This is a genomic window from Larkinella punicea, from assembly GCF_003334855.1.
Classification (GTDB): Bacteria; Bacteroidota; Bacteroidia; order Cytophagales; family Spirosomataceae; genus Larkinella; species Larkinella punicea.
In genome coordinates, this window is the sequence record NZ_QOWE01000013.1 from 1 (window position 1) to 230,686 (window position 230,686).

General features: G+C 50.6%; 182 protein-coding genes and 2 tRNA genes (1 of these 184 cut by a window edge). 119 read left to right on the top strand and 65 right to left on the bottom strand.

The window, feature by feature from the left end; all coding sequences use genetic code 11:
• The first annotated feature begins 76 nt into the window (after window positions 1-76).
• A complete protein-coding gene (locus DUE52_RS16335; RefSeq protein WP_114407106.1) occupies window positions 77-313 on the top strand; it encodes a hypothetical protein in 237 nt (78 codons plus the stop codon).
• Window positions 310-1,707: an argonaute/piwi family protein gene (locus tag DUE52_RS16340; RefSeq protein ID WP_114407107.1), complete on the top strand. Its 1,398-nt coding sequence runs from the start codon at window positions 310-312 to the stop codon at window positions 1,705-1,707. The genes DUE52_RS16335 and DUE52_RS16340 overlap by 4 nt, the downstream gene beginning before the upstream one ends.
• Here the strand turns inward: DUE52_RS16340 and DUE52_RS16345 are convergent.
• A complete protein-coding gene (locus DUE52_RS16345; protein ID WP_114407108.1) occupies window positions 1,700-3,325 on the bottom strand; it encodes a recombinase family protein in 1,626 nt (541 codons plus the stop codon). The genes DUE52_RS16340 and DUE52_RS16345 overlap by 8 nt on opposite strands.
• A gap of 523 nt (window positions 3,326-3,848) precedes the next feature.
• Complete coding sequence (locus DUE52_RS16350) at window positions 3,849-4,217, bottom strand: hypothetical protein (RefSeq protein ID WP_114407109.1); 369 nt, start codon at window positions 4,215-4,217, stop codon at window positions 3,849-3,851.
• 340 nt (window positions 4,218-4,557) lie between these two features.
• Here DUE52_RS16350 and DUE52_RS16355 point away from each other — a divergent pair, with 340 nt between their 5' ends.
• The 7 genes from DUE52_RS16355 (at window position 4,558) to DUE52_RS16385 (ending at window position 9,956) form a co-directional block, all read left to right on the top strand.
• Window positions 4,558-4,746, top strand: coding sequence for a helix-turn-helix domain-containing protein (locus DUE52_RS16355; protein WP_114407262.1), 189 nt, complete (start codon window positions 4,558-4,560; stop codon window positions 4,744-4,746).
• 109 nt (window positions 4,747-4,855) lie between these two features.
• Window positions 4,856-5,740, top strand: a complete 885-nt coding sequence (locus tag DUE52_RS16360) for a DUF8464 domain-containing protein (protein WP_229312192.1) — start codon at window positions 4,856-4,858, stop codon at window positions 5,738-5,740.
• 13 nt (window positions 5,741-5,753) lie between these two features.
• Window positions 5,754-6,227 carry a JAB domain-containing protein gene (locus DUE52_RS16365; RefSeq protein ID WP_114407111.1) on the top strand — a complete coding sequence of 158 codons (474 nt, stop codon included), beginning with the start codon at window positions 5,754-5,756 and terminating at the stop codon, window positions 6,225-6,227.
• Between the two features lie 275 nt (window positions 6,228-6,502).
• Entirely contained in the window at window positions 6,503-7,396 is an 894-nt protein-coding gene (locus tag DUE52_RS16370; protein ID WP_229312193.1) for an ArdC family protein, read from the top strand.
• 213 nt (window positions 7,397-7,609) lie between these two features.
• Window positions 7,610-7,819, top strand: coding sequence for a hypothetical protein (locus DUE52_RS16375; RefSeq protein WP_114407112.1), 210 nt, complete (start codon window positions 7,610-7,612; stop codon window positions 7,817-7,819).
• A 212-nt stretch (window positions 7,820-8,031) separates the two neighbouring features.
• Complete coding sequence (locus tag DUE52_RS16380; RefSeq protein WP_114407113.1) at window positions 8,032-8,859, top strand: gamma-glutamylcyclotransferase family protein; 828 nt, start codon at window positions 8,032-8,034, stop codon at window positions 8,857-8,859.
• Window positions 8,859-9,956 carry a hypothetical protein gene (locus DUE52_RS16385; RefSeq protein ID WP_114407114.1) on the top strand — a complete coding sequence of 366 codons (1,098 nt, stop codon included), beginning with the start codon at window positions 8,859-8,861 and terminating at the stop codon, window positions 9,954-9,956. The genes DUE52_RS16380 and DUE52_RS16385 overlap by 1 nt, the downstream gene beginning before the upstream one ends.
• An 83-nt stretch (window positions 9,957-10,039) precedes the next feature.
• On the opposite strand, the gene DUE52_RS16390 is transcribed toward DUE52_RS16385, so the two are convergent.
• Window positions 10,040-10,438, bottom strand: coding sequence for a hypothetical protein (locus DUE52_RS16390; RefSeq protein WP_114407115.1), 399 nt, complete (start codon window positions 10,436-10,438; stop codon window positions 10,040-10,042).
• Window positions 10,416-13,172, bottom strand: coding sequence for a MobF family relaxase (mobF, locus tag DUE52_RS16395; protein WP_114407116.1), 2,757 nt, complete (start codon window positions 13,170-13,172; stop codon window positions 10,416-10,418). The genes DUE52_RS16390 and mobF overlap by 23 nt, the downstream gene beginning before the upstream one ends.
• A 362-nt stretch (window positions 13,173-13,534) precedes the next feature.
• Between mobF and DUE52_RS16400 the strand changes: the two genes are divergently transcribed.
• A complete protein-coding gene (locus DUE52_RS16400; RefSeq protein ID WP_114407117.1) occupies window positions 13,535-14,980 on the top strand; it encodes a UDP-N-acetylmuramoyl-L-alanyl-D-glutamate--2,6-diaminopimelate ligase in 1,446 nt (481 codons plus the stop codon).
• Between the two features lies 1 nt (window position 14,981).
• The gene (locus DUE52_RS16405) at window positions 14,982-15,731 is read left to right on the top strand and encodes a laccase domain-containing protein (RefSeq protein WP_114407118.1); all 750 of its coding nucleotides are present in this window, start codon (window positions 14,982-14,984) and stop codon (window positions 15,729-15,731) included.
• A 13-nt stretch (window positions 15,732-15,744) separates the two neighbouring features.
• On the opposite strand, the gene alr is transcribed toward DUE52_RS16405, so the two are convergent.
• Genes alr through DUE52_RS16425 form a run of 4 tightly spaced genes read right to left on the bottom strand, consistent with a single transcriptional unit; the run spans window position 15,745 to window position 22,432 of the window.
• Window positions 15,745-16,845, bottom strand: a complete 1,101-nt coding sequence (alr, locus tag DUE52_RS16410; RefSeq protein ID WP_114407119.1) for an alanine racemase — start codon at window positions 16,843-16,845, stop codon at window positions 15,745-15,747.
• Window positions 16,832-18,166 carry a UDP-N-acetylmuramoyl-L-alanine--D-glutamate ligase gene (murD, locus tag DUE52_RS16415; RefSeq protein ID WP_114407120.1) on the bottom strand — a complete coding sequence of 445 codons (1,335 nt, stop codon included), beginning with the start codon at window positions 18,164-18,166 and terminating at the stop codon, window positions 16,832-16,834. The genes alr and murD overlap by 14 nt, the downstream gene beginning before the upstream one ends.
• 5 nt (window positions 18,167-18,171) lie before the next feature.
• On the bottom strand, window positions 18,172-20,601 hold the full coding sequence (locus DUE52_RS16420; RefSeq protein ID WP_114407121.1) for a PEP-utilizing enzyme: 2,430 nt from the start codon (window positions 20,599-20,601) through the stop codon (window positions 18,172-18,174).
• A 25-nt stretch (window positions 20,602-20,626) separates the two neighbouring features.
• Window positions 20,627-22,432 carry a type IV secretory system conjugative DNA transfer family protein gene (locus tag DUE52_RS16425; protein WP_114407122.1) on the bottom strand — a complete coding sequence of 602 codons (1,806 nt, stop codon included), beginning with the start codon at window positions 22,430-22,432 and terminating at the stop codon, window positions 20,627-20,629.
• Window positions 22,433-22,695: 263 nt separating this feature from the next.
• Between DUE52_RS16425 and DUE52_RS16430 the strand changes: the two genes are divergently transcribed.
• Window positions 22,696-23,070, top strand: coding sequence for a plasmid mobilization protein (locus DUE52_RS16430; RefSeq protein ID WP_114407123.1), 375 nt, complete (start codon window positions 22,696-22,698; stop codon window positions 23,068-23,070).
• Entirely contained in the window at window positions 23,060-24,496 is a 1,437-nt protein-coding gene (locus tag DUE52_RS16435) for a relaxase/mobilization nuclease domain-containing protein (protein WP_114407124.1), read from the top strand. The genes DUE52_RS16430 and DUE52_RS16435 overlap by 11 nt, the downstream gene beginning before the upstream one ends.
• Before the next feature lie 160 nt (window positions 24,497-24,656).
• On the opposite strand, the gene DUE52_RS16440 is transcribed toward DUE52_RS16435, so the two are convergent.
• The 4 genes from DUE52_RS16440 to DUE52_RS16455 all read right to left on the bottom strand — a co-directional run bounded on the left by DUE52_RS16440 (window position 24,657) and on the right by DUE52_RS16455 (window position 27,068).
• Window positions 24,657-24,730: transfer RNA gene (locus DUE52_RS16440), tRNA-Asn, on the bottom strand.
• 79 nt (window positions 24,731-24,809) lie between these two features.
• Entirely contained in the window at window positions 24,810-25,109 is a 300-nt protein-coding gene (locus DUE52_RS16445) for a PH domain-containing protein (protein WP_114407125.1), read from the bottom strand.
• Between the two features lie 36 nt (window positions 25,110-25,145).
• Complete coding sequence (gene rsmG, locus DUE52_RS16450) at window positions 25,146-25,766, bottom strand: 16S rRNA (guanine(527)-N(7))-methyltransferase RsmG (protein WP_114407126.1); 621 nt, start codon at window positions 25,764-25,766, stop codon at window positions 25,146-25,148.
• 96 nt (window positions 25,767-25,862) lie between these two features.
• Window positions 25,863-27,068 carry a glycosyltransferase gene (locus DUE52_RS16455; protein WP_310587808.1) on the bottom strand — a complete coding sequence of 402 codons (1,206 nt, stop codon included), beginning with the start codon at window positions 27,066-27,068 and terminating at the stop codon, window positions 25,863-25,865.
• A 141-nt stretch (window positions 27,069-27,209) separates the two neighbouring features.
• Between DUE52_RS16455 and tgt the strand changes: the two genes are divergently transcribed.
• The 15 genes from tgt to DUE52_RS16535 all read left to right on the top strand — a co-directional run bounded on the left by tgt (window position 27,210) and on the right by DUE52_RS16535 (window position 44,523).
• Window positions 27,210-28,340 carry a tRNA guanosine(34) transglycosylase Tgt gene (gene tgt, locus DUE52_RS16460; protein WP_114407127.1) on the top strand — a complete coding sequence of 377 codons (1,131 nt, stop codon included), beginning with the start codon at window positions 27,210-27,212 and terminating at the stop codon, window positions 28,338-28,340.
• A 233-nt stretch (window positions 28,341-28,573) separates the two neighbouring features.
• Window positions 28,574-30,034, top strand: a complete 1,461-nt coding sequence (locus DUE52_RS16465; protein ID WP_165840956.1) for an OmpA family protein — start codon at window positions 28,574-28,576, stop codon at window positions 30,032-30,034.
• A 236-nt stretch (window positions 30,035-30,270) separates the two neighbouring features.
• Window positions 30,271-32,622 carry an SLBB domain-containing protein gene (locus DUE52_RS16475; RefSeq protein ID WP_229312194.1) on the top strand — a complete coding sequence of 784 codons (2,352 nt, stop codon included), beginning with the start codon at window positions 30,271-30,273 and terminating at the stop codon, window positions 32,620-32,622.
• Window positions 32,622-33,701 carry a GNVR domain-containing protein gene (locus DUE52_RS16480; RefSeq protein WP_114407131.1) on the top strand — a complete coding sequence of 360 codons (1,080 nt, stop codon included), beginning with the start codon at window positions 32,622-32,624 and terminating at the stop codon, window positions 33,699-33,701. The genes DUE52_RS16475 and DUE52_RS16480 overlap by 1 nt, the downstream gene beginning before the upstream one ends.
• A 13-nt stretch (window positions 33,702-33,714) precedes the next feature.
• Window positions 33,715-34,974 (top strand): nucleotide sugar dehydrogenase, encoded by a 1,260-nt coding sequence (locus tag DUE52_RS16485; protein WP_114407132.1) that lies wholly within the window; start codon window positions 33,715-33,717, stop codon window positions 34,972-34,974.
• Window positions 34,975-34,985: 11 nt separating this feature from the next.
• Entirely contained in the window at window positions 34,986-36,341 is a 1,356-nt protein-coding gene (locus tag DUE52_RS16490; RefSeq protein ID WP_114407133.1) for an oligosaccharide flippase family protein, read from the top strand.
• The gene (locus DUE52_RS16495) at window positions 36,338-37,249 is read left to right on the top strand and encodes a glycosyltransferase (RefSeq protein WP_114407134.1); all 912 of its coding nucleotides are present in this window, start codon (window positions 36,338-36,340) and stop codon (window positions 37,247-37,249) included. Before DUE52_RS16490 ends, DUE52_RS16495 begins: the two co-directional genes overlap by 4 nt.
• 71 nt (window positions 37,250-37,320) lie before the next feature.
• Complete coding sequence (locus DUE52_RS16500) at window positions 37,321-38,445, top strand: O-antigen polymerase (protein ID WP_165840957.1); 1,125 nt, start codon at window positions 37,321-37,323, stop codon at window positions 38,443-38,445.
• Between the two features lie 24 nt (window positions 38,446-38,469).
• Entirely contained in the window at window positions 38,470-39,366 is an 897-nt protein-coding gene (locus tag DUE52_RS16505; protein WP_114407136.1) for an alpha-1,2-fucosyltransferase, read from the top strand.
• An 18-nt stretch (window positions 39,367-39,384) separates the two neighbouring features.
• Window positions 39,385-40,260, top strand: a complete 876-nt coding sequence (locus tag DUE52_RS16510; RefSeq protein WP_114407137.1) for a glycosyltransferase family 2 protein — start codon at window positions 39,385-39,387, stop codon at window positions 40,258-40,260.
• Complete coding sequence (locus DUE52_RS16515) at window positions 40,257-41,450, top strand: glycosyltransferase family 4 protein (protein ID WP_114407138.1); 1,194 nt, start codon at window positions 40,257-40,259, stop codon at window positions 41,448-41,450. The genes DUE52_RS16510 and DUE52_RS16515 overlap by 4 nt, the downstream gene beginning before the upstream one ends.
• A gap of 64 nt (window positions 41,451-41,514) precedes the next feature.
• Window positions 41,515-42,120, top strand: a complete 606-nt coding sequence (locus tag DUE52_RS16520) for a sugar transferase (RefSeq protein WP_114407265.1) — start codon at window positions 41,515-41,517, stop codon at window positions 42,118-42,120.
• Between the two features lies 1 nt (window position 42,121).
• Entirely contained in the window at window positions 42,122-42,727 is a 606-nt protein-coding gene (locus DUE52_RS16525; RefSeq protein ID WP_114407139.1) for an acetyltransferase, read from the top strand.
• A complete protein-coding gene (locus DUE52_RS16530) occupies window positions 42,724-43,881 on the top strand; it encodes a DegT/DnrJ/EryC1/StrS family aminotransferase (protein ID WP_114407140.1) in 1,158 nt (385 codons plus the stop codon). Before DUE52_RS16525 ends, DUE52_RS16530 begins: the two co-directional genes overlap by 4 nt.
• A gap of 12 nt (window positions 43,882-43,893) precedes the next feature.
• The gene (locus DUE52_RS16535) at window positions 43,894-44,523 is read left to right on the top strand and encodes a response regulator (protein WP_114407141.1); all 630 of its coding nucleotides are present in this window, start codon (window positions 43,894-43,896) and stop codon (window positions 44,521-44,523) included.
• 86 nt (window positions 44,524-44,609) lie between these two features.
• Here the strand turns inward: DUE52_RS16535 and DUE52_RS16540 are convergent, their stop codons facing one another.
• Complete coding sequence (locus DUE52_RS16540) at window positions 44,610-45,140, bottom strand: thioredoxin family protein (RefSeq protein WP_114407142.1); 531 nt, start codon at window positions 45,138-45,140, stop codon at window positions 44,610-44,612.
• Between the two features lie 223 nt (window positions 45,141-45,363).
• Between DUE52_RS16540 and yihA the strand changes: the two genes are divergently transcribed.
• Both yihA and DUE52_RS16550 read left to right on the top strand, forming a co-directional pair.
• Window positions 45,364-45,987: a ribosome biogenesis GTP-binding protein YihA/YsxC gene (gene yihA / locus DUE52_RS16545; protein WP_114407143.1), complete on the top strand. Its 624-nt coding sequence runs from the start codon at window positions 45,364-45,366 to the stop codon at window positions 45,985-45,987.
• Window positions 45,988-46,065: 78 nt separating this feature from the next.
• Window positions 46,066-46,563 carry a DUF5606 family protein gene (locus tag DUE52_RS16550; RefSeq protein WP_114407144.1) on the top strand — a complete coding sequence of 166 codons (498 nt, stop codon included), beginning with the start codon at window positions 46,066-46,068 and terminating at the stop codon, window positions 46,561-46,563.
• A 147-nt stretch (window positions 46,564-46,710) separates the two neighbouring features.
• Here DUE52_RS16550 and DUE52_RS16555 read toward each other — a convergent pair whose 3' ends face one another.
• Together DUE52_RS16555 and DUE52_RS16560 are read right to left on the bottom strand one after the other, a co-directional pair.
• Entirely contained in the window at window positions 46,711-47,856 is a 1,146-nt protein-coding gene (locus DUE52_RS16555) for a TIGR03364 family FAD-dependent oxidoreductase (protein WP_114407145.1), read from the bottom strand.
• A gap of 19 nt (window positions 47,857-47,875) precedes the next feature.
• Window positions 47,876-48,631 carry an HAD family hydrolase gene (locus DUE52_RS16560; RefSeq protein WP_114407266.1) on the bottom strand — a complete coding sequence of 252 codons (756 nt, stop codon included), beginning with the start codon at window positions 48,629-48,631 and terminating at the stop codon, window positions 47,876-47,878.
• A gap of 183 nt (window positions 48,632-48,814) precedes the next feature.
• On the opposite strand from DUE52_RS16560, the gene DUE52_RS16565 reads away from it, so the two are divergent.
• Together DUE52_RS16565 and eutC are read left to right on the top strand one after the other, a co-directional pair.
• Window positions 48,815-50,194 carry an ethanolamine ammonia-lyase subunit EutB gene (locus DUE52_RS16565; protein WP_114407146.1) on the top strand — a complete coding sequence of 460 codons (1,380 nt, stop codon included), beginning with the start codon at window positions 48,815-48,817 and terminating at the stop codon, window positions 50,192-50,194.
• Window positions 50,191-51,009 carry an ethanolamine ammonia-lyase subunit EutC gene (gene eutC / locus DUE52_RS16570; RefSeq protein ID WP_114407147.1) on the top strand — a complete coding sequence of 273 codons (819 nt, stop codon included), beginning with the start codon at window positions 50,191-50,193 and terminating at the stop codon, window positions 51,007-51,009. The genes DUE52_RS16565 and eutC overlap by 4 nt, the downstream gene beginning before the upstream one ends.
• On the opposite strand, the gene DUE52_RS16575 is transcribed toward eutC, so the two are convergent.
• From DUE52_RS16575 to DUE52_RS32120, 3 genes are all read right to left on the bottom strand, one after another.
• Window positions 51,006-51,623: a DUF4230 domain-containing protein gene (locus DUE52_RS16575; RefSeq protein WP_114407148.1), complete on the bottom strand. Its 618-nt coding sequence runs from the start codon at window positions 51,621-51,623 to the stop codon at window positions 51,006-51,008. The two genes, eutC and DUE52_RS16575, sit on opposite strands and share 4 nt — an antisense overlap.
• A gap of 192 nt (window positions 51,624-51,815) precedes the next feature.
• A complete protein-coding gene (gene hemA / locus DUE52_RS16580; RefSeq protein WP_114407149.1) occupies window positions 51,816-53,123 on the bottom strand; it encodes a glutamyl-tRNA reductase in 1,308 nt (435 codons plus the stop codon).
• Window positions 53,124-53,207: 84 nt separating this feature from the next.
• Entirely contained in the window at window positions 53,208-53,402 is a 195-nt protein-coding gene (locus DUE52_RS32120; protein WP_133299859.1) for a hypothetical protein, read from the bottom strand.
• 45 nt (window positions 53,403-53,447) lie between these two features.
• On the opposite strand from DUE52_RS32120, the gene DUE52_RS16585 reads away from it, so the two are divergent.
• Window positions 53,448-54,686: a sensor histidine kinase gene (locus DUE52_RS16585; RefSeq protein ID WP_114407150.1), complete on the top strand. Its 1,239-nt coding sequence runs from the start codon at window positions 53,448-53,450 to the stop codon at window positions 54,684-54,686.
• 33 nt (window positions 54,687-54,719) lie between these two features.
• Here the strand turns inward: DUE52_RS16585 and DUE52_RS16590 are convergent, their stop codons facing one another.
• Window positions 54,720-55,244: a hypothetical protein gene (locus DUE52_RS16590; protein ID WP_114407151.1), complete on the bottom strand. Its 525-nt coding sequence runs from the start codon at window positions 55,242-55,244 to the stop codon at window positions 54,720-54,722.
• A 51-nt stretch (window positions 55,245-55,295) separates the two neighbouring features.
• Between DUE52_RS16590 and DUE52_RS16595 the strand changes: the two genes are divergently transcribed.
• Window positions 55,296-56,408, top strand: coding sequence for a LuxE/PaaK family acyltransferase (locus DUE52_RS16595; RefSeq protein ID WP_114407152.1), 1,113 nt, complete (start codon window positions 55,296-55,298; stop codon window positions 56,406-56,408).
• A 6-nt stretch (window positions 56,409-56,414) separates the two neighbouring features.
• Here DUE52_RS16595 and DUE52_RS16600 read toward each other — a convergent pair whose 3' ends face one another.
• Window positions 56,415-57,566, bottom strand: a complete 1,152-nt coding sequence (locus DUE52_RS16600) for a sigma-54-dependent transcriptional regulator (RefSeq protein WP_114407153.1) — start codon at window positions 57,564-57,566, stop codon at window positions 56,415-56,417.
• A gap of 401 nt (window positions 57,567-57,967) precedes the next feature.
• Between DUE52_RS16600 and DUE52_RS16605 the strand changes: the two genes are divergently transcribed.
• Together DUE52_RS16605 and DUE52_RS16610 are read left to right on the top strand one after the other, a co-directional pair.
• Window positions 57,968-61,144, top strand: a complete 3,177-nt coding sequence (locus tag DUE52_RS16605; protein ID WP_114407154.1) for a SusC/RagA family TonB-linked outer membrane protein — start codon at window positions 57,968-57,970, stop codon at window positions 61,142-61,144.
• A gap of 112 nt (window positions 61,145-61,256) precedes the next feature.
• Window positions 61,257-62,789, top strand: a complete 1,533-nt coding sequence (locus DUE52_RS16610; RefSeq protein ID WP_114407155.1) for a SusD/RagB family nutrient-binding outer membrane lipoprotein — start codon at window positions 61,257-61,259, stop codon at window positions 62,787-62,789.
• 100 nt (window positions 62,790-62,889) lie between these two features.
• On the opposite strand, the gene DUE52_RS16615 is transcribed toward DUE52_RS16610, so the two are convergent.
• On the bottom strand, window positions 62,890-63,870 hold the full coding sequence (locus tag DUE52_RS16615) for a pyruvate dehydrogenase complex E1 component subunit beta (RefSeq protein WP_114407156.1): 981 nt from the start codon (window positions 63,868-63,870) through the stop codon (window positions 62,890-62,892).
• A 77-nt stretch (window positions 63,871-63,947) separates the two neighbouring features.
• A complete protein-coding gene (locus DUE52_RS16620; protein WP_114407157.1) occupies window positions 63,948-65,345 on the bottom strand; it encodes a cytochrome P450 in 1,398 nt (465 codons plus the stop codon).
• A gap of 202 nt (window positions 65,346-65,547) precedes the next feature.
• Between DUE52_RS16620 and purH the strand changes: the two genes are divergently transcribed.
• Genes purH through gatC form a run of 3 tightly spaced genes read left to right on the top strand, consistent with a single transcriptional unit; the run spans window position 65,548 to window position 68,099 of the window.
• The gene (gene purH, locus DUE52_RS16625; protein WP_114407158.1) at window positions 65,548-67,062 is read left to right on the top strand and encodes a bifunctional phosphoribosylaminoimidazolecarboxamide formyltransferase/IMP cyclohydrolase; all 1,515 of its coding nucleotides are present in this window, start codon (window positions 65,548-65,550) and stop codon (window positions 67,060-67,062) included.
• A 3-nt stretch (window positions 67,063-67,065) separates the two neighbouring features.
• Window positions 67,066-67,800 (top strand): lysophospholipid acyltransferase family protein, encoded by a 735-nt coding sequence (locus DUE52_RS16630; protein ID WP_114407159.1) that lies wholly within the window; start codon window positions 67,066-67,068, stop codon window positions 67,798-67,800.
• Window positions 67,801-67,811: 11 nt separating this feature from the next.
• On the top strand, window positions 67,812-68,099 hold the full coding sequence (gene gatC, locus DUE52_RS16635; RefSeq protein ID WP_114407160.1) for an Asp-tRNA(Asn)/Glu-tRNA(Gln) amidotransferase subunit GatC: 288 nt from the start codon (window positions 67,812-67,814) through the stop codon (window positions 68,097-68,099).
• Between the two features lie 35 nt (window positions 68,100-68,134).
• Here the strand turns inward: gatC and folK are convergent, their stop codons facing one another.
• The 4 genes from folK to DUE52_RS16655 all read right to left on the bottom strand — a co-directional run bounded on the left by folK (window position 68,135) and on the right by DUE52_RS16655 (window position 72,642).
• Window positions 68,135-68,626, bottom strand: coding sequence for a 2-amino-4-hydroxy-6-hydroxymethyldihydropteridine diphosphokinase (gene folK / locus DUE52_RS16640; RefSeq protein ID WP_114407161.1), 492 nt, complete (start codon window positions 68,624-68,626; stop codon window positions 68,135-68,137).
• 3 nt (window positions 68,627-68,629) lie between these two features.
• Entirely contained in the window at window positions 68,630-69,676 is a 1,047-nt protein-coding gene (locus DUE52_RS16645; protein WP_133299860.1) for an AAA family ATPase, read from the bottom strand.
• Between the two features lie 121 nt (window positions 69,677-69,797).
• Window positions 69,798-70,571, bottom strand: a complete 774-nt coding sequence (locus DUE52_RS16650; protein ID WP_114407163.1) for a TspO-related membrane protein — start codon at window positions 70,569-70,571, stop codon at window positions 69,798-69,800.
• A gap of 79 nt (window positions 70,572-70,650) precedes the next feature.
• Window positions 70,651-72,642, bottom strand: a complete 1,992-nt coding sequence (locus DUE52_RS16655; protein ID WP_170315697.1) for a CHU_0125 family OmpA-like outer membrane integrity protein — start codon at window positions 72,640-72,642, stop codon at window positions 70,651-70,653.
• A gap of 538 nt (window positions 72,643-73,180) precedes the next feature.
• On the opposite strand from DUE52_RS16655, the gene DUE52_RS16660 reads away from it, so the two are divergent.
• The gene (locus DUE52_RS16660; RefSeq protein WP_114407164.1) at window positions 73,181-74,734 is read left to right on the top strand and encodes a polysaccharide biosynthesis C-terminal domain-containing protein; all 1,554 of its coding nucleotides are present in this window, start codon (window positions 73,181-73,183) and stop codon (window positions 74,732-74,734) included.
• A 424-nt stretch (window positions 74,735-75,158) separates the two neighbouring features.
• Here DUE52_RS16660 and DUE52_RS16665 read toward each other — a convergent pair whose 3' ends face one another.
• The 3 genes from DUE52_RS16665 to DUE52_RS16675 form a co-directional block, all read right to left on the bottom strand.
• On the bottom strand, window positions 75,159-77,369 hold the full coding sequence (locus DUE52_RS16665) for a sensor histidine kinase (RefSeq protein WP_229312195.1): 2,211 nt from the start codon (window positions 77,367-77,369) through the stop codon (window positions 75,159-75,161).
• 41 nt (window positions 77,370-77,410) lie between these two features.
• Window positions 77,411-78,157 carry an ABC transporter ATP-binding protein gene (locus DUE52_RS16670; RefSeq protein ID WP_114407166.1) on the bottom strand — a complete coding sequence of 249 codons (747 nt, stop codon included), beginning with the start codon at window positions 78,155-78,157 and terminating at the stop codon, window positions 77,411-77,413.
• A gap of 109 nt (window positions 78,158-78,266) precedes the next feature.
• Window positions 78,267-78,995, bottom strand: coding sequence for an MlaE family ABC transporter permease (locus DUE52_RS16675; RefSeq protein WP_114407268.1), 729 nt, complete (start codon window positions 78,993-78,995; stop codon window positions 78,267-78,269).
• A gap of 147 nt (window positions 78,996-79,142) precedes the next feature.
• Between DUE52_RS16675 and DUE52_RS16680 the strand changes: the two genes are divergently transcribed.
• Both DUE52_RS16680 and DUE52_RS16685 read left to right on the top strand, forming a co-directional pair.
• Window positions 79,143-79,883 carry an SDR family oxidoreductase gene (locus tag DUE52_RS16680; protein WP_114407167.1) on the top strand — a complete coding sequence of 247 codons (741 nt, stop codon included), beginning with the start codon at window positions 79,143-79,145 and terminating at the stop codon, window positions 79,881-79,883.
• Window positions 79,884-80,055: 172 nt separating this feature from the next.
• Complete coding sequence (locus DUE52_RS16685) at window positions 80,056-80,970, top strand: ROK family protein (RefSeq protein ID WP_114407168.1); 915 nt, start codon at window positions 80,056-80,058, stop codon at window positions 80,968-80,970.
• A 112-nt stretch (window positions 80,971-81,082) separates the two neighbouring features.
• On the opposite strand, the gene murB is transcribed toward DUE52_RS16685, so the two are convergent.
• Window positions 81,083-82,108: a UDP-N-acetylmuramate dehydrogenase gene (gene murB / locus DUE52_RS16690; RefSeq protein ID WP_114407169.1), complete on the bottom strand. Its 1,026-nt coding sequence runs from the start codon at window positions 82,106-82,108 to the stop codon at window positions 81,083-81,085.
• 132 nt (window positions 82,109-82,240) lie between these two features.
• On the opposite strand from murB, the gene DUE52_RS16695 reads away from it, so the two are divergent.
• On the top strand, window positions 82,241-82,846 hold the full coding sequence (locus DUE52_RS16695) for an SPOR domain-containing protein (RefSeq protein WP_229312196.1): 606 nt from the start codon (window positions 82,241-82,243) through the stop codon (window positions 82,844-82,846).
• A 42-nt stretch (window positions 82,847-82,888) separates the two neighbouring features.
• Window positions 82,889-84,001, top strand: a complete 1,113-nt coding sequence (gmd, locus tag DUE52_RS16700; RefSeq protein WP_114407170.1) for a GDP-mannose 4,6-dehydratase — start codon at window positions 82,889-82,891, stop codon at window positions 83,999-84,001.
• 157 nt (window positions 84,002-84,158) lie between these two features.
• Here the strand turns inward: gmd and DUE52_RS16705 are convergent, their stop codons facing one another.
• The 4 genes from DUE52_RS16705 to DUE52_RS16720 all read right to left on the bottom strand — a co-directional run bounded on the left by DUE52_RS16705 (window position 84,159) and on the right by DUE52_RS16720 (window position 88,426).
• Window positions 84,159-85,691 (bottom strand): Do family serine endopeptidase, encoded by a 1,533-nt coding sequence (locus DUE52_RS16705; protein WP_114407171.1) that lies wholly within the window; start codon window positions 85,689-85,691, stop codon window positions 84,159-84,161.
• A 429-nt stretch (window positions 85,692-86,120) separates the two neighbouring features.
• A complete protein-coding gene (rnc, locus tag DUE52_RS16710) occupies window positions 86,121-86,903 on the bottom strand; it encodes a ribonuclease III (protein ID WP_374755905.1) in 783 nt (260 codons plus the stop codon).
• Window positions 86,904-86,911: 8 nt separating this feature from the next.
• Complete coding sequence (fabF, locus tag DUE52_RS16715; protein WP_114407172.1) at window positions 86,912-88,165, bottom strand: beta-ketoacyl-ACP synthase II; 1,254 nt, start codon at window positions 88,163-88,165, stop codon at window positions 86,912-86,914.
• 24 nt (window positions 88,166-88,189) lie between these two features.
• A complete protein-coding gene (locus DUE52_RS16720; RefSeq protein ID WP_038121612.1) occupies window positions 88,190-88,426 on the bottom strand; it encodes an acyl carrier protein in 237 nt (78 codons plus the stop codon).
• Window positions 88,427-88,819: 393 nt separating this feature from the next.
• Here DUE52_RS16720 and kdsA point away from each other — a divergent pair, with 393 nt between their 5' ends.
• The 3 genes from kdsA (at window position 88,820) to DUE52_RS16735 (ending at window position 91,743) form a co-directional block, all read left to right on the top strand.
• Window positions 88,820-89,629, top strand: a complete 810-nt coding sequence (gene kdsA / locus DUE52_RS16725; RefSeq protein ID WP_114407173.1) for a 3-deoxy-8-phosphooctulonate synthase — start codon at window positions 88,820-88,822, stop codon at window positions 89,627-89,629.
• A gap of 59 nt (window positions 89,630-89,688) precedes the next feature.
• The gene (kduI, locus tag DUE52_RS16730; RefSeq protein WP_114407174.1) at window positions 89,689-90,519 is read left to right on the top strand and encodes a 5-dehydro-4-deoxy-D-glucuronate isomerase; all 831 of its coding nucleotides are present in this window, start codon (window positions 89,689-89,691) and stop codon (window positions 90,517-90,519) included.
• 204 nt (window positions 90,520-90,723) lie between these two features.
• A complete protein-coding gene (locus DUE52_RS16735; protein WP_114407175.1) occupies window positions 90,724-91,743 on the top strand; it encodes a phytanoyl-CoA dioxygenase family protein in 1,020 nt (339 codons plus the stop codon).
• Window positions 91,744-91,940: 197 nt separating this feature from the next.
• On the opposite strand, the gene DUE52_RS16740 is transcribed toward DUE52_RS16735, so the two are convergent.
• From DUE52_RS16740 to DUE52_RS16750, 3 genes are read right to left on the bottom strand one after another with little or no spacing between them, the layout of a single operon-like run.
• The gene (locus DUE52_RS16740) at window positions 91,941-92,699 is read right to left on the bottom strand and encodes a head GIN domain-containing protein (protein WP_114407176.1); all 759 of its coding nucleotides are present in this window, start codon (window positions 92,697-92,699) and stop codon (window positions 91,941-91,943) included.
• A gap of 59 nt (window positions 92,700-92,758) precedes the next feature.
• Complete coding sequence (locus DUE52_RS16745; RefSeq protein WP_114407177.1) at window positions 92,759-95,320, bottom strand: PspC domain-containing protein; 2,562 nt, start codon at window positions 95,318-95,320, stop codon at window positions 92,759-92,761.
• Window positions 95,321-95,358: 38 nt separating this feature from the next.
• Complete coding sequence (locus DUE52_RS16750) at window positions 95,359-95,781, bottom strand: PadR family transcriptional regulator (protein ID WP_114407178.1); 423 nt, start codon at window positions 95,779-95,781, stop codon at window positions 95,359-95,361.
• A gap of 293 nt (window positions 95,782-96,074) precedes the next feature.
• Between DUE52_RS16750 and porU2 the strand changes: the two genes are divergently transcribed.
• The gene (gene porU2, locus DUE52_RS16755) at window positions 96,075-99,458 is read left to right on the top strand and encodes a putative type IX secretion system sortase PorU2 (RefSeq protein WP_114407179.1); all 3,384 of its coding nucleotides are present in this window, start codon (window positions 96,075-96,077) and stop codon (window positions 99,456-99,458) included.
• Window positions 99,459-99,464: 6 nt separating this feature from the next.
• On the opposite strand, the gene DUE52_RS16760 is transcribed toward porU2, so the two are convergent.
• From DUE52_RS16760 to DUE52_RS16775, 4 genes are all read right to left on the bottom strand, one after another.
• A complete protein-coding gene (locus tag DUE52_RS16760; RefSeq protein WP_114407271.1) occupies window positions 99,465-100,127 on the bottom strand; it encodes a thiamine diphosphokinase in 663 nt (220 codons plus the stop codon).
• 132 nt (window positions 100,128-100,259) lie between these two features.
• On the bottom strand, window positions 100,260-100,958 hold the full coding sequence (locus DUE52_RS16765) for an NTP transferase domain-containing protein (RefSeq protein WP_114407180.1): 699 nt from the start codon (window positions 100,956-100,958) through the stop codon (window positions 100,260-100,262).
• Window positions 100,936-101,406, bottom strand: coding sequence for a cyclic pyranopterin monophosphate synthase MoaC (gene moaC / locus DUE52_RS16770; RefSeq protein WP_114407181.1), 471 nt, complete (start codon window positions 101,404-101,406; stop codon window positions 100,936-100,938). The genes DUE52_RS16765 and moaC overlap by 23 nt, the downstream gene beginning before the upstream one ends.
• Window positions 101,407-101,461: 55 nt before the next feature.
• Complete coding sequence (locus DUE52_RS16775; RefSeq protein ID WP_114407182.1) at window positions 101,462-102,046, bottom strand: Maf family protein; 585 nt, start codon at window positions 102,044-102,046, stop codon at window positions 101,462-101,464.
• An 86-nt stretch (window positions 102,047-102,132) separates the two neighbouring features.
• Here DUE52_RS16775 and DUE52_RS16780 point away from each other — a divergent pair, with 86 nt between their 5' ends.
• From DUE52_RS16780 to DUE52_RS16825, 10 genes are all read left to right on the top strand, one after another.
• Window positions 102,133-102,660: a GNAT family N-acetyltransferase gene (locus DUE52_RS16780; RefSeq protein WP_229312197.1), complete on the top strand. Its 528-nt coding sequence runs from the start codon at window positions 102,133-102,135 to the stop codon at window positions 102,658-102,660.
• A 4-nt stretch (window positions 102,661-102,664) separates the two neighbouring features.
• On the top strand, window positions 102,665-104,623 hold the full coding sequence (locus DUE52_RS16785) for a BamA/TamA family outer membrane protein (protein ID WP_229312198.1): 1,959 nt from the start codon (window positions 102,665-102,667) through the stop codon (window positions 104,621-104,623).
• A gap of 140 nt (window positions 104,624-104,763) precedes the next feature.
• On the top strand, window positions 104,764-105,225 hold the full coding sequence (locus DUE52_RS16790; protein WP_114407183.1) for a MarR family winged helix-turn-helix transcriptional regulator: 462 nt from the start codon (window positions 104,764-104,766) through the stop codon (window positions 105,223-105,225).
• A 67-nt stretch (window positions 105,226-105,292) separates the two neighbouring features.
• On the top strand, window positions 105,293-105,967 hold the full coding sequence (locus DUE52_RS16795) for a YceI family protein (RefSeq protein WP_114407184.1): 675 nt from the start codon (window positions 105,293-105,295) through the stop codon (window positions 105,965-105,967).
• A 218-nt stretch (window positions 105,968-106,185) separates the two neighbouring features.
• Window positions 106,186-106,881 carry an RNA polymerase sigma-70 factor gene (locus tag DUE52_RS16800; protein WP_114407185.1) on the top strand — a complete coding sequence of 232 codons (696 nt, stop codon included), beginning with the start codon at window positions 106,186-106,188 and terminating at the stop codon, window positions 106,879-106,881.
• Window positions 106,878-107,879 (top strand): FecR family protein, encoded by a 1,002-nt coding sequence (locus tag DUE52_RS16805; RefSeq protein ID WP_114407186.1) that lies wholly within the window; start codon window positions 106,878-106,880, stop codon window positions 107,877-107,879. The genes DUE52_RS16800 and DUE52_RS16805 overlap by 4 nt, the downstream gene beginning before the upstream one ends.
• A gap of 28 nt (window positions 107,880-107,907) precedes the next feature.
• Entirely contained in the window at window positions 107,908-111,381 is a 3,474-nt protein-coding gene (locus tag DUE52_RS16810; RefSeq protein WP_222930291.1) for a SusC/RagA family TonB-linked outer membrane protein, read from the top strand.
• A 41-nt stretch (window positions 111,382-111,422) separates the two neighbouring features.
• Window positions 111,423-112,886: a RagB/SusD family nutrient uptake outer membrane protein gene (locus DUE52_RS16815; protein WP_114407187.1), complete on the top strand. Its 1,464-nt coding sequence runs from the start codon at window positions 111,423-111,425 to the stop codon at window positions 112,884-112,886.
• Window positions 112,887-113,047: 161 nt separating this feature from the next.
• Window positions 113,048-114,109, top strand: a complete 1,062-nt coding sequence (locus tag DUE52_RS16820) for a glycoside hydrolase family 2 TIM barrel-domain containing protein (RefSeq protein WP_114407188.1) — start codon at window positions 113,048-113,050, stop codon at window positions 114,107-114,109.
• Between the two features lie 71 nt (window positions 114,110-114,180).
• Window positions 114,181-115,899 carry an arylsulfatase gene (locus DUE52_RS16825; protein WP_114407189.1) on the top strand — a complete coding sequence of 573 codons (1,719 nt, stop codon included), beginning with the start codon at window positions 114,181-114,183 and terminating at the stop codon, window positions 115,897-115,899.
• Here the strand turns inward: DUE52_RS16825 and DUE52_RS16830 are convergent, their stop codons facing one another.
• Window positions 115,900-116,343: a type I restriction enzyme HsdR N-terminal domain-containing protein gene (locus DUE52_RS16830; RefSeq protein ID WP_114407190.1), complete on the bottom strand. Its 444-nt coding sequence runs from the start codon at window positions 116,341-116,343 to the stop codon at window positions 115,900-115,902. It lies immediately after the preceding gene.
• 62 nt (window positions 116,344-116,405) lie between these two features.
• On the opposite strand from DUE52_RS16830, the gene DUE52_RS16835 reads away from it, so the two are divergent.
• Window positions 116,406-117,176 carry an AMP nucleosidase gene (locus DUE52_RS16835; protein WP_114407191.1) on the top strand — a complete coding sequence of 257 codons (771 nt, stop codon included), beginning with the start codon at window positions 116,406-116,408 and terminating at the stop codon, window positions 117,174-117,176.
• A 100-nt stretch (window positions 117,177-117,276) separates the two neighbouring features.
• Here DUE52_RS16835 and DUE52_RS16840 read toward each other — a convergent pair whose 3' ends face one another.
• Window positions 117,277-118,617 carry a tetratricopeptide repeat protein gene (locus tag DUE52_RS16840; protein ID WP_114407192.1) on the bottom strand — a complete coding sequence of 447 codons (1,341 nt, stop codon included), beginning with the start codon at window positions 118,615-118,617 and terminating at the stop codon, window positions 117,277-117,279.
• 398 nt (window positions 118,618-119,015) lie between these two features.
• On the opposite strand from DUE52_RS16840, the gene DUE52_RS16845 reads away from it, so the two are divergent.
• Complete coding sequence (locus DUE52_RS16845; RefSeq protein ID WP_114407193.1) at window positions 119,016-119,453, top strand: Hsp20/alpha crystallin family protein; 438 nt, start codon at window positions 119,016-119,018, stop codon at window positions 119,451-119,453.
• 57 nt (window positions 119,454-119,510) lie between these two features.
• Here the strand turns inward: DUE52_RS16845 and DUE52_RS16850 are convergent, their stop codons facing one another.
• Window positions 119,511-120,158 carry a phosphoribosylanthranilate isomerase gene (locus DUE52_RS16850; protein ID WP_114407194.1) on the bottom strand — a complete coding sequence of 216 codons (648 nt, stop codon included), beginning with the start codon at window positions 120,156-120,158 and terminating at the stop codon, window positions 119,511-119,513.
• A gap of 147 nt (window positions 120,159-120,305) precedes the next feature.
• Between DUE52_RS16850 and DUE52_RS16855 the strand changes: the two genes are divergently transcribed.
• The 3 genes from DUE52_RS16855 to DUE52_RS16865 all read left to right on the top strand — a co-directional run bounded on the left by DUE52_RS16855 (window position 120,306) and on the right by DUE52_RS16865 (window position 124,823).
• Window positions 120,306-121,550 (top strand): MFS transporter, encoded by a 1,245-nt coding sequence (locus DUE52_RS16855; protein ID WP_114407195.1) that lies wholly within the window; start codon window positions 120,306-120,308, stop codon window positions 121,548-121,550.
• A 97-nt stretch (window positions 121,551-121,647) separates the two neighbouring features.
• The gene (locus tag DUE52_RS16860; RefSeq protein WP_114407196.1) at window positions 121,648-122,508 is read left to right on the top strand and encodes an SMP-30/gluconolactonase/LRE family protein; all 861 of its coding nucleotides are present in this window, start codon (window positions 121,648-121,650) and stop codon (window positions 122,506-122,508) included.
• Between the two features lie 173 nt (window positions 122,509-122,681).
• Entirely contained in the window at window positions 122,682-124,823 is a 2,142-nt protein-coding gene (locus tag DUE52_RS16865; RefSeq protein WP_229312199.1) for a ligand-binding sensor domain-containing protein, read from the top strand.
• Between the two features lie 168 nt (window positions 124,824-124,991).
• Here the strand turns inward: DUE52_RS16865 and DUE52_RS16870 are convergent, their stop codons facing one another.
• From DUE52_RS16870 to DUE52_RS16915, 10 genes are all read right to left on the bottom strand, one after another.
• Entirely contained in the window at window positions 124,992-125,603 is a 612-nt protein-coding gene (locus DUE52_RS16870) for a Uma2 family endonuclease (RefSeq protein ID WP_114407197.1), read from the bottom strand.
• A gap of 57 nt (window positions 125,604-125,660) precedes the next feature.
• The gene (argH, locus tag DUE52_RS16875; RefSeq protein WP_374755906.1) at window positions 125,661-127,025 is read right to left on the bottom strand and encodes an argininosuccinate lyase; all 1,365 of its coding nucleotides are present in this window, start codon (window positions 127,023-127,025) and stop codon (window positions 125,661-125,663) included.
• A gap of 32 nt (window positions 127,026-127,057) precedes the next feature.
• Entirely contained in the window at window positions 127,058-128,314 is a 1,257-nt protein-coding gene (locus DUE52_RS16880) for an MFS transporter (protein ID WP_114407198.1), read from the bottom strand.
• A gap of 67 nt (window positions 128,315-128,381) precedes the next feature.
• Window positions 128,382-129,020, bottom strand: coding sequence for a 3-keto-disaccharide hydrolase (locus DUE52_RS16885; protein WP_114407199.1), 639 nt, complete (start codon window positions 129,018-129,020; stop codon window positions 128,382-128,384).
• 119 nt (window positions 129,021-129,139) lie between these two features.
• Entirely contained in the window at window positions 129,140-129,718 is a 579-nt protein-coding gene (locus tag DUE52_RS16890) for a PD-(D/E)XK nuclease family protein (protein WP_114407200.1), read from the bottom strand.
• Between the two features lie 42 nt (window positions 129,719-129,760).
• Window positions 129,761-130,204, bottom strand: a complete 444-nt coding sequence (locus tag DUE52_RS16895; RefSeq protein WP_114407201.1) for a DMT family transporter — start codon at window positions 130,202-130,204, stop codon at window positions 129,761-129,763.
• Between the two features lie 237 nt (window positions 130,205-130,441).
• Window positions 130,442-131,419 carry a type I phosphomannose isomerase catalytic subunit gene (locus DUE52_RS16900; RefSeq protein WP_114407202.1) on the bottom strand — a complete coding sequence of 326 codons (978 nt, stop codon included), beginning with the start codon at window positions 131,417-131,419 and terminating at the stop codon, window positions 130,442-130,444.
• 3 nt (window positions 131,420-131,422) lie between these two features.
• A complete protein-coding gene (locus tag DUE52_RS16905; protein WP_114407203.1) occupies window positions 131,423-132,544 on the bottom strand; it encodes a M20 family metallo-hydrolase in 1,122 nt (373 codons plus the stop codon).
• Window positions 132,534-133,418, bottom strand: coding sequence for a trypsin-like peptidase domain-containing protein (locus DUE52_RS16910; RefSeq protein ID WP_114407277.1), 885 nt, complete (start codon window positions 133,416-133,418; stop codon window positions 132,534-132,536). The genes DUE52_RS16905 and DUE52_RS16910 overlap by 11 nt, the downstream gene beginning before the upstream one ends.
• 46 nt (window positions 133,419-133,464) lie before the next feature.
• On the bottom strand, window positions 133,465-134,175 hold the full coding sequence (locus DUE52_RS16915; RefSeq protein ID WP_114407204.1) for a LytR/AlgR family response regulator transcription factor: 711 nt from the start codon (window positions 134,173-134,175) through the stop codon (window positions 133,465-133,467).
• A gap of 478 nt (window positions 134,176-134,653) precedes the next feature.
• On the opposite strand from DUE52_RS16915, the gene DUE52_RS16920 reads away from it, so the two are divergent.
• A complete protein-coding gene (locus DUE52_RS16920) occupies window positions 134,654-135,208 on the top strand; it encodes an RNA polymerase sigma factor (RefSeq protein WP_114407205.1) in 555 nt (184 codons plus the stop codon).
• Window positions 135,209-135,229: 21 nt separating this feature from the next.
• Here the strand turns inward: DUE52_RS16920 and DUE52_RS16925 are convergent, their stop codons facing one another.
• Window positions 135,230-136,708, bottom strand: coding sequence for a gluconokinase (locus tag DUE52_RS16925; protein ID WP_114407278.1), 1,479 nt, complete (start codon window positions 136,706-136,708; stop codon window positions 135,230-135,232).
• 140 nt (window positions 136,709-136,848) lie between these two features.
• On the opposite strand from DUE52_RS16925, the gene DUE52_RS16930 reads away from it, so the two are divergent.
• Window positions 136,849-138,426 (top strand): FG-GAP repeat domain-containing protein, encoded by a 1,578-nt coding sequence (locus tag DUE52_RS16930; protein WP_114407206.1) that lies wholly within the window; start codon window positions 136,849-136,851, stop codon window positions 138,424-138,426.
• Window positions 138,427-138,473: 47 nt separating this feature from the next.
• Here DUE52_RS16930 and DUE52_RS16935 read toward each other — a convergent pair whose 3' ends face one another.
• The gene (locus tag DUE52_RS16935; RefSeq protein ID WP_114407207.1) at window positions 138,474-139,061 is read right to left on the bottom strand and encodes a hypothetical protein; all 588 of its coding nucleotides are present in this window, start codon (window positions 139,059-139,061) and stop codon (window positions 138,474-138,476) included.
• 41 nt (window positions 139,062-139,102) lie between these two features.
• On the opposite strand from DUE52_RS16935, the gene DUE52_RS16940 reads away from it, so the two are divergent.
• The 9 genes from DUE52_RS16940 (at window position 139,103) to DUE52_RS16980 (ending at window position 151,718) form a co-directional block, all read left to right on the top strand.
• Window positions 139,103-139,333: a hypothetical protein gene (locus DUE52_RS16940; protein WP_114407208.1), complete on the top strand. Its 231-nt coding sequence runs from the start codon at window positions 139,103-139,105 to the stop codon at window positions 139,331-139,333.
• A 31-nt stretch (window positions 139,334-139,364) separates the two neighbouring features.
• Window positions 139,365-140,033, top strand: a complete 669-nt coding sequence (locus DUE52_RS16945; protein ID WP_229312200.1) for an RNA polymerase sigma-70 factor — start codon at window positions 139,365-139,367, stop codon at window positions 140,031-140,033.
• A gap of 49 nt (window positions 140,034-140,082) precedes the next feature.
• The gene (locus tag DUE52_RS16950; RefSeq protein WP_114407209.1) at window positions 140,083-141,078 is read left to right on the top strand and encodes a FecR family protein; all 996 of its coding nucleotides are present in this window, start codon (window positions 140,083-140,085) and stop codon (window positions 141,076-141,078) included.
• A gap of 30 nt (window positions 141,079-141,108) precedes the next feature.
• A complete protein-coding gene (locus DUE52_RS16955) occupies window positions 141,109-144,498 on the top strand; it encodes a SusC/RagA family TonB-linked outer membrane protein (protein WP_114407210.1) in 3,390 nt (1,129 codons plus the stop codon).
• A gap of 114 nt (window positions 144,499-144,612) precedes the next feature.
• Window positions 144,613-146,271: a RagB/SusD family nutrient uptake outer membrane protein gene (locus DUE52_RS16960; RefSeq protein ID WP_114407211.1), complete on the top strand. Its 1,659-nt coding sequence runs from the start codon at window positions 144,613-144,615 to the stop codon at window positions 146,269-146,271.
• A 125-nt stretch (window positions 146,272-146,396) separates the two neighbouring features.
• A complete protein-coding gene (locus DUE52_RS16965) occupies window positions 146,397-148,157 on the top strand; it encodes an FAD-dependent oxidoreductase (protein WP_114407212.1) in 1,761 nt (586 codons plus the stop codon).
• Window positions 148,158-148,282: 125 nt separating this feature from the next.
• Entirely contained in the window at window positions 148,283-150,280 is a 1,998-nt protein-coding gene (locus DUE52_RS16970) for an FAD-dependent oxidoreductase (RefSeq protein ID WP_114407213.1), read from the top strand.
• A gap of 100 nt (window positions 150,281-150,380) precedes the next feature.
• Window positions 150,381-151,154, top strand: a complete 774-nt coding sequence (locus tag DUE52_RS16975) for an SDR family oxidoreductase (RefSeq protein WP_114407214.1) — start codon at window positions 150,381-150,383, stop codon at window positions 151,152-151,154.
• 45 nt (window positions 151,155-151,199) lie between these two features.
• Window positions 151,200-151,718: a hypothetical protein gene (locus DUE52_RS16980; RefSeq protein ID WP_114407215.1), complete on the top strand. Its 519-nt coding sequence runs from the start codon at window positions 151,200-151,202 to the stop codon at window positions 151,716-151,718.
• A gap of 57 nt (window positions 151,719-151,775) precedes the next feature.
• Here DUE52_RS16980 and DUE52_RS16985 read toward each other — a convergent pair whose 3' ends face one another.
• Genes DUE52_RS16985 through DUE52_RS16995 form a run of 3 tightly spaced genes read right to left on the bottom strand, consistent with a single transcriptional unit; the run spans window position 151,776 to window position 154,068 of the window.
• A complete protein-coding gene (locus DUE52_RS16985; RefSeq protein ID WP_114407216.1) occupies window positions 151,776-152,588 on the bottom strand; it encodes an AraC family transcriptional regulator in 813 nt (270 codons plus the stop codon).
• Entirely contained in the window at window positions 152,585-153,517 is a 933-nt protein-coding gene (locus DUE52_RS16990; protein ID WP_114407217.1) for a hypothetical protein, read from the bottom strand. The genes DUE52_RS16985 and DUE52_RS16990 overlap by 4 nt, the downstream gene beginning before the upstream one ends.
• Window positions 153,514-154,068, bottom strand: coding sequence for a GNAT family N-acetyltransferase (locus DUE52_RS16995; protein WP_114407218.1), 555 nt, complete (start codon window positions 154,066-154,068; stop codon window positions 153,514-153,516). Before DUE52_RS16995 ends, DUE52_RS16990 begins: the two co-directional genes overlap by 4 nt.
• Window positions 154,069-154,243: 175 nt before the next feature.
• Between DUE52_RS16995 and DUE52_RS17000 the strand changes: the two genes are divergently transcribed.
• From DUE52_RS17000 to DUE52_RS17045, 10 genes are all read left to right on the top strand, one after another.
• Complete coding sequence (locus tag DUE52_RS17000) at window positions 154,244-154,957, top strand: 3-keto-disaccharide hydrolase (RefSeq protein ID WP_114407219.1); 714 nt, start codon at window positions 154,244-154,246, stop codon at window positions 154,955-154,957.
• 72 nt (window positions 154,958-155,029) lie between these two features.
• On the top strand, window positions 155,030-155,911 hold the full coding sequence (locus DUE52_RS17005; protein WP_114407220.1) for a hydroxypyruvate isomerase family protein: 882 nt from the start codon (window positions 155,030-155,032) through the stop codon (window positions 155,909-155,911).
• A gap of 92 nt (window positions 155,912-156,003) precedes the next feature.
• Window positions 156,004-156,855, top strand: coding sequence for a helix-turn-helix domain-containing protein (locus DUE52_RS17010; protein WP_114407221.1), 852 nt, complete (start codon window positions 156,004-156,006; stop codon window positions 156,853-156,855).
• 254 nt (window positions 156,856-157,109) lie between these two features.
• Entirely contained in the window at window positions 157,110-158,312 is a 1,203-nt protein-coding gene (locus DUE52_RS17015; protein WP_165840958.1) for an OmpA family protein, read from the top strand.
• A gap of 121 nt (window positions 158,313-158,433) precedes the next feature.
• The gene (locus tag DUE52_RS17020; protein WP_114407223.1) at window positions 158,434-161,730 is read left to right on the top strand and encodes a DEAD/DEAH box helicase family protein; all 3,297 of its coding nucleotides are present in this window, start codon (window positions 158,434-158,436) and stop codon (window positions 161,728-161,730) included.
• Window positions 161,731-161,776: 46 nt separating this feature from the next.
• The gene (locus DUE52_RS17025) at window positions 161,777-162,121 is read left to right on the top strand and encodes a DUF1016 N-terminal domain-containing protein (RefSeq protein WP_229312201.1); all 345 of its coding nucleotides are present in this window, start codon (window positions 161,777-161,779) and stop codon (window positions 162,119-162,121) included.
• A 30-nt stretch (window positions 162,122-162,151) separates the two neighbouring features.
• Window positions 162,152-165,766, top strand: a complete 3,615-nt coding sequence (locus DUE52_RS17030) for an Eco57I restriction-modification methylase domain-containing protein (protein WP_114407224.1) — start codon at window positions 162,152-162,154, stop codon at window positions 165,764-165,766.
• Between the two features lie 10 nt (window positions 165,767-165,776).
• Window positions 165,777-166,895 carry a DUF262 domain-containing protein gene (locus DUE52_RS17035; RefSeq protein WP_114407225.1) on the top strand — a complete coding sequence of 373 codons (1,119 nt, stop codon included), beginning with the start codon at window positions 165,777-165,779 and terminating at the stop codon, window positions 166,893-166,895.
• Window positions 166,892-167,983, top strand: coding sequence for an AAA family ATPase (locus tag DUE52_RS17040; protein WP_114407226.1), 1,092 nt, complete (start codon window positions 166,892-166,894; stop codon window positions 167,981-167,983). Before DUE52_RS17035 ends, DUE52_RS17040 begins: the two co-directional genes overlap by 4 nt.
• A 3-nt stretch (window positions 167,984-167,986) precedes the next feature.
• The gene (locus DUE52_RS17045) at window positions 167,987-168,952 is read left to right on the top strand and encodes a hypothetical protein (protein WP_114407227.1); all 966 of its coding nucleotides are present in this window, start codon (window positions 167,987-167,989) and stop codon (window positions 168,950-168,952) included.
• Window positions 168,953-169,024: 72 nt separating this feature from the next.
• On the opposite strand, the gene DUE52_RS17050 is transcribed toward DUE52_RS17045, so the two are convergent.
• A complete protein-coding gene (locus tag DUE52_RS17050; RefSeq protein WP_114407228.1) occupies window positions 169,025-169,426 on the bottom strand; it encodes a T9SS type A sorting domain-containing protein in 402 nt (133 codons plus the stop codon).
• A 95-nt stretch (window positions 169,427-169,521) separates the two neighbouring features.
• Between DUE52_RS17050 and DUE52_RS17055 the strand changes: the two genes are divergently transcribed.
• Window positions 169,522-170,430 (top strand): LysR family transcriptional regulator, encoded by a 909-nt coding sequence (locus DUE52_RS17055; RefSeq protein ID WP_114407229.1) that lies wholly within the window; start codon window positions 169,522-169,524, stop codon window positions 170,428-170,430.
• Between the two features lie 135 nt (window positions 170,431-170,565).
• Window positions 170,566-171,885, top strand: coding sequence for an APC family permease (locus tag DUE52_RS17060; RefSeq protein ID WP_114407280.1), 1,320 nt, complete (start codon window positions 170,566-170,568; stop codon window positions 171,883-171,885).
• Here the strand turns inward: DUE52_RS17060 and DUE52_RS17065 are convergent.
• On the bottom strand, window positions 171,854-175,921 hold the full coding sequence (locus tag DUE52_RS17065; protein ID WP_114407230.1) for an AAA domain-containing protein: 4,068 nt from the start codon (window positions 175,919-175,921) through the stop codon (window positions 171,854-171,856). The genes DUE52_RS17060 and DUE52_RS17065 overlap by 32 nt on opposite strands.
• A gap of 421 nt (window positions 175,922-176,342) precedes the next feature.
• Here DUE52_RS17065 and DUE52_RS17070 point away from each other — a divergent pair, with 421 nt between their 5' ends.
• Window positions 176,343-176,687, top strand: coding sequence for a hypothetical protein (locus tag DUE52_RS17070; RefSeq protein WP_133299862.1), 345 nt, complete (start codon window positions 176,343-176,345; stop codon window positions 176,685-176,687).
• A 44-nt stretch (window positions 176,688-176,731) separates the two neighbouring features.
• Here DUE52_RS17070 and DUE52_RS17075 read toward each other — a convergent pair whose 3' ends face one another.
• On the bottom strand, window positions 176,732-177,805 hold the full coding sequence (locus DUE52_RS17075) for a TerC/Alx family metal homeostasis membrane protein (RefSeq protein WP_114407232.1): 1,074 nt from the start codon (window positions 177,803-177,805) through the stop codon (window positions 176,732-176,734).
• Between the two features lie 190 nt (window positions 177,806-177,995).
• Here DUE52_RS17075 and DUE52_RS17080 point away from each other — a divergent pair, with 190 nt between their 5' ends.
• Complete coding sequence (locus tag DUE52_RS17080) at window positions 177,996-178,736, top strand: glycosyltransferase family 2 protein (RefSeq protein ID WP_114407233.1); 741 nt, start codon at window positions 177,996-177,998, stop codon at window positions 178,734-178,736.
• Here DUE52_RS17080 and DUE52_RS17085 read toward each other — a convergent pair.
• Window positions 178,711-179,880 carry a type III polyketide synthase gene (locus DUE52_RS17085; RefSeq protein WP_114407234.1) on the bottom strand — a complete coding sequence of 390 codons (1,170 nt, stop codon included), beginning with the start codon at window positions 179,878-179,880 and terminating at the stop codon, window positions 178,711-178,713. The genes DUE52_RS17080 and DUE52_RS17085 overlap by 26 nt on opposite strands.
• 113 nt (window positions 179,881-179,993) lie before the next feature.
• On the opposite strand from DUE52_RS17085, the gene DUE52_RS17090 reads away from it, so the two are divergent.
• From DUE52_RS17090 to DUE52_RS17120, 7 genes are all read left to right on the top strand, one after another.
• The gene (locus DUE52_RS17090; protein ID WP_114407235.1) at window positions 179,994-180,872 is read left to right on the top strand and encodes a UbiA family prenyltransferase; all 879 of its coding nucleotides are present in this window, start codon (window positions 179,994-179,996) and stop codon (window positions 180,870-180,872) included.
• Window positions 180,873-180,990: 118 nt separating this feature from the next.
• Window positions 180,991-181,063: transfer RNA gene (locus DUE52_RS17095), tRNA-Gly, on the top strand.
• A 574-nt stretch (window positions 181,064-181,637) separates the two neighbouring features.
• Window positions 181,638-182,225 (top strand): RNA polymerase sigma factor, encoded by a 588-nt coding sequence (locus DUE52_RS17100; RefSeq protein ID WP_114407236.1) that lies wholly within the window; start codon window positions 181,638-181,640, stop codon window positions 182,223-182,225.
• A gap of 173 nt (window positions 182,226-182,398) precedes the next feature.
• Window positions 182,399-183,490, top strand: coding sequence for a FecR family protein (locus DUE52_RS17105; protein WP_165840959.1), 1,092 nt, complete (start codon window positions 182,399-182,401; stop codon window positions 183,488-183,490).
• A gap of 137 nt (window positions 183,491-183,627) precedes the next feature.
• Window positions 183,628-186,975 carry a SusC/RagA family TonB-linked outer membrane protein gene (locus tag DUE52_RS17110; protein ID WP_229312202.1) on the top strand — a complete coding sequence of 1,116 codons (3,348 nt, stop codon included), beginning with the start codon at window positions 183,628-183,630 and terminating at the stop codon, window positions 186,973-186,975.
• A gap of 18 nt (window positions 186,976-186,993) precedes the next feature.
• Entirely contained in the window at window positions 186,994-188,703 is a 1,710-nt protein-coding gene (locus DUE52_RS17115) for a RagB/SusD family nutrient uptake outer membrane protein (RefSeq protein WP_114407238.1), read from the top strand.
• An 85-nt stretch (window positions 188,704-188,788) separates the two neighbouring features.
• The gene (locus DUE52_RS17120; RefSeq protein WP_229312203.1) at window positions 188,789-190,333 is read left to right on the top strand and encodes a sulfatase family protein; all 1,545 of its coding nucleotides are present in this window, start codon (window positions 188,789-188,791) and stop codon (window positions 190,331-190,333) included.
• Window positions 190,334-190,604: 271 nt separating this feature from the next.
• Here DUE52_RS17120 and katG read toward each other — a convergent pair whose 3' ends face one another.
• Window positions 190,605-192,878, bottom strand: coding sequence for a catalase/peroxidase HPI (gene katG, locus DUE52_RS17125; protein WP_114407239.1), 2,274 nt, complete (start codon window positions 192,876-192,878; stop codon window positions 190,605-190,607).
• Between the two features lie 578 nt (window positions 192,879-193,456).
• On the opposite strand from katG, the gene DUE52_RS17135 reads away from it, so the two are divergent.
• The 19 genes from DUE52_RS17135 to DUE52_RS17225 all read left to right on the top strand — a co-directional run bounded on the left by DUE52_RS17135 (window position 193,457) and on the right by DUE52_RS17225 (window position 222,554).
• Window positions 193,457-194,020: an RNA polymerase sigma factor gene (locus tag DUE52_RS17135; RefSeq protein ID WP_114407241.1), complete on the top strand. Its 564-nt coding sequence runs from the start codon at window positions 193,457-193,459 to the stop codon at window positions 194,018-194,020.
• Window positions 194,021-194,113: 93 nt separating this feature from the next.
• Window positions 194,114-195,187, top strand: coding sequence for a FecR family protein (locus DUE52_RS17140; protein ID WP_114407242.1), 1,074 nt, complete (start codon window positions 194,114-194,116; stop codon window positions 195,185-195,187).
• 247 nt (window positions 195,188-195,434) lie between these two features.
• Window positions 195,435-198,899, top strand: a complete 3,465-nt coding sequence (locus tag DUE52_RS17145) for a TonB-dependent receptor (protein ID WP_114407243.1) — start codon at window positions 195,435-195,437, stop codon at window positions 198,897-198,899.
• A 14-nt stretch (window positions 198,900-198,913) separates the two neighbouring features.
• Window positions 198,914-200,728 (top strand): RagB/SusD family nutrient uptake outer membrane protein, encoded by a 1,815-nt coding sequence (locus DUE52_RS17150; protein WP_114407244.1) that lies wholly within the window; start codon window positions 198,914-198,916, stop codon window positions 200,726-200,728.
• A 153-nt stretch (window positions 200,729-200,881) separates the two neighbouring features.
• Window positions 200,882-202,561: a glycoside hydrolase family 43 protein gene (locus tag DUE52_RS17155; RefSeq protein WP_374755907.1), complete on the top strand. Its 1,680-nt coding sequence runs from the start codon at window positions 200,882-200,884 to the stop codon at window positions 202,559-202,561.
• 97 nt (window positions 202,562-202,658) lie between these two features.
• A complete protein-coding gene (locus tag DUE52_RS17160; RefSeq protein WP_114407245.1) occupies window positions 202,659-204,242 on the top strand; it encodes a glycoside hydrolase family 43 protein in 1,584 nt (527 codons plus the stop codon).
• A 183-nt stretch (window positions 204,243-204,425) separates the two neighbouring features.
• On the top strand, window positions 204,426-206,507 hold the full coding sequence (locus DUE52_RS17165) for an alpha-L-fucosidase (protein WP_374755908.1): 2,082 nt from the start codon (window positions 204,426-204,428) through the stop codon (window positions 206,505-206,507).
• 84 nt (window positions 206,508-206,591) lie between these two features.
• Window positions 206,592-207,752 (top strand): esterase, encoded by a 1,161-nt coding sequence (locus tag DUE52_RS17170; protein ID WP_114407247.1) that lies wholly within the window; start codon window positions 206,592-206,594, stop codon window positions 207,750-207,752.
• Window positions 207,753-207,767: 15 nt separating this feature from the next.
• Window positions 207,768-208,844 carry an alpha/beta hydrolase gene (locus DUE52_RS17175; RefSeq protein ID WP_114407248.1) on the top strand — a complete coding sequence of 359 codons (1,077 nt, stop codon included), beginning with the start codon at window positions 207,768-207,770 and terminating at the stop codon, window positions 208,842-208,844.
• Between the two features lie 38 nt (window positions 208,845-208,882).
• Window positions 208,883-210,001, top strand: a complete 1,119-nt coding sequence (locus DUE52_RS17180; RefSeq protein ID WP_114407249.1) for an alpha/beta hydrolase-fold protein — start codon at window positions 208,883-208,885, stop codon at window positions 209,999-210,001.
• 195 nt (window positions 210,002-210,196) lie between these two features.
• Window positions 210,197-212,044 carry an alpha/beta hydrolase-fold protein gene (locus DUE52_RS17185; protein WP_229312205.1) on the top strand — a complete coding sequence of 616 codons (1,848 nt, stop codon included), beginning with the start codon at window positions 210,197-210,199 and terminating at the stop codon, window positions 212,042-212,044.
• Between the two features lie 56 nt (window positions 212,045-212,100).
• On the top strand, window positions 212,101-213,153 hold the full coding sequence (locus DUE52_RS17190) for a glycoside hydrolase family 43 protein (protein ID WP_114407284.1): 1,053 nt from the start codon (window positions 212,101-212,103) through the stop codon (window positions 213,151-213,153).
• Between the two features lie 120 nt (window positions 213,154-213,273).
• Entirely contained in the window at window positions 213,274-214,335 is a 1,062-nt protein-coding gene (locus tag DUE52_RS17195; protein WP_114407285.1) for an endo-1,4-beta-xylanase, read from the top strand.
• A gap of 248 nt (window positions 214,336-214,583) precedes the next feature.
• The gene (locus DUE52_RS17200) at window positions 214,584-215,480 is read left to right on the top strand and encodes a sugar phosphate isomerase/epimerase family protein (protein ID WP_114407251.1); all 897 of its coding nucleotides are present in this window, start codon (window positions 214,584-214,586) and stop codon (window positions 215,478-215,480) included.
• A gap of 33 nt (window positions 215,481-215,513) precedes the next feature.
• Window positions 215,514-217,637, top strand: a complete 2,124-nt coding sequence (locus DUE52_RS17205; protein ID WP_114407252.1) for an outer membrane protein assembly factor BamB family protein — start codon at window positions 215,514-215,516, stop codon at window positions 217,635-217,637.
• Window positions 217,622-217,873 carry a hypothetical protein gene (locus tag DUE52_RS17210; RefSeq protein WP_114407253.1) on the top strand — a complete coding sequence of 84 codons (252 nt, stop codon included), beginning with the start codon at window positions 217,622-217,624 and terminating at the stop codon, window positions 217,871-217,873. Before DUE52_RS17205 ends, DUE52_RS17210 begins: the two co-directional genes overlap by 16 nt.
• A gap of 23 nt (window positions 217,874-217,896) precedes the next feature.
• A complete protein-coding gene (locus DUE52_RS17215) occupies window positions 217,897-219,861 on the top strand; it encodes a heparinase II/III domain-containing protein (protein ID WP_114407254.1) in 1,965 nt (654 codons plus the stop codon).
• Window positions 219,862-219,870: 9 nt separating this feature from the next.
• A complete protein-coding gene (locus DUE52_RS17220) occupies window positions 219,871-221,994 on the top strand; it encodes an alpha/beta hydrolase family protein (RefSeq protein ID WP_165840960.1) in 2,124 nt (707 codons plus the stop codon).
• 257 nt (window positions 221,995-222,251) lie between these two features.
• Entirely contained in the window at window positions 222,252-222,554 is a 303-nt protein-coding gene (locus DUE52_RS17225; protein WP_229312204.1) for an FAD-dependent oxidoreductase, read from the top strand.
• Between the two features lie 48 nt (window positions 222,555-222,602).
• On the opposite strand, the gene DUE52_RS17230 is transcribed toward DUE52_RS17225, so the two are convergent.
• A complete protein-coding gene (locus DUE52_RS17230) occupies window positions 222,603-224,105 on the bottom strand; it encodes an SLC13 family permease (protein ID WP_310587810.1) in 1,503 nt (500 codons plus the stop codon).
• Window positions 224,106-224,308: 203 nt separating this feature from the next.
• Between DUE52_RS17230 and DUE52_RS17235 the strand changes: the two genes are divergently transcribed.
• The 5 genes from DUE52_RS17235 to DUE52_RS17255 all read left to right on the top strand — a co-directional run.
• Window positions 224,309-224,497, top strand: a complete 189-nt coding sequence (locus tag DUE52_RS17235) for a hypothetical protein (protein WP_114407257.1) — start codon at window positions 224,309-224,311, stop codon at window positions 224,495-224,497.
• Between the two features lie 189 nt (window positions 224,498-224,686).
• Window positions 224,687-226,141, top strand: coding sequence for a class I SAM-dependent DNA methyltransferase (locus DUE52_RS17240; RefSeq protein ID WP_114407258.1), 1,455 nt, complete (start codon window positions 224,687-224,689; stop codon window positions 226,139-226,141).
• Window positions 226,138-227,352, top strand: coding sequence for a restriction endonuclease subunit S (locus DUE52_RS17245; protein ID WP_114407259.1), 1,215 nt, complete (start codon window positions 226,138-226,140; stop codon window positions 227,350-227,352). Before DUE52_RS17240 ends, DUE52_RS17245 begins: the two co-directional genes overlap by 4 nt.
• Window positions 227,349-229,670 (top strand): EcoAI/FtnUII family type I restriction enzme subunit R, encoded by a 2,322-nt coding sequence (hsdR, locus tag DUE52_RS17250; protein WP_114407260.1) that lies wholly within the window; start codon window positions 227,349-227,351, stop codon window positions 229,668-229,670. The genes DUE52_RS17245 and hsdR overlap by 4 nt, the downstream gene beginning before the upstream one ends.
• Window positions 229,630-230,686, top strand: the 5' portion of a protein-coding gene (locus DUE52_RS17255) for a type IV toxin-antitoxin system AbiEi family antitoxin (protein ID WP_133299863.1). Its footprint extends 200 nt past the window's final position; only the first 1,057 of its 1,257 coding nucleotides appear in the window; it begins with the start codon at window positions 229,630-229,632; its stop codon lies beyond the right edge, outside the window. Before hsdR ends, DUE52_RS17255 begins: the two co-directional genes overlap by 41 nt.

The following is a 230,686-nucleotide window of genomic DNA, read 5'->3' on the forward strand; positions in this document are numbered from 1 at the left end:
GCGAAAACGAACTAAAAAAGAAGAAAAAATAGGGTAATAGTTACCTTTGTCTACTCCTCAATACCACTTATCCACAGTGGCCCAGTTTGCATCGGCGCACACGGCCCAGTATCATCGGTATAGTCACTTTGTCAAGGAAGAAATGGCGAAACGGTTAAATGGCCCTTATAACGTCATTCTTGAAGCCTGGATACAAATTTTGTTTGGTGATGAAGTTAGTCAAGAAAAATCGTTTTATTCGTTTGGCGAACTGTCGGGTATCGACGCATCATTCACCATTAGTAAAGTTACTTCGTTTAGCCACTATTTATGAGAGAATTTCCAGGAAATAGTACGATTACAGAGCCAAAATTGCTGTTTAGCGCTCAAAATCCGGGAGCGGTCAGTATACATCCTCTGGAGGGTTTGCTTAGCTTCGGTCCATTTAGTCAGAATCTAGGAGGCCATGAATTTTTAGAAACGATACGGATCGTGGCTATTTATCCGGAAGGTTATTATTCCATCATCAAAAATTTGGTCACTGAATTAAACAGCAGTCAACAACCGGTTGAGCGAAAAAATTACTTGAAATCCTACCCCGGATTTAAATCCGTCTTCAAAAAGTCGTTAGAACTTCTAGATGAACAAAGTTGTGTCAGCCTTCCCGTTGACTTAATTAAAAGTAGCCACTTACCCCATGTTCAACTAAGTGAGGCTATAGTAAAAGCGATCCGCCAAATTAATAAGATCGTAATAGAGTTTGACGTGCTCTATATCTATTTACCAGAACTGTGGAATTCCGGGTTTCAAAATGCAGAAGAAGGTTTCGACTTGCATGATTATCTCAAAGCAGTCACCGCCAGCTTTCGCATACCCACCCAAATAATTCGGGAAAGTAGCGCTATAAAATACAAGTGTCGGTGTAGTGTTGCCTGGCGTTTGTCCATTGCTACCTATGTAAAGTCAGGTGGAATCCCTTGGCGATTAAGCACCTATGATGAAGAGACTGCCGTAATCGGGTTAAGTTATGCCTTGAAAGTGGATGCGACCACGGATAAACCTCAATACCTGACGTGCTGTAGTCAGGTATTTGATTCGGACGGTACAGGATTGGAATTTATTGCTTATCAGGCCGACGAGTATACCACCCAAGGCGAAAATCCTTTTCTGAGCCGGTATGAAATGCGTCGGGTGATGCAACGCAGTCTACAACTTTACCTAAATAGGCATCCAGGCCGGACACTTAAGCGAATTATTATCCATAAAACTACCCCATTTAAAGCGGATGAAATAGAGGGTTGTTTTGATGCGTTCCCTAATACGCAAGTAGAATTATTACAGGTCAAGCAAAGCACACCTTGGAAAGCGATTAAATTTGATTATCCCAAACGTGTCTCAAATTTCCCCGTCAATCGAGGTACTTTCCTCCAAATAGCATCGAATGAAATCCTTCTTTGGACGCAAGGCCTAATGCAATTAGATAATCGTAGCTACTATAAGGAAGCAAAAGGTATCCCAAGTCCTTTACATATCGTCCAGTTTGCAGGTTCTGATAGCTGGTATGAACACTGTAATATTATTCTGGGCTTAACCAAGATGAACTGGAATCACGACGCAATCTATGATCGATTACCGGTAACATTAGGTTACGCTACTACTTTAGCGAGTACACTAAAAAGCCTACCCAAGTTTGGGAACCGGCCTTATGAGTTCAAATTCTTTATGTAGGGTAGAGGAATTGTTGACTATAGAGAGTATCAACAATTAATAACCGTGTATCTTGATCGGTTCGCAATGTATCCACCAAGGACAGCCATTCTTGTTCATTGGTACAATTGATGAACTGGTCGAACGGTTTTCTCAAGGAAAAACAAAGAGTTCGACCGTTTAGCGACAGGTTCGCAAATACGAAATTTATGAGTTTACGCTTTTGCTCAACACTCGAAAGGATGAATAACTCATGGGCTTGTGAAGACAAGGATACCAGAGAAATCAACGAGTTCTTGAAGCTATCATCTCCCTCACGATTCGCAGCAATGTGATTCTCTACATCCATCTGTTGGCTACGCAAACTGGACTTCTTCGTCTCAAAATCGTGGCGGTCGATGGTGCCATCCAGCAATAAATCCATCAGCACATCCAGTCGATTTTGAAGCATCGCGTGTTCTCGCTGCAATTCACCCACCTGGCGACGCAAAAAAGCCCGTTCAGCTTGATCAGTTTCACGAATGTACGCCAGCACCTTGACCAATGTATCTGCCGGAATCTGTATCCGTTTTAAGACCTGCTCAACCTGCGCTAAAATTTCCTCCTCACGAACCCATAGCAATTTAGCTGGATCGGTTGGATTGCTACAGCGCAAGTATGTCCATTGAGCCGTCTCACCGCTGACATAGGTTTTCTTTTTGGTATCGGCTGTAACCATTCGGCCTGTCGTAGCGCAGGTTAACAAGCCACGGAAAACATATTCTTTGCCCGCCCATTGGAACGGCTTTTTGTGCCAGCCTTGCAAAACAGCTTGGCACTGGTCAAACAGAGTCTTGGAAATAAGGGGTGGATACCGATGGTCATGAAGCTGACCTTTAACCATCATCCGGCCATAGTAAAACGGATTGGTAATAAGCTGGTGAAGTTGGGATTTTGTGAGATAGCCTTTATTCCCAAACCGGGTTTTAAGTCCCCAACTAATCGTTTGGTTACGGATCTCCGATAACGTGCTTGCGCCAGCAGCGTAGGTTTCAAACAATCGGCGAACCAATAATGCTCGATCAGGGTCAACAATAACATCTCCCCGTCCACGACTATCTTTGACGTTCAAATAGCCCAAAGGGGCCAATGAAATGCACTCACCTTGTCTAATTTTGTGATCGATAGAACGTTTGACATTGTCGCGCAGACTATCGACATAGGACTGCGCCATGATCACACCCATCGACCACATCAGCCGTTCCTGACTGACTGAATTTTTGTGGATGATATAATTTTCCGAATTGAAATGGAGTTCGATTTTCCCGTCTTGGATCAGCGCATCCAGCATGGGATATTCTTTAAACGAACGCTGAACGCGATCCACTTTGTCGGCGACAATGGCAATGGGTTCACGATGGCTTTTGACAAATTTGATCATCGCCATAAACTGTTTGCGATCTCCCTGTGTGGATGATTCCACTAGCTCAAAGACTTTCAATACGTTTAGTCCGCGCCGTTCACAATAAAGTTGCAAACGATGTTTCTGGGCTTCGATAGAATAGCCTTCCTCTTGTTCTTTCGAAGATACGCGTGTCAGAATAACAGCTTTGGTGGCTGTCGTTATACGTTGACCAAGATCGACTATTCTTCGGCTCATAGGCTAATCCTATGGATTTTGGCTCTTGATTTCAAGTAATAATTGACAAAAGCCAATCAGATTACGGGCCGTTTCATGAGCTTCCTGTTCGGATAGTACGCCCTGATAAAGTTCATGCATGTGCTTAACAATGCCCTGATAGGCATCGCTTTCAGCACAGGTTTGACTGGTTGACTCGGTAGGTTTTATGGCGGCCACTCAAACAATTTATTAGGAATGTATTCTTAATCAATACATGAGTTTTGGGCGAAAATGCTTCGAATACGTAGATGGTTAAGTTCGGTATCAAATGAATAAAGGCCATTATCCAGACAGGGGCTGGACCTACTATCTGAATTAAAAGAGCTGAATGGCCACCGTGAGCATGTTTTTCCAGGCTTGCCAAGGCCACGCAAACCAATGAGCAAGGGGACAATCTTAGTAGTTTTGAAACGCACGGGATATTGCAATTGAATGACCGGGCAGGGGCTCTGGTCACTAGCCTTGAGCTTATTTAACATTAGACCTCACCGCTAAAGCGTAGTCACGTCTTCCTCTTTAAAGTGGGGTCTATCTCCGGCTCGGGCTCATCCCATTGCAGGGTACAGCGTCGATAATAGTCAACCGTTTGTTCAAAGCGAGGGTCTTCCCCTTGCACAAAGAACGTATACAACCGATCAACAATGGTCTTCATGAGGATCTTCATGTCGGCATCATTGATTTTAGAGGCCTGATCCCAGGACAGCTCCGTGCCGTTTGCGTCGATGATCCTGACGTCAGAATAATCACCCGTGTGGGTAATCGGAACGATGCCAGCGTGCATATCTTCAAGCATCGTGTTTCTGACACACATCGCGGTGAGTATCTTGGCCATGTTGGCCGCAGCTTTTCGTTCGATGTCCGGGTTGGTCATCAGAGAACCTCTTTGTTCGTGATGCACAGATTAACGCTGGCCCATTATAGTCAGAAGAACAGAAAGAAACAGCCTCTTTGCAACGGAGCTTACGCGTGAGGCTGATAGCAATAAACTCAAAACGCTTGTGGTTTGCCTGCATCCATTCACGCCAATTATGTCCTGTCAACTACTTTAAAATCTGATCATTAACTTTAATGGGATCGCCAATTTCTTATCGCTCATTAATAGGATGAACTTCCTATTGACTGGGCATATCCTCCTATTATACCATGAATATATTCCTATGAAGCACACGGTCGTGTGAAAGGGAAACTGATTCTTGACCAAGGAGAAGTTTATGCAGACGAACAACGAACCTCTGCTGGATAGAAAGGCTGCCGCCGAATATCTCCGTGTTGCAGTCGGCACATTGGCAGTATGGGATTGCACCAAACGCTACGACCTCAACCCCATCAAAATAGGACGCGCTGTCCGCTACCGCCGTTCTGATCTGGATAAATTCATCGAACAGCAACTTAGGCGGTAAAAAACAGGAAACGGATCGTTCGGCAAAAACGATCCGTTTCTCTCTGCTTACTATCACATCATTTTCCGAGGGGATCGCAATGAATATAGAACATGCGAATATGATAGCTATGTCCGAAATTCTGGGCAAGTTGAATAGTCAACCCAAACGCACAAACAACAATAAGGCGTGGTATCTGTCACCGTTACGACAGGAGAAAACGGCCAGCTTTCAAGTCGATACAAAAACCAATCGCTGGCATGATTTCGGGGAAGGGATCGGTGGTGATCTGGTTGATTTTGCCTGTGCCTATCTAAGATCAACTAACGAAGCCAATACGGTATCTGACGCTTTGCGCTGGATTAAAAATATGGGCGTTGCGCCTTACGAAATCGCCCCCGTTTATGCCAATACGAATGACGTTACAAAGTCTGATTCTGCTTTGATCCTGAAAACGAAGAAGCCTATTCAGCATATCGGTCTGATCCATTACCTCGAAAAGCGGGGTATTCCACTTCATATTGCGCATCAACATCTGAAAGAAATCCGCCTTCACAATACGCGAACGAAGAAAAATTTCACAGCCCTGGGCTTTCGCAATGAGGAGGGCGGGTTTGAACTGAGAAACTCGTTTTTCAAAGGCTGTCTGGGTTCCAAAGCTATTACGTTTATACGGGGACGTAATCCAAAGCCGGACAGCATCCATTTGTTTGAAGGCTTCATGGATTACCTATCCGCCATCAGTCAGTTAAACAGTAGAAGTTTCAAGGGGGATACGATTGTCTTGAATTCGCTTTCCTGTCTGAAACAGGCCATCCCCTACATGCAAAATTACGGCTACCGCGTCGCTTATAGCTGGATGGATAACGACAGGGCCGGAGAAAAAGCCACTGTCGCTCTATCGGAATTCTTTCAAACGGAAGCCGACTTAAAACATACGCCCATGAATAAAGTCTATGCCCCGCACAAGGATGTCAATGCGTGGCACATGCACCAACACAAGCTGACTTTGTGAAGGGAGCAGGCATATGGCGCAACACCATATTCAGTCCCTGTTCAAGGTCAATGAAGTGGAGATCGTTTACAAGAACCCGATTCCGTATCTGGAGCGGATTCAAGTGACCAGTTCGGTTACCGCTTACGATATTCTGCGCCATGCTTGGGACGAAAACCGGCTGGAACTGGTCGAACAGTTTAAAATCCTGTTGCTCGACCAGCAGAACAATTGCCTGGCCATTTCCGACATCGCGACCGGCGGCATGACGGCCTGCCTCGCCGATCCGAAAGTCATTTTTGCCACCGCGTTAAAATCCAAAGCCTGCGCCATCATTCTGGCTCACAATCATCCCAGCGGCAATCTGCAACCCTCCGAGGCCGATAAGACGCTCACCCGCAAGATCAAAGAGGGCGGCAAACTGCTGGATATTACCGTGCTCGATCACCTGATCATTACCTCTCACGCCTACCGCTCGTTCGCCGATGAGGGGCTGATGCCAGGTTGACCGCACTTTTTTTGACTCACTGAAACCGGCCTTGCCGCTTTGTTATCAGGTTCACCCTCACATGCATCAGGTTTGAGGACGGGACTGTACCCGGCATCGCTCATTCCACCAGCAAGAATTTTCGCCTGCGTTACGCTTTCCCCGCCCGACCAAAATTCTTGCTGGCTCATGTCTCTTGCAAGCCGGGTGTAACCATCCCCGTAACCCTGAACCGTATGGAGCAGACCATGACAACTATCCAATCCCGTACACATCGCAACAGAAAGGAAACAGCCTTGACCCCTGACACCCTCCCACAAAACGACATTTACGCCCGCGTGACGGCCAAGATCATGACCGATCTGGAAAACGGTAATCTCACATGGCGTAAACCCTGGCACTCCGAGCATTTTTCCGGTCAGGTTATGCGTCCCCTTCGCTGGAATGACATTCCCTATAGCGGCATCAATACGCTGATGCTGTGGGGAACGGCAGCCGAACAGGGCTACACCTCTCCGTACTGGATGACGTTCAAACAGGCGATTGAATTGAAAGCCAATGTTCGCAAAGGCGAGAAGGGAACGCAAGTGGTCTATGCCGATAAATTCGTCAAGGAAGAACAGAACACCAAAGGCGAAACCGTGACCAGTCAGGTGCCTTTTCTTAAAACGTATGTGGTGTTCAACGCGTCGCAGATCGACGGTTTAGCCGATGGCTTTTATAAAACGCCCGAACCGGCTGTAACCAACCCGCAACAACGTAATCAGGAACTTGAAACTTTCTTTGCCCAGACCAAAGCTGATATTTACACTGGAAGCTGTGCCACCTATTCCGTTACGACCGACCGCGTACAGATGCCGCCGTTTGAAAGCTTTGCCAGTCCGAATGATTTCTATGCCATTTTGGCCCATGAAATTTGCCATTGGACACGCCATCCTAAGCGTCTGGATCGGGATTTGGGCCGTAAAACGTACGGCGATGAAGGCTATGCCAAAGAAGAATTGGTGGCTGAACTCGGAGCCTGTTTCCTGGCGGCTGATCTGGGCTTTGAGCCGATGCCGGAAACCAAACATGCCGCTTACCTGCAATCCTGGCTGAAAGCGTTGAACGATGACAAACGCTTTATCTTCTCAGCCGCATCCCACGCGCAGAAAGCCGTTGAATACATTCATGCGCTGCAATTGGCCTGAGGGAAGGTTTTTCTGTGCCTAAACTGACGCGTTGGCTGCATCTTCAACTCCTTTGTTTGTCGGTTGATGGGTGATGTCAGCATAATCTCATAGCCCGTGATGGCGCTTATCCCTCGTTTTTACGGTGTAAAAACGATCTACGACTTCGGGGAGCTGGCACGGCCTATTGCGCTTTGTCCGCTTCCATCATCAACAACAACCAAAGGAGATCTGATGATGACGATACAAACTGAAACCACGTCTAAAAAACCAACTCATTCTGTCTATATTCTGAAACCGAAAGCCGACTCCGACCAATCGGACTGGATCAAAGTCGGTAGCGCGTGGGAGCACGGCGATAAAGCTGGACTGAATCTGTCTCTCACTATCCTGGGCCAGAACGTTCCGGTCATTGTCCGTAAGAACAAACCGAAAGCCGATTAAATCAGCAGGCCGGATGGGTATATACCCATCCGGCTTTCTCTTTGCTAAATTCAAATGAAAAAACCTTCATTTCCGAAGTTGAAGAGTTTGGTGAATTGCTAACTGATAGCACTAAAGTGTAAGGTGTAACGAGAAAACTCTAATAAAATACGGGAAATCTCCCGTTTGGGATACCGAATACATAAGCTATTTTTGGGTAAATACACCATCAAATGAGCCAATCCCAAATTTTATACTTTGCCTACGGCCCAAATATGCTGACTACTCGGCTTCAAAAGTTTGTATCTTCAGCAGAACCATTTAAAAAGGCTTATCTGGAAGATTTCCGGGTAGTTTTCAACAAAAAAAGTCGCGATCAATCCGCTCAAGTAAACATACAGGCTGCAAAAGGAGAGAGGGTTGAGGGTATGTTATTCAGCATCAATGATGCTGAGTTGCCATCTTTAGATAAAGCTGAGAAGGGCTATCGACGTAAAAAGGTCTTAGTTATCGACGAAGCGGGCAAGCAGCAAAAAGCTTTGACCTACATCAGCAAGAGCATTTATGCTGATACAAATCAACAGCCATTTAATTGGTATAAATCATTGATGATTGCCGGTAGTCAGGAACATAAGGTGCGGCTAGACCCCACTATCCCCAACGCGCTTTTCGATTTGAATTTGGAACGAACTACCGAAAACCTAAGCGTCCTACCGCAGGCGACTATAGCAGCAATGGCAGCTCAGCCAACTGCAATATCGGTAAGCTTTGATAGCACAATTAGTGTAAATGGTGGGGCGGGACAGACCTTTTTCGGTTCGACAAAAGTGGGCAATAACACTGTAAATACTGCCTTTACAGTGAATCCTGGTGATTTTCTATTTGTGTCATTTGTGATAAAGGCAACGAACGGAACCAAGTTTACAATCACCTATTCATGTAAAAACACAGCTACTGGAGCACAATTCACTGATCAGGACATACCCCCACATCCATCACCTATATCAGATACAGTCAAATCAGGTGGACAAGCAGGTGTACAAATCAAACTCGTTTTTTGATGAAACATAGCGTATTGGTTTTCGCTTTATTATGGTCTGGAACATTAGCCGCCCAATCATGGTACGATGATGGTAATGGAAACGGATTTGCCATCGCTGGCGGTCAGGGCCAAGGTACGTTAGTGAGTGGGAACGCGAACGTGGCAGATAAGAGCATAACGCTATCAGTTTTCAGCCGACTTAATGCCTTGACTGCAAAACCACCAGTTAAAATAAATCCAAATGGCCCACCTCCCGGAATAAATCAACCAAAACCCGATCTTGCCACCTTGTTCAAAGAGCCAATCACTATATATGGTTTGGGTATTTCCATTAAAGGCAAGTCAGAAAATGAATTAGGCTCATTATTCTCAACTGGAGCGTTCACACCCTCAACAACGATAAGCGGATACTTGGTCAGAAACAATTTTGCTATGGTCAGTACCGGAACAGCATTAAGAAGTTCTGTTATTGGTATTCGGTATACCAATAGTGCCTATCGCTTTGCGGATTTTTCCAAGCCTTTTGGCAGCCAGTTAAGCGATCTTACGCCATTCGATGGATGGTCGTTTACCTTCGCTCACAACTTTATAAGGCCGTTTAAACCAGACGGTGACGCTACGAATATCGATGGCAGTTGGTTTGGTGGTGTTTCCCTCTCAGTCGAGCGCAAAAACAATTTCTCATCACTGCCGACAGCCGAAATAAAAACATCCCGAGTTGTGCAAAACAAAGTTGGGGGTGATACAACCCGAGTTGCCACAGTGGAAGACAAAAATGGCTATAGTTACGCAGTTCCAACGGAAATAAAGCCTTATAAAACGTTTTGGGACATACGTCTTCAGGGCAATATTGGATTAATACCTACAGGTGCCCGAACCTCATTGCGACTTTATCCATCAGTGGTTTTGCGTGATTCGAAAACGTTATTCAACGTGGGTTTAGGCGCTTACTTTCTTAAAGAAGGAGAACCAACAATATCAATTGCCGGTCTATTTTTTGAATGGAATGATATAAGAAATAGTACCGAATCGAAGGACCCGTTCCTGCAACGGACATTCACGGTAGGCATAGTTGCCTCTCTTAACATACTTACAGGCGAAGCAAGGCCTAAGTGACTTAGCCATGTGTATGACTATTAGTAAAATTTTTTAGGATTTCTATGGAATTATGTGCACACTTAATCCCCGCAACTTCCCCACTATTCGCTTTTGACCAGAATTTCAGTCACAAAACTATCCTGTGTTTGCCCATCAACAGAATAGCGCGGATGATTGGCTGTAACGGTTTTCGGAATATGATTCAGCAACAGATCGAACAGCAGTCCCAGATGGTAGCCTTTCAGCGTGACGATCTGTCCACTGAAATAAAGCAACATCATATTTAACGGATCGCTCAAAACCAAATCGACTGAGACCAGATAGGCGTAATTGAAAAACGCCTTGCGCCCATCTTCCCAGACAAAGCAGACATTTCTAACCGGACTGTCATCCTCATGCAGGTATAGGCGATCGGCGGTATCCACTCGCGGGCTGTCCATTTCCAAATCGTCTTTCGCCGGTTGGTCGAAGTTTGATTTAAAGTGTTGGACGTGGGGCATAAGGTTTCGGCTTTCGCTGAACAGGTTTTACCACGGGCTCTTGTTCTCGTCTGGTTTTTAGGGTCGTTGTAACCGGCGGTCTGACCCGCACCAGATGTTCCGCCGTTTTCCGGTTTTCTTTTTTACGTTGCACCAGTTCCAACGCCGACAGGCGATCACCCAATTTTGAGGCAGTCGCCAGTAAAGCGGCTGGATCGTCGGTATAGATATGCACCGCATCCCGTGCCCGTGACACCGACACATAGAACTGGTTTAGATTGGTGGCGGCAAACGTGCTGGCCGGTTGCGCTATAAACACCTCATCCACTGTTTTGCCTTGTGCGGCATGGGACGTGATGCAATGGGCGTAGGCCAAATGCCCAAAGCTGTTTGGCAGTGTATAATTGACCTGGCTGATCCGGTTGCGCAGCCGTATCGTACCGTTCTTGTCAACGGCCACCACGTCCAAAATCTGGCCGTTATTCAGCCGCTTTCTGTTGTTATCAAGACCGTTGCGGGTGATCCGGATGGTATCGCCTTTAGCCAGGTTAATTTCTGCTTGCCGGTACACGTCGAATTGCTGCGTCCGGTCAAGCGGAAGTGAGATTGGTCTGTTGGAACCCGCTGCAATTCTGACGTCGGTATCGGTGTGCGATACCACCGACCAGCGCGAACCGCGTTCGATGCCCGGTACGTTCTGGTTGAACTGGATAATCTGACCGGTTCGGTAATTGCGGCAATCACTTTTTTCAGCCTCAGTCATATTGGTATTGACCAATTGCAGGGCCGGGGATTCCGTTTTTTTAATCCGGCCAGTCTGCCGCAGTTGGTCCCGAATGGCCTGGGTCACCAGCTCGCCCTGATGATGCGTCGGAGAAATGACTAAGGCCGTTTTGCCGCGCTGTAGGGTGGTAACGTACTCAACCGCCAGTCTCGCAAACGGGTTGGCCGGATCAACCGTCTTCATAGCGCCCATTTTATGTAGCGTTGCAAATGCCGTTTTCACATCGCCTTGTGAGAGGGCTTGCACGGCCTGACGGTAATCAAGATCACGTTGTCGGAATATCCGACTGGTTTCGGCGGACTTGATACCGGCGACCGTATTGAGAATCCGCAGCGCGTCCCCGCGCACGACGCTGGTATGTTGCCTGGTATCTCCGCTTAAAATCAGCCGCGCGTTCTTACTGGTGACGAGACGCAACAGGGCGGTCATATCGGCGGTGTTCAATAAACCCGCTTCATCCACCCACAAAACGCCATCTTTCAGCCTGTTTTGCAAATCGGTGGAGGCTAAGAGTTTGGCGACGGTTTCGGCCTCCGTAAATCCTTCCTCCCGCAACACACCCCGTGCCGCTTGTGCAGTCGGGGCCACGACTGTTACAGCTCGACCTGTCCGCTCGATCCGATGAATGGCTTCTTTCATCAGGGTTGTTTTACCCGTGCCTGCTTTCCCACGAATAATCGACAGGCGGTTGGCCGTCGTTAGCACATGCCGAACTGCTTCCGCCTGTTCCCCGTCCAATGTTATCGGTGGCGCATCCTTATAGAGTGGCTGCAATGTACCTTGTCCTTGTCGGGCGAGCTGCACCATGCGCCGTTCCTCGGCCAGGACCTCTTTCGTCGTGCAGAGTGTTTTGGCCCCGTCCTTGATTTTGAGTATCCGATGGTCACGGCCAAAAGACTCCGTGATCTGATCGAGTTTTACCGATAGGTTACCGATACTATGCCGGTAAGCGGTTTCAAGAATGCGTCTATCCGGCATGACGGAGGCCCGTTCAAACCGCAATTGCAGCGCATGTTCAACGCAATGCTTAGGTGTCAGGGCAGGCGGCTCTTTGACCGGGGCAAAGCGGATCGGCTGATCGCCTTCACCCTTGTCATTCATCCCCATGGCAAGAATCTGCTTGCGCCATGCCTGTTTGAGTTGGGTCATGGTCAGACCTTTTTGCTTTTTGGCGCGGGTTCGTGCTCCCAAAGCATCCAGTTCAGAGGCATCAGTAATACCCAGTTCGTTGGCTATCTGGCCAATCTCATTCGTGCGCTTGGAAAACAGATCCATGATGCGTTCAGGCATACCCGCGATTTCAAAGGCTGTATCCGTTCGCCGGATGCAATAGCCCAGAGAAATCAATTTATCCGACAGGATTTTGTGAAACCGCGCCTGATAGTAGGGCATGTCTCGCTTAATATCCCGAAACTGTCCGGCTTTGAATTGGTTCTCAACCGCGTCCCAAGTCACGTTAAATACAAAAGAATGGCAGTGCAAATGCGGGTCTGGTACAATTCCATCAACAGGCCGCGCGGTCTGATGAATAAAATCGGCCCAGACCAGTTCACCCGTCAGCCGGTCTTCATCCTGGCCGTTTTTTCTAACCCGCGTTTGAGCATCCCTCTCAATGTCCAACATGGTTTGCTGAACGCTGGCCTGAAACGCATCCAGAATATGACTTTCATCCGTCAGCGCATGGAGGATGGAAACGGATTTTGGGCAGTGGAAATTTATATCGTAACCGACGGTGCGATTATCTTTTTTTCGCGGAGTAAGCGATTTCCCCGTAATCGGATTAATGTGTTCGCAGAGGGCGTGAAAGGTATTTTTAGTAACCGGCCCTTGAATCCCCAGACGAGCCGCAATTCGGCCATGCAAACGACCAGGCTGTTCCTGCCCGTTGAGATAATAGTCCGACTGGCGCAACGAGGAGTTAAAATAACGTCGGGCTTGACCGGCAGCACTGCTTTGAATCATGCGTATCATGCCTGATTTTATACAGGACAAATCGAGCGACGAGGGTCAGAAGATGAAGTTGTTAAAGCCAGTGAATGAGACAAAAACCAGATCGATAAGACAAGTGACTGAAAGACAGACTGTTATGATAGGTGTCAGACATCTTCCCTAAGCTTTGTTAATACATTCATCCCTAAAGAAATGCACAAGACAAATGGCAGAACTTCATTTACATGAAAATGCTACTATAACAAGATCTTAATAAAATTATGGGAAAGAAATCTAACAAATCGATAGTTGATTGAATACGATTATTGAAGTAAATTGCAAATTATTACCTTTGATCAATCAAACGGAATTAAGTACTACTAACTAACAAGCATACATATATCATGATTTTGTCAAAAATATTAGCGGGTTTGGAATATGAATTAATTCAAGGTGATTTAAACACAGAAATACAATCAATAAACTATGACTCAAGAGGGAATTTAAAAGATGGATTGTTTATAGCTATTATTGGCTTTAGAACAGATGGACACTCGTTCATTTTAAATGCTTTAGCAAATGGTGCCAAAGCAGTAATTATTGAGCAAGATATACCTGCCTTACCAACTGGTCTAACGATTGTAAAATTAAAGAGCTCAAGAAAGGCTTTAAGTTTAATTGCGGCAAACTTTTACGAGAACCCAACAAAAAAAGTTAAATTAATTGCAATTACCGGTACTAATGGCAAAACCAGTGTTTCTTATATAATAAGCTCATTACTACAGTCACTTGGCTATAAAATAGGAGTTATTGGTACAAATGGTATTCGAATAAATGATCATCTGTTAGAAGATGTAAATAAAACAACACCAACAACGCCCGAGTCATTAGATATTCAACATATAATAAATAAAATGTCTCTTGAGAATGTTGAAATTGTAATAATGGAAGCATCATCAATGGCACTAAAGCTTGGTCGTTTGGATAACTGTGAAATTAGTACTGGAGTTTTTACAAACTTATCTCATGAACATTTAGATGACCATGGAACTTTCGAAGATTATAAAAACTCGAAGAAAATTTTATTCGACCTGACTTCATATGGAATCATAAACGCTGATGATCCATATTTTGAAGATTTTAATAGGCAATCAGCAAAAATTATTTCCTTTGGGCTCGATACTAAAGCTGATTTAAACGGTAATAATGTAAAATTGTTGGCTGACTCTACAGAGCTTAAAATCTCATACATTGATCAAGTAATACAGTGTTCGATACCTTTACCTGGTAGATTTAATATTTATAACACATTAGCGGCAATAGGAGCTTGTTTAAGCATAGGAATAGATTTCGGTGATATTATTAATAAAATTAAATTTATTAAACCTATTGACGGAAGGACAGAGAATATAAAAAATGATAGGAATTTAAAAATAATTATAGATTATGCGCATACTCCAAATGCTTTGAAAAATGTAATGGAAACTTTAAAAGCAATAACAATAGGAAGATTAATTACTGTCTTTGGATGTGGAGGTAATAGAGATAAAGAAAAAAGACCAAAAATGGGTAATATTGCTACGCAAATTGCAGATTATGTCATTTTAACTAATGATAACCCTCGGTATGAAGACCCTAAAATAATAGTAAATGAAATTATTAATGGAATTACAACTGAAAATTATAAAATAATTTTAGATAGAAAGGAGGCGATTAATACCGCTTTAGAAATGGCTCAAGAAGATGATATAATATTAATTGCAGGCAAAGGAAGTGAAGAATATCAAACAGTTCAAGGTGTAAATATTCCTTTTAGTGATAAGCAAACAGTGTTAGACTATCTAAAATGATATGGATATCATTAAATTTGATTTAGGCTTGCATGTTCATAACGCAGTAGATGTGTCTATACCGCAAAAAAACTATTTTCTAAAGTATGGCGAAGACGGAATTATAAACCAAAAACTTTTTTTTGACTTCCTGAACATAAGTGAAAACTTTAAAGATAGGGTAGTGGTAGCTAACGCGTTTTCAACGGAAATACTACATATAGAAGATAAGGCATATTCTGGCTATACCGGCAATTTTAGTAACTGCAACAAATATGATGGTGTAATTACTCAAATAAGAAGATTAGCATTGTTTACAGTTTTTGGTGACTGCCCACAGCTTATTGTGGTAGGAAAAAAAACAATAGCTCTATTACATGCTTCAAGAAAAACAATTGATGATAATATCATTTTCGTCTTCTTTGAGAAATTTAAGAAATTTGAAAATGCAGAAGATATTAAAGTTGCTATATCACCTTATATCACAGAAAAATATTTCACACATGAATATTTAAATTTAAAACGCGGAGTAAACTGGAAAAAACATATAGCTATAAAAGATAACCTATATTTAATTGATTTAGCAAGTATGATAAAAGAAGACCTTAAGAGTGTAGGTATAAATGAGGAGAACTTTATTAACCTTAAAATAGATACCTGGGAGTTATCAGAAAAATCTGTAGAAAAATTAGGTTGTTCTGTATCTCACCGCTATGCTGTAACGTTCGACAGAAAAGAAGGTAGAGGTGGAATGATGGTAATGCTAAAATAATATTTGAATAACTTTAACTGAATACTCTCGGAATAGATGAGTTGATATTAACCATTAAATCAGAATTAATTGTATTTAAATTATTTGCATGATCATCAAAGGTCAGTTGATTATTATTAGAAGCTCCAACTATTATTACCTTAGCAAAAGTTATGATATTTTTAATATGACTTACATCAACCATAAAATAATTCATGCAAATGCTTCCTATAATACTACACAGCGAATCTTGTATAATTACCTTGCCAATATTAGATAACCCTCTTGGGATACCATCAGCAAACCCAATTGGAACAGTTGCGATTACCTTATCGCTATCCGCGACATATGATTCATTGTAACCTACAATTTCCCCTTTATAAATTTTCTTTAAGCGGAAGATAAAAGAAGAAATACTAAGTATGGGCTTGATATTGATCGAACTACTACTAAATGAAGGAGGAAAATAGCCATATAATAATACTCCAACTCTGTAATAATTGCAAAAGCTAAAAATTGGTAAAGTTAAAAGGCTTTGGCTACTTTCTAAATGAATTTTATTTACAAAAATGCCTGATTTTTTTAAAATTTTCAATACTCCTTTAAATGCATCCACTTGCTTGATAATTAAACTTGAATTTCTTACAGAAGCAAAATGCGAGTAAACCCCTACGATATTAATTATACCCAGATGATGTAGCTCGATGATCCTTTTTATAGATTCAATTTTATATATTCCTGTTCTATTCATGCCAGTCTCAAGTTTCAAATGAATATTAATAGGAGTTAATCTGAATTTATTATCTAACAATTCTACTTGCTCATTTGTACTAATTGAAAATTCTAACGTTTCACAGTAAGTATTACTCCAATCTTCTGGACCGGAATAATTCATAATTAAAATAGGTAGAGTTATTCCATTTTTTCTTAAAGCAAAAGCTTCAGGATAATCATTTACAGCCAACTGATCAACGCTATTTTTTTGAAGTATTTCTGAAAACTTTATAATATCGTGGCCATATGCATTTGATTTAACAATAGCAATCAATTTTCTATTATAACCAAAAGAATGCTGAATATTCCGAATGTTATACTCAATATCAGTGATACTTACAGATATTTCACATCGATTCATAACCTTTTTGTTCTAAATATTCTGCAACTAATTTTTTAAAAAGATTACCTCTAACTTTATGGTCTACAAACATATCTTTACTATTTGCAGCAGGTGAAAAAAGTATATTATCTGTATTTGTAGCTAAATCGCTTGCTTGTTGTACAGCATCAGCTAATGAATTACATATTTTAAAATTTTCATATTTAATATTGTAAAAGTTATCTTGTAATTTGCTTTTTGTTTCGCCAATAATAAATACGAATTTTACTTTGTCTTTTATTTTATTTGAAAGATAAAAATAATCACAATTTTTATCATCTTTGCCACCAGTAATTAATATTATATCTTCTAAACAGTTAAGCGCATGTATCGTTGAATGTTCATTAGTCGATTTTGAGTCGTTATAAAAATTTATTTTCTCTATTCGTCCACAAAGCTCAATCGCATGCTCCAATCCTTTAAAATCTTTTATAGTTTTAGATAAAATAGTTGAATTTATACTATATATATTTCCAACTATCAAAGCAGCTAAACTATTATCTACTAAACCGGCTTGAACATCTTTCTTTTTACAAATTTTCAATTCGTTACCGTCTTTTACAGTAACCAGATAATTTTCTTTATCTATATAAGATCCATCAAATATAGTTTTAGTTGTACTAAAATACATTTTCTTTGCGTTGCTTTCTTGAAATAGAGCATAACTAACTTGATCATCTAAGTTGAGCACGATTGTGTCTTCTATGGTTTGATTTTTCGATATGTTTTTTTTAAATGTAATATATTCCTCAAAAGAATTATAAAAATTAAGGTGCTCTGGCTTTAAATTAGTTACAACACTTATTTTTGGGTGAAACTTATCTATAAGGGATAATTGAGCACAACTTGTCTCAAGAATAACTTTGTAATCCAGAGGTATATCGAGCACAAGCTCAGCAAAAGGTATACCAATATTTCCTAAAACAATACTTTTAAATCCAGCATTCTCTAAAACTTTAGCAATTAATGTGCATGTTGTACCTTTTCCGTTAGTACCTGTAACTGCAATAATCTCGTGTTTTGAAAAGTAAGCACTAAATTCTAATTCACTAATAACAGGTATATTATTTGATTGAAAGTATTTTATTATATGATGATCTAATTTAAAGCCAGGGCTCACAATAATTTTATCGAAACTAATATCCTTATACTCTAAACCTGTTATTTTTATATTAGTTTCTTTATTCTCAATATCTACGTTATCTTCCTCGTAAATATATACTTTTACCCCTACGCGGCTACATAATTTAGCAACAGCTTTACCTGTTCTAGCAAAACCGAGAATTAGAATTTGATCCATATATTTTATATAATACCTTTTATAATCTCTGCTTCACAATTTAACATTATTTTCTTTTTTTGAGATAATTTGTCAAAAATGACTTCTCCACATCCAATGGCCGCTGGTATTTTTAATTCAGCACATCTAAGTGTCATATGTGATCCAGCACCTCCGTATTTTGTAACAAGTCCTTTTATTCTCCTTGTAAATATCCAATCAAACCCTGGATCAGCATTTTCAATAAATACAATACACTCTTCGATATTACTTGGTAAAGTTGTTGTTTTACTCGATAAATGAATAGGTTCTCCTATTACTGTTTCATTAGTAATATAATTTGGCTTTAATTCTTCAAGTCTTATGAATTTTATATCCTCAGCATTTACAATTAAATGCGGTAAAATTATCTTGCTAGTTATCAAGAATTCTTTCTTATTATTGCTGATATTTTTTTTAATCGTATCTCCACTTTTTTCTTCAAAACAAGATACAAAATCTGTAAGATTTTGTATCTTGATAAAAGCCATATCATCTCTATTAATTCCACAGCTATTGCCTAGAATTTCAATTAAGTTTAATGTTGCATCTATTGATTTTGAGAAGGATAATTTTGAAGCTTCACGCATTTGCAAAGAATTTTCAATAAACTCAATTAAATCTTCACTCGAAAACTCTAACTTAGTTTTCTTTAAATGATTATTTATTTTACCATGTATATCTTTGAGGTTGATTTCTGGAGGAAGTTTATCGTAAAGTTCTTTTGGAATTTCAGGTAATATTTCTAAAAAATAAATATTAAAATTCTCTTTGTAATTAAGAGATGTAATGTCGTAAGTCCCAGGTCTTAAATGGCCGTATTTTTCTAAGAATACATCTTTAGTTATCTTTTTAGAATATAAAGCATCAAGATCATCTTTTAAGATTGATGTTACTGTTTTAAAAGATGAAAAAATCAAATTATATTCGTTTTTATTAATCACTTTTATATCCAAAAAAGATTTAAGAATATCCAACCCTATAAAGGCTTTCCGGACAAAATAAGAAAAAGGAATCGCACCATTTTGGATACATACTTCTAAAATATATGCTATAGTTTGGCATTGGTTGTATATCGTTTTTACAGTAGAATTTATAATTAAATCATAATTTACCTTATCTAATAACTCAAATCTATCTTTAAAAATTTGATCCAATTGACTTGATTGTTTAATGCTGAAATTTGTTAAAGTTAATAGTTCTTTTTCGATAAAGTCTATTTCATTTTCATCGAAACCATTTTTTTCTAAGCTCTTTAGAAAATTATCAGTCAATAGTGTGAAGCATGACTCTACTATTTCAAACTCAACTTTATCGTGAAATTCAGGGTTATTAATTAGTTTATTAATATAGTAATTTATCAATTTGTTTGCAGTTGTAGAAGTTATTGATTTGGGAATTAATGAATTAAAGTCAGCTCTTACGTCTATGTATGGTTTTCCGGAAAAATTAGCCATCAGCGAATGAGGAGGATTATAATATCCGATTTCTCCCCTTCCATTCCTCCACGAACTCTTCATGAATATATAATCATAAAGCGAATAGGCTAAAGGTTTCGGTGTTGTTCCAATTATTTCAGCTGGATTCCAATCAGGCATGTTACCAAATATTGCCTGATTACCATACAATCCATGCTGTGGTTTTGAAAAGCTTTTAAATTTTTTCTCTATTGTTTTAATTGCTTCAAACACCTTTTTGTCTAATTTAATATCATATCTTTTGATACTGGAAATCTTCCTTACTTGAAATATATATATATTATTTTCAAATACCGCAAATTCTATATCCAATAGTTGGCAATTAGTTATGGCCTCAAGCTCGAGAGTCATCTGCATTATCTTTTTTATATTTCCAGACAAATTATCTATTTGAATATTTCTGGCTATTTTAATTAAAGTTGGTTTTTTAGTAAAACCCGATGTAATAAGGTCAGTTGAGCCTTTTTCGTAATTTATTACAAAGTATGGAGAGTTAGAACTTATGTCTCTTGATAGGACAACACCGCTTATTTCTACATTGGATATTTCTTTTTGAACAAGTATTTCTTGTTTATCCAGATCTTGTTCTATTTTTTGATAGCTTTCAATTACATCTTCAATTGCGGTTTGAATTTTATACTTGTCTTTTACATCAACGTTTTTTACGGTTGTGAAAAATCCTGCGAGGCTAGTATTGTAATTATCTTCACTCCAAGCACTACTCCTTATTATTATTTTACTATCAAATAAAGTTTCTATTTTGGATATTATTTTCTTTGAATCCTTTTTCCATGATTTAATGCTAAATATAAATGGTTTCGCTATGTAGCCGTATTTTACTTTATCTTGTAAGTTTTTTAATGTCCTTCCTTTATTCGTCAGCTTAACCATTATAATTGGGTCTTTTATGAGGAGTTCTTTTAGAATATATAACTCCAATTGGATTAAACAATCATCAAATGAATTATTTAAAATATGGATTTTTCTCTGTTTTCTCTAAGAGTTCAGATATTTGATAATAAGGGCGTTTGGCAAATATTGTAGGTGGTAATCCACCTAGGAACGCAAAAATATTATCTGCCGATCCACGTCGTATTTCATCAGGTGTTACAAGTGGCCTCTGATTAGCATTAGCATCCTGAACACCGAACCAGCTACGTGTAGTAATGACATGCGAAGTTTGACCTATAGCCGCGCTCACATAATTTGCCGTAAAATTATCATTAATAGTAAAAAACTGCCGGATAGCAGTATTGGCAGTAAATGTCTCCCAATTCTCGCCATATAACCCCTGCAATTGAATAAGCGATTGCAAAATTGGCCAGACTGTGATTTCAAAACCGGCATAGGTACTTAAAGCGGTCTCAATTTCAGGCAAATATCCCAAAGCTGCAAATTCATCCAATAGAAAAGTTACGCGCTTATTTGGCTTTCTCACCACAGCCCGTAAGGTCGTTGTGGTAATCAGCCGTAGCCATCGTGCATGGCTTTGCAGTTTGTCGGCTGGAATGATGATATAAAGTGCTGTGTCACCGTTGGATAACGTCGTTGGGTCGTAACCAGAACGCAGGGACTTTTGTAGGGAAGGTGATTTCAAAAAATCGGTTGCTTGTAATACAGACGATAAAATACTACCAAACGTTTCTTCTCCCGCTTCCATCAGCTTGACTATTTCGTTGCCGGAATTCCGGACAATCTCACCATTAACTGGATCAGAATTCAGCCGCATTCGAGCGATCAATTGATCCCAATCATCTCCGGCTAATCTTGCCCATCGCCATAAAGTCGTCAGTGTCCGGTCGTCGCCTTCCTGCGTTGTGGCGATTTGCATGATAAGGCCCGTGACAACCGAACGTGCCGTATCGGTAAAGAACTTGTTTTTATCTCCGCGCTCGACGGGCACGAGCATTTCCGCGATCATATGCGCGTCATCAACCAGATGGATACTGCTGGTATCGGCCAAAATATCCAATGGATTATACGATTCGGCCTGTCCAACATTTTCAGCCAGCAAATCCCATGGGTTGAGAATAACAACCTGGCGGCCACTCTCGCGCTGATACCGTGCCGTGATCGCGGCATTTTCGCCTTTCGGGTCGATCACGACCCAGGAGCCGCTATAACCGCCCAGACCTAAAAGATTGGGGATAATCAGGTTAGTGCCTTTGCCACCCCGCGTACCGGCGACCGTTAGGATGTGGCCTTTATCTTTGAACACAAACCCACCACCAATATACAACCCTTGTCCATGCCGGTACGGGTCGAGTTCGTCGGGTCGGGCAAAACGGGCGGAGCCAAACCGGTTTCCTTCGACTAGCATATTGTTGATGCCGATCTGCCAGCGCCGAAAGGCGAAAAAGACTATGACCGTAAAAAACAGATTGAAAGCTACATAACCCAGAAAGAAGGGACCCGTCATCCCCATCAGGGCACCAAATTGAAACAGGCTGATGATCAGTAGAAATAAGGCCACCCAGATTAGAATGGCACCTACGAACATCGCAAACCGGACAATAGGTCGAAGAGGATGTAGCAGCGGATATTCCGCCAAGGGCCTCATAAAACGGTTATAGGCATGGGCGAAGCCTATTAATGCTCCGGCCAGGGTAACCGGCGAAAAAATTATGCCGATCAGGATCATGATAAATTTATTGAACGCGCCGGAGTTCGTTTTGAAACGGAACAGGTAGTCGATTTCCTGGGAGGTAACGCCAAACCAGTTCTTGGCCGGGCCGTCCTCTGTTAGCTCTTCGGTTTCTTCGGGGTTCATCGGGGATAGGGTAAATCAAGTACGATTTGCGCCCAACGTAGTAAAAGTGCCGGGCAATCCCAACGGGAATTTTCCCGTATTTACAGAGAAATCGCCCCTAAAAAATAAAAGCAGTGCCGACTGAAAACCAGTAGGTTTCCGTATCTTCGGGTGAGTGTTGCAAGACGTGGTTTGTAGCTACAAAAACTATCGTTTCGTATCAATAAACCCTGCTTGTAAGGGCGGAAAACTCCTCCCTTAACCCTCCTGAAAAATTCGCACACATGGCACGACCACAAAAGGACACGGATGCCAAACGCAACCTGACGATCCGCGTTCGGGTCACCTCCATCGAGAAACGCCAGATCTGGCAACAGGCTGCCGATGCGGGCTATACGCCCAGCGATTTCATGCGTCTCAAAACGATCGCGAGTGCGCCTTTGCGTCGTGTTCCTCCACCCGACCGTGAGACATTGCTTAAGCTGATGGCCGAGCTCGGTAAGATCGGGAGCAATGTCAACCAGATTGCCCATGCGCTTAATTACTATAAAGCAAGTGGTCAACTGGCAGGGGTAAACTCGGAAGACATTACCAAGACCATTGCCGATTTAGATGGATTGACCACCCAGGTCCTGAACTTATTGGAACATGGTCATTAGAGGCAACACACGGGGCAATGGCAAGCAATTAGCGCACTACCTCATCTCCGGTGAGGCCAATGAAAATGTCCAGATTGTGGAGGTTGCCGGACGCTTGAATGCCAAGGCTGATTATCTCAATCAAACCCTGCAAAGCATGTCCCTGACCAGCGAATTGACCAAAAGCAACAAAGGGCTTTATCACGCCCAGATCAATCCCGCTTACAGCGAAGACCGCGGCATGGCGACCAAAGACTGGCTCAAGGCTGCGGATATTTTAGGGAAACAATTAGGGCTCGATGAGCAGCGTCGTGTAATCGTCCTGCATACCAAAAAAGGCCGGACCCACGCGCATGTGGTCTGGGAACGCTACGACCATAAAACGGGGAAGGTAATTTCTGATAGTTTCAGTCGGTTAGCCCAGGACCGCGCCCGTAAGGAAATGGAGCGCGTCTTTGAGCACCAGCCGACCCCACACCGGAATAAGCACCGGCCAGAGTTGAAAGAAGCTTTGACGGACTTCTGGAATCAGACGGAAACTGGCAAAGACTTTGTTCGCGCCGTTCATGCTAATGGTTATCTGTTGGCCGAAGGAGTACCGCGCCATCCGTTTATGGTTGTGGACGAGAATGGTCGGTCATTTGACCTGGTGCGGCAGCTAAAAGGCGTACGGATAAAGGACGTTCGCGGGCGGTTGCGGAATGAAAAACTCATTCCTGAAAAAGAGGCTATTGAACTCATGCGGCAAAAGAGGGAAGGCAGTAGCGATTCCGGCAAAGCCGAACAGCAAAGGGATACCGATCATGATAAAGCCGTTCGCACGGCATCGGCGTTTTGGAACAATAAACAGGATGCAACGATAGAAAGCCCGGAAATCGAAAGCCAGAAGAAAATGAGAAATCTGGCCGATGAATTTATTCAGTCGGGGCAGGGCATGACGGAGGAGACGGAACAAAATGACAGCCTTGAAAAGAAAAAGAGACGGGCAGGGGAGTATTTCCTAAACGCCGACGAATTAACGGGCAAAGCAGACGAGATTGCAGCCCATGAAGATGCTCCACAATTAGTGGATGATAAGAGAGACTTGAAACAGGATATTATCACGGAGTCACAAAGTGCGCAGAGCCGACAGAGGCAACAAAGGGTAGCGGAGCAATTTGCAGTCAACCGAGAGGAAACAAGCAAACCAAGCCCGGAGCCGGATAACAAACAGTATCAGGAAAAACTGAAAGACTTTATGCAATCGGGGAAGGAATTGATTGACCAGAATAAACCTGTCAAAGCAGAAACTGGTCAGCAACAAACAACCGCACGGCATTTTTTTGAAAATGAAGAATTAATCTCCCCAAATATTACTGATGACGAAAAAGAGATTAAGCGGCTGATGCAGGAGCAGAAGGCAATCAGGGAGCATAACCGGCAGAAGATTAAAAAACGCATTCGCTAATAGGGTGTGGCGAAATTCCGGTACTGATGAATTCAAAAAGTCAATCCGCTGTACCTATAAGTTTTTGAATACATCCTGTGTTCGCTGGAATCCTTGTGCAAATCTTGTGCAAATAAAAAAGCACTTACAAGTTTTATCTCGTAAGTGCTTGGTAATCAGGCTCCCGAAGCTGGGCTCGAACCAGCGACCCTCTGATTAACAGTCAGATGCTCTAACCGACTGAGCTATTCGGGAGTGTTTTGTGGGTGCAAAAGTAAGTGTCCGGAAGAACTCTTGCAAACATTTTTTGCAAAAATCCACAAGAACTTTCGCTTTAGACCGCCGAAGAGCCCAATGTCGGCACCCGCGTCAGAATTAACTCCTTGATCTGGCGGGCGTCACCCCGCGTAAAATTCTTGATGATAATTTCGGGCCGGGCTCGTGGAATGATCCGGATCGTGGAAAAAAACAGTCCGTTATCGATCTCTACGCCCGAAATATCGCCGTAAAAAACAAAACTGTCGGTGCCGCCAATCAATTTGTTGACGCGGAATGTTACTCCCTTGTCGTTGAATTCAACAACGTCGCGGTTGATGGGGTCTTTGAAACCGCTGGATTTGAAAACTTCTGCCATAGCCTTTGCGTCGGGAACGCCCCAACTGTTGAACGATTATTTGGGTAGATAAATGACCTTCTTGGTTTCGAAAAACGGTTCGTCAAAATACGTGGATAATTCGTAAATCCGGTGCTTCTCCTTTACTTCCGCCAACTCTTCGCTGACATCCCCGCCTTTTAGGTACAAAACCCCATTCCGAAGTTTATTGTTGCCGGTTTTCAGAATCTTGTAGCGCACCCAGCCAAGAAACGGTTGCAGGCGCGTCACTGCCCGGCTGACCACAAAATCATAGGTGGATTCCAGGTGCTCCACCCGGGCCTGCTCCGCCTTCACGTTGGTGAGGCCCAGCGCCGAACTGATTTCCGTTACCACTTTGATTTTTTTGCCAATGCTGTCGACCAGATGGAAATCGACGAGCGGAAACAGAATCGCCAGCGGAATCCCCGGAAAACCGCCCCCGGTGCCGACGTCCAGAATTTCGGTGCCGGGTACAAACTGGATGACTTTGGCAATGCCGAGCGAATGCAGCACGTGTTTCTCATACAGTGAGTCGATGTCCTGCCGCGAGATGACGTTGATCTGGGCGTTCCAGTGCCGGTACAAGTCATCCAAAGCCGCAAACTGCTCCAGTTGCCGCGCACTTAAGTCGGGAAAGTATTTTTTAATCAGGTCCAAAAGTAGGTATGAATTATGAACGATGAATGATGAACGGTGGACGATGAAGGCCAGTTGTGCCAGTCATTCATCATCCATCGTTCATCATTCATCATTCTATTTCCACTTCATAATGCGGTTTTTACGCCGTGGCCGCAGGGTGACAACGCCCATGATGCCGTAATAAATTCCCATCGTCAAATCCAGAACCGGTATGGCCATCCAGTCGACGGTATGGCCCAGCCGGTAGCTGATCCGCCCGACGATGGCCCAGAAGACCAGAAGCCGGAATCCAAACAATCCGCTGGCGATGAGCAACAGTTGGCCGTCGGGTTGGTTCAGCATACCGGACAAACCGGATTGCAAAACCGTAATCAAGGTGATCAAACCGATGATGGGCCCCGTTAGCCAGGTTAGCACGTGGGAGAGGGACAAAAGCCCCAGCAGGAATTTGTTGCGGGTTTTGTAATGCTTGCCCACCGACAAATGCCGCTGTTTCTGGTGCCACCATTCGGCAAAGGTCTCCTTCGGCTTCGAATACGTAAAGGTAGCCGGATGCACACTAATTGCAACGTTTCGGGCGGTGGCTACTTCGTTGATAAACAAATCGTCGTCGCCCCCCAACACCCGGATGTGCGAATAAAACCCCTTGTTTTCCAGAAATAATTGCCGCCGGTACATCAGATTTCGCCCCACGCCCATATACGGCAGTCCCACCAGCGCCATCGAGAGGTACTGAACCGCCGTAAACAGGGTTTCGTAGCGGATGAGCCGGTTGATCCAGCCGTGCTTTTTCCGGCGTTTGTAGGGGCCAAAGCCCAGCACAATTTCTTTGTTCGGTCGATCCAGTTGCGTCACCATGCCCGCCAGCCAGTAATCGCCCGCGGGTTGGCAGTCGGCGTCGGTCAGCAGAATGAGGTCGTGGGCGGCACTGCGAATACCGGTGGTCAGGGCGTATTTTTTGGGTGTCACATGATCATGTTCCCGGTCGATCCGGATGACCCGGACGTGCTCGAAGCGGTCGGCAGATTTTTCCAGAAACTCTTTCGTGCCATCGCTCGACCGGTCGTCCATCACCAGCACTTCAAAATCCGGATAGATCTGGTCGTCGAGCAGGGGCAGCAACGTCCGCAGGTTTTCCAGTTCATTCCACGCACACACGATGATGCTCACCGGCGGATCGACGGCGGGAGGACTGGCTACCAGCGGGAGCGAAGCCGCACCGTCCGACGACCCGCTTTCGTCCGGGTCGGAATAGAAAGCCAGTCGGGAAAAAATACCAAGAATATAAAGAAGTTGTATGCCTACGGATAATAAACACACAACCAGCACGATAAAGACCACGAAACGACGGAAATAAAGGGCCGCGAGGCCAAATTGGAATACGATGGCAAATATACATATTTTGATTTTGGTCGCCGGACTTTCCACCTTTGCAGGTAAAAGATCGTAAAGCGACCCATCATGCAATTTACCCTACAGGCAACCGACCCCCACTCAAAGGCGCGAACGGGACTCCTCACCACCGACCACGGGTTGATCGAGACGCCCATTTTTATGCCCGTAGGAACGGCTGGAACGGTGAAAGCGGTTCACCAGCGCGAATTGGTAGCGGACGTCAAAGCGGAAATTATTCTGGGAAACACCTACCATTTGTATTTGCGCCCTGGCCTCGATACGCTGGAGAAAGCCGGTGGACTGCACCGGTTTAACGGCTGGGAGCGCCCGATTCTGACCGACAGCGGAGGGTATCAGGTGTATTCATTGTCCAACACCCGGAAAATAAAAGAGGAGGGCGTCACGTTCAAGTCGCACATCGACGGTTCCAAACATGTGTTTACGCCGGAGAGCGTCATGGATATTCAACGAATCATTGGGGCCGACATCATTATGGCGTTCGACGAATGCACACCGTATCCGTGCGAGTATGGCTACGCCCGGGCGTCGATGGAAATGACCCACCGCTGGCTGACCCGCTGCATTGACCGGTTTGACGCCACGGAAGGGAAATATGGCTATCAGCAAACCTTATTTCCTATCGTTCAGGGCAGTACGTACAAGGACCTCCGGCAGCAGTCGGCCGAATTTGTGGCCGAACAACAACGGGACGGAAACGCCATCGGCGGGCTGGCGGTGGGCGAACCGGCGGAAGAAATGTATACAACCATCGAGCAGGTCAACGCCATTCTGCCGTCTGATAAACCCCGGTATCTGATGGGCGTTGGAACGCCCGAAAACATCCTCGAAGCCATCGCCCTGGGCATCGATATGTTCGACTGTGTGATGCCCACGCGGAATGCCCGGCATGGGGTTCTGTATACCACCCAGGGAATCATTAATATCAAGAATGAACGGTGGAAAGATGATTTTAGCCCGATCGACGCGGAACTGGGCGGATATGCCGGAACATGTTACTCTAAGGCGTATTTAAGGCACTTAATCAAGTCTGAAGAAATTTTAGGGGCACAAATTGCGAGTCTTCAAAACCTTACCTTTTATTTATGGTTAGTGAAAGAGGCCCGGCAGGAGATCAATACCGGTAATTTCGTGAAATGGAAAGCAAATATGACAAAAAAACTGATGCAACGCCTTTGATGGTAGCCAAATCCTGTTTTTCTTGTGCCGGTAAAACGAAACCCTATGAATTGAACAAAGCGGACGGTAACTTGTTTGTAAACTACCAGTGTCTTGTTTGTAAACTAAGCGAAAATCTATAGTTTTGCGGCAAAGCGTTGAAAGTTGCATAAAACGACCGGCTAAAGTAACCGACACAAGTTGTTTCACCACACTCAATGGTTTATTAACTGTCAAACAATAACCTGATAAGTATGAAAAAAGTATCCCTGTTCGTAAGGGCAATGGGACTGGCTCTTCTGGCAGCGACAGGTGCCAGTGCCCAGTATAACCCGAAAGCCTCGTATGAAGGTCCTGCAAAACTGAACACCTGGTCAGTTTCTGTCATGGGCGGACCCACTCAATTCTTTGGAGACCTGAGGGAATATGACTTCTATCCGGTTTCGAAAACCGGATTTGACAGCTACAACGAACGTAAGTCGGCGTTCTTTGGCGTGGCCGTCGGGAAGCAATTGTCTCACCTGTTTGGCCTCCAGCTCGATGGGCAATTCGGTAATTTAGTCGGTATGAAGCGCCGGCTGTATTATTCTTATTTTCGATCAAACTTCATCCAAACCGACCTGACGGGAAGTGTGAACCTGAAAAGTCTGCTGTTTGGTATTAATAAAATGAAGCGCTGGAAGGTTGATGCCTACACCGGTTTGGGTGTCATGTTCTTTAAGTCAACCGCCTACGAATTAGGAACCGGCCGTGTGCGTCGCTGGACCAAAACCAACAATGGCGATGGCATCCTGCGTGAGGCCAAATACGAAAAAGACTGGGTGATTCCTGTTGGTCTGGCCGTTAACTACGAAGTAAGCTCCCGTTTCGATGTGGGTCTGGACTTCCGGTTTTCAAACGTCAACACCGACCGGCTTGATGCTACCATTGGCGGAAACAGCTCCAGCTATTTCGATCAGTTCGGTACCCGCGGACAATTTGACAACGCTTTCGAACGGAAAGGAGAATCGAATCTGGACAAGTGGGGTTACGCAGCCGTATCGGTTACCTACAAACTAGGCAAAAACGCGATTAAGGTTCAGAAAGTGAACGGCAAATACGAGTATGATACCACCAAAGGGACATATCACCTCCGTTGGACCGATCCTCGCAACCTGATCAAACCGCCGGTCATCCTGACGCTGGAGCAAATCGACTCGGTAGCAAAAGCCAACCGGCCTAAAGACATCGACCCCCGTTTGCTGATGGATACGGATAATGACGGTGTTTCGGATTACTTCGACCGTCAGCCTAACACGCCGGCTGGTAGCATCGTCTCCGGTGCGGGTGAAGCCATCGACTTCGATAAGTACGTAAGTGCTGCTCTGCCGGGTATTGCCTGTGCCGAAATCCTGACCAACGTCGCTTTCGACACTGATAAAAACATCATTAAGCCGCAGTACTACGACATGCTGAACAAAGTGGTTGAATTGCTGAACAAAACGCAATGCCGCCTGCAACTGTCGGGTCACGCTGACCGCCGTGCTTCTGACCGGTACAACATCGCGCTGTCGCGCCGTCGTGTTGAAGCCGTCAAGAACTACCTGGTGAAACAAGGCCTGAATGATGCCAACCGCATTATCATCGACTACTTCGGATCGTTCAAACCCATCGGTGACAACTCCCGTGCCGGTCTGACGAAAAACCGCCGGGTTGAACTGCGCCTGGTTCCGTAAGGATTCGTTTAAAAAACAATAAAAAAAGCCCCGAAGGTGTAACCTTTCGGGGCTTTTTGCGTCTCAATAGAGTCGGTTATCAAAGGGAGACCTGGGGGAGAACGGATCGGGAGAAAAACCGGCTGTCTTTCCGTCAGTATCCTGTTCATCATGAGGTACTTAGTGTCTACTTGCCGAATTTTAATCTTCGCCTTTTTTCTTTGGCGCAGTATTTCAGTCATTCAATTATTCACAACGTGCATTTAATCGGTACGAAGAAACGTAGCGTATTGGGCCAGACGATGGGCCTGTTCATTTTATTTCATTTATTCACCAGTACAACGCCAGCCTTTGCGCAAAAGGTGAGCGAATTGACGGATGAGCAGGTTCGCCAGTTTGTCGGGCAAGCGAAGAACAGCGGTTTATCCGAAACCCAGATTGAGCAAGTGGCCGCGTCGCGTGGTTACACACCGACCGATGTAAAAAAAATGCGGGAGCGCATCAATGCCCTGGAGCGAACACCGGCTCAGACTCCATCAATGCCTGCTCAGGTTGGTCGTGAGCAGAGCGATAAAGCGGCTCTCAGTACGGTTTCAGCTTCGCGTGAAGACACCGTCAGGCGTCAATCACCGGTTTTCGGAACCAGCCTGTTTTCGTCCGCTAATCTGACTTTTGAACCCAACCTGCGGATTCCTACTCCGAGGAACTACCAGATTGGCCCGGAAGATGAGCTGATCATCGACGTATACGGGAACGCACAGCAGAATTACCGGGTCAAAGTCAGTCCGGAGGGAGCCATCAAATTAGAAAATTTAAGCCCGGTTTACGTCAACGGATTGACCATCGAGCAAGCCGAACAACGGATTGTCGGACGGCTGCGTCAGGTGTATTCCGGTTTGAATGCCAAAGGAAGTGGCGTTTTTGCGACCATTAGCCTGGGGAGTATCCGAAGTATTAAAGTGACGCTGCTCGGGCAGGTTGTGCAACCCGGAACGTATACGTTGTCTTCGCTGGCAACGGTATTCAATGCGCTTTATGTGGCCGGAGGACCTGACCCTGATCGGGGTTCGTTTCGTGACATTCGCGTTTACCGGGGGAACCGGCTGATTCGCACGCTGGATGTATACGACTTTTTACTTCGCGCCGATCAGAAAGACAACATCAGGCTGCAGGATCAGGACATCGTTTTTGTAAACCACTACGATACGCGGATTGAGCTGACGGGTGAAGTGAAACAACCGGCTATTTACGAAGTTCGGAGCGGGGAATTACTGAAGAATGTGCTGGCTTTTGCGGGTGGCTTGACGGACAAAGCGTACGCAGCGTCAATGACCTTGCACCGTAATACGGCCAAAGAACGGCAAATCGTGACGATTCCCTCCGCTGATATACCGTCTTTTGTGCCCCAGCGTGGTGATGTGTATTCCGTGGGGGCTATTCTCAATCGCTACGAAAACCGGGTGACGATCAGCGGGGCGGTATTTCGGCCCGGGGTTTACGCGTTGCAGAACAGCCCCACTTTGCGGCAATTGCTGGCCACTGCTGAGGGATTGCGGGAAGATGCGTTTCTGAACCGGGCAACGATCCGGCGGCTGCGGGATAATCTGGACCCTGAACTCATCGCGGTTGATTTGGGTAAACTGATGCGCGGAGAAATCAATGACATCAGCCTTCAGCGGGAAGACGTTGTTTCGGTGGCCTCTTACGGCGAATTAAGGGAACGCCGAACCGTGCGTATTCATGGCGCTGTCAATAAACCCAACGTGTTTGATTATGCCGACAGCATGAGCGTCGCCAGCCTGATTATTCTGGCGGGTGGTTTTTCCGATGGAGCAACTTCCACCCGAATCGAAATTGCCCGACGGGTCCGGAAAGACACCAGCGACCTGCCTGGTAACCAAAGTATCCGGCTTTTTCAGTTTGAACTGAACGATCAACTCAAACTCACCGAAGCAGACGCCCGGTTTGTGCTTTTTCCGTTCGATGAGGTGTTTGTGCGAACATTGCCCCGGTATGAATTTCAGAAATCCGTCACCATTACCGGCGAAATTCCTTATCCCGGCCAGTATCCGATCCGCGACAAATCGGAGCGCATTACGGAATTGATTGCTCGTGCCGGGGGGCTTCGTCCGGAAGCGTATCTGAAAGCAACCCGGTTTGTTCGCAATGGAGAGCTTATATCAGTTGATATTCAGGAGATTATTAATAGACCCTCTGACACGGGAAATCTGCTTCTGCTGAAGGGAGATTCTATTCACATTCCCAGAAAAACAGAATTGGTACGCATACGGGGCGAAGTACTCAATCCGGCGGTTATTGATTTCAATCAGTCCAGGTCGATTAAATCGTACATCAGCGGCTCAGGAGGCTTCACATCCAAAGCGTTCCGCAAAAAAGTGTATGTGGTATACGCGAATGGAAACGTGAAACGTACCAAAGAGTTTCTGGGACTACGGTTTTACCCGAACCCGGAACCCGGAATGGATATCATGGTGCCGGTTCGACCGCCCCGATCGGAGAGTAAACTGTCGGCTCCCGAGCGGGTGGCCGTGATGACGGGCATTACATCACTGGCAGCGGTGGTGTTGACCATTATTCGGCTATTTTAATGAAAAAGTATATAACTTTACCGCCGATCGAGGCTCGGAATATCCGGCAACCTTCACACCTGGATCCCGAGTGGGCTTTGATGGCGGTGTGGCACCAAAAGGCCTATGTTGTGCTTATCGCTTTTTTATTTGGGGTCGCTGGGGTTATCATGGCCTTACTGAGTCCTTTTGAATATACATCGGAGGTGCGGGTGATGCCGGAATTGCAGGCGCGGTCGGCCTTGAATTTAAAGCGGTTTGGTGCCTTAGCGGAATTGGCGGGGATTAACCTGGAAGGGGTTAGCAACACAGAAGCCATTCGGCCGGATCTCTATCCGGATGTGCTGAAAAGCACGCCTTTCATTTTATATTTGCTGAATCAGCCCATCACAACGGTTAAAAAAAGTAAATATTCTACCCTGGCAGCTTTCCTGACTCAGGAGTCTTTTTCGTGGACGGATCGGTTTTTTGACAAGAAGCCGTTGACGGTTCCTCAATCGATTGACGACCGGCAGGCGCTGCGTCTAACGCGGGATCAGGAGGAGTTGATTAAGGATACGAAGGAGCGCATTTTGTCCGATTTAGATAAGCAATCCGGCGTTATCATTATTCGGGTAAAAATGCCGGATGCCGAAGTGGCGGCTCAGGTCAGTCAACTGGCAATCGATTATTTGACCCGCTACGTCATTCATTACCGGACTGAAAAAGCCCGCTCCGATCTGAAATTTCTTTCGGAACGATTTCGGGAAGCCAAACAACGGTATGACCGGGCCATGGTCAATCTGTCGGCTTACAAGGACCAGCACCGGTATATGGTAACGGAGATCGGAACCATTGAAGAGCGCCGTTTGCAGGCAGAATTTGAATTAGCGCAGGGTTTATACAGTAACATTACCCAGCAATATGAACAAACCCGGATCAAAATACAGGAAGAGACGCCTATTTTGAAAATGCTGGAGCCTGCCCAGGTTCCGACCAAACGGAGCGAACCGCGCCGAACCATCATGGTGTTGGTGGCGGTTTTGATGGGTTGCCTTTTTGGTATAGGGATTGCACTGGTACGACACATAGATTGGCAACCTCTGTCAATAGAAAGATAAGCGAGACTATAAAATGATGGATTCGGTACGGATTGCAATCGTTGGTTTAGGGTATGTGGGCTTACCACTGGCACTGGAATTTGGTAAGCAATACGACGTTGTAGGGTATGACATCGATGAGCGCAGAATCGACGAATTACATGGCGGTTATGACCGAACCCGGGAGACGGATGAGACGACCCTTCGGCAAACGAACCGCCTGCGGTTTTCATCCAATCTGGAAGACATTGCCGGCTGTACGGTTTATATTGTGACGGTTCCAACCCCTGTCGATGCCTATAAAAAACCGGATTTAAGACCTTTGCTGGGGGCAACACGCGACCTTGGAAAGGTACTGAAAAAAGGAGATTTGGTCATTTATGAGTCGACGGTTTATCCGGGCTGTACGGAAGAGGAATGCGTGCCGGTTCTTGAAAAAGGGTCTGGTTTGGTTTACAACGTCGATTTTTATTGCGGTTACTCACCGGAACGGATTAATCCGGGCGACAAGGTTCATACGCTGACCACCATCCGGAAAGTCACCTCTGGCTCGACGCCGGAAACCGCCCTTGTCGTGGATCAGTTATACGCATCGATTATCGGGGCGGGTACCCACAGGGCCACGTCGATCAAAGTGGCTGAAGCCAGCAAAGCCATTGAAAATGCCCAGCGCGATGTCAACATTTCGTTTGTCAATGAACTGGCGCTGATGTTTGATCGAATGGGGATCGACACCCTGGAAGTTTTGGAAGCCGCCGGAACCAAATGGAATTTTCTGAAATTCAAGCCGGGCCTGGTAGGAGGGCACTGCATTGGGGTGGACCCATATTACCTGGCTCACAAGGCCGAAAGTCTGGGCTACTACCCGCAGGTAATTTTGTCCGGACGGCGCATCAATGACAACATGGGCGTGTTTGTTGCCAGCAAACTGGTAAAACTCATGATCCGGAAAGGGCATACGATCAATGGTTCGCGCGTTTTGTTGTTGGGCATAACCTTTAAAGAAAACTGCCCCGACATCCGCAATTCACGGGTCATCGATATTTACCGGGAGTTGGTCGAATATGGCATTCAGGTCGAAGTACACGATCCGTGGGCCAATGCTGATGAGGTTGAAAAGGAGTACGGTTTTCGGCTGATCAGCCAGCCCAACGGTCGTTATGACGGCATCGTTATGGCGGTGGCGCATGAACCGTTCCGGGAACTGAATTACCCGGCTTTACGGACCGATAAAACCGTTATTTATGATCTGAAGGGGTTGTTGGACAAGGATAAAGTGGATAGCCGGTTGTAAAGGAAGAACGCGTGCTAGCTGGGATTGTAAGAAAAATAGCGTTATCGGATCGAGATTCAACACCTGTCAAATTAATCGCCTTGACAGGCTTCAGTATTCTTGTTACGTTATTCATTAATTATCTTTTGGCTGAACAGATTACTCCAGATCAATACGGGTCGTGGCGTTTATTTTTAATGATCGCATCATTTTCTGGTTTTCTCCATTTTGGGTTTGCCGACGGGATTAACATTAACTGGATTTTTAGCGATCAATCAGACTGGCAGATTTCTGCCAAACGCGATTTTGCATACTTTTTTATTCAGCAAACCGTACTCTATGGTATTGTTGTTCTCGTATTGCACAGCCAGCTAGTTCCTCAGATAAAAATTTCTTTAACAAACAGTATTTGCTTGGCGAATCAAATATTACTGCAGAATAGTATCGGTTTGATCCAATCGTACTTTAATCGCGCTCAGAAGTTTTACCACGGTGCCGTGTTGAGCTTGGTTGGGCAGATTACCTTTTGCCTTGGCATTTTATTGTACCGAGCCGGGTATATGGCAACAATCGATCTTATTTTACTCAGTAATATTCAATTGGTTGTGGTGGTAATTCCAATGGTATATCTGCTATCCCGGGAGATAGAGCAACGCCCCGTGATGGACTTTAGAGATTTCCATTTTAAGAAATTTTTCTACGCTTTCAGGAAATCGGTTGGCCTGGGATTTCCAATCTTGCTTACCGGCCTTCTTTTTCTAGGATTTCAAAACATTGACAAATTACTTGTTTCAAGATATTATCCCGCAACAGAGTTTGGCTATTATGCATTTGCTTCAGCGTTACTGAACGTTGTCTTAACTCTGGTCGTGTCAGTAAGTAATTTTTTAATGCAAAAAATGGCGCTTAATTACAAGGTTATTGACGTATACTATGATAAGTCAGTAAAAGTTGTTTCGGTTTTATTTTCTATTCTGTTGATCAGTATAATTCCGTTGCAGTGGATTGCTAACAAACTGATTCCAACTTATTCTACTTCGACACTATATTTGGCGTATCTGGCAGGTTCAATTGGTCCCTATATATTAATACAGCTAATTCAATTTAGTATATTTAAGATTTTGCAGAAGCAGAAGATTTTTTTAATGATATCCATATTGGTGTTTAGCCTGATAACAGCCATAATGTGGCTGCTGGTATCAAACCGGGTATCATTGACTACAATAGCATTTGTGTCAGCATTAATGTCATATAGTTGGTATACAGTCAGTGATATACTATTGTGTTTTATTCGGCCAGAATTAAAATGTAAACAAATCGAAAGGTATTTGTACGTTGTGATGACCGCTTTTTTATACTTATTTATCGTATTTATTGACTCCCTATGATAGTTAGAGTAGTTATGCTGAATTACAACACCGTAGATCTTACTCTAAAATGTGTTGATTATGTACTCCAGCAAAATGAACCTGATTGCCACATTGTAGTAGTCGACAATGGTTCATTAGAAAGCAATTATCAAGAATTAAAGTCAAAATTACCTGCTTCCGTTTTCTTAATAAGGTCTCAAATTAATGCAGGGTTTTCTGCTGGTAATAATCGTGGTTGCGGCCGAATAAAGAATTTGCCTGATCCTGATAATTATTTATTCATTAATAGTGATGCTTTTTTAACACAACCAGGAACAATTAGAGCGTTACGTACAGAATTAGAAAACTATCCTGAAGCGGTTGCAATTTCACCACTTGTCCACACCACTTCAAATTCAGTCCCGGTTCGCCTACAAATTCAGGTAAGACGGCTCCTGTCACCTGGTTGGTTAATAGTTTTCCATAGCCCAATTTTGCGCCGATTACCGTTTGTAAGACAAAGATATCACCGTTTTATATACCGGGATTTGGTTCCATACAGTGAAAAAACATATCCTGTGGAAAGTATAAATGGTGCTGTATTCATGATGAAAAGTGATTTCCTTCACCACATTGGATTATTGGATGAAGGGACATTTTTATATCTGGAGGAGATCGTCTTAGGTGAACAGATCCGCAGGGAAGGCAAAATATGCTTATTACACGGTGGCGTTATTGTTCCCCATATTCAAGGTGCAACAACCGGAAGTCAGCGCGGAAAATTGAGTAAAAAATCTTTTAATTTTTTTATTGATAGTGAAGCCTATCTATTAAATAAATATCACAACTATTCAAGTTTTAATTTAGGGATAATCAGAAAAATGCGTCTTTTTGAATTTTTCATAAAATCAATCAGGGAGCGTTTTTGCCAATTTATAAGGATATGATGATCGTGTTTTTCCTAAACATACTATTCTTACTGTCCATTTTTGGACTTATTTACATTATAAAAAGGAGAGTGAGTAACACGGGGTATGTAGAAATTTATTCTTTACTATGGTTTGTTTTAATTATAGGTTCTCAATTTTCCGGGCCAATTTATAGTATTAAACCTATAACCTTATTTGTATTGTATGGGGCGTGGATTTTGTTTCTTATTCCTTCTTTTTTTGTTCAAAAAAATATAAAATATACTACTGTTGTTTTTGCTCCAAGAAAAAATAAATTGAAGGTAGTCTTATTTATTTTAGTATTTACAAGCTTGCTGGTTAATATTGTTTCTTTGTATACCTTACTTGGAGGAGTGAATTTTTTCAAACTTGGATTGATTGCATTGCGAGTAGAAGGAAGGCAGTTATTAGATGAGCAATCAACTGTTTTTTATCAACTTTTTGCAAAATGCTTTATAATTTATATTCCTCTTGCTATGCTAGGATATAAGGAAAGGATTATAAGTAAACTAACCTTACTAATGGTGTGCTTTATTGGCCTATTTACGTGTGTGGTTACGCTTACAAGAGCTCCAATATTGTCATGGGCGATTACTATACTTACTTCAAGTAGTATTTACTTCAAATTTTCGGGCAAAAATTACTATTTAACAATTATTTACCTCGTATCCCCTATCGTAATTGTTACATTACTGGTAACTGGAATTGATGAAGAATTGTTGAATACGGTTAAGTTGTACTTATTTGGAGGGGTAAAGGCCTATGAAACGATATTAAATGGTGATTATCCGGATAAATCTTTTTATGATATTAATTTGTACAGTATTGATTTTATCAGCTACATATTTAAAAAAATAGGTTTAATTGAGCGTTATCCACCATTGATCCGGGAGTATACCTATATCCCCCACACCAACGTCTATACATATCTGGACGCTGCAACTTTAGATTTAGGTGTGGCAGGCGTATTCTTTTCTGCGATTTCTTTTGGTGCCATAGCTGCTTACATTCATAATAAAGCTAATGCAACGAAGGATATAGTATATGTTTCATATTACTGTTTTATTAACTATGCTATTGCTATTTCATTTATGAACAACGAATTAATCAGGATAAATGGATTCATTCTCATTTTTGAATTACTAATCATAAGAATGTTTATTAGAACCAATCATCTGAAAAATGATGTATAGGCTGCTCTACAAATTGATAACCTTATGATTGCTGTTGAATTAAAAGGTGGTTTGGGAAATCAACTATTTCAATATGCGTTAGGCAGAAGCCTTGCGCACCAGCACCAAACCGACCTGGTTGTTGATCGACAATTCCTGATGAATCGGAAAGTGACAGGACAGAATATAGTTTATAGAAATTTTGACCTTGATATACTTTCTATTCACCCTGTAGAGGCCACTTCATTCATTTCGCGCAGGTATGGCACCAGCGGTTTTTTGCCGGTGCGGATCGTGAAACGGTTTCTGAATCGAAATATTCAGTGCGGTCCACTGCGCTATATGGAGGAGCAAACACCATTTCAGCAAGACATTCGGATCGGGCAGGCAGGAAAAGATGTGTATTTAAACGGTTATTGGCAGTCTGTTCACTATTTCCAGGCGGTAGAAAACGAGTTGGAGGCCGAATTACGATTTTCAAAGCCCATTCCTTCGTTTGCAAACGGATTGGCTGAAGACATCCAGCAAAAACAATCGGTTTGTGTTCACGTACGGCGGAGTGACTTTGTGACAAATTTGCGTCATAATATTATTGAGACAGTATATTACCAACAAGCGGAACGGATGATTCGGGCGCATGTGACCGAGCCAGCTTTCTATGTGTTTTCGGACGATATTGATTGGTGCCGGACCCATCTTCGGTTTAATGGTCCTACTGTATTCGTAGGCGATGAGTATGCAGGTGAACGGGCCGCGACATACCTGCACTTGATGACGCTCTGCCATCATTTTATCATACCCAACAGCACATTTAGCTGGTGGGCTGCGTGGTTGAGCAAGCATATAAATAAAGTGGTCATTGTTCCAAAGAATTGGGTGTATGACCGTGGTACTTTTATCAAGTCGGATGAACTGGTTTATCCGGGCTGGATTCAACTTTAAATAGGATGGGGTGATTCTATGGCTATGGTTACTGTCGGCTTACCGGTTTATAACGCGGCTCCCTATTTGGCCGATGCCATACAGTCGGTCCTGAACCAAACGTTCAGAGATTGGGAATTGCTTATTGTTGATGATGGGTCGACGGATAACTCGGTTGGTATTGCCCGGTCTTTTAGCGATGCCCGGATAAAAGTCGTTGTGGATGGTAAAAACCGTAGTCAGAGCGTCCGACTCAATCAGATTTGTCGGATGGCGAAAAGTCCGTATATCGCCCGCATGGATGCTGACGATATTATGACTATTGACCGGCTGCAAATGCAAATTGCTTTTATGGAGGAGAATAGAACGGTAGATTTAGTGAGTTCGTTTATCTATTCAATTGACCTCAATAACCAATTGCAGGGTATCCGGGGATCAACATCTATGCCTAAAACGCTGGGTGAAGCTGTCAAAGGATTTCCTATTGTCCATCCTGCGGTTCTCACCCGTCGTCGCTGGTCTTTGAAAAATCCCTACAATGAGCAAATTCCGCGAGTTCAGGATTATGAACTCTGGATGCGAACTTTTTTGACCAGTCAATTTGCCGTCATTGACCGTCCCTTGCTGTTTTACCGGGAAATCGGTATACCCTATAAAGAGAAATACCTGCATTCCTCTGCGCAGATACGATCTATTCTTAAAAGACAATACCGCCATAAACTGGGTATACAAAAAATGACACAAGTCTTGATCGCTACCAGATTAAAAGATGCATTGTATACCTTATTCAGTTTCTTTAAACAGGAGGACTGGTTGTTGATGAGGAGAAATCGTCCATTACCCATGCAGGAACTGGACGATGCTCAAAAAATACTCAATCAATCGATTCAACGCAATTTGACACACATGCTATGAACCGGAATCATACCCTTGTTCAGACGTTTAGTGTACCGGTTTCCTTGGTTTTCATTGAAGGGCAGGTTCCTTTATTGAACAAATATTGTTTGACCACACATGTAATTACTTCAGGAGGCCGCACATTAACCGAATTTGCCGAACGATACCAAATTCGATATGACACAGTTCCTTACACAAGGAGTGTGACTCCGTTACACGATCTGTTTTGTTTATGGCGTACTTACCAAATTTTTCGACGGATTAAACCGGTCATCGTACACGGCAATACACCCAAAGCCGGCTTGCTTTCCATGTTGGCAGCACGATTAGCCGGTGTCCCCGTCCGAGTTTACGAAATTCACGGTTTCCCTTTTGAGAGCCGGAAAGGGCCTATTCGGTGGTTGTTGATGAGCCTGGAACGGTTATCGTGCCAGGCCGCTACTCATGTATTGGCCGTGAGCAATTCATTGCGTACAAAGGCCGTGAATCAGCATATTGTGCCAGCTAAAACCGTAACGGTGCCACACAACGGAAGCTGCAATGGTGTAGATGCCCTCCATCGGTTTAATCCTGCCACGCTGGATTCGGAAAAGGTATGGCGACTCAAACAGACACATGATCTGCAAGGGCCTGTCGTCGGGTTTGTAGGGCGTTTGACGCGTGACAAAGGCATCATTGAATTGGCAATGGCCTGGAAAATGATTCGTGAAGATTTTCCGAATGTTACGCTGCTGTTGATCGGTCCACCTGAACTGGAAATTAGCCACGAAAAAGAAATAATTGATGCGTTGGTAGGGGATACCCGCGCGCGACAGATCGGTTTTGTGCCGGACGTGGAATACTATTATGCCTTGCTTGATTTTCTCCTGTTGCCAACGTATCGGGAAGGATTTGGAAATGTGGTGCTGGAAGCGGCTGCTATGGAAGTGCCGTCAATTGTCAGTCGGGTAACGGGAACAGTCGATGCGGTGGTTGAAAATGAAACCGGCCTTTTCTGTGAGCCCTATTCGGCAGCTAGTCTGGCCGCTCAGATCCGTTTCTATCTGAACAATAAGGAAAAAATTCGGGAGCATGGCCGGAATGCCCGGGTGCGCGTACTCCGTGATTTTGATCCGGTAGACGTGTGGAAGGCTAAGTATGCGGTATATGAAAAAGCGTTGCAATCGGCCGGTTTTCTGCCTTTCCCTTCTGAAAAAGCCAGGTGTTGAGCGCTGAACCAGTACGGCGACATTCACTAGCACATTGACGGAAGATCATTACAACTTATTAAAAATGTATCTGAAAGCCGGAAAACGTCTTATTGATATCAGCGTATCAACGATTGCCCTGCTGGCCCTGCTCCCTGCGCTGTGTTTGCTGTTACCTGCGCTGGCACTTGCCAATGGCGGTAATCCATTTTTTATCCAGGCCCGGCCTGGTCGAAATGAAAAGATTTTTTGGTTGGTTAAACTCAAAACGATGAACGACCGGTGTGCTCCGGATGGTCACTTGTTGCCCGATGTCGACCGCCTGACGCCGATTGGCCGATTGGTTCGTAAAACATCCCTGGATGAATTGCCACAGCTCTGGAATGTTCTGAAGGGTGAAATGAGCCTGATTGGCCCCCGCCCGTTGCTGGTCGAATACCTGCCTCTGTATACCGATCGTCAGCGCAGGCGACACAGCGTTCGACCCGGTATAACGGGTTGGGCGCAGGTGAATGGCCGAAACACCTTATCATGGGAAAAAAAATTTGAATACGATATATGGTATGTAACCAATCGATCGCTAGGGCTGGACTGTAAAATCATGGCAATGACTATTCAGAAAGTGCTAAAGTCTGACGGTATTTCGTCGGCATCTTCAGTTACAATGGAAAAATTTAAAGGAACAAGTTAGCATGTTGTTATATGGAGCAAGTGGCCATGCCAAGGTAATTATCAGTTGTTTGCAGGGAAATCAAACAGATGTTGAAGCCATTTTTGACGATGATGTGCGAAAAAAAGAACTGTTGAATGTTCCAGTCATCGGCCCTTACCGGGCGGATTATGAGACAAATAATCAATTGATAATAGCCATTGGTGATAACGCCATTCGGTGTAGGCTTGCCCAACGAATTAGTCATGCGTATGGAGTTTCCGTCCATCCATCGGCACAAATTGATCCGGGGGTAAAACTGGGAGAAGGTTGTGTTGTGTTGCATGGATCTATCCTACAGGTGGATACCCTAATAGGGAATCATGTCATTATCAATACCGGTGCATCCGTCGATCATGATTGTATGGTGGGTAATTTTGTTCATATCGCTCCGGGCGCAGTTTTATGCGGTGGCATACGGGTAGATGTCGGTGCATTGATCGGGGCTGGCGCAGTGATCTGTCCCAATCTGGCCATTGGTAAATGGGCCGTCGTCGGAGCAGGTTCTGTTGTTACCCGCCCGGTTCCTGATTATGCAGTTGTTGTTGGCAATCCTGCCCGTATTATTAAAAATAACAAACTTTTATGATCCCAGAAATCTATCTTTCATCCCCCCACCTCGGTGACCTCGAACTCCAATATGTTCAGGAAGCTTTTGCTGCGAACTGGGTCGCACCAGTTGGCCCACACATCGATGCGTTCGAGCGGGAGCTGTGCATCGAAACCGGAGCGGCCCATGCTGCCGCGTTGTCGTCCGGAACATCAGCTTTGCATTTGTCGCTGGTATTGTTGGGGGTTAGTCCGGGCGATGAAGTGATCTGCCAGTCGTTTACCTTTGCGGCCAGTGCGAATCCGATTGTCTATCAGGGAGCCACCCCCGTGTTCATTGACAGTGAAGCCGATACCTGGAACATGTGCCCGGATGCGCTCGAAATGGCACTGAAAGACCGCCTGGCGCGCGGAAAACGCCCCAAAGCAGTCATCGTGGTTAACCTCTACGGTATGCCGGCCAAACTCGATGCGCTGCTCAAAATATGCCATCAATATGAAGTACCGTTGGTTGAAGATGCGGCTGAGTCATTTGGTTCAACATACAATGATAAGCCCTGCGGGAGCTTTGGAAAGTTAGCTGTTTTGTCATTTAACGGGAATAAAATTATCACGACGTCGGGAGGTGGAGCGCTGCTGTCGGAGGATGAGGCTCTGATTAAAAGGGCACGGTTTCTGGCTACGCAAGCGCGTGATCCGGCTCCTTATTACCAGCATTCGTCCATTGGTTACAACTACCGTATCAGCAACGTCTGTGCCGGAATCGGGCGGGGGCAATTGAGGATTCTAGCTGACCGGGTAGCGCAGCGACGCGCCAACTACGCGTACTATTTCGAGCATTTAATCAAGCTGCCGGGCTTTGCTTTCCAGCCCGAACCCGACCCCTGTTTTTCAAACCGCTGGTTAACCTGCATCACGGTTGATCCGGATTTGTCAGGGGGGATAACCTGTGAGGCTATTCGACTGGCATTGGCCGAAAAGCGGATTGAAGCGCGGCCTTTGTGGAAACCAATGCACCAGCAGCCCGTTTTTGCCGGGTTGCCCTATTACGGATCCGGTGTATCTAATCGACTCTTTAAGACTGGTTTATGTTTGCCGTCCGGTTCTAATTTGACCCGTGAACAAATCACTAAGGTGGTATCATGCGTAGAAGAAACCGTGGAGGTAGCTTATCTGGCAGATGGTAAGAACTAGATCAGAAAAACCATGTACAAGATCCTGCTTGTAGACGATCATTCCATTGTGCGTTCGGGCATTCGTCTCCTTTTGAAGGAGCAATACGGTGCAATGGAGGTTGATGAGGCCAAAAACGGTAGTGTGGCTTTTGGGAAAATTATGGACAATACCTACCACCTGATGGTGACGGACATCAACATGCCCAATACCGATACGTTCAGCCTGCTCCAGAACATCCGAAGTACGGCGCCGGATTTGCCGATCATGATTTTCACCATCATGACCGAATATGCTTTTGCCAAACGCTATCTGCAACTGGGAGTCAAAGGATACGTCAGCAAACAGGCCGAAGACCCGGAAATTCTGACAGCCGTTCACCGCATTTTGTTTGGAAAACTTTATGTCTGTTCCGAACTGATGGATCAGATGGTGGAGGATAGCCACTTTAACCAGGAATTGGACCCGTTTGGGCGGTTATCGAACCGGGAACTGGAAATCGCCTATCATCTGGTGAAGGGGAAATCCGTCAGCTACATCGCCGATACGCTCAACATTCACACGTCGACTGTTGGCACGCACAAAGCCCGGATTTTTGACAAGCTGAAAGTAGATAATGTGGTCGTCATGAAAGATTTGGCCATGCATTATCGACTGATTTAAAGCGGTTTGGGTCAACCTGGCCGGTAAAACAAAAGCCGCAAACGAAATCCGTTGCGGCTTTTTTGGGCTTCAACAAGTTCGTGCGGTTAAAGCGCGTTTCCGCCTTTCACGCCCTTGCCAATCGCCAATAATTCCTCCGGCGAAATATACCCCAGCACTTTCTTGACAACTTTGCCGTCACCGTCGATGAAAAACAGTGTGGGATAACCATCCAGCGGGTATTGCAACGCTAAATCCGGGCCTTCACCTTTTTCCATATCGACTTTTACATTGATAAATTCCTTGTTGAAAAAGTCGCCGACGGTTGGCTGGGTAAAGACATTTTTTTGCAGCATTTTGCAGGGACCACACCAACTGGTGTAGGCATCCAGAAAAACCAGTTTATTTTCGGCTTTTGCCTTGGCCAGGTGGGTTTTCCAGGCGGCATCCGTAAATTGAATGCCCGGTTCTGCACTGGCCGTAGCCTCCGATTGGGGTGCTTGGGCTTCACTCGCTGCCGGAGCCGCGCTTTCACTAACGGCCGTTTTTTCTCCTTCCGATTTTGTGCTGGTGGTGTTGCAGGCATTCAAAACCAGGGCCAGGGCAACGAGTACAGATAGCAAACTTGTATTTTTCATAATTCGGTATGCGGTTCGTTCAGATGAAAGAATAACGACGAATAGATTCTAATTGGTTTCCCGGTTCCCGGAAATGATCCCATTCGTAGTACAATTTTAAGCAAAAATATCGATTTATAAGTCGTTGTGATCGATGCAATATGGGGATAGAATAGTACTCTTCTCAATTCTTTACGAACTTTGCGGCTGGAAGACGGTTTTTTAAATTGTTCTCTGAACCACTATGGAAGTAAAACAAGCTGAGTTTATAATTAGTAACTCCGACCCGACCCGCTGCCCGAAGCCCGATAAACCGGAATACGCGTTCATCGGTCGCTCGAACGTCGGAAAGTCGTCGCTCATCAACATGCTGACCACCCGGCACAAGCTGGCTAAAACCTCGCAGACACCCGGGAAAACGCAATTAATCAACCATTTTCTGATCAATACGGACTGGTATCTGGTCGATTTACCGGGCTACGGTTTTGCGAAAGCACCGCAGCGGGAGCGGGAAAAGTGGGAGAAAATGATCGACGCGTACCTGACCGAACGCCCGAATCTGATCTGTACGTTTGTGCTGGTCGATGGCCGGATCGACCCACAGCGGATCGATCTGGAGTTTATGGCGAAAATGGGCGAGCGCGGACTGCCTTTTGTAATAATTTTTACGAAAAACGAAAAAAGCAGTACGAACGCCATTTCACAGATGGTGAAAAAATACAGTCAGACGCTGAAGCAAACCTGGGACGAATTGCCACCGATGTTTGTGTCATCAGCCGTGAATAGCCGGGGTAAAGAGGAAATCCTGGACTATATCGACCAACTGAATAAGGAATTTTATGAGGAGATGAAAGCGAAGCGCGATTAGCCCTATCTTTGCCCCTCAGTTTTTAGGAAAATTGGCAATAACCAAATCAAATCGACCGTTACCCATTAAACAAGCAGCATGGAAGCGCTGAAAGAAATTGCAAATATTGCCGGCAAAAGCGGCTTATACCGAATCATGAAACCCAGCCGGACTGGCGTGATTGTGGAGTCGCTCGACGAAAAGAAAGAAAAAACCATGATCGGGCCGACGGCGCGCGTATCGGTGCTGAAAGACATCTCGATTTATACCGACGACGAGGAACAATCGAAGCCCCTGGCGGATGTGTTTCTGGCCATCTACGAAAAATACGAAGACACCTTGCCGATTACGCCAAAGTCAGCGTCGAATGCTGAACTGGCCGAATTCATTGGCGAAGTGGTGCCGGAATACGACCGCGACCGGGTGCATATGTCGGACGTCAAGAAAATGATCGGCTGGTATACCATTCTGCGGAAAAACCTGCCGGAAGCCTTTGAGAAAAAAGCAGAAGAAGCGACGGAAGTTGAAGCAACCGCCGAAGCAACTTCGGGCGAAACGCCCTCCGCAACCACCGAAACGGAAGAGCAAAAAGCATAACGAATTTCCATTTTCAGTAATTGAAAAAGCAGGAACGGGCCTTTGGCTTTCCTGCTTTTTTTGTTTTTGAGAATAAAGAGGAAAGACAAGAGAGGAAAGAGATTCGCATGTAAACGGTCTTTCCTCTCTTGTCTAATTTCTTTATTCTCACAGAAACAACCGCCTGATCGTTTCTTCTGAAAAACCGGCGCTGGAGGTCATGCCTTTGCCGCCAATCCCGGTGATGATGTGAACGTTTTCCAGATCGGCTTCGAAAATTTCCTGGGTAGTCTGGGCGTAAAAACCGGCCCAGGTCCGTTGAATCCGATCCACCGGGAAGTTGACAATGCGGCTGGCTTCTTCGATAATTAATTGATTGACATAGTCTTTGGTATCGAACCCCAGGTCGTCGGTCTGGAGCGCCGTTGCATATTCGTGCGAATCACCGATGATGATGGAACCGTCGAGGGCCTGTTTGAACAAGACGTGAATGCCCCATTTTTTTAGCTCGTCCAGGTGTTCCGGCGTCTTGAGACTGGCGTAGGACGGACAATCAGCAAACGACTCGTACCGCCGGATGGTCAGACCCGTCAGAATGTTTCCGGGGAGGGAAATTTCCGGCATCGGAACCGTCTGCATCATCTGAAGTTTGCTTACCACCAGACCACTTTCGGCAAACAGGTCGGGGTATAACAACCGAAATTCGCTGCCATTGCAGATCAAAACCTTCTGAGCCTGAAACCGTTCGCCATTCGCCAGTTGGACCGTTGCCCCGCTGGCCGTCGATTCGCAGCCAACCACGGCGGCATTGTTCCGATATGTTACGTTGGCATATTTCGTCGTGACGTAATCGATGAGCTTATAGATCATCAGATCTGGCTCGACGCTAATTTCTTCCGGGAAAACCACGGAACCTTTTACATACTCGGGTCGCAAAACCGGGTATTTGGCCAGCGTCTGGGCTTGCGACCACAATTCGCAGGGATAACCGTCGGCCCGGCGCTGGTCGTACAATTCGTTGGCCAGTTGCCATTCGTCGGCATCCGACGCCACGTAAACCGAGCCGTTTTTCCGGACCGAGATGTCGTGTTCCTGCTGAATTTCGTGGTAGAGTTCCAGACTGCGACGCCCGTATTGATACCAGCGCCCACTCAAACCCGAAGGGACGACCTGCCCGAAATTCCGAACGGTTGCACTAACGGGGCGGTTGTCTTTTTCAAGAACCAGAACCCGCTTGCCGGCGCGGGCAGCATGGAGCGCATGAAACGTCCCCAGAATACCGGAGCCGATGATGATGAAATCGAAAGAAGCCAAGAGAAAAAGGGATTACGAATTACAAACTAAGGCCGTTGGCCCGTTTCTGAAAGGACGTGGCTGAAAGCAGGGTCGGCAAATCACCGAGCGATCCCAGCAACTGATCGTGAGGGTAGGCTTCGAGCTGGGCACGGGTGTGGGTGCCGTTGACAACCCCCAGATTGAGGGCAACCCCGGCGGCTCTTCCCGATTGCAGATCCGAAGGCGTATCGCCAACGTTGACGACCGACTTTGGGTCAGAAACGCCCAATAACCGCATCGCTTTCTGAATCATCAGCGGTTGCGGACGACCGTGTTCCACCTCATCGCTGGCAATCGACGCCTGAATGACGGTTTGACTGTTGCCCACATACTGCTCGTCCAGGCCCGTGAGCCAGCCTAATTTTTCCAGAATAATATCAGTCACCTTGCGGTAAAAACCGGTGGTCAGCGCAATCTTAATCCCGTTTTTTCGCAGGAAATCAAAGGTTTCGAGACAGCCTTCCGTTGGCACAACGGGTTGGGTTCGGTAGTGATTTTCCAGGATTTCGGTAAAAAGCTGGTAGGAATGATCCACTTTGGCCGTCAGTGCCGAAGGCGAAGGCTGGCCCAACTGCTCTTTCCAGAGGGTTTCAAAAACAAACCGCTTGGAAAGGCCCTGCATGGCCAGAATGCGTTCGTCGCTGACGATCAGATCGGTTTGGGAAGCCGCCTGAGCAAAACAGTGCTCCACCTCGTGCTGGTCCCGAACCGTCGTGCCAGCCATATCAAATACCACCAATTGAAATGCTTTCATTTTCAAAAACGGATAAAATACCAATCGCCAAACATACAAAAGACCCGCCTATAAACGGTTATCGGTGTATTAAATTCCTGGATTTCTTGGCCTTATCCGGGCTTGTTAGTAGATTCCATTTTGGATTCCCCGGAATTTCGTATACCCGGTTTTCGTACAACTCTTTTCGGAATTGTTACCACTATGGCCTACCGCTGTACCGTTCGGAACTTTACCTATCACTTCGACGACCTGAAAATGTTGCTCGCCAAAGCCACCCCGCTGCGATCGGGCGACCAACTGGCGGGTGTGGCGGCCCAAACCGCCGAGGAGCGGGTGGCGGCCCAGATGGCCCTGGCCGATCTGCCGCTGACGATGTTCCTGAACGAAGCCGTGATTCCGTACGAAACCGATGAAATTACCCGGCTCATTCTGGATACGCACGATGCCGATGCGTTTGCGCCGATCAAAAGCCTGACGGTGGGCGAGCTGCGGAATTACCTGCTGTCCGACGAGGTCGACACCCAAACCCTGACCAACCTGCAACCGGGCCTGACGCCGGAAATGGTGGCGGCTGTGAGTAAGCTGATGCGCAATCAGGATTTGATTACGGTTTCGGCGAAGTGTGAAGTCATTACCCGGTTTCGCGACACCATCGGATTGAAAGGACGGTTTTCGACCCGGCTGCAACCGAACCACCCGACCGACGACTTCCGGGGCGTTGCGGCCAGTATCGTAGACGGTTTGTTCTACGGCAGCGGAGACGCCGTGATTGGCATCAATCCGGCTACGGACCACGTTCGGACGGTGGTTCGGCTGGTCGATATGATGGACCAGATCCGGCAGCGGTTTGAAATCCCGACGCAGACGTGCGTGCTGAGCCACATTACCACCACGCTTCAGGCCATCGAACAGGGCGCGCCGGTCGATCTGATGTTCCAGTCCATCGGCGGAACGGAAGCTGTTAACAGTTCCTTCGGGATCAATACCGCCCTGCTTCGGGAAGGTTTTGACGCCACCCGCGCCCTGAAACGCGGCACCGTGGGTCAGAATGTCATGTATTTTGAAACAGGGCAGGGGAGTGCGCTGTCGGCCAATGCCCATCATGGCGTCGATCAGCAAACCTGTGAGGTCCGGGCGTATGCCGTGGCCCGACTTTTTGAACCTTTGCTGGTCAATACCGTAGTTGGTTTTATCGGGCCGGAGTATTTATACAATGGCAAACAAATTATTCGGGCTGGTCTGGAAGACCATTGCTGCGGAAAACTGCTGGGGCTGCCGATGGGCGTAGACATTTGTTATACGAACCACGCCGAGGCCGATCAGGACGATATGGACACTTTGCTAACCCTGCTCGGAACCGCGGGCGTTAACTTTATCATGGGCATTCCGGGTGCCGATGATGTGATGCTGCATTACCAGAGTACGTCGTTTCACGATGCGCTGTATCTGCGGGATTTGTGCCGTCTGCGCCCCGCGCCGGAATTTGAAGCCTGGCTTTTGCGCATGGAATTGATGAACGCCGACGGAAAGTTGATGCCGGTTAAAAATACCCACCGTTTACTCCAAGCTGCCGGTTTATGAGCCATCTGCCCGACCAACCCGATCCGTGGGCGTTTCTGCAAAGCCACACCTCCGCCCGCATCGCCCGCGGCCGCACGGGCCACAGCCTGCCCACGCGCGCCCTGCTCGATTTTCAACTCGACCACGCCCGCGCCCGGGATGCGGTTTATTCAGAACTGGAGCGGGACACACTATTGACACAACTGCAAGTCATTCAACAGCCGGTTTTGCAGCTTCATAGCCGGGCGGCTGACCGGCAACAGTATCTTCAACGCCCGGATTTGGGTCGGAAACTGGATGAGGTGAGTCTTTCCCACCTAGATCTACACCTACACCTGTCAGGTCTTGAAGACCTGACAGGTGTAGGTGTAGATCTAGGTGGGAAAAGCGTGCATGGTTTCGATCTCAGTATTGTAATCGTAGATGGCTTATCCGCCACGGCGATCAATCGGCACGCAGGAACCGTCGTTTCGCGATTAGCGGAAGAAATTCGGGCGTTCGGCTGGTCACTGGCGCCTTTGTGTCTGGTGGAACAGGGGCGGGTGGCGATTGGCGACGAAATTGCCCACGCGCTCAAAGCCGAAACCGTTGTGGTGCTGATTGGCGAACGACCCGGCCTGACATCACCCGACAGCATGGGAGCTTACCTGACGTTCCGGCCACAACCCGGTTTGACCGACGAATCGCGCAATTGCATCTCCAACATCCGGCCCGAAGGCTTTCCGTACGAAGCCGCCGTACAAAAGTTGCTTTATCTGCTTACCGAAATGAAAACCCGGCGGTTGTCGGGGGTGTTGTTGAAAGACGAATTTGATGACAATCTATTGACGCCCTAACGGAGGGGCTGCAATGTGGCTTTCATGCGGGTCGTCAGAAACACTTTTTTGCCCGAAATCCGCTCCAGCATCGGCTTGAGAATTTTGTCGGCGTTCTGCCGGGTTTGTTCCAGAATTCCGCTGTTCAGTGCCGACTGCCGGATTTGGGTTTCGGCCCGCTGGTAGGCTTCGTTGACCAACTGGGTTTCTTCAAAAAACGCGTATTCCGTATTGAAAACCCGCGAGCGGTTGTGGTTGATCTTGTAGGAACAGATTTCCGGGTCGGGCAAATGAACGATCAAACTATCGCCCTGAGCGGTAATATCGTCGGCGGTTATTTTGGTCAGATCCAGGCAGCCGATTGCTTCGCCTTCCACAATCAGCACGGCTTTCGGGTTGGGCAACCACTCCCGGACAAACTGGTGCTCGACAATGTCTTTGAAGCGGTATTGAACCAGTTCGAGTTTTCCTAATTCGGTCACTTCCTGCAAAACCACCGTCTGGACGGTAGCTTCTTTCTTCGTCAACCCGCTGAAAGCCGACCAGCCCCGCAATTGCTCCCACATCACGATCAGACCAACAACCAGCAGAACGATGAGAAACAGGCGGAGAATCGTATTGATAAAGCGGGACATAGCAACAGGGTTTACGGTTTATGGTATTCGGTTTACGGTAACTGACGCGTTTTGGTGTATGCGTCAGTCCCGGCGAGGAACCGCACCGATCCGGCGTAAATTGTAAACCGAATACCGTAAACGAATATTGCCTAAACGAAAAATCCCAAACCAATTGCTTCGTTTGGGATCTTAAGGAACGCTCATCATAGGTTAGTGAAAATTCTGGGATGCATCGGCGGGTTGTTTTTCCAGATCGAACAAATCCGTTAACACATCGATCAAGGTATCGGCTTCGCCCCGTTTGCAGGCGGCTTTGAGTTGCAATACCGGTGATTTCATGATTTTTTGCATGATGCTGCGCGTAATCTTATCCACTTTTTCGGATTCCTCGGCAGTCATGTTTTTCAAATGGCGGGCAATTTCTTCTTTCCGAATCTGCTCCAGCGCATTTTTGAATTTGTTGATCGTGGGTGACACCACCATTTCTCGCGACCAGTCGTTGAAATCGGCAATCGACTGATCGATGATGGCTTCAACCTGCGGAATCGACGCCATCCGGCGGCTCAGGGCTTCGTCGGCCCGGTTGCGGATGTGGTCGATGTTATACAAAAGTACACCCGGAATCTGCTCGATGTTGGTATCGATGCTCCGGGGAACTGATAAATCAATGAAGTATTTGAACGTCAGCGAGTTTAAGCCGGCCAGCAAGTCGGTGGTAATGAGCGGTTTTTCAACCAGAACCGACGCAATGATCACGTCCGCTTTGGCAATTTCCTCCGTCAGATCGGCCATATCGGCCACCCGGAACGCGTGTTTCTCCGCCAGGGCATCGGCTTTGGAACGGGTGCGGTTGCAGAGTGTAATGCGGTTTAATTTGCGGGCGGCCAGGTTTTCGCAGATGTCCGCGCCAATTTCACCCAGACCAACTACCAACACCGAGGGCGTCGCCGGGCCGTGCCCTGCCGGGCAGCCGGTGGTTCCTACCAACTCTTCAATCAATTCAACGGCGGCATACGAAACCGAAGCGGCTCCGTCGCGGAAACTGGTTTCCTGGGCCACCCGTTTGTTGGTAAAGAAGATGGTGTGCATCAGCCGGTGCAGGAAAGGACCCGCCATATCGAGGTCGGCCGACCACTGATAGGCTTGCTTGACCTGATTCGGAATCTGCATGTCGCCCACGACCTGCGAGTGTAAACCGGTGCAAACTTCGAACAGATGCCGAACGGATTCGACCTGCGTATCAAAAAAATGAAAATAGGGAAGGTAATCTTCCGTCGAGGTTATTCCTTTTTCGGTGAGTAGCAACCGGGCAATTTCCCGGTTCAGATTTTGCGGGGAAGTGTAATAAACCTCCGTGCGGTTGCAGGTAGAAATAACCAGCGATTCCGAGGCTCCAAAAAACTCCCGAAGCTTGATCAGAAATTGCTTGGACTCGTCTTCATTTAATGCAATTAGCTCCCGGACAGCCAGGGGGGCGGTTTTATGTGAAAGGCTAATTGATTGAAAGAAATCGTGCATTGCTACTTTTCAAAATATGCTCAAAATTACGATACAATTCTCTTACAGAAAACACTGTTGGTACAGATTCAGTTTACTAGTTACTTATTTAGAACCTCTATAAACTATTGCAAAGTTCTCTTCTTTATATCCTATTTGCAATATTATTCCGGTGAGACGGGCAATAAGGACATTGAATTGCTGAAAATGAGCGTTATGACGTAAGTCTGTTGCGAAGTTACCACCTGAAGCGGTTGTAATTTGATGATGAGAATCAGCCCATAAAATGATAATTTTCACCCGATACGCCGAGAACCGGCCTTAGGTTGCTTCAAACCGAAATCTATGTTGAAGTCATTGGACATTTATGGTCAGCGAAACACGCTGAAGATTGTCGTTGCCCTGAATCTGCTTTTAGTCGGTACGGCTTCCCTGCTCTACACCAACCGATTGGTGGAGCGCCTGGAAGAGCGGGAAGAGAATTACGTCAAGTTGTATGCCAAAGCGCTGGTTCAGGTCTATGATGAGAATTCGAATGAAGACATCACGTTCATTACGGATGAAATTATTTTTATTAACTCAAAAAATCAGGTCCCGACTATCTACGTAGATGAGAACGATAAAATAATCGTTCACAATTTCACTTTCCCGCCGGGCACACCAGACGAAGAAATCGACCTGGAATTGGAAGAAAATTTGGCGGAAATGAAAGAAGAGCATCAACCCATTGTGGTTGAAACCGGTAACAAAAAGCGCGGCTACATTTACTACCACAATTCCTCGTTACTGACCCAACTCCGATTTTTTCCGTACGTCCAACTGGCGGTCATGATCACCCTCGGTTTTCTGGCGTATCTGGCGTTCAGTTCGGCCCGGAGGGCGGAGCAGAACCGGGTTTGGGTGGGGCTCGCGAAAGAAACCGCCCACCAGTTGGGAACCCCACTGTCGTCGCTGATGGCCTGGGTCGAATACTTTCGCACCGATCCGGCGATGGATCAGTCGATTGCCGACGAAATCGAGAAAGATGTCAACCGGCTGGAGACGATTGCGACCCGGTTTTCCAGCATTGGCTCCATTCCGACGCTGAAGCGGGAGGATCTGTACGAAACCGTCCACCAATTTATCACCTACCTCGAAAAGCGGATTTCAACGAAGGTCAAAATGCACGTTGAAAACTATCTGGTCGATGGCCGGGAGGTGAAAATCAACAAGTTGCTGTTTGAATGGGTCATTGAAAACATCTGTAAGAATGCCGTCGATGCGATGGGAGGGATCGGTAGTCTGACGATCCGGTTGTTACCGCTGCCCCGCAACGAAATCGCCATCGACATCACCGATACGGGAAAAGGAATCAGTAAAGCGAATATGCAAAAAGTGTTTAATCCCGGTTACAGTACCAAAAAACGGGGGTGGGGCCTGGGCCTGACGCTGGCGAAACGGATTATTGAAGAATACCACAACGGACGGCTGTATGTCAAAAGCTCCGAAGTGGGCAAGGGAACCACCTTCCGGATTTTGCTGCGGGAAACCGTGGTGGGCGAAGAACCGGCTCTGGAAAGCCACAAAACGATTCGCAGTGCGTAAAACCGGTTGTTACGCACTGCGAATCGTATATTTTTAGTTCAGGGGAACGGAAATGGTATCGGTTTCCACGACGTTACTAACGCGCAACTGGCGGTCCCGAATGCGGATGGCAAATTTGACCGGCGTCATGCGGGTATTGCGCGAACGCAGAAAGCTTTGGGAGAAATCCAGTTTGCCTTCCAGCGGACTGTTCTTGTTGTCGGGTTTCAAACGCGGAAAAAACAGTTTGTTGAGAACCGGCAGATCGACGTACTCGAACTTGCCATTCACAAACCGGTAGGTTTTCAATTCATAATTTCCCCAATCCAGATAATTCAGAGAATCTTTGGTTCGCTCATCCACCGACAGTCCCAGATCGCCGTCACCGTCCTGAAACTGAACCGTAATCACCAATGAATCTTTGGGAATCTGTGAAAAATCGTCGAAGGCCGGATACGATGTAACCGACGGTGCGCTTATTTGGGGCGTATTATCAAAATCAGGTGGTTCCAGACAGCCAATCAAAAGGGCTGAAAATCCTAAAAAAAACAGGCCTTGTCGAATAAATCGCGTAGACATCGTGTTAATAAGCTAATCGTTACCAGTTTGTCTTTACCAGGCTTACCCGCCATGAATAAGCCCCTTTCTACTCTTACTTTGTCGCCTTCAAGCATTCGTCACGAACTCCGAAACCGCATCATCCGGCTTGCTGCAACCGACCGTTCCGGGTTCGATTCGCTCGCACTGGCGGTCTTTCGCTACCAGGCTGTTTTCAATCCCATTTACAGTTTGTATCTGAAGCACCTGAAAGTTCAGCCTGAAAAGATACGAACCATCGCTGAAATTCCGTTTCTCCCCATCGGTTTTTTCAAACAGCACCCGATTCTGACGCGCTCGTCTGACGAAGCAAAACCGTGTCTGGAAGACTTGTTGACCTTTGAAAGCAGCGGTACGACGGGGGTGGTAACCAGCCGCCATTTTGTTTCTGATCCGGCGTTGTATGATACCGTCAGCCAGCAAATCTTTGAAAACCGCTACGGGCCACTCAATCGCTTCCACATTCTGGCCCTGTTACCGTCTTATCTTGAACGAAATAACTCGTCGTTAGTGTATATGGTTCAACGGTTTATTCAGAAATCGGACTCGGCATTTTCGGGATTTTTTCTGCACAATACCGCCGAGTTGACCACGACATTGCAGGAACTGGCCGCTCAGCCGGAGCCTGATCGTAAAATTCTGCTCATTGGCGTTACGTTTGCGTTGCTCGACTGGGCCGAGTCCGACACGGATTTTTCGTTTCTGAAGTCCCTGCCCCAGTTGGTGGTGATGGAAACCGGTGGTATGAAAGGCCGGCGGCAGGAGTTGCTCCGCGAAGAAGTCCACGATCTGCTGACGGCCCGGCTGGGCATATCGGCGGTTCATTCGGAATACGGCATGACCGAATTACTGTCGCAGGCCTATTCGACCGGGGACGGGATTTTCGAAATGTCGTCTACCCTCCGCGTTCTGCTTCGGGATGTGAACGACCCGTTTGCCATTCAGTCTTTACCAGACAACCAATCGGCCTCCGCAACGCGCCTGACGGGAGGAATCAATGTGGTCGACCTGGCTAATCTGGATTCCTGTAGTTTTATTGAAACCCAGGATTTGGGGCAGTATGAAAAGGATAGGCCTGATGCCTTTCGGGTCATCGGGCGGTTCGATAATTCGGATATTCGGGGCTGTAATCTGATGGTGATTTGATCCGCTTCAGGCGTACATTTCGACATCATTCCGGCTGATTTCGTCACCACACAGAATGACCAGCCGTTCAACCACATTGCGTAATTCCCGGACATTGCCGGTCCAGGCCAGAGACTGGAGATAGACCATAGCATCCGGTGTGATTTCTTTGGTTTGTGCGCCGTATTCTTCCGCGATGTCGTGCAGAAATTTGTCGGCCAGCAGCGGAATGTCTTCCCGTCGGTCGGCCAGCGGAGGAACGTGGATGCGGATGACGCTCAGCCGGTGGAAAAGGTCTTCGCGGAACATTCCTTCCTGAATCTCTTTGCGAAGGTCTTTATTGGTGGCCGCAATCACCCGAACATTGATTTTGATTTCTTTATCCCCACCCACACGGGTGATTTTACTTTCCTGCAAAGCCCGCAGTACTTTGGCCTGGGCGGAAAGACTCATATCACCGATTTCGTCCAGAAACAGGGTGCCACCGTCGGCCTGCTCAAATTTGCCGGTACGCCGGGCCGAGGCACCGGTGAAGGCCCCCTTTTCGTGGCCAAACAATTCACTTTCAATGAGTTCACTCGGGATTGCTGCGCAGTTGACTTCGATCAGCGGCATGGCCGAACGGCTTCCTTTCTCGTGGATTTGCTTGGCAACCATTTCTTTCCCGGAGCCGTTGGCTCCCGTGATCAGAACCCGGGCTTCGGTGGGAGCAACGCGGTCGATCGTGTCTTTAACCCGGCGAATCGGGTCGGAATCGCCCACGATCTCGTTGAGTTTATAGATCCGCCGTTTCAGGGTTTTGGTTTCCATCACCAGTTTGGCTTTTTCAATGGCATTGCGAACCGTGACCAACAGACGATTCAAATCGGGCGGTTTGATGATGAAGTCAAAAGCGCCCCGTTTCGTGGCTTCGACGGCGTTTTCAACGTTGCCGTAGGCCGAAATCATGATAAACTGGGTTCCTTTGCCAACGTCGGCGGCTTTCAGCAACAACTCAAGACCATCCATTTTGGGCATCTTGATGTCGCAAAGCGCTACATCGTAGCTATTTTGTTTAATCAGATCCAGTCCCTCCTCACCGTCTTTGGCCTCGTCAACTTCATAGCCTTCATATTCCAGAATGTCACGGAGCGCATCCCGGATGCTTTTTTCATCATCAATGATGATTAATCTCGCCATAAATCAATGTTACTTAATAAAATAACCTGGTAACTTGTCCGAAAACTAACTTTTTCGCAACTGAATTCAGGTGGAAAGTAATAGAAAGAGATTTCAATAAACAAGGTTATGTCTTTTTTTTTAGAGGAATCGAAAAAACATCTACAGAAAAGGATTCCTGACCCACCCGGGGTCTGCCGATCAGTGCAATTGCCGGACAAAATCATAGGGATATTAGGGATTCTGACGGTATAATTTTGACTGGCTGGCGAAAAATATCTAAAAAATGCCTTGTAATATCCTAAAAGTTACTGCAATTTAGAAAAACCGATAATTGGGGCTGAATTACGGGTATATTCAATATAATCTTGCTCTTTTACCATTTTAAGCCTTTACCATCTTTATTTTAAAAACCATTTCCTATGCAGTATTCTACTTTCCTACGAAGTTTGCTAACGGTATGGCTGGGGGTCCTGTTGGTAGCAGGCGCTCAGGCACAAGACCAGCGGGTGACCGGAACGGTTCTTTCCGGAAAAGACCAGCAGCCCGTCGCGGGGGTTTCGGTCCTGATCAAAAACTCTACCCTCGGAACCACGACTGATGCCACGGGAAAATTTGCCCTGAATGTACCGGCCAATGCGGTTCTGGTCTTCAGTTCCATCGGTTTTCAGGGCCGGGAGGTTCCGGTGGGCAATCAAACGGTTCTGACCGTGACCCTCGAAGAAGGCTCCCAGAGCCTCAACGAAGTGGTTGTGACGGCCCTCGGGATCAAAAAAGAATCCAAACGGCTGGGTTATGCCACGGCCAACGTGAACTCGGAACAAATTACGACCAACCGAACCGTTAATTTCATGAACGCCCTACAGGGCAAAGTCGCCGGGGTCAACATCTCCAGTTTAGGCACGGGGGCCGCCGGTACCAGCAAAATCCGGATTCGTGGGCAATCTTCTTTTTCCGGACAGAACTCGCCCCTGATTGTTGTCAATGGGGTTCCCATCGACAACACGAACTTCGGCCAGAACAACGGCAACACGGGCAGCGACGGCTCCATCGCTGGCCGCGACCGGAACTACTCCGATGGGGGCGACGGACTTTCGTCCATCAACCCGGACGACATCGAGGGCATGACCGTTCTGAAAGGAGGTACGGCAGCAGCACTTTATGGCTCGCGGGCCAAAGACGGGGTCATCATGATTACGACCAAAACCAAAGGCAGCGGCCAGGGCATCGGTGTCGTGTATAACACCAACTTCACGACCGACACGCCCCTGGATTTTACGGATTTTCAGTATGAATACGGGCAGGGAGAATACGGAGTTCGGCCCACGGCGGCCAACCCAACTTCCGGGGTGTGGAGTTTTGGCGAGAAATTCAACGGACAGACGCAGGTTCTTTTTGGTGGTGTTACGGTTCCCTACGTACCCGTTCGCGACCGGATCAAGAAATTCTACCGCACCGGCTCCACCTGGACCAACTCCGTCTCCGTTTCGTCGGGTAGCGACCGGGGCGGTTTCAACCTGTCGGTTTCCAACATGGATAACAAGGGAATTACCCCGAACAACTCGTTCAACCGCAAAACCATCAACCTCGGCTTCAGCTACAATCTGTCGCCGAAGCTGACGGTAACGGGATCGATCAACTACTCCAACGAGTACAACAAAAACCCGCCCCAGATTGCCCAGCAGGACAACAGTACGCCAACGGTGATTTACACCATGTCGAACTCGATGCCCCTCGATGTGTTGGAAGCCAACCAGATCAATCCGGCAACGGGCAACGAATTCATCTGGTCGCGGTTTCAGAACCGAACCAACCCGTATTTTGTGCTGGGACAGAAATTTGAGAACATTCGGCGCGACCGGCTGCTGGGTAACCTGACGGCGCGGTACAACTTTACGGACTGGTTGTATCTGCAGGGCCGGGTTGGGCAGGATTTCTGGTCGCGGGATCAGGACTATAACTTCCCAACGGGTCAGGCTTCGCTGGCAGCCGCGCCCGCCGGTTTTGTGAATGGGGCCTATGTACAGGAGGCCCGCCGGTTCCGCGAAATCAATTCCGACTTTCTGATCGGCGCGAATAAAACCTTTGGCAAGTTTGGCGTTGATGTTACGTTGGGGGGAAACCAGTTGTATCGCCGAAGTGACCTGAACAGTGTTCTGGTAACGGATTTCATCGTTCGGGGCCTTTATATTCCGCAAAACGGCCGGGTAAAAGATCCGACCTACGGTTTGAGCGAACGGAAAGTGAATTCACTCTACGGCGCGGCCGAATTTTCGTTCAACGACTTTCTGTATTTGAACGTAACGGCGCGGAACGACTGGTTTTCGACGCTCGCACCGGCCAACCGCAGTGTTTTGTATCCATCCATCACGGGTAGTTTCGTCTTTTCCCAGGCCTTCAGCAATATGCCAAACTGGCTTAATTTCGGGAAAATCCGGGCTGCTTATGCCGAAGTGGGCAGCGATGGCGACGTGGCTCCGTATTCCAACAACCTGTTCTACAGCGTGGGTGCCAACCTGTTCCCAAATCCGGCGGGTTTAGGCCAGCCGGTGGGCAACATCACCTCGAATACCGTTCCGAGTGCGACGCTGCGACCCAGCCGGACGGCGGAAACCGAAGTGGGCCTTGAGCTGAAAATGTTCAATAACCGCGTGGGTCTGGATTTGGCGTTTTACAACAAAATCACCAGCGACCAGATTGTAGCGGCTCAGTCGTCCGATGCGTCCGGTTATACCAATACGTTGATCAACAGTGGCCAAAGCCGCAACCAGGGTTTTGAAGTACTGCTCAACGTATCACCATTCCGGACGAAAGATTTCTCCTGGGACATCACGCTCAACGGTTCGTATAACCAGACCAAACTGCTCCGGTTGCTGACTGACGTTGCGGGCGAACAGATCGTGGTGGGTAATGGGATTTACGTGGGTGACCTGCGTCATGTCGTCGGTCAGCCGCTGGGTCAATTGTACACGTTTGGGTATGTGCGCGATGCGCAGGGGCGGATTGTTCACGGGGGCGATGGCTTGCCGGTTCGGACGCCGGCACCCATTTCGTTTGGTTCGGCATTGCCCAAATACATCGGCGGGATTAACAACTCGTTTACCTACAAAGGCATCAATCTGTCGTTCCTGATCGATTTCAAACTGGGCGGAAAAATGATTTCGGGTACCAACCTCAACACCTACCGGCACGGTTTACAGAAGGAATCGCTGGTGGGCCGGGGCGAAGCCGACAACAAGATGGTGGGCGCCGGCGTCAACGAACGGGGCGAGGTCAACACGGTTCGGGCTTTTGTTCAGGACTATTACTCCGTTGGCCGGTCGAAGAGCCTGGGCGAGCAGGTGGTCTACGATGCCGGTTTCTGGAAACTGCGTCAGATCACGCTGGGCTATGATTTTACGAAAATGTTACCCAGCAAACTGTTCATCAAAGGTGTTCGGCTAAGTGCGGTGGCCAACAACGTTGCGCTGTTGAAGAAATGGGTTCCCAACATCGACCCCGAACAGTTCGGATTCAGTTCGGATAACCTGGTTGGTCTGGAATCAACGGGCTTGCCCACGACCCGGAGCATCGGTTTCAACCTTAATGTTAGATTCTAAATCGGTTTACGGTATTCGGTTTTCAGTTTACGGTGGCTGGCGCAAGCGACCTTTGCGTGCGTCAGCCACCGTAAACTGAAAACCGTAAACCGAATACCTCAATCTGAAAACTATGAAAAAGACAGCTTTATACATCCCGTTGATTGCCCTGCTGCTTACCGTGAGCGGGTGTGAGGAGGGATTCGACGAATTGAATGTTAATCCGACCGCAGCGACGGCCCTCAATCCGCTTTTTACGTTTAACAATGCGATGATCAACACCACCTTCCCCGGATCGACGATGGTATTTGAGCATCCCATTGTGCAGCAGGTTTTTTCGCCCAACTCCGGGGTGTTGGCGGGCGGAAACTTTAACGTCGACAACCGGGGGCCCACGGGTCCCAACACGGGGATCTGGCAGCGGTATTACCGGGATGTCATCCGGTATCTGGTGGATGTTATCGCCAAAACAAAAGATGACGCCAACCGGACGAATCTCTACCACATGGCCCGCATCTGGAAAGCCTACGCTTTCATGGTGCTGACCGACACCTACGGCGACATTCCTTACCAGGAAGCAGGTCTGGGATTCCTACAGGCCAACATTACACCGAAATACGATACCCAGCAAAGCATTTATGACGACATCATCAAGGAATTAACGGAGGCAACTGCCGCACTGGATGCCGCCAAGCCTACGGAAGCCGGAGATATCGTGTATGGCGGGAATATTGTAAAATGGAAAAAATTCGGTTATTCTGTCATGCTGCGGGCCGGGATGCGGCTTACGAAAGTAAACCCGACCCTGGCGCAGGCTACGGCGGTAAAAGCCCTGGCGGGTGGTGTGATCCTGACCAATGCCGATAACGGACTCATTCGCAACAATGCCAATTACCAGAATCCGGTAGGAACGATGCTTAATTCGACGGAGGCTGCCAATTTGTACCTGACCCGGTATTTTGTAAACTACCTGCGGACGAACGAAGATCCCCGGTTAGCGTCGATTGCTGCGCGGTATGTTGGCGCCAAAAGTGGTGCCGAGCAAACCGCAGCCCGGATTAACCGTGACCCTGCGGTGCAAATCGGTATGCCGATGGGATTTGATAATGGTACGATTCCGGCGCAGGCTGTTGCCGACAAACTGGCGAGTTTCTACGATTATTCGCAGTTGGATCGCACGCGCCTGGGCAGGCTGGATGCGCCTACGTTTATGGTAACTGCCGCTCAAACGAATTTACTCCTGGCGGAAGCCGCCCAACGTGGCTGGATCACCGGCAGCGCGGCCGATTACTACGCGGCTGGCGTGACGGCCCACATGCAGCAGTTAGGCGATGCCGATGCAACCTCGGCGGTTCCGGCGGCTGCCATTACAGCTTATCTCCAGAAAAACCCGTATGTGGCGGCCAATGGTCTGGAACTGATCAACACGCAATACTGGGTGGCTTCGCTTCTGAACGGCCCGGAGGTGTTTGCTAATTTCCGGCGGAGCGGTTTTCCGAAGCTGACGCCCAATCCGTATCCCGGCAAGGAAATCAAAGGAAACTTTATCAACCGCATTACCTATCCGGATTCCGAATTGTCGGTGAATAAAGCAAATCAGGCTGAGGCACTTTCCCGTCAGGGCCCTGACAATCAGGATAGCCGGGTTTGGTGGGATAAACAGTAAGACCAAAAGAGGAAAAAAAAGAGGGAGGAGCGGAGAAAGGGAAAAGGGATGTTTGATCCCCTTGTCCTTTCCTCCGCTCCTCCCTTCCTTTTATCCCTTTTTATTTCTTATACATCACCGCATCGACGGCCTGTAGCGTCCGTTTCACGTTTGGCAGAATCACTTCGATCAGGGTTGGCGCATACGGCAGCGGCAAATCCAGGCTGTTGACCCGAATTACCGGTGCATCCAGGTAATCGAAGGCGTTGCGCTGAATGTTGTAGGTCAGTTCCGACGAAATAGCCGCCAGTGGCCAGGCTTCTTCCACCACCACACACCGGTTCGTTTTCTTGACGGAATTGATGATCGTAGCGTAATCGATCGGGCGAACGGAACGCAGGTCGATCACTTCCGCTGAAATGCCTTTGTCGGCCAGTTCATCGGCAGCTTGTAACGCCACTTTCATGAATTTACCGAACGAAACGATGGTGACGTCGTTGCCTTCCCGCTTGATATCGGCTTTGCCAATCGGAATCAAATATTCTTCTTCCGGAACCTGACCTTTGTCGCCATACATCAGTTCCGATTCCATGAAAATAACCGGATCGTTGTCGCGGATCGCCGTTTTCAGCAGCCCTTTGGCGTCGTAGGGATTCGAGGGAACCACCACTTTCAAGCCGGAGGTGTTGGCAAACCAGTTTTCGAAGTTTTGCGAGTGTTGCGACGACAGCATCCCGGCGTTCCCCGTCGGTCCGCGGAACACGATGGGGTTGGAATATTGACCACCCGACATCGACATGATTTTGGCCGAGCCGTTGATGATCTGGTCGATGGCAACGAGCGAAAAGTTGAACGTCATGAACTCGATGATGGGCCGTAAGCCGTTCATGGCTGCACCGACGCCAATACCGCCAAAACCCAATTCGGCAATGGGTGTATCGATGACCCGCGCCGGGCCAAACTCGTCGAGCATGCCCTGACTGACTTTGTAAGCACCATTGTATTCAGCCACTTCTTCGCCCATCAGAAACACCTTCTCGTCCCGGCGCATTTCTTCTACCATGGCTTCGCGAAGGGCTTCGCGGAATTGTATTTCTCTCATCGTGTGTGAGTTAATGATTGTCAGCTTCTAATAAACGGTCAAAAATAGGGAAAACAGGCTAAAAGTACAATTCGATCTCACGACACAGGCAATCCGGTGTTCGGGCGGGCCTGAACCCGAAGCCGCAAACCGCCTTTGGGACGCAGCGTTATGCCCGGTTCCGGCTCCACGATTTTCTGATCGACCGGCTGAAAATCAAAGTCGCGGATCAGCAACGTCAGCACAATCTGCATCTCCATCATCGCAAAATTATTCCCAATGCAGAGTCTCGGCCCTCCACCAAATGGCAGATAGGCATAAGTGGGCCGAAGTTTAACCTGCTCAGGAAGAAAGTGTTCCGGATCAAACGTTTCCGGGTTTTCCCAGTAACGCGGATCGCGATGGAGGAGATACGGGCAAATCAACATCCCATCGGCGCCCGGAACCTCGACCCGGTAGTCGCCAAACTGATCGGAATGCAGCGGTTGCCGGCCGAAAATCCAGGCCGGTGGATACAGCCGCATCGTTTCCTGAATCACCTGCGTGGTGTAGGTCAGTTCGCGCAGGGTCTCGACGGTCGGCAGATTGTCGGGTCCCAGAACCCGGTTTATTTCCTCGCGTAATTTTTCGGTAATATCCGGATGAGTGGCCAGCAGGTGAAACGTCCAGGACAAAGCGTTGGCGGTGGTTTCGTGACCGGCCATAAAAATAGTCGTTACCTCATCGCGCAGTTGCTGGTTGGTCATCTGTTCCCCCGTTTCTTCGTCGCGGGTTTCCATCAGCATGCCCAGCAGGTCGTCGTGCCGGATTTCGGCCGGTTGGCGTCGGCGGCTTTCGATGATTTCATAGATAATGGCCTCCGTTTTGCGGACCGCCCGGCGGTAGCGGACCGTGCGGGGCGTGGGCCAGTTTCGTGTAAACGGGAAGAAATTGAAAAGCTCCTTGTAGGCGGTTTGAATGATGATCGTGATGGATTCCGAGACGTTTTCCAGGTGATTTTTGACGTCCGAACTGAACAGCGAACGGGTCACAACGGCCAGCGCCAGGTGCATCATTTCTTCCGAAACCAGCGTCGGCCCGGTCAGATCCCGGTTTTTCCACTGCGAAATTAGCCCGGTGGTTTCGCGGTTCATACCGTCTACCAGCAACGCCAGCCGCTGTTTATGAAAAGCCGGTTGGGCCAGCCGCCGTTGGCGTCGCCAGAAATCCCCTTCGCTGTTGAGCAAACCGTTGCCCAGAAACATCTTCAGCACGTCGTAAGCCGCGCTTTTGACATAATTCCGGTTGTTTTCCTGTAAAATGTGTTTGGCGTCTTCAGGCGTCAGGGTGAGGGTAATCAACCGCCCGACGGCCTTAAATTGCACCAATCGGTCGTATTGTCGTTGCAAGCCCGTCAAAAATCCCAGCGGATCGCGGGCAAAATCAAAGGTGCTTCCCACGAAAGGAATGCCTTTCAGTTTCGGAATGGGTTTTGGCGGTTTTTCATCGGTGACCATACCTGATTTCGCTAAAGAATTTTATAAAGTTACAAACTCCTTTCCAATCAAAAGTCTCCGTTCCGAACCTTTCGGTTATCTTTGCACCCTAATCCTCCGCTCAACTTCTTTTTCTCTGCTGAACTCCGCGAAACAGGTTGAAAGCTCTTTCGCGGAGTTCAGCAGAGAAAAAGAAGTTGAGCGGAGAAAATCTTGCTTTTTCATGTCGAAGACCATTCAATCTGCGCTTATTTCAGTTTATTACAAAGACGGGCTGGAACCGCTGGTTCGGTTGCTGCACCAGAACGGCGTTCTGCTCTATTCAACGGGGGGAACCCAGACGTTTATCGAACAACTGGGCATTCCGGTAACCGCCGTGGAAGACATTACGGGCTATCCGTCTATTTTTGGCGGTCGCGTTAAAACACTCCATCCGGTCGTGTTTGGCGGGATTCTCTACCGCCGGAATCTGGCCGAGGATGTGGCCCAGGCCAGCCGCCACGACATCAACCCGATCGATCTGGTGGTGGTTGATCTCTATCCCTTTGAAGAAACCGTTGCATCGGGTGCTTCGGACGAAGACATCATCGAGAAGATTGATATTGGCGGTATTTCGCTGATTCGGGCTGCGGCCAAAAATTACGAAGATGTGCTGATCGTTTCGTCGCGCGGACAATATGCGGATGTCGTCAACCTGCTGACGGAAAAAGAAGGCACGACGGATCTGGAAGACCGTCGGCGGTTTGCCAAAGAAGCTTTTGCCATGACGTCGTCGTATGACACGGCCATTCACCACTATTTTGCGGGTTCGACGGCTAGCGATGATTTCCGCCAGCTTCCCGCGCAGTCGCTGCGCTACGGTGAAAATCCGCACCAGCAAGCTACTTTTTACGGCGATCTCAACGCCCTGTTCGACCAGTTAAACGGCAAAGAATTATCGTACAATAACCTGGTGGACGTCGATGCCTGCGTCAGCCTGATCGATGAATTTACGGATACCACGTTTGCGATCATTAAACACACCAACGCCTGCGGTGTCGCGACGGCCCCCACGGCGAAGGAAGCGTATCTGAACGCACTGGCCTGCGACCCGGTTTCGGCATTTGGCGGGGTGATCATCACCAACGCCAAAGTAGACCTGGAAACGGCGGAAGAACTGAATAAATTGTTCATGGAAATCCTGATTGCGCCGGATTTTGATGACGATGCGTTGAAACTGCTCGGTTCAAAGAAAAACCGGATCCTGCTGAAACGCAAACCGGTGGAATTCAGCCCAAAAATGTTCAAGACCCTGCTGAACGGCGTATTGGAACAGGACAAAGACAGCCAGGTTGAAACCGTCGATCAATTCAAAACCGTTACGGAAAAAGCACCGACCGAAGCAGAAGAACGGGCACTGGAATTTGCATTGAAGATCTGCAAACATACCAAATCGAACACGATTGTCCTGGCGAACGACGGGCAACTGCTGGCGAGCGGTGTCGGCCAAACCAGTCGCGTCGATGCACTCCGGCAAGCGATTGAAAAAGCCCGGACGTTCGGTTTCGAGCTGAAAGGGGCCGTGATGGCGTCAGATGCGTTTTTTCCGTTTTCCGACTGCGTTGAGATTGCCGGTGAAGCCGGTATTTCGGCGGTGGTACAGCCCGGCGGCTCGATCCGCGACAAGGACAGTATTGATGCCTGCAATCAGCGCGGTATGGCGATGGTGACCACGGGTGTACGGCATTTCAAGCATTAATTTATGTTGTACACGATCTGGTGCGGTTTCTGGTTTCTGACCCTGTTTCTGGTTCTGTTTCCGTTTATGTTTCTCTTCCTGCAACGGGAAGAGTGGAAACCGTACGCCCATAAAGTCAATTACGTCTGGGGGCGGTTATTCTTCTGGATCATCGGCATGCCCATTCACGTCGATTACCAGTTTCGCCCCGATCCGAAGCAGACGTACGTGTTTTGCGCCAACCACTTCTCGTACCTGGACATTGCCGTGATGGGCGTCATCATCCGGAATTTCTACGCGTTCATCGGAAAAAGCGAGGTAAAACGGGTGCCGCTGTTCGGCTATATGTTCGCGAAACTGCACATTCAGGTTGACCGGAGTCAGGCCAACAGCCGCGCCTATTCGTTATCGAAAGGCATCCGAACGCTGAAAAGCGGCCGCAGCATCATGATTTTTCCCGAAGGCGGTATCAAATCCAAACAACCACCCAAAATGCACCATCCGTTCAAAGATGGTGCATTTACGATGGCTGTTCAGCAGCAGGTGCCGATTGTGCCGATTTCGTTGCTGAATAACCACGAAGTTTTCCCCGAAAAGAAGAAATTGCGGATGTACTGGCGGCCCATCCGGGCGGTGGTTCATCCGCCCATCGAAACAAAAGGACTGACCCAGACCGACGTGGAACGGTTGAAAGAAGAAACCTTCCGGGTGATCGACGAATCGTTGATGAACCAGTCGGCCCGGGTTGCGATGAATTAAACGAATAGCCTATGAAAGTCGATCACGAAACCCTGCATAAAATCGCTCACCTCGCCCGGCTTGACGTGCGGCCCGAAGAAGAGCAGCCCCTGATTGACAGCCTGAACGAGGTGCTGACCTGGATGGAGCAACTCAACGAAATCGATACGACTGGTGTCGAGCCATTGACCCATATTTCGGCCGAAATCAACGTTCTGCGCGAAGACATCGTCGGTCATCAGCTTCCGCGTGAACAGGCACTGGCAAACGCTCCGGACAAAACCGATCAGTATTTTCAGGTGCCCAAAGTAATTGAGTAAACGAAGCGGTTTTGTAACTGCCGGATTGGTACAAGCTAGGATTTCCACTCTTTAACTTCCCCTTCGTCCTGACATTCCGCCAGCAATTGCCGATTGGTTTTTTGAAAAACCGGGTGAACAAACTCGGGTTCAATTTCCGCCAGCGGAACCAGCGTAAACCGCCTTTCGTGCAGGAAGGGGTGAGGCAGGGTCAGCTTTTCAGTGGTCATTACCACATCGTCTACGTATAACAGATCGATGTCGATGATGCGGCTGCCCCACTTTTCGCGCCGAACCCGGCCCAGACGGGTTTCGATGGCCTGGGTTTTTTCCAGGATTTCTTCGGGCGAAAAAACGCTCAGAACTTTCAGTACCTGATTCAGAAAAGCCGGTTGATCGGTAACACCCCAGGCTGCGGTTTCGTAGAGGGCTGATTGCTTTAAAACCGGCCCCAGATCAATCTGAATGGCCTCCTGCGCCCGTTGCAGGGTCGCGGCCCGGTCGCCCAGGTTGGCGCCCAGCAGCAGAAAAACCGTGTGCGTCGTCATGGATTAAAAGCCAATGGACCGGTTCGTTTTTTTAGCGAAATGCACTTCTTCTTCCAGGTGATAAATATCGGCCAGGGTCATGGGTTGTTCAGTCCGGAACGCCAGTTCCCGTTCTTCGAGCAGCCGGTTGGCTTTGTCGACGGCCAGTTCGCCAAATTCGTAGCGGGCAATGAGCCGCCCTTTCCGAAGCAGGGCCGGATCGAGTCGTTTGATGTCGGTATTGAACGTACAGATGATCTGGATGGCGAGGCAGTCGGCCAGCAAGCCGTCGGTCAGGTTGAGCAGGTTGGAGACGGCGGCATTGCGAACATCCGATTCGCGGTCCATCAGCACCTGTTCTGCTTCTTCAATGACCAGAATCGAGTTGCGCTGTTCGAGCAAAAACGGAATAAAACCAGGTTGGGTCATCACTTCGACCAACTGGGGCGGCAACACCAGCACCTGCTTGGAAAGCTGCGTGGTCAGGTGGCGGATGAGGTTGGTTTTGCCCGTTCCCGGTTTGCCGTGCAGGATGATCAGCCCTTTTTCGCTGTTGGTATTCAGCCGCTGAATCAACTTATCGTAAACTGGCTGCAAATCATCGTTGTAATGTTTTTCCAGATCAAGCGGCAGCAACTTCAACTGGGTTTCTTCCACAATCAGTTCGTTGTACTGTTGCGTAATGAGTCCCACCTTGCCCAGCGAATTGTCGGGGTCGGGAATCTTGTAGGCATCCAGACCGGTCAGAACGCGGTCGAGCACTTCGCGGTTACTGTAGCCACCCAGCATCGAATAGGCCTTCATGGCGGGCAGGTAGTGCAGCCGGAGCAGAAGACCCTCGGGATGAGACCAGAACGAATGTTCCTCCTGTTTGGTAAACAAATCCGTGCGTTCGTGAACCTTGACGAATCGCTGTTGGGTCAGGAAATCAGGCAGGGTTATTTCAAACTGATGACGGCAAATGAGCTGATTGGGGAAGATGCCAAACTGCTGAACGAAGTAATAAACGTTGGGAAAATCGTCGTCGTCGGGCGAAAATTTAAACTGGTCGGCGGGTAGTTTCCATGACATGCTGTAAAAATCGTTGAATACCCGCAAACGTGCAAAAAAACCGGCTGAAACCTTCGAAACTTCGGACGGCACCTGTCAGGTTTCCAAAACCTGACAGGTGCCGTCCGAAGTTTCGAAGGTTTCAGCTAAACGAGTGCGCAGGCGTTTTGGGCCGTTGGAAAAAGCGAACCAGCCACACAAGGGCGGCAATTCCGGCCCCAATCCCGGCGACCAGCGATACGGAACCGTTGCCCTGTTGCCCGGCGGCAATGGCGGCAAACGCCCAGACGAACACCATCAAATACGAAAAACTCCGCAACCGGCTGAAGACGAATAACCCGATGGCCAGACCAACGGCAATCAGAATCTGCGCCCAGACGGGACCGCCCAGACTGCCGCCATCCCAGCCGGTCGATTTCAGCCAGACACAGATGTTGGCAATGGTAGCGACCGTCACCCAGCCAAAATACAGGCCAAACGGAACCCGGGCCAGCCATTTTTCGGCAGTCGGCACGTTGGCTGCGTTCAGCCGAAGACCGAAGTTGATGCCGTAGAGCGTAAAAAGAATACCGGAAATGAACAGGACGGAAACAAAAAGCCACTCATTCTGGAAAATGGGTAACCACAAGCTGTTGAACACGCCATTCAGGATGACCAGCGGACCGATGGCCCGAAAACGCGGATTGGTCCGTTGCGATGGCAAAGCTTGATAAACCGCAAAGCCCAGCAAACCCAGATAGATGACACCCCAAATGGAAAAGGCAAAACCGGCGGGTGTGAAGTCTGTAAAGTATTTATTGGAAACCTGGGCGTTGGTCTGCCCGCCAAACGGCAACGCGTTCGACAGGTAGTTCATGACGATGGTCGAAATAATGACGAAGACAACCAGGAACTGCCGGAGCTTATCGTTTTTCATAGCAAAAAAGTTTAGGGTAAACGGAAACCCGTTTACCCTAAACTCAAAATTTAACCCGTTGTTTGGAATGGCCTGAAACTTAAAAACTCAGGATCTTGAACTCCGTTCGGCGGTTGCGCTGGTGTTCGTCTTCCGTTTTGGCGTTTTTGACAATGAGCTGCGTTTCGCCGTAGCCTTTGGCAATCATCCGTTCGGCCTCAATTCCTTTGGAAACGATGTAATCGACGGCGGCTTTGGCCCGGTTTTGCGACAGGCGGATGTTGTAGGCATCGGCGGCCCGAACGTCGGTGTGCGAACTTAGCTCAATTTTCAGCGTCGGATTGTCTTTCAGAATGGTCACCAGCTTGTCGAGTTCCTCGGCCGCGTCGGGGCGGATGGCGTATTTATCCAGATCGTAGTAAATATTTTCGAGTACAAACGTTTTTCCCAGCGTTACCTTGTCGAGCAAAATCGGTACCTCAAAGGTGGTATCGGTTTCGGCTTTTTTCAGGAAAATCGGCGGAATGCTCCGGCCCTGCATCGTAAACTGTTCGCGCTTGGTAAGATAACCGGGCCGCTCGACCAGAATCGTATAATCTTTTCCTTCCTTCAGCGGGTATTTTCCATACGTACCGGGGTTGCCCGTCAGCGCTTCGCCAATCGGTGCTTCAACGCCCTCTTCAATGATTCGAACCGTCGCGGAATCCAGCGGGGCCTGAGGAGAAGCGTTTTCCGAAACCGTACCGGCAATGAAATACCTAACCCGTTTCGGCGCTTCGGTCGGTGGGGTAGAGGCCAACGGCGGTTTTTCGGTGGTCGATTCGGAGTCGTCGAAATAATAAATATCATCGTCGCCCTTTCCGCCCTCGCGGTTCGACGCAAAATAGCCTTTGTCGGCTTCGACCAGAAACAGCCCGAAATCATCCGCCGGCGAATTGATTGGTACGCCCAGGTTCTCCACCGAAATGATGCCCTGCGAGCGGGTTGCGACGAAAATATCAAGCTTGCCTAAACCGGGATGACCATCGGACGCAAAATACAATTTGCCATCTTCGGCCACATACGGAAACATTTCGTCACCGGGCGTATTGATGTCACGGCCCATGTTGACCGGGCGGCTGAACCGGCCCGACGCATCCATGTTGGTGCGGTAGAGGTCAATTCCGCCCACGGTTCCGGCGCGGTTGGAGGCAAAATAGAGCGTTTTGCCGTCGGCCGAAAACGCCGGGCTGCCGTCCCAGGCCGTTGAGTCGCTGATGGGCAGTCGCCGGGGTTCGCTCCAGGCGTTATCGGCTGATAACCGACTGATAAACAAGTCGACGTCCAAACCGCCTTTGCGTTTTCCGTTGTTGCCCCGCGCAAAAATCATGACTTTCCCATCTTTCGAAAAGGCCGGTGTCCCTTCGTTGGCATCGTCTTTGAAAATGTTGGAACTGAACAGTTGCGGATTGTTTCCGGTTTCGTCCGGTTTCTGTGCCAGCTTGATTTTATATAAACCGGTCATCGGCTGACCGTTGTTTTTGTAAATCTTCTCTTTCCGCGACGAGGTAAAAATCAGCTCGTCTCCGCGAACCACCGGCGCATATTCGGAACCCGGAGAGTTCAGCGCACCAATGTTTTTAGGCTGGAAAGCAATTTTTTTCTGGCTGATGAGATCGATTGCCCGCAGGGTTTCGGCTTCGCGCCGGGCTTTTTCCAGATTGACTTTACTGGACGGTTTGGTGGCTACATACTGATCCAGTTGTACCAACGCTTCCGGATACCGGCCCTGCGCCTTGAGCGCGTAGGCATAATACATTTTGGCGTTGATCTCCGGAATACCGGCTTCGATGGCTTTCTGGTAAAACGGTGCCGCTTGCGGGAAGCGGTTCGACAGGCGGTAGGATTCGGCCAGCAGATAATTCAGCCGGGCGACGTCGGTGACGCCTTTGCCGTTGGCGGCTTTCTGCAAATTCTCAATGGCCAGGTTGTATTCCCCTTGTTCGAATTGTCGAACGCCTTTTTTATACACCTGCATGGCAGAGTTGCATCCAGCCAGCCCTATGGCCAACCCCAGCGCCACCAGCAGGGAATAGGAGGTACTGATTTTCATATAAATCCTGTAACGATATGCTGTGATTACCGCCAAGTTAACGATTTATCACTTGGCTATACATTTTAACGAAGAGAAGTTGAATTTATTGGGGCAAAATCCGGGTGGAAAAAGGGGGATTTGCGGAAATGAAAAATCCCGCCGGAAGCCAGCAGGATTTTGTTGAAAGACGCAATTGAATAGTAAACGGCGGAATCGGGCAAATAGTTTACGGTATGAAAAATTATTGCTTTATTTTTCAGAATAATAACGAACTTTTATCTGATGCCCTAAATTCCCCGAGGGCCGGGCTGTTAAATTCTACCGCATTTCGCCCCCACCCCCTAAAGGGGACTTTAGAATCCGGATGTTAAAGCCCCCTTTAGGGGGTGGGGGGCAAAAGCGGATCGATATTGCAAACTTCTAAAGATCCTAATTTCCAGAACTTAACAGCCCTACCCTTCAGGGATTCAGGGGGAGAAAAACCGCATAAGTCCAGCTTCGCATAAAAACCAAAAGCGTATGGCCGGAACGCCTATCTTTGCGGGAACGAAATCGTATGAGTGCATTTAAAAAATTGGCGAGCGATACTGCTCTATATGGGGTCAGTACCATTCTGGGGAGGATGCTGTATTGGTTTATGGTGTTTTTACACACCCGGGTTTTTCCGCGCCCCGGCGAACTGTCTTCGAATGTGGAACTGTTTTCGTACGTACCAGTCTTGCTGCTGGTGTATACATTAAGTCTCGAAACCGCCTTTTTCCGGTATGCTTCCCGCCAGAAAGAGGATAAGCAGAAGGTCTTTAACGAAACCTTGAGCATTGTGCTGGCCGTCAGCCTGGTGGCAACGGCCCTGATTGCGCTTTTCTCTCCCCAAATTGCTACTGCACTGAATTACCCCGGTCAGCAGAAGTTCATTATCTGGGTGGCGATGATTGTGGCGACAGACGCGATTGTATCGATTCCGTTTGCCCGGCTTCGCGTCGAAAACCAGGCCCGGCAGTTTGTGAAGGCCAAACTGATCAGCATTGTCGTCAATATTTTTTTGAATGTCTTCTTTCTGGTGATCTGCCCGCAGATTTACAATGGCGAGTATTTGCTTTTTCTGCAACCCGTCGTTGATCTGTTCTACGACCCTTCTGTTGGACCCGGTTATATATTTCTGGCGAATCTGATTGCCAATCTGGTGTATTTCCCGCTGTTGTGGAAAACGTTTGGAGGCTTCCGTTTTCAGCTCGACAGGCCGCAAGTACGGCTTTTACTGGCTTATTCGTTTCCGTTGATGCTGACCGCGCTGGCCGGCAACATCAACACGTTAACCGACCGCTGGTTTTTGCGCCCGCTTTTGCCGGACGGTTTTTATCCGGGTCTGACGTCGGAAGATGCCCTCGGTATTTACGGGAACTGTTATAAACTCTCCGTTTTTATGGCGCTCGCCATTCAATCGTTCAAGTTTGCGGCTGACCCGTTCTTTTTCTCCCGCGCCGAAGATAAAAATGCCCCCGGTTTGCTGGCCGACGTCAACAAATGGTTTGTCATTGTCTGCGTCATCATTTGGGTTGGCATCAGTTTGAATCTGGACTGGATTGGGCTGTTTATCGGGAAAACCTACCGGCAGGGTCTGAGCGTCGTCCCCCTTTTGCTGCTGGCCAATCTGGTTCTGGGCGTCTATTACAACATTTCATTCTGGTTCAAGCTGAGCGATAAAACCGCCTACGGCACGTTTATTACCGCTCTGGGCGCGGCTGTTACGGTGCTGCTCAACGTGTTGCTGATTCCGGTGATGGGCTACATGGGCTGTGCCGTAGCGTATCTGGCATCGAGCGTGGTGATGTGCGTTACCTGCTACCTGCTGGGCGAAAAGCATTATCCGGTTCCCTACGATGTGTCGTCGGCGTTGATTTATCTGTTCAGCGGAGGGTTATTGATCTATCTGGCTTCCCAAATCGAAATTTCCAACCTCTGGATTTCGGTTCCGTATCACCTGGTACTCTTCGTTTTATACGTCGGCACGATGCTGGTGATCGAGCGAAGAACCTTTGTGCCTCTGCTGGCGAAAGTGCGAAACCGGGGTGGGATGAAGAAAGAACCGCGAATTACGAATACGGAATAGCGAATGTTGAATAACGAATCAGTAGTGTACGAAGGATGCATTTTTTTCCACCCTCTTTGGCTGTTGGCGTAGAACGATCTTTTCTGATACTATAACGCGAATGAGGGGTGGTTGGCCGCGTAGCGGACGGATGTTTGTAACGAAAAGATTACCCGGTTCCTCCCGCGTGCCTTTGGGTACGCAACAGGCAGGTGCAGGTGATTGCGTACCCAAAGGCACGCGGGCTTTCTTGATGGCACACTGTGGCTACAAACATCCGTCCGCTACGCGGCCAACCACCCCTCATTTGCGTTAGCATCGACAAGCGTTTGCAAAAATCGTGACCAAAAAAGGGAAGGAAAAACGGTTTACCAATCATTTTAAATCCTTCGTACAGTACTGATAACGAATGTCGAATAACGAACACTGAATATTGAATAACGGATCAGACAAGGGGTAAGGCGATGATAAATTCCGATCCGATTCCCGGCTGGCTTTCGACGGTTAGCGTTCCGCCGTGGCCTTTGGTAATGATGTCGTAACTCAGTGAAAGCCCCAAACCGGTGCCTTCGCCGGTGGGTTTGGTGGTAAAGAAGGGTTGAAAGAGTTTTTCCTTGACGGCATCGTCCATTCCCAGCCCATTGTCGATGATCCGGATTTCAATTTGCTTCAAACCGGCTTTTGTCGACACTGTAACCGTTGGCTTATACGGTGTCAGCGTTGTTTTCTGCTTTTTCTGGACGACGTAAAATGCATTGTTGAACAGATTCAGCAATACCCGCCCGATTTCCTGCGGGACGACATTTACGAAACCGGCTGTTGGGTCTAAATCGGTTATTAATTCACAATTGAACGTATTGTCTTTCGCCCGTAATCCGTGGTAGGCCAGCCGCAGGTATTCGTCACAGAGCGCGTTGAGGTTGGTGACCTGGCGGTCGCCGGTCGTGGTGCGCGAATGGGCCAGCATATTTTTAACGATCTGACTGGCCCGGCTGCCGTGGTGATTGATTTTCTGGAGGTTCTGCTTCAAATCGCCCAGCAGTTCTTTTTCCAGTTCGGCGTCGCGATCCGGTTTTTGCTGTTCCTCTTCGAGTTCAGTCACCAGTTCGGTGCTTACTTCCGAGAAGTTATTGACGAAGTTGAGCGGGTTCTGAATTTCGTGGGCGATACCAGCCGTCAGCTCACCCAGCGAGGCTAGTTTTTCTTTCTGAATGAGTTGATTCTGCGTGGCTTTCAGGTCTTCGAGTGAGGTCTGTAGCTGGGCGGTGCGCTCTTTCACCTGCTGCTCCAGCCGCTCGTTCTGGCTGGCGATGATGCGGTTTTGTTCGATTTCGCGTTCTTTCTCAAGTTGTTCCTTTTCAATCGCCTGCTGCGCAACCCGTTTGCGAGCCAGGTTGTAGCGGTTAAGCAGGGCTCCCGAAAAGAAGATAATGAGCCAGGCAAAGCAGAAACTTTCGCTGTACTCAAGCATACCCCGAAACCCTTTGGGAAGCTTCAAATTCAGAAACCGTCCCACAATTTGTGTACTGAGGGTAAATAGCCAATACATAAACAGGGGAGCAGTTGCCAGCAGGGCAAACCGCGCATCGAGCGACCCGCGCCGGATCATTTTCACCATCCCGATACCCAGCAAAACATACACGACCCGAATCAGGATTTCGATGAGAAGCATGATTTCGAAGGTCGGCATCCCCGAAAACCGGTACATGAAAAATTGAAGTATATTGACGGCCGCCGTCAAAGCCAAAAAATAGGAGATGGCGCGGTTTAAGCGACCCAACTCCGGGACCGGTTGAATAAATTTTCGGATTGATTGAATGAAAAAGCTGAAGAAGATAATGAAAAAGAAGTTGGCCAGCAGTTTGAACAGATGGGGCTGGTTTTCAAAAAAAGCAAGCTGAATGTTGTAGGCGTTGCGGTCTAAGGTGAAGAAAAAGAGACAGATAGCGAAATAGAGATAGACGACGTCTTTGATCGAAATGAAGATGAACAGGTTATAGCCAATGGCCAGAAAAAGAACCCCGATCATAATCCCGTCAAAAAAGTAATTTTCCCAGAAGTTCTCAACCCGGATCGACTTGTAAACGGATTGAATGCGGTTTTCTTCGGTCTCGAACTGAGGCTCCAGATAGGTCAGGGGTGGGTGCCAATAGGCGCTTTCCGAGCGTTGGTAGAGCGTCGTTTGCTCGCCGGGGCGCAGATGAATGAACAGCCGGTTTCGTTCTTTATTGCCGTTTCGATCCGGAATCTGGTTTTCCGGAACCAGATCACCGGTTCGCTGGTGCTGCCAACGCTGACGGGCATCCAGCCGGTACAGGTCCAGGTAGCTGGCGTAGAAGTCACCGTAATATAGATTCAGATCGTGGGGCAGCGTGTTTTTGACCCGCATGCGAATCCAGTAAACATGCGAATTTCGGTTGGGATTGTGGTGAGAATCAAACCGGAACGAATCGCTGCGTCGGACCTGTTCAAAAGTGTAATTTTCCGCCAAGTCTGCCAGCACCTGAAAATGGGCCGTATCGACTTCCACCCGACCGGAATCCGTTTTGATTTCGAAAACCGGTGGCCAGGGCTGCTGCGCAAACCCAAAAGATCGAAACCCGAGCCAGAAAACCAGCCATAAGACACCATTCACCATAGAGGATGACCATCGCATCGGTCCGCCATTTTTGATTAATAGTGCATTATGCTGTGGTTTCATGCCTTGGTGTCCCGTAAGAGTTTATTGGCGTAAATAAACTCATTCAGCTCCGCCACTTTCGATTGCGTAATGGTTGAACTGGAGCCTTCCCACATTTTTTTTCCCTGGTAGAGGAACATGATTTTCTCGCCGATTTCCATCATTGAGTTCATGTCGTGGGTAATCACAACGGTGGTGATTTTAAATTCGTCGGTAATTTCCCGGATCAGTTCGTCAATTTTGATGGACGTCAGCGGGTCAAGGCCGGAGTTGGGTTCGTCGCAAAAGAGGTATTTGGGGTTCATTACAATGGCGCGGGCGATGCCGACGCGCTTCTTCATCCCCCCGCTGATTTCCGACGGCATCCGGTCAGCCGCATTTTCGAGTCCGACCCGTTGCAGACAAAACTGCGCCCGTTCCATTTTTTCCGACGTTGCCATGTTGGTCAGCATGTCGAGCGGAAACCGGACGTTTTCCAGGACGGTTTTTGAGTCGAACAACGCGCCACCCTGAAACAGGACACCCATTTCGCGCCGGATGGCTTTCTGGGTGTCTTCGTCGCCGGTCAGAAAATCGCGTCCGTCATACAGCACCTGGCCTTCTTCGGGTTTGATGAGACCAATCATGCACTTCAGCAAAACGCTTTTGCCGGTACCGCTGCCGCCAATGATCAAACTCGTGTCGCCGGGCAAAAACTTTCCCGAAATACCCGACAGAATCGTCCGTTCCCCGAAAGTTTTCTGAATGTTTTTTATTTCAATCATGATTTCGAGTTGTTTCGCGGAGTTGAGCGGAGGAAAGGCGAGTTAAGCGGAGTTGTTTATTAATTCTCTGCTTAACTCCTTTTCCTCCGCTCAACTCCGCGAAACAGTTTTACAACAACAACTGCGCTAACAGAAAGTCGGCGGCTAAGACCGCAATACAGCTATTTGTGACGGCAGCCGTCGAGGCTTGTCCCACTTCCAGTGCGCCCCCCGCCGTATAATATCCTTTGAACGACGAAATCGTCGAAATCAGGAACGCAAATACCACCGATTTAATCAGGGCAAAGGTGATGCTGAACGGTTTGAAATCGGAGCGGAGTCCACTGATGTAATCTTCGGGCGTAATGATATCGGCTGCTGTTCCGGCAATATAACCGCCGTAGATCGACAGAAAACCCGCCAGGATGACCAGCATCGGAAACGTAATCATGGAGGCCAGCACTTTGGGCAACACGAGATACGAACTCGAATTGATCCCCATCACCTCCAGCGCATCGATTTGTTCGGTGATTCGCATGGTTCCCAAACCGCCGGCAATGTTGGAGCCGACTTTGCCCGACAAAACGACACAGGTGATGGTGGGAGCCAGTTCCAGAATGGTGCTGTCGCGCACAATCACCGCGATAATCGTTAACGGAACCAGCGGGCTAACCAGGTTATAAGCCGTCTGAACGCAGGTTACGGCCCCAATGAAGGTTGAGACGATGGAAACGATGAAGACGGAGTTGATGCCGATTTGGATGCATTCGTCCAGAACCAGTTTGGAATAAACCCCCATTTTTTCCCGGTTCCGGAACAAGGAGCCTAAGAAGATAAAATAACGTCCAAGGTGATGCATGAGCACAAATAACAACAAAACTACGGTAAAGATAGAACGCTTTTGTGCGTATCTTGCCAAAAAACATGAAAGAGTCGATAGTCATTAACAAACAATCTTTCGTATTTAGGTAGATTGGGTGGTGGCTAATGACCATTGGCTGATTCTATGAATCCACTATTGGTAGTTACAGGCGGTACGAAAGGCATTGGCCGGGCCGTGGTTGAACGTTTTGCAGAAGGCGGTTTTGACGTGGCGGTTTGTGCCCGCAACGAGGACGATTTAAGGCAGTTGAAGCACGAAATCGAGGAATCGGTGGCGGAGGTTCTGGAAGGATTCGATGATGCCGTGCTGCCAACCATCTTTCCGTTTGCGGCTGATCTGGCTCAACGTGAGGACGTTAGCCGGTTTATTGACTTCATTCGTTCCCTGGCCCGTCCGGTTAGTGCGCTGGTCAACAACGCCGGTGTTTTTCTGCCGGGGCAAATCCACAACGAGCCGGAAGGAACGTTTGAACGGACGATGAATCTCAACGTGGCCAGCATTTACCACCTGACCCGCGGGCTGATTGGCGATATGATGAAACAACGGAATGGCCACATTTTTATGATGGGGTCAACGGCCAGCATAACGGCCTATCCGAACGGTGGTTCGTATTGCATTTCCAAATTTGCCCTGCTGGGAATGGCCAAAGAATTGCGGGAAGAGATGAAACCGTACGGCGTTAAAGTGACGACCCTGCTGCCGGGGGCCACGTATACCGACAGTTGGGCGGCTTCAGGTCTGCCCAAAGCCCGGTTTATGCAAGCCTCCGATGTCGCCGAAGTCATCTGGTCGGCGTATAATTTATCGGCGGGAGCCGTGGTTGAAGAGATTTTGCTCAGGCCGCAATTGGGAGATATAAAATGAGACAATAATGAATATCGAGTAATGAATATTGAACACCGAAAGAGACGCATCACTTCGTTATTCGGCGTTCAATATTCATTATTCGATATTCATTAAAATCTTCCTTCGTATCTTGCGCCCTCATTGAAAAAACTGAGATAAAAAAGTACGTTTCAAACATAAAACTCCAGTAATGGAATCTGTTCAATATTTGGGTATTGACGTCGGCGGTACGAATGTCAAAATGGGAATTGTCGACGCACAAAGTGGCAATATTTCCAACTTTTACAGTCATGATACGGCTAGCTGGCGCGAATCAGGGCATTTTGTCGAACAATTTGCTGATGCCATTGCGCTTCAACTGTATGAACACAAGGAAATTAAGAAAGTAGGCATTGGCTTGCCCGGTATGATCAACCGGGAGCGAACCGTCCCGCTCGAAATTACAGCCATCCCCGAATTGAACGGTGTTCCACTGGTCGAATCCCTGAACAAACGGTTTCCGGACGTCCAGTTTTTTCTGGAAAATGACGCCAATGCGGCTGCGCTGGGCGAATTTTATTTTGCTGACGATAACATCGACGAAAATTATATTTTCATCACCCTGGGAACGGGCGTTGGTGGTGCGGCCATTATCAACAAAAAAGTATTTGTCGGTGGCGACGGCAACGCGATGGAACCCGGTCATCTGCCTTCGCGCAACAACCGTGTTCTCGAACGGAACATCGGTAAAAAAGAGCTGCTGGATTTAGCCAACGAACGGCGTCAGGAGTTTGAAGGAACTACCCAACTGGCGGCCGACGGAAGTATTTCGACGACCAGTCTGGTGGCTGCGGCCGCGATTGGCGACGAACTGGCGCTGCAAATCTGGACGGAAGTGGGCGAAATGCTCGGCGACGGGCTCGTGTCGCTCATTCGGGTGCTAGACATCAAGCAGATTCTGATTGGTGGCGGCCTGTCGGCTTCTTACGATTACATTCTGCCCGCCGTGCAAAAACAACTGGACTTCTGGCTCACGCCCTATTATCAGAACGGCTTGTCGCTCAAACGCGCCACCCTCGGCAACGACGCGGGCCTGTTGGGCGCGGCATCGCTTTGTTTTGAATAGATGGTTTTAAATGGTGGGATGGTTTAATGGTTAAAAATGGTTTGAATGGTTAAAAATGGTTGGGTAGTTGCAGGAATCAGCCATTCAAACCATTTTTAACCATTCAAACCATTCAAACAATATTCACTTCCGGATTCAGGCGAATCCGGAACCGGTCTTCTACCGACTGCTGCACCTGGTGGGCTACGTTTAGAATTTCGGCACCTGTGGCTCCACCGTGGTTGACCAGCACGAGCGCTTGTTTGGAATGCACCCCCGCAGGACCGATGTGTTTGCCTTTCCAGCCGCATTGCTCGATGAGCCAGCCCGCCGGAACTTTCATCGTCAGGTCGCCGGTCGGGTAGCCGGGCAGGGTAGGATACTCGGTTTTCAGCCGGGCAAAGTCGTCTTTTGAGATTTCGGGATTTTTAAAGAAGCTCCCGGCATTGCCAATTTCGGCGGGATTGGGGAGTTTGCTGCGCCGGATTCGGATCACCGCTTCACTGATCGCCTTGATGCTGAGATTGTCCTCCGAAATGCCCATCGTTGCCAGCGTTTCCCGAATGGCACCGTACTCAATGTGAAAAACGGGCTGTTTGTTCAGGCGAAACGTGACGCTGCTGATGATGTATTTTCCTCTGGCTTCGTGTTTGAAAATGCTTTCCCGATACCCAAACCGGCATTCGGCATGATTGAAAATCCGGGTTTCGCCCGTCAGGATGTCCACCGCTTCCAGGTGGTCGAACACCTGCTCAATTTCAACGCCGTAGGCTCCGATGTTCTGCATGGGAGCCGCACCCGTGGTGCCGGGAATCAGCGACAGATTTTCGATGCCGGCATAGCCATTTTGTACACAAAACAGAACAAACTGGTGCCAGTTGACACCCGCACCGGCTTTTACGAAGGCGTGTGACGCGTCTTCCCGCACCACTTTGATTCCCTGAATGGACATTTTAACAACCAGTCCCTCAAAATCACGCGTGAAAAGCAGGTTGCTGCCACCACCCAGAATCAGCTTGGGAGCGGCCAAAAACTCGGATACCTGGAAAAGCGTTCTCAGTTGTTCTTCGGTATCGATCTCGACCCAATAGCGGGCTTTCGCGTCGATTCCGAACGTGTTGTAGGATTTCAGCGATACGTGGCTCTGAATATCTAGCATGGGTTAGCGTAAGAATGCTACCTCAAAGTAAATAAAAAGAAGGGAAAACGTTGGTATGTTGGCGGTATTGCTCAACAAGATAGCGTTCGGATTGTTGCATAACCAGATAGTTGCTAAATTTGCAAACAAGGGATGAAAGCACAGATGTATAAAGTTCGTTCGGATAGCGCGTTTATCCTGGTAGTTTTGGTCGGACTGTCGGGCTGGATCAGCTCATGTGCGTCATCGAAAAAGACGGCATCCCGGTCGTCGTCGTCTTCCTCGGCGGATTACAATACGTACAATTACGACTTGTCGGCTACCCGCCCCAGATACAGTACGGCAGTGCCTGCAACGGCAAAACCGTCACCTTCCACCCCGCCCGCCCGCCCGGCTCCCGAAACCCGCCGGACGCTGCCGATGGCCGAGCCTTTGCACATCAACAAAAAACTGGACGCCATGCTGGACACCATTTCGGTTAAAAACCGCTCCATCCGGTACGCGCAGGGGTATCGAATCCAGGTGTATGTTGGTGACCAGCGGACCGAAGTGGATCGCGTCAAGCGGTTTACTTACCAGAATTTTCCGGAACTGAATCCCTATACGACGTATCGTCAACCAACGTATCGGTTGAAAGTGGGCGATTTTATGCGCCGGCTCGATGCCGAGCGGTATTTGGCCCAATTGCGCCAGCAGTTTTCGTCGGCTACGCTTTTACCCGACCGGATCGAGATTAGAAGGAGTTTGTCCATTAAATAGCGATAACCTATATTTTTTGTAGTCAGTCTTTATCAATATTCTATGAAAAAAGCACTTATTACCGGAATTACCGGCCAGGACGGCGCTTACCTGGCTGAACTGCTCCTGTCGAAGGGATACGAAGTTCATGGCATCAAACGCCGGAGTTCGCTGTTCAATACCCAGCGGATCGATCATATTTACGAAGATCCGCACGAGAAACACGTGCGGTTTGTATTACACTACGGTGATTTGTCTGATTCGACCAACATCATCCGGATCATCCAGGAAGTCCAGCCGGATGAAATCTATAACCTGGGGGCTATGTCGCACGTCCGGGTGAGCTTTGAAGAACCGGAATACACGGCGCACGTCGACGGGATTGGTACCCTGCGGATTCTGGAAGCCGTTCGATTGCTGGGATTGAGCGAAAAAACCCGCATCTACCAGGCTTCGACTTCGGAGTTGTATGGTGGGGTGCAGGGCCACGCCCAATCCGAAACGACCCCTTTCTATCCCCGTTCTCCCTACGCCGTTGCCAAACTCTACGGTTACTGGATTACGGTCAACTACCGCGAAGCGTATGGCATGTATGCCTGTAACGGGATTCTGTTCAATCACGAATCACCCCTGCGCGGAGAGACGTTTGTAACCCGGAAAATCACGCGGGCGGTGGCCCGGATTGCGCTGGGTTTGCAGGACAAAGTATTCATGGGCAACCTGGACGCGCAACGCGACTGGGGACACGCCAAGGATTACGTCGAAGCGATGTGGCTCATGTTGCAGCAGGAAACCCCGGAGGACTTCGTGATTGCCACCGGAAAAACCACCCACATCCGCGATTTTATCCGGATGGCTTTTGCCGAAATTGGCGTTGAACTGGAGTTCAAGGGCGAGGGCGTCAACGAAACCGGTGTGGTGGTCAAGTCGACCAATCCCGACTATCCGATTGAAGTGGGCCGGGAACTGGTCTGCATCGATGAACGGTATTTCCGCCCGACGGAAGTGGACCTGCTCCTCGGTGATCCGACCAAAGCCATGACCAAACTGGGCTGGAAACCGAAATACGACCTGGCCGCTTTGGTGAAAGAAATGGTTGCCGCCGACATCGAACTGTTCCAACGTGACCAGTTGCTGGAGAAAAGCGGTCACCGGGTCATGAATTATTTCGAATAAATTTCACGCCTTACATCCCCTGAAGTGGACTTGGACGCAGCTTAAACCGGATCTAAAAAGTCCCCTTCAGGGGATTTAGGGGCAAAAGCCAGTTCATAAAAAAGCCGCCGGTTCTGAGAACCGGCGGCTTTTTTATGAATCCAAAAACACTTTACTTTTACACCGGTACGGCGTAGTAATACATCCGTGAACTGTTCGGATACATCCCGATCAGCATCAGGCCTTCACCTTCTTTGGTGGTGTTCAGTGCCGTTTGCAAATCTTTCACCGTGCGGACAACCTTTCCGTTGGCTTTCACGATGATGAAGCCTTCTTCGATATCGGTTTCTGACATTTTACCTTCCCGAATCCGTTTTACCCGAACACCGCCGTCAACGCCCAGTCGTTTGGCATCGGTTGCGGCCAGTTCTTCAAAGTCGGCTCCCAGCGAACCCAGGGTGGCGGCTGAATTAGAAGCAGAAATATTGTCGCTTTTCTTGATGATGTCACGACCTCCGTTGCGGTTGCGCAATTCAACGCGGAAGTCGCGCAGATCACCATTCCGGTTTACGGTCATCGCAATGACATCACCCGGGCGACGACGGCCGATGATTTCGCGCATTTGAGCGTCGGAATCCACATTCTGGCCTTCCATTTTTACGATCACGTCACCTTTTTTCAAGCCGGCCGACGCTGAGGCACCGCCTTCTACGACTTCGTTGATGTAGATCCCACGACCAATTTTAGAACCCAGTTCCTGCGCTCTCAGGCTGTTCAGTTCAACTGGAATAATACCCAGATAACCGCGTTGTACATTACCGTATTTTACTAAATCAGCCGAAACTTTTTTCACCAGAGAAACCGGGACGGCAAAACCATATCCGCTATAGTAGCCCGTGGCTGAAGCGATGGCCGAGTTGATCCCAACCAGTTCACCACGCAGGTTGACCAGTGCGCCACCGGAATTACCGGGGTTGATGGCGGCATCCGTCTGGATGAAGGCTTCAACCGGCGAATCCGGTTTAGCGTCGTTCCGGTCGATATTCTGATCCAGAATACCAATCCGGCGGCTTTTGGCGCTTACAATACCGGCCGTAACCGTCGATTCCAGATCCAGCGGATAACCCACGGCCAAGACCCATTCGCCGAGTTTCAGCGCATCCGAATCACCCAATGTGATGGAAGGCAGGTTTTTGGCATTGACCTGAATCACGGCCAGATCGGTCAGCGGGTCGGTTCCAATCACTTTCGCCTTGAAACTGCGCTTGTCCGTCAGAATTACTTCCACTTCGTCGGCACCCTGTACTACGTGGTTGTTCGTAACAATGTAGCCGTCCTGGCTGATGATGACACCGGAGCCGGATGCCTGACCGCGTTGCCGTTGCGGGGCACCGCCGTTGCCACCCCGGCCAAATTCATCCCCAAAGAAGTCACGGAAAATATCCGGAATCTGCTGTTGACGAACCGTGCGGGTCATGGTTGTTTTGATGTGTACCACTGCCGGCGTGGTGGCTTCGGCAGCGTAGGTAAAATCACCCGGAGCGCCCTGAGGCCCGGTCAGTGCCGCCAACCGGCCCGTCGGGGTGGGAGTTGGTGACGATTCGTTAAAAATTACATCCTGCTTATTAAATCCTAAGAAGTTATAAGCGGCCAATGTAACAAAGCTTGACAGCAGAGCGATGATCGCTAACGTTTTCCAGTTGTTTTTCATGACTTGATTCTAAAAATGGGTCGTTTACTGTTTTCGTACCAGTTCCCCATGATAACGAAATCTGCTTTTCCAAAAATTCGCTTTTTTAATGCAATTAACAAATTTTAACAGGCGAATGTTGGCTGGCTGCACCATCGCAGGCCTGAGATGGTGCAGCCAGTGAAAATCACAATTTTCAGTTATTGGTTTTCTGGTCAGAAATCAGCGGTATGTCACCCTAGTTACAACATCCATACCAGTCCAATGTTTAGACAAATTTATGTCATTATGACGGGAATGTTTGTTTATTTTAGATGACAACCAGGTCAGATTGACAGGCGGTTTTTAGCCATACGGGGTGACGTTTGATAAAATGACACCAAATACCGAACGTTGGTGCAGAAATAAATTGTCTGGAAACTGGATTGAGAAGGGGGAAGATTCCGGTTCTTAATTGGAAACCGGTTTCATCTGCAGTTGCTCACAGGCTTTTTCGGCGGCCGACTGTTCGGCTTTTTTCTTGCTGTAGCCACTGCCCTGGGCAAATGGTTCGTCATTGACGGTTACCTGCGAGATGAATTCGCGGAAGTGGTTGTTTCCGCGTTCAGAAATGATGATAAATTCTACTTTTTTGCCTTCCCGTTGCGCCCACTCGATCAGGCGGCTTTTGAAGTTGGCGTTGTTACTGATGAGGGCTTCGAGGTCATAATGACCCAGTAATTCCTTGAGAATGAACCGGCGTGTAAACCGGAATCCTTTGTCGAGGTAAATGGCACCGACCAGTGCTTCGAGCGCGTCGCCGTACATGGAGGTGCGGGAAGGCACAATGCCCCGGTTGCGACTGCCGTCGTATTCGATCAGGTTTTCCAGACCAATTTTGCGGGCAATGCCGTTCAGCGTTTCCCGGTTGACGATCCGGGAGCGGATTTCGGTCAGGAAGCCTTCGTCCTTATACGGAAATTTTTTGAAGAGAAACTCGGCAATCACCATGCCTAAAACTGCATCGCCCAGGTATTCCAGCCGTTCGTTGGACTCTTTGAAGCCCTTGATCGCCGTTTCTTTCGAGGCCGAGGTGTGCCGGAAGGCGAGTTGATACAGGCCGACGTTGGAAGGCGCTTCGCCAATGATGTGTTCAACGGAGCGCTTAAATTTTTTGCGTTCGCTGTTGCCCAGCCGAAACCGGAAAAAACTGCGAATGGGCTCGAAGAAGGTGTTGGCTGAAGCGGCTGGCACGCGGCTGTTTATGACTCAAGTTTGCGAAATATCACGGAAAAATTATGACCCCCGAACCCAAACGTATTACTCAAAGCAACGTCGATGGTTCGTTTCTGGGCTTCGTTGAACGTAAAGTTCAGCTTCGGGTTAAATTGTTCGTCGTCCGTAAAATGGTTGATGGTCGGTGGAACAATACCGTATTTCATCGCCATCAGACAGGCTATGGCTTCAATGGCTCCGGCCGCCCCCAGCAGGTGACCTGTCATCGACTTGGTGCTGCTGATGTTGACTTTATAGGCATGATCGCCAAACACTTTTTCAATCGCTGTCGCTTCGCTGACGTCGCCCAAAGGCGTCGACGTTCCGTGTACGTTGATGTAGTCGATGTCTTCCGGACGAATTTGGGCGTCGTCGAGCGCATCTTTCATCACATTCAGTGCGCCTAGCCCTTCGGGGTGTGGTGCCGTAATGTGGTAGGCATCGGACGACATGCCTCCGCCGATTAGTTCGGCGTAAATCTTGGCACCCCGCGCTTTCGCGTGTTCATACTCTTCCAGAATCAGTGCCCCGGCACCCTCGCCCAGCACAAAACCGTCACGGTCTTTGTCGAACGGCCGTGAAGCCGTTTCCGGCGACTCGTTTCGTTCCGACAATGCCCGGAGCGCATTGAACCCACCGACACCCGCTTCGGTTACGGCGGCTTCAGAACCGCCGGAAATGGCGATGTTCAATCGTCCCAGCCGAATGAAGTTGAAGGCGTCGATCATGGCGTTGGTCGCCGAAGCGCAGGCCGAAACCGTCACGTAATTGACACCGTGAAAACCGTAGCGAATCGAGAGCATGCCCGATGCACTGTCGGCAATCATTTTCGGAATGAAGAATGGATTGTAACGGGGAGTGCCATCGCCGGTGGCGTAATTCTTTACTTCGTCTTCGAAGGTTTTCAGCCCTCCGATTCCTGAACCCCAGATGACACCGGCTTTGTTCAGATCGAGCTTGGTGAGGTCAAGCCCGGCGTCTTTCACCGCTTCGTCGCCCACAATGAGGGCGTATTGGGCGAAAGGGTCCATCTTACGAGCATCCTGACGAGGAATAAACTGGTTGATGTCCAGGTTCTTAATTTCGCAGGCGAATTTTGTCCGAAATTTTTCGGCATTGAATTTAGTAATCGGACCGGCGCCACTTACACCGGCAGATAAGCCGTTCCAGAACTCTTGTACTGTGTTACCAATCGGCGTAAGAGCGCCCAGGCCGGTGATTACTACTCGTTTAAAAGGCATAGAATGAACTACAAAAAGAAAAGCTTATTTCACATTCTCTTCCAGGTACGTAATGGCCTGGCCTACCGTACCAATGTTTTCCGCCTGATCGTCCGGAATAGAGATGTTAAACTCTTTTTCAAATTCCATAATCAGTTCAACGGTGTCGAGCGAATCAGCGCCCAGATCATTAGTGAAGCTGGCTTCCGGCGTTACCTCCGATTCTTCAACACCCAGTTTTTCAACAATGATTGCTTTTACTTTGTCTGCAATTTCTGACATTTCTGTATGCGTTTGGGGTTCTAAAAACTGTGCAAAGAAAGAGATTAAAAACAGTATTGTCAAATAATTTTTTCTATCGAAAATCGTTTAAAAGTGCTTGGTTTTTTTTGTAAAAAGACAGATTAACAGCTTATTACAAAATAAAATTGTATTTACCAACCGAACGACAGGCTCCACAGCAACTCATTCACCAGACGGCCAAATGAACAAGCGCCCGTTTCGCCAAATGACCTTATAAGGTGTCAAAATGCCAATAAACGACTTAAATGCCAGATTACTCACCTCTGAGGCTGTTAAAACCGGCAAAACTTAGCAAAAGTGCGATTTTGAAAGGACTGAACCGTTCAAAGTGGGCTAATTGTGTAGTTTTGTACGAAAACGTCAAAACCACCTGTGAAAATTGCCAAACTAAAACATGCCGATTCGGGCAACTTTTTCCTGATTGCGGGACCCTGCGCCATCGAAAGCCGCGAAATGGCCCTGGAAATTGCCGAAAAACTGGTCGCCATAACGGATCGGCTCCGGATTCCGTTTCTGTTCAAAGGGTCCTACCGCAAAGCAAACCGGACCAAGCTGAACTCCTTCACCGGGATTGGCGATCGTCTGGCCCTCGAAATCCTGAAAGAAGTGGGCGAGCGGTTCCAGGTGCCAACCGTCACCGATTTTCACGAATCGCACGAGGCCGCGATGGCGGCTGCGTATGTGGATGTGCTGCAAATTCCGGCATTTTTGTGCCGACAAACCGATATGCTCACCGCAGCCGCCCAAACCGGGAAGGTGGTCAACATCAAAAAAGGGCAATTTATGTCGGGCGATTCGATGGCTTTTGCCGTTGAAAAAGTGAAGTCGGTCTATCCGGATGCGGAGGTGTTTCTGACCGACCGGGGCAACTCGTTCGGGTACGGCGATCTGGTGGTCGATTACCGCAACCTGCCGATGATGCAGGCCCATGGCGTTCCGGTGGTAATGGACTGTACGCACTCGCTGCAACAGCCCAACCAGTCGTCGGGCGTCACGGGCGGAAAACCGGCCCTGATTGCTACCATTGCCAAAGCCGCCATTGCCGTAGGGGCCGATGGTCTGTTTATCGAAACCCATCCCAACCCGTCGGAAGCCCAGTCGGACGGGGCCAATATGTTGCCGCTGAGTCAGTTGGAAGGTTTACTGGAAAAACTGGTTAGGATTCGGCAAGCCATATCCTGACCGATAACAGTAGAAAAAACCGCTCCCGCCCTCTATTCATAAACTGATCTTATTCATCCATGCAGACCCGCTATACGACCAATCCCAGCGATTTCAAACAGTATGATACTGACCGGATTCGCCGGGAATTTCTCATCGAAAGCCTGTTTACTTCCAATTCTTTCGAGTTCGTTTACTCGCATTATGACCGGATGATCGTGGGGGGAGTCATGCCCGTCGAGGGGCCGCAGACGTTGCCGACCTATGACGAGCTGAAAGCGGATTTCTTTCTGCAACGGCGTGAACTGGGTATTATCAATCTGGCTGGCGACGGAACCGTAACGGTTGATGGACAGGTCGTTGACTTGTCAAAAAAAGATTGTTTATACGTGGGGATGGGAAGCCGGGAGGTGATTTTTAGCAGCAACCAGGCCGACAAACCGGCCAAATTTGCGCTGATTTCTACCCCCGCTCACCGAATCTGTCCGATGGCAAAACTGACATCGGCAGAGGCTTCGCCGGTGGATCTGGGTGCCCAGGAAACGGCCAATCAGCGAACCATCTACAAATACATTCATGCCGACGGTTTGCAAAGCTGCCAGTTGGTGATGGGCCTGACGACCCTGAAACCCGGCAACATCTGGAACACCATGCCGCCCCACGTTCACGACCGCCGGATGGAAGCGTATATTTATTTTGATATCCCTGAAAACCAGCGGGTTTTTCATTTTATGGGCCATCCCCAGGAAACGCGTCACCTGCTGGTGTCCACCGATCAGGCCATTCTGTCTCCGCCCTGGTCCATCCATGCCGGCGCCGGAACCGCCAGCTACTCCTTCATCTGGGCGATGGCGGGCGAAAATTATTCCTTTACCGACATGGATTTTGTTCAATTGAGCGACATCCGGTAGTCAAAATCAGCCATCTCTGACTGGGAATCTTACGTGCTCCTTACACTTATTTTTGGATAAATTTTAAAAGGTGATTGAACGGGACTGCCTGATTATCAGGGAGGTAGATTTATTTAAAAATCTACCTCCCTGATTTTTAGTGAGTTATGATAAAATTTAAAAAGAATAATACTAGATTTAGGAGCAACATTGCTACCTGAAACTATGTCCATCGTAAACAAAGCGCGGCAGGCTTACAAAAGGCTGTTTCCTGCCCCGGTTCTCCATGATTTTCCGGCTGAGAACCTGCCCTGGATTGACAGGCAGAATCCGGACATCGAGGGCTTCGTCAAACAGTTCCCCCAAGCCAGCCAGTTACCCTATGATTTGACCGAAAAACTTCACTTTTGGCGGAAGAATGGGTATGTCATTCTTGAACAGGTCATTTCGGACGAACTAATCGATGCCTATCTGGCCGATGTGCAGGAATTGATCGAGAAGCACAAGCAGTATGACATCAACATTCGCATCGACCGGCCCGAATACCGAAAACACCCGGTGATGAAGGTCCGGGATGTTCCGCGTGAAATTATTGAAGGACAGTATATTAAAGTAATGGACTTCCACAATGCCTCGGTGGCCGGTAAGAAACTGATGCTTCACAAAGCCATCGTTTCGTTTCTGGAAGCCATCTTCAACGAAAAGGTGGTGGCCATGCAGAGCCTGACCTTTTTGTATGGTTCACAGCAGGAAACCCACCAGGATTTTCCGTATGTCGTCCCCCAGGTTCCGAGTCATTTGGCCGCAGCCTGGATCGCGCTGGAAGATGTGAAACCCGGATCGGGTGAACTGCATTACTTTGTTGGTTCGCACAAGATTCCGAAATTCAACTGGGGAAACGGTATTTTCTTCACGGGTGAATCGACCAAAAATCCCACGGATTTCGGCCGTTACCTGATTGCCGAATGTGAGGGGCTGGAGCGGAAAACGCTGTTGCTCAAAAAGGGCGACGTTCTGATCTGGCACGCGGCTCTGGCCCACGGTGGCGAACCGATTCTGGATGAGAACCTGACCCGCAAATCGTACGTCTGTCATTATTCTTCGGCCCTGGGGTATTTCCGGCACCGGCACGACCTCGTGAATGAGCCCGTCCGCTACAACCTGAACGGGGCCGACGTCTTTGCGGACCCCACGCTGAAAGAATACGAAAATACCTTTCAACGCGGTGAGACGATCCAGGAATAGTAGTTACCCGTTTTTTCCATAAAAAAATCGCCCTCCAAGTCGGAGGGCGATTTTTGATTCTACCAATCTCAATTAACTATCAGTTAGACGAAAGAAGGTAGACAAGAGATGAAAGAGGGGCCTGATACCGTGTGGTATGATCGTGGTTACCCTCTTTTTTCTCATGTCTATGCGCTTTCTTCGCATATAAAACGCCTTTACCGATCAACACTCTTGATCGAGCTGGCACCGGAAGTATTGGAGCGAATGGAGGCCGAGCCACGGTAGGTTAGGCTGCTGGCTCCGCTGGCGTCGGCATCGAGCCGGTCGCTGACGTTCATCCGGGCACTGCTGGCTCCCGACAGCTCTACTTTGGCACTCGACACCTTCAGGTCATAGGCTTTCAACGTCGTTGCCCCTGAAACGTCGCCGTCGAGCCGCTTGGCCTGGCCGGTTAACGTCACATTCGAGGCACCCGACAGATCGACCATCACGCGTTCGGCATCTACTTCGATGGTCGACGTCGATGCGCCCGAAATATCGACCCCCAGGTCCTTGAGGTTGCGGAAACCGGTCACATCGGACTTGGAAGCGCCCGAGAAGGAAACACTTTTCAGATCCGGCATCGTAATCGTGACGGTTACCCGCTGGCGGTTCCGGTTCCAGCCGAGTTTATCCTTGTAACGCACCTGGAGTTTATTGTTGATCACTTTCGCTTCCAGATCGTCCAGGTCATCGCCCCGCCCCGAAGCTGTCACTTTGTAGCCACTGCCGCGCGTCACGTGAATGGTAAAGGCACTGCCGAGGTCGAGTTTGTCGAAGTTACTGACGTTGAAGGTCCGGGTTTCGTCCTGAACGGGCAGGGCGCTCATGATTTCGACCAGTTGGCTTCCCGAAGGACTGATGGCGGCTATCGATAAAACCGTTGTCGAGAGCAGAAAGGGGGTGAATAAGGAAAACGCAAGTGACCTTTTCATAGCAGATTTTAGTTGAATAATTCAGGCTAAAGATGCAAAACCGTATTAAAACGTTGCATCTATTGCGGCTGATTCGTATTTCCGTGTACGCTGCTGGCTCCGCTGGTTTTCGACTTCAGATCGTCTACCGTGCCGAATTCTGCGTTGCTGGCTCCGACGGCTTCGACGTCGGCCCGGCCAACCGTCATTGCCGTCGCATCGAGTTTGCAGGCCCCGGACAGGTGCGCGTTCACATTGTTGGAGCGTCCGCGCAGGGTCGCCTTCGAAGCGCCGGTCAGGTCGATGTCCAGTTTGTTGGTTTTGACGTCAATGAGGGCTTTGCAGGCTCCGGTCAGGTCGATGTCCAGGTTGTCGAGCGAGTCGAAACCGGTAATGATCGACTGCGTGGCTCCCGAATAATGGATGGATTGCACATCCGGCATCGTTACCGTGATGCCGATCCGACGGCGGTTGCGCCATTTGAAAATACCCTCGTTCCGGAAATCGACGTGGAGTTCGCCGTTTTCAACCTGAACCCGCAGATCGTCGATGTCTTCTTCACGGCCATCGGCCACCACCTTGAAGGTTTCGCCCCGTTTTACCCGGACGGCAAAGGCACCCCCCATGTCGATTTTTGAGAAATTTGTCGCTTCAAACTGGCGGGTGTATTCACCTTTCTGGTGGAAATCATCCCCCAACTCGTTGCGCAGCGCTTCGTCGATGGCGTCGTTGGTATCGAAGTCTTCCTCGTAGCGGTTGTCGTTCAGTTCACGCGGGTGGGTAAGGGAAACCAGACCATCGGTTTTGCTGAATTTCCAGATACTGGTTTTCATGCGCTCCAGTTCTTCGTTTCCAAACTCGTTGCGAATATGACGGGCAAAGGCTTCGGTCATTCGGAACGGGCGTTCGTAAGGAATGTAGATCGTGAGGTCGATATCCTGCCCCCGAAACCGTGATCCCGGTTTGATTTCGTAGCTGTCGTCAAACCGAATCAGCGAGTCTTTTACCGACCAGTTATACAGGATAGTCCGCGCATTTTGCTGGGCTTGCTGGCGGGTAGGCCCCTGGGCTTCCTGACGCTTGAGCAAGCTCCAGGCTGTGCCCTCGACGCCTTCCAGTTCAATGGCTGTATGAAAATCGTTGTCATTGTCGTCCTCGTCATTGATGTCGAGCGTCGGGATGGCTGCCGGAACCGGCAACGTCACCGTCTCCTCGATGTGACCGCTGCGGCTGAATTCATTGACCACCTGCGGAACCGTAGCGGCCAGACCAATCAAGCCTAAAAACCAGACACTCAACAGCGTTAAGGAAATGGCGGTGGTCACCAGGGCCCGTTGCGAAATGATCATGATTCCGAGAATTGCAATGGCCAGACCGGGCAGAAAAACTGCAACGAAGGCCGACAGAATCATCGGGGGGGTGATTTCCCGCTGGATCATATAGGGAATGTCGCTATTCCCGAAGTGAATTCCTTTCAGGCCAAAAACCGTACCCAGAACGCCCAGCGCGCCCACCATAATGGCAAACCCGACCACGACCAGAAACACCCCGGCTAGAACCCGCACGATGGAGACCGTGCCGCGTGCCAATGGTCCCAGAATACTGGCCAGCCCGTTGAAAATGGTGGCAATTAGTCGAAACGGAAACAGCAGAACTTTGGCCAGCGTACTTTCTTCGGCGGTTTCGTTGATATCAAGGCTGCGCTTGATATTGCTCTCGATGTTCGAGAGCGTAATGGGCTCCCCCTGCATTTCCATTTTTTCGGTTAACGTATTGGCCGTCGGCGAGATGATCCAGAGAACGATGTAGGCCAGCAAACCGGTACCGAACAGGAAGATGGTCAGAACAAACAGCAGACGAACCACCCCGGCATCGATGCCAAAGTAAGCGGCAATCCCCGAAGCAACCCCACCCAGGACTTTATCGTCGGGATTTCGGTAAAACTTCTTGACATTTTTGTCGTCCTCCAACGTCATGGAACCTGGAAAGGCCACCCACATGGCGATGTACAGAATCACGGTAAACCCGGAAATGCCGCCAAAGAATTCATCACTGCCATGGCCGAAAATCCCGCTGAAAGGCGGCAGGGCCAGAATGAGCGTCACAAAAATCAGCCGTACCCAAACCGGGTCGATGTTGAAGTAATTGGCAATGCCGGAAGCAACGCCACCGGCAATTTTCCGGCGTAGGTCGCGGTACAGTTTGCGCGGGGGCAAACCGCTCGGGCGGGGCGGAGGCACCCAACCCGTTCCGGGGGTTGGGCCGGTTTTGGGTTCCGGATTGGCCCCTGTCGTTGCGGCCGATTCGTAGGCTGCCTGCGAACGGCTGCTGGCGGCAACACCGATGCTGTCTTCTTCTTCGATGGCTTCGAAATCGGCCACCGTTCCCATCGACAGAATCAATTCGTTGACATCCTCCAGCGTGACCACCTGGCGCGGACTGGCCTGCTTTTCTGCCGCCTTGAGCTTGTTGAGCAGCTTTTCGGCAATCCGGTTTTCGATGTCGGTAATGATTTCCTGGCTGTCTTCGTACGTCGAAAAGTAGTGTTGAATCGACGTGAGATACCCTTTTAATTTATCGTAGCCATCTTCCTCGATGTGGAAGATCACTCCGCTTATATTAATACTGATGGTCTTTTTCATGGCAACAAAGCGTGTGAAAGAGTCGAGATGTGTTTAGGTCAGTTTTCCGGATTGGGCTTTTCGGGATTGTTTTCGACGGACAGAACCGAGGTTTCCACGGCCGTCAATCCATTGATCGCAGCCTTGTGTTTTTCGGTTTTACTGACAATCGAGTTCACCGAATCGGATAATTCCTGCCACGTATCGTTCATTCCTTTCAGAGACGCCTGGCCGGTTTCGGTCAGCAGGTAATATTTCCGCGGGGGGCCGGAGGTTGATTCCACCCATTTATAATCGAGCAACCCGGCATTCTTGAGCCGGGTCAGAAGCGGATAAAGCGTGCCTTCTACGACCATGATGCGGGCGGACGTGAGTTCCTCCAGCATGTCGGAAGCATATACTTCGCCCCGCGAGATGATGTGCAGAATGCAGAATTCCAGAATTCCCTTCCGCATTTGCACTTGAGCATTTTCAATATTCATATCACTGCATGACGTTTAACTAGTTGACGGGGGTAGGAGCTGATCGGGTTATTCATGGTCGTAATCGGTTGTTCATCAGTTGTTGTTCACGTAGTAATTGGTGTCCAACCAGCTCCTGACCTTTCCAGTTTTGATAGTTCAAAGGTACACAAAGGTACTATGCAATGCAAGGTACTTTATAAAATACCCTTTGCTGAAATGATGAGCGGAAAAAATAATGAGATGAATGGCGGATTTGGCGTAAACGCCGATTAATTCGTAAGTTTAACTGCCAAATTTTACGCACCCACGCCATGAGACTCATCCTGTTAAGCTTTTTGTTCTGTCTGTTATCATTAAAATTGGTTGGTCAAGCAATAAGATTTGGCAACGAATGGATTGATTTTGGGCAAATCTACTACCGAATTCCCATCACCCAGCCCGGCGTCTACCGACTCACCACGGCCGATTTGCAGAAAGCCGGTGTTTCCGTGGCCTCCATCAACCCCACCAGCTTGCAGGTATTTCGGCGGGGCATCGAACTGGCGATTTATGTAGCCGGCGAGTCTGACAACAAACTGGATGCCGATGATTATCTGGAGTTTATCGGTGAACGGAACGACGGTTGGCAGGATTCGCTGCTCTACCGCCCCCGAAACGCCCAGCCGCATCCGTATTACAGCATGTATTCGGATACGGCGGCCTATTTTCTGACCTGGAGGCTCGACGGCCGGAAGGGCAAACGCATGGATGTCATTGCCGAAACCGACGCGCAGGGCCTGACACCGGAACCGTATCACCTGGCCGAACAGCTCACGGTTTTGACCAACGAAATCTCCATCAACCAGTCGAACGGCGGGCCGTCGCCTTTTCCGTCGGCCTACGAACTTTTTTTTGAAGAAGGTGAAGGCTATACCGGCCCGATGTTGAAAAAAGACAGCCTGGTTAGCCGAAACTTTCTGCTCGACGGCTGGGTGCGAACGGCACCCGAAAAACCCCACCTGGAATTGTTGCTGAACGGACGCGATAACACCACCCACCTGGTTAATGTATTTTCGGGAAAAACCGCTCCGGGGGCGTCTCCGGTGGCAAACACGCGGTTCGAGTGGTTCAATACGGCCCGCCTGTCGTTCGACATCCCGCCAACGGATGTCTCGTCGTCGAATGAATTAACGCTCTCAACTCAATCGTACGGGCCGTTTGAAACCGACCGCTATTCGGTGAGCTATTATCGACTTCGGTTCCCGCAGACGTTCAGTTTGAGCAACCTGACCCGGAAGGCGATCAACCTCTTGCCCAATCCCAAAGGCCGGTCGTACGTGGAGTTGACCGATGCCCCGGTCAATGCGCTGCTGTATGATTTGACCGATCCGGTTCACCCGCGCCGTCTGACCGCTGTCCGCGACCAGACCGTTCTGAAACTGGTCGTCTCCAATACCGAAACCCCGCGCCAGCTTCTGATTACGGCCGGAACGCTGACGCCGTCGCGGCTGGAGCGGACGGTTTTTCGGAAGATCGATCCGGCGAAACACAATTATCTGGTTGTCAGCCATGAGTCGTTGATGAAACCGGTGGGCAACGTGGCGAATCCGGTCAAAGCCTACGCGGGCTACCGGGCGTCGGCAGCGGGCGGGAGTCATGATACGCTGGTGGTCACGATGAAGCAATTGCTCAACCAGTTTAGCTATGGCGAACGGACGCCCCTGGCCATCCGCCGGTTTGCCGATTACATGCTGACGGGCAAACCCTTATCGGCTGATACGACCAAATACATGCTGTTGATCGGGCGCGGCAATGCGTATTATCCCATGCGGACGAGCCCGGATCAGTATTACCGCGACCTCGTAATGACCATCGGCAATGTGCCGGGTTCCGACCTGTTATTGACGGAAGGACTGGCCGGTTATCCGGCGAATGTGCCGGCGATTCCGACCGGGCGGATCAACACGCTGAACCCGCAGGAGGTACTGACGTACCTCGAAAAAGTAAAAGAGTTTGAACGCACACCCGTCAACGAACCCTGGCGGAAGGAGGTGCTGCACCTGAGTGGAGGCAGTTCGGTTTTTGAAGTGACCACCTTCCGGCGCATTCTGGATCGGGTGAGCGAAACCGCCCGGAAACAGTATGTGGGGGCCAATATTACCGTCAAAGCGAAACAAACCGACGAACCGGTGGAACGCGTCGACGTCAGCGGTATTGTCAATTCCGGTGTTGCCCTGATGACGTTTTTCGGCCATTCGTCGCCCATTGTGACCGATCTGGATTTTGGGTATGCGTCCAAACCGTCCTACGGCTACCGCAACAAGGGGCGCTATCCGCTGATGTTTTTCAACGGCTGCGGAATTGGTAATATCTTTTTCGGATCGGTCGGTAACTTGTCCACCGACTGGCTGCTGACCCCCGACAAAGGAGCGATTGCGATTCTGGCGCACAGCGGTTCGGGCTATTCCGGGCCGCTCGAGACCTACACCCAGCAGTTTTACCAGACGTTATTTGCCGACACGGCTTTTCTCAACAAACCGATTGGGCTGATTCAGCAGGAAACCACCCGGCGCGTGCTGGCGCAATACAGCGGAGCCTACGACATTTCCAATGCCCACCAGATGGTGTTGCAGGGCGACCCGGTTTTGCGCTTGTTTCCCATTCAGAAACCGGATTTCAGCATCAATTCGTCGGGCGTTTTCCAGCGGGGTTCGCAAAAGGATTCCGTGCGATTGGGCGTGGTGGTGACCAACGCGGGGCGTTTCGAGGCCCGGCAGCGGGTGGGGCTGGCGGTTCGGCAACGGCTGACCGACGGGCCGATGCGGTCCTATGGCACGAAGGTGAACAACGCCATTGCGTACCGCGACACCCTTTTTTATGCCTTCAAACCGGAGTCACTGCCCAACGCCGAAATGCCCAACCGGTTTGAGATCGCGGTTGATCCGGATAACCAGATTGAGGAGTCGGAGGAAAAAAACAATGTGCTGGTGTTCGACCTGGAAGCCGGGGCGGATGGCTACACGGTGGTCTTACCGGATTCGGGCCAGCGGTTTCCTCCCGACCGCCTGAACCCGCTGCTGAGTGTGACATTTGACGGTATTCAACTAAAAAATGAAGCCCTGGTGTCCGCCAATCCACTGATTCGTCTGGTTTTGCAGGATGAAGACCCGTACCGAATTCGTCAGGATACCGTCGGGATTGAGGTGTTCCTGAAAAAACCGTGTACAACCTGCGATTTTGAACGGGTAACCCTGAATAGTCCAGCAGTTAGCTGGAAACCGGCGGGTGCCGACAACCGGTTTGTGCTGGATTATCAGCCCCGAAATCTGGCGGACGGCCTGTATGCGTTGCAGGTTTATGCCGCCGATGTGAGCGGAAACCGGGCCGGGCCGGGGCCGTACGAGATCCAGTTTCGCGTACAGAATGGGGATAGCTTATCCGTCGTGCAGGCAACCCCCAATCCGTTTTCGACACACACCCGGTTTCGGTTTACGGTTTCGGGAACGGAGTCGCCGGGGGAGGGGCAGATTCTGATTCGGAACCTGAACGGCCACCTCGTTCGCACCCTTCGGCAGCCGGTGCGGGTGGGCGAGAATCTGGTTTTTTGGGACGGCACCGATCAGGGCGGGGTGCCACTGCCCAACGGTTTGTATCTCTTCCGGTTGTTTTTGAATGATGGGCGGCAGAAAAGTGGTAAGGCGGTATTGCATCGCTAAGCCGGTTTAATCCCAGCATTCCATCAACAGCAAATCCCCGTTCCGGTACTGAATCTTTACAAAACCGTCATCGGCTGCTTCGTTGCTACTGCCGGTTCGGTAGCCGAGGGTCAGAGTTTCGTCGGCGAGGTTGTACTTCAAGCCTTCGGTAACGATGCCGTCCACCGCGCCGACCGGAATCAGCGAAATGGGCGTGCCTTTGGCATACCATTTTTCGAAAGAACCGGTCAAAGGCGTAATTTTTGAATGATCATCGACCATAACGACCTTAATCCGGTCTTTATACCGAATGATGTTCGTCATATTGGTCATGGTGTGATCGGCCCGGCGTCCCGTGGCCCAAACGATGTTGACGGCCGGAAAACCGCGTTCGATCAGAAACTCGATGCCTTTGTCGAGGTCGGTTTTGTTCTGATCGGGCGTGTGAATGATTTCGATGGGGTATTGTCGTTCGCGAATCAGGTCGAAATCGGGCTGCAGGTCAAAATCGCCGAGCAGGGCGTCCACCTTAATGTCCAGGTCCAGCACGCGCCAGATGGCATTGTCCAGCACAACGACGAACGGATTCCACTCGAGCAGTTGGCCCAGCAGGTCGGGGTCGCAGCTTTCGCCGTTGGCAATGAGTAAAGCCGGTTCCTGTTTATCGCGTACAATGTGGTGAGAAGACATAAGTTGAAAGAATGATGAACGATGGATGATGAACGATGGATGATGAACGATGATGGGGCCGTCCGCATGAGCCCATTCATCGCTCATGATCCATCGTTCATCATTTGTTTAGTTGGCTTTCCCGGCCACTGTTCAAAAACCGTCATCGCTTTGGTGCGGAGGAGTTGCTGCATGGGAAGACTGCGTTCCTTCTTTGGCGAGTCGAATGGCTTCCCGCAAAAAAACAGCATCCTGCTGTTGGGGAGCCAATCCATCCGGGGTGTTCACGTTGGTCAGTTCGTTTACGTCCTCGATTTCCAGTAACTCGATCGTGTTGTTCATCAAAATAGTCCGCGGATAGGGCGTGCCTTCGGCGATGCCCCGAAGGATGGCCGGATAGGCGGCTGGTTCCCAAATGCAGACGGACGGTTCTGGAAACCGGTGGTCGCTGTCCCAAAAAGCCGTCGCGATAGTTTCGCTCTTTCGGTTGAAGACCAGTTTTTGGATCGATTGTTCGGATAAAAACGGCAAATCGCACACCACCACCAGCCAGGCGTGATGGGTCGACTGGTTTTGGAATGCCGTCAGAATACCGGCTAAGGGACCCTTCACCGTCGAATCGTCCGGGAGCAGCTTAAACCGGCTGTCGGCTAATTGGTGGGCCTGCTCCGCATTGACCGACAAAAAAACATCGTCGCAATATTTGGCCAGCAAATCACAGAGGTATTCGTACTGCGGTTTTCCGTGGTAGGCGATGGTGCTTTTGTCCACACCCATGCGGGTGCTGCGCCCACCGGCCAGCACCAGACCCAGTAGGGGAGAGCTTGCTTCAGGCGGTTTGGTGAAAGTCATTTTTTCCGCCGGTTTTGTCCAGCAACCGGGTTTCTTTGATCACAATATCGTGCGAAAACGCCTTGCACATGTCATACACCGTCAGCGCTGCCACCGACGCGCCCACAAGTGCTTCCATCTCAACGCCGGTTTTGGCTTCGAGGGCCGTGGTGCATTCGATGATTACCTCGTTTCCGTCGGTGGTAATCGTCAGTTTGCAACTGTCCAAACCAAGCGGATGACAAAGTGGAATCAGATCGGACGTTCGTTTGGCCGCCATGGTGCCGGCGATGATGGCGGTTTGAAAAACCGGCCCTTTTTTGGTCTGAATATCCTGCCCTTGCAGGTGCTGCATGATGTCGTCGTTCAGCACCACAATGCTCCGGGCGCGGGCCACGCGCCGGGTGACGGCTTTGTTGCTGACGTCAACCATCGACGGATTGCCTTTGGGGTCGATATGGGTAAACATAAATGAGTTATGAGTTAAAAATTAAAAGTTAAAAGTAGAATGCGTCAGCCAACTTTTAACTTTTAATTTTTAACTCATAACTCTTTAATGCCTGATAAACCCGGTGAACCGGTAATCCCATCACGGTATAGAAGGAGCCTTCGATGCGCTGGATGCCGATCATGCCGATGGGTTCCTGAACTCCGTAGGCTCCGGCTTTGTCGAAGGGGCGATATTTTTCAACGTAGGAGTTGATTTCGTAGTCGTCCAGCGGATTGAAAACCACCGTAACCACGTCGGTGAACGAAACAGTTTCTTCGGCCGACAGCAGGCAAACGCCCGTCATGACCTGGTGCGCACGGCCCGACAGCCGCCGGAGCATTTGCACGGCTTCGTTGGCATCAGCGGGTTTGTTCAGAATATCGGAATCGACAACGACGATGGTGTCGGCGCACAAAACCAGTTGGTCGCCCAGATCGGCCCGAAACCGGTCGGCTTTCTGACGCGCCAGAAACGCCGGAACATCGGCAACGGGCATGTCGGCCGGAAAGCTCTCGTCGGTCGGTCGAACGTCAACGCGGAATGTACACCCCATTTCACGCATCAGTTGTTGTCGGCGGGGCGAATTGGATGCCAACACCAGGGGACGGGTTAATTGCATGGATTTTTGAAATATTATTCGTATACTTTAAACGGTTAACGGGGCAAAAGCATCTATTCCCTGCAAACATAACAACTAAACTTGTCTTGAAAACACCTTTTCAGATTCGAACCGCCACCCTGGACGATGCGGTGGCGCTGACCGATCTGGCGATCCGGACGATGCGGGAAGCTTTCGGCCCTCCACACAATCCGGCCGAGCTGGTTGACGCGTATATAGCGGAGGCTTTTTCGGTGGAGCAAACCCGCCAGGAACTGTTGGACCCCAAAGCGACTTTTTTAGTAACCATTGGTCCCGATCAGGAAGTGGTGGGCTATGCGAAATTACGAAGAAACCGCCCACCCCGTCAGCTAAAAGGCCAACATGCCATCGAAATTCAGCGTTTATATGTATTAGATAGTCAGATCGGGAACGGATTGGGGAGACAGCTCATGGAAAACTGCCTCGATCGGGCCCGTCAGGAAGGCTATCAAGCGCTGTGGCTGGGGGTCTGGGAGCGGAACAAACGGGCCATTGGCTTTTATGAGCGGATGGGTTTTCAGAAATGTGGGTGGCATTATTTTCAGTTTGGCCACGAACGGCAGCGGGATTACTGGATGAAAAAAGAGGTGTAGTAGCGTGAAACCAGTCAGAGGTCGTCAGATCGATTCCAGGAGGTTCTGGCTCATTCGCATGGGCTGGCTGACGATCGTATGGCTGCTGCTGGCGGTTACGGTTTCGGTGGCGCAGGAAATTAAAATTCCCGTTCCCGACACCAAAAGCGATTCGCTCACCCGGGCAGATTCGATTACGAAAGGCATCCGGGACGCCAAACAGGTGGTGCGGGACAGTTTGTTTTACACAAAACTGAAGAACAGGATGTTCAAACGCAAGATTACGCGCGAACTCCACAAACTGCTGTTTCACGACATGTACAACAGCCGGATCAAAACCGGGGATGTCAATGAGATTGAAGTCAATCCGTTTGTGCAATACCAGGGTCGGGTGATCAATAAAATTTTCATCCGGCGGCTGGGTGTTTTTGGCTCCAGCGTATACGATACGCTGCGCCGACCCCGAAGCTGGCTCGAACGAACGGCAAACCAGCTTCACGCCGACACCCGCGAGGGCGTGATCCGGCGGTCGTTTCTGCTGTTCGAAGAGGGCGACCGCGTTAGCCCGGACACGCTGCGCGACAACGAGCGGCTACTCCGGAACTCCAATGTGTTTCACGATGCGCGGATCATCGTGGTGCCGCACGAAGGAAGCCGGGGTTTTGTCGATGTATACGTCATTACGCAGGACGTCTGGTCGTTGCTGCCGTCGGGTAGCGTGGGCGGTTTCAACCGGTTCGATCTGCGGCTGGAACAGCGAAACTTCCGGGGACTGGCCCACACCTTTTCCAACCAGATTGCTTACAACGCCGACGATCCCTTTCAAAAACTCGAATACCGGGGGCGGTATATTATTCCGTACATCGGCAAAACGTTTTTTACGGGGCAGGCCGACCTGGTAGAAACCCGCGATTTAAAACAATATGCGGTTCGCTTCTACCGCCCGTTTCTGACGCCGGATACCAAGTGGGCGGGTTCGGCCGAACTGAGTTATAACCGGTTTCCCCGGTACATCGTCTTTTCGGAAGACAGCGCTCAACTCACCAAACTCGGCTATTATTATAATGACGTTTGGGCCGGTTATGCCTTCAAACCGTTCTTCAGTTTTCTGGGGGAAGGGGACGACCGGACGCGGCTGGTGGTGGCCGCCCGGTTTACGCGACTGGCTTTTACCAACCGACCAGAAGTGCGGCAGGATACCAATCAGTTGTTTCAGAATACGAATGCCACCCTGTTCAGCATCGGTTTGTCGCGTCGGCGCTATGTGCGGGATGTGTTGATCTACGGTTTTGGCCGGACAGAGGACGTTCCGTTCGGGAGTCTGGCGTCCATTGTGGCGGGGTACGATAATGCCGAACTGGGTCAACGCAAGTACCTGGGTTTCAAATACTCCAAAGCGCATTACCTCGAATCGTTTGGTTATCTGTACGGCGCGTTGAGCATCGGTAGTTTTCTGCGGAGCAAGACCACCGTCGAGCAGGGTGTTTTTTCGCTGGAGTCGAGTTACTTCACCCCCCTTCGAACGACCAACTGGGGCAACTGGCGTCATTTTATCAACTTCCGCTACACGATGGGCTCCCAGCGGTTCGACAGTGAATTCCTGACGCTGAGTGGCCGCGACCGACTAGGGATCAACAACAACGAACTGCGCGGTACGAAATTATTATTGACCAATCTCGAAAACATTTTATTCTCCCGCCTGAACATCGTCGGTTTTCGGGTGGCCATCGTCACCTTTGCCAACCTCGGGCTGGTCACCTACCAGACCCGGAAACTGTTCCAAGGTCCTCTTTATCAGGGCTATGGCGTGGCGTTTCGGTTGCGAAACGAAAACCTGACCTTCAACAGTTTTCAGATCAGGATTGCCTGGTATCCCAATATTCCAAACAACCCGGCACCCTTTCGGCCGGCCTTCGAAGGAATACCAACGGCCCGTTTCCGCGACTTCGACACCTCGGCACCAGAAATTATTCCATACCGCTGAAACTTTTTTTGAATATAATGTTGTTACATTAAATGTATAGACAGTATATTTGTAACGTTAACGGGGACTGGTAATTAAAGGTGAAATGGTTATTTTGCGATTGAACCGAAGAAGCCGTTCCTCACTTAGCAAAAATGACAATGCCAATCGAGAATGACATCAAACAAACCACATCGTTCCGGTCTCCGTATCACCGGATGACGGTGAACCTGATGTATACCAACGGGTGGGTATGCGATGAGCAGATGTATTTACTAAAACCGTATGGGTTAACCATTCAGCAATACAATGTCCTCCGGATTTTGCGCGGACAATATCCTAACCCGGTCAAAGTAGCGGATATTACCGAGCGGATGCTGGATAAAATGTCGAATGCATCCCGTTTGGTCGATAAATTGCTTGCAAAAGAATTAGCCCAGCGAACCGAATGCCCCAACGACCGTCGGGCGGTCGACGTCGTGATCACCGAGAAAGGGCTGGATCTGTTGAAAATCATGGATCAGCACCAGAATCAGTGGGAAAAGCGGTTTCACAACCTGACCGAAGAAGAAGCCAATGAGCTAAACCGCCTGCTCGACAAACTGCGCGGATCGTCAGAATAACAATCCCTTTTTTTACCAATAAATCAAATTACAACCAACCAATTTCCCTAAATTAAAATTTAATCTCATGTACAAGCAAATTTTAGTAGGATTCGTGGCCCTTAGCGTGGCAATCAGCAATCCTGTAGCAGCCAACAATGGTGTTTCCGGCAACGACAAAAACGCCAAAAAGAGTGTCGCCAAAACGACAACCTACAACATTGACGTCGATAAAAGCGTATTGACCTGGAATGGTAAAAAAGTGACCGGCGAACACACCGGCCCCGTGAAAGCTGAAAAAGGCTATTTGACCCTTAATGGCAACCAGTTGAAAGGCGGTCTCGTTTCGATCGACCTCCGGACAATGACCAGCACCGACCTGAAAGACAACAAGGAATACCACGACAAACTGATCAACCACCTGAAATCGGACGATTTTTTCTCGGTTGCCAAACACCCGGTTGCTACGTTTAAAATCACGAAAGTGAAGGCCACCGCCGGTAATGTTGCCGATGTAACCGGCGATCTGACGATCAAAGGCATCACGAATCCCGTCACGTTTCCAGTAACGTATTCTGTTTCTGGTAACACGCTGACCGCTAGTGGGAAAGCTACCATCAACCGCGCTAAATTCGAGATTAAATACGGCTCGAAATCATTCTTCGATAACCTGGGCGACAAAGTAATCTACGATGATTTCACCGTCGACATGAACATTGTAGCAACGGCCGACAATGCAGCCTCCGGTGTAAAAACGAAATAAGTTTTTAGCGTACTCCCGTAACGAACCGCGTTTCTGATCATCAGGACGCGGTTTTTTTGTGTCCATAGGTTGAGATTTGTGGGGTATGTTTCAGGGATTGAATGGTGGTTTTTTGAGAAAATCTGAGAATAATAAAAAAAAATCTACGAATAGACTAGGGGATAAACCCGGTTTCGCGGACTTAGTAGTAAACCCGATCCGTTTGTCTTCCTTTGTCGATGGCCGAAAATCTACCTGATAATCCCGTTCCCTCCAATCCGTTCCGGCAGCCGTCTGCGGAGCCGGTGGTGATCGATACCGAATTTCTGATTCGGCAGACGTTCGAGAGCGATGCACGACGGGGCTATGAGCTGCTTTTCCGGCGTTATTACCGGACGCTGTGCAGCCAGGCGGTTCGGTTTGTCCATTCGCGCACCATTGCCGAAGACCTGGTCAGCGAAGTGTTTTTCAGTTTCTGGAAAAACCAGGTTCACCAGCACATTACCACGTCCTATCAGGCGTATTTGTATGCTGCCGTCCGGAAACGGGCTTACACGCATCTGCGGCTGGAATTTCGGCAGGAAGCGATGCCTGCGGAGGCCGAAGGAATGGACGCCGATTTTGCGCTCGATCCCGAACAATTGCTCCAGTATACCGAACTCTACCAGCGCATCGAAGAAACCGTTCGGCTGCTCCCTCCGCAATGCCAGCGCGTGTTTGTGATGAGTCGGTTTGAAGGCAAAAAGCACCGCGAAATTGCCGACGAACTCCAGATTTCCCCGAAAACGATCGAAGCGCATTTAAGCCGTGCGCTTTCGCAACTCCGCCAGTCGCTCCAATTGGGCCTTTTTTGCTGGCTAACGGCATTTGCCCTTGTTCATCCCGCCACGCAACCGGGCTCCCCTGCATCGGCGCAAACCTCCGTCATCGTATGAAACCGGTTATCACGAAAGAAAAATTGTTCGAACATTTTGCGGGTCGTTCCACGGCTTTGCAACGGACGATGATCGCCGAGTGGTTGCAGCAACCGGCCAACCAATTGCTTTACATAGCCTGGCTCGACGAATGGGAACGCCAGCATCTCCAGTACATCGCCGATGAGGATGCGGCCCTGCAAACCCTCACGGATCGCATCGAAATCTGGGAACAACAACATCCGGCGGTTCCGGAAATCCAGCCCGGCCGCATTCATCCGTTGCCGGTTCAGCCCCGCTGGCTCGTGGCGGCTGCGGTGGTGCTCTCGCTGCTGGCGGGACTCTACGCGGGTCGGCAACGGCTGCTTTACCAGACCATAGCGACCGGTTTTGGCGAAACCCGACCGGTAACGCTGTCGGATGGCTCGCAGGTAACCCTCAATGCCAATTCGACGCTGCGTGTACCGCGTTTCGGCTTCGGCACACAAACGCGGGCCGTGTGGCTGACGGGCGAAGCGGCTTTTTCCATCCGGCATACGCCAACGCACCAGCGGTTTGTCGTTCACACGAAGCGGGGTGTCGAGGTAGAGGTATTAGGCACCGAATTTAACGTATATGACCGACCGCAGGAAACCAAAATTGTGCTGAGTCGTGGAGCCATCCAGCTCAACTACAACAGCCCGACCAAACCCGTCCGTCGCCTGCGCCTGAAACCGGGCGATGCCGTCCGGGTCACTCCAGCCGGTCAGCTAACCCAGAGCCATACGTCTCAGCCTGAGGTCAGTACGGCCTGGCGCGACCACCGGTTTGTGTTCAAAAGTACCCCCGTTCGGGAAATTGCCGATCTCCTCCGCGACACCTACGACCTGCGGCTGGAACTAAAAAATCCGGCCCTGGCCGACCGCACCATTACGGGTGCTTTCCAGGCCCACGATGCCGACGAGTTTCTGCAGGTGGTGGCCGAATTGCTGGAAATCAATTACAAACAGAAAGAAAATACCGTCACTTTTTTCGAATAGCCTTTACCCTTACCAACCTTCCTGTTCTATGTGTTCACCTTTGAACTCCACTCCGCTGCCCATTTTGCTGGTTGCCTGGTTATTGAGCAGTCCGCAACCGGCCAGCAGCCAGACTCTGGCCATGGCTCGGCAGCAGGACCGCACAACCCTGGCCCCGGCGGCCGTGGTGACGCGCCGACTGGCCGACGTGCTGAATGATCTGAAAACCCGATACCGAACCGATATTCTGTTTGAAGACCGTACCATCGCCAACCTGACTGTTCCGGCGGATGCATTGGTCGGCAGCGCCACGCTCGAAGACGCGCTGAGTCGCTTGCTGAAACCGTTCAATCTGCGCTACAAACAGGTAAAACCGGGTACGTGGGTTGTTCTGAACCGAAAACCGCCGGTCGGTGATGCGCGATTTCCGGTCGTTCCGGCGACCGGACAGGAGCAGGCCGAAAACAATTCTCTGAATGCGGGCTTTCCGGCATCCCTGACCGCGTCGACAACCGCCGTTCCGGTGGATATTTCCGTCGGTGGTACGGTGACGGGAGCCGACAATGGCGGTTCGCTGCCCGGTGTCAGCGTAGTTTTGAAAGGCACCAACCGGGGAACGACGACCGATGCCAACGGGCGGTATCAGTTGAGTGTTCCGGAGCCGGCAACGGGTCTGACGCTGGTTTTTTCGTACGTGGGCTACCTGGCGCAGGAAGAGGTGATCAATAACCGCTCGGAAATTAATGTGGAGTTGAAAGTAAATAGCCAGGCGCTGAATGAAGTGGTTGTCGTGGGATACGGAACGGTGCGGAAAAGCGATCTGACCGGTTCCGTGACGTCATTGAAAGCCCAGGATCTGACCCGGGGAGCCAATATGAATTTGCAGCAAACGCTGGCGGGTCGGGCACCGGGCGTGCAGATTTACCAGAAAAGCGGAGAACCGGGCGCCACGATGAGTGTGCAAATCCGGGGCATTACGTCCATTACGGGCAACAACGACCCGTTGTATGTGGTGGACGGTTTGCCGGTGAATGACGGCACGGCCATTGGCTCGGCGAGCGCGGGCGGCACGACCAGCAATCCCAACAACCGGACGCCACTGAACAGCCTGAACCCCGCCGATATCGAGTCGATCGAGATTTTGAAGGATGCTTCCGCAACGGCGATTTATGGGTCACGCGGGGCGAATGGGGTGGTGATCATTACCACCAAAAAAGGCAAAGAAGGCAAGCTGAAAGTGGAATACAACGGAACCTACGGGGTTCAGACGGTGGCGCATACCCAGCAGTTTATGACGGGTGATGAATACACGAAAGTGATTAATGAAATCATCGACCTCGGGAAACTCAGTACGCCCAAAGTCACCGGCCCGAACGCCAACACCGACTGGCAGAAGCTGTTGTTACGCAATGCCCCCATCCAGTCACACGATCTGTCGTTCAGCGGGGCCGGTGGGAATACCAAATATTATGTATCGGTTGGGTATTTTAACCAGGACGGTATCATGCTGAAATCCGGCACCAACCGCTACAACGCCCGGGTGAATCTGGAAAACGGCATTGCTTCCAAATACAATGTTGGGGTGAGTTTGACGACGGCCTACAGCCGCGATTATTACAACGCCACCGGCGTCGGGTTGAACGACAATGCCAGCGCGCTCTACATGGCCCAAAACTACGATCCGACGGCAGCACCCTACAACCCCGACGGTTCGTTTTACCGCTCGCCGTTGATGGCACCGATGGACAATCCGCTGGCCGTCATCAATGGGCAGTATGGCATGGGCGACACCTACCGTACCTTCGGGAACGTGTACGCGGAATATTTCCTGATGCCGTCGTTGTCTGCCAAGGTTCGGGTCGGCGTGGATTTGAACAACAACCAGCGGTATTTCTGGATCGATCCCACTACGCTAACCGGTTTGTCGTACAATGGCTATGCCGACGTGCGCGACGGAAAACGGGGCTATTACCTGACCGAAGGGACGCTGAACTACAACAAAGAGTTGAAAGATCACCGGATTTCGGCGGTGGCCGGAGCCACGTATGAGCGGTATACGTCCAGTAGCCTGATCGCCAATTCCCGTTCCTTTGCCTTACCCGATCTGACGTTCGATGCGCTGGGTACCGGCGATAATACGCTGAACGGGGTCGGCAGTGGCCGTCAGGAGAACAAGATCGTCTCGTTTCTGGGACGCGCCAGTTATGCCTACAAAGGAAAATATCTGCTGACGGCGTCGATCCGGGCCGATGGTTCAGCGCGGTTTGGCCCCAACAAACGGTTCGGGTATTTCCCGTCGGCAGCCGTGGCCTGGCGGATTTATGACGAGGATTTTCTGAAAAATAACCGGGTGGTGAGCGAACTGAAACTGCGGGCGAGCTACGGCGTTACCGGGAACCAGCCGACGGTTAATTACCTCTATTTTTCGACCTACTCCGCCGGACGCAATGCGGTTTTTAACGGCAACAAAGTCAGTTCGCTCCAGCCCAGCCGCAGTGCCAATCCCGATCTGCAATGGGAAGCCGCCGTGCAGGCCGATATCGGTGTGGATTTCGGCTTCTTCAACTCGCGTCTGACGGGGAGTATCGACTATTATAACCGGAAGACTTCCAATCTGTTATACGACATTCCGCAACCGGCCAGCACCGGTTTTGGCAGCCGGACCGAGAACGTGGGCAGTATGCGCAACACCGGTCTGGAGCTGGCGCTCAAAGCCGTGATTGTGAACCAGAAGGACGTTCGGTTCGATGCCGGTTTCAACATCACGACGCTGAAAAACCGGGTGTTGAGTCTGGGCAATGTGAGTCAGGCCATCGGCACCGGGCCGGGTAGCATCGGTCAGGTGAGCATTTTGAAACCGGGCGAATCCATCGGTTCTTTTTATGGGTATCTGGTCGATGGGGTCTGGCAAACGGGCGACGATTTCGGTCAGGCCCAAACCGGCGTCCGGCCCGGCGACCTGAAATACCGCGATCTGGATGGCAATAAAATCATCAATGCCAACGACCGGGTAGTGCTGGGCAAATCGCTGCCTGATTTCTACTACGGTTTTAACACCAGCGTTTCGTATAAAACCCTCGTTCTGGATGTGTTTCTGGAAGGATCGCAGGGCGCTAAAATGCTGAACAGCAGTCTGGTCGATTCGTATTACCCGGTGGATTATCGCCGGAACAAACTGGCCGAACCGTATCTGAACCGTTGGACGCCCACGAACCCCACCAACGACTATCCGTCGTTTCTGCCGAACGATGTGCAGGGGCAACGGCAGGTGACCAACAAAACCGTTGAAGATGCGTCATACCTGCGGCTTCAGTCGATTCGGTTGTCGTACAAAATTCCCCTGAAAACGCGGTTCATCAGTGGCGCGTCGGTTTTCGTAACCGGGCAGAATCTGTACACCTTTACCAACTACTCCGGCTCCGACCCGGCAGCCAATGCCCTCGGCGACAATATTTTACGCATCGACTACAACACCTATCCCTTAACCAGAACCTTTACGACGGGGCTAAACCTCCAGTTCTGACCGTGAAACGAGACTTTATACGTCCTAACAGTGGATCACCCATGAAAAAGATCGTCAACTATATCCTCCTCGTTGGTGCGGTTCTGGCGTTGCCAGCCTGCGAAGAAACCCTGGAAGTAACTCCCAAATCCGAATTTTCGCCGGGCAACGTGCTGACGTCCGAAAGCGGGATCAAGTCGCTGCTGTTTTCGGCCTATGCCCAGGCGCAAACCCAATCCAACTCCCGCTACGTCATCAATGATTCGGAAGTCTGCACCGACCTGGCGTTCAATACCGGCGGGGCCGAAAACGGGCAGCTCATCACGATCATCAACTTCACCTGGGACCCGTCGCTGGGAACATTTAACGATGATATGTGGGCTCCGAATTACCGGGCCATTCGCGATGCCAACGGCGTTATTGAGAACATCGACAACGTGAACACGACCGATGCCATCAAGAAACTGTTCAAGGCGGAAGCGCGCGTGCTGCGGGCGCAGGCCTACGCGATCCTGTACAATTTCTTTGGTACGGTTCCGCTCAGGACTTCAACGAGTCAGCTTGGCGGACTGGCGCGGGCTGCGGAGGCTGATCTTAAAACGTTTATCGAAACCGAAATCAGTCAATCCGTTGCCGATTTGCCCGATCCGGGGAAAGAAGAAGCGTATGGCCGGTTGAACAAAGGCAATGCGAACGGGATTCTGGCCAAGTTTTACCTCAATACCAAACAGTGGCAGAAAGCCGCCGATGCCTCAAAAGCCGTCATCGACTTGAACTATTACGCCCTGAATCCTGCTTTTTCGGACCTGTTTCGGGTCGAGAATGAAGGCATGAACAACCGCGAAATGCTGCTGGTATTGCCGTGCCGCACCGAAGATCCGTTCGGGAACTGGTTTCAGGCCGGGACCTTGCCGCCATCGTACAAAAGCAGTCCGCAGTTTCCTAATTACGTTTACAAGACCACCATGTCGAATTTTGCGACGCAATACCGCCTGCGAACCGCCTTCACCAGCACGTTTGCCCCGACCGATAAACGCCTGCAACTGATCTGCACCAGCTACGTCAACACCAGCAACCAGACCGTCGATTTGTCGACCGGCGACAACGCCCGGAGTTTCAAATACTGGGACAACAATACGGTGGGCAACAACAGCGGAACCGACGTGCCGGTGATTCGGTATGCCGACATCCTGCTGACCCGCGCCGAAGCCCTGAATGAACTGAATGGCCCGACCGCCGAGTGTTTTACGCTGATCAATCAGGTGCGGAGCCGGGCCGGTATTGCCAACCTGACCATGGCTGATGCCGCCACCAAAGAAGCCTTCCGGACGGTTATTTTCCGGGAGCGGGGCTGGGAGTTTGTCTCCGAAGGCAAGCGCCGGGAAGATCTGATTCGTCAGGGAACATTCATTTCGCTGGCTCAGGCCCGGGGCATAACGAACGCCAAACCGGAGCGGGTGCTGTTCCCGATTCCGCAGTCCGAAATTGATGCCAACAAGTTGTGTGTCCAGAATCCGGGCTATTGACTCCAAGACTTATGTCTGATAATTCTGATGCACTTGCTTTTTGCCCCTAAATCCCCTAAAGGGGACTTTTAGCATCCAGATTAACCCGCGTCCAAGTCCCCTTTAGGGGATTTAGGGGCAAAAAGCGAAAGTCTTAAACTCTTTACTTTATTACAGTAGGTATGAAACGATTATTGACCATTGTGGGGGTGTTGATGCTGGTTGCGACCGGATTAAACGCCCAAAACAAGATCTGGACGCCCGAAAAGGCGAATGCCTGGTATCAGAAACAAGGCTGGATTCGGGGCTGTAACTTCCAGCCCAGTTCGGCCATCAACCAACTGGAAATGTTTCAGGCGGCAACCTTCGATCCCCAAACGCTCGACCGCGAACTTGGTTGGGCCGAAGGGCTGGGACTCAATGCGATGCGGGTGTATCTGCACCATGTGGCCTGGACGTCGGATCAGGCGGGGTTCAAAAAGCGGCTCGACCAATACCTCGGCATCTCCCAAAAACACGGTATTAAAACCATTCTGGTGTTTTTTGACGACTGCTGGAACGACGAATACCACCCCGGAAAACAGCCGGAACCCAAGCCGGGTATTCACAACAGTGGCTGGGTGCGCGACCCCGGCACCATGATCCACACCCATCCCGACAGCCTGGCGGTGCTGGAGCGGTATGTGAAAGATGTGATGACCACCTTCAAAAACGATGAGCGGATTCTGCTCTGGGATCTGTATAACGAACCGGGCAACAACCAGTATTTCAGCAAGAGTTTGCCGTTGCTGAAAGCGGTTTTTGGCTGGGCGCGGGCCGTTGATCCTTCGCAGCCGGTGAGCGCCGGTTTGTGGAACTGGGACGAAAAGTTTAACGAGCTAAACCAGTTTCAGCTCGACAATTCGGATGTGATCACCTACCACCATTACAAGTACATCGATGATCATAAAAACCGGATTGCGGATCTTCGGCAACACAAACGGCCGCTGATCTGCACCGAATACATGGCCCGGTCTAACGGCAGTATTTTTCAGACCATCATGCCACTGCTGAAACAGGAAAACATCGGTGCGATCAACTGGGGGTTCGTGGCGGGTAAAACCAACACCATCTACGCCTGGCGAATGCCGATGCCCGACGGCAAAGAGCCGGAATTGTGGTTTCACGATATTTTGCGGAAAGACGGAACACCCTTCAGCGTAGAGGAGGTGAAGACGATCAAAACATTGACTGGTAAAAAATAAACGGGTCGATCCATCCGGCGTGGATTATCCGTAGGTTGCATTCATATTGGTTCAAATTCACTGGTTACGTTATGAAAAAAGGGCTTTTGGTTCTGTTGATGCCTTTGCTGGCCGTTTTTGCCATCCTGTTTCTGGGCAGTTTTGAGAAAAAACCGCTCGCTGCTCCGTCACCCAAAGCGCCCGCCCGGCCCAACATCATTGTGATCATGGCGGACGACCTCGGCTTTTCGGATGTCGGCTGCTACGGCGGTGAAATTCATACCCCGAACATCGATTATCTAGCCAAAAACGGTATTCGGTACACCCAGTTTTACAACACCTCGCGCTGTTGCCCAACGCGGGCCAGCCTGCTGACCGGTTTATACAACCAGCAGGCCGGGATTGGCAAAATGACCGAAGCGGAAGACCAACCCGGCTACCGTGGACACCTGACTGAAAATACCGTAACGCTGGCGGAAGTGCTCAAAACCGCTGGTTATCAGACAGCGATGACCGGTAAATGGCACGTTTCGAATACCAACGTGCAGAAAGATCCGAAAGAGCAACTGGCGTGGCTGAACCACCAGAAAGACTACGGCGATTTTGCCCCCATCGACCAATACCCTACCAGCCGGGGGTTTGACCGGTACTTTGGCAACATCTGGGGCGTCGTCGATTTTTTCGACCCGTTTAGTCTGGTGAACGGCACCAAACCGGTCAAGGCCGTTCCGAAGAACTACTACCACACAGATGCCATCAGCGACACAACGGTGGCTTATATTCAATCTTTTGCGAAGGGATCGGCACCGTTTTTTCTGTATGTGGCTCACACGGCCCCGCACTGGCCGCTCATGGCGCTGCCCGAAGACATTGCGAAATACAAGGATACCTATAGAGTGGGCTGGGATGTGATTCGCAAAAACCGGTATGAGAAAATGGTCAAACTGGGCCTGATCGATCCGAAGAAAACCAAACTCTCCGACCGCTGGCAGAATGATCTGACGTGGGAAAACAACCCGGATAAAGAATGGGATGCCCGCGCGATGGCCGTTCATGCCGCCATGATCGACCGGATGGATCAGGGCATTGGCCGGATGCTGAAAGCCCTGCGCGAAACCGGTCAACTGGACAATACGCTGATTCTGTTTTTGTCGGACAACGGAGCCAGTCCCGAAAACTGTGCGGCTTACGGCCCCGGTTTCGACCGGCCCAACCAGACGCGCGATGGCCGACCGATTGCTTACGACCTGAAAAAGCAGGTCATGCCGGGCGCGCAAACGTCCTATGCCTCGATTGGTCAGCGTTGGGCCAACGTCGCCAACACGCCGTATCAATTCTGGAAAGCCGAATCTTCAGAAGGGGGCGTTCATACGCCTTTGGTGGCGTTCTGGCCCAACGGGATGACGGCAAAAAAAGGTAGTTTCAGTGCGCAGACGGGGCACGTGATGGATTTCATGAGCACGTTTGTCGAACTGGCCAGTGCGACGTACCCCAAAATGCACCAGGGCCACGCGATTACGCCGACAACGGGCGTTAGTCTGGTGCCGTCTTTTCAGGGAAAACCGGTGGTGGGGCATTCAACCTTGTTTAACGAACATTTTGGCGCGCGGTATGCCCGGTCCGGAAACTGGAAACTAGTCTCGGCCAGCCGCGACACCACCTGGCGGCTGTTCGATCTGGCAACGGATCAAACCGAAATGAACGATTTGGCGGCCCGGTATCCCGACAAGGTGCGTGAACTGGAGAGTTTATGGCGTCAGTGGGCGAACACCCATCAAGTGTTTCCAAAACCGGGGAAGAAAACGAATTGATTACTCAAACCGGGGCAGATCGTCCAGAAAATCAACGGTTTGTAGTTGGTAATCGACGCAGCAGCAGTAATGCGTCAGGCCGTTGGTAACCACGATGTACGGGGCCTGATGGATGTGGTTGTAGCGGCCAATCTGGTCGAAAACCTGCTGCGTGACGGTCACCTGGGGCGCTTTGCACTCCACGAGCAGAAATGGTTTCCCAAGCCGGTCGAACACCAGAATGTCCGTTCGTTTCCGCAATTGATTAAGTTTCAAACCGCCTTCACTCCGAATCAGCGATTTCGGATAGCCATACTGATTCAGCAGCAGATGCACGACGTGTTGCCGCACCCATTCTTCCGGGGTAATGAGCACATACTTCTTCCGCAACACGTCGAAAATATACGGTTTCCCCTCGATCTGCTTCGTATTGTAATCAAAAACCGGTAGGTTTAACGATTCCATCCGTCAAAAATAAGCAATCTGGCGGAGTAATTGATCCGTTGATCACAGCTACACTTCAAACCATGAAAACCAAAGATGAAATTGTCCAAAACTGGCTTCCCCGGTATACCGGAACGCCCATCGAGCAATTCGGAGAGTACATTCTGCTGACGAATTTTATCAACTACGTCGAGCTATTCGCCAAAAAATACGATACGGAAATCTACGGTCTGGGCCGGGCCATGCAAACGGCAACTGCCGACAACATCACGATCATCAACTTCGGAATGGGCAGCGCCATGGCGGCAACGGTCATGGATTTGCTGACGGCGGTGAGTCCCAAAGCGGTGTTGTTTCTGGGAAAATGTGGTGGTTTGAAAAAAACGCTGGTCGGTGATCTGGTTTTGCCGATAGCGGCCATTCGGGGCGACGGCACCAGCAACGATTACATGCGGCCCGAAATCCCGGCCCTGCCGTCGTTCCGGCTGCAGCGGGCGGTTTCGTCCATGATCAAAAAACACGAACTGGATTACTGGACCGGTACGGTCTATACGACGAACCGGCGCATCTGGGAACACGACGAAGTGTTCAAGGAATATTTGCGTGAGATTCGGGCCATGGCGATCGACATGGAAACCGCCACGATCTTCATCGTCGGTTTTGCCAACGCCATTCCGCACGGTGCCCTGCTGCTGGTGTCCGACAATCCAATGGTGCCGGAAGGCGTCAAAACCGAAGAAAGCGACAAACGCGTCACCGGCTCCTTCGTCGAGAAACACCTCCAGATCGGCATCGACTCCCTCCGCGAACTAGCCACGTCGGGCGAGTCAGTCAAGCACCTGCGGTTTGAGTGATGGGAAATTAATGATGAGTTATGAATGATGAACGATGAATGCTTACTGGCGAAGCCCGTTCATCGTTCATCATTCATCATTCTAATTATCGTTCATCATTCTAATTACAGTAATCACTAATCGCCTTATACGACGGCGTGTAGCCGAGTTCGCCGGATTTGCTGAGGTCGAGGCAACCGCCGTTTTCGTCGCCCAGACTGTGGCGGATGATGCCGCGCACGTAGTAGACTTCGGCGTATTTCGGATCAAGTTGAAGTGCGCTGTTGCAGTCCAGAATCGCCCCTTTCTGGTCGCCCTGCTGCGAGCGGATGAGGCCGCGGGTGAAGTAGGCTTCGGAATAGGTAGGGTTCAGTTCGATCGCCTTGTTCAGATCGGCGGTGGCTCCTTTGATGTCGTTGGTTTTGCTTTTGCTGATGGCCCGGTTGAAATACGCTTCCGAACGTTCGGTCGACAAGGCATCGATGATGTTTTTCTGCTGCACGGCGTTCCGCAAATTGTCCAGAACGGCCCTTGAAATTTTGCCGTTGTAAACCACTTTCGATTCTACGTTGGCATTGTTGATTTCAATGGCCGTATTGTAATCCTGAATGGCTGCGCGCTGGTCGCCCAGTTTGCCACGGCAGAAGGCCCGGCCATAAAAGGCCCGGTAGTTGGTCGCTTCCAGAACAATGGCGCGGTCATAGTCATTGAGCGCACTTTTGTAATCTTCCAGTTTGCTTTTGGCAAAGCCCCGGTTGTAGAACGATTCGCCATCTTCGGGTGCCAGTTCAATGGCTTTATTGAGGTCCTCAGCGGCTTTTTGATACTGACCCAGTTGCACCAGCGACGCTCCCCGACCGGCATAAGCCTGCGCCCGTTTGGGATTCAGTTCAATCACCTTCGAAAAGTCGGCCAGACTGCCCGCATAATCGTCCAGTTTCTGTTTGGTGATGCCACGGGCATACAGCGTCTGCACGTTGTTGGGGTCCAGTTCGATGGTTTTGGAGAAATCCTGTAAGGCACCCCGGTATTGTTCCAGGCGGCTGCGGCTCACGCCCCGGTAATAATACGCCTGGACGTCGTCGGGCGCCAGTTCGATGGCCCGGCTGAAGTCCATGAGGGCCGCGCGGTGGTCGTCCTGTTTGCTCTTGCTGACCCCGCGACTGAGGTAAGCCAGGGCATCTTTTCCGTTTAGTTCAATGGCCCGGTCGTAGTCCAGAATGGCGCCCCGGTGATCTTTCAAGTTGGCTTTGGCCAGTCCGCGGTTGTAATAGCTGGGTGCGTTTTCGGGATTGGCCCCGATGGCCATACTGAATGCCTGCAAGGCACCCATGAAATCGCCCGATTTACTTTTCACAATGCCGGTTTCAAAAAACGTGGCCGCGGTCTGCTGCGCCTGTAGGATCGTGGTACTGAGTAAGACGCAAAAAAAGAAGGATAGAAGACGGTAATACTTGAACATAAGTAATAGTACGGTTGAGAGGGAGGTACAGAAGGCTAAAAATAAGATTTGATTGTCGATGCATCAACTATCAGTTGCATTAAATTTCTTGCTTACTCATACTGAAAAGCCATGCTGACCTTTTTGTGTCCGTATTTCCGCTCCATATCCCGGACTTTTAATCCGTAATCGTCGGGCCTGAACAGGTAATTAGGGAACAACAGGGGCGAAAGTCCGCGGTGTGGAGCAGTCTCTCAGACAAAAATGCTGATTGAATAAGACAAAATGTCATTATTTTTTTTCAATATACATAATTTTAGTGACAAAATGGCTGATTTGTGTTCTATTTTTGGATTGGTACACAAGTTGAACAAAGGGAGTTGTAGTTCAGAAATTAAAAAGATAACCAACATAAAGCCATGAGAACCTTAGTCCAATACAACCAGTTACCCTCGTTTTTTAACAATTTGGTAAACCAGGAATTCAACCGTCATTTCCACACGCCAGCGGTTGCTAAAGCGGCCAGCTCGGTTGTTCCGGCTGTGAATGTGAAAGAAGATGAAACCGCCTATCACATTGAACTGGCAGCCCCCGGTTTGAAGAAAGAAGATTTCGCGATCAATCTGACCAACAACCAGTTGACCATCTCGGCCAAACTGGAAGAAGCGAAGGAGGAAACAACCGAAAAGTATACCCGGAAAGAGTTCAGCTACAGTTCTTTTGAACGGAGCTTCCGCTTACCGAAAAACGTAAATAACGAACAGATTCAGGCTGCCTACACCGACGGTATTCTGAAAATTGATCTGCCGAAAGTTGAAAAACCGGTGATCGAACCCAAACAAATTGCAGTAGCGTAAGGTGAGTCGACGCATAGAAAGAAAACCCCGGCCCGTTTGGTCGGGGTTTTTTAGTGTTTAGCTTCGGTGGATTTGGGTGAAAAACCGCGTCAGTTTATCCGGATCCAGCTTTCCATTGGTTCGAACTCCGCTGCAAATATCCAGACCGAAGGGCTGCACGGTGTCGATGGCCTGCCGGATGTTCTCCGGGTTCAAACCACCGGCCAGAAAAACCGGCACCCGGCTTTGCTCCACAATCCGGCGGCTCAGCGTCCAGTCGTGCCGGCGACCCGTTCCGCCCAACTCCTTCACGGCCAGTTTCGGATTGCCCGAATCCAGCAGCAACGCATCCACTTCCTCCGCCGATGCCAGGGCTTCGTCGATGCTGACCTCGTCCAAAACGTGAATCACCTGCACGAGTTTTATGCCCGGTAAAGCCGCCCGCAGTGTCCGGTAACTCCCCGGTGGCAGGGCGTCGACCAACTGAATCGTATTGGTGAAAGCCCGGCGGTGGTGTTCGATCACGGCTTCGGCGGTGGGTTCGCTCGTCAGCAGAAACGTAGCGATGGGCGGGGGAACGGTTTGCGCAATCGTTCGGATGAGGTCATCCCCGATCACGCCCGGCCCGCTGGGCATCCGCCCAACCAGACCCACCGCCGACGCCCCGGCTCCAACCGCCATCCGGGCTTCTTCCACACTGCTGATGCAACAAATTTTAACATGCATAACCGATTCTTTTGAAAGACGTTAAAAAGGACGGCGGGTAGCCCGGTCGTGGGTTGGGGCTGCTCGGCGGCTCATTTACAAAAACAAAGAAATGACAGTTCCGCTTAATAATCAGCAGAATCCTGATCGAACCGTTATTTTTGCCGTATGAATAAAAAGGTTGACACCTACGCAGCCCTTCGTTATCCCGAATTTCGCTTTTTTGCTGCCAATAGCTTTCTGTTTACGGCCACACTTCTGATTCAGGAGGTTTTGTTAGGGTATGAATTGTACAAGATGACGCACGATCCGCTGGCGCTGGGCCTCGTTGGCCTGGCCGAAGCGCTGCCGTTCATCGCCATGTCACTGTTTGGCGGTCACCTCGCCGACCGGCGGGAGAAGCGATCCATTTTGCAGGTCAGCCTGTCGGTGATTATCCTGGGGTCCGTCATTCTGTACCTGGTTTTTCAACCTTCTGTGGTCGGCCATCTGTCCAAATCTACGCAGTTGGTGGTGATTTACAGTGCGTTCGTGCTGATCGGAACCGCCAAAGGATTTTATTCGCCCACCAGTTCGTCGCTGAAACCGTTCCTGGTTCCGCGGGAATTATACGCCAATTCGTCTACCTGGAGCGGTTCGTTCTGGCAGGCCGGGGCCATTGCCGGGCCGGGCATTGCCGGTTTCCTCTACGTCTGGCTAGGATTGGATTATTCGTTGCTGGTGGTCATCGGTTTGCTGCTGGTTTGTCTGGTATTGATTTCGATGATTAAGAAAAAACCGGTTCCGGTGACGGAAGGCCCGAAAGACAGCCTGTGGAACAGCCTGCGCGAAGGCTTCCGGTTCGTGTTCAAAACCAAGATCATTCTCTATTCTATTTCGCTGGATCTGTTTTCGGTTCTGTTCGGTGGCGTGGTGGCCATGCTGCCCATTTTTGCCGAAGACATTCTGAAGGTAGGCGCACAGGGGCTGGGTATTCTGCGGGCGGCACCTGCTATCGGCGCCATCGGAACCATGCTGCTCCTGACGCGGTTTCCGCCCACCCACAACGCCTGGCGGAACATGCTCATTGCGGTGTTGGGCTTCGGGGTTTTCACGCTGGTGTTTGCTTTCTCGACCCACTTCTGGCTGTCGGTTTTTGCCTTATTCGTAACAGGCGCGTTCGATAGTGTGAGTGTAGTGATCCGAAACACAGTTCTGCAAATTTTCCCACCCGATCACATGCGGGGCCGGGTGGCGGCTGTCAACGGTATTTTTGTTAGCTCTTCCAACGAGATCGGCGCTTTCGAGTCGGGGGTGGCGGCCCGGCTGCTGGGCGTGGTGCCCTCGGTGGCACTGGGTGGCGTGGTCACGCTGTTCGTGGTGGCTTACGTCTATTACAATTCCAAGGAGCTGTTTGCCGTCCGCTTAAGTTAGCGCGCTGTACGGTAACAAACCGGCCAAACCGTTGGAATAACGGCAACCGTGTCGTTACTTACAAGGTAATAATGACAAAACCATCTGCTCCCGAATTATGCGTTTGCTAAATCTACTGTTAAGCGGCAGTATTGTACTGACCGTTGCCTTGTCGGCGTTTGAGTCGCCGAAAAAAGAGAAGAAACTCGTGAAAGTCTGGGAAACCGACTCCACGCTGCGCGTGCCGGAATCGGTGCTTTATGATCCGAAAGGGAAAGTTCTCTACGTAGCCAACATCGTCGGCAAATCCGACTCCCTCGATGGCGATGGGTTTATTTCGAAAGTCTCGCTCGACGGCAAAATCGAAAACCTCAGGTGGACCACGGGCCTGAACGCGCCCAAAGGCATGGGTATCTACAAAAACCGCCTGTATGTCACGGATGTGTACCGGCTGATTGCCATTAATCTGTCGAACGGACAGGCCGAGCAAACCTGGGATGCCACGGACAAAAAGGCGTTTTTGAACGACGTGACGATTGATAAAGAGGGGGCGGTTTATGCGTCAGACAGCCGGAACAGCAAGATTTACCGCCTGAAAGACAGCAAATGGGAGATCTGGATGGATGGGGGCGAGTTGAACAATCCGAACGGTTTGCTGGCGGTCGGAACGAAGAAAATGATGATTGGCAGCACCAAAATCGGGGCTTTGCAATCCATCGACGTCGAAACCAAAGCCATTACCAAGGTTGCCGATGGCATGGGAAACACCGACGGTATTGTGGCCGTCGGGAAAGATTTCATCGTTTCGGACTGGAGTGGCCGGTTGTTTTACATCACTGCCGACGGACAGAAACAGTTGATGCTCGATTCGCGGCCTGAAAAAATGAATACCGCTGATATTGAATACGTTCCGGGCAAGAAAATGATCGTTGTGCCGACGTTTTTCAAGAACAAGCTGGTTGCCTACCGGGTTGAATAATACAAAATGCAGCGGACGGTGTCAGGCTTTCCAGCCTGACACCGTCCGCTGCTGCTTAGCGTATAAATCGGCCCCGTTGGAAGAAGGCCCATAGCCTTAATCCCGAAAAAAACGTATTGCAGTTGACGCGATTTATCCCATCGGCTACTATGCCTTTTTAAACGGCTGTAAAAATGTTCCTCTACCGGTTTCTCCTGCTATCCGTGATGGTGCTGCTGCCCGTCCTGTCAGCTTTTGCCCAGTCTGATATTTTCTACAAACAGGATATCAAAACGGGAATATCACTTCCCGCAGAGGCTGATCAGAATGTACGCAAACTCTTTCTGTCTGAGAAAAGTATCGTTGCGGTTACATCCAACGGCGTCTTTCGATATCGGGATGGCCTATGGAAGGGAAAAAAACAGGGGACCGATTGGATGACCGCGGCACAGGATTCAAAGGGTACGATATGGCTCGCCAGTCAACGGCTGGTGTTGGCAGAAAAAGAAACGAAAGGGTTCGTACAACCGCCCGTTTCAGAAAAAGACTCCATTTCGTGTTTATACTGGGATGAAAAGAAACTATTTGTAGGTACCACTACCGGACTGCTGATCTGGGATGGAAACTGGAACGTTTTTCCGGGCATGAAAGGCGCATGGGTTACCGCCATTACCAAAGACAGTCGCGGCTGTCTGTATGTGGCGACGAACAAAGGACTGTGGCATCGGGACACCGAGAAATGGATCAACCTGGATAAAACCCTGATGGCGGTGGGGAATCAGGAAAACTATCATGCGCTGGCTACCACAAATGGGGGGCGGGATCTGCTTTACAGTAGCCCGTGGTCCGTGGGCTGTATCGCAGCCGATGGCGACCATTGGGTAATCACCGGGGCGGATGGACTCCCCTTTGGCCCTGTAACGGCTATACGCCCCGGTAACGGGTATACCTGGATGGGGACGAAGAAGGGAGCGATCAAAAAAGACAAGGGCTGGCACTATTACCTGGGAAAGCGCTGGCTGCCTGATGATCAGGTCAATGACATCCTAATTATTGATTCATTGACGGTATGGATTGCCACACCAAAAGGAATTGTTCAGATCAGGCAGCAGGAGATGACGTTGGCACAGAAGGCTGACTCGATAGAAAAAGTCATCGCGTTACGCCACAACCGGCGCGGGCTGATCAATCAATCGATGTTAAAACTGCCGGGAGATTTGACGAGCAGCTACATGCAAAACGAAGACAATGACGGATTATGGACCTCCTGTTATCTGGCTGCGGAATGCTTTCGGTACGGTGTTACCAAAGATTCAGCGGCAAAGGCAAATGCCATCCGAACCTTCGAAGCGCTTGAAAGACTGGAAACTGTGAGCGGCATTCCGGGTTATCCGGCACGTTCCTATGCGGCAGCCACCGACCCGATCACGCAGTCCCGATCACCGCATCCCAAGGTATGGCATCGATCGGCTGACGGGAAATGGTATTGGCTGGACGACACCAGTTCGGACGAAATAACCGGGCACCTGTTTGTTCTTCCCCTATTTTTCGATCTTGTTGCCGATGCTGCGCAACAGGAAAGGGTGCGACAACTGATCGGACGCATTGCCACTCATATTATCGATAACCAGTATCATCTGATCGATTTTGACGGGAAGCCGACGCGCTGGGGCATCTGGCATCCCGATTCATTGAACCACTCCCCAAACTGGATGTACGAGCGGGGTTTGAATTCACTACAGATTCTTTCTTTTATGAAGACCGCCTACCAATTCACAGGCGATCCGAAGTTTGAAAAGCACTATCAGGATCTGGTCAGCAAGCACGGATATGCGCAGAACGCACTGGAAGCCAAAAAGTACGGACCATTTGAAACCAGCCACTCCGATGATATTCTTAACTTTTTCCCGTACTACAATCTTCTTCGGTATACTCAAAATGATCCGAACCGGAATCTTTATCTTAAAAGCCTTATTAGAAGTTGGAATGCGGTACGCAATGACCGGATGCCGGTATGGAATGTGTTTGCCAGTGCTCTGCTAAACCGGGATTGCGACTTGTCCATCGCTTTGGAGGAAATTCAGCAATATCCGGTTGATCTGATCAACTGGACCATGGAAAACAGCCATCGGTGGGATCTTCCCAAAGACCCATTGCTGAGTCGATCGGGAATGCTTCAGTCCACCCGGCCCATTCCCACTCCGGAAAACAATATTTCTCGATGGAACACCAATCCGAAACATTTTCTGGCAGGAAATGGTGGTAAAACGGAGGACAGCGGCACCTATTTCCTTTTCGCCTATTGGATGGGCCGGTTTAATGGATTCTGGAAGTAAGGATACAAAATGGGAATCTGGTTGCCACTACCAAAGCAATCAGATTTGTGGTGACAAACTATAACCTATCATTACAAGCTTAGGACTACCCTTCTTGTATTCAACTATGTCTATTTAGTTAGCAACGATTCAATTCTTCAATCCCGGTTCAAATCCTGCCACCATTTATCAATACGGAATGCCTTCGTCTTCGAGTATTTTCTTTACGTTCAGAACGCAGCCCTCCATAATCGGGACATCGTTGCCCCAGTCCGTAAAAATCCAGTCCTGATCGGGTATCGCTACAAACACCCGACGCGGTTTGCTCAACACCCAGAATACTTTTTCGACGCCAAAATCGAACAGTCGCTGTGTTTTTTCGGCAATGTATTCCATCTCCGCGCCCGGTCGTTCGCTGACATCGGCTTTGATATCCACCTCTATGACTATTTTGGGAGGTGTATTAAAGTATTTCGTCGTTAGTTCGAACGTCCCTTTCTCGTAGATGGCAATATCGGCGGCCAGATTGTCATTCATCTCAAGATGAAGGCCTGCTTCATTGGTGAATGGAACGTAGCGTTTTTTATCCCGGTTGTTGAGAATAAAGCCGTAAATAAACGATACCAGAAACGATTGAAGCGAACTACTGCCCATAATAGCGTTGAAATCAAGTTTTCCCGCCAGTACATCCCGGTACCCCCGGTAATAAACCGGCTGTCCGTTCAGCACTTCGTAAATCAGGTACGAAGGCACGGGCGGAGTTTCCGGTTTTGTCTGCACGGTTTCTTCAGTTGCTACCATAATCGTTAAGCAGATTTGATAACCAATATAGGCAAATTTTTAGAAAAATTAAAGCGCTTATGCCAGAAGTCGTTCCACGGCTTCGGCCACAGTCTCCGCGCCAAATCCCTGCATGTTTGCGTCCATGTGCTTCACAATCTGGTCGTTGCCCAAATTGCCAAGGCTGCCTTCGTGCGTGTGGTGCAGTTCGCGTGACGCTTTATAAGTCCCTTCTTCCACTTCGGTTTTGACCATCAGATACGCTTCCCGAAACGGAACGCCTTCCAGCACCAGCGCGTTGACGCGTTCGACGCTGAACATCAGATCGTATTTCGGATCGTCCATCAGATTGGGTTTCACTTGAATGTTTTCGAGCATAAAATCCGTGATTTCCAGGCAATCCAGCATTTCTTCAAAAGCCGGCATCAGGATTTCCTTCAGAATCTGCATGTCGCGGTGGTAGCCCGACGGCAGGTTGCTCATCACCAGCGTCACCTCCATCGGCAGGGCTTTCAGGCGGTTGGTTTTGGCGCGGAGCAGTTCGGCCACGTCGGGATTTTTCTTGTGCGGCATAATGCTCGAACCGGTCGTCAGGGCGTCGGGCAGCGTCAGAAAACCGAAGTTCTGGCTGTTATAGAGGCAGATGTCCATCGCCATCCGCGAGAGCGTAGCGGCCACGGCAGCCAGAGCCGTCAAAGCGGTTTGTTCGGTTTTTCCGCGGCTCATCTGCGCATACACCACGTTGACGTGCATGCCTTCAAAGCCCAGCAGTTGGGTGGTTAAGGTGCGGTTGAGTGGAAACGAGGAACCGTAGCCCGCGCCCGAACCGAGCGGATTCCGGTTGGCAAAACGGTAGGCGGTTTGGAGCAGCAGCATATCATCAGCCAGGGCTTCGGCGTAGGCACCAAACCACAACCCAAACGACGACGGCATGGCAATCTGCAAGTGCGTGTAACCCGGCAGCAAATCGGCCTTGTGCTGCTCCGAACGGGCAATCAGCCGGTCGAACACCTGCCGAACGGCTTCGGTCACTTTCCAGAGCCGGTCGCGGGTAAAGAGTTTGAGGTCGACCAGCACCTGGTCGTTGCGCGACCGTCCGCTGTGAATTTTCTTGCCAACGTCGCCCAGTTTGCGGGTCAGCATCAGTTCCACCTGCGAATGAACATCCTCCACGCCCTCCTCAATCACAAACTCCCCGGCTTCGATTTGGCGGTATATGGTTTTTAACTCATCACTCATCATTCTTAACTCATCACTCGAAAGAAGGTTGATGGTTTCGAGCATGGTGGCATGAGCGAGGTTGCCCAGAACGTCGAAAGGAGCGAGGTACAGATCCATCTCGCGGTCGCGACCGACCGTAAACCGTTCGATTTTTTCAGCCGCCGTAGAATCGGCGGTTGCTTTGGAATTAGGGTCGGTATTTGCTTTTTGCCAGAGTTTCAAGCGCGTAAGGAGTCAGTTAGAAAGCCGCGAAATTAAGCGGTTCTTCCCGGACTATTTAGTAAATTTGTTAAAAGAGCGGTTTTATTCACCTGAACTGCGATCCACCAGAATAGGCAGGCCGAGGCCAGGCAAAATCCCATCACCACCACCCAGAGCGTCGGAAAACCCGCCCAGGCGACAATCTGCGACCCGAAAGCGGGTGCCGTAATTTGGGCGACGGCATAGGCCATCGAATACAACGCCAGGTACTGCCCCCGGTTTTGCGGATTGGCCCGTTCCACCGTGAACGACTGCATGAACGGCATGGCCAGCATCTCTCCGAATGTGTTGATAAAGACCGCAACAATGGCTAAAACCGGCCACAAACCGGTATTCAGAAGCAGGTATGACAAGCCGACCAGCAACGCGCCAAACCCAATGATGCGGACTTTCAGGTGCGCATACCGCTTTTCTACCGCGTAAACCAGCGCCATTTCGATGAAGACGATCATCAGGCCGTTCATCGTCATCAGCAACCCGATCTGGGTTTCTTTTAGGTGCAACACCTGTTTGAAATAGAGTGGAATCATGCCGAACAACTGCCAGAAGCCGATCGCAAAAAGAATCGTAGCCCCGACAAAAATCAGAAACAACCGGTCACGGTAGGCTGATCGGATGCCTGCTACGGGTGCGTCGGTTTTGGCAACCGTTGGACCAGACCGGATGGGAACGGGCAGGTACGCCCGCAACACGATCGCGGCCACGATGCAGGTGACGCCATCGACCCAGAACAGAAGCCGGTAGTCGATGCCGGCCAGATAGCCGCCCAAACCGCCCCCGAGCGACCAGCCGAGGTTGATCGCCAGCCGGTTGAGCGAATAAGCGCGGGTGCGGTTTTCGGGAACACTGTAATAGGCAACTGCCGACGAAACCGCCGGACGAAAGGCATCCCCCAGCAGCGTGTAGATGAAAACGACCCCACACATGGTGTAAAAATCCTGCGCGAACTGCAGGAAAATCAGGAAGAATCCCGAAATCAACAGGCTCAGAAACTGAACCGGGTAGAAGCCAAACTGGTCGGAGAGCCGCCCGCCCAGAAACGTCCCGACCAGCGCACCCGCCCCATAAACCGCCATCACCAGGCCCGCTTCCGTCACGCTGTAGTGCAGGTGTTGCGTCAGATACAGCGTCAGGTAGGGCAGCACCATCGTGCCGCTGCGGTTGATGAGCATCACGCCCCCCAACAACCACACGGGCGCGGGCAGACCCCGGTAGGCATCCCGATACAGACGTAAGCTGCGGCCAATCATAGCCGCAAAGGTCACCGGTTAGCGGGGAATAAAAAAGAAGGATTTCGGGTATGATCGCGATTTGCCGTTATTTCTTCGCCAGTTCCTGCAAACGGATGTTGCGCCAGCGTACTTCCATGGGCCGCTGCACTTTGGTGCCGTGAACCTGCAGGGCGATAAACCCTTTGGTCGCCAGCGTGTCGGTATAGTCGGTGGTTTTGACGCCATTCAGGAAGATCTTGACGGTTTTGCCGACGGCTTCGATCCGGTACTTGTTCCAGTCGAATTTTTTGAAAGCCTGCCGACCTTCGGGGTTGTTTTTCAGATCCACCAGCCAGCCGCGCCGGGCTTCGTCGTATAAACCGCCACTCCAGGCGCGGGCCGCCGGATCAATTTCGGCCTGGTAGCCATGAACGCGGCCGTTTTTGAAATCCGGGCGGCTTTCACTGCGAAACTGAATGCCGGAATTCATGCCCGTATCGACTTTTACTTCCAGTTCCAGAATGAAATCATCGTAATTTTTATTGGTACAGAGGAAGGTGTTCTGGGAATTGGGTTTCGAAATTCCGACGATTTCGTCGTTCTCGATGCGGTAATCATTCTTGACCTGTTCCCCGCGAATGGTCCAGCCGCTGAAGTCTTTCCCGTTGAACAATTTGACCCATTTTTCTTTCTGGAACGAGCAGAAAGCGAGGGTGAAAGAAATGGCAATGATGAGTTTTTTCATGGAAATTCAAAAGTTGTTTCGCAGAGTTTAGCGGAGTAAAAAGAGGTAAGCGGAGTTTATTAAAATTCTCCGCGAAACTCCTTTTACTCCGCTAAACTCTGCGAAATAGCTCTTTCTACTCACTCCGGAGTTACAAAAATCTTCGGATCGGAGATTAACTCCCGGTGTTCTTCCAGAAACTGCTTGAAAAGCCGGATTTCTTCGAGCTGTTTTTCAATCGGATGCGTGAGGGAATAACTCTCGACGTACACCTCCTTAAAATCCGTGATCAGGTATTCCATCAACCGGATGCCGCGTTTTTTCAGCGCGTGGAGATACAGATTCTGGTGGTTGAAAGTGAATCGGGGATGTTGATAGGATGCCGTGGTTTTGATATCGACGGCTTTGTATTTTCCGATCAGATCGACGTAGCCGTAAAACAGCACGTCGTCGATCTCGTACTGGCAATAGACCTGGGTTTCGATGATGGGCCGGGGCAAGTGTCGGCGGAATTTTTCCAGAATGTCGGCGTTAAACCGCTCCTCGTCTTCGCCCTTGATCACGGCATCTTCAAACCGGCTGCCGCGCTCCTGCGCCACCGTCGTTGGGGCCGGAACCCGGTTGATGGTATCGAGCAACTGCTGCATCGTGAAATTACCCCCGGAAAGATACCGGGAAAAGGTGTTGAGCAGCGTGGGGTAGAAGCGGTATTTGACCATGCCTACTGAACACGGATTCGATCCCGAATTGTTCGTTATTCCTCAATTCTTTACCACCAGCACAACCCCCAGCACGATCAGCAGAACGCCTACCAGTCGCCACAACGTCAGACCGTGTTCTTTAAACCCGAGCAGACCGTAATGATCCAGCACAACGGCTGCCAGCAATTGACCGGCTACGCTCAGACTGAGCAGATTTCCAGCCCCAATCCGCGGAACGGTTATGATGACGGTTGTTACATAAATGGCCCCCAGCAAACCGCCCGTCCATTTCCACCAACTGATGCCCCGCATGGTTTCGAGAGCCGGTATGGGCGTCCGGAACGCCAGGCACATCAACGCCAGCACTACAAAACCGGAGCCAAACGAAATGAGAGCGGCCAGAACCGGGTGGGCAATGCTCTGTCGCAACTGGGAATTCACGCCCGATTGAATGCTCGTAGCCGTTCCAACCAGAAAGGCAAAAATGAAGTAGAGAAAATTCATAAGGAATGATGAGTGAAGAATTAAAAGTTAAGAGTTAAAATAGGACTTTCGCTTTTGCCCCTAAATCCCCTAAAGGGGACTTTTAGCATCCGGAGGATTCGCGTCCAAGTCCCCTTTAGGGGATTTAGGGGCAAAAGCGAAAGTGTAAATAATTATCAGACGTAAGTCCTAAAATTAAAAGTAACCTTGATATGCGTCAGCCTACTTTTAATTTTTAATTCTTAACTTTTAACTCCTTCAGGGAACGTAGGATTCCAGAACCGTCATGTTGCCGTTCGGGAGCAGGGTTACCTGCGTGGTTGAAGCGGGGAGCAGTGCGCATTGGCCCGTTTTCAGCGGGATGCGGTAGCCGTCTCCGGTTTCGACCGTCAACGAACCGTCTACACAGACCAGAATCACGAACGAGTCCAGGTGGGTATAATCATGCATCACTTCCTGATCGAATTTCAGCACATTGGTGACGAAATAGTCGCTGGTGACGGCATTGACGCTCTGATTCGGCTGGGAATCATACGGCGTTTTGTATTGATCATAGTGCGTATAATCAATGGCATCGACGGCCAGCTCCGTGTGGAGTTCGCGTTTCTGCCCTTTGTCGTCGGTGCGGTCGAAATCGTAAATCCGGTAGGTGATGTCGGAGGTCTGCTGGATTTCGGCCAGCAGAATGCCTTTTCCGATGTAGTGAACCCGACCGGCGGGCAAAAAGAAGACATCTCCGGCACTGACCGGTTCGATGTTCAAAATGTCCATCAGCGTGTTATCCGCGACGGCTTTTACGTACTCGTCTTTGGTCACTTCCCGGTTAAAACCGGAGTTCAGCGTGGCTCCTTCGTCGGCTGCGAGGATGTACCACATCTCGGTTTTTCCAAAACTGTTGTGCCGTTTTTTGGCGAGTTCGTCGTTCGGATGAACCTGAATCGAGAGGTCGTCGTTGGCGTCGATGAATTTGACCAGCAGCGGAAATTCGTTGCCAAACCGCTCGTAAACGTGTTTGCCAACCAGTTCGTCTTTGTAATGCTCCAGCAGTTCCTGCAAACTTTTGCCTTTCAGCGGTCCTTCGGCCACCACCGAGATATTGCCCGAAACGCCGGAAATTTCCCAGGTTTCTCCACAGTTGGGCAGGGGAGCAAAGTCTTTGCCCAGAACGGTTTTGATCTTCTGGCCGCCCCAGATTTTGTCTTTAAAAATCGTTTCAAACGTGAGTGGGTGCAACATGATTTACAGGATTTGTTCTAACATTCGGATATATAACTCAATTCCCTGTTCAATTTCCCGCAAATAAATAAATTCGTCGGCGGTGTGCGACCGCTCGGAGTGGCCGGGACCGCATTTCAGCGACGGGCAATCGAGCAAAGCCTGGTCAGAAGTGGTCGGCGAGCCGTAGGTCTCGCGGTTCAGGGCCATACCGGCCTGCACAATCGGGTGGTCCAGCGGAATGCTCGACGGTTTGAGTCGAATCGAACGCGGCTGAACCGTCGAGCGGATGTTTTTGCGAATCGTCTCGATAATTTCTTCCAGCGTATATTGTTCCGTAGCGCGCACATCGACCGTAAACGTGCAGGTGTCGGGAACGACGTTGTGCTGCGAGCCCGCGTTGATGATCGTCACCGACAATTTGACCGGCCCCAGCGTCGGCGACACTTTCGGAAACGGATTACTGGTCAGCCATGCGATGTCTTTGATGGCGTAATAAATGGCGTTGTCGCCTTCGTCGCGGGCGGCATGGCCAGATTTGCCTTTGGCCGTACAGTCCAGCACCAGCAACCCTTTTTCGGCAATAGCCAGGTGCATCTGCGTGGGTTCGCCCACAATGGCAAAATCGATGGGCGGCAATTCGGGCAGAATCATCTCCAGCCCTTCGCGACCGGATATTTCCTCTTCGGCCGTGGCCGCCATCACGATGTTATAGGCCAGGTCTTTTTTGTCGTAAAAATGGCAAAAGGTGGCGATGAGCGACACCAGACAGCCCCCGGCGTCGTTGCTACCCAAACCGTAGAGTTTGCCTTCGCGTTCGATGGGCTGAAAGGGATCGAGCGTCCACGACGCATTCGGTTTGACGGTGTCGTGGTGTGAATTGAGTAACAACGTTGGTTTGGCAGGATCGAAAAACCGGTTGTGGGTCCAGACGTTATTTTTGGTCCGCTTGTAGGGAATGCTACGCTGGCGGAAAAACTGTTCGATGAGAGCCGCCGTACGGTCTTCCTCCCGGCTGAGCGAGGGGGTTGCAATGAGCCGTTTCAACAGGTCGATGGCCGCTTCCGTTTGCGTCTCCAGCGAATACGCCGTGAGTGGTTTCGACTTTGTGCCTATGGACCGGTCTTTGGGGGCGTTATTCTTCATAGTATTTAATTCTCAAATCTCGCAGGAACTTCTTGATGATGTCAACGTGAACACACTGGCCAACGTTCAGAAACGGGTAATTGGACACGCGGGTCTGGCGGCCGTTCACAATCACATCCCGGTCTTCAATGTCGAAACCGAGGTGGAGGTGGCGCGTGGAACTTTGCATACCGTAGATAATGCCGCTGGTATCGAAAAGCGGGCCACCGCTTTGTCCCCGCAAACCGGGTGTGCTCATTTCAATGCCGACGATTTCGCCGTTTTCGGCCCGCAGCCGGGTCACGATGCCGTCGATGGGAAAACGCGGGGTGTTGCTGCGTCCGTCGGCGGTCCACTCGATGTCGTCGAGGTCCGGGTTGAACCGGTAATTGGTAAATTCCGGGAAGGGATACCCCAGGCGGCACAGGCTCCGGCCCTGCTTGATTTTAGTGCTATCGCGCAGAAAAACCGCACAGGCGTTGTACTTAATCTGACTGTATCCTTTAAACTGAATAACGGCCAGGTCCTGCGTGGGGTGGAGGTGGTAGGTGATTTCCGAAAACTGATCGACCGAGTTGACAAACTGGTTTTTGATCCGGATGATGCTTTCCCGGCGCAAGTTGTATTTATTTTCCAGGTCTTCCAGCCGCCGGGTCTGGTTTTTGTCCCGCGGGATGGAACGGCGTTCGCCCTGAAACTGGATGTAGTTTTGGTGGATCGTATCCGAACTGATCAGTTGTTCGGCCACGTGCTTGCAGGTGACGGCGCAGGCTTGCTCATTGACGAAAAACATGGTTGAACAGGCCGGAATCACTTCGCTGCTGCCATACCGCCGGACAATCGATAAAATAGGACGTACAAAAGGGTCGACCCGCTCAATGGCTTCAACAAACATAAATTGGGAGGTAAAACGGTCGCGCAAGTTAGCAAATCCGTTGATTTTACGGTTCTGATTTTTTATCGAGCAGATTCAGGAAACCTTCGAACTTATCCCGGTAGGAAGCACCCAGCGGAATCTTGGCCGTACCCACAAAGATTGTCCGATAATTGTAGCTGTTGATTTTGGATAAATTTAATAAGTAGGATTTGTGAATCCGGAGAAATTTGTGTCGGGGAAGCAGATTTTCCAGATTGGAAATTATTTCGTTCACCACCACCACTTTCTGATTGATAAACACCTTGCAGTAGGTGCCAAAGGCTTGTATGTACTCAATGGCGTCGTAATCGAATCGTTGCATGGCGTGGCCTACTTTTAAAAAGATGAAACGATCCTCTGTCAGGCTGTTTTGGGCCAGTTGAACCCCCAGGGCGCGGTTGACGGCCCGGATAAACCGGTTGAAAGAAAAGGGCTTGAGCAGGTAATCCGCCACATCGAGGTCATAGCTCTCAACGGCAAAATCGGGATTAGCGGTGGTAACAATCACCGACAGGGGTTTGGAAAACGAGCGTAACAAATCCAGTCCTGTTTGGTCTGGAAGGCTAATATCCAGCAAGATAAGGTCAAAATGCTGCTGTTGGAGCAGACATGTTGCATCCCGTACGGTTCCGCTGACCTGGGGAGGCATAAAAAAGGGGAGCCGTGCCAGATACTCCTGCAGGATGGCTACCGCCGAATCGGAATCGTCTACAATCAGACATTGACGATATTTCATGGAATTGAGCTATGGTGAGTAGAGGACTTTTGTTACTGGGTAACGATGTGATAGTAAATATAAGTAAACAAGTTTTTTGAGCAAACAACCCACCGGATATTCACAGGGAAGTTTTACTCATTGTACTTTGAGGAACATTCATGCCCTGAAAAGTCCTATTCGACCACTATTTAGTGACGAGAGTACTCAATATTGGGTCTAGAAATGCTTTACAGCAAGTTGATAAGCCCAAATATAAGTATTTATACTCTGCAGGATTCGGTTTATAACGTTAATCTATACGTTCATAGTGTTATCCCCGCCACAAGGCCCGGCTGGCGGGGTAATTGTATTTAACAATCATGTAAAATCAGTAACATCACTGTTGATTTTTGAGTCTAAAATCAACGCCATTCCCGGAGTTGCCGGATTGGGAGGACCTGTTTCTGTCGGACCTAAACGTAACAGTTCATTATTGAATATTAATTTTCTCTGTCTTATGAAACGTGTATTGAAAGACGAAGAACTCATCGGTTCGTATCTGAACACCCGCCGGGCGGATTGTTTGGAGACTTTGTACAAACGCTATGTGCATAAAGTGTATGGTAGCTGTCTGACATTTACCCGCGATCCGGTCAAGGCGGAAGATTATACGCACGACATTTTTCTTCAGGTTTTCATCAAGATTGATCAGTTCCAGGGACGTTCCGCTTTTTCGACCTGGCTGTTTTCCATTTCACAAAATTATTGCCGTCAAAAAAGCCGGGTGGCAAACCGCATGGTGGTGGTGGCCATGGATGAAGTTGATATCGACAACATTCCCGATTCGGAAGGCAGTGATACCGCCCATGCCATGCTGAGTCAAATGGCGGTGGTGATGGAAAAAATTTCGCCGGACCGAATGGCGTTGCTGCAACTCAAATACGTGGATAATATTGACGTTACTGAAATTGCCCGGCAGTATAATATTAATCACAGCGCCGTCAAGATGCGGTTGAAACGGACGCGTGAACAGGTAATCGACGCGTATCAAAAGCAGTTTATGATGGACTGATTGTGGAGCCACCGGGTGGTTTTAAGGCAAGGCCTGTTCAAACCGTTTGTACACCGCCTGATACCGCCGGTGACGTTCGGCATCCGGCTCGAACGTCTGGCCGAAGCCGACGTGGCGGGTGGCTTCGGCCAGCGACGAAACCCGCCCGGTAGCTTTCATTGTCAGCAAGATAGCGCCAATGGCGCCACTTTCGTTGCTCTCGTTGAGCCGAACCGGAACGCCAAAAATATCGGCCATCATTTGCACCCAGAACGCGGACTGGGCAAAACCGCCGTTGGCGTGAATTACTCTCGTGGGGCCCGTATGCCGTGATAAAATGCGCTCGATGCGGAGCAAATTGAACAACACGCCTTCCAGCGCGGCCCGCACAAAATGCGCCCGTCCGTGGTGCCAGTCGACATTCAGGTAAGAACCCCGCACGCCCGCGTCCCAAAGCGGAGCGCGCTCACCCTGTAAATAAGGCAAAAACAGCAGATCGTCGGAACCGGCTTCCACGGTGGCGGCTTCGGCCAGAACATCGGTGGTTTCGGTTTGCGTCAGTTTTTCGGAAACCCATTGCAGGACATTGGCCCCGTTGTTGGTTGGGCCGCCGACCACGTAGTAATTTTTATCCGTCGGATCGCTGACATTCAGGATATAACTGAATAACCGCCCTTTTTCATCGCGCAGTGGCCGTTGAACCGTCCGGCGGATGGCTCCACTTGTGCCAATGGTGATGGTGGTAATCCCGGATTCAATGGCCCCGGCTCCCAGGTTTGCCAGACAGCCGTCCGACGCCCCGATGTGCAGAGATGCTTCCGCCAGGCCATCAGTAACGGAGTTGGGGAGGGTGGAGTTCGTGAGCTTGCCGGCGTAGGTGGTGGGCACCGGTTCCGACAATTGTTCGATCCGAATACCGGCAAATTCGAGCGCAGGCGCATACCATTCCTTCCGCTGGCTGTCGAACAAACCGGTGGCCGTGGCAATCGAATAATCGATCTGGTACTTTCCCGTCAGCTTGTGCCAAATGTATTCCTTGATTGAAATCCAGCCCGTGGCCCGGCGCAGCAGCCGCAGATTGTGTTCGCGAAACCAGGCCAGTTTGCAGAGCGGAATCATCGGGTGCAGGGGCGTGCCGGTTCGCTCATAAATGTCTTTGCCGAGAGCGGTCTGTTCGTGGCGCAGGGAGGCCGCCTGCTTTTCGGCCCGGTTGTCAGACCATAAGATGGCGTTGGTGAGTGGTTTTCCGGCGTCGTCGACCCCAATGCTGCTGTGCATGGCCGAACTGAATCCAACGGCTTCGATGCGTCCGTTTTGCTGCTTCACTTCCCGGCAAACTTCGTCCAGCACGTCGATCAGGTTCGTCCAGACTTCCTCCGGGTCCTGTTCCGCATAACCGGGTTGGGGGTGGAGCGTTGTCAGGGGGGCGGAAGCGTGGGCAACAATATCGCCGGTTTCCGGCTGAAAAGCGAGTGCCTTAACGTTAGTCGTGCCGATGTCGACGCCGAGAATGCAATTCATCATAGAAGTAAAGGGCGGCTAATGCGGTGCAAAGAAATGGGAAAAAGTAATAGCGATTTCGGAAAAGGTCAAACGGCGGTCTGCCACCAGTTGAAAAACAGGCGGTTTTGTGATAAGTTTGTTCTGTTTTTTATCATACGATGTCTTTCAATAGATCAATTTCGTTTTTCGTCTATTTGTTTTTTGTGTTTTGGGTAGTGGCGTGTAATCAAAGCCCCAGGTCGACCACGCCAACCGAACCGTCAAGCTTAAGCGGAGAGGAACTAGCCCGGCAGTCCTGCACAGGCTGCCACGCTTTTCCATCACCGGAGTTGCTGGAAAAAGACATCTGGAAACGAAAAGTGTTGCCGCAAATGGCGCTTCGGATGGGCTTTTCGGCCGATTCCCTCTCGCCGTTTCGGCAGTTGAGCGATCCCGACGAAATACAGCGGGTGCTGCAATCGACAGCCTTTGCCAACGCGCCGATGGTGCATCCCGACGATTGGCAGAAAATTACCGACTATTACGTAAAAAACGCGCCGGAAAAACCGTTGCCACAAGCCCCTCGCCCCGCAATTTCGTACGATTTGCCACTTTTCAAAATCCGCAAACCCGCCCAGCCCGTCGATAATCTGGTAACCCTGCTGGCCTACCAGCCGGTGAGTCGGCGCATTGCGGTGGGGAGTCGGCGCGGGAGGCTGTATTTTCTGGACAACACCCTGCAAAAAGTCGATTCAGTGGTGACGTTTTCGCCCCCTTCCAGCCTGCGCACCCGGCCCGACGGCAGTCTCGATGTGCTGGCGATGGGAACGATGGACCCCAATGACCTTGTCAATGGCGAACTGCTGCACATCGACCGCAACCCGGCGACGCAAAAGATTGATCGGACTGTCTTGTTGAAACGGCTGCAACGCCCGGTCGATGCCACGTATGCCGATCTGAACGGCGACGGAAAAGAAGATATTCTCGTGAGTCAGTTCGGGTTTTATACCGGGCAGCTCACTTGGTTTGAAAATACCGGATCGACTTATACCGAACACGTTCTGGAACCGGTGCCGGGCGCAATCCGAACCGTGGTGACCGACATGAACGGCGATGGCAAGGCGGATATTGTCGTTTTACTGTCGCAGAGCGACGAACAGGTAGCCGTCTTCAACAACGAAGGCGGGGGGCGATTCTGGAAAAAAACCGTGCTGCGTTTTCCGCCGGTATTCGGGTCCAGTTATTTGGATGTGGTTGATTTTGATAAGGATGGAGACATGGATCTGCTGTATACCAACGGCGATAATGCAGATTATTCCAACACGCTGAAGCGGTATCACGGCGTCCGGCTGTTCCGCAACGACGGCAATTTTAAATTCCGGCAGGTCTGGTTTTATCCCCTGCACGGGGCCACGAAAGCCCTCGCCCGCGACTTCGACGGTGACGGTGATCTGGATGTTGCGGCCATTGCGTTCTTCCCGGATGTGTCGCGCAAACGGCTGGAGAACTTTGTGTTTCTGGAAAACCGGGGCAACAACCGGTTTCGGCCGAAATCATTTCCCGATGCGGATCAGGGCGCGTGGCTGACGATGGATGCCGCCGACGTCGATCAGGATGGCGACGAAGACCTTCTGCTGGGGTCGTTTGCCTTCCGGGTGACGCCCACGCCGAAGGCGTTGCTAGACCGCTGGCGGCAGTCGAAAGCCGGGGTGATTCTGCTGGAAAATCAGTCGAAAACGAAGCAACAGATCGACTGATTGCCTTCAAAAAGCCATCCAGCCGATCTATTTTGATGTCGGTTAACTCACCACGTAACGGCTTTCAGTCGCACGCCCTGCGGATTTTCAGCATCCGAGAGTTTGAGGGCGGTTTTGCCACTTTCGACCTGGTAATTCATGGTTTCCTGCTTCAGTTCTTCCTTACGAGCATCGCGGTTGATGTTGCTCTTGGGTGCGCAGCCGTAAAAGCCCCGGTAATTGCCGCTGGTGGGCGTAATCACAAAGGAGCGGTTTGCCTCATTAACCTTAACGGTTCCTTTAAAAAACGTGTAGGCTTCTGTCCGGCAATTGTAGCTTGTGGTGGAGTTGACGATGTACTCTTCGTAAGTACCATTCGCGTGAAATTCGAACACCAGGGCCTGCTCATAGGCGTTGCCGGTGTATTTGCCATTGTAATCCCAGAAATTGGTCGGCGAAAACGTTCCATACGACCATTTGCCGACGAGTTCTGCCGGTATTTTACCGGTTGCCGGGGGCGGATTACCGGAATTCGGATTTTGGCCGCTTCCGTCGCCGGATGAATGATCGGTCGGATCAACGGATTCATTGCCACCTTTTTTACAGGCAACCGAAAGGAGTACCAGCGCCAGCAGCGCGAGAAAACGCATTTTCATGGTTCAGTAGTTTTTGTTGTTTTGCTATTCTGTCTCCCAGAATGGGTGCAAAGCAAGGCACGCACGCGGCAGTACCCAAAAACCGGGTGACTCAAAAGGCGAAACCGGTGACTGAATTGCTGAAAAACATAACTGAATTGACTAGCGGTCAAAAGAAAACAACGGTGCTGGTCGCGATTGCAAATCGCGACCAGCACCTGACTCATCTCGATCAGCGGTCAAAAAAAAGTCAACTTTTTTCAAAAACCACTAAGGGTAAAATAGTGCAATAAAGTCTTTAATTCGTTTTAGAGATCTGCGCTAATGGCTACCTTTACCCTGTTGAATCCTTCTATATCGCCCGAAAACCGCCCTACGCCTTCCATCGCCGGAGAAAAACCGGTGACGACGGTGTATGATTCCGAGCTTTTTTTGCGGAAAGCCTTTGAACAGGAACCGCGGAAAGGGTTTGAACTGCTGTTTCGGCACTATTATACCCCGCTCTGTAGCCATGCCGTCCGGTTCGTCTACTCCCGGCAACTGGCGGAAGACCTGGTGAGTGAGGTGTTCTACCAGTTCTACCGCACGGAAGCGTACCGGAAAGTACACTCGTCCTTCATCAGCTACTTGTTCACGGCGGTTCGGAACGAAGCCTATACGCACCTGCGCAAAGAGTTTGGCAAAACCGATTCCATCGACGCGACCACCGAAAACCACCTGACGGGGAATCAGCCGCAACCCGATTCGGAAGTCCACTTCAACAACCTGTTTCTGGCCGTCAATGACGCCATCAGCCAGTTGCCCGCGCAGTGTCGGCGGGTGTTTCTGCTGAGCCGGTTCGAGAATAAAAAGTACGAAGAGATCGCCACCGAATTGCAGATTTCCCCCCGAACCGTCGAGGTGCATATTTCCAAAGCCCTCAAACACCTGCGCCAGACCCTGCGGGAAGAATGGGCGGTGCTCATCTGCCTCATCAATCTATTTTTCTGCTGAACTAAGGGGAAAAGTAGCTTTTCAAGTCTCTCGTTCAAATGCCACAAACATGAATCATTCGGTATCGAAACATACCCTGTTTACCTATCTGGCCGGACAGGCAACCCCGATCGAGCGTCAAACCGTGGAGGAATGGCTGAAAAACCCGGCCAACACCCCAACATTTCACGAATGGCTGCTCGAATGGGAGATGCGCTCCCTGCAATTTGTGCCGGATCAGGAAGCGGCCTTTGAAAAAATGGTTCAGCGGCTGGACCAGACCGAAAGGCTGGAAGCAGACGAAGAGCCGATGCCTGTTCGCAAACCGCTCTTCTTTTGGGGCGGCTGGAAACCGTATCTGGTGGCGGCCACGGTTTTGCTGGCGCTGCTCATTCCACTGCGGAATAAACTGTTTTATCAGACACACTATACGGCCTACGGGGAAACGAAAACCCTTCGGCTGGAAGACGGAACCGGCGTGGTACTGAAATCCAATTCATCCTTGCAGGTGCCCCGGTTTGGCTTTTACACGAACATCCGGGAGGTGCTTTTGACGGGCGAGGGCCGGTTTTCGGTGACGCACAAACCCGATCATCAGCGGTTTGTGGTCAAAACGTCCGACCAGTTTCAGATTGAAGTGCTGGGTACCGAATTCACGGTTTATGCCCGGAAGCAAAGCACGAATGTGGCGCTGGGCCGGGGAAAGATCCGGGTCGATTACAGCCAGGGTGCCGATAAACACCAGTTGACGATGAAACCGGGCGATTTGCTGACGCTCAGCCACCAGGGCAATCTCCATCTGCGCCAGCTTCCGGCGGTTCCGCCGGCCGAAGCCCGGGGCAAAACCGGCCTGACCTTCAAGGAAACGTCCGTTTGGGAGGTTTGCTACCTGCTCCGCGAAAAATTTGGCCTGAAAGTGGAAATTGTCGACGACTCGCTGGCGCAACGGACCATTTCCGGGAATTACCACGCCGATAATGCCGATGAACTGCTCGACGTCCTGACCGAGACCCTCGAAATCAAAACCGAGAAAACCGGCACGGGTCTCCTGTTAAAAAACAACTGATTATCCCTATTCCTTATTATTTCAGATCAAATGAAGAAAACTGTACACCACCTGGGTCTGCTAGCGGTGCTATTGATCGGCTATCCGGTTACCGGTTTTTGCCAGACACTGGCGTCTGCCCAACACCTGCAACGCTCCGCCAGCCGAAGCACGCAAACGCAACTTAAAAACATTTTGCTCGATTTGCAGCGCCATTACCGCGTTGAAATTGTGTTTGAAGACCGGATCATGGCCGGGAAAAATGTGCCTTCCGAACCCGTCAATCTGAATGTTTCCGTCGAGAAAAATCTGCATAATTTGCTGAAAAATACGGGTTTGCGGGTGAAGAAAATCCGGAAAGATACGTTTGTGATCACCGAAGAGCGGAAAACGAAAAACGACCTGTCGAACCGAACCCCTGAAACAGAGTCGGAAGCTTCTTCGCCCGCTGCCACGCCAGTCGACGAGCGCACCGATGGCAATGCGACCGAATCCGTCGCCAACCACCAGCCCGTTGTGGCCGACCTCAGCATCAGTGGCACGGTTATCGACGAATCCGGGGCGGGATTGCCGGGCGTCAGCGTGGTGTTGAAAGGCACGACCCGCGGTACGACCACCGACAGCAAAGGATTCTATCAGGTGAATGTTCCCGACGAAAAGGCGGTATTGGTCTTCAGCTTTGTCGGCTACATCTCTCAGGAAGTGACCGTCGGAAACCGCTCTACGGTGGGCGTTAAACTGGAAAACGATACGAAGTCGCTCTCGGAAGTGGTCGTGGTGGGTTACGGCACGCAGAAGAAAGTAAACCTGACGGGGGCCGTATCGTCCATCTCGAACGAAGAACTGGTGCGACGCCCCGTGGGCCAGACCTCAGCCGCTTTGCAGGGCATGATGCCGGGCGTAACGGTGACGCAACGCTCCGGCCGACCGGGTGCCGATGGCGGTTCCATCCGGATTCGTGGGGTTGGAACGTTGGGAAATTCGGACCCGCTGGTGCTCATCGACGGCATTGAAGGTTCTATGAACAGCATCGATCCCAACCTGATCGAGACGGTTTCGGTCCTGAAAGATGCGGCTTCGTCCTCCATTTATGGGTCGCGGGCGGCCAACGGTGTCATTTTGATCACCACCAAACGGGCCAAAGGAAACCGGATTTCGGTCAACTACAACAACTACATCGGCTGGCAAACGCCCACGAATTTGCCCAAAATGGCCAACGCCATCGACCACATGCTGCTCACCAACGAAGCATATGTGAACGTGGGCCGTTCCCCGCTGTATTCCGACGATTTAATCCAGAAATACCGTACGGAAGGGGCTTCCAACCGCGATTTGTATCCCGATACGGACTGGCAGAAAGAAGTGTTAACGGGTTCCGGCCTGCAACAGAGTCACTTTGTGAGCATCAACGGCGGGAGTGATAAAATCCGCTTTCTGACGTCGGTGGGCTACTTTGACCAGAAAGGCGTCATCGAGAATTCGACGTTCAGACGCTACACACTCCGGAACAACGCTGATATTCAGCTTTCTAAAAAATTCAGCGCGCGGGTCGATCTCCAACTCGTGGCAGCCACGACCCTCGAACCGGGCCGGGGTTCCGAGGAAGTATTCCACTGGATGAACCGGATTCCGGCCAATCAGATTGGGATTAACTCCAACGGAACCTGGGGCGACGGCTGGAACGGCGACAACCCGATTGCGATGTCGCGCGATGGCGGAACCCGGAAGAACAACAGCCCGTACGCTTTTCTGAATGCGGCCCTGGTCTATAAACCCACCTCGTTTTTGACGGCTGAAATCGCCTATGCGCCCAAGTATGCCTTGTCGATCGACAAGAATTTCAACAAAGCCATTCAGGCGTATAAACCCAATGGTGCATTGAGCTTTCTGGCACCGGCCCGAAGCACGCTGACTGAGGGCAACAGCCGGTCGATGTATACAACCCTGCGCGGAACGTTGACGTTTGATAAAGCGTACGGCGACCACGGACTGAAAATTTTAGCCGGTTTTTCCCGGGAAGATTTTCGCAACGACAATGTATCGGCTTACCGGGAGGGCTTTCTATTGCCCGATTATCAGGTGCTGAACGCCGGAGCCTCGGACATCCAACGGGCTTCGGGAGGAGCCTCGGAATGGGCGTTGCAATCTGTTTTCGGACGAATCAACTACGATTACAAACAGAAGTATCTGCTGGAGGCCAATGCCCGCTACGACGGATCTTCCCGGTTTGCGACGGGGCGTAAATACGGTTTTTTCCCTTCGGTATCGGGCGGCTGGCGGATTTCACAGGAACCGTTCATGCTGCCGATTTCCAACGTGGTCAACGAACTGAAACTAAGGGCTTCGTGGGGACAACTGGGTAACCAACTTATTGGCAACTATCCGTTTATGTCGTCGCTGCAATTCGGCCCTTACACCTTCAATAAACAGATTGTCAACGTCGTAGCCCTCAACACGCTGGCGAACGCGGATATTTCCTGGGAAACCACCGAAATGACGGATATTGGTCTGGACATGACGCTGTTTTCCAACCTGTCGATCACCGCTGATTATTTTTCGAAACGTACCAAAGATATTCTGTTGGAACTGGATATTCCGGCCATCATCGGCTTGGGAAAACCTTCACAAAATGCTGGCGTGGTTGAAAACAAAGGCTGGGAACTCGGCATCAATTACAAAGGAGCCGTCCGGAATTTTCGCTACGATGTCGGATTCAATATATCGGATGTTAAAAACAAGGTGATCGACATGCGGGGTGTCAACCTGACGGGCCTGACTGCCAACCGGGAAGGCTACCCGATCAATTCGCTCTTCGGTCTGGAGTCGGAAGGGTTTTTCCAGACGGCCGACGAAGTGGCCGCCCACGCCCAGCAATTCGGGGTGATCAAACCGGGTGATATCAAATACAAGGATCAGAACGGCGATGGTCTCATTAACAACGACGATAACGTGGTTTTTGGAAACACCATTCCCCGCTTCACCTACGGCAGCACGCTGAACGCGTATTACAAAGGGTTTAGCTTAAACATTGTTCTTCAGGGCGTTGGTAAAGCTGACGGCTATCTGAATGAGCAGGGAATCATGCCGTTCTTTCTGGGCGGAACCGTGCAGGAGCAGCATAAAGACCACTGGACCCCGGAAACGCCCAATGCTACTTTCCCCCGGCTGGCGTTCAGCGAAGCCAACAACGAAAAGAACTCCAGCTTCTGGATGCGGAATGCCGCTTATATGCGTCTGAAAAACATTCAGATTGGCTACACGCTGCCGACAAACCTGACCCAGCGCGCGGGCATCAACAACGTGCGGGTTTTTGCCAACGGCCAGAATCTGCTAACCTGGGACAAGTTCTGGGACGGCTACGATGTCGAATCGCCGGTTGGTTCGGGCCGCAGCTATCCGCAGGTCAAAATGGTCAGCTTCGGACTTGATGTTAGCTTCTAAAAACTTTGCCCCCAACCCCCTAAAGGGGATTTTGCTCTGCCAGTTTTAAAAGTCCCCTTTAGGGGGTTGGGGGCAAAGGCCCTTGTTACCAATGTTTTAACGAACCTCACTCGAATGAAAAAGATACACTACTGGTTTTTGTCCGTCTGCCTGATCCTGAGTACCACCTCCTGCGAGGATTACCTGGAACGCTTTCCGCTGGAAGGCCCCGCCGACCAGTCGTATTTTGCCAACGCCAGCGAACTGGAACTGGCCGTCAACGGCTGCTACAAAGGCATGAATTTTCACCCCAGCGACGGGATGCCGACCCAGCTTTTGCTGGATGTTTGCACCGATATCAACTGGGACCGGAACAACAGTGCCATGCAGCAAATCGGCAAAGGAAGCCACGACAGCAACAACGGTTTCGTGCGGTCGGTCTGGAATGAGTCCTACAAAATTATTGGCCGCTGTAATTTTATCCTGGACAACATGAACAAGCTGGACGGCAAAATGGATGCGACGCTGTATGCCCGCTACCAGGCCGAAGCCCGTTTCATCCGCGCTTACCAATACGGTTATCTGATCGAATTGTTTGGCGGGGTTCCGCTGGTGACCAAAACGCTGGGTCTGGCCGATGCACAGGTTCCGAAAGGCACCAAAGACGAATGCGCCACCTTTGTCATGAACGAACTGGACGAAGCGGCCAAGGCGTTGCCAACCAGCTACGATGCCAGAAATACCGGTCGGGCCACCCGGCAGGCGGCTCTGGCTACCAAAGCCCGGACAGCCTTATACAACGAGAAATGGGACGTTGCGGCCACCGCTGCCAAAGCCGTCATGGATTTGAATATCAATAAATTGCATCCAAATTTCGGGGAGTTGTTTTCGTATAAAGGCCAGAATTCCAGTGAAATTATGTTCTCGTTGCAATACCTGAAAGGAACGCTGACACACAGCACCCCGCAGAATTTTCTGTCGCGCAACGCGCAGGGCGCTTCCAACAAGGTGCCGGGGCAAATGCTGGTGGATTCGTACGAATGCACGGATGGACTGTCGATTGATAAATCGCCCTTGTATAACCCGAAAGATCCGTTCAAAAACCGCGACCCGCGCCTGGATTTCACGGTGGCCGTACCAGGTTCCAACTACTTCAATTTCAAGTTTGAAACCCACAAAGACAGCGTCAAAACGATCAATTATGCCACGGGCGCGCGGGTTGACAACCAGGACGCCATTCACGCCTTTGCGACGTATACCGGCTACTGCTGGCGGAAATATACCGACCTGACGGACAAAGACGACCGGAGCAATTCGGAACTCAACATCATCCTGATCCGCTATGCCGAAGTGTTACTGATTTACGCGGAAGCTAAAATTGAAGCCAACCAGATCGACCAATCGGTTTACGACGCCATCAATGCCGTGCGGCAGCGGGTCAACATGCCGGCCATCAAAACGGGCAAAACGCAGGCCGAACTTCGCTCCATTATTCGCAAGGAACGGAAGTATGAATTGGCCAATGAAGGCTTTCGTTTATTTGACATCCGTCGCTGGAAAATCGCTGAAAAGCTGATGAACGGGAATTTCCTGGGCCGCATTCCGAAAGGGTTGCTGGCGACAGCCCCAGCGATCGACGCCAACGGAACGCCGGATTACAGCAATGTGCCTAACAAAGCCGACATGCGGGTGGTCGAACTCCGGATTTTTAATCCGAACCGCGATTACCTGTGGCCGATTCCGTACATCGAAACCGTTACGAACAAAGTACTGACTCAAAACGCTGGTTATTAATACTTCTCATTTTGCCCCTCAATCCCCTAAAGGGGACTTGTACACAGCTTAATCTGGATGCCAAAAGTCCCCTTTAGGGGATTGAGGGGCAAAATGAGAAGTAGAATTTTCACTAATTATACCCAATGCCTGCAACCCGACGCCACTTTCTGAAAGTTTCCGGCCTGAGCGGTTTAGCTCTCACCGCCGGACTCCCCGAACCTTACGCCAGCACAACCGCTCCGCTGGCGGAGACTGAGTATGATCTGATCATTGTTGGGGCCACGCCCGGCGGGATTATGGCCGCCGTTTCGGCTTCCCGGATGGGTAAAAAATCGTTGATTCTGGAGCGGACGGCCTACATCGGCGGTTTGCCCGCCAACGGACTTGGTGCCACCGACATCGCCACCCGCGGAGCCACGGGCGGTTTGTTCCTGGAGTTTGTTCAGCGCATCAAGGCCTATTACGTCGAAAAATACGGGGCGGATTCGCAGCAGGCCACCGACTGTGCCAATGGCTACCATTTCGAGCCGTCGGTAGCCGCCAAAATCTTCGATGGCTTTTTGAAAGACAGTCCGAATGCGACGATGTTGACCCTGCGGCAGTTCGATTTTGAACCCGAAAACCTGACGATCGAGAAAAACCGCATTCGGGGCATTCGCGTCATCAACCGAACGACGAAAAAAACGGAAACCTATCAGGGGCGGTTTTTTATCGACGCGACCTACGAAGGTGACCTGATTGCGGCTGCGGGCGTTCCGTTTTTTCTGGGCCGGGAAGGCAAATCGGAATACAACGAAGTGGGAGCCGGTCGGGTGTATAAATACTGGGCCGGGCCGGAAGGCGAAGGTTCGACGTTTCAGGGCGACAATGCCGTCCAGTCGTACAATTACCGCCTGTGCGTGACTAACGATCCGAAAATTCGGGTCAAAATCCAGAAACCGGCGCGTTATAACCGCGAAGAATATGCCTCGCTGATCAATGATGTTAGAACCGGTACGTATACAGGCGTCGCCATGACGAAACTGACCGATGCCCAGAAGGCTGAAATTCAGCGCAAGACGAAAGCGGGCATGTCGCCGGACGTTCCCGGTATGCCGAAAGGCATCGCCTGGCTGACGAATATGGTCAAGTTGCCGAACGGGAAAAATGACGGGAATAACCAGCACCACGCTTTTATTTCCACCGATTTGCCGGAAGAAAACTGGCCGTATCCGACCTCGGGCTGGGAGTGGCGCGACCGGTTTGCCCAACGGTTGCGGGAATATACCGAAGGACTTTTTTACTTCGCCCAGAACGACCCCGAATTGCCCGAGTGGTTTCGGAAGGAGTGCGCACAATGGGGCTGGGCTAAAGATGAATACACCGATAACGGAAATTTTCCCCGGCAGTTGTATGTTCGGGAAGGCCGCCGGATGAAGGGGAAATACATCTTCAAGGCCCAGGACGCGCAGCCGGTCAAACCGGGCGGCCGACCTCCGCTTCATGCCGACAGCATCACGGCAAGCCATTACGCCCTCGACTCGCACGCGGTTCGGAAACGGGAAGCGGGCAAAATTCACCTGGACGGTTTTATCAGCTATCCCTCGGCGGTGTATACGGTTCCGTTCCGGGTCATTGTGCCGGATTCGCCTTTGGAAAACCTGCTGGCGCCGGTTCCGGCTTCGGCTACGCACATCGGTTTTTCGACGCTCCGGATGGAACCGTGCTGGATGGCCCTCGGGCAAGCCGCCGGAACCGCTGCCGCCCTGTGCGTCCAGAAATCGCAGTCGGTGCATGACCTGTCGGTGCCGGACTTGCAGAAGTCGTTGTTGCAGCAAAAGGCTATTCTGGTGTATGAGAAGGGACTTTCAGCATCCGACCCGAATTTTGAAGCCAACCAGTTGGCGGCTTTGCAGGGAAAATGAGTTTTAAAAAGAGTTGTATCGCGGAGTTGAACGGAGGTAAAGGGAGTTTAGCAGAGTTTTTTTAAAGTACTCCGCTAAACTCCCTTTACCTCCGCTCAACTCCGCGAAATAATAATCCCAAAAACATGCGATACATACTACTTTGTCTCAATCTTTTGTTATTCACCTCCGCCATTGCCCAGCAACAGGTGGACGTCTGCGTCTACGGCGGCACATCCGGGGGTGTCATTGCGGCTTACACGGCCCGGAAACTGGGAAAAACCGTGCTGCTGATCGAACCCGGCAAGCACCTCGGCGGCATGACCTCTGGCGGTTTGGGCCTCACCGACATTGGCAATAAATATGCCATTACGGGCATCTCCCGCGACTATTACCGGCGCATCGGACAACACTACGGCAAGTTCGAACAATGGATTTTTGAACCGCACGTGGCCGAAAATCTTTTCAACGACTACGTCAAACGCGGACAGGTCGATGTGCTGTTGTCGCACCGGCTTTCGAGTGTCAAAAAGACGAATGGAACCATTCAGGAAATCGTTTTGGAAGACTCGGAAAAACCGGCTGCCAAACGCACCGTTCGGGCTAAAATGTTCATCGACTGCTCGTATGAGGGCGATTTGATGGCGAAAGCCGGTGTTTCCTACACCGTTGGGCGGGAGGATAATTCGAAGTACAACGAAACCATCAGCGGGGTGCAGCTCATGAAAGGCCACCAGCTTCCCGACGGCATCGACCCCTACAAAACCCCCGGAAAACCGGAATCCGGCTTGCTCTGGGGCGTTAGCCCGGCGAAACTGGAACCGGATGGAACCGGCGACAACAAAGTTCAGGCGTATAATTACCGCATCTGTTTGTCGTCCGACCCGGCCAATCAGGTGCCCATTACGCGCCCGGCGGGCTACGATTCTACAGTGTATGATTTGCTCGCCCGGCTGATTGCGGCCCAGCCGCAGAAGCGTACGCTCAACGACTATTTTATCTGGAGCGGAATGCCCAACAAAAAAACCGACATCAACAACCGGAACGGTTTTTCAACGGATATGATCGGGATGAATTACGAGTATCCAGACGGGAGCTACGACAAACGGGCGCAGATTATTCGCGATCACGAGCTGTATACCAAGGGATTACTGTACTTCTTCGGCCACGATTCGCGGGTTCCGCAGGAGCTTCAACAGCAAATGCTGAAATGGGGGTATCCCAAAGACGAGTATACCGACACCGGCAACTGGTCACCGCAACTTTACGTCCGGGAAGCGCGCCGGATGGTCGGTGCCTACGTGATGACACAGGCCAATTGCCAGGGAAAAGAGGTCGTGACCGACGGCGTCGGCATGGCGGCTTACACGATGGATTCGCACAACATTCAGCGGATTGTGATCGAAAAAGACGGCAAGAAAATGGCGAAGAACGAGGGGAACGTCGAGGTGGGCGGTTTTGGGCCGTACCCGATTGCCTACCGCGCCCTGATACCGAAAGAAACCGAGTGCCGGAATCTGCTCGTGCCGGTTTGTTTGTCGGCGTCGCACATTGCCTACGGGTCGATTCGGATGGAGCCGGTTTTTATGGTGCTGGGCCAATCGACGGCCTTGGCGGCTGTGATGGCCATCGATGCCAAAACCAGTGTACAGAAAGTGGACATCGCCAAATTGCAGCAGGAACTGAAAATGAATCCGTTAGCGGATAAAAGTACACCCGAAATTCTGGTCGATAATGACGACAAGGCGTTGACAACGGTCACCGGCCCCTGGCGGCTGGAAAGCAAGAGCAAGGGCGGCTATGGTCCGTCGTATCTGATTCACGAAGGACAGGGCGCCGAAGCTGCGTCGGTACGGTTTACGCCGAACATTGTCAAAGCGGGGAAATACCGCATTTACACCTATTTCCCGCGTCTGGCTAAAAGTGCTTCCGAGTTGGGAATAACGGTTTCGGACGGAAAAACTCAGAAGGTTATTCCGATCAAACCTGCTGATATTGTGGTGGTTGGGCAAACGTCCGGCGAGTGGGTGTCGCTTGGGGAATATGACCTGCCGAAAGGGAAAACGGCCTCGGTTGAAATTGCGGTCAAGCAAACTGACGGCCCGGTGGTGGCCGATGCGGTTTTGTTCGTACCGGCGTTTTAACATCCGTGGGTACGTTTAATTTCAATTTGGTGGTTGGTTGACAGTAGAGGAAAGCCTGATCGGAGCTTTACACGGTTAGCAATCTTCATTTTATTCCTTCATGATTCTTGATCTTTTCTCCCTTCAGGGCAAAACGGCGCTGGTAACCGGCGCGAAACGCGGTATTGGGAAAGCAATGGCCATTGCGCTGGCCGAAGCCGGTGCCGACATCATCGGGGTGTCGGCCACGCTCGAACCGGGCAGCGAGGTGGAAGCCGCCGTAACCGCGCTGGGTCGTAAATTTTACCCGTTTCCGGTCGATTTTACGGATCGGTCCGCGCTGTATACGTTTCTCGAAACCGTCCGCGACGAGTGTCCGCCCATCGATATTCTGGTCAACAATGCCGGGAACATTCGCCGAAAACCAGCCGCCGAACACCCGGACGAATATTGGGACGAAATCATCGACATCAACCTCAACGCCCAGTTCATCATCAGCCGGGAAATCGGTCGCGAGATGCTGGCCCGGGAGGTTGATTACAACCGGAAAATCATTTTTACGGCTTCTCTGCTGACGTTTCAGGGTGGCATGACGGTGCCGGGCTATGCGGCCAGCAAAGGCGCCATCGGGTCGCTGACCAAAGCACTGGCGAACGAATGGGCGTCGAAAGGCATCAACGTCAATGCCATTGCGCCGGGCTACATCGCCACCGACAACACAGCCGCGCTCCGGGCCGACGCCGACCGCAATCCAGCCATTCTGGCGCGCATTCCCGCCGGACGCTGGGGTGAAGCCGACGACCTGCAGGGTGCCGTCGTTTATCTGGCCTCGCAGGCTTCCAACTACGTGCAGGGAACGATTCTGACCGTCGACGGCGGGTGGATGGGCAGATAAATCGACCGAAAACCGTAAACATTCGGATTCGTTTCGCAGTTATGGATGGAAACAACCCTCACCATGATGGACACGAACGAAAACGAAAATCAGGAAACATTTAACCCGCAGGCACGGGACGACTCATATTATTCTAAAAATCCGTATCAGCACGGCACTTCCGATTACGGGAAACCGAGCGAAGGTGTAGGAACCGGCGAAATGGTGGTTCCGTCGGCTGATGGGGGCGAAGTTGCCCACGACATCAGTGCCGACCGGGAAGACAACCGGGGAAGCCATCAACAGGAAACCCGCCCGGATAGCCACGGGTCGACACAGGAATGGGACGTTGATCCCAATGTGATTGCCGAAAACCGCCAGGATGCGGCCCATGCGCCGGATAGCGTCGAAAGTGGTTTGCCCAGCAGCATTGAAGGGTTACCGGATAATCCGTCGGACGAAGCACTGTTTGTCCGCAAAGGTGCAACCTATCTGGAAGAAGGCGATAAACCGTCGGAAAGCTACGACCCGCACCACATGGGGTATGGCGATGGCGACGATGATGAGAAAAAAGATAAGTCGTAAAATAAAGTTGAATCTTTGCAAAAACGGCCTGCTGATCTTAGCAGGCCGTTTTTTTTGTCATAATTCGGACGGTGAACGCTGCGTCAACTGACGGGCGTCTTTCAAAAAATGGGAGAAATCGGTGTAGCCGACCTCTTCAAACGGACACCGGCTTCCGTGTTGTTTGTAAAGCCGAAGTCCGTGTTTGAATCGAAGCAGTTTCTGGCAATATTTGGGCGAATAGCCGAGGGTTTCGTTGAAATACCGGTGTAGCGAAGGGTACGAAACGCCCAATTCGCGGCAAATGAGCCCCAAATGAGTCCGGTTGATGGCGGGTTTCTCAAATTTCTGCAAAGCAGCTTGCACGATTTTCTGCCGGTGGTCGATGGTCACGCGCTGAATTTTGGGGAGCAAAACCGACTCCATGAGTCGCACCCGTTCGCCGAACGACGGAACGGTTTGTAAGTGGTCCTGTAGTTCGTCCAGTCGGGTAAAGGAAGACAAATCCGCATTCAGGTTTTCTACTTCAAGATTGCTGAAATGAAACAGGTTTCCCAACATCGCCGGTTTGAATTTGACGTAAAATTCGTGCACACCACCGGGGTAGATGGACGTGTGCAGATCTGTCAGATTCCCGAGCAGCCGGGAACCGTGTACGGTTTTAATCGCGCCGGTTTTCTGGTTGATCGACAGCCATTTTTGCGGATTCAGACTGATGCACAGTAAATTTGAAAGGTTCGGTAAACCATTCAAATACAGTGGATTTGATAATGTAGCGGGTTGATGTACTTCGAAATAATATTCGATAAAAACCGTCAGTGCCGGGCTGGGGTAGGCCAGCCGGAAATGCGGTTCTGCTTCGTCTTCGTATATCACCCGTCCTTTGTTCATGACACCAATCGAAACAGCAGTTCGACCCCCAGGCCGGTGATCAAAAACCGCTCTTTTTTATTTTGTAACAATTGCTGCGTCCAGTCGACAAAACCGCCGTCGCCAATTTCGTAGTCCTGACCGCGAACCGTAACCAATACCTTGTATTGCAGCCCTTTGTAATAGCGGTTTTCCCGGTCGGGCGTGGTTTCGGTTTCGATGACAAGGTCGGGTCGCAGTTGCAGGAGATGGTCTTTTACCTGTTCCAGCAACCGACCATCATCACTTCGTTGAATGAGTTTGAACCGCAGCGTATCCATTCGCAGGGCGTCGCGCAAAACGGCTGTCACCACGGCCAGGTGTTCGGCCAGACTTTCGCGCTCAAACTGAAAACTGCCGGTATCGCGTCCCGACGAGACCAGACAACCGATTTTAAAGTGTTGGGTATGCCCCGCAATGGCCACTTTCGGTGTCCGGACATGCCGCTGAATGGTGCTGAACCGGAGTTGATCGGTGGCGAAAACCGGTTTCCATTGTCCGCTTTTTTTCAGATCACTAACGTGCAGCGCGAGCGCGTTGGTGGCGTCGGCCAGGACTTCGGTGCCGCGCAGGGCCGACAGGATTTTCTGCTGATCGGCGGTTGCCACCACCGAGCAGGAACCCAGGGGGGCCACCGGCGACAGTTCGATGGGTTTGAACTGAAACGTCTCGAAAAGCTGTAAAAGCTTGGTTTCCAGCTCGCGTAAAGCCAGGAAATCGGTGTCGGCCGGTTTGACGAAGCGGTTTTTCTGGTAGTGTTGCAGCAATTCCGCCGGTGTCAGTCGCCCGGTTTGCCGATTGAACACCTCCAGCAGCAACGAGTTCAGTTCTGAGGGTGTCAGTTCGTCCGACAGCACTTGTAGAAGGTCTGGCCGGTTGATTCGGTTCAGGATTTTCTCGACAATGGTCATGACAGCAGCGCGGTTAATTTCTCCTCATTGACGAGGCTATACCTGTATTCATCCACGACTTTACCGTCTTTGTAGACAGCCGCTTTCTGAATGACATCCAGCGTAAATCCATTTTTTTCCAACACCCGCATCGACGGTTTGTTGTGGGCCATGATGCCCGCAAAAAGCCGGATCAGCCGGGTGGTTTCGAACGTATACTGAACGAGGTGACGAATGGCGACCGTTGCAATTCCTCGACCCCAATACGGCTCGCCGAGCCAGTAGCCAACTTCGCCCGACAATTGATGAATGTCGGTTTGCGGAATCACGCCGGTAATACCCGCCAGCTTTCCGTCCAGATAGATGCCTAAAACCAGGCCCATAGCACCGTCCTGAGCGGCTTCGATGAAGTACACCGCGTCGTTGAGCGAATACGGATGCGGAAATGTATCCCGCAAATTGAGCCAGATGGCGCGGTTGTTGGCCAGTTGGGCAATGGTTTCGGCATCCCCGGCTTTCAGGCTGGCCAGCGTGATGCCATTTTCGCAGTCAAGTTCGATTCGCGTCGTCATACCTGCAAAGTTGGTGGCAATCCGGATGAAATCAGGTGTAAAAATCTATCATCTTGTAAAAAACGCATTTTATGGAAGCTTTTTACCAAAAAAGTTGCCGCATCGGTCCCGGTTTTCTAATATTGTTGCGTTGTAGCTTTACAGCAAACCAATCGTGAACTCAAATTACATTTTTATGAAGATTACGCTCAACGCGCTGGCCCGGGTGGTCTTGTTGGCTCTGGTTTTAAACGTCGTCAATTCGTCTCAAACCGACGCATCAGGCCCCAAAAAAGGAAAATGGGTCAAACTTTTTGATGGAAAAACATTAACCGGCTGGCACAGCTACCTGAAAAAGGAAGCGTCTGACAAATGGCAGGTGGAAGATGGGGCTATTGTGTTAACCAGCCGGGGCGGGGGGGATCTCGTAACGGACAAAGAATACGAAAACTACGAACTGGAACTGGAATGGAAGATTTCGGAAGGCGGCAACAGCGGAATCATCTACCGGGTTCACGAAGATCCGAAATACAAGAGCACGTATAACTCCGGGCCGGAAATGCAGGTGCTTGATAACGAGCGGCATAAGGACGCCAAGGCGGGTAAAAACGGAAACCGTACCTCCGGATCGCTCTACGATATGCTGCCGCCCTCGGATTTTTCGGCCCAGAAAGTGGCCGGTGAATGGAATAAGGTTAAATTGGTGGTCAACAACGGAAAAGTCGAGCATTACCTGAACGGCAAGAAAGTGGTTGAATACCGCACCAGCGGCCCGGAATGGGATAAAATGGTGAGCGAAAGCAAGTTCAAAGGCTGGGAGGGTTTCAACCAGTTCAGCAAAGGCCACATCGCCCTTCAGGATCACGGCGACAAAGTATGGTATCGGAATATCCGAATCAGAGAACTTTAAACCTAATTGTGAATGAGTGAATAAAGCAGCCGGATTCTCTGCAAACTATTCACTCATTCACTCATTGAAACTATGAAAACACCTTCCCGCCGTTCGGCCCTTAAAACCCTGGCCGGAACCGCCCTGACCTTTTCTGTTATCGACTCTTTTGCCGCTCAAATGGAAGAAACCCAGAAAACCGTTTTCCCGGCCTTGAAAGGCCGGATCAACCATTCCGCCTGCAAGTGGTGCTACGGAAAAATTCCGCTGGAAGACTTTGCCAAAGCCGCCAAAGAAATCGGCCTGACCGGCATCGATCTGCTGGGACCCAACGAATGGCCGATCGTTAAAAAGTACGGCCTGACCTGCTCGATGGCGCAGGGAGCCGGGAAGGGCATCAACGACGGTTTCAATGATCCGAAACTGCACGACGAACTGGTGGCCAGTTACGAGGCCATTTTCCCGAAGCTGAAGGAAGCCGGGCTGAAAAACGTCATCTGTTTTTCGGGAAACCGACGCGGTATGGACGATCAGAAGGGCATGGAAAACTGTGCAGTAGGCCTGAAACGACTCATGAGCAGTGCCGAAAAGCACGGCGTGGTGATGGTGATGGAGTTGCTCAACAGCCGGGTCGATCACAAAGATTACATGTGCGACAAGTCGGCCTGGGGCGTTGAATTGTGTAAAATGGTCGGCTCCGAAAATTTCAAGATGCTGTACGATATTTACCACATGCAGATCATGGAGGGCGACATCATCCGCACCATCCGACGGGATCACCAGTATTTCGCTCACTACCATACCGGCGGGAATCCGGGTCGTAACGAGATCGATAACGGGCAGGAACTGTATTATCCGGCGATTATGCAGGCCATCGTCGACACGGGCTACAAAGGCTTTGTGGCGCAGGAGTTCATTCCCAAGCGCGATCCACTGACGTCGCTGCGGGAGAGTATTGCGATTTGTGACGTGTAGCGGGTTTGTTCCATCATAAAAAAGGCTGCCCAATCACGGGCAGCCTTTTTTATGATGGAACGGATTTATGTTCATTCCTGATCAAACTGGCTATGTACCAGCAATATGCCGTTCCCGAAGCGTTACAGCCCTATGTTTCGTTTTTCTATTCCATGGAAACCCGCCAGACCGGGCCGGTTCTGGAACCGGAATTGCTGATGCCGTCCGGCACCTGCATTCTGGGCATGCAATATAAAGGCAACTGGAGGGTGATTTCACCGGCATTCAACGCCGTACTGACTCCTTATTACCTTTGTGGGCAACAAACCCACAGCTATTCATTGATCCCTCTCGAGCCAGTTTGCGGAATTGTGGGCGTGAGCCTCAAACCCACGGCTTTGTGGAAGTGGTTCGATATACCGATCCATCGGCTCACCAACCATGCCATAGCAGCTTCGTCCTTATTCGGAGTCCGCTTCAATTCCCTGATTGCCCGGTATGAACGGTTAACCCGCAATGAAGAACGGGTGGCGCTTCTCACCGATTTTTTACTCGATTTTGTGGCCGAAAAGTCGTTTCGGACCACGGTGGTCGATGCGGCTCTGGATGAAATTTACAAGAGCAAAGGATGTCTGACGACGGCCGAAATTTGCCGGCGCATACCAGTGAGCGAGCGCTATCTCCAGATGCTTTTTAAAAACCAGGTAGGCGTTTCACCGTCCGCTTATGCCCGCATGATCCGCTTTAGCCACATTTTTCTGGAATATCGCCAACAAAAAGAAGAAAACGATCTGGTTTTTATAACGGCGCTGTACAACTATTACGATGCGTCTCACTTCAATAAGGATTTTAAAAAAGTCTTCGGTGTTGCTCCCACAGCCTTTCAACTCCGGCAGTTTCGACTCCTGCTGGAACTGATCGATAACGGCCCGTATCTGACGATGGTCAGTGCTTCCGAACGCTAAAAAGAAAGTCGTTTTTTTCGGTTTTTTACAACTGCATTCTTTCCCGCCCGATTACCTTCGGATGCGTTTCATCGTGGATTTAAATCTCCCACATGCAACCTGTAAACGGGGTCAGCACCCTCTCGCTTATGGAAAAAATGGCTTCTTTCTTTCTCCTAACCATTTTTTTGTTCTCAACGGCTTATTCCCAGAATGTCTTGAAAAGGGTTGAAAGAGCGGGGAAAAGGGGGGCGGAACGTACCCTCGAGCGAAGAGTGGAACAAAAATCAGCTCAGAAAACGGATGAAGCCCTGGATGTCATTCTGGGTGATGGTCCGAAAAAGCAAGTTCCTACCCCCAAACCAGCGGCCAATCCGGAAGCCGGCTCCCGGGGGTCTGCCTCGCAAAAGCCTTCAGCGGTGGCCAGACCGGTTGAGACTGACCCACAGGAAACCAGGAATCCGCTCGTAAAGCCATCAGAACAGGATTCGGCACTGAATTACATCGGAACGGTTCTTTTTACAGATCACTTTTCCAAAACGCCGAAAGGCGATTATCCGGGGACATTTGTGAGCAGTTCGGGCGGGGAAGTGGTGGCCCTGAACCCGGGAAGTGGCCTGTGGCTCTATCCGAACAGCAATACGGTGCCGCAATTGAAACCGTTGCCGGAGCATGTCGCTCTGGAATTCGATCTGACGCTGCAGAATGTGCCGGCAAGTCTGTATAATACCTATTTTAACGTCTATTTTCAGACACTCAGCGGACTGAAACACAACGATCCGAAGAATCAGTACGGGGCGTTTGGGTTCAGTTTGTGGGGCGATGCCAGGGAGCATCAACTTGATCTCTTCAATCGAAACACGTCGTTGGGGGTGAAGGAGAAAATTCCGTATGCCATTGCCGATCAGGTGATTGGTAAAACCACACATTGGGTGGCGCTGGTGAATAAAAGCCGGTTGCGGTTGTTCATAAACGGGACGAAAGTGGCCGATTCGCCTAACCTGCTATCGGGCATTCAGCCCACTTCTATCAATTTTCGTCTGAATGGCACTAAAAAAGAACAAAACCAGCGCTTCATTCTATCGAATGTAAAAATTGTCGCCATTGAAAAAGACCTGCGGATTCAATTGATGGAAGAAGGGCGGTTTATCACTTCCAACATTCTGTTTGCAACGGGGTCGGATCGAATCGAAGCGGAATCATTCGAATTATTGGATAAAATAGGACGCGTGTTGGCCGGTAATACGGCGTCCCGGTTTTCGATTGTCGGACATACCGACAGCGATGGCGATGTGGCAGCCAACCAGAAGCTGTCGGAGCAGCGGGCATTGAGTGTGCGAAACTACCTGGCAAAACAGTTCAATATTCCCGAAAACCGCCTGGAGATCATCGGAAAGGGTGAAAATGAGCCCATCGCAGACAACGGCACGGCCGAGGGCAGGCGGCAAAACCGGCGGGTAGAATTCAGGAAACTGTAGCACCATAAAAGACATTCTGAACCCTCAAGATACTATTTTTTGCACGTGATTTTACCTCTGCCGGGACGATAAGATAACCGCAAATCGCTATTTTTACGTTTGCCTCATTCTATTGTTCTCAATGATTGCAGCCTATTCATCTACTAAATTTTTCCCCAATCAGGAAGAAAATACCCTTTTAACCAAGATAGAAGGCATTTTTCGCCATCGGCAGATTCACTTCTTCGATGCATTGGTGGGTTACTTTTATGCTTCGGGCTATTTTCGGGTCCGTCCTTACATTGAACGGGCGGCTGAGGTGCGGGTTCTGGTCGGCATCAATGTGGATAAACTGGTGCATGAGGCTTCACAGCAAGGCGTGTTGTTTACGGCCGATGCCTACAAGTCGCAGGAGGATTTTTTTCAGGTCGCTAAAAAAAACATTCAGCAGGCGAAATACAGCAAAGTTGTTGAAGACGGCATGCTGGGCATGATTGACGACATCGCATCCGGCAAGCTTCAAATTCGGGTGCATCCGAAGCAGAATATCCACGCCAAGGTGTATATTTTCCGGGAACAGACCTATCACCCACATGGATACGGAGCCGTTATCACCGGATCCAGTAATCTGACCGAACCAGGTTTAGAGCGCAACTTCGAATTCAATGTTGAACTGCGCGACGATGCCGATATTCAGTTTGCGAATGAAACTTTTGAAAAGCTTTGGTATGAATCGGTTCCGGTAGCGGAAGAGTTTATCGCTCGTTTGAAAAGTGAAACGTTCCTCAACGATCAGTTCACGCCTTACGAGGTCTATCTGAAGTTTTTGATCGAATATTTTGGTAAGAGCATCGATTATGATCCGAACTCGGAAACCGACTTACCCAAAGGCTTTATGCCGTTGGTGTATCAGGCCGATGCGGTCAATGACGGTTACAATAAAATGGCTAAACACGGCGGTTTTTTCCTGTCCGATGTCGTTGGCCTGGGTAAGACGATCATTGCAACCCGCATTGCCAAAAAATTTTACTTCAAGAACGGTTTTCCGGAATACCGCTCTCGGACGCTCATCGTCGTGCCACCCGCGCTGAAACTCAACTGGGAGGAAACCATCGATAAATTTAGCCTCGACGGCGTGGATATTGTCACGAATGGGAGTCTGCATAAAGTTCGTAATCCGGAGAAATATGATTTGGTCATTATAGACGAGGCCCATAAGTTTCGCTCGGACACCGCCGACGCCTATAATGACCTGCAAAAAATCTGCAAAACCCCGACCCGACGCCGAAAGTCCGACGGTTCACGGTATCCCAAACGGGTGATGCTCGTATCGGCAACGCCCCTGAACAATTATCCGCAGGACATCGCGAATCTGGTTTATTTGTTTCAGGATAGCAAGGATTCGACCCTTGAAATAGGGAATCTACAGCACTTTTTCCGGCAGCACATCGATGCCTACCGCCGACTGAAGCATGAGCCCGATCCGCAAAAAGTAACGGAAGGAGTCCGGCGAATTTATGAACAGATTCGGGTAAAAGTGATCGAACCGCTGACCGTTCGGCGGACCCGCACGGACCTGAAACTGCATCACCAGTACAAAGACGACCTGGCCGCGCAAAAGATTGAGTTCCCGGATGTTCGGAAACCGGAGAAAATACTGTACCAACTCGCTCCGCACCTGGAGATTCTCTACGATTATACCATTCGCCAGTTAACGCACCCAACGGAGGGCTTAACGTATAATCGATACCGGGCCATTGGGGCCTTGAAACCGCATAAAAAACAGAAGTACAAAAAGGCAGATCTGATTTCGGCCCAATTGGCCAAGATCATGAAAACCATGCTCGTGAAGCGAATTGACAGCAGCTTTTTTGCATTTCGGCAGTCGATTCGGCGGTTTTGTGAGGCCAATGGTGCGATGGTGAAGATGTTCGAGAGTGACCGGGTGTATATCGCTCCAAACCTGCCGGTTTCGGACATGATCAACGATGGGCGGGAAGATGAACTGCTTGATCTGGTCACGAACCTGATGGACACCGAGCAGGAGGCTGCCCCCGCCACAATCGATATTTGTACGGCGGACGATTTTGAGCCGGGTTTTTACGAAGGCTTGCTCCGGGATCAACTCATTCTGAACGATCTCTCAAAATCCTGGGACGCGATCGGTGAAGATGACCCTAAGCTGGATACGTTTGTCGGGTACATCCAAAAAACGTTGTTCGGTCCGGAAAACCGGGAAAAGAAGTTGGTGGTCTTTTCTGAAAGTAAGGAGACGGCCGAATACGTAGCCCGTCGACTTCGGGATGCAATCGATTATCGCATTCTAACGGTCGACAGTCATACGCGCAAAGATCGCATGCCGGTGATTCGGGCCAATTTCGATGCGAACCTGCCAATTGATCAGCAAACCAATGAATACGATATCATTATCTCGACCGAAGTGCTGGCGGAAGGCGTCAATTTGCACCGGGCGAATGTTATTGTCAACTACGACACGCCCTGGAATGCGACCCGCCTGATGCAACGGATCGGGCGCGTAAACCGAATTGGTACAAAAGCAAAAGCGATATATGTCTACAACTTTTTCCCGACCGCGCAAGTAGACAACGATATTGAGTTGCAGAAAAAGGCCATGATGAAATTGCAGGCCTTTCATACCGCGCTGGGTGAAGACAGCCAGATTTACTCGCCCGATGAGGTGACAGAATCGTTCGGTTTGTTCGACAAAGATCTGGATGAAGAGCGCGACGAGAAGCTGGATTACCTGATGCAGATTCGGGAATTGAAAGAAAAAGACCCGGATTTGTTTAAACACATCAAAACCATGCCGTTGCGGGCGCGGGTAGGGCGCAAAGACCGGATGCAGCACCAGGCCACCATCGCTTTCATCCGTGATCAGAAACGGGATGCTTTTCTGTATATCCGTGCCGATCATACCGCGGAAGAATTGACTTTTCTGGAAACGGCCAAGCGGTTTCAGTGCATGGTGCATGAGCGGGCGGTGAAGCTTCATGCCATGCACCACGAGCAGGTGCAGATGGCTGTGGATCGGTTTCAGGCGCAGGTGGAAGCCGAGAAAGCACAGGATAAAAAAGTGGATGTATCGCAAGGCCCCAATGAAAAGAAAGCCCTGATGTTCCTGGATGCGTTTGTCTCGTTGCCGTTTATCAGTGAAGAAGAAAAGACGCTGGTCGGACTGGCGAAGGACGCCATTCGGCGCGGGCGGTTTCAGAATTTGCAGCGCGACATCAACAAACTCCAGAAATCGCAAACGAAAGTGAAAGTACAGGCGGCCGTTTTGCTCGAAAATCTGGTGAAAATCCTGAACGGTTATCCGTTGAGTCAACCTGCCGACGATCTGACCGCAACGCCAGTTATTCCGTTAGTTGTTGCGCCGACCGAACCGGCGATTATAATTTCGGAGAGTTTTAGCGCCTGAATGAGCCAACGCGAACCGTTGCTGATTGCCATCAATCCCACCAGCCATGAATAGTGACCATCAATCGACCCATTACGAAACCTTGCTGAGTGAAATCAGTAAGCAGATTCTGCAAAGCCGCTACCGGGCTGCCAGACTTGTCAATCGCGAATTGCTGTTGCTTTACTTCGCTGTCGGTAAGCGATTGTCTGAAAAAGTTGCTGCTGAGAAGTGGGGTACAAAAGTGTTGGAGCAGTTATCCGCCGACTTACAAAAGCAACTGCCCGGCTTGCGTGGTTTCTCGCACCGAAACCTCAAAAACATGCGGCAATTTGCCGAGGAATATGATCAGTTAATTGGGCAGTCGTCAACTGCCCAATTACAAACCTGCTGCCTGACCCGGAAGCGTTGACGAAATTACTGGATTGACACCACCGATACCATGACCGAATCCAATCTAAAATCTTTCCTGCAAGAACGTTTCTCACCAGCTAACCAGAAAACGCTGCTTAACCATCTTTTCAGCGATGGGCTAACGGTATTTTCTCAACCGAAAATCCTGATCGAAGCTGCCGACAATGTCCAACTGGCGCAGCAAATCGGTTCGGTGTCCTTGTCGGACGGGCGTAATCTGGCCATTATGGATGTGGTTGTAACTGACGCCGTTCAGATTGCCCGTAATCGTAAAGGGTTGCGCGATATTGCCGCTAAGTACATCGATCAGAACATTATTCACGGGGCACTGGTGTTTTTTCATAGTCCCACTCAGGTTGATTATCGGCTGACGTTTATTGCTCGTTATTCGGCGTTTGATCTGGATACGCTTGAACTTGTTCAAAACGAAACAGCTCCCAAACGCTTTGCTTTTGTGCTGGGTCCGAATGAACCCTGCACCACTGCGTCGCGTCGGTTGATGGAGCTGATCGAAAAGCGAACAGTTGATTTGAAAGCATTGACGGAGGCTTTTGCTGTAGAACCACTTAACAAAGAGTTCTTTAAGCAATTTAAAGACGTTCATTTTAAAAAGATCTGGACGTACCTCGCTGAATATCACTGGGCTGATTTTTTGGGAGATGAACCCGTGCCTACTGATCCCAAGGAGAAAGATAAGAGAGCAAAACCAATCCGCGACTTTGCCAAGAAGATGCTGGGCCGTATCGTATTTCTGCATTTTTTGCAAAAGAAAGGTTGGATGGGTTGTTCCGAAACCTCGGTAATATGGGCTAACGGTGATAAACGATTCATGCAAACGCTGTTTGAACGGTTTACCTTTTCCGACCAGTTTTACAGCCGTTGTTTGACTAAACTATTTTTCGATACGCTCAATAATCCTGATCGGACAGACTCTTCTATTTTTGAAATTGATGGTCTGAAAACCTGTCGGGTGCCGTATCTAAATGGGGGATTGTTCGACCGGGATATTCGTCCTGACGGACACTTCGTTACTGATGCAATTGACCTACCGGTCGATTATTTTCGGGATTTATTCCAGTTTTTCGACCAGTATAACTTTACCATCGACGAAAATAGTCCCGGTGATTACGAAGTGGGAATCGACCCCGAAATGTTGGGGCATATCTTTGAAAACCTGCTCGAAGAAAACCGCGAAAAAGGAGCCTTCTACACACCGAAGGAAATTGTGCAGTATATGTGTCAGGAAAGTCTGATTCAACATCTGACCTATCATCTGACTATTGAATTAGGTGATTCTCAACGCCCGGCCATTCAGGAAGCGATCACTGAGCTGATTCGGGCCGGGAGCCGGGGCGATGAGAAAAACCGTCATAACCTGATTCTGCAACATGCCCCCCGCATCGAGGAGTTACTGGATGATCTGAAGATCTGTGATCCGGCGATCGGTTCCGGGGCGTTTCCGGTGGGAATGTTACAGGAGATTTTTGCGGCTAAAATGACGCTTGACCTGACCCTAAACCGGGCAGAGGTGAAAAAACGCATCATTGGCGAAACCATCTACGGCGTCGATATGGAAACCGGTGCCGTTGACATTGCCCGGCTACGGTTTTGGCTATCGCTCGTCGTGGATGAAGACGAACCGCAGCCTTTGCCTAACCTCGATTATAAAATCATGCAGGGCGATAGCCTGCTCGAATCATTTGAAGGCATTCGGCTCGACAAAATTTTGCAGCAGCAAGAGGTGACGTATGTTGTTGAGAACGGGCAGATCGACATTTTTGGGCGAATAGCCGACCCGCAGATTTCGATGCACTTCTCAGACGAGAAAAAAGAAAAGCTGCGCGACTTACTCCGGCTCTACTACGACCCCGAAGCGCTGAAACGACGCGGTCTGAAAAAAGAGACGGTGAAAGCCCAGATTGAAACCATTGTTCACGATCACCTCGATTCTAGTTTTGAGTTGGCCGAACGATCGCTCGAACGGCAAACCGGTGATCTGAAAGCCGAAATCAGAAGCATTGAAACGGCGATGCGGAACAATCCGAATGAGCCAAAAGCCAAACGAAAACAGAAGGAAGACCAGGTTGTTCGTAAACAGAAAAACATCGACGGCCTGCAAACGCAATTAGCCAGCGTGCGGGCCAGCCAGCAAAAACTTTCAACCCTCGACTCCGCCAGCAAACCGTACTTCCTGTGGCATCTGTTCTTTCCGGAAGTATTTGATCGGGCGCAAAGCGGTTTCGACATTGTGATTGCCAACCCGCCTTACCTTCAGCTATCACGCATTCCGACCGAGGCCGCACAATACCAGCGGGAAGGATACCAGACGTTTGAGAAAACCGGCGACATCTACGGTCTTTTCTACGAACAGGGTATCCGGCTGTTGCGGCCGGGTGGAATGTTAAGCTATATTACCTCCAACTCTTGGCTGCAAACACAGTATGGCAAACCCTTGCGCCAGCTATTTGTGGAGCAAACCAACCCGCTTACTTTGCTGAATTTTGCCGACACGCGCCTGTTTGAAACCGCTGTCGTGGAAACCAATATCCTGCTGGCCCGTAAAGCGCCTTGTCAGTTTCAATTACAGGCTGCCACGGTGGGAGCCGATTTTGATAAGGATAAGGAAAATTTGACGAGCTATATTTCTCGTAACGCTTTTATAATCACCGATCTTCCAGCCGAAGGTTGGGCTGTGGGCGATGAGCAAGGCAGTCAATTGAAAAGGTTGATGGAAGAGAATGGGAAGAAGTTGGGGAATTGGCCTGTGATTATGAATTATGGTGTCAAAACAGGTTATAATTCAGCTTTCGTAATAGACGGTAAAACCAAGCAAAAATTAATTGCTGAAGAGGGTAAAAACGCAGATATAATTAAACCAACTTTGAGGGGGCGTGATTTAAGGCGATACAACTTTGTATCAGCGGATCTATGGATAATTTTTATTCCTTGGCATTTTCCATTGCATAATGACCCAACTATTACAGGAGGTTCCAAGAAAGCCGAAGAAGCTTTCAAACAACAATTCCCAAGCCTCTACGCTCATCTATTAGTTCATAAGGAAGGACTATCAAAGCGAAATCAAGCAGAAACTGGTATTCGCTATGAGTGGTATGCCTTACAGAGATGTGCAGCTTCGTATTTTGAAGACTTTAATAAGCCCAAAATTATTTGGGCAGAACTTTCAGATATACCTAAGTTCGCTTACGATGAAAGCAAAATGGTACCTGATAAAACAACTTTCATAATGACTGGCACGAACCTCAAGTATTTACTTGGTGTGCTAAACGCAAAACCAGCTTTATGGTACTTTAATCAAATAGCAACAACGACAGGAATGGTCACCACAATGTGGTCGAAGTTTAAGATGGAGCAATTACCCGTACCGGAACCGGACGCCGAAACAGAGCAGCAGTTGGAGAAGTTGGTTAATACGGTGCTCGCACTGAAAAAGGCCAACCCGTCGGTTGATACCTTGTCCTACGAAGCGCAGATCGACGCGCTGGTGTTCCGGGCGTATGGCTTGAGTGAAACCGATATGCTGTACGTGCTGGATCAATTTCCTTCGGTCAGTAGCCGTGAGCGGGAGATGATTCAGAATAATTTTCGGAACTTGGCGCGGGGTCACTTTACCGCACTAGCCTAACCTACTTCACATGCAACCGCTATATACAGAAGACCCCGAGAACGTTGAACACACCGATGAATCGGAAGTCGAAACCGATATTAAGGAGCCATTCGACCCGAAGGACATCAATATCACTGTAGAGCCAAAGACGATGGATAACCTTGTGCAGCGGCTCAAATACGGAGAAATTGACCTTGACCCTGACTTTCAGCGCAAAGGAAACCTTTGGGCGATGGATGTGCAAAGTCGCTTGATTGAATCGCTGATGCTCCGGTTTCCGTTACCCGCCTTCTATTTTGATGCCGAAAGTGAGGACAACTGGTTGGTGGTCGATGGGTTGCAGCGGCTCTGGACGCTCAAAAACTTTGTAGTCGATAAAACCGAGAAACGGTTAAGGTTGCGAGGGTTGGAGATTTTGAAGCAATATGACGGTATGACGTTCGATGAGTTGCCCCGGCCCATGCAGCGTCGGATTATGGAAACACAGGTGACGGCCTACATCATTAAACCCGGTACCCCCCGGCCCGTGAAGTACAATGTGTTCCGGCGTATCAATACGGGTGGCCTGATGCTGAATCCAATGGAAATTCGACACGCGCTGAACCAGGGGCCAGCCGCTGAATTTTTGAAAGAAGTGTCTGAAAGTGAGCTTTTCAACGAGTTTATTAGTGCTTCCGACAAACGCATGGCCGACCGGGAGCTAGTGCTCAGGTATGTAGCCTTTCGGCTAACTCCCTACCCACAGTTTGAGAAACCCATGAGTTCGTTTTTGGATAAGGGTATGGAAAAGCTTGGCAAACTAACTGATGCTGAACGGCAGGACTTAGAGTACGGTCTCCGGAAAGCACTAACGGTTAGTCATCATTGGTTTGGTAAACATCAGTTCAGCCGCTCCTATGGCCATGAAAAATCCCGGCTGTTACTGAATGGAGCCCTGTTTGAAGTTTGGACAGCGCAGATTGCCCAGTTGAACAATTTTCAGCTTGACTCCATAGGGGAGCAGCTTTCGGCGTTTCGAGCGGATTACAGACGGCTGTTTACTTCCGAAACATTTGATAATGCGGTAACTCGTGCCACATCCGATTACAACGCTGTACAGGCCCGATTTGGAGCCATTGAAAGCTTGCTAAAGAAATATAGCCAATGATCACCCGCCTGATTATCGAAAACTTTAAAGCGTTCCAGTACGCAGAACTGAACCTAACAGAATTGAACTTACTGACCGGAATCAACGGGGTAGGTAAATCGAGCGTATTGCAGGCGTTGTTATTGCTTAGGCAGTCAAGAGGTACAGATGGCCTATCGTTAAAAGGTCCGTTAGTGGATATTGGGCTAGGCCGTGATGCATTGAATGCTCAGGCCGAAAGTGACCACATCAGGATGGAGCTTAGTTTTGGCAGTGAAGGCGTAGTGCATTTTGATTTTCGAAGTATTTCAGATTCTGACTACTTGCCGGGTATACCGATCGAGAGCCCAGCTTTCAACCCCAATCAGTCTTTGTTGATTGATGGGAATTTCCAATACCTGAACGCTGAACGAAAATCACCCACCGTAATTTTTCCAACCTCTAACTATCAGGTTCAACAACTTCGCTCAGTTGGGAAAAACGGTGAGTTTGCCGTGCATTTTTTGGCGCAGTATCAACGTGAGCCAATTGTTCTCAAATCAGCCCGGATTGCCGAATCGAACACCTTACTGGATCAGGTCGATGCCTGGTTTCAGCGAATTTCGGCGGGTACGCGTCTAACCACTACGTATCGATCCGATCTGAACGTAGCAACGCTGACTTACCGGTTTGAAATGGGCGAGAATGTAACTCCCGACTTCACGCCTGTAAACGTCGGATTTGGGTTCACGTATGTACTGCCGATAATCGTGGCCGTATTGGCCGCCCGCCCCGGCGATTTGCTGTTGATCGAAAATCCGGAATCCCATTTGCACCCACAGGGACAGGCTCAATTGGGTACTTTACTAGCATGTGCCGCTGCAGATGGTGTTCAGCTTATTGTAGAAACCCACAGCGACCATCTTATTAACGGGGTAAGAGTAGCAGTCAAGGAAAAAAATATTAGCCCTGAACAAGTGTCGGTTTATTACTTTGAACGCGATCCTGATGCCGACGAGCATGTCACCGAAATTGTACAACCGACCATCGATGCGAATGGGCGACTTAGCCAACAGCCACGTGGTTTTTTTGACGAATACGCCCGCCAGTTAGACCGTCTTCTGCAATAAGCGATGGATTGTATCTTTAACGAACTATCCGCTCAGCCGGTTATTGATCTTGTAGACGCTCACAGCGTAATGGCGCATTTTGTGCAAAGCGTTGTATCGGCTCAAAGATTTGGATTTCGTCGGTTAAGAATACCGGAAGAATTGGGGCAAAACATGTTTTCCTTATCACTAACTCCCGCTTATTCGGTTGGCAGTTGGTTGAATGATGAACGTGTTGACCAAGTGTTGCGCGACCGATTCCGGGCTATAATAGCTAATCCACCTTTACTAACTGCCGATGAAGTGGAAGCCATGTCTGTTTTTGAACGATCTGTCTTTAGCTTAACCGAACCAGCCGGTAAACCGGAGGCTAAAGGTTTTGGAGCAGCTTATCTTGGTGGTATGCTACTGCTTAGTTTATTAACGCATAACCAGTGGAACTCACATCAATTAGATGGCTGGCATTGGTATTTGGAAGCCGACGGGCAAGAACAATCAGCTGTTGTCACTGTACCTCACTTTGCAACAAGTGCTCATTTTGAGTTACACAGACCCAGACTTCAACAACAACAGGATGAACAACTACAACGCAGTATTGATGTGTGGGAAAAGCGTATCGAATTTTTTCCCAACTTGATACTATGTGGCGATGTTAAACGTCAATTGAAGAACGCTGGAATGTCAAACTATTTATCACAGATAATTGAACGTCTAAGAACGTTAGATTCTTTTGCCGCTGACTGGAAAAATGGAGACTTTGACTTAAAAGGGTTAAATGCACAAACTAATTTACGAGTGTCGGGCGAAAGCGATTCAACAATGCGGCTATACAGTGGCCAACGAAAATTTAAGTTACCTGATGGGCGAAGGGAAACATTTGAACTGCACATTAAAATTGGCGATTTACGATTTCATTTCTACCCCGACAATCAAGAAAAGAGAGTATATGTCGGCTACATTGGCCCACATTTGTCAATAGTAACTGGCTGAAAACTTATAACAAACACAACACCGGCTTCCCCACGCATGAGGAAGCCGGTGCTGTAAAAGTAGAATTGTTGTTTACTGCGCATACGTTATAAACCGCTGCGACTGTACCGCGGGCAACGAACCAATTTCAATCTGACGAACGATTTTCTGGTTGCCGTCGCTGATTTCCAGGTAGTAAACGCCGGTTTTCATGCCCTCAAAATCAAATTTGCGCCAGTGGTTGGCGGGTGTTTTGCTCAGGGCTTCCCGGTAAAGAACCGTGCTGTTGGCATCTTTCAACCGGATGGTCACTTTTCGGGGCTCCCGAACGGCCAGCATCACATTAATCTTCTCCGGGCTGCCGAGGAACATGTTCACTTCAAAGGCCGACTGGCTGGCCTTTGGATCGTTGGCTGCGGTTACCTGGGCATTCGATACCGTTACGAGTAAACCGACTAAAAGTGTCATCAGTATGTGTTGTAAAAGCGTTTTCATGAGTCTGTGTTGTTTAGTTTCTGTGACAAAGGTGCAGCGTTTTGGAATATTAGCAAAACGAATTATTTTTGTCGAAATCATGAAAATTATTCATCATGGAAATCCGGCATCTGCAAATGGTGAAAGAGGTGGCAACCTGCGGCAACCTCACCAAAGCCGCCGATCGGCTGTACCTAACCCAGTCCGCACTGAGCCATCAGTTGAAAGAAATTGAGGGCTTTTTTAATACCCAGTTGTTCATCCGCGACAAAAAGCAGATGCGGCTGACGGATGCCGGAACCGTGGTTTTAGAGGCTGCCGAGAAAATTCTGCGGGAAGTGGCCGAAACCAAAGCCAAAGTCAAGTGCCTGACCGACAAGGACTCCGGCGCGGTGCGGCTCTGCACGGAATGCTACACCTCCTACCACTGGCTATCGGGATTTCTGCGGGCCTACCGGGATATTTACCCGAAAGTGGATGTGAAAATCGACATCGAAGCGACGCACTACGCCGAGCAGCACCTGCTTGAAAACAAGATCGACGTCGCGATTCTCGAAGATTCTGAAAATCCGAAACTGAGTTATACGCCCCTTTTTCAGGACGAGTTCATGGTAATCGTAGCGCCTGACCACGAATGGGCGGGGCGCGATTGGGTAGAAATCGATGAATTTGCCGGTCAGAATTACGTCATGTACAACATCCCGGAAGAGGAAAGCTCCAATTTTCAGATGATCTTCAAAAACTGCCGACCCCAGCGGCTCTATAAAATGACGTTGACCGAAGCCATTCTGGAGATGGTCAAAGCCGGCATGGGCGTGGCCCTTTTGCCCAACTGGATTGTCAAACCGTACCTGAAATCCGGCGAATTGTCCGCTGTTTCGCTCACCCGGAAACGGTTCCTGCGGACGTGGTATGCTGCGACGCTGAAAAACAAACAACACGCCCCGTATACCGACGCGTTCATTGAGAAACTGGCGTCGTATATGAAAGAACTCGACGGTTATGCCGTCCTTTGCCCGGCCTAAAGCCAGCCGGTTTTTGCCCGACTCGGGTTATTTTATCAGACAACCGATTTCTTAATCAACCTGATTGTGTCTACTTCTACTGATTCGACGCCCTTGCCCCGACGGCTGGGATTGTGGCAAGCTACGGCCTTAAATATGATCGACATGGTCGGTATCGGCCCGTTTGTGGTGCTGCCCCTGGTTATTCACATCATCGGTGGACCGCATTTCCTCTGGGCGTGGATTCTGGGAGCGGTTATTTCGCTGATCGACGCCCTGGTCTGGGCCGAACTGGGAGCGGCTTATCCGCAGGCCGGGGGGAGTTACAACTTTCTGAAAATTGCCTACGGTGAACAACGCTGGGGCAAGATGCTATCCTTTCTCTATGTCTGGCAAACCATGATCCAGGCCCCGTTGGTGGTGGCTTCGGGAGCCATCGGTTTTGCGCAGTATGCTTCCTATCTTCTCCCACTTGAGGGGTGGGAACGCAAAGCGGTTTCTGGAGGTGTGGTGATCCTGATTACGATGCTGTTATACCGCAAAATTGAATCCATTGGCCGAATCAGCATTCTATTGTGGGTCTGCGTGCTCGCAACACTCGGCTGGATCATCTGGGGTGGTCTGACGGGTGGGCAACAGACGGTTTCGTTCGCGTTGCCGTCGGGCGAATCCCTATCCGGATTGTTTGGTGCCGGTCTGGGAATTGCTTCCGTGAAAACGATTTATTGCTATTTAGGCTACTATAATGTGTGTCACCTGGGGGGCGAAATCCGCAATCCGTCGCGCAACATTCCGTTGAGTATGTTGATTTCGGTGGTCGGCATTGCGGTTTTGTATCTGTCCATGAATTGGAGCGTCGTCAGTGTTATTCCCTGGCAGGAAGCCCAGCACAGCGAGTTCATCATCAGTGCCGTGATCGAACGGCTCTACGGCTCGCAGGCGGGTACGATCGCGACGTTCATGGTATTAATCGTGGCATTTTCGTCTTTATTCGCGGTTTTGCTGGGGTATTCGCGGGTTCCCTACGCGGCAGCCGCCGACGGGCAGTTTTTCCGCATTTTTGCCAAGCTGCACCCCTCCCGGCATTTTCCGTACGTCTCGCTGCTGTTTCTGGGTGGGCTGGGTTTTGGCTTCAGTTTGCTGTTTCGCCTATCCGACGTCATCACGGCCATTCTGGCGATGCGGATTGTGGTGCAATTTATCGGACAGGCCGTTGGCTTGTTGCTCTTGCATAAACGCAAACAAACTAGTGCGTTTCCGTTCAAAATGCCACTCTATCCGTTGCCGGTTTTACTGGCCATTGCCATCTGGACTTTCATCTTCATTTCCACCGGCTGGACATTCATGCTGTCGGGTCTGACGGTTATTCTGTTGGGAATTATCGTCTTCCTGATTACGGCTCGCATCCGAAAACAGTGGCCGTTTGGGGCGGTGGATCAACCCGCTACGCCTTTGGGGGATCCGACGGAATCGTAATCCGCCCACGCCAGAATTCACGGCTATACACCCGCAGGAACGGCCAGTTTTTCATTTGTAACGCAAACGGCGTGTACGCGTGAGCGTCTTTGAGCGTGCTTTCGTAGTATAAATCGTCGTCGGTCAACACGAGTCCTTCGTACAAATCGGCGGTTTTACGGGTCAGGTCGGCAAAGGGCAGTTCTTCGACCAGACCGGTTTTGGTGTCTTTTAGCTCATCTTTCAGCAAACGCGCCCCCGGAACGCGTTCGGTTCGGCGGGGTTGCGGGGCGTAAGAACCGTCTGCCACGGAGAGGGCATACTCGAGGTACTGCTTCAACACTTTCGGCCCTTCGTTGGCGGTATTGTCAACGGAAAGCTGTTGCGGATATATGCTCGTGACTACGTAAATCCGTTCCCTTGCCCGCGTCACGGCCACATTCAGGCGGTTTTCGCCCCCTTTGGCGTTCAAACTGCCGAATTGCGCCGACAACTTCCCGCGAACATCGGGCGCGTAGCCGATGGAAAAAATAATCACATCGCGCTCGTCACCCTGCACGTTTTCAATGTTCTTGACGAAGGTCGTTTCGGTGGAAGTGGGGGATGCTGATGCAGATTTGGGTGCTGCGTTTGCTGATGCAGATTGCAAATCTGGAACAGCGGGTTGCAAACCTGGAACAGCGAGCCCAGCCAGCGCGTGTTCCTCCAGCAACTCCTGAATCAACTGCTGCTGCTGGAAGTTAAACGTCACCACGCCGATGGAACGCCCCGGTAACTCGTTCGCCAGTTGATCGATCAGGGCAACCACGGCGCGGGCTTCGGTTTCGTTGGTGTTATTTTCCCAGATTCCTTTGACGTTCAAATACCGGATGGCAGGCTCCCGGCGGTTGAGCTGGTGGAAATCGGGGAGGAGATGCAGTGAATTTTTGTAGAATAACCGGTTTGAGAAATCAATCAGATCAATCGAGCGACTGCGGTAATGGCCGCGCAACTGCGTTTGCGGGAAATAATGCGTGGCCAGATCGAGCAACGATTCCACTTCCAGCGCAGCGGGCGTTTCTTCGCCGGGTTCGGTTTCAAACCGGATGCGGTACAAATCGCTCGGTTGAAGCTGCTTACTGTCGCCGGTGATGACCACCTGCTTGGCGCGATACATCGCCGGAATGCCATTTTCGGCAAAACACTGCGACGCTTCATCGAAAATCACCAGATCGAAAAGCCCCGGTTTCATCGGAAAAATGGCCGAAACCGACTCCGGCGACGCCATCCAGCACGGAACCAGTTGAAAAACTTCATCCGAGTGCTGCTCCATCAGTTTCCGAACCGGCCAGATGTTGCGTTTTTTGGTCACCTGATGGCTCAATTCCCGGTACGTAACGAGGTTGTTCAGGCGGTTGAAAGCCAGATTCTGGTACGCCTTTTCACGAAGTTTAACCAGCAAAATCTGGCGGCTCAGCGTCTGCTTTTTTCGGACACTTTCCTGTAAAGCGGTTTCTAACTGGCTGATTTTTAAAGATGAAACACCACGTAGAATGGGGTAGATACCTTCAAGATGTTCAATCCAGGCCAGGTGCAGACTATTTAAAAAGAGCCCAACTGTTCCCGTATCGCCCAGCCGTTGCACAATGTCCCGTTCCGAAACCGTAAAGTTTTCGGTCAGCCGATCGGTTTCAATCAACAGGTCGATGTCCCGTTCCAGGGTGCGAATCAACGCATCGGTTTGGGTCGGTTCTTGCCACAATCTTTGGATTTGCGATTCGCTCAAAAACGATTGCCACTGGCTGCGTTGAGCCGCCACACGACGACCAATTTCCAGCAATTGCGCTACGGTTTTTGAAAAAACGCCGATGGTTTCCAACCGGGATTCGGGCAGGGCGTTCAACCACGAAATGGCGTTTAACCGGCGGACCGCTTCGAGCGCCTGGCGGGCCAGACGAACGGTCAGAACGGCATTTTCGGCGGTAACGTCTTGATCGACATTCTTTTCGATTTGCTGACGAAGAATCTCAAAGCGGATTCGACGCTGTACTTTTTCGAGCAAAACCGGCAGCGTTTCGTCGGAAAGGGGCAAGCCGTTGGTGGCTGCGAGTTGCTGCAACCCGGTTTTGTCCTTGCTGAACCAGCCCCAAACCGTCCGTCCGACAAACGACGAATGGCTTTGAATCGCTTCCTGCAACCGCTGGACCATGTTGGGCAGGTCGGTAACCGGGAGACTTTTTTCGATTCCGGTTCCGCCCAGGCAGTTCGTTAACTCGGCTTCCATTCGTTCCAGTTCCTCTGGTCCTGTCCGGAACAGCGGATGGTCGGGCTGTTGCTGCAACCGCCGAACCCACTGCCAGCGTGGGGTCGAAGGGTCGGCATTCAGCAAGGTCAGCAAAGCGGTGGTTTCCCATTCGTCTTCCTGCACGGTTTCCCAATCGGCCAGCGAAAAAGTGTGATGGGCGAGCGTTTGCGCCTGTTCGGTTATGGTTTTAACGAAAACTGGTAGGTCGCCCAGCATTTTTTTGAGTGCCGGGAGTTGGCCAAATGAGAAGGGGGCGAAGGAAATTCGGTCGGCCCACGGATGATCGGAACCCAGCCGGGTTAGGTAAGCGCCGTATTCCCGCAATTTTTCCACAAAACCGGCCACCGAATCAGGCCGAAATTGGGTATACACATCGGCAAGTGGAATGGTTTCGGCGGTGGGATCGCTGCTCAGGTACAACTGTTTGACCGAAATTCCCGCTTCTGTTTCGTCGAATAGGGCTTCTTTGAAGGCTTGTAATTCGGCCAATGTCTGATCGATCCGGCGGCTTTCCTGATCGAAATTGCGTTCGAGCAAAATCGCATCCAGGCCGTAATTCTGTTTGCGGTATTCTTCCACCCGCTCGATCTGTCCGGCAATCTGGTCGTAAAGTGCCTTGCGGTCGTTTTTGAAATCGTGAATCAGGGCCGAAAAGGGCTGCATGCCAACCTGACGCAGTCGCTCGTAGACCACATCCAAAGCCGCCCGTTTCTGACAAACCAGCAAAACCCGCTTGCCCTGTGCGGCAAAATCGGCCATCAGATTCCCGATCAACTGCGACTTGCCGGTTCCCGGAGGGCCTTGCACCACCATCGACTCCCCGGCTTTGATGCGCCGGATGGCTTCCTCCTGCGATGCGTCGAGGGCCAGGGGCGTGTGCAGCGTTTCTTCCCGAACGGAAACCGGTTTCTGAGACGTGTTGAAATCGGGGAACAAACCGGCCATCGACTCTTCGCTGGTTGGCTCCGGCAACTCGTCGGTTTGCAGAAACTGCAATGCTTCGCCTTCCAGCAACACCTCATAATCGGGTACCAGATACGAACCCGCCTGCGGAAAAATGCCCAGCACGGCTTCGGGATACAGCTTTAATTCGCCGTTGCGCTCCAGTTTATCCAGATCGGTTTTCTTGACCGGATCGAACCACTGGAGCTGATCGGTAAAAAGATTCTGATTGAAATTGATTTCTAATGGACTGGCTTTCAGCCATTCGTAGAGCTGGGTGCGAAAAACCGTAGCGTCTTTGTCGTACTCATCCAGCGTGTGTTCCAGAACCGCATCGGGCAGAATGAACTGGTTGTAGTAACCATACGCCATCAGAAAACTGCGGTTGAGCATGATGGACTCATCCGCCCGGCGAACGAGCATCCATTTATTTCCCTGGGGTTCGAGGTGAACCGGGAAGAAAACCAGCGGCCCGTGAATCACCGTTCCGTCGGCCAGCTTGCCACGCACGAAGGGATATCCCACGTACAAATCTTCCGAACCGCGTTCTTCTTCGATAAACCGGTCGGTTCGGGCAATTTTCCGGAGTTTTTTGCTCACTTCGTTGCCTTTCTCCAGCCGGCTGTCCATCACATCGCAGAGCGGGATGGCCGGACGACGGGCGATCAACTGGCGGACGAGATCGAACGACGGTTTGTTGTCCAGAAAATCAAGCTCGTGCAGATCCAGAAACTGCTCGACAGGCAGGTTGGTCAGCAGCAGCGACCGGTTGCGGCTGCTGAGGTTGGTCAGGCGTTTGAGGTAAGCTTTAAGAACCGTCGGGGATAGCATACGTACCCACGGATTTGAATCCGTGTTTTGTCCGGGAAACTTGCTGAAAATAGGGATCGAATGAAAAAGCCACCGAAGAGTGAATGCACCTGGTCGTGCTATCAAACGAAGCACCTTCCTCCCCGCTGCCCTCACAAAACTACCTAAAAAGCCGTAAAAACACAGGGGCCTCAACCAGGCTGCCCGGCTTAAACGATCAGGGTTGAGGTTCGCCCTGATTCGTCAGAAATTCCTCAAGGCTTCATTGTGGTAAAATCGTACATCAAGTGGCTATAAATGTATATTAAAACAATAAAATATTAGTATAATATTGCAATATAGTTATATAAGTGGCATTTGTTATCATAGATACTATACACTTAAATTCATTTTAGGATCCTACAAACGGGTCTTTTTGACGTGTGGACGCACCGATAACGCAATGGCTTCGACTCATAAGCATATGCCTGGTGGAATGATCCGGCGGTTCCCGAAGACCGACGAGGCTCTCTATTTACAGTATCGACCGGTTTCCCTCAAATTTTGCGAGTCCCTGATTAAAAACAAGGCGGAAGCGGAGAAAATGGTTTGCGCTGTTTTCAACGAGCTTCGGGACAATGGATCAGAACCCCAATCTGACCCGGAATTTAAATCCTGGTTATTCCTGAGGCTGCGGAACCAGGTTGTTACTTACCTGAAAACCCGCGCAAAAAGCGAGTTGTCCGGCAACCCGTCCGATTCCCAATTCAATGGCAACCGGACCAATCAGTCATTGATCCGGTTGTGAATCTCCTCATCGGGTCGAAATCTTCCTGAAAGTTTGTTCGAAACCTAGACCTGCACTTCCTCCGGTTCCTTCTTTTTTTCCGGAATCAGCCAGGACGCCAGAATACTTACGCCCAGAATAGTCAGAATGACATAGAGCGAGTAAACCGTCTCGAAACCGTGATCTTCCAGCCAACCGTGAAAAATCATTTTTAATCCGATGAACGTCAGCAAGGCCGCCAGACCGGTTTTCAGGAAACGGAACTGACTCATGATGCTGGAGAGGAAGAAGAACATCGACCGCAGCCCCATGATGGCGAATACGTTGGAGAAAAAAACGATGTAAGGGTCTTTGGTGATCGAGAAAATGGCCGGAATGGAGTCGACGGCAAACACCAGATCGGTGAAAGCAACCACGATGACGACAATGAACAGGGGCGTCACGAAAAGCTTGCGGTCGGTTTTCCGGCGGACAAAAAAGTGGTCGATGACGTTCCGGCGGTAGACGTTCAGGTATTTGGCCGTCAGCTTCACGACCGGGTGGTTTTTCGGTTCCATCTGCTGATCTTCGTCCTTTTCGAAGAAGAGTTTGATCCCGGTGTAGACCAAAAAAGCCCCGAAAATGTAGATGATCCATTCGAACCGCTGCAGCAGCGCCGAGCCGACGAAAATGAAGATAAACCGCAGGACGATGGCCCCCAGAATGCCCCAGACCAGAATCTTTTTGTAGAACTTCTGACGCACGCCGAACGACGCGAAAATCATGATGAAGACGAAAATATTATCGGCCGACAGGGAATACTCGACCAGATAACCGGTGATGTATTCCAGCGCCATGTTGTTCTGGAAAATGGCCAGACTCTGCTCGAAATTGCCCGGAATCAGTTTGAGGTGATCGGCATACAGGCTACGCACTTCTTCCAGCCGCGCCATGTCGGTGATGCCGTGAACGAGGTAACCGAAATTTTTAATGAAAAAGTAGAAGCCAATCGACAACGCCACCCAAACCGCACTCCAGGTGCCGGCTTCTTTAAAACTGACAATATGGCTTTTCTGCTTCGTAAATGCCCCCAAATCGAAGGCCATCACCAACAGAACGAAGAGCGCAAAGCAGATAAAAAATATAGTTTCGTAACTCATGAGTCGAAAAACAATGAAATTTAGCGTATAACGAGTGTTTAAGTAGAACTGTTTAATTGGACTTTGGCACAAAATTCGCCGGAAGATCGGAGAGTTGTAGAACCAAACAAGTCGAATTGCAAAACTGATTGCAATATAGCTCTATTAAGTAACAGGTTATGATTTCGGTTGATTCCTTATTTTTGCAAATATGTATCATGATAAGAAAGTCGTAGTTGTATTACCGGCCTACCGGGCCGCCCTGACGCTGGAACGTACCTACCGGGAAATCCCGTTCGATATTGTTGACGAGGTCATTCTGGTCGATGACGCCAGTCCGGACAATACCGTCGATGAAGCAAAGCGCCTGGGCATCCGGCACGTGATCCGGCACGAAAAAAACAAAGGCTACGGCGGCAATCAGAAATCCTGCTACCGCAAGGCGATGGAGCTGAAGGCCGACATTGTTGTGATGCTACATCCTGATTATCAGTATACGCCCAAGCTGATTGTGGCGATGGTCAGCCTGATTGGCAATGAGTTGTACCCGGTGGTGTTTGGCTCCCGGATTTTAGGCAAAGGGGCGTTGAAAGGCGGCATGCCGCTGTATAAATACGTGGCCAATCGCTTCCTGACGCTGACGCAGAACGTGCTGATGAACCAGAAACTGTCGGAATACCACACCGGCTACCGGGCGTTTTCTGGCGAAGTGCTGCGCGGTCTGGATTTTACGCACAACTCCGACGATTTTATTTTTGACAATGAAATGATCGCCCAGATTTTTCACAAAGGCTTCGAAATTGCCGAGGTGACCTGCCCGACAAAATACTTCAAGGAAGCGTCATCGATCAATTTCCGGCGCAGCAGCATCTACGGGTTGGGCGTTTTGGCGGTGTCGATGCGCTACCGGCTGCACCGCTGGGGGCTTATGCGTTGGAAGGTATTGCAATAGATTCGGCTACTGCCTGATCGTTGACCGGCAGAACCGCCGGTATAATTTCCAGAATCATCGACTCCAGGGTCAGGCCCGGCCCGAAAGCGCAACTCAGGATGTTGCCCGCCCCCGGCTTCGAAAGCAGGTGGTTCCGGATTTCTTTCAGCACAAACAAAACCGTCGCCGACGACATGTTGCCGTATTTTCGCAGCACCTCGTAGGCAAAGCGGTTTTCGTGCGGTTCGATGCCCAACTGCTGCTCAATCACTTCCAGAATTTTGCGTCCGCCGGGGTGCATGGCATACTGCGTGATGTCTTCAATGGCCAGTCCACTGCGTTCCAGTAGGCGGGAAAGCGCCTGGCCAATGCCCTGCCGGATCACCGTCGGTACGTCCGACGTCAGCGTCATTTCAAAACCGTGGTCGTTGATGATCCAGCCCATTTCGTTTTTTCCATCGGGCAACAAATCGCAGAAGAAGGTCCGCATCCGGAAGGAGGGAGCCGGTTTTTCCCGGTTGGGTCGACCTTCCACCAACACCGCAGCGGCTCCGTCGGCGAAGAGCGCGTTGGACAGCAGATGATCCTCGTCGGTTTTTTTCTGAAAATGAATCGTACACAATTCCAGACAAACGACCAGCACGCAGGCCGACGGATCGGCGCGGACGAAGGCGTCGGCGGTTTTCAGCGCATTGAAAGCGCCGTAGCACCCCATAAAGTTGATGGCAGTGCGTTGGGTGGTGGTGGGCAGCCCGAGGGCTTCGATCAGGTCGATATCCAGCCCCGGCGCATACATGCCCGTGCAACTCACCGTGATCAGGTGCGTGGGCTGAACGGTTCGTTTTTCGTCGCGGTATAAATCCTCAATAGCGGCCACCGCCAGCGGTAGGGCTTCTTTGCGGTACAATTCCATCCGGGTTCCGACGGTCGGAAATGGTTCAAGATCAGGTGTATTCGGAAAAAATGTATATTCACCCGGCGAAGCACCGTAGTCGGGCAGCACCGAATGCCGCCGGTCGATGCGGGTCAGTCGGTAGAGGGCCTGCAATTTTCGCCGGTTGGGTTCATCGAGCCGAAGAGCCTGCGCCATGAACGAAGCAATTTGCAACTGCGAGAAGCCGTATGGCGGAACGGCCGTGCCGATGGCGGTAATATAGCTATCCATTTAGTCCAATTCAGGGTTGCCGGAGCGATCCGGACTTTTCTATAACCAAAGGTTCACTTGAATGTTAGACTTTGCCTGATGAAATCTGTACCCTCTATCCTTCCTCTCCCGGTATGACCTTTCGGACCGTCTGGCTCCATTTGCGGGTGCCGTTTTCGTTTTTTCTGTTGCCGGTTTTTCTCTTTGCGCTGAGTCAGTCGGAAAGTCTTCGTCAGGGTACGCTGGATTGGGGGCGGGTGGCCGTGATCGGGGCGGTTATTCACCTCCTGCTCTATCCGGCCAGCAATGCCTACAACAGTTATTTCGACAAAGACGAAGGCAGTATCGGTATTCTGGAAACACCACCGCCGGTCGATAAAACCTTGTTTTACGTCGCCTGGGTGCTGGATCTGCTGGCGTTGGTGATTGGTGTCTGGATCGGGTGGCCATTCGTGGCCTATTTACTCATTTACGGATTGATTTCCAAAGCGTATAGTCATCCAATTATTCGCTTAAAAAAGTACCCCATTGCCAGTTGGCTCGTGATCGGCTTGTTTCAGGGCGGTTTTACCTACCTGATGTCGCTGCAAGCCATCGATGCACTACCGGTTTTTGATATGCTAACCTTCCGGCCTCTGCTGGCGGCATTGCTTTGTACCTTGAATCTGCTGGCGATTTATCCGATCACGCAGGTATATCAGCACGAGGAAGACGGCCGTCGGGGCGATTTGACGATGAGCCGTCTGCTGGGGGTTCGCGGTACCTTTCTGAATACGCTGATTTGGTTTACGCTGTCGCTGGCCGGTTTTTACGCCTATTTCCGGGGTGAGACGGTGTTCTGGCTGTTACCCGTCTGTTTGTTGCCGGGGGTGTTGTATTTTCTGGTCTGGGCAAACCGGGTTTTTCGGGACGAACGGCAGGCTGATTTTCGGTCGGCGATGACGATGACGCTGCTGGCAGGCACGGGGCTGAATGTTTTCTTTCTTTTTTTGTTGGTTTTAACCGATTCATAATCAGAATCTAAGTGGCGTTATTGACGATAATGCTAATTTTTTTTCAGGAAAGTACTTGCCAAACAGCGCAGACCCCTTATATTTGCATCCACAAAACGCCAACGTTCTGGCATAGAACGCGAAAGTAGCTCAGCTGGTAGAGCGCGACCTTGCCAAGGTCGAGGTCGCGGGTTCGAACCCCGTCTTTCGCTCAAAAGCACCCACAGCGGTGCTTTTTTTGTAGAATGTGGTTGCTACCACGCCGGGATGGCGGAATAGGTAGACGCGCAGGACTTAAACAATTTGAGTGCCCAGACAGAAATGTTTGGAGTAGAACCGCTTAACGTCGGGGAAGCCTTCCGGTTGGAAACGACTAATGGTAATCCCGAGCCAAGTTCCAGTTTTTTGGAAAAGGTGTAGAGACTTGACAGGCGGCATCTAAGTTCTGATGTTCTTCAGAATACGATGAAGAGAAAGTCCAGACCACAAATCCCGTAAAGATTCGGGAGCAGTGAAAACTGTAGTTGGTACGAAAATCCTGTGAGCAGTAATGTTCGTGCGGGTTCGATTCCCGCTCCCGGTACTGATTATCAAAAGGTTATGCGAATTATCGTGTAACCTTTTTTTATTGAATCAAATCCAAAAGTTGTGGAGGACGTATCCGCTGGGCCAGGGCGTGTATTTCGGAGATGCTTCATCCATACATCCTTTAAACAAGCCAATATTTCTACGGAATAAAAACATTTCTTTATATTTCAAAACTTTTTGACTCCATTAACTACTGATGTGGCTGCTCCAGAAAAGGACCATCAACTTTGGCATGACCTCAAATCGGGCGATAAATCGGCTCTCGAGCAGATTTATCATCAGCACTTTGAGGCATTAGGCAAGTATGGCCTTCGGATTATTCCGGATGCAGAGCTCGTCGAGGACGCTATTCAGGATGTCTTTCTCAATCTTTGGCGACGAAAAGAACACTTGAGTGATGTAGTGAATATAAAATTTTACCTGTTTAGAACCTTACGGAATCAACTCAGCCGAAACATTCGAAATGATATTTTTGAGGGTTCCGAAGACGTTAATAACTTCCTCGACTACCTGTCTACCATTTCTTCGGAACAGCAATCCATCAGCAACGAAACCCGGGAAGCAACGACCCGAACGATCCAGCATGCGCTTTCTCAGTTGAGCAACCGGCAGCGTGAAGCTATTCACCTGCGCTTTTATCAGGGGCTGAGTCTGGACGAAACCGCTGCTATGATGGATGTATCCAAACAGGTCGTGAAAAATATGCTGGGTCGGGCCTATGCGGTATTACGAATCTCCCTGCGTACCATGATCTCCCTGATGATTTTTCTCGGTTTCAGACTGTAGGCTCCCTTCTTCCAGTCCACGTATCCCGGTCCGGATCGCCATTGATGAGGCCTGTTTAGCGGTCGGAAAAAAGAATTTTTACATTCGATCAAAAAATAGTTTAATCGAAATGGTTACTATTTCCGAAAAGGTGTACCTGTATGGTTGTAGGCTCTTTTCGACTTTCTGTCAGGATGGATAAACGGTATACCCAGGTACAAGATTTTCTGAATGATGACCAGTTCGTTGAATGGGTGGTATCCGGTCGTAATGACCGGGTCTGGCAACAATTTCGGGCAGCGAATCCGGGCAGTGAGCTGCTGATGGAAAAAGCCCGGCAACTCATTCTGGAAATCAATGAGGCAGAAGACCGGGATCTGCCCTCCCTGAATCCGCAACGGGTCTGGGAAAAAATCCGTCATACGCTGCACGATCCGGCCGACGAAAACCAGCCGATCCCCGTTCCGCTATGGTCCCGGCACCTGCTCCGGTGGGCCGCCGGCCTGGTTTTGCTCCTCGGAATCGGCTGGCTGATCCAGCAGCGGCTTACGCCTAAACCCATAACCTATCAGGAGCTTATTGCCCGGGAAGGGGGCGAAAGCCAGCGGATCGAAAAAGTCAATCAACGCGATACGCCGGTCCGGATTACCCTGGAAGACGGTAGCCTGGTAACGCTCTACAAAAACAGCAAACTGAGCTATCCTACGCATTTTGAAAAAGACAAAAGAAACGTCATACTCACCGGCGAAGCGTTTTTTGAAATTGCCAAAGATGCCAACAAACCCTTTTACATCTATTCCAACGAAGTGGTCACCAAGGTGTTAGGTACGAGCTTCAGAATACGCGCTTTCGGCGACAGTAAACAGGTGGTCGTTCAGGTACGGACCGGGCGCGTATCCGTTTACAGCCAGCAGAAAACCCATCTGAAAGATCCTGAAACGAGCGGCCTGGTCCTGCTGCCCAATCAGCAGGCGATTTATAGCCGGACAGACGAAAATCTGAGCCGCAAACTGGTCGATGTGCCGGTTCTGCTTGGGGCGCATAGTGCCAACCCATCCCCCATACGGTATGACGAGGTTCCGGCCACTGTGGTATTGAAAGATCTTGAAAAAACGTATGGAATCAGTATACTCTTCAACGAGGAACTCCTCAATGAGTGCCTGATAACGACGGCACTTGGTAATGAGTCTTTATACGATAAGCTCGACCTGATCTGTAAAACCATCGGAGCTTCGTACAAGGAAGTAGACGCCCAGCTTGTGGTTGAGTCCAAAGGCTGCCAATAGCTTTTGCGAAACGAACTTTTTACCCAATCAATAAAAAGGAGCAATGTCTCACCATTGCTCCCGAATTTTCCGCCTATGCACTGGACATGCAATCGGACGGAACCGTTTTGTTTTATTCCACAAAAACAACCCAAGTTATGTCAGAATCATTTACCAAAAAAGCGTTTTTCCGGCTTATGAAAATCTCGTTACTCCAGTTTGTTGTGATGGGTATTGTAACCGGGGTGTGTTATGCTCATCCGGCCCGGGCCCAGGAATTGCTACAGGAACGTATTACGCTAACCGTTAAAAACGGAAATCTCAAAACCGTACTCCAAAACATCGAAAAACAGGCACATGTCATCTTTTCGTACCAAAAAGAGGTCATTTTGGAGGAAAAAGTCACGGTTCAGTTTGTCAACGAAACGCTGGAAAGCGTGCTTGGTAGCTTGCTAACGCCCAGAAAGATTGATTTTCAGCCCTTTAAGAATCGTCAAATTGTGCTGCGCCGTCTTAAAACGTCGGACAAACTACCCGACCCGTCCGACCCTTCTCCGGCGGAAACCACCAACGTCCGGCCAGCCGAAGTGAAACTTTCGGGAACCGTTACGGATGAAAAAAGCGTGGGTATTCCGGGGGTGAGTGTGGTGCTGAAAGGAAGTACCGTGGGAACCGTTACCGACATCGACGGCAACTATACGCTGTCGATTGCCGACGGTCAGGGAACGCTGGTATTTTCCTACATCGGCTACATCAGCCAGGAAATTACGATCAATAACCGCACCCTCATCGATGTCGCCCTGCTGCCGGATGTCAAAGCCTTGAGCGAAGTGGTGGTGGTGGGATATGGCACCCAGAAGAAAAGCGATTTGACCGGCTCCGTCGTCCGGGCCGACATCGAGGCTTTTCGTGAATCGCCCAACGTAAATATCGCTCAGTCCCTGCAAGGAACCGTCCCCGGTCTGAATATTGGACAGGTCAGCACCGCCGGCCAAAATCCAACGATATCCATTCGGGGCCGCACCACCATTAACGGTAACCAGAATGTGTTACTGGTCGTGGATGGGATTATTTTCACCGGCAATTTAAGTGATCTGAACCCGGCCGATATTGAATCGGTTGACGTGCTGAAAGATCCAAGCAGTATGGCGATCTACGGGGCACAGGCGGCCAACGGCGTCATTCTGATCACGACTAAGGGTGGAAAAAAGAATTCAAAGCCCGTGTTTAATTATTCGGGCAGCTACACCACGCAAAATCCTGTCAAGTCCCTGACGCTGTTCGACCGTGAGGGCTACATTGCCAAACTGGCCGATCAAGACTGGAAGAACGCGTTTCTGGCCCCGGATTATACGACGCCCAATCCGAACTACAACATCCAGAATTATATCAGCGATCCGCCGATCAGAGAAGGCTATACCAACGGGACAAACTACGACTGGTGGGGCAACACCACCAACCCCGGCTTTATCACCGCGCACAACCTGAGCGTAACCGGATCGAGCCAGGACTGGTCCTACTTTCTGTCGGGTGGATACACCGATCAGAAAGGGTTTATCATCAATGATAAATTCAAACGGATTACTACCCGGATCAATGTGGAAAATACCATTCTGAGCTGGTTAAAAATAGGGGCGCAGACGTTTGGCTCCTTTTCTGACTATTCCGGTATTTCACCCAGCCTCGGTGGCATCTCGATCATGTCTCCGCTGGTGACGCCTACCGACGCAAACGGTAAGTATATTCAAAATCCGCTGGGCACCAACGTCACGAATCCATTTCTGGTGGCGTTAGCCGATGATTTCGATAAACAGAATAACCTCTTCGGTAATTTCTACGCCAACATCAATGTCCCCTTCATAAAAGGCTTGACCTACCGGATTAACTACGGCCATAATTACGCCTGGGAACGGCATTATAGCAGCAATCCCTACTCAAACGGGGGGACGGGAGAAGCGTACAAGATTAACGCGAACTCCTACGACTGGACGTTTGATAACATCGTCAATTACAAAAAGACGTTCAAGAATGTGCATAGTATTGATGTAACTCTGGTGGCTGGTCGCCGGGCCAGAAACTTTGAAGAATCCAATGCGACCGGTACCAATTTCAACAGCCTTCAGCTCAGCTACAATGACCTGAGTCAGGCCACGATTCAACGAATTACGTCCTCGGCCTGGAAGGAGAGCTATCTGTATCAGATGGGCCGTATCAACTATGAGTTTAACTACAAATATTTACTCACTGCCACGTTGCGTCAGGATGGTTTTTCCGGCTTCGCCGAAAACAAGAAAACCGCCTTATTCCCGTCAATCGGTTTTGGCTGGGTGTTGAGTCAGGAAGATTTTCTTAAAGTGAGCGCCATCAATCTGCTCAAACTAAGGGGATCGTACGGGACAAATGGCAACCTGGTCAATCGATACTCGTCGCTGGCCCGGACGAATATTTACCCCGCCTATGTGTTTGGAGACGGCGGTTCCACGGCCTTTGGTCAGCAGATTACTACATTAGCCAATCCCAACCTGTCGTGGGAAACGACGACTGGATTCAATTTTGGACTTGACTTTTCGCTGTTAAAGAACCGGATTTCCGGCAGTGTCGACTATTACCGAACCACAACCAGCAACCTGATATTCAACGTGAATATTCCGGTCGTGACGGGATTTAACCAGATTATATCGAACGTCGGCAACATTGCAAACCGGGGCGTTGAGTTTGTTCTGAACGGCAAGGCGATTACCGGCAAAAATCTCAACTGGACGATCAATGTTAACCTGGCGGCCAACCGGAACCGGATCGTATCGCTGTTGGGACAGGATAATGACCAGAATGGCGTCGAAGATGATTTAGTCGCCAACGGGTTGTTTATCGGCAAATCCATCGGGGCGATTTATGATTACGAATCGGGGGGGATTATTCAGTTAGGGGAAGAAGCACCCAAGGGTTACTTTGTGGGTACGCACCGGATTATCGATCAAAACGGCGATGGTTTTACCGATGCCAATGACCGGGTTATTCAGGGTCGAACCGAACCGGCCTATAATTTCGGTATTCTGAATGAATTCAGCTACCGCAACTTTACCCTCCGATTTTTCATCAATTCCATCCAGGGGGGCAGAGACGGTTACCGGAAAATGAATATGCCAACCGCATTGGGGGTTGGGGACAACATCCGACGAAATAATTTCTGGAGAGAATTCGACTACTGGACACCTTCCAATCCGGGGGCACGTTACCGGGCACTTGACCAGGGTGCAGCCATCGAATACAACTACTATGGCGACCGTAGCTTTGTCCGGTTGCAGGATGTTACCCTGTCGTATTCGCTTGGCCAACCGTTAACAAAAAAGATGGGCATGCAGGGTGTCAAGGTATTTGTGAGTGGGAAAAATCTGGCCACCTGGACCAAATGGCAGGGCTGGGACCCCGAAACCGGAGACGGATTATTAGTCAACGGACGACCGATTATGAAAGGTGTTTCTGTGGGTCTGGATGTACGTTTTTAACCCCTAACTTTTATTGTGATGAAATTCATATCCGCTATTCATAAAGTTTTGATAATCTTTACGTTGTTGCTGTTTAGTTGCGATGAAAAGGAGATTTTAAAGGAAGTGCCACTGGATTTTGCCAGTCCCGAAAACTCCTTCATTAGCATCGGCGATTTCAATTCAGCCATCAATTCACTCTACGACCTGACCCGGGGAACCCTGTCGAGTGGAGAGTTCCGGCCGCTGGATTATGTCTATGGTACTGACATTGGCTACAATGGTGCGCAGCAGTTGAATGAGCGGTTTGGCAGCTATCCCGCCACGCTAACTCCCATATCAGAAGTGGCCCTGTTTCACTGGCAGCAGTATTACAAGATCATTTCGAGTGCCAACATCATTCTGAATCGGATGCAGAAATCGTCCCTGAGCCAGACTGAAAAAACCGCCGTAGAGGCAGAAACCCGCTTGTTCAGGGGACTGGCTTACCGGAATCTGGCTCATTTATACGGTGGAGTGCCCATTGAACTGGAAGAGGTCAGTTCGCCCAAAACGAATTATACGCGTTCGAGTCGGGAGCAAGTTTACCAGCAGGCTGCTACTGACCTGGAGTTTGCCGCAGCGAACCTGCCCAACATCAACCAGGTAAAAGACGGCAAGGTATCGGTTCAGGCGGCCAACCACCTGCTCGCCGAATCGTATGTTTGTTTAAAGCGGTACGACGATGCGGTGAAAGCCGCCACGGCTGTCATTACCAATTCGAATCTGGCCCTGATGAAACAACGGTTTGGGTCGTTGGCAAAAGAACCGGGCGATGTCTATTGGGACCTTTTCCGCCGGTATAACCAGAATCGAAGTGCGGGCAACACCGAAGGCATATGGGTGTTCCAATACGAAGTGGATGTACTGGGGGGCGTGGTGCGGTCCTCGGCCCTGGCTGGACCCATGCTGGAACGGGACCATGCTCCCCGGCCGTATAGCTTTACCTATAAAGACCCTACGGGTGTTTATCCATTTTTACAACTGGCCGTTTCGGACTATACCGGTGGCCGGGGAATTGGCCGGCTAAGGGGTACCAACCATCTCAACTATGGAATCTGGAAAGATGACTGGAATGATATGCGTAACTCGGAATACAATTTTGTCCGGGATGTAAAATTCAATAATCCGGCGTCCGTCTGGTACGGCAAAAAACTCTCGGAGTTCCGGGCTACTTTCCGCAAAACACTGGACGACACCATTCGAAATTTCTACCCGTACCAGTCGAAGGTGACAACGCCGGGCCAACATCCCGCCGAGCTGTTTATTGATCCGGTTTTAAAAACCCTGAACGGTTCAGCGGCCGGTACCACCTACAGCGATCAGTACTTTATCCGACTGGCGGAGACGTATCTCCTGCGGGCTGAAGCCCATCTGGGTAAAGGAGATCTGGCCAGCGCGGCTGCCGACATCAATGTGGTTCGCGCCCGGGCCAATGCCAAACCGGTTGCCGCTGGAAGTGTCACGATTGAGTATATTCTCGATGAGCGAATGCGGGAACTGGGTGTCGAAGAGAAGCGACGACTGACCCTAAACCGCCTGGGATTGCTTTATGAACGAACCCGGAAATATTGCAACGGCCACCCGACAGCCGCCAAATTTGGGGTAGATGTCGAGCCCCACAATAACCTGTTTCCCATCCCGTACAGCGAAATTGAGCGGAATACCGGAGCCGTTCTCGAACAGAATCCGGGTTATGCAAAGCGTTGATTACCGGACAATTTTCAAGCTCGTTCAGTGGCCTTTCCGTTCACCGCATAAATCAGACCGTATGATACCCGTTTCATTAAATCCATTGGCTAAACTTGCCGGCCTTCTCACGCTCTCTGTTATACTGTTTTCCGGCACCCAATCAGCACCGGGAAGTGCCGGGAACGCGAATCCGTTGACCGAAGAGCGAAAACCAAACATCCTTTTCGTTATTTCCGACGATCAGTCCTATCCACATGCTTCTGCTTATGGCTACAAAGCCGTCAGTACGCCCGCCTTCGACCGGATTGCGCGCGAGGGCGTACTTTTTACCAATGCTTTTTCGGCATCGCCGGGCTGCAGCCCTTCACGTGCGGCCATTCTGACGGGAAAAAACTGCTGGCAACTCGAACACGCCGGTACACATGCCAGTTCTTTTTCAGCGTCGCTGAAAACCTATCCGGACCGGCTTGAAGAAGTGGGCTATTTCATCGGATTTACCGGAAAGGGCTGGGGGCCGGGTGACTTCAAAGTATCCGGACGTTCCCGGAATCCGGCAGGACCCGCTTTCAACGGGCAAACGATGGAAGCCCCCAAAGGCATCAGTACGAACGATTATGCGGCCAATTTTAATAAATTTCTTGCCGACAAACCCGCCGGGAAGCCCTTTTGCTTTTGGTTCGGTGCCCAGGAGCCCCATCGGCGCTATCCGACCGGAATCGGGAAACAAAGCGGCATGGATATGACGAAGGTACAGGTTCCCGGTTTTTTACCCGACCATCCGGCAATCAAGTCCGATCTGCTGGACTACCTCTATGAGATCCAGTGGTATGACCGCCATCTGGGGCGAATCATCAAAATGCTGGAAGAGGCCGGTGAACTGGACAACACCCTGATCGTTGTTACCTCCGACAACGGGATGCCTTTTCCCCGGGCCAAAGCCAATGTGTATGAGTATGGCATCCATTTGCCACTGGCAATCCGCTGGGGAAACCGCGTCAAGGGGAACCGAACCGTAGCGGACCCGGTGAGCCTGATGGACCTGGCCCCGACGTTCCTGGAAGCGGCCGGTGTTCCTTTTGATGCCGGAGACATCCGCGGACGCAGCTTATTGAACATTCTGACCAGTTCGGGGCAGGGGATCGTCGACAAAAGCCGCGATGCCGTCTATGCTTCCCGGGAACGGCATTCGTCTTCCCGCTGGAACAACCTGGGCTATCCGCAACGCTGCATCCGGACCCGGACCCATCTGTACATCTGGAATGTAAAACCGGACCGCTGGCCGGCCGGCGATCCGCAGGTGTATGACGAGCAGGGGAAACTGGGCAAGATGGACCATGCGTATTTCGATATCGATGATTTTAACGAATCCTATATTTTTTTACAGCGACAAAAGCCGGAGGTGGCTCCTTATTTTCACTGGGCTGTTGACAAACGGCCGGAGGAAGAATTATATGATATTGTGAAAGACCCGGCTTGCCTCACCAATCTGGCCGGAAAGCCTACCCACCAGAAAATCCGGCAAGCCCTGAGCACCCGGCTGAAATCCTACCTGACCGAAACCAACGACCCCCGAATGGGGAGCAACGGGGAAATCTTTGAAACCTACAAGCGCTATAGCCCCCTACGGACCTTCCCCTCTCCCCAATGAAAAACTAAAGGATTTTCCTGAAGATGTTCCGAATACCGATGAAGACCCAAGCAATCAGGTGAAGGAGGAATTGCTACCCTCTTATCCTAAGCCGATTAAAACCGCTCAAACCGATCAGTTTGATACATCGAAATGCATGATTTGGCCGGTGAAAAACCGCAGGAACGGCTCCGTCTGTATACGAATTGGGCAAGTAAAGTTGGGGTAGAGAATTAGAAAAGCCCGTCTCAGATCACCTGAGACGGGCTTTTCCGAAACGTTACGACTTTGATCAGGCTAGATCAAACCGGTCCAGGTTCATCACTTTGTTCCAGGCCGCAACAAAGTCCCTGACAAATTTGCCCTGCGCATCGGCACTGCCGTAGACCTCGGCAATGGCTCTCAGTTCGGAGTTGGAGCCAAACACCAGATCGGCACGGGTGGCGGTCCATTTGGGTTGACCGCTACTCCGATCGCTGCCCAAATACAATTCCCGGTCTTCGGACATGGCTTTCCACGCAGTGTTCATGTCGAGCAGGTTGACAAAAAAATCGGTGGTAAGCTTGCCCGGGGAATGCGTAAACACACCGTTTTTGGAACCATCGAAATTGGTGTTCAGGACCCGCATCCCGCCCACCAGCACGGTTAACTCAGGGGCCGTCAGGGTGAGCAATTGCGCCTTGTCGATCAGCAACTCTTCCGTAGAAGCCGGGAATTTTGCTTTGCGGTAGTTGCGGAAACCGTCGGCAACCGGTTCCAGATACCCTACCGATTCCACGTCGGTTTGTTCCTGCGACGCATCCATGCGACCCGCGGTGAAAGGAACGGTGATGGGGTGTCCGGCATCGTTCGCTGCTTTTTCAACACCCGCGCAACCGGCCAGTACGATCACATCGGCCAGCGAAACTTTTTTGCCGTCCGACTGCGTCCCGTTAAATTCCTGCTGAATGCTTTCCAGAATACCCAGCACTTTTTGCAACTGCACGGGGTTGTTGACCTTCCAGTCTTTTTGGGGAGCCAGGCGAATGCGGGCGCCATTGGCACCCCCGCGTTTGTCGGAACCCCGGAAGGTAGAAGCCGAAGCCCAGGCGGTGGAAACCAGTTCCGATACGCTCAGACCGGAGGCTAATATATTCGCTTTCAAGGCCGCTATGTCATTTTCGTCGATCAGGGCATGGTCTACCGCCGGAATGGGGTCTTGCCAGATCAATACTTCGGCCGGCACATCAGGGCCCAGATACCGGGCGCGTGGGCCCATATCGCGGTGGGTTAATTTAAACCAGGCCCGGGCAAAAGCGTCGGCAAAGGCGTCGGGGTTTTCCAGAAAACGGCGGGATATTTTTTCGTAAGCTGGATCGAACTTCAGTGCGAGGTCGGTCGTCAGCATGGTTGGTGCATGCTTTTTGGAGGGGTCATACGCATCGGGAATAATGTTCCCGGCGTCTTTCGCCACCCATTGGTGCGCACCACCCGGGCTTTTCGTCAATTCCCACTCAAAGCCCAGCAGGTTTTCGAAGAAATTATTGCTCCACTGGGTCGGTGTTTTCGTCCAGATGACTTCCAGCCCGCTGGTAATCGTGTCGGCCCCTTTGCCGGAACCATAGCTGTTGCTCCAGCCAAATCCCTGCGATTCCAGATCGGCAGCTTCCGGCTCTTTGCCTACGTGCTCGGAAGTGGCAGCGCCGTGGGTTTTACCGAAGCTGTGCCCACCGGCGATCAGGGCAACGGTTTCTTCGTCATTCATGGCCATACGGCCGAAGGTTTCGCGAATGTCTCTTGCGGCCGCTACGGGATCCGGATTGCCATCGGGACCTTCCGGATTGACGTAGATCAGGCCCATGTGGGCGGCACCGAGCGGTTTTTCCAGGTTGCGGGAATGAATGTTGCGCCCCGGATCTTCGTCCGATGACACGACACCATTGTCTGCAACCCCGGGCGAACCATCGGCGTAGCGGTGGTCGTTGCCCAGCCAGGTGGTTTCGGCACCCCAGTAGACGTCTTCATCCGGCTCCCAGACATCGGCCCGTCCGCCGGCAAAACCAAAGGTTTTGAAACCCATCGATTCGAGGGCCACATTACCGGTAAGAATCATCAAATCGGCCCAGGAAAGGCTGCGGCCATATTTCTGTTTGATGGGCCAAAGCAACCGGCGCGCTTTATCGAGGCTCACGTTATCGGGCCAGCTATTCAATGGAGCAAAACGTTGTTGTCCGGCACCGGCACCACCCCGGCCATCGCCCACGCGGTAGGTTCCGGCGCTGTGCCAGGCCATGCGGATGAACAAAGGGCCATAATGTCCGAAGTCGGCCGGCCACCAGTCCTGTGAGTCGGTCATGAGGGCGTGAAGGTCGCTTTTTACGGCTTCAAGGTCGAGGCTTTTGAAGGCTTCGGCATAGTTGAAATCTTCACCCATCGGGTCGGATAAGGACGAGTGCTGACGCAGGATGTTGAGCTTCAACTGGTTGGGCCACCAATCACGGTTTCGGGTGCCACCACCGCCCACGTTGTGTTTCAGACTGCCATTGTGAACCGGGCACTTGCTGATGTCGTTTGATCCTTTTTCCATTTCGATACGTTCTGTGTTAAATCGATAGATGCCTGCACCGGATTGGGTGCAGCGGGATAAAATTATGTTATTGGGAGAAATAATACCAATCGATAAATTCTATATTTACATAGGTAAAATCTATTACGGCATTTGTCCTGTCGATTCTAAAGAAGCAGCTAGCGGAAGTGAGGATTTTTTTACGGCAAAATGGAGGACGAAACGCGTCACCAGCCTGCTGCTGCCGGTTGAACGGTATTCCCAATTCGTTGTATAGCCGCCCGGGAAAACTTGGTATAATTCTATTATTCGTGCCAATAAGAAAATTTTTTTTCAAAAACATTAATTGTCTTATTGACAATTAAAAAATAAACGTCAACTTTACAGTTATTAAATTACGTTCGTACGACACCTTTTACTCATGCTAAATTTTCCGCTTCAACAGGATGGGGCTGCTCACCATCGGATGATTTACCGGAGTTCCCGGATCGACTGGAAATCTCCTGTGGGAAATTTGACACGTGATACGGGTGAGGTCGCCACAGTACGATTCAGCTAACCCGTTTTGTGCTTTATCAGTCTTTATTCCAGTAAGCTCCATGACTTCTCAGGCCCAGGATCAAGCGTTATGGCAATCCTTTCGTGAGGGAGAAAAACAGGCCTTGGGCCGGTTGGTCGAGTGCTATTATGGCGCGCTGAAACACTATGGGCTGAAATTTATGGTGGATGAAGCCGTGGTTGAAGATTGTATTCAGGAGCTTTTTCTGCAACTCTGGCAAAACCGCTTGCAGATCAATGAGACGGACTGCATCAGGCACTATCTATTGAAGGCCCTCCGGAACCACATCCTTCAGTATTTACGGGTTCAGAAACGCTGGAAATTCGAAGAGTTGGATTGGGACAACTCCGGAATTGACGAAGTAGATTCCGAAACCTTACTGATTCGTCAGGAATCACTGGCTGGTATGACAAAGACCATTCAGGATCAACTGGCTACCTTACCCGCCCGTGAACGGGAGGCACTGTATCTGCGCTATTACGAGAATTTATCCATCCCCGAGATTGCCGAAGTGATGCACGTAAACCGGCAATCGGTCTCCAATTTTTTGCAAAAAGCACTCGGCAAACTTCGCAATCGGTGGTTTGTCCAGCTATGGCCGTGAGATTTTGTATTTTTTCTCAAAAAAATTCGCTTTGAGGAGGGTATCGGCGCGCCAAGTCTTCATACTATCAATAAAAACAGCCGAATAGTACCAATGCACTTTCCTTTCGAACGTTTTTCGACCGTTGAGGATTTCCTGGAAAGCGACGCTTTCCGGCGCTGGATGCTGGAAAAACAACCGGAAGATCAGGCTTTTTGGCGGGTGTGGCTGGCTCAGAATCCGGATAAACGGGAACTCTACGAGCAGGCCGTGGCTACTTTTCTGGCCATTCAGGGCAAAACCGCGGTGCCTTCGCGGAAACAGGCCAAAGAGAAAGCGGACGAAATTCTGGATCAATTGCCAGACTCTTCCCCGGTTATCAAACCGCTCTTTCGCGGACGCTGGGGGCGCTGGGCAACCGCAGCGGCCGTGGTGATTTTGCTGGTCTGGTGGCAATTGGATCAACCCGTCTTCCAGACAGGCCGCTTGATCAGCAGGCAGGAAAAACAGCCGGTAAGTGGGGATGACTGGAAACTGGTGAAGAATGGTACGGAGCAGTCGCTGGTGGTTGTGTTGCCCGATAACTCGTCGGTTTTGCTGTCGCCCGATAGCCAGATCCGGTTTCGCAAACAGACGCATTCAGCGGTTCGGGAAGTGTATCTTCAGGGTGAAGGCTTTTTTGAAGTGGCCAAAAATCCGGCGAAACCGTTCATCGTTTACACCTCCAACCTAACGACCAAAGTGCTGGGAACCTGTTTTCAGGTACGGTCTTTTGATAAGGAGTCTACGGCGTTTGTCAAAGTGAAAACGGGTAAAGTTGCGGTTTCTTCCGTTAAATCGCCGGGAAAAACCGTCTTGCTAACCGTAAACGAAGAACTTCGGCTGAATGCCAGTGCGGAGAAGCTGGTCCGGCACGAACACTTTTTGGAGAAAGAACCGCCATCTGCCCCGCTGGCTCAACCATTTGCGTTCAATTACACGCCCGTTACGGAGATCTTTGATCAGTTGGAAGCGAGTTACCACATGCCCATTCACTATGACCGGAGCCTGCTGAAAAACTGCACCTTTACCGGACAACTCAATGATGTGCCTTTCCTTGAAAAAGTTCGGCTCATCTGCTTAACGACGGCTTCTACTTTTGAACTGGTAGACAATCAGGTGGTCATCCACAGCCAGGGTTGTAATTGATTTTTTAACTCTTAACCAAAGCCAGGTAACATGAACTAGAAACCCATCTCTTTCCTGCCAGAAATAGGCGATAGTGCTTCCAACACCATCGCCTGTACGCTTCCCAAATCATGTGCGTTCCACCACACATTATCCCTTTTCGAGAGGGGTCGGGAACACTTTTGCCATTCCTAACTAATTGAAGAACAACAAAGCACGCAAACTTATGCATTCCTATTCTATAAACCGCAATGCTTGGGTCAGGATTATGAAATTTTCAAGCCTACAACTATTGCTTGCGCTCGCCTTCATTCACATCAGCGTAGCGTTCGATGTGCGGGGCCAGGAAATCCTGAACCGACGAATCAGTCTCTCCGCCAAAAATCAGGACGTCGAGACCGTGATTAAACGCATCGAAGAACAGGCCGATGTGCAGTTTCTGTTCAGCCGGGAGATTATTCAATCCAAACGAAAAATCTCTTACCAGGCTAAGAATGAGCAGCTTCATGTGGTTCTAAACCAGATCCTTACGCCACTGAATGTCAGCTACGAGATCGTCAATCAGCAGATTGTGCTCAAAAGAATGTCGACGCCACCTGGGCCGCTCCAGGGCAAACTTTCCGGCGAGAACGACGTCGAGACCGTCCAGGATGTACAAATCACGGGGAAGGTTACGGCTGAAAACGGGGAAGGGTTGCCGGGCGTAACGATTCAGATCAAGTCGGTTACGCGGGGAACCACCACCGACGGCAATGGTGATTACCGGCTTTCGGTGCCGTCGGCCAATGGCACGGTTCTCATTTTTTCCTACATCGGTTATACCACCAGGGAAGTAACCGTTGGGAGCCAAACGGTTGTCAATGTCGTTTTGGCTGCAGATGATAAAACGCTGGAGGAGGTCGTGGTGGTGGGCTATGGCGTTCAGCGGAAACGCGATGTGACGGGTTCGGTGGTTTCGGTGAATGAAACCACACTGAAAGAGGTTCCGGCACCCAACCTGGTGAATCAGTTGAAAGGCCGGGCGGCTGGGGTTTCCATCATTAGCAACGGCTCTACGCCGGGTGCTCAGGGGCAAATCCGGATTCGGGGAAACCGGACGCTGACGACGAGTTCCGGGTCGAGCGACGGGCTGGATGGCCCGCTGGTGGTGGTCGATGGAATCCCCTTCGGCGGACTCAATGACATCAACCCCGATGACATCGCCAGTCTCGAAATTCTGAAAGATGCTTCGGCAACGGCCATTTACGGGTCGCGGGGATCGGGGGGCGTCATTCTGATTACCACCAAACGGGGTAAAGTCGGAAAACCGGTATTCAGCTACGATGGCTATCATGGGGTGACCAACATCATGGGCAAATTTAACGTCATGAATGGGCCGGAATATGCCCGGTTTAAAGACGATGCGACCAAATACAACCGCACCAGTCCCGGCACAACCGCTTATCCGCTGACCCAGAAAGAAAAAGATGCCCTGGCCGCCGGTGTGTCAACCGACTGGCAGGATTTAATTTATAGACCCGGTTTCAACACCAACCACCAGTTGAGCATGGTCGGCGGGGTTGAAAATACGCAGTATTCGCTGGGTCTGGGGTATTTCAATGAAACCGGCATCATTCCCAGTCAAAAGTTTGAACGCTACACCATTCGGGCGACGGTCGACCAGCGGATTGGCAAGCACATCAAGATTGGTTTGAACACCTTGAATACGCTGACCTATACGAACACGCCGGGTGGTGGCGGTATTCCGGGCGGTTTGGTGCGGCAAACGCCACTGGCAGCACCTTACAATGCCGACGGTTCCGTCAACCTGTTCCCGGCCGAAGGCTCCATCGATGCCGCCGGGGTGAGCCCGTTAACAATCCTGACCAAGAAAGATTCGTATCTGGGCCGTACGCGGGCCTTGCGAACTTTTAACAGCTTATACGCCGAGGTAAATATTCTGCCCGGCCTGCGGTATCGGATGAATGCCGGGTTGAACTTCAGCCAGTCGAACTACAATGGCTACAATGGCCCACTGACCTATTTTAACAGCGCCACGGTTCAGTCGTCGTCCAATGCCGAAATCAGCAATACCGAGTACTGGGACATCAATCTTCAGCACTTGCTATATTATGACAAGACGTTTGGGAAACATAAAGTAGGCGTCACCGGGCTGTATGAAATTACGAAAAACCACTCCCTGGGCAGCCGGTTTACGATCACCGGGGTTCCGGCCGATTACATCAAGACGTCTAATTTCTCGCTGGCTTCCGGAACGCCGGTTGCCAACTCGGACTTCGGTAACTCGTTTTCCGAAACCGGTCTGCTTTCCTACATGGGTCGGGTGAATTACAGCTACAATGACCGCTATCTGTTGACTCTGACGCTGAGACGCGATGGTTCTTCTACTTTATCGCCTGGTAACCAGTATTTTAATTATCCGGCAATTGGCGCTGGCTGGAATATTATCGAGGAGGGATTTATGAAAGGTGCCCCGTTCATCTCGAACCTGAAACTACGGGGTAGCTGGGGTTTGTCTGGAAATCGAAACGTGGGGGCCTATGCGACGCTGGGTGCGTTGTCGGCCGGGTATTACAATTTCGGTACGGGAACCGCCGGCCAGCAGTTGGCCTACACGGTGACCAGTCTGCCGGCAACCGGTCTGGGTTGGCAGTCGACCTCGCAGGTGGATATCGGTGTTGACTTTGGCTTCCTGAATAACCGCATTACGGGTTCGGTGGATTGGTATCACCAGCAAACGAAAGACATTCTGCTGTCTGTTCCGCTGCCACCGAGCAACGGAGCCGGTTCGACCCTGAAAAACCTGGGCCGCACGGAAGGCAAGGGACTGGAAACCGCGCTGACGTTCGAGATTTTCAGAAACCCGAAAGGCTTCAACTGGAGCGCCGATGTGACATATTTCTTCAACCGGGAGAAAATTACGCAGCTTACGACGCCGACCGAACTCGCCAATTTGGGGGCAGGGTGGTTTGTGGGACAACCGCTTTCGGTCATTTTCGACTACAAAAAAATCGGTATCTGGCAAACCTCGGACAAAGAAGATGGCACGCTGGCCAAACAAACCTCTCCCACGCAGTTTCCCGGCCAGATCCGGGTGGAAGATCTGAATGGTGATGGGAAGATTGATGCGGCTGACCGGCAGATTCTGGGCAATTTCCAGCCGGCCTGGGAAGGCGGCATCACCAACCGGTTCAGCTTCAAAAACTTTGATATGTCTATCGTAACCTTTGCCCGGATGGGCATGAAGGTGATCGTACCGTATCTGACAGGGAATTCTACGGGTTCGGGCGGTTTTGCTTTCTTCAACCAGGGACGGGTCAATCAGGTGAAAACCGATTACTGGACCGAAACCAACCCGACCAATGCCTTCCCCGCACCGGATGCCGGTAGTGCGGTCGCCTATTTCGGCTCCACGCTGGGCTACTACGACGGTTCGTTCATTAAAGTCCGAAGCATCAACCTGGGCTATACCTTTTCCAGTCAGTTGATCCGGAAAATCGGCATGAACTCCGCCCGGGTTTATTTCAACGCCACCAATCCGCTGATCCTGTATTCGCCACTAGTAAAAGACAATCTGGCCGTTGATCCGGAAGGCAACAGCTACGCGAGTGGTTCGGCGACCCTGAACCCGCAGGGGGCCAGCGAGCGCGGAACGCCGGAGCGTCAGATTTCCGTCAACCTGAACAACCCGCCCGTACGGCAATTTACGCTGGGGGTAAACTTTAAATTCTAATCCTGGATCGAACCATGAAAACGATAAAAATCTGGTCCATCATTGGCCTAACCGCATTGCTCAACACGGGCTGCGAAAAAATATTAGAAGAGAATCCCCAATCACAGATTGTTCCTTCCTATTTCAACAGTCCGTCGGGGGTATTGGGCGGTATTGCCGGGGTCTACAACGACATTCGGGGCCAGTGGGGCACCGAAGGGTTTACGGTCGAAATGCAGGCCGGAACCGATGAGTTTTTGCAGGGAGCCAGCAGCGGAGGCTCTCCGACCTATACGTACAACGGCCTGAACAGCAGCAACTTCGGCTCAGCCTGGAGCATTGCTTTTCAGGATATTAACACGCTGAACGGCGTCCTCCAATACGGCCAGACGATCGATTTGCCGGAGGCTACCCGCAAGCAGTACCTGGCACAGGCCAAATTTTTGCGGGCGTTCTGGTACTTTTATCTGGTGCAAACCTATGGCGATGTGCCACTGAGTACCGAATTTATTACAGTTCCCTCGCAGGCCGCTTCCCGCCAGCCGGTTGCTCAGGTGTATGAATTAATTATCAAGGACCTGACTGAAGCGGCCACCGATTTGCCCAACCAGCCAACCGCCCCATTTCTGGGGAAAGCCGCTACGAAACCGGTGGCGCAACTGCTGCTGGCCAAGGCGTATCTGACCCGGGGCTGGCTCAACAATACGGCGGCTGATTTTACGCAGGCGGCCACCATTTGTGCAGACATCATTGCCAATAAAGCAACGTATGGTCTCGATCTATGGCAGGATTATGGCGATGCGTTTGTCCCGGCTAACGACTATGGCAAAGAAACCATGTTTGTCAGCGATCACGTACTCGACCCGAAATTTGGCTACTATACTGTGGGTAGTGGGGCCAGTGGTGGTGCCGCTCAAAATCTGACGCCCTGGTTTACCAACTGGAATTACCCCAACAACACCGGTATCAATTCCTACAAAAGCGCTGCGGGGGCCTACGTGAATAGTGGAACCTCGTTGATGATCCGGGATTCGCAGTATGGCCGGCCTTATACCCGGATGCGCCCGAACAGCTACAAATGGCCGTCAGGCCCCAATGCCGGCAAGAACTACTTTCTGGATCAGGCGTTTACGAATCGGAATGTCGATTCACGGTTTATCAATTCGTTCTATACAGTTTACATTTCCAATACTGCCGTTACCAACACCGCTACGGCCGCCAACAACAAACGCGGAATCGGTTATACCACCGTGGTGGGTGCGGATACGGCCGTTTGGTTGCCCGACTTTGAGGTAGAAGGTGCGCCACAGTTCATCGGTACACGGCCTTTCAAAGGGCTGGTCGTACCGCCCAGCTTGTGGGATAACGGCATTTTTCCGGCGCTGAAGAAATTCATGGACCCCAGCCGGGGTGCCAACTTCAACGATCCGTCGACCCGCCCCTGCGTGCTCTACCGTTTTGCTGATGTGTACCTGACCGGGGCCGAAGCCTACCTGAAAGCGGGCGATGCGACGAAAGCGGCTGCAATGCTGAATACGGTTCGGCAACGCGCGGCTTTCCGGAAAACCAACACGGCGGCTCAGAACGCGGCTGCCGCAACGGCCATGACCATTACAGCGGCCGATGTAACGGTTGACTTTATCCTGGACGAGCGCACCCGCGAACTCTTTGGCGAATGGCAACGGTGGCATGACCTGGTCCGGACGCGTTCGCTGGTGCGACGCGTGAAAGCCTGGAATCCGGAAGCGGCTACCAATATTCAGGATTTTCACATGCTGCGTCCCATTCCTCAGGCGCAAATTGACCGGGTGGTGGAAGGGCCGAAGTTCCCGCAGAATCCGGGTTATTGAGTAAAAAAAGTTGGTAGATAAATTGCGTAGACGTAAGAGGCTTTTGACCTCTTACGTCTCTTTAACGTTACGATAAACCACCCATGACTGAAGAACACACTGCTTTTGCGGCCCACCAACCTGGCTATTGATTTTAAGATTGCTATGAAAAAGATGAAAAACGTTCTCTCGGGTGCTTTGATAGCACTTGGTTTTTTTTTGAGTCACTTCCTTTTCGCTCAGACAACCACCCTGGTCAACCCCATCCTGACCGGTTTTTACCCCGATCCGAGCATCGTGCAGGTTGGCACCGACTACTACCTGGTCCACTCGACGTTTTCCTATTTTCCCGGTATTCCGGTTTTTCACAGCAAGGATTTAAAAAACTGGAAGCAAATCGGGAATGTCATCGACCGGCCTACTCAGATGGATTTCATGGGTGAACGGCTGACGCGGGGCCTTTTTGCGCCGGCCATCAGTTACTACAAAGGCACCTACTACCTCACCTGCACCGACATCGACCACGATGGTAATTTTGTGGTGACGGCCAAAAATCCGGCTGGCCCGTGGAGCGATCCGGTTAAAATCCCGCAGGTAAGGGGCATCGACCCCTCCATCTACTTTGACGAAGCGGCCGACAAAGCCTATATTCTCTACAACAGCGATGCGCCCAACAACAAACCGTTGTATTCGGGACACCGGACCATCCGCATGTATGAATTTGATTACCAAAACTTAAAAGTTGTCGGGGAAGAAAAACAACTGGTCAACGGGGGCGTGGATCTGTCTAAAAAACCGGTCTGGATCGAAGCCCCCCACATCATGAAGCGGAACGGCTGGTATTACCTCTACGCGGCCGAGGGCGGAACGTCGGTCAATCACTCCGAAGTGATCTTGCGGAGCAAAGACGTCTGGGGGCCGTATGTGCCTTTTGAAGGCAATCCGATCCTGACGCAGCGGGAGTTGCCGGCCGACCGGAAAGACGCCATTACGTCGGCGGGCCACGCGCAGTTTGTGGATGGGCCAGACGGCAAGATGTATTGCATTTTTCTGGCGGTACGGCCCTACGAAGGCGATTATTACAACACCGGCCGTGAAACGTTCATTGCACCCGTCACCTGGACCAACGACTGGCCCATGATCGAGCATGGCGAGAAGGCAATTTCATACAGGTATCCGGTTAATTACAAAGAGGTTAAACAGAAAGACGCGTTGCCCCAATCGGGCAATTTTGCGTATACACTGACTTTCGATAAGGCACTGGACCCGGCGCTGCTGTTTATGCGCACCCTCGATAAAAGCTGGTATTCGCTGTCGAAAAAACAGGGACTGACGCTGAAACTGAAGCCCGAAACCGTCATGGAGTTGGGCAATCCGGCGTTCATCGGCAAACGCCAGCAGCACTTGTTCAGTACGGCTGAAACCGAACTGGATTTTAAACCGACATCCGAAAAAGAAAAAGCCGGGCTGATCATTCTTCAGGATGAGGGCCATTTCTACTTTCTGTGTAAATCCAGATCGCAGGACAAAGACGTGCTGCAACTCTACAAAAGCAAACCGCGATCCCAAGAGATGGAACTGCTGACCGAGGTGCCGCTGACCGGAAAACCCGGGAAAGTGGGTCTGCGGATCGCGTCGCAGGGGGATACTTATCATTTTCAGTATTCCACCGATGCTAAAAACTGGAAGCTTCTTCAGGACAAGGTGGACGGCAAATTCCTGAGTACCAAAGTAGCGGGCAGCTTTATCGGCTGTTTGTACGGTCTGTACGCGACGTCGTCAGGAGACGCCAGCACGAATACCGCTTCGTTCCAGTACCTGAAATATGCAGGGGATGATCCGATGTTCAAGTAATTGATTGAATACCAGGACTTTCGCTTTTGCCCCGGCCTTTAGGGGAACGGGGCAAAAGCGAAAAGAATTATCAGACGTAAGTCCTAAATACATTAAGATGAAAAGGACGGTTTTTCAGGCGGTTTTATGGGTGGTTACCCTGTTTTGGGCGGTATTCGCTTCGGAAGCCCAAACCGCCCAAAACCCGATCATTTTTGCCGATGTCCCCGACCTGTCCATGATCCGGGTGGGCAATACCTATTACATGAGCAGCACCACGATGCACCTCAGTCCGGGTTTGCCGATTATGAAATCGAAAGACTTGGTGAATTGGCAATTGGTTGGCTATGTGTATGATACGCTGGCAAATGTGGATGCGTTGAACCTGACCAACGGCAAAAGCACCTACGGACGAGGGTCGTGGGCCAGCAGCCTGCGCTACCACAATGGCACTTACTACGTGACCACTTTTGCCCAAACCACCGGCAAAACCCATGTTTTTACGACCAAAAATATCGAAAAAGGGCCGTGGAAAGAGACGTCATTTAAACCGTCCTACCACGATAATACCCTGTTTTTCGACGATGACGGTCGGGTATACCTGATTTATGGCGCGGGCAAACTCCGGTTGGTCGAACTGACTGCCGATGCCTCGGGCGTGAAGCCCGGCACCACCGAACAGGTCCTGATTGAGAACGCCAGCACGCCATCCGGCACGGGCGGTGGTCTGCCCGCCGAAGGCTCGCAACTGTTCAAGGTGAAGGGCAAATACTATCTGTTCAACATTACGTGGCCGCGGGGAGGCATGAGAACCGTGGTGATTCACCGGGCCGACAAGATGACGGGGCCGTGGGAAGGGCGAATCGGTTTGCAGGATTTGGGTGTGGCGCAGGGCGGTTTGATCGATACGCCGGACGGGAAATGGTACGCTTATCTTTTCCGGGATTCTGGCGGAGTCGGGCGCATTCCGTATCTGGTTCCGGTGACCTGGGAAGACGGCTGGCCGGTTTTGGGCGTTAATGGAAAAGTACCCGAAATGCTCGATTTGCCTGCCAGCAAAGGCCTGATTCCGGGCATTGTGGCCTCGGACGAATTCACGCGGAAGAAAGGAGATTCTGCGCTGCCGCTAATCTGGCAATGGAACCACAACCCGGACAACCAACTCTGGTCGGTTACGGAACGGAAAGGGTATCTGCGGCTGAAAACCGGACGCATCGACACCTCGTTTGTGCTGGCCCGAAACACCCTGACGCAGCGCACCATCGGCCCGGCATGTACCGGATCAACATTGCTCGACGTGACCAACCTGAAGGACGGAGATTTTGCCGGGCTGAGTCTGTTACAGAAAAACTACGGTCTGGTGGGTGTCAAACGGGAAAACGGGAAAAATTTCATCGTCATGCTGAGCGCGTCTTCCGGAAAACCAATTGACATTCAGCGGGTTCTGCTGGCGCAAAAAAACGTCTATTTAAAAGCCGAATGCAATTTTAAAGACCGGGCCGACAGCGCTCAGTTCTTTTATAGCCTGGATGGGAAGTCGTGGCAATCCATCGGTGAGCGGCTGAAAATGCCCTACACCATCCCGCATTTTATGGGTTACCGGTTTGGTCTTTTCAATTATGCCACGCAGCAGACGGGCGGTTTTGCTGACTTCGATTATTTCCGAATAGAAGACAAAATTTCGCAATCCTCCCGAAACTAAACCCGTTATGAAAAAGACTTTTTCTGCCATTACGCTTCTTCTTGGCTCACTACGGTGGAGCCTCAACGCTTCGGCACAGGATAAAAATTTTTACATTTACCTCTGGTAGATTGAAACTTACCTACTATACCGATGCGCCCAGGCTGTTCAAAATCGGATGCTTTCATCCACTTTAAAAAGATGATGCAAAAACTTTTTGCGATCGGGTTAATCCTGCTGTTCCATCAGACGGGATTTGCCCAACCGACACCGCCCCAACCCGTTGGCCCGCTCCCCAGCGAAAACCAGTTGCGCTGGCAAAAAATGGAATATTATGCCTTCATCCATTTTTCGATCAACACCTATACCGACATGGCCTGGGGCCTCGGCAACGAAGATCCCAAGTTGTTTAACCCGACCAAAATGGATTGCCGCCAGTGGGCCCGAATTTGTAAGGAGGCTGGTATGAAAGGCATCATTTTTACGGCCAAACACCACAGCGGTTTCTGCCTCTGGCCTTCCAAATACACCGACTATTCCGTAAAAAATGTGCCCTGGCGAAACGGGAAAGCCGATATTGTACGGGAACTGGCCGATGCCTGCAAGGAATACGGGTTGAAATTCGGGGTATATCTGTCGCCCTGGGACCGCAACCATGCCGACTATGGGAAGCCCGAATACATCACGTATTTCCGCAACCAGTTGCAGGAGCTTCTGACCAACTACGGCGACATTTTTGAAGTCTGGTTCGACGGAGCCAATGGCGGTTCCGGTTATTATGGCGGAGCGAATGAAACCCGTAAAATTGATTCTAAAACGTATTACGACTGGCCGAATACGTACAAACTGGTGCGCAAACTCCAGCCCAATATGGTCATCTGGAACGACGGGGGCGACCGGGCCGACCTGCGCTGGGTCGGTACCGAAGCCGGGTATGTGGGCGAAACCAACTGGAGTTTATTGAATGCCACCGGCGACGTGCCGGAACAAATGCTGCGCCACGGCGTCGAGAATGGCGACACCTGGGTACCCGGCGAAGTAAACACCTCCATCCGTCCCGAATGGTTTTACCACGAACGGGAAGACAAAAAGGTGAAAACCTTGCCCCAACTGATGGATCTTTATTACAACTCCATTGGTCGAAACGGGACGTTGCTGCTCAATTTTCCGATCATGCCCAACGGGCTGATTCATGAGAAAGATGAGAAAGCCGTCCAGGAATTTGCCAAAGCCACCAAAGAAGCTTTCGCCATCAATCTGGCCAAAAATGCAAAAGCCACGGCCTCACAAGTACGAGGAAAAAATGCGGCTTACGACGCCGGTAAGGCCATCGATGCCGATCCGGAAAGCTATTGGGCCACGGACGATGCCGTTCGAAACGCATCGTTGACGCTCCAGTTTGCGAAACCAACGGCCTTTAACCGGTTTCTGGTGCAGGAACCCATTCGGTTGGGGCAGCGGGTCAAGTCGTTTACCGTCGAAGCCTTCGTCGACGGGAACTGGAAAGAGATTGCCAAAGAAACGACGATTGGGTATAAACGCATTCTCCGGTTTCCGACCGTCGAAGCCACGCAACTGCGGCTGACGATTCTGGATGCCAAAGGTTGTCCGTTGATTTCAAACCTGGAGGTGTATAAAGCCCCGCTGATTTTAACGCCCCCCATCGTTACGCGCGATCAGGCTGGCGATCTGCACATTAAGGCTGGCGATACCGAATCGGAATTGTATTACACCCTCGACGGAAGTACGCCAACCGCCAACACGAATAAGTATACGGCTTCCGTGAAAACCGGTAACGGCAAAGTAGACATCAAAGCGATTTCCTACAATCCGTTTACGAAACAAAGCAGCATTGTCAGCGAGGAGAAATTTGACATCGCCCGCAACGGCTGGAAAATTCTGAATACGGAGGCCAAACCGGCGTATCAGGTTCTGGATGGCAATCCGAATACGTCCTGGCAACAACCCAAAAGCCAGTCAATGCCCGCGGACCTGGTCATTGATCTGGGGAAAGAAGAAAATCTGACCGGTTTCCGGTATCTGCCTGCCCAGAACTGGTGGGAAGAGGCCAGCATCATCACCCAGTATCAATTTGAGGTGTCAGCCGATAACGTCACGTGGAAACGGGTCAGCGAAGGGGAGTTTTCGAACATTAAAAACAGCCCGGTCTGGCAAACCAAACCGTTCGAACCTACCAAAGCCCGGTACGTCAAACTCCGGGCCTTGAAAAATACGCAGGAAGGTTCGGCATCGGGTTACGCGGAAGTAGACATCATTACCCAGTGAACTTTGAATCAACCTGCAAGGTCTTCAAGACCTTGCAGGTTTTTATTATATGCAGGTTTATATACGCCTAAATCTTAACTACTGATGAACCAACAACTAACCAATCGATTGCGGCTATTTTTCGCCCTAATCTGCCTGTACACAGGAGCAATCGCCCAGCCGCCACGCGGCCCACTGGTGGTGTCACCCCAGGTGAACGCTGACAAAACCGTCACGTTCCGTTACCTGTCTCCAACCGCCAAAGAGGTTAAGTTGAGTGGGCAGTTTTTGAAAGCGCCCATCGAAATGAGCAAGGATGCCCAGGGCATCTGGAGCGTAACAACGGAGGCCGTCAAGCCGGATATTTACCCGTACAGCTTTCAGGTGGATGGCATTACGGTGATGGACCCTGCCAACGTTGCGTTTTTCCCGAACGAGCGGTTTAAAGCCAGTCTGGTCGACGTGCCCGGTGATTCGCCGTTGATCCACGCGATGAAAGACGTGCCGCACGGGTCGATCAACTACGAATACTATCCGTCGCTGGAAGGCACAACCGGCTCGCTGGTGGTGTATACGCCACCGGGCTACGACCAGAATCCATCGAAAAAATACCCGGTTTTTTACCTCATCAGCGGCACGACAGATACGGAGGAAACTTTCTTCAAAGTCGGAAAAACGAATCTGATTCTGGACAACCTGATTGCGGAAGGCAAAGCCAAACCCATGATCATTGTCATGCCGTATGGCAATCTGGCCGCCCGGGTTGCCGAGCAGAAAGGGGGCGCCAAACCCGCCGACCCGACGGTTCGGGATGGGGTCGATGCGGTCAAACGGGCCAACGATTTTGCGACGGATCTGGTGAGCAAGGTCGTTCCGTATATCGAGAAAAACTACCGGACAGTGGCGAATCGGGAAAGCCGGGCCATTGGCGGTTTTTCGCGCGGGGGTGGGCAAACGCTCCGTACGGCATTCAGCAACCTGGACAAATTTGCGTGGGTGTGCAGCTACAGCTCGTATCTATCGCCCGCCGAAATGGACCAGAATTTTCCGCAAATAGGCGGCAAGCCAGAAACTACCAACAAGCAATTGAAACTGTTCTGGGTGAGTGTGGGCAGCGACGATTTTCTGTACAAAGGTACCGTCGAATTTATGGATTACCTGAAGGCGAAAAACGTGGCTTTCAAAAGCCTGATCACCGACGGCGGTCATACCTGGATGAACGTCAAGAAGTACGTTGCCGAAACCACGCCTTTACTTTTCCAATAAGACCCACCCGATCCCATGAAACGTAGTATCTACCTCTTCCAGGCTTTTCTTTTGTCGGCTATTGCGGTAATCGCCCAGCGGCCGCCGTCCATCAGTTCGCCCGCCGTGCATCCCGACCACAGCATTACGTTCCGGTATTTTTCCAGAAAAGCACAGAAAGTGACCCTGAACGGCGAGTTTCTGAAGGCTCCGGTCGCCCTGACGAAAGATACGTCGGGCATCTGGAGCGTGACGGTGCCGCCCGTCAAACCGGACATCTATCCGTACAGTTTTCGGGTGGACAGTGTGGAACTGGCTGATCCGAACAATACGTACATTTTCGCCAACGAGCGCTTTAAACGGAGCATCGTCGATGTGCCGGGCGATCAGCCGCTGATTCATTCGCTCCAGAACGTACCGCATGGCAAAGTCAGCTACCGCTACTACAAATCCGGTACGTTGGGCATTACCCGGCAGCTACTGGTTTATACTCCGCCCGGTTTCAATCCGAACAGTAAAACCAAATATCCGGTGCTGTACCTGATTCACGGCGGCTCCGATACCGAAGAAACCTGGACCAAAGTGGGCCGCGCCAACCTGATTGCCGACAACCTGATTGCGCAGGGAAAAGCCAAACCGATGATCATCGTCATGCCGTACGGCAATGTTCGCCCGGCACCGATGCCCGACTTTACCAAGGATATGGTCAATGACATTGTGCCGTTTATCGAAGCGAATTATCCCGTCGGCAAAGACAGCAAAAGCCGGGCGGTGGCCGGTTTTTCGGTGGGCGGGGGCCAGACTTTGAACATCGGACTGACCAATCCCGACAAGTTCGCCTACGTATGCTCATATGCGCCGTATACCGCCACGGAGGAATTCAAAAAGAACTTCACCGACTGGTCGCCCAACGCCGGGCAGATGAACGGACAATTGAAGCTGTTCACGATCAGTGTTGGCACTGACGATTTTCTTTATGAATCTGTGAAACAGAACATTGCCCTATTTAAGGAAAAGGGCCTGAAAGTAGAACCGCTCATCGTGCCGGGTGGCCATACCTGGATGAACTGCAAACTTTATCTGGCCCATACGTTGCCTCAGCTTTTTAAGTAAAACCTATTATCTCTATTATACGCTAAACTACTAACCAGATGACAAACAAGATGATAGCGGTTTTGTTCGCAGCCGCGTTGACCAGCACAACCTGTTTTTCGCAGGCCACCCAACCGGTGGTGGCCGAGGATTTCAAACCCTCTACCCTAAACCAGCCGGGGCAGGAATATCCGCAGGTAAACTCCCAGGGGTACGCCCGGTTTCGGATCAAGGCGCCCAAAGCCGATAGTGTTCGGGTGAGCCTGGGGCTGGGCGGACGGGGCGGAACCAAACTAACCAAAGGAGACGATGGTTTCTGGACCGGCACCACGGAAGGACCGATGGACGAAGGCTTCCATTATTACCACCTTACCGTCGACGGCGGCACCTTCAACGATCCCGGCGCTTTGAACTATTACGGATCGGTCCGGTGGGAGAGCGGTATTGAAATTCCCGCGCACGATCAGGACTTTTACGCCCTGAAGGACGTCCCCCACGGCAACGTGCAGCAGATTCTTTTCCCGTCCAAAAGCACCAGCACCTCACGCCGGGCGTTTGTGTATACGCCACCGGGTTACGAAAAAGAGAAATCGAAAAAATATCCGGTGCTCTACCTGCAACACGGCTGGGGCGAGGACGAAACCGCCTGGAGCAACCAGGGACGCGCGAATCTGATCATGGACAACCTGATTGCGGAAGGCAAAATCAAGCCGTTTCTCATTGTGATGACCTACGGCATGACCAACGAGGTGAAATGGGGCCGGATGAAAGATTTCAAAATTGAACATTTCCAGACGGTGCTGGTCGACGAACTGATTCCGTACGTGGATGCCAACTTCCGCACCCTGGCCAACAGAGACAATCGGGCCATGGCCGGGCTGTCGATGGGCGGCATGGAAACCCACGCCATTACGCTCAACAAACCGGATGTTTTTGGATCGTATGCCCTCCTCAGCGGTGGCATCTATACGCCGGAAGAACTGAAAGATAAGTCGAAAGCCAAACTGATCTTCCTGAGCTGCGGCAGCAAAGAAAATCCGGATCGCGTGAACAAGGCGACCGCCGATTTGAAAGCGGCCGGTTACAACGCGGTTTCGTACGTCTCCGAAAAAACCGCCCACGAATTTCTGACCTGGCGTCGCAGTTTGCATGAGGTAGCCCCGTTGCTGTTTAAATAGTTACATTACCCCCAACCCCCTAAAGGGGGCTTTTTGATCCGGATGTTTAAGCCCCCTTTAGGGGGTTGGGGGTAAGACAGCCCCAAAACTATCTAACACATGAAGCATAATTTATTTCTAAAAAAAGCATTGATCGCCATTGTAGTGGCTCTGTTGAGCCTGTCAACGGCCCATTCGCAAACCATCGAAAAAGAAATGCCCAAAGGCTTCGATCAGGTGCGCGAGGGCATTGCTACCGGCAAAATGGATTCGGTACAATACGAATCCAAAACCGTCGGCACCACTCGCAAGGCCCTGATTTACACCCCGCCAGGGTATTCGAAAAAGAAAAAATATCCGGTGCTGTATCTGCTGCACGGCATCGGGGGCGATGAGAAAGAGTGGCTCCGGGGGGGCAAACCGCAGGTGATTCTGGATAATCTGTATGCCGAAAACAAACTGGAGCCGATGATTGTGGTCATGCCCAACGGCCGCGCCATGAAAGACGACCGCGCCGTTGGCAACGTCTTCGACAAAGACAAAGTGGAAGCGTTTGCGACGTTTGAAAAGGATTTGTTGACCGATCTGATTCCGTTTGTAGAGAAAAAGTATTCCGTCCTGAAAGACCGCGAACACCGGGCCATTGCCGGACTGTCGATGGGCGGAGGGCAATCGTTGAACTTTGGTCTGGGTAATCTGGACCGGTTTGCCTGGGTGGGCGGTTTTTCGTCGGCCCCCAATACGAAAAAACCGGAAGAACTGGTGCCTAACCCGGAGGAAGCCAAAAAACAGTTGAAACTGCTCTGGATTTCGTGCGGGGATGCCGATGGACTGATCACATTCAGCAAACGCACCCACGATTACCTCTACGAAAACAAGGTTCCGCACGTGTATTACATCGAACCGGGCGTGCACGACTTCAAAGTCTGGAAAAACGGGTTGTACATGTTTTCCCAGTTTCTTTTCAAACCCGTCGATGTGGCGTCTTTGACAAAATTTACGATTCTGGGTACCCCCGCTTCGACCAACATCCGGTCCGCGAAATACCCGCAGATTCTGCCCGATAACCGGGTTGTTTTTCGGGTCAAAGCGCCGGAAGCTCAGCGGGTGCAGATCGATCTGGGTAAAAAGTATGCGATGGTAAAAGACACGAGCGGTTTCTGGACCGTCACAACGGATTCCATCAGCCGGGGTTTTCATTATTATTCCCTGCTGATCGATGGCGTTGCGGTGGTCGACCCGGCCAGCGAAACCTTTTATGGCATGGGACGGATGGCGAGTGGTATTGAAATCCCGGATCGGGACGGCGGGTATTACGCCCTGAAAGACGTGCCACATGGCGAAATCCGGATCAAACGCTACCTGTCAAAAGCGTCGAATGCCTGGCGTGAAATGTACGTTTACACCCCACCGGGTTATGATCAGTCGGCGGAGAAATACCCGGTTTTGTATTTGTTGCACGGCGGGGGCGAAGACCAGCGCGGCTGGGCCACGCAAGGCCGAACGGGGATGATTCTCGACAACCTGATTGCTGAACAGAAGGCAAAACCAATGGTAATTGTAATGCTGGATGGCAACATGCCCAACGCGGGCGGTCTGGCCGGTTTTAACGAAAACGTCCTGCACGCTTTTGAAAACGAGTTGAAACAGGGAGCCATTCCGTTTGTCGAAGGCAACTTCCGGGTAGCCACCGACGCCAAAAACCGGGCGTTGGCCGGACTCTCGATGGGCGGTTTACAGACGTTGTACGCGGGCATCAAGAACACCGATCTGTTTTCATCACTGGGCGTGTTCAGTTCGGGCTGGTTTGCCAACAATCCCAAGCTGTCGGATCCGCAGTACGAATTCATGAAAACCAATGCCGCAACGATCAACGGCAATCTCAAAAACCTCTGGATATCAATGGGAGGAAAAGAGGATATTGCGCATCAGAATTGCCAGGTCATGATGAAAAAGTTCGACGACCTGGGCATCAAATACCAGTACAGCGAATACGCGGGCGGTCACACCTGGCCGGTCTGGCGGCACGATCTGTTTGGATTTTCGCAGGTGCTGTTCAAGTAAATGGGCGTTTCAGAACCGGGATGCCGCAGTTTATTTTTTAACCTTATACGAATATGATGAAACGAGCCTACACAATGCTATTGCTGACGGCCCTCATGGGTTGTTCACTGACTACCTTTGCGCAAACCAACGGGGGCAAAAATCCAATTTCGCAGCCATTGGTATCGCACATTTACACGGCTGACCCTTCGGCGCACGTTTTCAACGGCAAAATTTACATCTATCCCTCCCACGACATTGATGCGAAAGACGTCAAAGAAGATGACGAAGGGGGCCATTTTGCCATGCGCGACTACCACGTCCTGTCGATGGATAAGATTGGGGGAAAGGTCAAAGACAATGGGGTTGCGCTCAGCCTCGAAGATGTTCCCTGGGCCGGTCGCCAGCTCTGGGCACCCGATGCGACGTACAAAAATGGAACGTATTACCTGTATTTTCCAGCCAAAGACAAACAGGATATTTTCCGGATTGGGGTAGCCACCAGCAAAAGCCCGACCGGGCCGTTCAAGGCCGAACCGGAACCCATCAACGGGAGCTACAGCATCGACCCCACGGTTTTTCAGGATGCCGATGGCAAAGCGTATTTGTACTTTGGGGGTATCTGGGGTGGTCAGTTGCAGCGCTGGGACAACAATCAGTATGACCCGAAAGGGGCGTTGAAACAGAAAAATGAGGTGGCTTACCTGCCCCGCGTTGCCCGGCTGAGTGATGACATGAAGTCCTTTGCCGAGCCGGTTCGGGAAGTGCAGATTCTGGATGAAAACGGGAAACCGTTTCTGGAGAAAGACAACGACAAACGGTTTTTCGAAGCGGCCTGGCTCCACCAATACAACGGCAAGTATTACTTCTCGTATTCGACCGGCGATTCGCATAATCTCTGCTACGCCATCGGCGACAACCCGTATGGGCCGTTTACCTACAAAGGTCTGGTGCTGAAACCCGTTCTGGGTTGGACCAATCACCATTCCATCGTGCAGGTTGATAAAAAATGGTATTTATTCTACCACGATGTCCAGCTCTCCGGCAAGACCCACCTCCGGAATGTGAAAGTAACCGAACTGACCCACAATCCGGACGGTACGATTAAAACCATCGACGCTTACAAATAAGATTTCTTCATTACTTGGAACCGAACTCGCCCAAACCTACCTGTAAGGTCTTTAAGACGGGGTCGCCCAGATCTTACAGGTTTTCTTCGGTTTTATCAACAGTACGAACCCATGATGACCATGCGTAAACTAAGCTCCTGTGTGTTGATTGCCTTGTCGGTCGGCTTCGTGGCTCCCGAAAAAGGGCTAAAGGATTATTACAAAGACTATTTTCCGATTGGCGTGGCCGTGAACCCGCGCATGGTGCAGCCCGGCCCGGATGCGGAGTTGATCAAAGCCCAGTTCAACAGCATGACGCCCGAAAACGCCATGAAGATGGGCCCGATTCATCCCGAAGAAAACCGCTACAATTGGAAAGATGCCGACGCCATCGCCGACTTTGCCCGGCAGAACAACATCAAACTGCGGGGGCATACGCTCTGCTGGCACAACCAGACGCCCCGCTGGTTTTTCACCGACTCAACGGGTAAAACCGTGAGCCGGGAGGTGTTGCTGGCCCGTCTGAAACGGCACATTACCGACGTCATGGGCCGGTATAAAGGGAAAATCTACGCCTGGGATGTGGTGAACGAAGCCGTTCCCGATACCGGAAAAAGCCTTTACCGCCCATCGAAATTCTACGAGATCATCGGCGAAGACTATATCGAGAAGGCATTTCAGTACGCCCATGAAGCCGACCCCTCCGCGCAACTCTTCTACAACGACTACAATACCGAAAATGCCTCGAAGCGGGAGCGGATTTACCAGTTGCTAAAGAAACTCAAAGCGAAAGGAGTGCCCATCGACGGGGTGGGGTTGCAGGCGCATTGGTCTATTTATGAGCCTACCAAACAGGAGTTGGAGGAGTCCATTACCAAATTTGCCAGCCTGGGGCTCAAAATCCAGTTCACGGAGGTCGACGTGTCGGTGTATCCCAAAGAACACGAGCGTCGTGCCAGAAAAGATACGGACAAAAGCGAATTTACACCGGAGATGAACGACAAACAGGCCGCTCATTATAAAATGCTGTTTGAGGTGTTTCGCAAGCACCGCGACAAGATCACGGGTGTTACATTCTGGAATCTGAGCGACAAGTACTCCTGGCTGGATAACTTCCCGGTTCCGGGCCGCAAAGATTATCCGTTGCTGTTCGATCAGAACGGCCAGCCGAAGAAAGCGTATGAGCGCGTTGTACAATTCTAGAAGATTATCAACGATCCTGTACGTAGTTGTAAGGGCTTTACTTGTCTTTAGGCAGTCGAATGCTTCCTATGACATGTAAAGCCCTTGCCCTATTCACCTCACTCCGTTTGTAGACGAACTCGCTGTCTGCTCCTGACGGGTCGCTACGCCTGGCGCACCGGAACATCCACGACCCACGCACTCCGAATTAACGGTTCAAAGGAATCACAGGAGCAAGTAAAAAAGCCACTGCCTTTTCTTCCCTACAAATGAAGACTACACGCAGAACATTTATACAAACCGCCGTCGGACTCGCCGGGGTGGCCACGTTGGGCTTGACGGTCAAAAAAGCCAAACCGCGCCTGGCATTTTCTACCTTGGGTTGCCCGACCTGGCCGTTGTCGAAAATCGTCAAAACCGCCGTTGCCGAAAAGTACGAAGCCATTGAAATCCGGGGATTGGAAAAAGAGATGTTCCTGCCCAAACGCCCGGAGTTCAGCACGGCCATTGCCGAAACACGCCGGTTGTTTGCGGATAATAACCTTAAAATCTGCAATTTAGGCTCGTCGGCCAATCTGCATTGGATGGATGCGGCCAAACGGCAGAAAAACCTGGACGAAGCCAAACGGTTCATCGACCTGGCCCGGCAACTCGCCTGCCCGTACGTTCGGGTTTTCCCCAACGATTTACCCAAGGATCAGGATCGGCAGCAAACCATCAACCTCATTAGCGAAAACCTGCTGGAACTGGGAACATACGCCAAAGATGCCAACGTAACGGTGCTGCTGGAGTCGCACGGCGAGGTGGTTTGGAAAGACGTCTTGCTTGAGATTATGCAAAAGGCCGGGCATCCGAACGTTGGGCTGATCTGGGATATCTTCAATATGTGGTCGATCACCAAAGAGCCACCGGCGGAGGTGTATCAGACGCTCAAAAAATACATCCGCCATACCCACATCAAAGATGGTCGTATGGTGGCCGGAAAACCCGCCTATACGTTTATTGGCAAAGGCGAAGCCCCACTTGAGGAAGCGATCGATGCGTTGAAAGCGGGCGGTTATTCTGGCTATTACAGTCTGGAATGGGAAAAAATGTGGCATCCCGAAATTGCGGAGCCAGAACTCGCCTTTGCCGATTATCCGAAAGCCATCCAGCACTATTTTTAGCACACGAAATAGCCTTATTTCCTAAACCATCCGATGCAGAAAAGACTACTGGCCCTGGGAGGCTGTCTGGCGTTTAGTGCCGCGCTGGCTTTTCAACTGGCCGACGTCACGACCGACTGGCCCGAATACAATGGCGATGGCTCCCGGAGCCATTACTCGCCACTCGACCAGATCAATCGGACCAACGTCAAGCAGTTGAAAGTTGCCTGGACGTATGCGTCGGGTGGGGCCGATACAGTGCGCAATCGCACCCAGATGCAATGCAATCCCCTCATCATCAATGGCATCCTGTACGGCGTGTCGGCGAATACCCAGGCGTTTGCGGTGGAAGCCGCTACGGGTAAACCCATCTGGAAAACGGCCCTGACCGATAACGGCGGCACCACCAGCCGGGGGGTTACGTACTGGGCCGATGGAACCGACCAACGGATTTTCTTTGGAGCCGGTTCGTGGCTACACGCGCTGGATGCCCGAACGGGCAAACTCATCGATGGTTTCGGGGATCACGGACGGATCGACCTGAAAACCGGCATCGAGCGACCCGGCGCCGATCACTACGTGGTGTCCAATACGCCCAATACGATCTACAAAAACCGCATCATCGTCGGTGCCCGGTTTTCGGAAAGCGAAACGGCTTTGCTGGGCGATATTCGGGCGTTCGACACCCGGACGGGCCAACTGGTCTGGACGTTCCACACGATTCCGATGAAAGACGAACCCGGTTATGAAACCTGGTCGCCGGCCAATCCGCGCCAGCGGATTGGGGCGGCTAACCCCTGGATGGGGATGGCGATCGACCGCGAGCGGGGCATTCTTTACGCCCCAACCGGCTCGGCGGCTCACGATTTTTACGGGGGTAACCGAAAAGGCAATAACCTGTATGCCAATTGTTTACTGGCACTTGATGCTGCTACGGGCAAGAAGCTCTGGCATTATCAGCTCGTCCATCACGACATCTGGGACCGTGATCCGCCTGCTCCGCCCAATCTGCTTACCATCACGCAAAAAGGCCCCGACGGACGGCCCCGAAAGATCGACGTGGTGGCCCTGGTAACGAAGCAGGGCTTTACGTTTGTGTTCGACCGTGTTACGGGCAAACCCATTTTTCCGATCAAAGAAACGCCCTTTCCCCAGGAAGTGGTTTCGGGTGAACAGGCGAGCCCAACCCAGCCCATTCCGCAGCGACCCGCCCCGTTTGCCCGTCAGTCTTTTACCGAAAAAGAAATCAATTCGTTTGCCGCCAGCCGCGATTCGCTGGTGGACGTGCTGCGGAAAGCCAATACTGGTCCGTATGTTCCGCTAACGGGCAAGATGACGGTTTTTTTTCCGGGAACCGACGGCGGGGCGCAGTGGGGCGGGGCGGCAACCGACCCCGAAGGCATATTGTACGTACCTTCGAAAGAAGTGCCGGTTTATACGTCGCTCATTCCCCGTCAGCAGCCGTCGCCGAACGCGGGTCAGCAAGCCGTGGCGGGTAACGCGCAGTATCAGTTGTATTGCTCGGCCTGCCACGGAACGGACCGCAAAGGCAACCACGATGGCTCATACCCGTCGCTGGTGCAGGTGAGCAACCGGCTTTCGCGCGATCAGGTGGTGCAGGTGTTGTTGAAAGGGCGGGGCATGATGCCCTCGTTCTCGCACATCTCGCCGGCCGAACGCGACGCTGTTGTCGATTTTCTGTTCAACAAAACCGCAGAGAAACCGGTCGTTTCAACGCAAAAAGCGGTGATTCCCTATCAGCACACGGGCTACAACCGCTGGTATGACCGCAACGGCTATCCGGTTAGCAGTCCGCCCTGGGGAACGTTGACGGCGATCGACCTGAACACCGGCGAACATCGCTGGCAGGTGCCGCTGGGCGAATATCCCGAACTCACGAAAAAAGGCGTGCCGATTACCGGAACCGACAACTACGGTGGTCCCCTGGTTACGGCGGGTGGGCTGGTGTTCATTGCGGCCAGTCGGGATGAAAAATTTCGGGCGTTCGACAAACAGACCGGTCAGGTGGTTTGGGAAATGAAACTGCCAGCCGCCGGGTATGCCACGCCCAGTACCTACGTGGTCAATGGCAAACAGTACATCGTGATTGCCTGTGGCGGGGGCAAACTCAACACGCGCTCCGGTGATCGATACGTGGCTTTTTGCCTGAGCGACTGATCCGGCGCTGGCGGTATGCCTATGGGAACACGCCCGAAGGTCGCGCCCAGATGAAAGCTCTGATGGAAAATGGCGGTACGGATAAAGGGGGCGGCACCATCAATGAACAGGGTGTACGCGGTCCGGCGTTGGCCGGAGCCGACACGTATCTGGAGTTTAGTTTTGCGGAGAGTCTGGGAAATCTGGAACCGTCGAGTTCGACGGGCAACATTCGATACCGGATGTCCGGCATCTGAAACTTCTGAAACAGTAACCGAAAATGATGCGCTACACGATTGTTTTTTTGTTGGTATTCGCCTGGGAAACCGGGTTTTGTCAGGCAAAGCGAAATCTGCTTACCGGGAGCTTTTCGCGCAAACAGGTCAGTACATCGGTCGTGAAGGGGGCTGAATGGGTAGACTTTCCGGCCTATGGTGATCGACAGGGCTGGGCCAGCCTTCCCGACGCGGTGAAAACCCAGGCCATCCGGGAAGGTGAAAAATACCTGGGCTATGGCTGGCCCCTCACGAAGGCATCGCTCTACCTGACCTACAGCCGAACCGGCAACCGCGAGGCCGCCGATACGGTGAATCGGGCTAAGCTCGACGCGTTGCGGTCGCTGGCGTTGGCCGAACTGGTCGAAGGCAAAGGGCGGTTTCTGGACGATCTGATCAATGGGGTGTTTGCCTACTGTGAACAAACCGTCTGGAGTTCGCCCGCCCATTTTTACATGTACGGTTACGAAGGCCAGATTGCCAACATCACCACGCTGTTGCCCGATAAAAACAACCCGATCATTGACCTGGTGACGGGCGATACGGCCGCTGATCTGGCCTGGATTTGGTACTATTTTCACGAGACGTTCGACCAGATTAGCCCCATCATTGCGCAACGACTTGAGCAGGAATTACGCGCCAAAGTGCTCGAACCGTTTTACCAGCGCAACGATTACTGGTGGATTACAGGCTGGGGCGAGGGCCGGGTCAATAACTGGACGCCCTGGTGCAGCTACAACGTGCTGACCTGCGTGCTGCTGCTGGAAACCGATCCGCAGAAACGCGAAGACGGTATCTACAAAACCATGCAGACCGTCGATCTTTTCATCAATTCGTATCCCGAAGACGGCGGGTGTAGCGAAGGACCGGGCTACTGGGGAGCGGCCGGAGGACGCATGTTCGATTACCTGTCGCTGTTGCAAAAAGCCAGCCGGGGCAAAATTGACATTTACGGGAATGAACTCGTTCGAAATATGGGGCGGTACATCTACCGGGTCTACGTCAGCCAGGGCGAATACTACGTCAATTTTGCCGATGCCCAGGCAAAACTCCGTCACGATGGCGGACGGATCTACCGGATTGGCAAAGCCATTCAGGACCCGGTTATGCAGGGATTTGGGGCGTATGTACTGAACAAAACCAGTCCGGTCGAAGCAATGTTGGGCGGTCGGTTGGAGAGCAATCTGGTGAATCTGTTCAGCCCCGCCGACTGGCGCACGGTTTCGCCGGCCGAACCGTTGTTGAAGGAATACTATTTGCCGAACCTGGACGTAGCGATTGCCCGCGAACGCGAAGGTTCCGCGCAGGGATTTTATTTCGCGGCCAAAGGCGGCCACAACGGCGAACAGCATAACCACAACGACGTGGGTTCGTTCATCCTGTTTTATAACGGCAACCCGGTTCTGATCGATGCGGGCGTAGGCACATACACCCGCGAAACGTTCAGCAAAGACCGCTATAAAATCTGGACGATGCAGTCCGACTACCACAACGTCCCGCACATCAACGGTTTTGCCCAGCACGAGGGGCGAAACTTTACGGCCCGGCACTCGATTTTCTCTCCCACAAAAACCGGTGTTCGTTTTTCAACTGACATCGGCGGAGCCTATCCGAAAGAGGCCGGGGTAAAAAGCTGGGAACGCGCCTATGAACTGGAACGCGGTAAAAAGTTTGTCGTCAGCGATGCCTACCAATTAACGGCCCGAACGGGCGAAACCCGGCTGCATTTTCTGACCACCTTGCCCAGCGAGCAACCCAAACCCGGCGAACTGGTGCTGAAGGGCAATGGGTTTGACCTGCTCATGCGCTACGACCCGAAAACCCTGTCGGCCACCGTCGAAAAAAAGGAGATCGATGATCCAAAATTGAGCCGGTCGCTGGGTAATGTCGTGTACCGCATCGTGCTGGAACTAAAATCAACGGCTTTGGCGGGGAAAAACACGTTGGAAATCGTAGCCAGGGAGAAATAAATGAGAGCCATGAAACCAGTCATTCTCCCGATTTTGCTGTGCATCAGCCTTGGTCTGACCACGTTCGTACGGGCGCAGGACGACCTGGCCGTATTGCCGTACTGGAAATACTATCATGGTCAGCCGGGCGCGCTCTACCGGCATCTGTGCGAACAGGCCTTCGGGCAACTGGAACAGCGCAAAAAGATGGTTCAGGCGTTGAGAACGCAACAGGACTGGCAGAAGCGGCAAACCGTAGTCCGGCAAAAATTGCAGGAAGCTTTTGGGACCTTTCCCGAAAAAACACCCCTCAATCCGGTCGTAACCGGCAAACTCGAACGGGATGGCATCACGGTCGAAAAACTCTACTTCGAGTCCCTGCCAAAGTATTACGTGACGGCGGCTTTGTTCATGCCTGCGGGGAAACGCGAAAACCTGCCAGCCATCGTATTTTGCAGTGGGCACGGTGCGCCAGCCTTTCGGAGCGGGGTCTATCAGCAGATGATTCTCAATTATGTCAAAAAAGGCTTTGCGGTTTTGGCCTTCGACCCGATCGGGCAGGGTGAACGAATTCAATACGAAAAAACGGAAGGAAGACGATTTGCCGGACTTAAACCCACACTGGAACACTCGTATCCCGGCGCGCAATCCTTTGTGGCCGGCGTAACACCGGCGATGTATTTCGTTTGGGATGGCATCCGGGCCGTAGACTATCTGCTGACCCGCCCCGAAATTGATGCTACGCGGATTGGCGTAACGGGCCGGTCGGGGGGAGGCACGCAGAGTGCGTATCTGGCCGCGATGGATCCCCGGATTCGGGCGGCTGCGCCGGAGTGTTATCTGACGACCTACGATAAATTGTTGCGTTCCAACGGGCCGCAGGACGCCGAACAAATCCTGACCGGGATGCTGGCGAAAGGACTGGATTTGGGCGATCTGGTCGAAGTGCGCGCTCCGCGTCCGACGCTGATGGTAACGACCACCCGCGATATGTTTAGCATGGACGGTGCCCGCGAACTGTTCGACGAAGCCAAAAAGGCGTATAAAGCCCTCGGCGCGGAGTCGAATCTGGGCATGGTCGAAGACGATGCTCCCCATGCTTCCACGCAAAAAAACCGGGAAGCGACGTACGCTTTTTTTCAGAAACACCTCAACAATCCCGGCTCCAGTGCCGATGAGAAAATTCCGGCGTTTCGGGCTGAAGAACTCAATGTGACACCGACCGGCAACGTATTTGCCGCCCTGAAAGGCGAAACCCTGTTTTCGTTAACCCAAAAACGGGCGTCGGCAGTTGCTCCCCAAAGTATTGCTGGTAACTCATCGCAAACTCTTGTCAAGCAAGTAATTGCGTTGACAGGGTACACACCGCCGACCTTGGGCGAAGTGATTTTTTCGGGTAAGTTTCCGCGTGATGGATACGATCTGGAGCGGTATTTGGTGAAAGGGCCGGGAGCGTATTACCTGCCGGTTCTGTGGTTTAAACCGGAAAAAAGTATCGGTAAAACCGTGCTTTACATCGACTCGAAAGGCAAAGCCGGAGCCGCACAAAAAGGCGGTGTGGCCGATCAACTGGTACAGGCCGGTTACGACGTGGTGCTGCCCGACCTGAGCGGAGCGGGTGAACTGGCCCAGGCGGATCTGCCCGGTGGTGATTCGGAGCTTGACAGCACATCGCTGAACCTGTGGTTTGCGGGCATCCTGACCCGGAAAAGTCTGGTCGCCGTTCGGATGGAAGAGATTCAGTTGCTCACCGAATTTATTAAAAGGAAAACCGGCACTACAACGGTTTCGGCGGTGGGTGTTGGCACGTTTGTGCCTGATGTTCTGCACGCTACCCTGCTGACACCGGCCATCGGTCGGCTGGCGCTGCTTAACGGGTTGGGCACGTATCGTTCCCTGATTGAGCAGGAGCAGTATCTGCCCCGGTATGTACCGTCGGTTGTGGCCGGTGCGATTAACACCTATGATCTCCCCGATCTGGTAGCAGCCCTCGCGCCCCGTTCCGTCTGGCTGGCCGGTGTCGTGAACGGAGCCGGGCAGCCGGTTTCTACATCGGAATTGGAGCGATTATATCCGTCGAAGGGAAAACACCTAAGCCTGTCGTCAACGGCTGAACGTGCTGCATTGCTGGCGTGGTTGGGACAGGAAAAGTAAGCATGCAAATCGAAACGGATGGTATCATTCAGAAGTCTCTTTTAACGGCGATTGACCGGAGTGGCAAAGGAAACAAGAGTGGGTTAACCAATTTACACACAGAATACTAACTTTTTCCGATATGCAACGCAGAGACTTCTTAGCAACAACCCTGGCTGCTGCTTCGGCCTCGTTACCCCTTTCCGGTTTGTCGAAGACCGTCCATGCCCCGGCCGCGAATACACTCAGCGAACCCGCCCGCGATATTCCGGTGGTCGATGCGTTTGACGTCATTGTTTGCGGTGCCGGACCCGCCGGAATCCACGACGGCCTACAACCGGGGTACTACCAGCAAACCGTACGATATTCCGGTGCGGGCGTTGATCGCCAAAGATGTGCAGGGACTGATGATGGCGGGTCGTTGCATCAGTGGCGATTTTGTGGCCCATTCGAGCTACCGGGTCACGGGTAATGCCGCCTACATGGGCCAGGCTGCCGGTCGGGTAGCGGCACTGGCGGCCAAAAAGAACCTATTGCCGCAGGATGTAAACTGGTCGGAGGTCGAGTGGTCGGTAGAGTAGAGAGGTTTTTGAGACATTACGAGCCTGTTTCTCGTGCATTCACGGTCTTTATTTCCAGATAAGTAGCCGGATCATCATGGATGCGGCTGTGATGATAACAATGCCTGCAACGTCGAGCAGCAACCCGGCATTGCGCATATCAGCCGCACGGATCCGCCCACTGCCAAACACGATCGTATTGGGCGGGGTTGCTACGGGAAGCATAAACCCGAGCGACGCAGCCAGCGCGGCAGGCACCATCAGCATTAATGGGGGCAGGTGGGTTACTTTTTGAATGGCTATTAAAATGGGCAGCACCAATTGGATGCAGGCAACATTGGAAGCCAGTTCGCTAATGACACAAACGATAACGCAAATGCCGGCGATGACAACAACGGGGGACGCATCCTTTAAAAAAAGCAGTTCCTGGGCCAGCCAGGTGCTTAGCCCCGACTGATCGCAGCCTTTTGCCAAAGCAAAACCACTGCCCAACAAGAGGATGATGCCGATCGGAAGTTTCTTCGCTTCTTCCCAGCTCATCAGCATTTTTCCTTTCTCATTTTTCGAAGGGATTAGAAATAGTAAAAATGCCATTCCGATAGCCACCGTGCTATCCGTAATAAACGATGCCTGTGTCCCCAAAAGATGGCTCCAGCCGGTTATGTGAAAAGAGCCAAAATCAATATCTTTTCGGCCAAACCACAAATAGGCGGTCATCACAAAAACCGTCAATACGATCTTTTCTTCAAAAGCCATGTTGCCCAATTGCCGGAGGGAGGCAATGAAGTAACTGCGGTCGAATACCACTTTTTTGGCATGGCGTAGAAAGGAGAATTTCAGTATAAAAAACGCTGCGGTCAACAAGAGTACGGCAATAGGAAAAGCCAGCACAAACCAACTGACAAAGTTCATGTCGTGGGCATCCTGGTAAGCATCCAGATATATTTTGTAGAAAGCAAGATTCGTGGCCGTTCCCACCAGGGTGGCCATGCCACCAATGGATGCCGCGTAAGCAAGCCCCAGCAGCATGGCTTTGGCGATCGCATTTTTTTGAAAAGGAGATAGGTTGTGTTTTTCGACCTGAATGATAATGCCCAGCACCGCAGAGAGCATCATCATGACGGTAGCCGTATTGGACACCCACATCGAAATGAAAAAAGTAGCGCCCATCACGCCCGCCAGCATGGTGGCCGGGTTGGTTCCCAGTTTCGATAAAATGGACAAGGCAATTCGCTGATGCAGGTTCCACCGTTCAATGGCAAAAGCGAGCAGCACACCCCCAATAAATAAAAATATGGTTTGATCCATATATTGGGCCGCCACCGTTTGCGAATCGGCTATGCCCAGGATCGGAATGAGGATGAAAGGCAGCAGGGCCGTCACGGCCAGGTCGGTTGCTTCGGTGAGCCACCAAATGGCCACCCATACGGTCACCGCAGCCATTCTGGTAACCTCGGGATGGCCGGGGTTTAGGTCAGCAAAAAATAAAACCAGAAAAAACGCAGTTGGTCCGGCTAGTAGCGCACTAAAATGGGCAGGTTTCACAGAATGTCGGTTCAGGCCGTAAAGCACGTCAATAATTAGGTAATAAAGCGCTATTCTTTTGGACTTAAACTGAAAGAAGGAATAGTTCAGAACCTAATGAAGAGAATGAGCTAAAAATCGCCTTTTACGTACAAAATGATTTGATTATAAAGCCTGTCTACAGCTTGAATCAGAGCCCTATTGACGGAAAGAAAACGACTATTAAGCCGACAAAAATCAACACATCGGTTTTGATTTTTTTGCTCAAAGCGAAATACCCCGACATCTACGGCGACAAAGCCACATCAGGCGCAAACAATCATTCGGGCCACGGCTACACCGTACCGCGTTCGACCGGCTTCTCAATTATTGAGAACGGCGTTACCGAAGCGTTTCCGTTGCTCGGAGCCGATCCGAATAGTTATCATAAAGACTACTAAGATAAAACCATGTATAATGCAAGTTTCTGATAATCAATAATATAACTTTACTTTGCTTGTTCCCGCGAAAAACGTAATGGATTATGTATGTTTGCAATAGGAGGATAAGCAGACAACATGAGGAATTTTAAAAACCGCTCCGCTTCGAATGTTGTCTGTATCTGCAAGACTATCAATTAGTTAAATAGCATGTTTGAACAGACGTTTAAGAATATCGATGACATCTTGCATAAAGATGCCGGTTGTGGTAGTGAGTTGGATTATGTGGAGCAAACTTCCTGGGTGCTGTTCCTAAAGTACCTTGACGATTTAGAACAAGACAAACAGACGGTGGCCGAACTTTCGGGTCGAGCCTACCAGCCGATTATTGGCCCCGAATTCAAATGGTCGGTTTGGGCGGCTCCCAAAACACCGCTCGGAATGCCCGACCACCAAGTTGCGTTGACCGGCGACGATTTGCTCGATTTCGTGAACGAACGACTTTTTCCATACCTGAAAAAATTCAAAGCCAACGCCGAGCACCCCGACACCATCGAATACAAAATCGGAGAGATTTTCAGCGAACTGAAAAACCGCCTGCAAAGTGGCTATAACCTGCGTGAAGTGATCAACCTCATCGACCTGCTGCGGTTTCGGACGCACGCTGAAAAGCACGAGATGAGCCATCTCTACGAATCCAAGATCAAGAACATGGGCAACGCGGGGCGCAACGGGGGCGAATATTACACACCCCGCCCGCTGATTAAAACCATCGTCCGGGTGGTGGCTCCGGTGATGGGTGAAAAAATTTACGACGGCGCGGTGGGTTCAGCGGGTTTTCTGGTCGAAGCATTCGACTATCTGAAAACCGGGCGGAACCTGACCACCAGCGACCTCGAAACGCTCCAGAAACGCACCTTCTATGGCAAGGAAAAGAAATCGCTGGCCTACATCATCGGCACGATGAACATGATTTTGCACGGGATTGAAGCGCCCAACATCGTGCATACCAACACCCTGGCCGAAAACCTGAGCGACATTCAGGAGAAAGACCGCTACGACGTGGTGCTGGCCAATCCGCCCTTTGGCGGCAAGGAACGGGCGGAAGTGCAGCAGAACTTTCCGATCAAAACCGGCGAAACCGCTTCGCTTTTCATGCAGCATTTCGTCCGGATTCTGAAAGCCGGGGGCCGGGCGGGCGTGGTCATTAAAAACACGTTTCTGTCGAATACCGACAATGCCTCGGTGAGCCTGCGCAAACTGCTGCTCGAAAACTGTAACCTGCATACCGTGCTCGATTTGCCGGGCGGCACGTTTACGGGCGCGGGGGTGAAAACCGTCGTGCTGTTTTTTGAGAAAGGTGCGCCGACGCAGAACGTCTGGTTTTACCAGTTGAACCTCGACCGGAATCTCGGCAAAACCAACGCCCTGAACGAGCGCGATCTCGCCGATTTTGTGACCCTGCAACAAACGAAAGCCGACTCCGAAAACTCCTGGACGGTGAACAGGGCCGACATCAACCCGATTACGTACGACCTCTCGGCCAAAAACCCGCACAAAAAAGAAGAAACCGCCTTACGCGAACCGCAGGAAATCCTGGCCGAAATGCGGGCCCTGGACGAAGAAAGTGCTGACATTTTAAACGGTATTTGGGAACTGGTATGAAGACGGGATGGGAAGTAAAACAGCTAAACCAAGTTTGCGAGAAGATCACTGATGGTACCCATCAAACACCAACGTATTTTCAGGACGGTATCGTTTTCTTGTCATCAAAAAACGTAACAAGTGGAAAGATTGATTGGATCAACGTAAAATACATTGATGCCAAACAGCATGTCGAAATGCATAAACGGGTTGCACCTCGTTTAAACGATATTTTGTTGGCAAAAAATGGGACTACTGGCGTAGCGGCAATAGTTGATAAAGATGTAGTTTTCGACATATACGTAAGTCTTGCTCTTTTGAGGGTTAAAGAAGAAGTACTCCCTTCATTCATGTTGTATTTCATCAATTCTCCTTTGGCAAAAAAACAATTCAATAGGAGGTTGAAAGGAATAGGTGTACCAAATCTACATTTAGAGGAAATAAGAGAAGTTGAAATTTCATATCCCAAATCGCTTCCCGAACAACAACGCATCGTAGCCATTCTGGATGAGGCTTTTGCGGCTATTGATCAGGCGAAAGCCAATGCGGAGAAGAATCTACAAAACGCCCGGGCGTTGTTTGAGTCGTATTTGCAGTCGGTTTTTGCCAATTCGGGTGAAGGGTGGGAATTTAAAAAAGTTAAAGAGGTAGCGAAGCATTCTCTAGGCAAAATGCTCGATAAAGCTAAGAATCAAGGGATTCCGCAGAGATATCTCCGAAATATTAACGTTAGATGGTTTAAAACAGATTTGTCAGATTTATTGGAAATGCGTTTTCGCCCAGAAGAAACCGAAAAATATACGGCTCAAAAAGGTGATGTTTTAATATGTGAAGGTGGGTATCCAGGACGTGCTGCAATTTGGGAGGAAGACTATCCAATATATTTTCAGAAAGCTATTCATCGAGTGCGATTTAATAAACAAGAATATAATAAGCTATTTGTTTACTTTCTGTATTTATCCGATAAAAATGGAAATTTAAAAGATTATTGTTCAGGTGCCGGTATTCAGCATTTTACTGGTGAAGCATTGGGCCGTTTTATTATGCCGTTGCCACCATTATCAGAAGCCAAATCCATCGTCGCCAAACTCGACGCTCTTTCCATCGAAACTAAAAAACTCGAAGCCATTTATCGGCAAAAGCTGGCGGATCTGGACGAGTTGAAAAAAGCCATTTTGCAAAAAGCCTTCCGGGGCGAACTCAAAACCGCCCAAGCCGCCGAACTGGTATGAACGAAGCCGAAACCCGGGCCGAACTGATCGATCCCAAACTGACCGCCAGCGGCTGGGGTGTCGTCGCCAATTCCAAAGTCCTGCGCGAATACCACATCACGGCGGGCCGAATTCAGACCGGGGGCGTGCGGGGCAAAAAGCTCACCGCCGATTACGTGCTGGTCTACAAAGGCATCAAACTGGCCGTGATCGAAGCCAAAAGCAACGAACTGCCCGTGGGCGAGGGCGTGGCGCAGGCCAAAAACTACGCCGACCTGCTCGGCCTCGACACCACTTACGCGGCCAACGGGCACGAGATTTACCGCATCGACATGAAAACCGGTCAGGAGGGCACGGTGGCGGTTTTTCCGACACCCGACCAACTCTGGAACAAGACCTTCGACACACCCAACCACTGGCGTGACCAGTTCAGCGACGTGCCGTTCGAGAGTGTCGGCGGTTCCAAAGACGCCCGGTATTACCAGGAGCGAGCCGTCAACAACGTGATGGCCGCCATTGCCGACAGCAAACCGCGCATTCTGCTGACCCTGGCCACCGGCACCGGCAAAACCTTCATTTCGTTTCAGATTGCCTGGAAGCTCTTCAAAACCCGCTGGAATCTCCGGCGCGACGGTTTGCGCCAGCCCCGCATCCTGTTTCTGGCCGACCGCAACATTCTGGCCGACCAGGCTTTCAACGCGTTTTCGGCTTTTCCCGACGACGCCCTGGTGCGCATCAGCCCCCACGAAATCCGGAAACGGGGCAGCGTGCCGACCAACGGCAGCATTTTCTTTACGATTTTCCAGACGTTTATGAGCGGGCGTGATGCCGATGGCAACCCGGCTCCTTATTTTGGCGCTTACCCGGCGGATTACTTCGATTTCATCATCATCGACGAGTGTCACCGGGGCGGAGCCAACGACGAAAGCACCTGGCGCGACATTCTGGAATACTTTTCGCCCGCCGTTCAACTGGGGCTGACGGCCACGCCCAAACGGGACGTCAACGCCGATACGTACCGGTATTTTGGCGACCCGGTTTATGTCTATTCGCTCAAGGAAGGCATCAACGACGGTTTTCTGACGCCTTTCAAGGTGAAGCGCATCCAGACCACGCTGGACAACTACCTGTATAGCCCCGACGATGTGGTTGTGGAAGGCGAGGTTGAAACCGGCCGGGAATACACCGAAACCGACTTCAACCGGATCATTGAAATCAAGGAGCGCGAAGCCAAACGGGTTGAGATTTACCTGAAAGAAGCCGACCAGCGCGAAAAAGCCATTGTCTTTTGCGCCAGTCAGGACCACGCCCTGGCGATCCGCGACCTGATCAACCAGCAAAAAACCAGCCGGAACCCGAATTATTGCGTGCGCGTGACGGCCAACGACGGCGCGCTGGGCGAACAATACCTACGCGAGTTTCAGGACAACGAGAAAACGATTCCCACCATTCTGACGACCTCCCAGAAACTGTCGACCGGCGTCGATGCCCGCAACATCCGCAACATTGTGTTGCTGCGGCCGGTCAACTCGATGGTCGAATTCAAGCAGATTATCGGGCGGGGAACGCGGCTTTTCGAGGGCAAGGATTTTTTCACGATCTACGACTACGTCGGAGCCTACAAGAAGTTCATCGATCCCGAATGGGACGGCCCGCCCGAAGAACCGGAAGCAACGGCTGAACCAAGACCGTATAAACCGCTGCCGAAACCATCGGGGGTTGAAGAACCTGAGCAGGAAGGTGTTGGAAGACCCCGGCTGAAAATCAAGCTGCGGGATGGAAAAGACCGCGAAATTCAGCACATGATGGCGACCTCGTTCTGGAGTGCCGACGGACAGTTGATTTCGGCTGAGGAGTTTTTAAACGCCCTTTTTGGCACCCTGCCCGACTTCTTCAAGAACGAAGACGAACTGCGGGCGATCTGGTCGAACCCGATGACGCGCAAAACGCTGCTTGCCAACCTGGCCGACGCCGGTTACGGGAAAGACGAATTGCGGGTATTACAGCGGCTGATTCAGGCCGAGAACAGTGATTTGTTCGATGTGCTGGAATACATTTCGTTTGCCAGAAAACCCATCAGCCGCGCCGACCGGGTTGCGGAGGCCGAATCACACATTTTTGCGTTGCTCGACCCTCAGCAGAAAGAGTTTTTGGAATTTGTGCTGGACAAATACATCGAAAGCGGAGTGGAAGAACTGGATCGGGAAAAACTGCCTGGCTTGCTGATGTTAAAATATCACTCGATACCCGATGCCGTAGCTAAGTTGGGCGGGACTGCTGCTATTCAATCTACGTTTATTGATTTTCAGAAGTATTTGTATCAGCAGAAGGCGGCTTAACGGTAAGACTTTTGCTTACCATTCCTACATCCCAAAGCGACGGCCTTCAGGCTGGGACGACGCTTTGGGATTTTTTGCATCCGCGTGGGCGCAGTCAACGCTCACTTTAATGAGGGAGTTGGTTGTTTTTTTACTGGTTGTTCGATATTTTTACCTGTTCGTTTTTATCAAACATGAAGTAATGTCGAACATGAAAGCTGAAAGACAACTTTTACAGGAAGGTTTAGAAGCACTGACAGAGTTACTACCTACGTTCAGCATCGAAATTATTCCATCAGATTTAAAGGAAAAGCAGTATGATGCTGTGATCCAGGTCCTACGGGGCGGATTTAGCGTAAATCTGACAGTCGAAGTCAAGCAATCAGCGCAACGTCTGGTTTGGGGACAACTGTTGAACCAGCTTGAAAACGCCAGTAATCCGACCTTGATGACCGATTATGTGAATTCCGTACTGGGTGAGAAATTAAGGCAGCAAGGGATTAACTACATCGATAGGGCCGGCAATGCCTACCTGCGCATAGAAAATGCCGGTTTCCCGGTATTCGTCTGGATTGAAGGGCGAAAGCCCCTGAAGCGAATAGGGGAAAAGACCGACCACGCCTTTACCCGGGCCGGTTTGCGCGTTACGTACTGGCTGATTACGCACCCCGATTTGATCAATGAAACGATCCGAACGATAGCCCAGCAAGCCGGAGCCAGTCTGGAAACGGTCCATCGCGTAAAGATCAGCCTCCAGCAACGCGGCTTTCTCTCCGAAATTCGAACCGGGGAATGGAAGTTAAGCAGCCGAAAGACCTTGCTGGATAAATGGATCGAGGCCTATGCCACCCGATTACAACCGGGTTTGTTGATCGGACGCTACCGGTTGTTGAAGAAAGAATCGATCGGTAACTGGGAAAATCAGGTGCTTGAAATGCCCCTGACCCAGTGGGGCGGAGAACCTGCTGCGGACGGCTATACCGATTTTTTACGGCCCGCGGAATGGATCGTATATACCCGGCAGTCCACCCGGGAGG

Excerpts from the sequence above, each read along its gene's own strand:
- murD (WP_114407120.1), bottom strand. The coding sequence starts at position 18,166 with ATGGATCAAATTCTAATTCTCGGTTTTGCTAGAACAGGTAAAGCTGTT.
- DUE52_RS16970 (WP_114407213.1), top strand. The coding sequence starts at position 148,283 with ATGCGATACATACTACTTTGTCTCAATCTTTTGTTATTCACCTCCGCC.
- DUE52_RS17020 (WP_114407223.1), top strand. The coding sequence starts at position 158,434 with ATGATTGCAGCCTATTCATCTACTAAATTTTTCCCCAATCAGGAAGAA.
- DUE52_RS16805 (WP_114407186.1), top strand. The coding sequence starts at position 106,878 with ATGAAACCGGTTATCACGAAAGAAAAATTGTTCGAACATTTTGCGGGT.
- DUE52_RS16765 (WP_114407180.1), bottom strand. The coding sequence starts at position 100,958 with ATGACTTTCACCAAACCGCCTGAAGCAAGCTCTCCCCTACTGGGTCTG.
- DUE52_RS16845 (WP_114407193.1), top strand. The coding sequence starts at position 119,016 with ATGAGAACCTTAGTCCAATACAACCAGTTACCCTCGTTTTTTAACAAT.
- DUE52_RS16485 (WP_114407132.1), top strand. The coding sequence starts at position 33,715 with ATGATGGATTCGGTACGGATTGCAATCGTTGGTTTAGGGTATGTGGGC.
- kduI (WP_114407174.1), top strand. The coding sequence starts at position 89,689 with ATGCAGACCCGCTATACGACCAATCCCAGCGATTTCAAACAGTATGAT.
- DUE52_RS16850 (WP_114407194.1), bottom strand. The coding sequence starts at position 120,158 with ATGCATGTTAAAATTTGTTGCATCAGCAGTGTGGAAGAAGCCCGGATG.
- porU2 (WP_114407179.1), top strand. The coding sequence starts at position 96,075 with ATGAGACTCATCCTGTTAAGCTTTTTGTTCTGTCTGTTATCATTAAAA.
- DUE52_RS17065 (WP_114407230.1), bottom strand. The coding sequence starts at position 175,921 with ATGCTATCCCCGACGGTTCTTAAAGCTTACCTCAAACGCCTGACCAAC.
- katG (WP_114407239.1), bottom strand. The coding sequence starts at position 192,878 with ATGGAAAAAGGATCAAACGACATCAGCAAGTGCCCGGTTCACAATGGC.
- DUE52_RS16980 (WP_114407215.1), top strand. The coding sequence starts at position 151,200 with ATGGAAACAACCCTCACCATGATGGACACGAACGAAAACGAAAATCAG.
- DUE52_RS17240 (WP_114407258.1), top strand. The coding sequence starts at position 224,687 with ATGTTTGAACAGACGTTTAAGAATATCGATGACATCTTGCATAAAGAT.
- DUE52_RS16870 (WP_114407197.1), bottom strand. The coding sequence starts at position 125,603 with ATGGTAGCAACTGAAGAAACCGTGCAGACAAAACCGGAAACTCCGCCC.
- DUE52_RS16510 (WP_114407137.1), top strand. The coding sequence starts at position 39,385 with ATGGCTATGGTTACTGTCGGCTTACCGGTTTATAACGCGGCTCCCTAT.
- DUE52_RS17150 (WP_114407244.1), top strand. The coding sequence starts at position 198,914 with ATGAAAACGATAAAAATCTGGTCCATCATTGGCCTAACCGCATTGCTC.
- hemA (WP_114407149.1), bottom strand. The coding sequence starts at position 53,123 with ATGCACGATTTCTTTCAATCAATTAGCCTTTCACATAAAACCGCCCCC.
- DUE52_RS16630 (WP_114407159.1), top strand. The coding sequence starts at position 67,066 with ATGTTGTACACGATCTGGTGCGGTTTCTGGTTTCTGACCCTGTTTCTG.
- DUE52_RS17190 (WP_114407284.1), top strand. The coding sequence starts at position 212,101 with ATGAAACGAGCCTACACAATGCTATTGCTGACGGCCCTCATGGGTTGT.
- DUE52_RS16775 (WP_114407182.1), bottom strand. The coding sequence starts at position 102,046 with ATGCAATTAACCCGTCCCCTGGTGTTGGCATCCAATTCGCCCCGCCGA.
- DUE52_RS16650 (WP_114407163.1), bottom strand. The coding sequence starts at position 70,571 with ATGAAAAACGATAAGCTCCGGCAGTTCCTGGTTGTCTTCGTCATTATT.
- DUE52_RS16425 (WP_114407122.1), bottom strand. The coding sequence starts at position 22,432 with ATGAACCCCGAAGAAACCGAAGAGCTAACAGAGGACGGCCCGGCCAAG.
- DUE52_RS16405 (WP_114407118.1), top strand. The coding sequence starts at position 14,982 with ATGGATATCATTAAATTTGATTTAGGCTTGCATGTTCATAACGCAGTA.
- DUE52_RS16560 (WP_114407266.1), bottom strand. The coding sequence starts at position 48,631 with ATGAAAGCATTTCAATTGGTGGTATTTGATATGGCTGGCACGACGGTT.
- DUE52_RS16960 (WP_114407211.1), top strand. The coding sequence starts at position 144,613 with ATGAAAAAGATACACTACTGGTTTTTGTCCGTCTGCCTGATCCTGAGT.
- DUE52_RS16605 (WP_114407154.1), top strand. The coding sequence starts at position 57,968 with ATGCAGTATTCTACTTTCCTACGAAGTTTGCTAACGGTATGGCTGGGG.
- DUE52_RS16895 (WP_114407201.1), bottom strand. The coding sequence starts at position 130,204 with ATGAATTTTCTCTACTTCATTTTTGCCTTTCTGGTTGGAACGGCTACG.
- DUE52_RS16675 (WP_114407268.1), bottom strand. The coding sequence starts at position 78,995 with ATGCATCACCTTGGACGTTATTTTATCTTCTTAGGCTCCTTGTTCCGG.
- DUE52_RS16595 (WP_114407152.1), top strand. The coding sequence starts at position 55,296 with ATGAATAAGCCCCTTTCTACTCTTACTTTGTCGCCTTCAAGCATTCGT.
- DUE52_RS16935 (WP_114407207.1), bottom strand. The coding sequence starts at position 139,061 with ATGAAAATGCGTTTTCTCGCGCTGCTGGCGCTGGTACTCCTTTCGGTT.
- DUE52_RS17115 (WP_114407238.1), top strand. The coding sequence starts at position 186,994 with ATGAAATTCATATCCGCTATTCATAAAGTTTTGATAATCTTTACGTTG.
- DUE52_RS16920 (WP_114407205.1), top strand. The coding sequence starts at position 134,654 with ATGAAACGTGTATTGAAAGACGAAGAACTCATCGGTTCGTATCTGAAC.
- eutC (WP_114407147.1), top strand. The coding sequence starts at position 50,191 with ATGAGCCATCTGCCCGACCAACCCGATCCGTGGGCGTTTCTGCAAAGC.
- DUE52_RS16445 (WP_114407125.1), bottom strand. The coding sequence starts at position 25,109 with ATGGCAGAAGTTTTCAAATCCAGCGGTTTCAAAGACCCCATCAACCGC.
- DUE52_RS17005 (WP_114407220.1), top strand. The coding sequence starts at position 155,030 with ATGAAAACACCTTCCCGCCGTTCGGCCCTTAAAACCCTGGCCGGAACC.
- DUE52_RS16480 (WP_114407131.1), top strand. The coding sequence starts at position 32,622 with ATGAAAAAGTATATAACTTTACCGCCGATCGAGGCTCGGAATATCCGG.
- DUE52_RS17050 (WP_114407228.1), bottom strand. The coding sequence starts at position 169,426 with ATGAAAACGCTTTTACAACACATACTGATGACACTTTTAGTCGGTTTA.
- DUE52_RS16865 (WP_229312199.1), top strand. The coding sequence starts at position 122,682 with ATGTTCCTCTACCGGTTTCTCCTGCTATCCGTGATGGTGCTGCTGCCC.
- DUE52_RS16355 (WP_114407262.1), top strand. The coding sequence starts at position 4,558 with ATGCAGACGAACAACGAACCTCTGCTGGATAGAAAGGCTGCCGCCGAA.
- DUE52_RS16795 (WP_114407184.1), top strand. The coding sequence starts at position 105,293 with ATGTACAAGCAAATTTTAGTAGGATTCGTGGCCCTTAGCGTGGCAATC.
- DUE52_RS16385 (WP_114407114.1), top strand. The coding sequence starts at position 8,859 with ATGAAACATAGCGTATTGGTTTTCGCTTTATTATGGTCTGGAACATTA.
- DUE52_RS16520 (WP_114407265.1), top strand. The coding sequence starts at position 41,515 with ATGTATCTGAAAGCCGGAAAACGTCTTATTGATATCAGCGTATCAACG.
- DUE52_RS17155 (WP_374755907.1), top strand. The coding sequence starts at position 200,882 with ATGAAAAACGTTCTCTCGGGTGCTTTGATAGCACTTGGTTTTTTTTTG.
- DUE52_RS16900 (WP_114407202.1), bottom strand. The coding sequence starts at position 131,419 with ATGTTGCACCCACTCACGTTTGAAACGATTTTTAAAGACAAAATCTGG.
- DUE52_RS16380 (WP_114407113.1), top strand. The coding sequence starts at position 8,032 with ATGAGCCAATCCCAAATTTTATACTTTGCCTACGGCCCAAATATGCTG.
- DUE52_RS17035 (WP_114407225.1), top strand. The coding sequence starts at position 165,777 with ATGCAACCGCTATATACAGAAGACCCCGAGAACGTTGAACACACCGAT.
- DUE52_RS16400 (WP_114407117.1), top strand. The coding sequence starts at position 13,535 with ATGATTTTGTCAAAAATATTAGCGGGTTTGGAATATGAATTAATTCAA.
- DUE52_RS16735 (WP_114407175.1), top strand. The coding sequence starts at position 90,724 with ATGTCCATCGTAAACAAAGCGCGGCAGGCTTACAAAAGGCTGTTTCCT.
- DUE52_RS17200 (WP_114407251.1), top strand. The coding sequence starts at position 214,584 with ATGAAGACTACACGCAGAACATTTATACAAACCGCCGTCGGACTCGCC.
- DUE52_RS16590 (WP_114407151.1), bottom strand. The coding sequence starts at position 55,244 with ATGTCTACGCGATTTATTCGACAAGGCCTGTTTTTTTTAGGATTTTCA.
- DUE52_RS16665 (WP_229312195.1), bottom strand. The coding sequence starts at position 77,369 with ATGCGATGGTCATCCTCTATGGTGAATGGTGTCTTATGGCTGGTTTTC.
- hsdR (WP_114407260.1), top strand. The coding sequence starts at position 227,349 with ATGAACGAAGCCGAAACCCGGGCCGAACTGATCGATCCCAAACTGACC.
- DUE52_RS16990 (WP_114407217.1), bottom strand. The coding sequence starts at position 153,517 with ATGACCATTGTCGAGAAAATCCTGAACCGAATCAACCGGCCAGACCTT.
- DUE52_RS17140 (WP_114407242.1), top strand. The coding sequence starts at position 194,114 with ATGCACTTTCCTTTCGAACGTTTTTCGACCGTTGAGGATTTCCTGGAA.
- DUE52_RS16670 (WP_114407166.1), bottom strand. The coding sequence starts at position 78,157 with ATGATTGAAATAAAAAACATTCAGAAAACTTTCGGGGAACGGACGATT.
- DUE52_RS16600 (WP_114407153.1), bottom strand. The coding sequence starts at position 57,566 with ATGGCGAGATTAATCATCATTGATGATGAAAAAAGCATCCGGGATGCG.
- DUE52_RS17055 (WP_114407229.1), top strand. The coding sequence starts at position 169,522 with ATGGAAATCCGGCATCTGCAAATGGTGAAAGAGGTGGCAACCTGCGGC.
- DUE52_RS17045 (WP_114407227.1), top strand. The coding sequence starts at position 167,987 with ATGGATTGTATCTTTAACGAACTATCCGCTCAGCCGGTTATTGATCTT.
- DUE52_RS16855 (WP_114407195.1), top strand. The coding sequence starts at position 120,306 with ATGAATAAAAAGGTTGACACCTACGCAGCCCTTCGTTATCCCGAATTT.
- DUE52_RS16930 (WP_114407206.1), top strand. The coding sequence starts at position 136,849 with ATGTCTTTCAATAGATCAATTTCGTTTTTCGTCTATTTGTTTTTTGTG.
- DUE52_RS16430 (WP_114407123.1), top strand. The coding sequence starts at position 22,696 with ATGGCACGACCACAAAAGGACACGGATGCCAAACGCAACCTGACGATC.
- DUE52_RS16925 (WP_114407278.1), bottom strand. The coding sequence starts at position 136,708 with ATGAATTGCATTCTCGGCGTCGACATCGGCACGACTAACGTTAAGGCA.
- DUE52_RS16565 (WP_114407146.1), top strand. The coding sequence starts at position 48,815 with ATGGCCTACCGCTGTACCGTTCGGAACTTTACCTATCACTTCGACGAC.
- DUE52_RS17075 (WP_114407232.1), bottom strand. The coding sequence starts at position 177,805 with ATGAGTTACGAAACTATATTTTTTATCTGCTTTGCGCTCTTCGTTCTG.
- DUE52_RS16525 (WP_114407139.1), top strand. The coding sequence starts at position 42,122 with ATGTTGTTATATGGAGCAAGTGGCCATGCCAAGGTAATTATCAGTTGT.
- DUE52_RS16985 (WP_114407216.1), bottom strand. The coding sequence starts at position 152,588 with ATGAACAAAGGACGGGTGATATACGAAGACGAAGCAGAACCGCATTTC.
- DUE52_RS17070 (WP_133299862.1), top strand. The coding sequence starts at position 176,343 with ATGGCTTCGACTCATAAGCATATGCCTGGTGGAATGATCCGGCGGTTC.
- DUE52_RS16950 (WP_114407209.1), top strand. The coding sequence starts at position 140,083 with ATGAATCATTCGGTATCGAAACATACCCTGTTTACCTATCTGGCCGGA.
- DUE52_RS16810 (WP_222930291.1), top strand. The coding sequence starts at position 107,908 with ATGTGTTCACCTTTGAACTCCACTCCGCTGCCCATTTTGCTGGTTGCC.
- DUE52_RS16465 (WP_165840956.1), top strand. The coding sequence starts at position 28,574 with ATGAAAAAAGTATCCCTGTTCGTAAGGGCAATGGGACTGGCTCTTCTG.
- DUE52_RS17160 (WP_114407245.1), top strand. The coding sequence starts at position 202,659 with ATGAAAAGGACGGTTTTTCAGGCGGTTTTATGGGTGGTTACCCTGTTT.
- DUE52_RS17175 (WP_114407248.1), top strand. The coding sequence starts at position 207,768 with ATGAAACGTAGTATCTACCTCTTCCAGGCTTTTCTTTTGTCGGCTATT.
- fabF (WP_114407172.1), bottom strand. The coding sequence starts at position 88,165 with ATGCCTTTTAAACGAGTAGTAATCACCGGCCTGGGCGCTCTTACGCCG.
- DUE52_RS16945 (WP_229312200.1), top strand. The coding sequence starts at position 139,365 with ATGGCTACCTTTACCCTGTTGAATCCTTCTATATCGCCCGAAAACCGC.
- DUE52_RS17245 (WP_114407259.1), top strand. The coding sequence starts at position 226,138 with ATGAAGACGGGATGGGAAGTAAAACAGCTAAACCAAGTTTGCGAGAAG.
- DUE52_RS16610 (WP_114407155.1), top strand. The coding sequence starts at position 61,257 with ATGAAAAAGACAGCTTTATACATCCCGTTGATTGCCCTGCTGCTTACC.
- DUE52_RS16965 (WP_114407212.1), top strand. The coding sequence starts at position 146,397 with ATGCCTGCAACCCGACGCCACTTTCTGAAAGTTTCCGGCCTGAGCGGT.
- DUE52_RS16905 (WP_114407203.1), bottom strand. The coding sequence starts at position 132,544 with ATGAAGAATAACGCCCCCAAAGACCGGTCCATAGGCACAAAGTCGAAA.
- DUE52_RS16820 (WP_114407188.1), top strand. The coding sequence starts at position 113,048 with ATGAAACGATTATTGACCATTGTGGGGGTGTTGATGCTGGTTGCGACC.
- DUE52_RS16790 (WP_114407183.1), top strand. The coding sequence starts at position 104,764 with ATGCCAATCGAGAATGACATCAAACAAACCACATCGTTCCGGTCTCCG.
- DUE52_RS16365 (WP_114407111.1), top strand. The coding sequence starts at position 5,754 with ATGGCGCAACACCATATTCAGTCCCTGTTCAAGGTCAATGAAGTGGAG.
- DUE52_RS16840 (WP_114407192.1), bottom strand. The coding sequence starts at position 118,617 with ATGTTCAAGTATTACCGTCTTCTATCCTTCTTTTTTTGCGTCTTACTC.
- DUE52_RS16515 (WP_114407138.1), top strand. The coding sequence starts at position 40,257 with ATGAACCGGAATCATACCCTTGTTCAGACGTTTAGTGTACCGGTTTCC.
- DUE52_RS16495 (WP_114407134.1), top strand. The coding sequence starts at position 36,338 with ATGATAGTTAGAGTAGTTATGCTGAATTACAACACCGTAGATCTTACT.
- yihA (WP_114407143.1), top strand. The coding sequence starts at position 45,364 with ATGGAAGTAAAACAAGCTGAGTTTATAATTAGTAACTCCGACCCGACC.
- DUE52_RS16740 (WP_114407176.1), bottom strand. The coding sequence starts at position 92,699 with ATGAAAAGGTCACTTGCGTTTTCCTTATTCACCCCCTTTCTGCTCTCG.
- moaC (WP_114407181.1), bottom strand. The coding sequence starts at position 101,406 with ATGTTTACCCATATCGACCCCAAAGGCAATCCGTCGATGGTTGACGTC.
- DUE52_RS17105 (WP_165840959.1), top strand. The coding sequence starts at position 182,399 with ATGGATAAACGGTATACCCAGGTACAAGATTTTCTGAATGATGACCAG.
- DUE52_RS17220 (WP_165840960.1), top strand. The coding sequence starts at position 219,871 with ATGAAACCAGTCATTCTCCCGATTTTGCTGTGCATCAGCCTTGGTCTG.
- DUE52_RS16760 (WP_114407271.1), bottom strand. The coding sequence starts at position 100,127 with ATGTCTTCTCACCACATTGTACGCGATAAACAGGAACCGGCTTTACTC.
- DUE52_RS16800 (WP_114407185.1), top strand. The coding sequence starts at position 106,186 with ATGGCCGAAAATCTACCTGATAATCCCGTTCCCTCCAATCCGTTCCGG.
- DUE52_RS16535 (WP_114407141.1), top strand. The coding sequence starts at position 43,894 with ATGTACAAGATCCTGCTTGTAGACGATCATTCCATTGTGCGTTCGGGC.
- DUE52_RS16720 (WP_038121612.1), bottom strand. The coding sequence starts at position 88,426 with ATGTCAGAAATTGCAGACAAAGTAAAAGCAATCATTGTTGAAAAACTG.
- gatC (WP_114407160.1), top strand. The coding sequence starts at position 67,812 with ATGAAAGTCGATCACGAAACCCTGCATAAAATCGCTCACCTCGCCCGG.
- DUE52_RS16620 (WP_114407157.1), bottom strand. The coding sequence starts at position 65,345 with ATGGTCACCGATGAAAAACCGCCAAAACCCATTCCGAAACTGAAAGGC.
- purH (WP_114407158.1), top strand. The coding sequence starts at position 65,548 with ATGTCGAAGACCATTCAATCTGCGCTTATTTCAGTTTATTACAAAGAC.
- DUE52_RS16890 (WP_114407200.1), bottom strand. The coding sequence starts at position 129,718 with ATGGTCAAATACCGCTTCTACCCCACGCTGCTCAACACCTTTTCCCGG.
- DUE52_RS16615 (WP_114407156.1), bottom strand. The coding sequence starts at position 63,870 with ATGAGAGAAATACAATTCCGCGAAGCCCTTCGCGAAGCCATGGTAGAA.
- DUE52_RS17135 (WP_114407241.1), top strand. The coding sequence starts at position 193,457 with ATGACTTCTCAGGCCCAGGATCAAGCGTTATGGCAATCCTTTCGTGAG.
- DUE52_RS16340 (WP_114407107.1), top strand. The coding sequence starts at position 310 with ATGAGAGAATTTCCAGGAAATAGTACGATTACAGAGCCAAAATTGCTG.
- DUE52_RS17165 (WP_374755908.1), top strand. The coding sequence starts at position 204,426 with ATGCAAAAACTTTTTGCGATCGGGTTAATCCTGCTGTTCCATCAGACG.
- DUE52_RS16835 (WP_114407191.1), top strand. The coding sequence starts at position 116,406 with ATGAAAACCAAAGATGAAATTGTCCAAAACTGGCTTCCCCGGTATACC.
- DUE52_RS16940 (WP_114407208.1), top strand. The coding sequence starts at position 139,103 with ATGGGTGCAAAGCAAGGCACGCACGCGGCAGTACCCAAAAACCGGGTG.
- DUE52_RS17080 (WP_114407233.1), top strand. The coding sequence starts at position 177,996 with ATGTATCATGATAAGAAAGTCGTAGTTGTATTACCGGCCTACCGGGCC.
- DUE52_RS17215 (WP_114407254.1), top strand. The coding sequence starts at position 217,897 with ATGATGCGCTACACGATTGTTTTTTTGTTGGTATTCGCCTGGGAAACC.
- DUE52_RS16350 (WP_114407109.1), bottom strand. The coding sequence starts at position 4,217 with ATGACCAACCCGGACATCGAACGAAAAGCTGCGGCCAACATGGCCAAG.
- murB (WP_114407169.1), bottom strand. The coding sequence starts at position 82,108 with ATGCTAGATATTCAGAGCCACGTATCGCTGAAATCCTACAACACGTTC.
- DUE52_RS17010 (WP_114407221.1), top strand. The coding sequence starts at position 156,004 with ATGTACCAGCAATATGCCGTTCCCGAAGCGTTACAGCCCTATGTTTCG.
- DUE52_RS16435 (WP_114407124.1), top strand. The coding sequence starts at position 23,060 with ATGGTCATTAGAGGCAACACACGGGGCAATGGCAAGCAATTAGCGCAC.
- DUE52_RS16585 (WP_114407150.1), top strand. The coding sequence starts at position 53,448 with ATGTTGAAGTCATTGGACATTTATGGTCAGCGAAACACGCTGAAGATT.
- DUE52_RS17185 (WP_229312205.1), top strand. The coding sequence starts at position 210,197 with ATGCCCAAAGGCTTCGATCAGGTGCGCGAGGGCATTGCTACCGGCAAA.
- DUE52_RS17170 (WP_114407247.1), top strand. The coding sequence starts at position 206,592 with ATGAACCAACAACTAACCAATCGATTGCGGCTATTTTTCGCCCTAATC.
- DUE52_RS17025 (WP_229312201.1), top strand. The coding sequence starts at position 161,777 with ATGAATAGTGACCATCAATCGACCCATTACGAAACCTTGCTGAGTGAA.
- DUE52_RS16880 (WP_114407198.1), bottom strand. The coding sequence starts at position 128,314 with ATGATTGGCCGCAGCTTACGTCTGTATCGGGATGCCTACCGGGGTCTG.
- DUE52_RS17145 (WP_114407243.1), top strand. The coding sequence starts at position 195,435 with ATGAAATTTTCAAGCCTACAACTATTGCTTGCGCTCGCCTTCATTCAC.
- DUE52_RS16660 (WP_114407164.1), top strand. The coding sequence starts at position 73,181 with ATGAGTGCATTTAAAAAATTGGCGAGCGATACTGCTCTATATGGGGTC.
- DUE52_RS16860 (WP_114407196.1), top strand. The coding sequence starts at position 121,648 with ATGCGTTTGCTAAATCTACTGTTAAGCGGCAGTATTGTACTGACCGTT.
- DUE52_RS17225 (WP_229312204.1), top strand. The coding sequence starts at position 222,252 with ATGCGTTTGACGTCATTGTTTGCGGTGCCGGACCCGCCGGAATCCACG.
- DUE52_RS17085 (WP_114407234.1), bottom strand. The coding sequence starts at position 179,880 with ATGGATAGCTATATTACCGCCATCGGCACGGCCGTTCCGCCATACGGC.
- DUE52_RS16345 (WP_114407108.1), bottom strand. The coding sequence starts at position 3,325 with ATGAGCCGAAGAATAGTCGATCTTGGTCAACGTATAACGACAGCCACC.
- DUE52_RS17090 (WP_114407235.1), top strand. The coding sequence starts at position 179,994 with ATGACCTTTCGGACCGTCTGGCTCCATTTGCGGGTGCCGTTTTCGTTT.
- DUE52_RS16530 (WP_114407140.1), top strand. The coding sequence starts at position 42,724 with ATGATCCCAGAAATCTATCTTTCATCCCCCCACCTCGGTGACCTCGAA.
- DUE52_RS17060 (WP_114407280.1), top strand. The coding sequence starts at position 170,566 with ATGATCGACATGGTCGGTATCGGCCCGTTTGTGGTGCTGCCCCTGGTT.
- DUE52_RS16750 (WP_114407178.1), bottom strand. The coding sequence starts at position 95,781 with ATGAATATTGAAAATGCTCAAGTGCAAATGCGGAAGGGAATTCTGGAA.
- DUE52_RS17030 (WP_114407224.1), top strand. The coding sequence starts at position 162,152 with ATGACCGAATCCAATCTAAAATCTTTCCTGCAAGAACGTTTCTCACCA.
- DUE52_RS17110 (WP_229312202.1), top strand. The coding sequence starts at position 183,628 with ATGTCAGAATCATTTACCAAAAAAGCGTTTTTCCGGCTTATGAAAATC.
- DUE52_RS16705 (WP_114407171.1), bottom strand. The coding sequence starts at position 85,691 with ATGAAAAACAACTGGAAAACGTTAGCGATCATCGCTCTGCTGTCAAGC.
- DUE52_RS16975 (WP_114407214.1), top strand. The coding sequence starts at position 150,381 with ATGATTCTTGATCTTTTCTCCCTTCAGGGCAAAACGGCGCTGGTAACC.
- DUE52_RS17040 (WP_114407226.1), top strand. The coding sequence starts at position 166,892 with ATGATCACCCGCCTGATTATCGAAAACTTTAAAGCGTTCCAGTACGCA.
- DUE52_RS16995 (WP_114407218.1), bottom strand. The coding sequence starts at position 154,068 with ATGACGACGCGAATCGAACTTGACTGCGAAAATGGCATCACGCTGGCC.
- DUE52_RS16885 (WP_114407199.1), bottom strand. The coding sequence starts at position 129,020 with ATGAAAAAACTCATCATTGCCATTTCTTTCACCCTCGCTTTCTGCTCG.
- DUE52_RS16655 (WP_170315697.1), bottom strand. The coding sequence starts at position 72,642 with ATGAAAATCAGTACCTCCTATTCCCTGCTGGTGGCGCTGGGGTTGGCC.
- DUE52_RS16815 (WP_114407187.1), top strand. The coding sequence starts at position 111,423 with ATGAAAAAGATCGTCAACTATATCCTCCTCGTTGGTGCGGTTCTGGCG.
- DUE52_RS16955 (WP_114407210.1), top strand. The coding sequence starts at position 141,109 with ATGAAGAAAACTGTACACCACCTGGGTCTGCTAGCGGTGCTATTGATC.
- alr (WP_114407119.1), bottom strand. The coding sequence starts at position 16,845 with ATGAATCGATGTGAAATATCTGTAAGTATCACTGATATTGAGTATAAC.
- DUE52_RS16550 (WP_114407144.1), top strand. The coding sequence starts at position 46,066 with ATGGAAGCGCTGAAAGAAATTGCAAATATTGCCGGCAAAAGCGGCTTA.
- tgt (WP_114407127.1), top strand. The coding sequence starts at position 27,210 with ATGCAATTTACCCTACAGGCAACCGACCCCCACTCAAAGGCGCGAACG.
- DUE52_RS16695 (WP_229312196.1), top strand. The coding sequence starts at position 82,241 with ATGAAAGCACAGATGTATAAAGTTCGTTCGGATAGCGCGTTTATCCTG.
- gmd (WP_114407170.1), top strand. The coding sequence starts at position 82,889 with ATGAAAAAAGCACTTATTACCGGAATTACCGGCCAGGACGGCGCTTAC.
- DUE52_RS16505 (WP_114407136.1), top strand. The coding sequence starts at position 38,470 with ATGATTGCTGTTGAATTAAAAGGTGGTTTGGGAAATCAACTATTTCAA.
- DUE52_RS16680 (WP_114407167.1), top strand. The coding sequence starts at position 79,143 with ATGAATCCACTATTGGTAGTTACAGGCGGTACGAAAGGCATTGGCCGG.
- DUE52_RS16825 (WP_114407189.1), top strand. The coding sequence starts at position 114,181 with ATGAAAAAAGGGCTTTTGGTTCTGTTGATGCCTTTGCTGGCCGTTTTT.
- DUE52_RS17195 (WP_114407285.1), top strand. The coding sequence starts at position 213,274 with ATGCGTAAACTAAGCTCCTGTGTGTTGATTGCCTTGTCGGTCGGCTTC.
- DUE52_RS17205 (WP_114407252.1), top strand. The coding sequence starts at position 215,514 with ATGCAGAAAAGACTACTGGCCCTGGGAGGCTGTCTGGCGTTTAGTGCC.
- DUE52_RS16540 (WP_114407142.1), bottom strand. The coding sequence starts at position 45,140 with ATGAAAAATACAAGTTTGCTATCTGTACTCGTTGCCCTGGCCCTGGTT.
- mobF (WP_114407116.1), bottom strand. The coding sequence starts at position 13,172 with ATGATACGCATGATTCAAAGCAGTGCTGCCGGTCAAGCCCGACGTTAT.
- DUE52_RS16375 (WP_114407112.1), top strand. The coding sequence starts at position 7,610 with ATGATGACGATACAAACTGAAACCACGTCTAAAAAACCAACTCATTCT.
- DUE52_RS16390 (WP_114407115.1), bottom strand. The coding sequence starts at position 10,438 with ATGCCCCACGTCCAACACTTTAAATCAAACTTCGACCAACCGGCGAAA.
- DUE52_RS17180 (WP_114407249.1), top strand. The coding sequence starts at position 208,883 with ATGACAAACAAGATGATAGCGGTTTTGTTCGCAGCCGCGTTGACCAGC.
- folK (WP_114407161.1), bottom strand. The coding sequence starts at position 68,626 with ATGACGACGCACACGGTTTTTCTGCTGCTGGGCGCCAACCTGGGCGAC.
- DUE52_RS16745 (WP_114407177.1), bottom strand. The coding sequence starts at position 95,320 with ATGAAAAAGACCATCAGTATTAATATAAGCGGAGTGATCTTCCACATC.
- DUE52_RS16915 (WP_114407204.1), bottom strand. The coding sequence starts at position 134,175 with ATGAAATATCGTCAATGTCTGATTGTAGACGATTCCGATTCGGCGGTA.
- DUE52_RS16685 (WP_114407168.1), top strand. The coding sequence starts at position 80,056 with ATGGAATCTGTTCAATATTTGGGTATTGACGTCGGCGGTACGAATGTC.
- DUE52_RS16575 (WP_114407148.1), bottom strand. The coding sequence starts at position 51,623 with ATGTCCCGCTTTATCAATACGATTCTCCGCCTGTTTCTCATCGTTCTG.
- DUE52_RS16830 (WP_114407190.1), bottom strand. The coding sequence starts at position 116,343 with ATGGAATCGTTAAACCTACCGGTTTTTGATTACAATACGAAGCAGATC.
- DUE52_RS17000 (WP_114407219.1), top strand. The coding sequence starts at position 154,244 with ATGAAGATTACGCTCAACGCGCTGGCCCGGGTGGTCTTGTTGGCTCTG.
- DUE52_RS16360 (WP_229312192.1), top strand. The coding sequence starts at position 4,856 with ATGTCCGAAATTCTGGGCAAGTTGAATAGTCAACCCAAACGCACAAAC.
- DUE52_RS16910 (WP_114407277.1), bottom strand. The coding sequence starts at position 133,418 with ATGTTTGTTGAAGCCATTGAGCGGGTCGACCCTTTTGTACGTCCTATT.
- DUE52_RS16645 (WP_133299860.1), bottom strand. The coding sequence starts at position 69,676 with ATGTCATGGAAACTACCCGCCGACCAGTTTAAATTTTCGCCCGACGAC.